A 227,182-nucleotide genomic window follows, 5' to 3' on the forward strand; every position below is an offset into this window, starting at 1 on the left:
GGCGGCGACCGTGACGGCTCGCGTTCCAGTGCTCCCCGTGAGGGTGGCTTCCGGGGCGGCGACCGTGACGGCTCGCGTTCCAGTGCTCCCCGTGAGGGTGGCTTCCGGGGCGGCGACCGTGACGGCTCGCGTTCCAGTGCTCCCCGTGAAGGCGGTTTCCGCGGTGGTGACCGCGACGGTGGTTTCCGTGGTGGTGACCGCCGTGAGGGCGGTTACCAGGGCGGCGACCGCACTCGCTCCGGCCCGCCGCGCGAAGGTGGCTTCCGTGGCGGCGACCGCGACGGTGGTTTCCGTGGCGGCGACCGCCGTGAGGGCGGCTTCCGGGGCGGCGACCGGGACGGTTCGCGCTCGGACGCTCCCCGTGAGGGTGGCTTCCGTGGCGGCGACCGTCGCGAAGGTGGCTTCCGGGGCGGGGACCGTGATGGTTCGCGCTCAGGCGCCCCGCGTGAGGGTGGTTTCCGGGGCGGCGACCGCGAGGGCGGCTACCGGGGCGGCGAGCGTACCGGGGGTTTCCGGTCCGACGAGCGGCCGCGTCGCGAGGGGGAGTTCCGTCGCGATGACCGCGCGGGTGGCTCCGAGTCGTCCGAGGGCGGGCGTAGCTCGGCCCCGGCACTGCCGGACGACATTGTCGCGACCGACCTCGACAAGGACGTCCGCGCTGAGCTGCTCTCGCTGAACAAGCCGGTCGCCGAGACGGTGGCCCGGCACCTGGTCGCCACTGGGCAGCTGATCGACGAGAACCCGGCCGAGGCGTTGGCGCACGCGCTGGCCGCCCGGCGGCTCGCGTCGCGCATCTCCGCTGTCCGTGAGGCGGTCGGTCTGGCCGCGTACCGGGCGGGAGAGTGGCAGTCGGCGATCGCCGAGCTGCGCACGTACCACCGGATGAGCGGACTGCAGAGCCACCTGGCCGTGCTCGCGGACTGCGAGCGGGCTCTCGGCCGGCCGGAGCGGGCCATTGACCTGTTCCGTGGCGCGGACCGGGAGAAGCTGGACCAGGCCGTGGCGATCGAACTGCTGATCGTCGCCGCCGGCGCGCGTGGTGACCTCGGGCAGAAGGACGCCGCGGTCGCGATGCTCCAGGTTCCGGACCTCACCAACGAGGCCACCGTGCCGTGGACGGCCCGACTGCGGTACGCCTACGCCGACGCGCTGCTCGCTGTGGGTCGGCGCGAGGAGGCCCGCGAATGGTTCTCCCGCGCGGCCGACGTGGACACCGAGGGCGAGACCGACGCCGCCGAGCGGCTGCTCGAACTCGACGGCGTGGTCATCGAGGGTGACGAAGAGGACGAGGCCGCCGAGGAGATCGCCGCAGGCCCGGGCGCTCCCGGCGCGGTGCCGGCCCGACCCGACGCCGACCTGGCCGACGACACGAACGACGACGACGATGTCGACGACGACGACGACGATGTCGACGACGATGACGATGACGATGACGATGACGATGACGATGACGATGACGACGACGACGACGATGATGATGACGACGACGACGACGACGATGACGATGACGATGACGAGGACTTCGACGACGACGAGGACGACGCTGTCGGCCGCCCCGCTGACGACGAAGGCTTTGACGACGAGGACGAGGACCGTCACCCCACCGAGAGCGGCAACGCCGACGCGGCCACCACTGGCGACAGTGGCGTGACGGACCGTGACGCGGCGAACGGCGACGCGGCGAACGCCGACGGGACCGTGCCGGCCCGGGACGACGAGTCGGGGTCGACGCAGCGGTGAGCGCGGGCGTGGGGGAACGGCTGGTCGACGGGTACACCCTGGTCGTCTTCGACCTGGACGGCGTGATCTACCTGATCGACCGGCCGATCCCCGGCGCCGTCGACGCGGTGGCCCGGCTGCACGCCGAGGGACGGGCGGTGGCGTACGCCACCAACAACGCGTCGCGCCGGTCCAGCGAGGTCGCGGACCTGCTGACCGGGATGGGCGTGCCGGCCCGACCGGAGGAGGTCCTCACCTCCGCTGCCGCCTCGGCCGAGTTGCTGCGTGACCGGCTGCCCGCCGGCGCGTCGGTGCTGGTGGTCGGCGCGGAGGCGCTGCGCGCGGAGCTGCGCGCGGTCGGCCTGAACCCGGTCACCCAGGCCGACGAGAAGCCGGCGGCGGTGGTGCAGGGGTACGGCCCGCAGGTCGGTTGGGCCGAGCTGGCCGAAGCGTCGCTGGCGGTGCGGGCGGGTGCGATCTGGATCGCCACCAACACCGATCGGACCCTGCCCAGTGGGCGGGGACCGCTGCCCGGCAACGGGTCGCTGGTCGCCGTGCTGCGTACCGCACTGGAGCGAGACCCCGACGTGGTGGTCGGCAAGCCGGAGCCGGCGCTGTTCGAGACCGCTGCCCGGCGCAGTGGCGGTGGGCGGAGCCTGGTGGTGGGTGACCGGCTGGACACCGACATCGAGGGTGCCCGCCGGGCCGGGCTGGACAGCCTGCTCGTGCTCACGGGCGTGCACGGCGTACCGGAGCTGCTGGCCGCCGAGCCGCGGCGACGTCCCACGTACGTCGCGAAAGACCTGGCGGGGCTCTTCGACCCGGCTGCCGCCGTGCGGGTCCCGGGCCCGGCGGACGCTGGCGGCTGGTCGGTGACCGATCGGGACGGCACGCTGGAACTGGCCGGGGCCGGTCGGCCGCTGGACGCCCTCGCGGCGCTCTGCGCGGTGGCCTGGTCGGCGTCGGTGCCGGCGCTGCCGAAGATCCGTCCGGTGGGCTCGGACGCGGCCCACGCGGTGGAGAGTTTCGGTCTGACCGCGGCGGCGTGAGCCGGGCGGTCGTCAGAGCAGTTTGCGCAGCTTGAGCAGGTCGAACGGGTTGGCTTTGATCGACACCCGGCGGGAGGTCACCGCGCCGGTGACGTCCAGGTCGCCACGGACCAGGGCGAGCAGGTCGTCGCTGGACGTGCTCAGCGCGATCTTGGCCTTGGGGTCGTCGCCGTCGGTCAGCTCGACCAGTCGGCCGCCGGTGATCCGGCCGTGGAACGCGGTGTCCAGGTCGGTGATCCGGCAGGCCAGCGTCCGGTCCAGGTCGATCCGTTCGCGCACGGTCTCGGCGTTGCGATCCAACCGGGCGGCCAGCTCCTGCAACGCCTGCCGGCACTCGTCCACGCTGGCCACATCTCCCCCTCGGTGATCGCCACGCCGTCCTCGGCACCGTACCGCACGGGTCGGTCGGGGGTGCCCGGTAGCGTGACACCTGCACACCCCGCCCCGTGGAAGGACTCAGGCATGCAGGACGCGTGGCGCGCCTACCTCGAGCTGGCCATGGGCCTTACGGAGGCGCCCCGGAAGAAGGCCCAGGACGTGGCACGGCGCCTCGTCGGCTCCGGCGGCGCGACCGCCGCCCAACTCCAGGCCCTCGGCGAGGAACTGGTCACCACCGGCGCCGCCAACCGGGAGGCGCTGACCAAGCTGGTCCGCTTCGAGGTCGACCGGGCCCTCGGCGCGGTCGGTCTGGCCACCGCCGACGAGGTGGCCGAGCTGACCCGGCGGGTGCACGATCTGGAGCGGCAGCTGCGGGAGGCACGGTCCACCGAGCCGGCCGGAGCGCCGACCGCCGGCCCCACGCCGCAACCCGACCCGACCGTCGCCGCGAAACCCGGCACCGGTCTCGTGCCGTCCGACGCCTCGGCCGGCGCCCCGGTCTCCGCGCCGGTGGCGAAGAAGGCCGTCGCGAAGAAGGCGGTAGCCAAGAAGGCCATCGCCAAGAAGGCGCCGGCGACCGTCAGCCGGACGGCCGATGAGGACATCCCGACGCCGGCTGTGATGCCCGCCAAGAAGGCGGCGATTCGCAGGCAGCGGCCGGACGACGCCGAATGACCCGGCCCGGACCGCCGCCCGGCGGGTCGTTCCCGGCCCGGCCCGGTCCGCCGGCTGGCGGGTCGTTCCCGGCCCGCCCGGGCCCGCCGGTGGGTGCCCGCCCCGGACCGCCGCTGGATCTCGGGGACGACGAGGCACGGCATCCGGCGGTGGACGCCGCCGTGCGGGCCATCGCCAACGCGGCGACGCTCGCTCCCGCCGACCAGATCGCCCAGTACGAGGCGGCCTACGAGACGCTGCGGGAAACCCTCGCCACCATCGACCAGACCTGAGCGGGACGACCAGGCCTGAGCAGACCGGAGAACCACCCATGGCACGTCGTAACCGGCTGGACGCCGAACTCGTCCGCCGCGGTCTGGCCCGCTCCCGTGAGCAGGCCGCCGCGTTGGTGGAGGCCGGCCGGGTCCAGCTGCGGGGCGTGGTCGCCCGCAAGGCGGCCGCGATGGTCGACCCCGCCGACCCGCTCCTGGTCACCGGTGCGGACCCGGCTGAGGAGTACGTCTCCCGAGGCGGGCACAAGCTTGCCGGCGCGCTGGCCGCGTTCGCCCCCGGTGGGCTGCACGTGGCCGGGCGGCGTTGCCTGGACGCGGGAGCGTCGACCGGTGGGTTCACCGACGTGCTGCTGCGCGCCGACGCGGCCGAGGTGGTGGCCGTGGACGTCGGCTACGGGCAGCTCGCCTGGCCACTGCGTACGAACGAGCGGGTCCGCGTCCTGGAGCGCACGAATGTCCGTACCCTCGATGCGGACGCGATCGGCGGCCAGGTCGATCTCACGGTGGCCGACCTGTCGTTCATCTCGCTGCGACTGGTGCTGCCGGCGCTGGCCGGCTGCACCCGTGACGACGGTGACCTGGCACTGATGGTCAAGCCGCAGTTCGAGGTCGGCAAGGACCGGGTCGGTGCCGGCGGTGTGGTCCGCGATCCGGAGCTGCGCGCCGAAGCGGTGCTGGACGTGGCGGCGGCGGCCGCACGGCTCGGCCTCGGGCTGGCCGACGTGGCGGCCAGCCCGCTGCCCGGGCCCAGCGGCAACGTCGAGTTCTTCGTATGGTTGCGCCGGGGCGCACCAGCGGCCGACCCGGAGCGGGTGCGGGCCGTGGTGGCGGCCGGGCCGGACGGCTCGACGACGGCCGGCGCGGTGCCGGACGTGGCGGCGGCGGAGGAGGTCGCAGGGTGAACGCGCGCAGTGAGGGTGCCGCAGTGGGCCGGGCGGTGACACGCGGCCGGGCCGAGGTGTCGGCGCCGGTGACGCGACGCGGCCCGGTTCGGCGTGGGCGGGTGGCCCGATGAGCCGGACCGCGCTGCTGGTGACCCACACCGGTCGTCGGCGTAGCACGGAGCACGCCCGGTCGGTCGCCGCCGACCTGATCGACGCCGGTTTCGAGGTACGGGTGGTCGCCGACGAGGCCGAGGACCTCGACCTGCCGGGCGTGGTGCCGGTCGGCGGCCCGCAGGCCGCCGAGGGCGCCGAGATCGTCTTCGCGCTCGGTGGGGACGGCACCTTCCTGCGCGCCGCCGAGCTGGCCCGACCCGCGAAGGCGCCGCTGCTCGGCATCAACCTCGGCAAGGTGGGCTTCCTGGCGGAGGCGGAGATCGACGACCTGGACGTCGCGGTGCGCGACGTCGTGAGTCGCAACTACACGGTCGACGAGCGGCTGACCCTGGATGTCACGGCCGAGTTCGACGGTGGGCCGACCATCGAGTCCTGGGCGCTGAACGAGATCAGCATCGAGAAGGGCGAGCGGGCCCAGATGCTGGAGCTGCTCGTCGACGTGGACGGCCGGCCGCTGTCGCGGTACGGCTGCGACGGTGTCGTCTGCGCCACCCCCACCGGTTCCACCGCGTACGCGTTCTCCGGTGGTGGCCCGGTGGTCTGGCCGGAGGTGGAGGCGTTGCTGCTGGTGCCGATCAGCGCGCACGCGTTGTTCAGCCGCCCGCTGGTGACGGCTCCGACGTCCACCTTCGTGATCACGGTCGACCCGTTCACGACCCTCGCCGTGCTCTCCTGCGACGGGCGTCGGGTCTACGACCTGCCGCCCGGCGCGCGGGTGACGGTGCGTCGGGGTGCCCTGCCGGTGCGCATCGTGCGGCTGCGCCCCCGTCCGTTCACCGACCGGCTGGTGGCCAAGTTCGGTCTGCCAGTGCACGGTTGGCGTGGCAGCCGCCGGTGACGGTGGTGCACACGGTCGGTGGATGTCAGTTGTCCACCTGACGACATGTCGCCGCTGCGGCGGCCGGCGACTAGTGACCTGGCGACACGCTCCGACGCAGACTCCGATCGGCCCTCATCTACGGATGGCGGGCCTGGAGGAGTAGAGGAGCCCATCGCATGCACTGGTCCCCACGCTGGCTCGCCGTCGGCGCGGTCGGCGCGTTGGTGGTCGGCGTCGCCGCACCGGCGTCCGCCGACCCGCCCGCCCGGCCCACCGGCCCGACGTCGGGCACGCCCGCCCAGCACGCACCCGTCCGCATCACTCTGATCACCGGCGACCAGGTCGACCTGGTGCAGGCGGCACCCGGTCGGGTCGCCGCCACCGTCCACCCCGGCCCGGGGCGCGACCGGATCGCCTTCCAGACTGTCGAGGCCGACGGCGGGTTGCGGGTGCTGCCCAGCGACGTGATGCCGTACCTCTCCGCGGGGGTGCTCGACCCCGACCTGTTCGACGTGCAGGAGTTGGCGGCCGACGGGTACGGCGACGCCGCGCAGGGCGCGTTGCCGCTGATCGTCCGCTATCAGGAGCCGGCCGCCGGACGGGTCCGGCCGCTGGCCGGCGCGACCGACGCGCGTCCGCTGGAGAGCATCAACGGCGCGGCGCTGCGGGTCGGCAAGGATGACCTGGGTGGCTTGTGGACGTCGCTGCGCGGTGCGCCCGGGCAGCGGGTGACAGCCGGTTCGCCGGCCCGGCTCGGGGCCGGTGTCGCGCGGATCTGGCTGGACGGGAAGGTCCGCCCGACGCTGGAGCACAGCGTGCCGCAGATCGGCGCTCCGATCGCCTGGGCCGCCGGCCGCGACGGTGCCGGCGTGAAGGTGGCGGTGCTCGACACCGGCGTCGACGCCACCCACCCCGACCTGGCCGGTCGGGTCGCCGAGGCGCAGGACTTCTCCGGCAGTGGCAGCGCCCGCGACGGGCACGGCCACGGCACCCACGTGGCCGCCACCATCGCGGGCAGCGGGGCGGCGTCCGACGGGTTGCGCAAGGGCGTGGCCCCGGGTGCGCGGTTGCTGGTCGGCAAGGTGCTCGACGACGGTGGCTCCGGCTACAGCTCGTCGATCATCGCGGGCATGGAGTGGGCCGCCCACTCCGGCGCGAAGGTGGTCAGCATGAGCCTCGGTGGTGACCCGACCGACGGCACCGACCCGATGAGCCAGGCGGTGAACGACCTGACCGCTGAGACCGGCGCGCTGTTCGTGGTCGCCGCCGGCAACTCGGGTGCCGCGCGGACCGTCGGTGCGCCCGGCGCGGCCGCGGCGGCGCTGACCGTCGGCGCTGTGGACCGTGCCGACGAGCTGGCGGACTTCTCCAGCCGGGGTCCGCGCCTCGGCGACAACGGCCTGAAGCCTGAGATCACCGCGCCGGGCGTGGGCATCGTCGCCGCCCGGGCCGCCGGCACCGCCATGGGTACGCCGGTGGACGACGCGTACACGACCGCGTCCGGCACCTCGATGGCCACTCCGCACGTGGCCGGGGCGGCGGCGATCCTCGCCCAGGAACACCCCGACTGGTCCGCCGCGAAGCTCAAGGACGCGCTGGTCAGCACCACGAAGGCGAACCCGGCGTTGACCGTTTTCGAGCAGGGCGCCGGTCGGGTCGACGTGGCCCGCGCGCTCGGCCAGCGGGTGTACGGCTCCGGCACCGCTGACTTCGGCCGGCTCAGCACCGGTGGCGTGCCGGTCGAGCGGACCGTGACGTACACCAACGGTGGCACGGCCCCGCAGACCCTGCGGTTGGCCCTGGAGCTGCGCAACCTGGACACCCGTGCGGCCGAGACCGACGGGGTCACGGTCGGCGGCGTCGAGGTGACGGTGCCGGCCGGCGGCAGCGTCGCCGTGCCGTTGCGGGCGGACCCGGCGAAGCTGGACCGGGGTGTGCACAGCGGGTGGGTGGTGGCCACCGGCGCGGACGGCGTCGCGGTGCGCACCGCTGTCGCGCTCACCCTCAGCGGTCCGCTGCACACCGTGACCGTGCGGGCGCTGGACATGCAGGGTCAGCCGGGTCTCGCGTCGGTGCTCACCCTCTTCGGTGAGCAGCCCGAATCCGACTGGCTCGGGTGGGTCGGCGGCGAGGTGCAACTCCAGGTCGAGGAGGGCCCCTACCTGGTCCAAGCGTTGATCGAGCACGGTGCCCCGCTGGACGAGCAGATCACCCTGGTCACCGACCCGGAGCTGCTCGTCGACCGGGACCTCACAGTGGTCCTCGACCCGCGCAAGGGCACCCCGGTGCGGATCGAGACGCCGAAACCCTCTGAGCAGCGCTCGACGATCAGTTTCTACGAGCACCGGGTCTTCGGCAACGGCCGGCAGGTCGACCACGGTGTGATGACCTTCAGCACCATCCAGCAGGTCAACGTCACCCCGACCCGTGCGGTGCGCCAGGGCGAGTTCGAGTTCGCGTCGCGCTGGCAGTTGGTCGCGCCGATGGTGGACGCGACGATCAGCGGGGTGTCCGGTCCGTTGGACATCAACCTGATGGGCTACTCGCCGGCGACGGCCGAGCGGCGCAAGCTGCCGCTGGTCTGGGCCGGCACCGGTACCCCCGCCGAGCTGACCCGGGTACGTGGTGCCGCGGCGCTGCTCACCAGCACCCCGGACGCTTCGGAGGAGGAGCAGATCGCGGCGGCGGCTGCCGCTGGCGCGAAGGTGGCGCTGATCGTCCGCCCGGCCGACCAGAGCGCGTGGACGTCGTGGACCCCGTTGGGTGACCGGCTGCCGATCCCGTCGATGGCGGTGGCGTACGACGACGGGCAGAAGATCATCGCGGCGGTCCGGAAGCGTCCCACGACGCTGGACCTGACGTTGACGGTGGACAGTCCGTACCTGTACGACGTGTGGCAGGTCTCGAAGGGCCGGGTCCCGGAGCGGATCCTGCACAAGGTCACCGACCGCAACACCGCCGAGGTGACCAGCCACTACGGGAACGTCGGCGGGGACTGGGCCAGCGAGCAGCGGTTCGGGTGGCGTCCGTGGCAGGACACCGCGTGGAACGACAACCAGCGGCTGGTCCGTACCGGCACCACCCGACGGGAGTTCGTCAGCTCCGGCGACAACTGGTGGCAGCAACGGGTGCTGCACAAGGTCATGTTCATGCAGTGGGGGCAGCTGACGGGTGGTCTGACCCAGCAGCCGCGGCGTTACGCCGCCGACGACCGGGTGACCGAGACCTGGCACGCGCCGGTGCTCCGCCCGGCCGTGCCGGCCCGCGGTGCGCCGGTGCCCACCCGCACCGGTGACAACCTGGAGTTGCGGGTGCCCGAGTTCGTCGACGCCGAGGGGCACTACAGCGTGGCCGGCGAGAGTGAGGAGTCGGACACCGTCACGGCCCAGGTCAGCCGCAACGGGCAGCAGATCGCGGACCTCTCCGAGGGTTGGGCGTCGGTGCCCACGACCGCCGGGGCCGCCCGGTACCGCCTGGACGTGACCACCCAGCGGTCCTCGGTCGAGTGGCGTTACGGCACGCGGACCGACACGGCCTGGGAGTTCACCTCGGCCCGACCGGCGGGTGACGCCGCCGCGCCGTTGTCGCTGCTCCAGGTGGACTACCGGGTGCCGGCCGACCTGCGCGGCACGGTCCGCGGCAACCGGCCGCACCAGCTCGGGCTGACCCTGCGGCAGCCGACCGGGGCGCCGAGGCCGACCGGTGCCAGCGTCCGGGTGCAGGTCTCCTTCGACGGGGGCGTCACCTGGCGCAACGCGCCGACCACGGGGTCGGGCACCCGGTACACCGCTACCGTGCCGGCGGGGCGCGGAACGGTGTCGCTGCGGGTGCGTGCCGCCGACCGGGCCGGGAACACCGTCGACCAGACGGTGCTCCAGGCGTACGGGCTGCGGTGATCGGGCGGGGCGGGGCGGCCTGGCCGTCCCGCCCCGCCGGTCGAGGGTCCGCCGTCGGTCGACGGCGGACCCTTTTCGCGTCAGAGCCAGCCGCGTCGGGCCACCTGGAACGCCAACCCGGGCCGGGTGTCCACGCCGGCGGCGGCCATCAGGTCGGCGATGCGCCGTTGCACTGTCCGCCGGCTCACCCCGAGCTGGGAGGCGATGGACTTGTCCGGTACGCCCGCCACGAACAGCGACAGCAGCCGGGCCTCGTCGGCGTCGGGTTGGTAACCGTCGCCCGGCTGGTCCGCGGGCTCCGGCCGTCGAGGCTCGGGGGCCGCGACGGCGAGGGGGTCGTCGAGGCGCAGCCGGGTGGCGACCCGCCAGTGGCTCTCGAAGAGGGCGAGCAGCGCGTCGAGCAGTTGACTGCGACCGATCACGGCGGCGCTCGGTTCGCCGCCGTCGCGGTCGGGCACCAACGGGCAGATGGCGGTGCGGGCGTCCACGATGGCCAGTCGGACCGGCAGCCGGTCCAGGACGCGGGCCTGCTCCCCGGCGGCGACCCCCTTGGCCAGGTCGGCCAACGCGCCCGGTTCCAGCAGCAGGTCACGCTCGTAGATGGCCCGGTAGCTCACCCCACGGGCCAGCGCGTCGAACTCCTCGACGTTCTCCGGGCCGGCCATGGCGAGGGGATTGGCCCGGCAGAACCAGAGCACCTCGGTACGCGCCGAGTTCTGCAGGTCACGCAGACGGTCCCGAAGGACCCGGGCGCCGGTGATCACCTCGACCAGATGGTCGACGTGGTGTCGGCGCAGCCCGGAGCGGTACTCCTCGGCCAGTTGGGTGACCAGTCGGCGGGCCGACTCCAGATCCTCCTGACGCCGCAGCAGCGTCGCGCCGAGGGCGACGTCCGGGGCGGTCGGTCGCAGCGGGGCGTCCGGGTCGGTGTCGCTGCGCTGCACGAGGCCCTTGCCGCGCAGTGCCTCGACCTGGGCGGCGACCTGCTCCCGGGGTCGGTGCAAACGATGGGCCAACTCGTCGATGCGGGCCGTGGTGAGCTGGAGCAGGCAGCGGTAGAGCTCCTCCTCAGCCGAGGTCAGGCCGATCACGTCCAACACGGGGCAGAACTGTACGTCGGCCGGGTACGGGCCCGACCCGGGCCCGTCGGCTGGTCAACTGTCGTGCCTCGCGTCTACTGTCGGTGGCTGTGCTGGAAGAGCTGCGCATCACCGGACTGGGCGTCATCGAGGACACCACGCTGCCGTTGACCGGCGGCATGAACGTCATCACCGGCGAGACCGGTGCGGGCAAGACCATGGTGGTCACCGGCCTCGGCCTGCTCTTCGGAGGTCGGGCCGACGCCGGGCGGGTCCGCGCCCAACCCGGTCGTGCGGTGGTGGAGGGGCGGCTGCGGCTGCACGGGCGGGTCGCCGACGCCGTGCACGCGCGGATCGTCGAGGCCGGCGGCGACCCGGACGAGGACGGCTCGGTGCTGCTGAGCCGCACGGTGACGGTGGAGGGGCGCTCGCGCGCCCACGTCGGTGGCCGGAGCATGCCGGTGTCGATGCTCGGTGAGGTCGGCGAGCAGGCGGTCGCCGTGCACGGCCAGTCCGACCAGTTGCGGTTGCTACGCCCGGCCGAGCAGCGGGCCGCACTGGACCGGTTCGCCGGCCCGGCGCACGAGAAGCTGCTCGACGCGCTGCGCGAGGCGTACACGGGGTGGCGTCGGGTGGTCGACGACCTGGCCGACCGTCGGCGCAACGCCCGCGAGCGCAACCAGGAGGCCGACCTGCTGCGGCTGGGCCTCGACGAGATCACCCGGGTCGACCCACAGCCGGGTGAGGACGACGAGCTGAAGACCGAGGCGCAGCGGCTGGAGCACGCCGAGGGTCTGCGGACGGCCGCGCAGATCGCCCAGCAGTGTGTGGCCGGTGGCGCGGAGGTGGCCGAGGAGGCCCCGGACGCGGCGGCGTTGCTCGGCACCGCCCGGCGGACCCTGGAGGCGCAGTCCGGCACCGATCCGGCGCTCGGTGAGCTGGCGGCCCGCCTGGAGGAGGCGGCCACCCTGGTCACCGACGTGTCCGCTGAGCTGTCGGCGTACCTGGCGACGCTGGACGCGGACCCGGCCCGGTTGCAGCACGTCTATGAGCGGCGGGCGGCGCTGCGCGCGTTGACCCGCAAGTACGCCGACGACGTCGACGGGGTGATCGCCTGGGCCGATCGGGCGCGCACCCGACTGTCCGATCTGGACATGTCCGACGACGTGCTCGACGAGTTGGAGCGGGAGGGCCAGCGGCTCGCCGTGGAGGTGGCCGATCTCGCCGGGCGGGTGTCCACCTCCCGGCAGGAGGCGGCGGTCCGCTTCGCCGACCAGGTCACCGTCGAGCTGGCCGGGCTGGCCATGCCGCACGCGCGGATCGAGGTGGCGGTGCTGCCGCGTCCGGCCGGGCGTGCCGAGCCGACGCTTGCGGTCAACGGCGTCGAGGTGGGTGTCACGCCGGACGGCGGTGACGAGGTGGAGCTGCGGTTGCTGGCCCACCCTGGGGCGCCGTCGTTGCCGTTGCAGCGCGGGGCCTCCGGGGGTGAGTTGTCCCGGGTGATGCTCGCCATCGAGGTCGTGTTCGCCGGCTCCGGTGGCCCGCCCACGTTGGTCTTTGACGAGGTCGACGCGGGGGTCGGCGGGCAGGCGGCGGTGGAGATCGGCCGTCGTTTGGCGCGGTTGGCCCGTAGCCACCAGGTGCTGGTGGTCACGCACCTGCCGCAGGTGGCCGCGTTCGCTGACCGGCACCTGGTGGTGGCGAAGGACACCGGCGGCGCGGTGACGACCAGCGGGGTGCGCGTGGTGGAGGACACCGAGCGGGCGCGGGAGTTGGCGCGCATGCTGGCGGGTTTGCCCGATTCGGATCTGGGTATCGCCCATGCCGAGGAGCTTCTGGCAGTGGCCGCCAAGGAAAGGCGGTTGTGACGCCGCGTATTGTGAGCGCAAGCACACCGGCTTGTGCCGGTGTGTGCTTCCCTGGGTAGGCGGCCCTGCTCAGGCATGTCGCGACAGAAAAGCCTGCCTCACATGCCAGGATGGTCACGATGCGTCTACCCACGTTGCGCCGGAACCGGAACGCCGAACCGGGCAGAGTCCTCGGCACCGCGCGCCTTGATCGCCGGACGAAACGCCTGGTCGGTCGGCTGCGCCCCGGTGACATCGCGGTCATCGACCACGTCGACCTGGACCGGGTGGCGGCCGACTCGCTCGTCGCCGTCGGGGTCGCGGCGGTGCTCAACGCCAAGCCCTCGGTCTCCGGTCGTTACCCGAACCTGGGCCCGGAGGTGCTGATCGCCGCCGGCATTCCGCTCCTCGACGACCTGGGGGAGGGCGTCTTCGAGCGCATCCGCGAGGGCGACCAGGTGCGCATCGAGGGCAACACGGTCTTCGCCGGTGACGAGCCGGTGGCCCACGGCAGCCTTCAGGACGCTGAGTCGGTCGGCAAGGCGATGGCGGACGCCCGGGAGGGTCTGTCGGTGCAGTTGGAGGCGTTCGCCGCCAACACGATGGACTACCTGCGTCAGGAACGCGACCTGCTGCTCGATGGTGTCGGTGTGCCGGACATCGAGACCCAGATGCAGGGTCGGCACTGCCTGATCGTGGTGCGCGGCTACGACTACAAGGCCGACCTGGATGTGCTTCGCCCGTACATCCGGGAGTTCAAGCCGGTGCTCATCGGCGTCGACGGCGGCGCGGACGCGCTGGTTGAGGCCGGCTACACCCCCGACGTGATTATCGGGGACATGGATTCGGTCACCGACGACGTGCTGCGCTGCGGCGCCGAGGTGATCGTGCACGCATACCCGGACGGGCGCGCGCCGGGCCTGCCCCGGGTCAACGGCCTCGGTGTGCCGGCCATCACATTCCCGGCCGCGGCGACCAGCGAGGACCTGGCCATGTTGCTGGCCGACGAGAAGGGCGCCTCGCTGCTGGTCGCGGTCGGCACCCACGCCACGCTCGTCGAGTTCCTCGACAAGGGCCGCGGCGGGATGGCCTCGACCTTCCTGACCCGGCTGAAGGTCGGCGGCAAGCTGGTCGACGCCAAGGGTGTGAGCCGCCTCTACCGGCAGAGCATCTCCGGGTCCTCGCTGCTGTTGCTCGTGCTCTCGGCGATCGCGGCGATGGCGTCCGCGGTGGCTGTCTCGACCGTCGGGAAGGCGTACCTCGGCGTGGTCGCCGAGTGGTGGGACAATTTCGTGTTCCAGCTGTACCGGCTCTTCTAGTTCCCGACCGATCAAGAGGCTGCAAGCGTGATCAACTTCCGCTACCACGTGGTGTCCCTCACCGCGGTGTTCCTGGCTCTGGCGATCGGCCTGGTGGTCGGCACAGCCGCCCTCAACGGTCCGGTCGCCGACTCGCTCAAGGAGCAGGTCACCGGGCTGCGCAAGGACAACCAGCAGTTGCGTCAGCAGGTCAACAGCATGGAGAAGCAGCTCGGTCTGGAAGAGGAGTTCGCCGAGGAGATCTCCCAGGTCTTCCTGCCCGGCACCCTCACCGGGCGCCGGGTCGTGGTGCTCGGCCTGCCCAACGGGCGCAACCACACCGAGGGCGTGCTCAAGAAGCTCCAGCAGGCCGGCGCCACCATCACCGGTCAGGTCGACCTGCAGGACAAGTTCATCAACCCGGACAACAACTCCAACCTGTTGGAGTTGGCCGTCACCGCGGCCCGCCCGACCGCGCAGACCACTGGCCTGCCGGGCAACGGGCACGGCGTGGAGACCTCCAGCGCGTTGCTGGCAAGCGTCCTGCTGGACCGGTCCCAGGGCGTTACACCGGTCAGCGACGCCGACCGGCGGGCAGTGCTCGCCGCCTACAACAACGCCGGTTACCTGACCACCGACAGCAACAAGGTGACCGCCTCGGCGGAGGCCGTCGTCGTGGTCAGCGGCCAGCCGTACGTCGACAAGGACTCCGACAAGCGGGACGAGTCGGTCGTCAAGGTCGCGGAGCAGTTCGACCGGACCGGTGCGATAGTGGTGGCCGGCAACGGCTCCGCCGGTGGCAACCTGGTTTCCGTGGTCCGCGGTGACCCGGTGCTCTCCCAGACCATCTCCACCGTCGACAACGCCAACACCGTGCAGGGCCAACTGGTCACCAGCCTCGCTCTGGTGCAGCAGCTCACCGAGAAGAAGGCCGGCCAGTACGGCGTCGGCGACAACGCCGCCTCCGGCCTGTTGCCTAGACTGCCCCAGTGAGCGAACGACGTACCCCCGTGTCCGGATCCGACCAGGTGACGCGTGACCGAGCCGGCGAGGTGGCGGCGTGAGCGCCCTGGGTCGGCTGTTGATCGCCGGTGCGGGTGCCGCGGCGGCCCGCTACGCGCTGCGTGAGGCGCGCACCTCGCCGGCCGGGCCCGCGTTGGAACGCACCAACTTCCGTGGCCGCACGGTGAGCCTGGCCGCCGGGCCGGCGCTCGCCGCCGGCGCTGCCGCCGCCGGCGCGTTCGGTGCCACCGGCGGCGCCGCCGGTGGGGCCGCCCTGGTCGCCGGTCTCGGCGCGGGCGGTGTCGGCCTGTACGACGACGTGGTCGGCGCGCGGCCGGAGCAGAAGGCGGCCAAGGGTTTCGCCGGGCACCTCGCCGCGCTGCGCGAGGGGCGGGTCACCGCCGGTCTGGTCAAGGTCGTCGGGGTGGGCGCCGTCGGGCTGGGCGCCGCCGCGCTGCTGGCCGCCGATCCCCGGGTCGCGGCGCACCCGCGCCGGCAGCGGCACGGTGCGTTCGGCCGGGGCGTCGACGTGCTGCTTGGCGCTGGTGTGATCGCCGGCACTGCCAACCTGCTCAACCTGCTCGACCTGCGGCCGGGCCGCGCCCTCAAGTCCGGGCTGTTGCTCGCCGCGCCGCTGACCGGCGGCCCGCAGGGCGGGATCGCCGCAGGGGCGGCCGGCGCTGCCGCCGGTCTGCTCCGCGACGACCTGGCCGAGGACGTGATGCTGGGCGACAGTGGCGCGAACGCGCTCGGGGCGGTGCTCGGCGTCGCGCTCGCCGCCCGGACCGGCCCGCTCGGCCGGGCCGGTCTGCTCGCGGTCCTGGCCGGGCTCACCGCCGCCAGCGAGAAGGTCAGCTTCACGGCGGTGATCCAGCGGACCCCGGGGCTGCGCGAACTCGACGCACTGGGCCGACGCGCCGACTGACGTGACCAGACCGGCACCCCTCGCCGGCGCCGGCCGGCTGGCCGGGGCAGCCGCGCTCATCGCCGTCCTCACCGTGGCCAGCAGACTCGCCGGCTTCGGCCGTACCGCCGTGTTCACCTGGGTGGTCGAGCAGAGCGACCTCGGCGGCATGTACGTCATCGCCAACACGGTGCCGAACATCGTCTTCGAGATCGTCGCGGGCGGGGCGTTGGCCAGCCTGGTCGTGCCACTGCTGGCCGGGGCGGTCGCGGCCGAGGACCGGCGGACGGTGGCGGCGACCACCGGCGCCCTGCTCACCTGGACGGTGAGCCTGCTGGTTCCCCTCGCCGTGCTCGTCGTCCTGTTCGCCGACCCGATCATCTCGCTGATCAGCGAGGGACGATCGGCGGCGGAACTCGCCGCCGGCGCCCGGATGCTGCGCGTGTTCGCCCCGCAGTTGCCGCTTTACGGGATCGGCATCGTACTCACCGGCGTCCTCCAGGCACACCGACGTTTCGCCTGGCCGGTCATCGCGCCGCTGCTGTCCAGCCTCACCGTGGTCGTCGTCTACGTGGCCTTCGGCGCCGCGCAGGGGCGGGGCGTGTCCGTGGCCCAGGTCGGCCGCAGCGGCGAACTGCTCCTCTCCGGCGGCACCACCCTGGGCGTGGTCGTGCTGTCGCTGTCGCTGCTGATCCCGCTGCGGCGGTTGCGGCTACGGCCCCGCTTCGGGTACGCCTTCACCGCTGACGCGCGGGCGCGGATCGGCGGGCTCGCCACGGCCGGGGCGGTGACGGTGGCCGCGCAGCAGATCGCGCTCCTGGTGGTCCTGAACCGGGTCTCCGGGGGTCCTACCGGCTCGCCACAGGTGTTCAACCTGGCCCAGGCGATCTACCTGCTGCCGTGGGCGGTCCTCGCCGTGCCGTTGGCGGTGGCGTCCTATCCCACGCTGGCCACCGCCAGCGCGGCCGGTGACGAGGACGGTTATCGGCGCACCCTCTCCGGCACGGTGCGGGGTGTGCTGCTCTTCAGCTGCCTGGGCGTCGCCGCGTTGATCGGTACGGCGCAGCCGATCGCCGCCCTCTTCTACCCGGACAATCCGGCGTCCACCGCGGCGGCCATCAGCGGGTTCGCGCCGGGACTGCTCGGCTACGGCTTGTTCGCAGTGCTGTCCCGCGCGCTGTACGCACGCGGCGACACCCGCTCGGCGACGGTGGCGATCACCCTCGGCTGGCTGGTCGTTCCGGCTGTGGCGCTGCCGTTGACGGTGCTGCTCCCCACCGCCGACCGGGTGCTCGCGGTGACGGCCGCGAACTCGGTGGGGATGCTGGTGCTGGGCGCCCTGCTGCTCCTGGCGGTGCGGCGCAGCGCCGGCCGTCCCGCTCTCGCGGGAGCGGCACGGGCCGCAGCGGCCGGTGGCCTCGCCGGTGTGCTCGCCGGGCTCGCCGGGCTGGGTCTCAGCCGTTGGCTCGACCAGTCGGACGGCGGCACCCCGACGACGGCGGCGGCGTTCGGTCAGGGCATGCTGTCCGGGGTTCTGGTTGGGGTTGTGTTCCTCGCCGTGGTCTGGTTCGTCGACCGGCGGGACGTACAGCCACTGCTCGCCGGCATGCTGCGGCGTCTGGGCCGGCGGGGGCCGTCCGGCGGTGCGCCGACACCGGGCGCGGGCTCCGCGCAGCGGGGCGACGGGAAGGAGACGGCGACGCGATGACTGAGCCAACTCTGCCCGCCGGCTGGTCGGGCACCGTCGCGTTGGTGCTCGCGTCCAGCACCGGCGGGGTCGGCCAGCACGTCCGTTCGGTGGCCCGTGGCCTCGTCGCGGGCGGCACCACAGTCCTGGTCTGCGGGCCAGCCGCCACTCAGGAGCAGTTCGACTTCACCGGTGTCGGTGCCCGGTTCGAGGCGGTGGAGATCCCGGCGAGCCCGACTCCGGCCGACGCGCGGGCGGTGCTCGCGCTGCGTCGGGTGCTCGCCGACGCCACTGTCGACGTGGTCCACGCGCACGGCCTGCGGGCCGGGTTGGTCGCCGTGCTGGCCCGGCCGACCGTCCCGCTGATCGTCACCTGGCACAACGCGGTGCTCGCCGGGGGACTGCGGGGCGGGGTGTCCCGGCTCGTCGAACGGGTGGTGGCCCGGGGCGTCCGGGTGGCCCTCGGCGCTTCCGCGGACCTGGTGCGACGGGCCGCCGAGGTGGGTGCCGCCGACGCCCGGCTCGCCCCGGTCGCCGCGCCGACGCTGCCCGCGCCGCGTCGACGCCCGGCGGCGGTACGCGCCGAGTTCGGCGTCCGCCCGGACCAGCCGTTGATCGTCTCGGTTGGTCGGTTGCACCCGCAGAAGCGTTACGACGTGCTGATCGACGCGGCGGCCCGCTGGCGTACGCGTACCCCGCCGCCGGTCGTGGTGATCGCGGGCAGCGGGCCGGCGTATCTGCCGCTCGCGGCGCGGACCTCCGCCGCCCGCGCCCCGGTGACCCTGCTGGGGCACCGCACCGACGTGGCCGACCTGCTCGCCGGCGCCGACCTGGCGGTGGTGACCAGCGACTGGGAGGCGCGGCAACTTTTCGCCCAGGAGGCGTTGCGCGCCGGCGTGCCACTGGTGGCCACCGCTGTCGGCGGGCTCCCGGATCTGGTCGGCGACGCCGCCACGCTGGTCCCCGCCGGCGACGTGGACGCCCTCGACGCGGCCGTACGCGCGTTGCTGGACGATCCGGCGGCGCGGGCGGAGTTGGGCCGGCGCGGGACCGAACGGGCGGCGACGTGGCCGACCGAGGCGGACACCGTCGCTTCGCTTGCCGCCCTCTACGCCGAGCTGGCCGGGAACCCCGGCGGTCCGGCGGCCGCCCCGGGCTCCGACGCCCCGAGAACGGGACACCGGTGATGTTGCGCCGAATCGCCCCCGCCCTGTTGACAGTGCTCGTGGTGGCGCTGGGCGTCACCGCGCTCGCCGCCCGCCCACCCCAGGGCGCCCCGCAACGGACCGCCGACTTCGTGGTGCTCGCCGGGGTCGCCGGGCTGCGCTGGGACGACGTGGATCCGCAGAGCACCCCGACGCTGTGGCGGATGGCCCAGGACGGCTCGATCGGCTCCCTGTCGGTGCGTTCCGCGCACCGGCCCACCTGCCCGGTGGACGGCTGGTTGACCCTGGGCGCGGGCAGCTTCGCCGCGTGGAACGGCAGCCGGTCGGTCGACGGTTGCCCGTCGGCGGCGGTGACTGTGGAACAACCCGACGGCATCGGCGCGAACCTGCCCGACCAGGAGAGCGTGGTCCAGTACAACCAGCAGCGGCTGCCCTGGGGCGCCCTGCCCGGCTCGTTGTCGGAGTCGGTGCGGTGCTCCGTCGCCGTCGGCCCGGGCGCGGCAGTGGCCGCCGCCCGACCGTACGGCCGTGTCGACCGGTACGCCTCGGGGCTGCCGGCCGACCCGCGGCCGCTGCTCGGCTCGTGTGTGCTGAGCATCGTCGACCTCGGCACTGTCAAGGGGGCCGACCCGGCCACCCGCGCCGAGGAGGCCCGCGCGGCGGACGCCGAGTTGGCCAGGGTGCTGGCGGCGCGACCCCCACGGTCGTTGGTGCTGGTCGCGGGGATCTCCGACACCACCCAGCCGGCGCGGCTGCACGTGGCGGTCGCCGACGGGCCGGGCTGGGAGCGGGGGTGGCTCACCTCGGCCAGCACCGGCCGGGACGGGTACCTGCAACTTGTCGACCTCGCGCCGACCGCCCTCGCCGCGTTGGGCCGGCCCATGCCGGAGCGGCTCTTCCTCGGCCGTCCGGCGATCAGCACCGGCGGTCGTCCCGCTGATCTGACCGAGGCCATCAACGCGCCGGCGAACGCCGACCGGGAGGCGGCCTCCCAGCGTTCCGTCTCCGGGGTGTTCTTCACGCTGCTCGCCGGGGTGCAGGTGCTGCTGGCCGTCGCGATCCTGCCGTTGCTGCGCCGGGCCCGTCCGCACGCCGGCCCGGCCAGTCCGACGCCCGTCTCCGGGCGGATCGTGGCGGTGATGGAGCTGCTGCTGGTCGCCGCGGCGTTGACGGTGCCGGCGGCGCTGCTGACCGACGCGGTCCCCTGGTGGCGCGGTGAGCACCCCGGGTGGATCTTCGCCGGGGTGACCGCGCTGCTGGTGGCCGCCGGCACCGCGGCGGTGCGGTTCGCCCCCGGGTACGCGAACACCCTCGGGCCGCTGGGAGCGGTGGCCGGCCTCACCACGCTCGTGGTCGGGCTGGACGTGCTCACCGGGGCCCGCCTGCAGCTCAACGGTGTGGTCGGCTACTCCGCGTTGCAGGGCGGCCGGTACGCCGGGCTGAGCACTGTGGGGCTGGGAGTGTTCCTCGCCGGTGCGCTGGTCACCGGCGGCTGGTTCGCGCAGCGGGTGCACCGGGGCTGGCGGCCGGCGGTGATGGTGGCGGTGGGTGGCCTCGCCGTGGTGGTGGTCGGCAGCCCGTATCTGGGCGCCGACCCGGTCGGCGCGATCGCGCTCACCGCCGGGGTGAGCGTCGCCGCCGTGATCAGCGCCGGTGGCTGGTTGACGGTCAGCCGGCTGGCCTGGGCCACCATGGCGGCGCTGGCGGTCGGTATCGGGTTCGCGGTGGTGGACCTGCGGCGTCCGGCCGCGGAGCGGGGCAGCCTGGGCCGGTTCCTCTCCGCGCTCGGTGACGGCACCGGCGGGTTCGCCGTGCACCGCTCCAGCACGGAAAACTTCGAGACGTTGGTCAACAGCCCGCTGACGGTGCTGGCGCTGGCCGCCGGGTTGCTGGTGTGGTTCGCCCTGTTGCAGCCGTGGGGTGGGCTGATGCGGTTGTTCGGCATCTACCCGGCGGTCCGGGCCGCGCTGGCCGGCACCGTGGTCGCCGCGGTGCTCGGTGGTGTGCTCGACGGCGCGGCCCTGGACGTGATGGGTGCTGCCGCCGCCCTGGTGGTGCCGATGGCGGCCCTGGCGTCGCTACGGGTGCTCGGGCACGCCGCGGACCGGACCCGCCCGGTAGCGGCCCGCTCCCGCGCCAACGGCGCCGACGACGACTCGGGGTCCGGCGGGGTCGGCCCGGCCGGTGGCGGTGACGGTCCGACCGGCGGCGGGGGACCGCTGGGTGCCGTGCACCCCCGTCCGATCGCCGGCCCGCCCCCGGGCGCACCGGCGACGGCCGCCCGACCGGTGTCGGACCCTGCGGGCGAGCGCCGGGGGGACGCCGACGAACCGGCCGAGCCGACGGCGAGCCTGTCGACGCCGGACGCCGCGCCGACGGTGCCCGTGCCGCCCCGGCAGGTCCCCCGGTCATCGACGGAGGTTGCCGCGTCCTGAGCGCCGGACCTCGTCCGGATGGCCCGGAGGTGTCGCAGCCGGGGTGCGGCCTGCGGGTACCCGCCCGGGAGGTGTTACCGTCGAATCCCGTGGATCGCGTGATCACTTTGCTGATCAAGCACGGCGGTCTGCATGACCGCGACAGACGACACGGGAGCAGGCCTTGGCCCCATCAGCACGGACGACCAGGCACATTTTCGTCACCGGGGGCGTCGCCTCCTCGCTGGGTAAGGGCCTCACCGCCTCCAGCCTCGGCAACCTGCTGACCGCGCGCGGGCTGCGCGTGGTGATGCAGAAGCTCGACCCCTACCTGAACGTGGACCCGGGGACGATGAACCCGTTCCAGCACGGTGAGGTGTTCGTCACCGAGGACGGCGCCGAGACCGACCTCGACGTCGGGCACTACGAGCGGTTCCTCGACCGGGCGTTGTCCGGTAAGGCGAACGTCACCACCGGTCAGATCTACTCCGACGTGATCGCCAAGGAGCGGCGCGGCGAGTACCTGGGCGACACCGTCCAGGTCATCCCGCACATCACGAACGAGATCAAGTCGCGGATCCTGGCGATGGCCGACCCGGACGAGGACGGCCAGCTGCCCGACGTGGTGATCACCGAGGTCGGTGGCACGGTCGGCGACATCGAGTCGCTGCCGTTCCTGGAGGCGATCCGTCAGGTCCGCCACGACCTGGGCCGCGACAACTGCTTCTACCTGCACGTCTCGCTGGTGCCGTACCTGGCACCGTCGGGTGAGCTGAAGACCAAGCCGACGCAGCACTCGGTGGCGCAGCTGCGCAACATCGGCATCCAGCCGGACGCGATCGTGCTCCGCTGCGACCGGGAGATCCCGGTGAAGCTCAAGGAGAAGCTGTCGCTCTACTGCGACGTGGACGCCGAGGCGGTCGTCGCCGCCCCGGACGCCCCGAGCATCTACGACATCCCGAAGGTGCTGCACCGGGAGGGGCTCGACGCGTACGTGGTGCGCCGGCTCGGCCTCTCCTTCCGGGACGTGGACTGGGCCAGCTGGGACGACCTGCTGGAGCGGGTGCACCGCCCCCGGCACACCGTCACGGTCGCCGTGGTCGGCAAGTACGTCGACCTGCCCGACGCGTACCTGTCGGTGAGTGAGGCGATCCGGGCGGCGGGCTTCGGCCACCGGGCCCGGGTGCAGCTCAAGTGGGTGCCCAGCGACGAGTGCGTCACCCCGGCCGGCGCGGCTGCGGCGTTGGCCGGCGTGGACGGCATCCTCATCCCCGGCGGCTTCGGCGTCCGCGGTATCGAGGGCAAGATCGGCACCGCCCGGTACGCCCGGGAGGCCGGCATCCCGCTGCTCGGCCTCTGCCTCGGCCTGCAGTGCATGACCATCGAGGTGGCCCGGCACCTGGCCGACCTGGACGGCGCGAACTCGGTGGAGTTCGACGAGCAGGCGGCCCACCCGGTCATCGCCACGATGGCCGACCAGGAGGACATCGTCGCCGGTCGGGGTGACCTGGGCGGCACGATGCGGCTGGGCGCGTACCCGGCGACGTTGACCGAGGGCTCGATCGTCGCCGAGGCGTACGGCAGCACCGAGATCAGCGAGCGGCACCGGCACCGCTACGAGGTGAACAACGCCTACCGGGACGCGCTGACCAAGGCGGGCCTGCACATCTCCGGCACCTCGCCGGACGGCCGGCTGGTCGAGTTCATCGAACTGGACCGGAGCCTGCACCCGTTCTTCGTGGCCACCCAGGCGCACCCCGAGTTGAAGAGCCGCCCGACCCGCCCGCACCCGCTGTTCGCCTCGTTCGTCAAGGCCGCGGTGACGTACTCGCAGGCCGACCAGTTGCCGGTCGACCTGGACGCGGCGGCGGAGGCCCCGACGACGCGCAAGGCCGCCCGCAACGGCGCCGCGACGAAGGCGTCGTCGGCGTCGTGAGCGACCTGGAGCACCGCTACGAGGTGCGTTCCCGGCAGGAGCGGTACCGGGGGCGGATCTTCGACGTGGTCACCGAGGAGGTGACCATGCCGGGCGGTGGGACCGGGCTGCGTGACCTCGTCCGGCACGTCGGGGCGGTGGCCGTGGTGGCGCTCGACGACGCCGGCCAGGTGGTGCTGATCCGGCAGTACCGGCACCCGGTCGGGCGGCACCTGTGGGAGCTGCCGGCCGGTCTGATGGACGTCTCCGGCGAGGAGTTGCCGGTGGCCGCGCTGCGGGAGTTGGCCGAGGAGGCCGACCTCACCGCCGAGCGGGTCGACGTGCTGGTGGACCTGCACAGCTCGCCGGGGTTCACCAACGAGATCGTCCGGGTGTTCCTGGCCCGCGACCTCGCCGACGTGCCGGCCGACGAGCGGCACGAGCGCCACGACGAGGAGGCCGACCTCCAGGTCGTCCGGATCGACCTGGACGAGGCGGTCGCCATGGTCGCGGCCGGTGAGATCACCAACGCGTCCGCGGTGGCCGGGCTGCTGGCCGCGGCCCGGGCCCGGGACACCGGCTTCGCGTCTCTGCGTCGGGCGGACGCGCCGCTGCCGCGCTGAGCGTCGCCGCCGGTCCAGCCGGTCGGGGGAGTACGCGCCAAAGGGGCCCCGCGGTCAGCCGCGGGGCCCCTTTCGCTTGCTGGTCTAGGAGTCGCGCAGCGGACGGCCCTGCGCGTCCGTGCCGCCGTTGACCAGGATGAGGATGCCGTCGATGACGCCCCAGAGAGCGCCGACGCCGCAGGTAACCACGCTCACGACGAGCTGGAGGACGGCGATCTTGGTGTGTCCGGTGTAGAACCGACCGGCACCGAAGGTGCCGAGCAGGATGCCGAGGATACCCGCGACGATCTTGCTCTTGTCGGAGACGCCCTGGGGGTACCCCGGCTCGGGGTAACCGGGCTGGTAAGGAGGAGTGGTCATGGGCGGACACATTAGTGATCCACTCGCCGGCTGTCCGCACCGCCGCCCGGCAGATGGGACGATAGTGGTGAAACATTGTCCTGTTGGCTGAGGTGACGCTCGACCGCCGAATCTCGGCGGTGCCCTGACACATCGTCAGGACACCCGGGCACCGGGTGTCACTGTGCTGGCTCGCGGCGGCACCGGGCGCGCCTAGACTGCCGCCGCAGGACCGGTGTACCGCGGCGGCAAAGGGGCCGTCGTGGCACCGAGCAGTCGGGGGAGAGCAGCCCCGAAGAGAGGTGTCTGCATCGTGAAGGTCGGAATCCCACGCGAGGTCAAGAACCACGAGTACCGCGTGGCGATCACGCCAGCGGGTGTCAACGAGTTCACCCGCAGCGGCCACCAGGTCTTCGTCGAGTCCGGCGCCGGGGTTGGCTCCAGCATCACCGACGAGGAGTTCGCCGCCGCCGGCGCGAAGATCCTCGCCACCGCCGACGAGGTGTGGGAGACCGCCGAGCTGGTCCTCAAGGTCAAGGAGCCGATCGCCGAGGAGTACCACCGGATGCGCGAGGGGCAGGTGCTCTTCACCTACCTGCACCTGGCCGCCTCCAAGGAGTGCACCGACGCGCTGATCGACCGCCGGGTCACCGGCATCGCGTACGAGACCGTCGAGCTGCCCGACCGGTCGCTGCCGCTGCTCGCCCCGATGTCCGAGGTCGCCGGCCGGCTCGCCCCGCAGGTGGGCGCCTTCTACATGATGCGCACCGGTGGTGGGCGCGGTGTGCTGCCCGGCGGTGTCTCCGGCGTGTACGCGGCCAAGACCGTGGTCATCGGCGCCGGTGTCTCCGGCATGAACGCCGCCGCGATCGCGCTGGGTCTGCAGTCCGAGGTGCTTCTGCTGGACAAGAACGTGGCCCGGCTGCGGCAGGCCGACGCGATCTACCGGGGCCACCTGCAGACCGTCGCCTCCAACGCGTACGAGGTCGAGCGCGCCGTGCTCGACGCCGACCTGGTCATCGGTGCGGTGCTGGTGCCCGGCGCGAAGGCCCCGACGCTGATCTCCAACGAGCTGGTCTCCCGGATGAAGCCCGGCAGCGTTCTCGTCGACATCGCCATCGACCAGGGCGGCTGCTTCGAGGACTCGCGCCCCACCACGCACGCCGACCCGGTCTACAAGGTCCACGAGTCGATCTTCTACTGCGTGGCGAACATGCCCGGCGCGGTGCCAAACACCAGCACCTACGCGCTGACCAACGTCACCCTGCCGTACGCCCTGGAACTGGCCAACCAGGGCTGGCGCGAGGCGCTGCGCAACGACCCGGCGCTGGCGCTGGGCCTCAACACCCACGCCGGTCAGGTCACCTACGGCCCGGTCGCCGAGGCGCACGGCATGGACGTGCTCCCGCTGGCCGACGTGCTGGCCTGAACGGTGGCGGCCGAGTGGTAGCGAGCCGAGGGGCAGAGCACTGACCGACGGCGTAGCCAGCGCCGGCGTGGGCACACCACCCACGCCGGCGCTGCGCCGTGCCGTTCGCGGGTACCTCGACCACCTGACCGTCGAACGTGGCCTCTCCGCGAACACGCTCGCCTCGTACCGCCGGGATCTGGACCGCTATCTCGCCACCCTGACCGACGCCGGCGTCACCGACCTCGCGTCGGTCGGCGCCGGCCTCGTCGAGTCGCACCTGGCGCGGCTGCGCGCCGGCGACGACGCGCACCCGCCCCTCGCTGTCTCCTCCGCCGCCCGCGCGGCCAGCGCGGTACGCGGCCTGCACCGCTTCGCGCTGCGCGAGGGCCTCACCGGCGCCGATCCGAGCCGCGACGTCCGCCCGCCCACGCCGCCCCGGCGGCTGCCCCGGGCGCTACCTGTCGACGACGTGGTCCGGCTGCTGGAGACCGCCGGCCCGATCACCGCTACCGGCGACGACGCGCCCCTCGCGCTGCGCGACCGGGCGCTGCTGGAGTTCCTGTACGGCACCGGAGCGCGCATCTCCGAAGCGGTCGGCGCCGCCGTGGACGACCTCGACACCGACGACGGCACGGTGCTGCTGCGCGGCAAGGGCGGCCGGGTGCGGCTGGTGCCCATCGGCGGGTACGCCGTCGACGCCGTCAGCGCCTACCTGGTCCGGGCCCGTCCCGGGCTGGCCGCCGCCGGTAGGGGCACCCCGGCGGTGTTCCTCAACGCCCGCGGTGGCGCGCTGTCCCGCCAGGGCGCCTGGGGCATCCTGCGCCGCGCCGCCGACCGGGTCGGGCTGCCCGTGGACGGGCCGGCCGCGGTCTCCCCGCACACTTTGCGCCACTCCTACGCCACGCACCTGCTCGACGGTGGCGCCGACGTCCGGGTGGTCCAGGAGCTGCTCGGCCACGCGTCGGTGACCACCACCCAGGTCTACACGTTGGTCACCGTGGAGCGGCTGCGCGAGGTGTACGCCACCGCCCATCCCCGCGCCCAGGGCTGAACCGGTAGCTGTCGACGCCGACACGCCGGGCCGGTGCCGAACCCCCTGCTGGTCGGTGGCGTACAGTCGGCATCGGCGCGGACCTCCTGGGGCGACACGACCGGGGTGCGCAGCGGCGCCGCGAAGGACGTCGGACGGCTCCGACGCCGGGTGGGTCGTCGGGAGGGGGCAACGAGCACATGGCTGGCAACGGTGACCGTGCCGAGACCTGGACGTCGGAGCTCCGCGAGCAGCAGGCCACGCTCGGCGCGGACCTGGGTCCTGCGGACCCGGCTGCCTACACGATGCGCAAGCCCATTCCCGAGCCGATGCCCACCGACCGGCACGGCCCCGCGCGCATCATCGCGATGGCCAACCAGAAGGGTGGCGTCGGTAAGACGACCACCACCATCAACCTGGGCGCCGCCCTCGCGGAGTACGGCCGCAAGGTGCTGCTCGTCGACTTCGACCCGCAGGGCGCCCTCTCGGTGGGGCTGGGCGTCAACCCGCACAACCTCGACCTGTCCATCTACAACCTGCTCATGCAGGACGACATCCTCGCCGAGGACGTCGTCATCAAGACCGACGTCGCGGGGCTGCACCTGTTGCCGGCCAACATCGACCTCTCCGCCGCCGAGATCCAGCTCGTCAACGAGGTCGCGCGGGAGATGGCCCTGGCCCGGGTGCTGCGCACGGTCCGCAAGGAGTACGACTACATCCTGATCGACTGCCAGCCGTCACTCGGCCTGCTGGCGATCAACGCGTTGACCGTCGCGCACGGCGTGCTCATCCCCCTCGAATGCGAGTTCTTCAGTCTGCGGGGTGTGGCACTGCTGCTGGACACCATCGACAAGGTGCGCGAGCGACTCAACTTCGACCTGGAGCTCGAAGGCATCCTCGCCACCATGTACGACAGCCGCACCACGCACTGCCGCCAGGTCCTCCAGCGGGTGGTCGAGGCGTTCGGCGACAAGGTCTACCAGACGGTCATCACCAAGACGGTGAAGTTCCCCGAGTCGACCGTGGCCGGTGCCCCCATCACGACGATGGACCCGGCCTCCTCCGGGGCACGTAACTACCGTCAGCTGGCCCGCGAGGTGATCGCCGCCCAGTCGGAGCGGTAGCCGGAACGTCCCGTGCCCGCCTCGTGGACTACGGTCGTCCGGTGACCGCGCCACCCCTCGACCCACCCGAGACCGCCGACGCGGCCGTGGTCGACGGTGTGCCGCCGGTCGATCCCGCTGCCACCGGGTTCACGGTGCGGCTGGCCAACTTCACCGGCCCGTTCGACCTGCTGCTGCAACTGATCGGCAAGCACAAACTCGACGTCACCGAGGTGGCCCTGCACACGGTCACCGACGAGTTCATCGCCTACATCAGGGCGATGGGCGACAACTGGGACCTGGACGAGGCCAGCGAGTTCCTGCTCATCGCCGCCACCCTGCTCGACCTGAAGGCCGCCCGGCTGCTGCCCGCCGCCGAGGTTGAGGACGAGGCCGACCTCGCCCTGCTGGAGGCACGGGACCTGCTCTTCGCCCGGCTGTTGCAGTACAAGGCGTACAAGGAGGCGGCGGCGCACATCGCCGAGCTGGAGGCCGTCGGCGGCCGACGCTACCCGCGCGCCGTCAGCCTGGAGGCCCGCTACGCCGAGGCGCTGCCCGACCTGGTGCTCGGCATCGGCCCCCAGCGGCTGCTGAAGCTGGCCGTGAAGGCGATGACCCCGAAGCCGGTGCCGGAGGTCTCCATCGCCCACGTGCACATGGTCCGGGTCAGTGTCCGGGAACACGCGGCGATACTCGCCGCCCGGCTGCGCCGGGCCGGCACCGCCACGTTCTCGCTGCTCTGCGCCGACTGCGAGGCCACCCTGGAGGTGGTGGCCCGGTTCCTCGCGCTGCTGGAGCTGTACCGGGAGGGCCTGGTGTCGTTCGTGCAGGAGCAGGCCCTGGAGGAGCTGACAGTGCGCTGGACCGGCCCGACCGACGGCGACACCGAGCTGCACGTCGACGAGTACGCCGGAGCCCCGGCCGACCCGGAGTCACCGGGGCCTGAACCGGCGGGGGCAGAGCTTGACCCGGCGGGGCCTGGGCTTGCGGGGAGTACGCCTGAGCCGGCTAGGGCTGAGTTTGACCCGGCGGGGGCTGACCTTGTGCCGACGGGGGAGGCCGGCGGGCCGGACGGGACGGGAACGACGGAGGGTGCGCGGGATGAGTGACGAGCAACGTCGGGACTCGCTGGCCGACCAGGCCGCCGCCTGGGTGCCCCCGTGGGATCGTCCCCGCCCGCCCGCCGCCGACACTCCCACGGAGCCGGACGGGTCAGCCGCGTCACCGGAGACCGACGAGCCCGCTGCGGCAGCGCCCGGACCGGAGCCAGAAGCCGCCGAGCCGGACGTGGTCGCGCCGGGCTCTGCGCAGGTTGACCCGGATGGGCGGGGAGCAGACGACGCGGACCCGGGTGAGCCACGTCCTGTCGAGGTGGCCGCAGGTGGGCCCAATCGTCTTGAGGTGGCCGCCGACGAAATGGGCCCGGGTGAGCCGGATCGCGTTGAGGCGGCTGCGGACGACGGGGGCTCGGCGCGCCCGGACCTCGGTGGGGTGACGGACGGCACGGTGGGGGAGTCGGGTGACGCTGCGGGCGTACCCCGGCGGCAGTTGGCGGGACGGCGGCGGGCGACGGTCGTGCCGGAGCCCGCGCCCGAGCTGTCCGACCCTGAGCTGCGCGGCGCGTTGGAGGCGATTCTGCTGGTCGTCGACGAGCCGGTCAGCGAGCTGGTGCTGGCCCAGGTGCTGGAGCAGCCCGCCGAGCGGGTCGGGCCGATCCTCGACGAGATCGCCGCCGGTTACACCGCGGCCGGGCACGGGTTCGAGCTGCGGCGGGCGGCGGGCGGGTGGCGGCTGTACACCCGGCCGGAATACGCTATGTACGTTGAGCGGTTCGTGTTGGACGGGCAGTCCGTGCGGCTGACCCAGGCGGCGCTGGAGACGCTCGCTGTGGTTGCGTACAAGCAGCCGGTGACCCGTTCGCGAATCTCAGCCATCCGGGGTGTGAACTGCGACGGGGTCATCCGTACGCTGGTCACCCGTGGCCTCATCGAGGAGTGCGGCACCGAAACGGACAGTGGGGCGTTCCTCTACCGGACCACCACGTTGTTCCTGGAGAAGCTCGGGCTGAACACCGTCGACGAGCTGCCGCCCCTCGCACCCTTCCTGCCCGACGACGTAGAAGAGCTTGCTGATGCGACCCGATAACCGTTCCCCGAAACCCGACGCGCCCGTCTACGAGGGGGCTGAGCGCCTGCAGAAGGTGCTCGCCGCCGCCGGCGTGGGTTCCCGGCGCGCCTGTGAGGACCTGATCTTCCGCCGCCGGGTCACCGTGGACGGGCGGGTCGCCAAGCTCGGCGACAAGGTCGACCCGGCCACCTCCGTGATCCACGTGGACGGGGAGCGCCTCCAGGTCGACATTCGCCTGGTCTACGTGGCGATGAACAAGCCGCGCGGGGTGGTCACCTCCATGGCTGACGACAAGGGGCGTAACGAGCTGGCCGAGTTCATCGGCAACCGGGTGGAGCAGCGGGTCTACCACGTGGGGCGGCTCGACGCGGACAGTGAGGGCCTGCTGCTGCTCACCAACGACGGCACCCTCGCGCACAAGCTCATGCACCCCTCGTACGAGGTGCTGAAGACCTACCTGGCCGAGGTGGTCGGGCCGATCCCGCGCAACCTGAGCAAGCGGCTGCTGGCCGGCGTCGAGCTGGAGGACGGGCCGGTCAAGGTCGACTCGTTCAAGGTGGTGGACACCCTGGGTAAATCCGCCCAGGTGGAGCTGAGCCTGCACGAAGGCCGCAAGCACATCGTCCGACGGCTGATGGAGGAGGTCGGGCACCCTGTCACCCGGCTGGTGCGTACCTCGATCGGTCCTATCCGGCTGGGTGAACTGCGGACCGGACGGATCCGGCGGTTGACCAACGCCGAGGTCGCCGCCCTGTTCAACGCGGTGGGTGACTGACCCCCGAGTTCGGGGTACGGCAGCCGGTAGGCTCCACCGATGGCCGGGACGCGGCCGCCCGGGTGGCGTGGGTCGCCTCCGGCGGCGTCGCGCGCAGGTCCGCTAATGGACCCGGGCATGATTGATGACGATTGACAACCGCTTGCGGCGCCAGATCACCGGGCGATCCGCGAGGTACGGGCTGAGGAGGACACGGTGGAGGAAAACGTACGGACCGGGCGATGTGTGGTCGCTGTGGACGGGCCGTCCGGGTCGGGTAAGTCCACCGTGTCGCGGCGCCTCGCCGCGAGCATCGGTGCGCGCTACCTGGACACCGGGGCGATGTACCGGGCGATCACGTGGGCCGTGCTGCGCTCCGGCGTGGATCTCACCGATACCGCGTCGGTGGCGAAGGTCGCCGGCGAGGTCAACCTGCGCATCGGCACCCACCCGCAGGGGTACGCCGTGACCATCGACGGGGTCGGCGTGGATGCCGACATCCGTGGCGCCGAGGTGACCGGCGCGGTTTCCGCTGTCGCCGCCGTGCCGGCTGTCCGTGAGCTGCTCGTCAACCGGCAGCGCGAGATGATCGCCAACGCTGGTCGGATGGTGGTCGAGGGTCGCGACATCGGCTCGGTCGTGGCGCCGGACGCCGACCTGAAGGTCTTCCTGACCGCCTCCGAGGCGGCCCGTGCCGCCCGGCGCAGCGCCGAGGACGCCGCCGACGTGGCGGCCACGGCCGCCGATCTGGCCCGGCGGGACCATCTCGACTCGACCCGCAAGGTCAACCCGCTGACCCAGGCGCCCGACGCGGTGGTGCTGGACACCACCGAGCTGGGCATCGACGAGGTCGTGGCGCGGCTGCGCGACATGCTCACCGAGCGGGGCGTGGCATGAGCGAGCGTAGCGAGCGAATCATCGGGCTCAGTGCCGTCGTGTCTCATGACGCTCCGGAGCGAAGCGGAGGAGCGGCATGAGTAGCGATGGTGGTGGGTGGGTCGAGTTGCGGGAGCCCGACGTCGCCGTCGAGGAACCGAGCGGCCCGCAGCCGGTGGTGGCCGTCGTCGGTCGCCCCAACGTCGGTAAGTCGACGCTGGTCAACCGGATCATCGGCCGCCGGCAGGCGGTCGTCGAGGATGTCCCCGGCGTGACCCGCGACCGGGTCCCGTACGACGCGCAGTGGAACGGCCGGGCGTTCACAGTGGTGGACACCGGCGGTTGGGAACCGGACGCGAAGGACCGTGCCGCGGCCATCGCGGCGCAGGCCGAGACGGCGGTCGTCACCGCGGACGTGGTGCTCTTCGTGGTCGACGCGATGGTGGGCTCCACCGACGTGGACGAGGCCGCGGTGAAGATGCTGCGGCGCAGCGCCAAGCCAGTGATCCTGGTGGCGAACAAGGCCGACAACAACTCCATCGAGATGGAGGCCACCTCGCTGTGGTCGCTTGGCCTCGGTGAGCCGTTCCCGGTGTCCGCCCTGCACGGGCGCGGCTCCGGCGACCTGTTGGACGCCATCCTCGCCGCGCTGCCGGAGGCACCGGCGATCGTGGAGAACCGTCCGCGTGGGCCGCGCCGGGTGGCGCTGGTCGGGCGGCCGAACGTCGGCAAGTCCAGCCTGCTGAACCGGTTCTCCGGTGAGGAGCGGGCGGTCGTCGACTCGGTGGCGGGCACCACAGTGGACCCGGTGGACAGCCTGGTCGAGATCGGCGGTCAGACCTGGCAACTGGTCGACACGGCCGGGCTGCGCAAGCGGGTCGGCAAGGCCAGCGGCACCGAGTACTACGCCAGCCTGCGGACCGCCGGCGCGATCGAGGCCGCCGAGGTGGCCGTGGTGCTGCTGGACTCCAGCGAACCGATCAGCGAGCAGGACCAGCGGATCCTGTCGATGGTGACCGAATCGGGTCGGGCGCTGGTCATCGCGTTCAACAAGTGGGACCTGGTCGACGCCGACCGTCGGTACTACCTGGACAAAGAGATCGACCGGGAGTTGCGCCGCATCCCCTGGGCGATCCGGCTGAACCTGTCGGCGATGACCGGGCGTGCCGTGGACAAGCTGGCCCCGGCCCTGAACAAGGCGCTGGCCAGCTGGGAAACCCGCGTTCCGACCGCGCACCTGAACCAGTGGCTGACCGCGCTGGTGCAGGCCACCCCTCACCCGGTACGTGGTGGGCGGGCGCCGCGGATCCTGTTCGCGACGCAGGCCGGTGTGGCGCCGCCACGGTTCGTGCTCTTCACCACCGGCCCGCTCGACGCCGGCTACCAGCGCTTCGTCGAGCGCAAGCTCCGCGAGGAATTCGGGTACGAGGGCAGCCCTATCGAGATCTCCGTCCGCCCGCGCAAGAAGCTCGGCCCCGGCGGCCGAGGCAAGGCGCACGGCTGACGCGTCTGCCGTTCTGCCGTTCTGCCGTTCTGCTCCGCGAATGCCGGATGGGCGCTCCTGCCCATCCGGCATTCGTCTTCCCAACCCCACCCTCCTAGGACGCTCTAGGGGTTGTGCGGTGGTTCAGTCGGGTCGCAGTCGCGGTGGGGCCTGTGCGAAGGACTCGGGGCTGCTGCGCTAAGCTGTACCGGCTGCCGCGGGGGAAACCGCGCGGGGCGGGACGTGGCGCAGCTTGGTAGCGCACTTGACTGGGGGTCAAGGGGTCGTCGGTTCGAATCCGGCCGTCCCGACAGCGTGAGGGTTTCCGCAGGTCAGTGACTTGCGGAAACCCTCAATCTATTGTTTGGCTCGATGTGGTGGCGTGTGGGGCGCTGCTGGAATCCTTAACTCGGGTGACCTGCGAGCCGATCTTGGTTGCCTCCGCCATGAATTACCTGGTAGACGTACTGCATCGGCGTGGTGTGGTCGCTGCTGGACTTCCTGACGGCGGGCGATTTCGGAGAACTTGGGCGTGATCTCCCCTGCGCCTCTATCGGCTTGTTGAGGAAGGGGAGCTGTTCCGGCAGCTGGCGCCTGGCTAGGAACTGCGATCCGGGCGCTTCGGCCGGGAAAACCGCACGGCGGCGCGGGGCCGGAATCGCCTGCGCCAGTGAAGGATCGCGTCTGGACGGACCAGCAACAGCCGCCGCCGCACCGCGTTGCGCGGAGCCGGCGCGGGCAGGAACGCCGGTCGCCCGGGTCGAACCGCAGTGCGCTGCGCGCCGAGTTGGCGCAGCAGACGCGGCATCATTTTCTCGCCAATACCGGCCCGGCCGGGTGGTATCCCGATTGTCGTCGGGGGCGGCAGTCGGGGGCGTTGAATCGGGCAGCGCGCTACGGCGACGCTGGCACGCCATCGCCGTCAGCCCGTACCCGCTCGGCGGTGTCGTCGGCCCGCATAGTCAAGCCCGGACGGAGCTGACCCGGCTCGCTCCGGAGCGACACCTCGGGATCTCCCTGCGCATCTCCACCACGGTCGATTCCGCAAGCCGCCAGGACGATCCTGAAGCAACCACCCTGCTCGGCGACCCGGGTGCCGTCGCGGACCGCATCCACCAGCACCAGACTGCGGGAGTCGAGGAGTTCGTCCTCGACCGCCCTGCCCCGACCGGGTCCGGGTATCTCCTGCGACTGCACCGCTCCGCCGATGATTTCCTTCCGCTACTCACTTCGGCCTGAGAGAGTGCCGAGCGGAGGGCGGCGCGGATTTCCTTGATGGTGCGAGCCGCAGGAAGGTCCTGGCAGCACCGGCCAGCCGCGCAGCACTGGCAGGTCTTCGCGACCTTGTTGAGCTAGGCCTGAACGTCTCGTACTGACAGCCGTCCGTCGAGTCGCTTGGAGCTGAGGCCCCTAACGATGTAGAGGCGGCTCAGCGTCTCGTACGTGGCGTAGGTCAGCGGGCGAGGTCCGGCTCCACGATCTCGGTTGTGCGCGCCTGACGGCGGCTGCAGCGCGGGTGCTACTTCTACCGCAGGCGGTAGAAGTAGCTACCTTTGTAGTTGCGTTCAACGTTCTCGTGGGAGTCAACGTAGAACGAGGTACCGGCGAGCCATTCGGCGGGATATCCGCTACGGGTGAGGATCGTCCGGAATTCTTGTTCGAGTCTTGCCGTGACGCCGTTGCTGGCGCAGCGTGCCACGTTGGCGTGGGTGTCGAAGAACAGCCACACCGCCGTGTCGGAGTCGGTCGGGACAAACGGGACGACGAACTCCACGCGCATAAGCGGTACCTCGTTGGCAGCTGCCCAGGAGAGGAGCTCGCGCCTGGCGGTACCGAGGTGATCGAACTGCCTGCGACGGGTCGGGTTCACGTTGCGATCGTAGGCACGACTGTCGATCTGGGTTTGTGCCTCAGCCGCGTAAGTATGACGCTTCAAGTGAACCCATCTTGTAACGCATCAAAGGGGTCTGCTGCACCGATAGGTGACATCTGAGATGGCTTTGTCCCATGGGCAGGCTGGAAGGATGTGGATGAGCTTCGAGAGCTACCGCAGCTGGCGGCAGCCCGCCGCACACCGGGAGTATCGCGATGCCTTCCTTCTCCGAGTGGCCGAATCTCCGCTGGACTTCGCCCAGCGCGCCTTCGACCTGCTCGTCCACCCGCCCACGACTCTCCAGTTCGACGGCTGCCCGGACCGCCTGATGTCCCTGTACGAGCTGAAGCGGTACCTCCTCGACCGGGACACTTCCCGAGAGGTACGCAACCTGATCTGGCGGGAACGCGTCGTCCGCTCGCGCAAAGACGGCCCTGGCTGGGGGTTGGGGGCCGTCGGCCTCGCGATGCCCGGCCTGCGGGCCTTGGCCGGTGGCTGGCGCGGGGTTACCGTGGCGACAGCGATGATATCGACGCGGAGATTCTGGGGACCTTCTGGGACCGTCTGATGCGCCGGGTGGACGTCGACCAACCGGGATCCTCTTTCGCTTGCTTGCTCGATGCTGCTGGGCGGGCGGGTCTGAAGGTGCGATACGCCGACGTCACCACCGAACCTTTCGACAGTGAGCCGCCCGGGCCGCGTACCCCGCTGCAGCCGTGGGACCATCCCGAGTTCGTTCTGGCCCGCGCGGTGGCGATCGGGGTGATCGACGCCGACGACGCCAACATCATCGCCGAGACGCGGCTAGAAGGCGCATCGGTGCAGGCGGCGGCCCGGTGGGCATCGCGGGACAGTTGGCCTCGCACTGGCGCGACCGGGCTGAGTCGAGGCTGATGGACGCCATCCGTGACGGGGAACGAGTACGCCCCGACGCACACGGCGTCTGGACCAACGGCCGCAACAACGTCGGCTCCTGGCCTGAGTACGACCGTGCCACTGAAGACCACCCGTGTCTACGCGACAAGCTGGACCCCTGCTGGCGTCTACGAATGGACGGCGGACCCGGCCACATCCTGCTGTTCTCCCTGCCGAGCCGGGAACGTGAACGCAACTTCCACGCCAAGCTCGTCGACGCCGCCCGTCACGATCACCGTGTCGCCGACTCCCTGGCCGCGCTCACCGTCGCCACCTGCGCCCGGGACCGGATCAACGGAAACAGCCCGGACGTGCCGGTATGGCGGCTCGTGGGCAACGCCGACGACGAACCTGGCCCGCTCAATCCTGCCCACCACGTCTGACCGAAGATCCGCTCCACGAACTGCGTGAAAATGCGGCGTGAACCTTCGTGGGCGTCGAACCTGGCAGCTCGGGACCTGCCGAATCGCTGTCTGGCCGCCCCAGTAGGGTCACCCGGTGACCGCGTACGACATCGCCGCCAGACTGCCTTCCATCGACCGGCTGCGGCAGCGGGGTAAGGCATTGGCCCTGCTGGAATGCATCATTGACGGCGGGGCCGCGTACTACGCCTACACCCGTGACTGGGGCACCGACGAGGCGGCGCTGATGAGCAACGGCAGCGGCGATGAGTGGGCCGTCGTGTTCACCCCCGACGGCGTGTTCATCCGGGTCTTCGATCACGAGTCGGCGATGTCGCCCTTCGGCGATCCAGAGTACGAGCTGTGGCCGGGCCTGCTCGACGGCCTGCCCGTGGAGCTGCGTCCGCAGATCGAGGAACCTGCGTTCTGCGACGAAGCCGGGCAGTTCATCGCTACTGCGGTGCTGTGGCGGCTGGCCGGTGACGACCGCTGGCATGCTGGTGATGGGATCGTCTTCCCGCCACTTCCTGGGCCCTACGACAACACTGGGCTGGACGGGTCCGCCATGCTCGAGATCCTGCTTGACGACATCGTTGACCGTTTCGTCGAGTTCGCCAGCGACTACTACGAGATCGAGGTGGATCGGGCGGCGGTCGAGCACGTCGTCGCCAACCGGCCCCTCACCGATAGCGTGCTACAGGCGCTGAACCCTCAACTCACCGTTGCCGAACTGCGGCAAGACATCGCCACGATTGGCTACCCGATTGCCGCGGTGTAGCAGCAGGTAGAGGCAGTTGCCCGCCGAGTGACAGCGTACGTCTGTCATGGACAGGGACGCCTGGCGGCGGCAGATCGGCTATCGGGCCGGCGGCTATTCGGCGGGGCGTCGAGACTCTTGAGCGTTCACATCAACGCCGGCCCATCAACTGGATGCTGGCGGGGGCAGGTCTGTCCGCAGACGTTCGAGGACAATGCTTACGCTCATGCTCATGAAAACGTGCCGGTCTGTGGCGGCCGTTGCCTGCCTGGCCTTGCTGGTCATATCGGGTTGCGGCTCCGGACGGTCCACCACCGCAGGCACCCCTGCGACCTACACGTGTTGCGATGGCGAGGATGTGGACAAGGTGTACCAGCCTGGCCAGGAAATGACGGTTCACTGGATCGTCAAGCCGGGGACCGACCCCGCCGTGAAGCCGACACAGGTCGAGCTGACCGCGCGTCTGACTGGCCCATACGGGGACGTCAGCGAACTGAAGAGCGCTGCCGGGGGTACAGTTCGGCCCGCTCTCGGAGAGGTGACGTTCGAGGCCCAGCCGGTGTGGCCATCCGGTGCGGCGGGCGAACGACCGGTCAGCGTCATTCCCATCGCGAGGGACGCCCCGCCCGGGTCTTACAACCTGATCTTCGCCGTACGAGAGGATGGCGGAGTCGTAGGCGGAGCGAGCGTCGTCCGCGTGGCCCCTAAAGCCTGAGCCCATCGCCTACTCAGGCCGGAGACGGCGCCGTTCTACCTGGTCGACGGGGTGCGCTACGGGACGTCACGTCCGTTCCTCCTGCCGCTGTGGGCGGCCGCCGTTGCCGACGATCCAGCCGCACCTGTGACGGGCCGGCGAGAACCGCTGCAAGAGGATGTGGGTGGGGTCACGGCCCGCCGCCTTCTCGATTAGGTTCTGGCGATGTCATCGAACGCAACCTTGGTCTTCGAGAAGCTGGAGCAGGATGTCGACGCCCTGCTGACGCTACACAGCGGTTCCGGATCCCCCGGCCGGCCGAAGGGAGACAACGGCCCGCTGCTGCGATCCGCGCTTGTTCTGCTCGTGACTGCCTGGGAGAACTACGTTGAGCAAGTCCTCAGCGAGGCGATGAACCACGTCATTCCAGAGATCACCGCTGATCCAACCCTGCTATCGCCCTTGTTGAGAGTGGCTGTAGCTAACAAGGCAGAGAAATCCGCCTGGGCTGTCATCGGCGACGGCTGGCTCGACGTCGTTCGGAAGCGTCTGAGCTACGAGATTGGCACCTTCAGCAACGCGGCCGCCCGCCAGGTGAACGATCTAATCAAGAACGTTCTGGGTATCGAGAACATCCTTGATGCGGTCAATTGGCAGCAGTACGACGCCACGAAAGTCCAAGTCGAGCTGACCTCGCTCGTCAACGACATCAGAGGCGAGATCGTGCATCGAGGCACAACGCCCGGCATTCTGCATCTGGACGGAGTCAGGTCGTGGCGAAGCTTCATGAACAACCTCGTGCGTTGCTTCGACGAAGCGTTGGCGGACGCGGTTGCCATGCGATACGGATCCCGCCCCTGGTGAAGCCACCAGTCGGCCATCCGACACCGAAGGACCGGTCCTGGTAGAAGATCGCGTTCACGATCTCCCGCAGCTGGTAACGGCCCTGATGCCCCGACACCGACGGATGCCGGTCCTTCCACACCTGCAGGAACGGTCCGACCACCGCCCACTGCTCGTCGGTCAGGTCGCTCGGGTACGCCGCTCGCTCGCCCATGATTGGCCGAGGCGCTGCTCCAGCCAGTGAAGGTGGTCCTCCGCCCCGGCACCGGGGGCGTGTAGGGCTCCGTCGGAGTCTGGTCGTTGTCGTTCCGGTGGAATCGGTAGCTCTGCTCGTGCAGGCGGGCGACAAGTGTCTCGATGTTGTTTCGGGCTCGACGGGCCATCTCGTCGCACACCGCTTGCGCCTCCGGGGCGAAGGCTGGCTCACGGACGCGGCTGCCAAGCTGCCGCAACTCATGCCATACCCAATCGTGTTCGCCGGCGGTGTAGCGGTTCATCCAGTCGAGGTGCTTACTCATCGCGATCATGGTGTCGCAGGTCATCTCTCGAAGCAACGGTCCTTGCGACACCGGCGCTCAGTCTGTGCTTGGGGGCCGGCTGGTACTCGTACGGGCCGAGTTGGATACGCAGGGGGCGGATCTTTCACAACCCGCGATGTCTATAGCGGCAGCTCGAGTTCCCACTCGGCGAATGGAGGATCCACCTCGTAGCTGTCGTCGCAGCAGCGACGGATCCACTGGGCGGCTCGATACTCCGCATCGCCGTAGTTGGTCACCTCGCCAGCCTCGTTGACGTCCAGGACGTTGGCAAAGATGGCGAACACCTGCTCCAGCCCTGATCCGTGCGCCATGACGACTGGTCGGTAATCGAAGTCCTCGAGCAGGTCCAGGACGAGAGTGCCGTTCGCCAGGTAGAAGGCGAAGAAGCGCAGCGATGCCCGAACGTCCTCGGGTAGGTGTGCCATGACGCAATCCTCGCTGAGGCGGCAGACCGACGCGGGCCGGTGCACTCTTCTAGGGCGTGTCCTGCCGATCTTGTAGTGGTTGATCGTTGACGATGTGCCGGTGGTACGTCGTGGTGAGTTGACCGATGAGGCGTGGGCGTTGATCGCGCCGCTACTTCCCGAGCCGGGCGGTTCGAGGGGGCGGTGGCGGGATCACCGGCAGGTCATCATTGGGATCCTGTGGAAGCTGCGCACAGGTGCGCCGTGGCGTGACCTGCCGGAACGCTTCGGGCCGTACGCCTGCGCCTGCGCCTCTCGAGACAACCGCAACCCTGCATAGTGGTCGAATCGCGGCAGAAGAGGGCACTCAACATTGGGCATTTGGCGGTGATAACGCCGCCGGCCAGCGCCACATTGGTCTCCATGCACGAGGTTATCGTTCTCGTCGGCGACGCTCATAGCGAGCATTGGCCCCCTGCGTGAGCGTGCGTTGCACAGTTGCCAGGTCGGCGTGTCCGATGGCGCGCCGGGCCGGTTACGTGGCAGGTACTGCCGAGGCACCGACGACGGTCACGTTCGGCTCGTGGCGTACGGGGAAGTTGACCGAGTTGGCGATGAAGCAGTTGTGGTGTGCGACGTCGTGCAGTCGGCTGGCTGCCTCGGCCATGTCCGGCGATGCGACGGTGACCTCGGGTCGTAGTACGGCCTCGGTGAATTGCCCCGTTCCAGCGTTTTCGATCATCACGCCAGCGGCCCGGTCAACGTATCCGGTGACGACGACGCCGGCGTCGGCGCACGTGTGCAGGTAGGACAGCATGTGGCACTGGGAGAGTGCGGCGAGGAGAAGTTGTTCCGGGTTCCATCGGGACTTGTCACCACGGAACGCCAGGTCGGAGCTGCCGGCGATCGAGGCGGGACCGGCCGTGCTCACCTCGTGGTCGCGGCCGTAGTCGCGGTAGCCGCTGGTGCCCGTGCCGCGGTTGCCGGTCCAGGTGACGACAGTGGAGTAGTGGTGCGCTCGTGCCATGCGCTCAGCCTTCCTGGCCGGTGTTGTCGTACGCATCGAGGATGTGTTCGTGGGCGATGCGCTCGGCGTCGTCGTCGTGGCCCTGCTCGATCGCGCTGAGCAACTGCTCATGCTGGGCGCAGACGAGCGGGTTGGGTGAGCGAACGATGCGTGGAGACGTGGATCTGGTCCCAGCCAGTTAAGCATGCGGAGAGCGATGAGATTGCCGGACAGTTCGGCGACATCGCGGTGGGACCGGCGGTTGAGAACAACGGCCTCGCGGAGACGGCGTGGTCGGTGCCAACGACGAGCTGCGGTGCAGCAGGACGGCTTGCCGCGGCGATGGTGCCATGGCCGCAGTTCGTGAGTTCCCCGGCGCTAATGAAGAAGCGCACCGTGGGCGTGTCCGCTGTGCTGGTGTCGATGAACGCGGTGTGGGAGGTGCCGGTCCTACAGGTGATGGCGTGCCGGTCGTCGTCGGTGAGGGTAGCGTCGTCGATCATGACCGCGGTGGGGCTGCCGCCTTGGCCGTCGCGGGTGCAGGCGTTCACCACTGCCATAGGTGGGCCAGCCATCAGGCGGCCGTGATGTCGGCGAAGCGGGGAGCGCCGCGCTCGAGGTCGACGCGTGCGGTGCGGGCGGCGAAGCAGATCGCGTGGTACCACCCGCACAGGAGGAGCACGTCGAGCAGTTGCCGCTCGTCGAGCAGTTCCTGCGCGCATCGCCACAGTTCGTCGTCGACGTCGGACGAGTCGTGCAGGGCATCCACCATCCGGATGAGTGTGGCTTCGCGGCCGGCCGTCCAGCTCGGATCGTCAGGGGAACCGCAGGTGAGCGAGGTGACCTCGGCCGGCGTGAGTCCGGCCCGGTCGGCGAAGACCATCACATGGACGCCCCACTCGTATTCGCAGCCGCAGCGCGCGCAGGTGCGCAGGATGACAATCTCCCGCTCGCGGAGTGTCAGGGTCGGGTCAGGTCACGGCCGAGTTCGTACCTGCCCCAGTTGCTCATCGCGGTGGTCATCGGCAAATTCTTGGCGAACGTCCGGAACAGGCCGATGGGAGGCATCCCGACCGGCATCATCGTGGCGAGTTGTGCCGCCACGTCCGGCGCGAACGGCGGTTCGAGCGTCGAGATGCGAGCCATGGCCACCCTCCAGGGCTTCGGATTCAGAAGCACAGTAGCGATTCGATTTCCGAAGCGCCAGAGGTGATGCTTCGCGGTTCAGTTCTCGCCGTCCTCGCTCAGGGCTGAGGCCCACGCTTCGGACCAGCGAACAAGCGGACGCAATGCCTGGTAGGCGCCACGGCCCAGATCGGTGAGCGTGTAGGCCGCGTCCGGCTGCTGGGCGACGAGGTGGGCGTCAAGGAGTTCGCGAGTCGGACCCGAACACGGCGCAGCGGCCGGGACCGGTCGCCGGCCCAGCTCGGCGGCCCGCAACGGGGTCGCCGTCCGACGGATGAGTTCGGCGTGGCGGGTACCGGGGAACTTCTGGGCCTGGAAATAGTGCTCGGAGGTCGTCCACCAGTGGGCGTCGAGGTCGAAGCCGTGGCCGGAGAAGTTGGAGAAGCAGCCGTACGGAACCTCGTCGGCACCGTAGAAGTAGATCGTCATCTGGGCGCTCGGAGTGGGGGCGGGGATCTGCACCGTGTCACAGGCATCGACAGAGCGGCAGCCGGGTTCGCTGGCCACCGTCCGGATCTGCCGCGAAGTGCTCGTGTCATGGACCTGCGTTAGAGGCGAATGGCCAGCACACGATTTTCGGCTGGCCGCCGCACCTGGTCAACGGTGCCGCCGCGGACACCGAGGCTGCCCCGCGCGGCGCGGTAGAAGCCGTCACGAGTCTCATCGGCCCGCCGAACCAGTTCCGTAAGGTCGTCGGGCGGGTCCGGTAGGGAACGCGCGGCCTGCTCCAGAGCCCGCACCGTGTGACGCCATGCGGAGGCCGCCCCTACGGTGACCTCCGACTCGACCTGACCGCCCGTTCGCTGTCGTGGGGCTCCGGCTTACGCACCTTGAACCGGGCGATCGGTTTGACGGTGGTGCGTGGCACTTCGGTGAGGAGCCTGCGCGGGCGGTCGGCCACAAGCGAGGCGGATCGGTCCGGCGCAGACGTCGGCGCGGTGCCGGTGACGGGACTTCGCACGCGGGCACGGACTCTTCCCTCTGGATTCGCTGACTCAAGTAGCGATGCGCTCACGTGCCGACCCGCCCGCGCCAGGTGAACGGTCCAGATCACCCTGGCTTGCCCTGTCTGAACGTTCCGGACCGGGGGCTACCGCCTACACGGGTGGGGGCGCGGTCGACTCCCGGATCCGCAGTGACGGGCTGATGACGATCCGGTGAGTGGGGCGGTCGGGATCGACGAGCCGGTCGGCGACGAGACGCACGGCGGCCCGTCCGATCGAGCGTCGCGGCGGTCGGACCGCGGTCAGCGGCGGGCTGAAGAGACCGGCGACCTCGTCGTCGTACGCCACGATGGAGAGGTCGCCGGGAACGGAAAGGTGCCGCTCCTCGCAGTGCTGCACCAGCGCGATGGCCTCGGCGTCGGCGTGCACCAGCAGTGCCGTCGTCCCGGTCGCCTGGCACCGGTCGAGGACGTCGTTGAGGACGGTGTCGCGCTCCGGTGACCGTGCGTCGGGCACCACAGCCACCACCGTGGCGTCCGAATCGAGGCCGCACTCGGTCGTGGCGTCGAGCCAGCCGCGCCGTACGTGCTGGCTGGTGGGGCTGTCGGCGTCGAGCACCAGGCCGACCTTGCGGTGTCCGAGCGAGGTGAGGTGGCGTACCGCCATGGCTGCACCGAGTGCGTGGTCGGTGACCACCGACTCCATGACCGCGTGGTGGCTGCCTACCGAAGCGGTGCGTTCCAGCAGGACGACCGGGAGGCCGACCTGGTCGAGCCATTCGATGGTGCGCTCGGCGCTCGGGGCGTCCATGCTCGGCGCGATGATGAGCGCGTCGACGCCCATCCGCTCCACGAGGCGGGCCAGTTGCGGCTGGTCGTCCTCGGTGTCGTAGGAGGAGCCGCGCAGCACCACGCGCATGTCGAGCTCGCGGGCTGCCCCCTCGACGCCGCGAGCCACGTCCGGCCAGTAGTAGTCCAACGAGGGCACGAGCATGCCGAGGGCGCGCCCGACCAGCGGGTCCAGGCCGGCGGCAGGTGCCTCGTCTGCTGCCGGGGCGTCGTCCGGCAGGATCAGGGAGACCCCACCGTGGACGCGGCGAACCAACCCCTCGGCGGCCAGCTCCGCGATGTCGCGCCGGATGGTGACGGGCGCGGCGCCCAGTACGTGGGACAGGTCAGAGATGCGCATCGAGCCGTCCCGTTGCAGGGCTGCCAACAGTTGCTGGCGGCGGGCGACCTGAAGCGGCCCCCGGGAGCCCTCCGTCGTGGCGACGACAGGACTGTCCTTGGTCATGGGGGACCTCCGGGGAACGCTTCGTGCGGCGGGAGCTCTTGCAGGGTGCGGACGAACTCGCCGGCCGGGTCGAACGCGGTGACGTTGATCGCGAGCCGGATCGGCTGATCGCCCCATCTGTCGAAGAGCATAGGAGTCGTGCTCCGCCGGGTCGTCGCGGCGCACGGCGCTGGGTCGAGGCCTCCGGCGTCGTCCGGCGACGTGAGCACCCGTGCCGGCGGTTCCGTCCGGTGACCGTGCCACACCGCAGCCAGCGGGTCCGCGAGGCGGTCTGCGACGGTCATGACTCCTCGGACGGTAGAGCGGCTATGAGCGATTGTGATCGTATCAGAGCGCTTGGCACGTTGAAGTGGGGTTGTGCGCTCTCATGATCGGTTATGGCCGCATTGGTTTGCGGACGGCATTGACTTGCTCTGTTGTGAGCGTTTTACTTCGGAAACCCGGCGGATGTCTGTACGTCACATTCATGGGCAACGCCCCGCTCGCCACATTCCACGGAGACGGCTCGATGCGACAGGACCTCGGATGACGTTCGGGACGGCCGGCCGGCTGGCACCGGGGACGAACCCCTGTGCCCCCGCCGCCGCGACCTGGCACCGGGATGACTGGTTGACCCTCGCCGATCGGATGCTCGCCGCCGCCCGGCCGTTCGCGTCGCCCGGGCACGCCCTCGTCACGCTTCCCGGGCCGCAGGGCGGTTACGGACGGGCCGTCGACGGCCTGGAGGGGTTCGCCCGCACCTTCCTGCTGGCCGGCTTCCGCATCGCGGGTGCCCAGGGCGTGGGCGTGGACGAACTTGTTGACAGGTACGCGGCCGGCATCGCCGCTGGCACCGACCCGAGTTCTCCGGACCGCTGGGTGCGCCTGGACGAGCACCCCCAGGCCAAGGTGGAGGCTGCCTCCATCGCGCTGGTCCTGGACCTGACCCGCCCGTGGATCTGGGACCGGTTGCCGTCCGCTGTGCGGGAGCGGGTGGTGGACTATCTGCGCCCGGCGGTCGGCGACGACACGTACCCGCGGATCAACTGGGTCTGGTTCCGACTGGTCGTTCAGACGTTCCTGCGTTCGGTGGGCGGGCCGCACTCGCTCGACGAGATGAACGAGGACCTGCGTACGCACGACGGCTTCGTCCGCGGGGACGGCTGGATGTCCGACGGGCCGGACCGCGCCTACGACCACTATGTGGGCTGGGCCCTGCACCTCTACCCGACGCTGTGGGCCCGGATGGCCGGCGCCGCCGACCTCGCCGAGCAGCGCCGCGAGCGGGACCTTGCCGGCCTCGACCGCTTCCTCGCCGACGCGGTCGCGCTCGTGGGCGCTGACGGATCGCCGTTGATCCAGGGGCGAAGCCTGACCTACCGCTTCGCCGCGGCGGCGCCGTTCTGGGTCGGCGCCATCGCCGGCGTGCCCTCGGTCAGCCTCGGCCGGTTGCGCGGCGCGGCCACCCGCATCGTGCGCCACTTCGTCGCCAACGGCGCCCTGGACGAACGGGGCCTGCTCACCGTCGGCTGGCACGGGCCGTGGCCGCGACTCGCGCAGTCGTACTCCGGGCCGGGCTCGCCGTACTGGGCCAGCAAGGGCCTACTCGGCATCGCGCTACCCGCCGACCATCCGGTCTGGACGATCCCCGAGGAGCCCCTGCCGGTGCAGGAGCAGGACACGCTGCGGGCGATACCCGCGCCCGGCTGGCTGGTCTCCGGCACCCGTGCCGACGGCATCGTCCGCGTCGTCAACCACGGCACCGACCACGCCGTCGAGGGTGCCGCCGTCTCAGATTCCCCGCTCTACGCCCGACTGGGCTACTCCACAGCCACCACCCCGGTCCTCGACGACGGCGGCTGGGCCAGTCCGCTCGACCAGTCAGTCACTCTCGTCGACGACGCGGGTCGGGCCACCCACCGCGCCGGCATGCGCCTGCTGACCGTCCACGTCGACACCAACGGCGTGGGTGTGGCCGGGTCACGTGCCCTCGCCCACTGGGTCGACCCGGATCCGGGTCAGCGCGATCACGGCGGCGGCCTCCTGGGCCAGTCCCGACCGGCCGGGCACCTCACGGTGTACTCGCTGGTCCGCGGCCCCTGGGAGCTGCGTCTGACCCGCGTTGACGGCCTCGCCGACGGCGTCGAGGCGGTTGCGCTGCGGCTACGGATCGGCGGCTGGGCCATTGCCGGGGATGCGACGGCCACCGCCGCCGGTGGTGTGGCGGTCGTGACCGGGGCCGGCCTGACCAGCCGGCTCGACAGCGTTCACGGCGGCGGAACGGCCGGCGTCACCGCCGTTCCGCACGGCGGGCCCCTGGCCGGCGGGCTGGTGGTGCCCTGGCTGGACCACCCCGTCCGGCCGGGCGCATGGGTCGCCACCTGCACCGAGTTGTCCAAGGTGCCGGTGGCCACGGCCGGGCAGGCATGCCAGGCCGTGGTCGACGAGGAAGGCCGCGGCCTCCACCTGGCGGTCGACTGGCCCGACGGGATCAGCACGTCGACCCGTCTGGACACGGAGCATGCCAGGCCCACCCAGGCGTCCTGGTAGCAGTGCGGGCCCGTCCGGGCCCCTTGACCTAAGGAGAAAGGGATGAAGCGTGCGATACCGGCCGTCATCAGCGCTGCGACGGCCCTGACGCTTGTTCTCGCCGGTTGCGGGGGCGGAGACGAGCCAGTCGACCCCAACGCCCCGGTGACCATCACCCTGGCCGGCTGGAGCCTGTCGTCCACGCCGGAGTTCAAGACGCTCGCGGACGGGTTCAAGGCGACCCACCCGAACGTGACGGTGGAGCTCAAGGAGTACGCCCCAGGCAACGACTACGACACCCAGATGATCACGGACCTGGCCGCCGGCACCGCCCCGGACGTCTACGTCATGAAGAACCTCAAGAACTTCTACACGTACCAGAGCGGTGGTCAGCTGCTCGACGTCTCCGACGTCACCTCCGATCTCGGCTCGGTCCCGGCGCTCGCGTCGTACCAGGTGGACGGCAAGGCGTACGCGGTGCCGTACCGGCAGGATTCGTGGGTGTTGTTCTACAACAAGGATCTGTTCGCGAAGGCGAAGGTGGCGCCGCCGGACGGCAGTTGGACCTGGGACGACTACACCGACGCGACGAAGCGACTGCATACCGGACTGAAGGCGGCCGGCTCGAACGCGACAGGCGCGTACCAGCACACCTTCCAGTCGACAGTGCAGGGATTCGCGCTCGCCCAGACCCCCAACGCGGACCTGCTCTCCGGGGACTTCGGCTACCTGAAGCCGTACTACGAGCGGTCACTGGACCTGCAGGCGGCCGGCGCGCAGCCGACCTTCGGCACCGCGAAGACCAACAAACTCACCTACCAGGCGCAGTTCGGCAAGCAGCAGTCGGCGATGCTGCTGATGGGCACCTGGTACGTGGCCACGCTGCTCAACCAGCGAAAGAGCGGTGACGCCGACACGTTCCAGTGGGGAATCGCACCGGCACCGCAGTTCGACAAGTCCACTACCGGCACCTCCGCCACACCTGTCACCTTCGGTGACCCAACCGGGTTGGGGATCAACCCGAAGATCAGCAAGTCCAAGACCGCCGCGGCCAAGGCGTTCCTCCAGTACGCGGCCGGCACGGATGCCGGCAAGGCCCTGGCCGGGATCGGCATCACCCCGGCCCAGATCACCGACGCGGTCACCGCGACGCTGTTCGGGCTGGACGGTGTACCGCAGGACGACCTGTCGAAGTTCGCCTACGCCAAGCACACCGTCAAGCCGGAGAACCCGGTGTCGAAGCACACCGCCGGCCTGCAGAACCTGCTCAACGAGACGCACTCGGCGATCCTCTCCGACAGCAAGGGTGTCGACGGGGAGCTGAGCAAGGCGCAGACCCGCGCCAAGAACGAAGTCCTCAACCAGTGAGCTGATGGCGGGACCGGCGCGCCTGAGCCGCACGCCGGTCCCGCCGCCATGCTGAACGCTTCCGGAGACTCCCTATGGCAACATTGCCGCGTACGACACCCAGGAACCGGCGGCTGGTGTCGCGCAACACGGTCGCCGGGTGGTCGTTCATCCTTCCCAACTTCATCGGCTTCGCCGCGCTCACCCTGCTACCCGTCGTCGTGCTGTTCTACGTGGCCTTCACCAACTGGAACGTCTTCGGGGTGGCCGAGTGGACCGGCACCGCCAACTTCCGGCGAATGTGGGATGACGCGAGCTTCTGGACGGCACTGCGCAACACCGTCTACTACGCCGTCTTCCACATCCCGCTGACCCTCGCGGCAGCACTCGGGCTGGCGCTGCTCCTCAACCGCAAACTGCGCGGCGTACGGTTCTTCCGTACCATCGCCTTCTTCCCCTACATCACCTCGATCGTGGCGATCGCGGTCGTGTGGAACCAGCTCTTCAGTCCGGAGTACGGCCCGATCAACGCTCTCCTCGGTGCCGTCGGGGTGGACGATCCGCCGGGCTGGACCGCGTCGGCGACCTGGTCGATGCCGGCGGTCATCATCGTCGGCACCTGGCGCTACATGGGCTATTACATGCTGCTGTTCCTGGCCGGCCTGCAGACCATCCCGTCCCAGCTCTACGAGGCGGCGGAGACCGACGGCGCCACACCGTGGCAGCGGTTCGTGCACGTGACCCTCCCCGGCTTACGAACCACGACCTTCTTCGTCACGGTGCTGCTCACCATCGAAAGCTTCAAGGTCTTCGACCTGATCCTCGTGATGACCGGCGGCGGACCGGGCCAATCGACACTTGTGCTCTCGCAGTACATCTACCAGAAGGGCTTCGAGGAGAACCAGTTCGGCTACGCCTCGGCGGTCTCCATCGTCCTGTTCGCCATCTGCTTCGGCATCACGGTCATCCAGTTCATGGTCAACAAGCGGAGGAACAGCTGATGACCGCTACCGACCTCGCCACGCCCGTCCCGGCCATCGCCGCGCCCGGCAATCGCATCGCCCCCCGCCGACCGGTCCGGTCCCGGGGCGGGCGGCTCGTCGGGTACGCCGCTCTCGTGCTCGCGGCGGCCGGGCTGCTGCTGCCGTTCTTCTGGATGGTGGTGGCGTCATTGAAGACCAACAACGACGTCTTCACCATCCCGATCACCTGGCTGCCCGATCCCGTGGTGTGGCGGAACTACGTCGACATCTGGCAGCGCTCGGACCTGACGACGTGGTTGGGGAACACCCTGCTGCTGTCGGTGATCGTCACCTTCCTACAGGTGTTCACCGGCAGCTTCGCGGCTTACGGCTTCGCCCGCGTCCGCTTCCCCGGCCGCAACCTGCTCTTCCTGGCGTACGTCGGGACGATCGCGGTGCCCTGGCAGTCGTACATGATCCCGCAGTTCATCCTCATGTCGAAGCTGCACCTGTCGAACACGCTGTGGTCGATCGTTGCGATCCAGGCATTTGGCGCGATCGGCGTGTTCCTGATGAAGCAGTTCTACGAGACGATCCCCGAGGAGCTCAGCGAAGCGGCGCGGGTCGACGGGCTCAGCGAGTACGGCATCTACCGACGGATCATTCTGCCGTTGTCCCGGCCGGCGCTGGCCAGCCTGGCCCTGCTGACGTTCACGACCACCTGGAACGACTACCTCGGCCCACTGATCTACCTGCGCAGCCCGGAGCTGCGCACCGTCCAGTTGGGGCTGAACACCTTCATCTCCCAGTACAACGCCGAGTACGCGCTGATCATGACGGGCTCGGTGCTGTCCGTGCTGCCCGTCGCGGTCATCTTCCTGCTCGGCCAGCGCTACTTCATCGAGGGCGTCGCCTCGACCGGACTGAAGGGTTGATGCCCATGCGTTCGCGCCACCACACCATCACCGCCGTCTTCGACGGGATCCACGTCGCGCTCGTCAGCAACCTCCTGCTGGTGCTCGGTTGCCTGCCCCTGGTGACGCTCGCGTTCACCACCGACGCGGCGCGGTCCTGGCCCCTGTACGCGCTGACCGCCCCGCTCTGTGCGCCGGGGCTCTGTGCGGCCTTCGCGGTCATGTCCGCCTACTCGGCCGGCGACACCGGCGGCGTGCTGCGCACCTACGGCCGCGCCTGGCGAGCCACCGCCCGGCCGGCGATGCTCTGGACGGCGGCGGCCATGACTGCCCTGGTGGTGCTCGCCGTCGACGCCCGCGCCGCGTGGGGCCACCGGGTCGGAGCACTCGCCCTGCCGGTGCTGGCGACCCTGATCGTCCTCACCGTCGCGACCGCGCTGCTCGGGTTGGTGACCGTCGCCGAGCGACCCGACGCGCCGCTGCGCGAGGTGGCCCGCACCTGCGTGTATCTGGCGGTACGCCGGTGGTACCTCACCGCCGCGTCGCTGCTCGTGCTCACGCTGCTCGCCCAGCTTCTGGCGGCCCGCCCCGCGATCGCGCTCGGCCTCGCCGCCGCGCCGCTGCTCTATGTCGTGTGGGCCAACAGCCGATTCACCCTGCGCGCCGTTCTCGACCCACCGACGGCCGCACCCCGGCCGATCTGACCACCACGTTCCGGCCACCGAGCCGGGGGCGCCGATGACACGCCTGCCCGGCACCGGACCGGACCCACGAGGGAGAACAGCATCCATGACGGCGACCGACGTCCGTTCCAGTCCCGACGCAGAGGCCACGGCGGCCGCGGTGGCCGCCGCGATACGTACCGTCGACGCGAACATCGTCGCCTTCGGCGACGGGTACCCCGGGGACACCACCGACGCCAACCGCTACCTGCTCCGGCCACCGAGTGCTGGCCAACCCGAGGGCGCCAACGTCGGCTGGACCACCAGCTTCTGGCCCGGCCAGCTCTGGCTGGCCCACGACCTGACCGGGGACGACCGCCACCTGCGGGCCGCACTGTCGCACGTGGACAGCTTCGCGGATCGGGTGGCCCACGGCATCGACCTGGACACCCACGACCTCGGGTTCCTCTACACGCTCTCCTGCGTCACCCCGGCCCGCCGGACCGGCGACCCGCGGGCCCGGGGCGCGGCTCTCGCCGCCGCCGACCACCTGATGACGCGCGTCCTTGAACCCGCCGGAATCATCCAGGCCTGGGGCGACCTGAACGACCCCCGCCAACGGGGCCGCACCATCATCGACAGCCTGATGAACACGCCGCTGCTCTTCTGGGCCAGCCAGACCACCGGCGACGACCGCTACGCCGCCGCGGCCCGCCGGCACACCGCGCAACTGCGCCAGCACATCCTGCGTCCGGACGGCACCACCTTCCACACCTTCTACTGGGACCCGGACAGCGGGGTGCCACTGCGGGGCGAGACCGAGCAGGGCCACGCGGACCACTCCTGCTGGGCCCGAGGGCAGGCCTGGGGCATCTACGGGTTCAGCCTCAACCACCGGCACATCGGCGATCCCGCGCTGCTCGCCGCCGCGATGACCTGCGCCGACCGTTTCCTCGCCCACCTGCCCGACGACCACGTCGCCTACTGGGACCTGGAGTTCGGCGACGGCAGCGGCCAGGAGCGGGACAGCTCGGCCGCGGCCATCGCCGTCTGCGGCCTGCTCGAACTCGCCGACAACCTCACCGACCCGGCCCGCGCCGGCCGGTACCGGACAGCCGCCACCGAGATCCTGCGTTCGCTCATCGAGCACTACTCCACCGGCGGCCATCCGGTCTCGAACGCGCTGATCCTGCACGGCGTCTACGACAAACCCAAGGACGTCGGCGTCGACGAGGGAACCCTGTGGGGCGACTACTTCTACCTGGAAGCCCTCACCCGCGCCACCATTCCGGGCTGGGTCAGCCCCTGGTGACCCCGCGACCCACCCGCTCCGCCCCACATCCCGAAAGGTGACCATGGACTACCGCTACCACTGCACCATTCCCGCCGCTGACGGCCGGAACACGCTGCCCGTCAATCCCTGCCGGCTGCTCGACTTCAGCCTGCTGCGGCTGTCGGCCGGCGAGTCCTGGACCGGCGAGTCCGGGGACCGGGAGATCCTTGCCGTCATCCTCGGTGGAACGGCCAACTTCACCGTCGCCGGCCGCGACTTCCCGCAGGTCGGCCAACGTCCGGACGTCTTCTCCGGCAAGCCGCACTCCGTCTACCTCCCGGCCGGCTCATCGGTGACCGTCGAAGCCGTCACCGCCGTGGAGATCGCCCTACCGAGCGCGCCCAGTGAGCTGGCCACCGACCCCTATGTCATCGCGCCGGAGCAGGTCGCGGGCGGCCGTTGGGGGGCGGCCAACTTCGGCCGTACCTACCACCAGATCCTCACCGAGATCTCCCAGCCGGAGCTGCCCGCCCGCCGGCTCATCGTCGGCGAGACCTACACGCCCTCGGGTAACTGGAGCACCTACCCGCCACACCGGCACAAGGTCGACGACCTGCCCGCCGAGGCCGCACACGAGGAGATGTACTACTACCGGGTCAGCCCGGCGAACGGTTTCGGCATCAGCCGGGTCTACACCGACGACGGGTACGAAGAGAACGTCACCATCCGTGACCACGTGATGCAGATGATGCCCGAGGGGTACCACACCGTCGTCAGCGCACCCGGCTACACCACCTACTTCCTGTGGTTCCTGGCCGGCACACAACGCACCCAGGGCGCACGCGAGGACACCGACCTGGCCTGGGTGGGCCAGACCGTACCAACCCTGCGGGGCCTGGGCCTGTAGTGACGTCGATGCGAGACGCCACCTTCCGCGTTACCAGCTGAACCCCGACTGTGACCCACACCGATTGGACATGTCATGACACAGAGGAAGTCGTTCCATGGACACGTATTGCCGAGCGCCCGGTTGCGCCGTCTGCTGATCGCGCTGGTGAGCGCGGTGACGGCGATGGTTGGCATCGTCGTCGTCGTGTCGTCGCCGGCCACTGCCGCGACCAGTCAGTTCCGCGGCATGAACTGGGCCGTGTTGGGTGACAACTTCAAGACCGGCCCCCTCGTCGTGCAGGGCCTGAGCGCGTCCGACAGCAACGCGACGGTGCGGGCCAAGGCCAACGCCCTGTACGACGACATGGCGTCGACCATGGGGGTCAACACGGTCCGACTGCCCATCAACACCCATACGGTGGGGACGGCCTGGTGGGAGGCGTACCGAGGCGCCATCGACGCGGCCACCGCCCGCGGGTTCAAGGTCATCCTGGCCTACTGGGAGGACGGTGCCGCCTCGGGTGGCAGGATCACGAACCTGGCCGCGTGGAACGCGATGTGGTCCACCGTGACGAACACCTACGGCACGAACACCAACGTGTACTTCGAGCCGATGAACGAGCCGCACGGCTACAGCTCGGCGCAGTGGCGCGACGTCGCCGCGAACTGGCTGACCTACCACTACTCGGCGGTGCCCAGCCGGGTGCTGATCGGCGGCACCGGCTTCAGTCAGGACCTGCGCGACATCTGCAACGACAGCCGTTTCAACTCGACACTGCTGTCGTTCCACTACTACGCCTTCTTCTACGGGGCGATGACCTACGACGCGTTCCGCAGCCACATCCAGGCCCGCCTCGGCACCTGCGCCTCCCGCGCGGTGGCGACCGAGTTCGGCGCTCCCATGAACGACGGCCGTAACTACGCCGACGCGGGCAGCACCGACAACTTCGTGCGCTACATCCGCGCCATGGCCCAGGTCATGCGTGACAACCAGATGGGTGGCGCCTACTGGCCCGCCCTGGGTGGTAAGACCGGCACCATCGGCTACGACTGGTACTCGATGTTCGCGCTGAGCGGCAGCGGCACCGACCTCAACCTGACGGTCGGCAACACCTCCGGGGCGGACCGCATCCGGTACGCGTGGGGCGACACCGTCGGCGATGGCCCGACGACGCCTCCGCCATCGACGGGGACGTTCTACCGGATCGATGCGCGGCACAGTGGCAAGGCCATGGACGTCCAGCAGCCGAACACCGCCAACGGCGCTCGCGTCGGCCAGTACACCTACGGCGGTGGCGCGTGGCAGCAGTGGCAGTTCCAGGACGCCGGCAGCGGCTACTGGCGCATCGTCAGCCGGCACAGCGGAAAGTGCCTCGACGTGGTGAGCGCGTCGACCGCCGACGGCGCCGAGCTCGTCCAGTACACCTGCGGCACCGGGGCCAACCAGCAGTTCCAGATGCTCACCAACGGCGCCTACTTCCAGCTCCGGGCACGACACAGCAACAAATGCGTCGACGTGCCGGCCGCGGCGACCGCCGACGGAGTGGTTCTCAAGCAGTATTCGTGCAACACCGGCACCAACCAGCAGTGGTCCCGCACCACCGTCTGACGGTCGTCCCGACGTAACGACCGACCAACGGCGACCTTCCCGAGCCGGACAACGACAGGTTGCATGTCGGCAACCCGTCGTTGTCCGGGCCGCGCGGGGCGGCTCCGTAGCATCGCGACTACGGATCGATGTCCGGTGAGTCGCTGGAGATTGATGCCCCTGCCGCCCGGCCCAGCATGATCAGGCAGCGCTCGAAGCAGATACCCATCAGCGACCAGCCAGCCATCGGCCCACGCCCAGTTTGGAGTGCGGAAACAGCGAAGGAGCTGATTCGCCTGTACAACGTGCCTGGCTGCTTCCGGACCTTTCTGTCCGGCTACCGGCCCTGACCATGGTCACCGCCGCTGCCGCAGTGGGCGCAGCGTTCCCGTGTGCGGTAGTGGTAGGCGGCGGCTGAGACCAGGACGAGGGCGCCCCACAGCAGCAGCGAGACCGCAGGCAGATGGGAGAGCCAGTTCGTTCGTACCGTGGTCCCGGTGTAGTAGACCGGCTCGCCGGCGGCGAACCGGACCAGATCGGGGACGAGCAGGGTGCAGAAGCCGAAGAGAGCGGCGCCGCACACGGTCGCCAACGCCACCGGAAACCAGTGGGGCACCGGCTGACCGGCCAGGCTCACCACCCAGCGCGGCCACACCTGGCTCCACGGCCGGGTGAGCCCGAAACAGAGGACGCCGCCCCCGAGCGCCATGCCGGCCAGGATCAGCTCAAGCAGCATGGTGCCGTTGCCCGGGTTGGCTTCGTTGATCGTGTCGAGGAACTCCTCGGTGGTGCCCACCGGGATGCCGGCTGCCCAACACAGCCGGACGGTCGCGTAGCCGAGCGGCGCGAGGAACGCCGCGATTGAGGCGACCTGGCCGACCACGGCCCATCGTTGGCGCGACCACTCGGCGCCGCCGTCCCGGCCACAGTTCTCGCAGCCGCCACGGGTGGCCCGGCCGTAGGCCAGGGCGGCCGCGGCGAGGGCGTATCCGGTGTACGCGAGCAGCACCAGATGGACGGTCGGCCAGTCCAGCCGTTCCAGGTTGAGCAGATTGAGGCCGGGGATGGCGTCCAGCGCCTGCGTTCCCGGCAGCACCAGCACCAGGAAGGCCGCCGCCAGCCAGCCGACGCCCAGCAGCACCGGACGCACCCACCCGGCGACCCGCCGGCGCATGAGCAGCAGCGCGGCGACCAGCACGACGCAAAACCCCAGCGTCACGCCCTCGACCAGGGCCGGTGGCAGGTCGGCCAGCCAGTGGTCGGGAAAGGTGTTGTCCGGGTTGGCCGGGCGGGCGAAGACGTACGGTCCGCCGGCGAACCAACCGGCCGAGGCGAGGCCGTACGCCGTCAACACGACGGCGGCGACGGTCCCGGACCACCGCGGCCAGCCGGCCCACCAGTGCCGTACCCGTCGAGCGATAGCCGGCATATCAGTCACCGCTTCTCATTCGTCGTCAGATCGAAGGGCCGAACCGAATGTCCGCTTTCCGGAACGCATGCACCTCCCACGGCGATGGGAACCGCCTCCCTCCAGCAGGGGACTGCCGAGCTACCGGCCCTGGGAGATCCCCGCGTGAGGGAGGCAGGGCAAAGCTGCGGAGCGGCTTGTCGTGCGGGTTTGGGCGATCTGCTCCGGGCTCTCGGCAACAGCCGGCACCATAGTGTTGATCGCGCGGACAGTCCGTCTCCGTCACGGCGAGCATGGGCGCCACCGTGCCCGAGCTTCGCCATGCTGCGATCCTGGTTGCTGCGCTCTCGTCGGTTCTTTCGTTGACGTGCGCGACGCCTACCGTCGCCCCCCACTGCTATGACAACGGCAGCCGCCAGCGCCACCCCTGTGATGACTGGCGGATCTCTGCCGGCAAACGGATCTGGAGCCGCTGGCGGCCCTTGCGCCGACCGTGCAAAGCCGAGGAAGCCCAGATTTGCTGGCGACAGACGAACGTTTCGTCGCTCGTCGAGGGGCTTGCGCCGGGAAACCGGCCGGCGTGGTGGTCGGGATGGCAGCAGCGGTGTGACCTTGGCCCAGAGTGCGTCCGGGACGATCCAGGGTGGCTGCTCACCCTCCTCACGTTCAGACAGAACGATCCTCGTATCCCGAGGACACGCCCAACATCACTTCGTGTTGGTGTCGATGGTGTAAACCACGTCCGACCCGACGTCGTGGCGGGTGATGCCGGGTACGTCGGGGATGTTGAGCAGTGGTTCGTATGGGGTGCCTTGGACCCGGTTGCGCAGCAGGACGACGCTGCGGATGCCGAGCTGGTGCAACCGATCCAAGGCCTGCTGGCTGGGGAAGGTCGTCATAACGTCGCGGATCGACTGACGGTTGGGTGTGGTGTAGCTGGCCGCACCGTTGACCACGGCGGGAAAACCGTCGGTCGACCAGAGTAGGACGTGGAGGTCGATGCCGTCGTCGGACGGCAATACCATGATCGGAGCGTGCGCGGAGGCTAGCGCCATCGCGGCCGGTTTGGCTGGGGTTTGGGGGTGCTGCAGGTCAGGCAGGCCCTCAGCTAGCACGAGGACCAGCAGCGGAACGGTCAGTAGCCGTGCCTCTTCCACCGACCATTTCGGCTTGGCACCCCTGCGAGCCACCTCGGCTAGTTGGGTAACCAGGCCGGCCGCGAGAATGGCCAGGCAGATAGTGGGCCACAAGATCAACCGTCCTGGTGTACGGGATCCATCGAACCCGGGCACGTAAAGATAGAGCAGACGGTAGATCGGCCCGTTCGTGCCTAGCGCGAACAACACTCCGACGACCGCCCCAAACAGCAGCAGAAGTCGTTGCACCGGTGACCAGCGGGATAGGAACAGGCCGGCGAAGGCCAGTAGATACAGTGCATACCCGCATAGCAGCACTTTCTCAGTGGGTGCGCCACCAAGAGCGATGCGGGCGTCGTTGTGTAGGGTGCCCCAGGGCAGCGAGGACTGCGGAGCCACGAGAAGTCCGCGCAGTGTCGGGGAGAAGAATGCGACGTAGTCCCAGTCCCGGGTGACATGTGGGTTGAGCTCGCGCACGTGTTGGTACGCGTACGCGAAGTATCCGGTCACCGCGGTGAAGACCAACCCGCCGATCAGATCACTGACGATCAGCCGGCGGCTAAGGCGTGGGCGGTGGATCAGCCAGGCTGTCAGTGTGATCAGGCAGAGGACGGCGAGGACGTATACGAATCCAAGCCCCACGCCGAAGCCAAGGCTGACCTGCCAGGCCGCGACCAGCCAGCCAGCGAACGCCCAGCCCGGTCGGACTCGTTCGGCAAGGTAGCCGCGGGTGAACGAAAGTCCGTGGCCGCGCGCCAGCATCGCCAGGGCCAGCGTGATGCCACCGGTGGAGAGAATATTCAAATGGCCGTCGTGGCCGTAGCGCCAGGGCGCGTAGGCGAGGGCGGCCCCGGCTACCGCGGCGGCGACCTTATTCGCGCCAAGCTGGCGCAGGAGCGCGTAGCCGCCGAGGAAGGCGAGCGCGAAAGCCAGCACGAACAGGATGTTGTAGCGCAGCACGGCGCCGACTACACCGCTGCCTATCAGCCCTGCCGGGGCATAGCCGAGCAGGCTGTCGTTCAGGGCCAGGCCGTACTTGTCGGGATAGAAGGCGTTGGTATCCCACAGGCCACGCAGACCGTGGGTGAGAGCGTGGCCACCCCATCCCACCAGCCATGCTTGGGCCGTCGGGTCACCCGCGTCACCGACGATGGTGTGGGCCGGGTTGGCGATCGGCACAGTCTTGGCGCCGGAAGTCATCACGCGAACCGCGTACGGCGGAATCAGCCAGATCATCGCGACAGCGAGGAGCACCGAACCGAGGCCCGCGATGCTCAGTTCCCGCCGATGGGCCCCACGTTTCAGCCAATCCCTGGTGCCTGAACTGGCACGCGCGAGTCGGCCATTTTGTCCAAGCTCGCTGAGAGTGACGGCTGATGGTTGGCCTCCTACCGGTGGCTCTACCTGCGTCATCACATTGACCCTCACTGTTGGACCGCCGAAGTAAATCATGAGCAGGGCGGCGCATAGAGTCAAGACCTCGATCAATGCCGACCCAGGTAGCCGGACCTTAGGCTGTTTATCAAAGGCGTCATGTCACGCAGGAGTCGCGAGCGGTGCAGCAGCGCATCTTGCCGCTGTCGAAACAGGACACACGCCAGGGTTGCTGCAGGCCCTCGCCCGGGTTCCGGACCCACGGGACGCCGGCGGCCGGATCCATCCGCTGCCGGGACTGCTCGCGATCGCGATCGCGGCGGTGGTTCGGGGATCGTGCACTTCTACGGCACCCACTCCGTCGACATCGACGGCCAGCTCGCCCAGCTCGACACCGACGGCTACCGGCCGCTGCGACTGGCCCCCGGCCAGCGACCAGCCGAGAACGGCCTGGAAGTAGGGGAACAGCACGACAAAGATTCCGGCTTGGACGCCGAACAGTGCCAGCAGTGCCAGCGAGCCGCTGGCGAGGCGCCGGTCACGGAACAGGCGCACGTCGAGCAGGGGCGCCGCCCGGCGTAGTTCCCAGGCCACGAACCCGATGGCGGCGACGACGCCGACGAGCAGGCTGGCCACGGTGACGGGCGAGGTCCAGCCGTGGACCGGGCCTTCGTGCAGGACGTAGATGAGCGCGACCACGGCGATCACCGACGTCAAGGACCCGACCATGTCGAAGCTGTGCTGCGACGTCTCGCGGGAATTCGGGACGGCTTGCAGGGCCGTGACGGTGGCCGCGGCCACGAGCACGACCGGTAGCAGGAACAGCCACCGCCAGTTCGCCCAGTCGACGAGGACCGCGGACAGGTACATGCCGAGAATGCCGCCGCCGCCGGCGACGCCGGTCCACACACCGATGACTTTGGAGCGTTCCTCGTCGGGGAACGTCGAGGTGATGACGGCCAGGGTGACCGGCATGATCATGGCGGCGCCGACGCCGGCGAACAGCCGGGCGGCGATCATCATCTCGGATGAGGTGGCCAGGCCCGCCGCCGCGCTGGCGACGCCGAACAGGGCGAGGCCGGCGAGCAGGATCGGTTTGCGGCCCACCCGGTCGCCGAGGGCGCCGAGCGGGAGCAGCAGCGCGGCCAGGCTGAGGGTGTAGATGTTGATCATCCACAGGACGGTGCTCTGCGAGGCGTCGAACGCGACGGCGACCTGCGGCTGGGCGACATTGAGCCCGGAGACCGAGGCGATGACCGCCATCAGGGCGATACACACCGCGATCAGGATCGCGCGACGCTGGCGCGGGTCGCGAATCGTCGCGTCGGGGACGCTCTCGCCTGGCGAACTGTCGAGGGCAGGCATGCGCGGGGTTCCATCCACAAGGGCGCGATGGGGTACGGCGCCGGGGTGGACCTCGGTCCCGGCGTCGCAGAGAAAGTGGTTCAGGGGCGGCGGGTGGCGCGCACGACGACGTCGTGCAGCGAGACCGCATGGCCGCCGAGCCCGGTCGCCGGGCGCCGGTGCTCCTCGGCGGTGACGATCTCCCAGTCGGCCGCATTCAGGACGGCGGTGATGTCGGCGAGGGTGACCGTCGCCTCGGCGGGATGCTGATGCCCGTGCCCGTGGCCGGTGTGCAGGTGCCCGACGATCAGCAGGGTGCCGCCGGGCGCCACCCAGTCGGAGATGCGCTGGTAGAAGGCCAGTTGGGGCATCGCGGGGTGCGCGTAGTGGGTGGTGACCAGGTCGAAGCGCATGCCCGGTTCCCAGGCGGTCAGGTCCGCCTCCACCCACCGGATGGACTCCGTCTGCCCGCTGGCGGTGGCGCGGTCGGCGGCGCGGGCGAGGGCGTCGGCGGAGATGTCGGCGGCGGTGAGCTGCCAGCCGTGAGAGGCGAGCCAGATCGCCTCGGCGCCGGCGCCGCACCCGGCGTCCAGGGCGGTGCCCGGTGCCAGGCCGGCGGTCTCCTGGGCGAGGTAGGGGTTGGGTGGGTTGCCGGCCATGGAGCCGGGCTTGTCGCCGTGGGTCTGCTGCCAGTGCTGTTGCCAGTAGTCCTTGTCGAAGCTGTGCGTCATCGGAGGTTCTCCTCGTTCGTCAGCCGGGCGACCGCCCGGTCGGTGTCCTCGGCGACGAGGTCGGCGTTGAGATGGGCTGCGGCGCGGGCGCCGCCCGCGGCGGCCGCACCGACCTGGGCGGACAGATCGGTGGAGTTACCGGCCGCCCATACCCCGGGCACCGAGGTCCGGCCGGTCTCATCAGCGGCGATGAAGGAACCCACCGGGTGCTGCGTCGCGGTGATACCGATGCCGGCGAACGCCTCTGCTCGGGCGACCATCCGCGGCGCCACCGCCACGGTCTCGACCGGTATGACCTTGTCGTCGTCAAGACGGACCCCGGTCAGCCGGTCGTCGACGATCTCCAGCCCGGCGACGCCGCCAGCGATCACCGGGATGCCGAGCGCGTCGAGTTTCGCCCGGTCCTGATCGCTGAGTTCCTGGTCGCCGGTGAAGTACCGCACGTCATCGCTCCGCGCCTGAGGAGCTCCAGCGGGCTCAGTCCGTCGAGGGCCAGCAGGCTGTGCACGGCCTGCGTAGGCGCGTTGCGCGGTGCGCCGGCGTCCAGGACCGTCACTCGCCGCCGCGAACGCGCCAGGATCAGCGCCGCGCTCAACCCGGCCGCGCCGCCGCCGACCACGACCACGTCCCTCACGATCTCTGCCTGCTCCACCATCTGCCCTGCTCCCTTCACCACCTTCGCCGGTGACTTGATCCTGAGCCTCCCGGCGAATATGTGCAAAGATCTTTGCCGAATGGCAAAATGGGGTTGTGGACGACAATCTGGACCGCACCCTCGACGCGGTCGGCCCGCGGCTGAGGCAGCTGCGGCAGCGCCGCAACATCACCCTCACCGACCTGGCCGAGGAGACCGGCATCTCCGTCAGCACGCTGTCGCGGCTCGAAGCGGGCCTGCGGCGTCCGACGCTCGAACAGCTGCTCCCGCTCGCCCGCGCCCACAGCGTCACCATCGACGAACTCGTCGACGCGCCGCTGACCGGTGATCCCCGGATCAACTTGCGCCCCATCGCCGCTGGCGACGGATCCACCATCCTGCCCCTGACCCGCAGGCCGGGAGGCATCCAGGCCTACAAGTTCGTCCTGCCCGCCGGCGACGACAACCGCGTACCCGACCTGCGCACCCATGAGGGCTACGACTGGGTCTACGTCCTCAACGGCACCTTGCGCCTGGTCCTCGGCGACGACAACCTCATCCTGCAACCCGGAGAAGCCGCCGAGTTCGACACCCGCACCCCCCACTGGTTCGGCGCCACCAGCGCCGGGCCTGTCGAGTTCCTCAGCCTCATCGGCAGACAAGGCGAACGCGCACACCTACGCGCCACACCACAATCAGGCACGTCCCAATGAGCAGCAGAACTGCCTCCCCACTCACGCCAGGCTCCGGCAGGCGGCACACCCTGCTCTCACGTAAACCCCCTGGCGCGCTGGGCGCTGCTGGTTGACGGCGTCCGTGATTGCGTCGAACTCTGTGGATGTCGCCAGACGGCGGAGGAGGGTTAGTCATGCGTATCTGCGTCGCCTGCCGAGTGGACCAGCGCACCGTTGTTCGTATCGGCAGTTGGGGCGTGCCGCACGGTACTCCGGGGCACCAGGTCAACTACCGCTGGACCAGCCTGTCTGCCTGTCCCTTGTGCGAGGCCGGGCTTCTCGTGTACTTCGATCATGACTGCTTCCACCAACCTTGGGAGGAGCCGTGGGACATGGACTGGTCGTGGCCGATCGCCGTTGACGGAGTTCAGTTGCTGAACGCTGCCCTTGCCCGATGTCCGGATCCGCTGCATCCGTCGTGCGAGTGCCCCGTGCACCGGTCGTTGCGCCACGGCATCGAGAGCGCATCGTCTCGTGAGGTTTCACTGACGGTTGCGCTGACCGAGGAAGGGCTGCCACAGATTCGGTCGACAGCCATGCCGTGAGGCGGGCGCAACACGGTGGTAGGGCTAGGCGATGTTTCGGATACAACCACTGGCTGATGAACTCCGACTTGACGACGGACTCGTCGACCGCAGATCTCCGCTTGAGTGCCTTGGCGTGGTGGGCACTCGCGGCGTCGCCGGTCCACTTGGGCAGGTTCTCGTTCGCTGAGTCGGTGGTGGCGGACGATGAGGAACGGATGCCGCCAGCCTCGGCACATTCATCCCACTGGAGTGACGTCAGGCGACCCGATGGCCTGCCGGTGTTCGGCCGGGCTGAGACCGCGTACCCGTTTGAAGGCCGCGCTGAGTGCGAATGAGCTGCCGTAGCCGACCTGGCGGGCCACCGCGCCGACGGTGGCGTCCGGTTCGCGCAGCAGATCGGCGGCCAGCGCGAGCCGCCAGTTGGTGAGGTACGCCATCGGAGGCTCGCCGACCAGTTCGGTGAACCGGCGGGCCAGCACCGCCCGCGAGATACCGGTGCCGGCCGCGAGGGTGGCCACCGTCCAGGGCTTTGCCGGGTGGTCATGCAGCAGTCGCAACGCCCTGCCGACCACCGGATCGCCGTGCGCCCGGTACCAGGAGGGCGCCGCCGCCTCGGGCCGGGAGAACCAGGCCCGAAGTACGGCGATGAGCAGTAGGTCGAGCAGCCGGTCCAGGACCACATCCTGCCCGGGCTCGTCCTTGGTCATCTCGTCGCCGAGCAAGGGGATGAGCGGGCTGTCCAGTGCTCCGGCCGGCAGCACCAGGAGATGGGGCAGGACCCTCAGCAGCCGTTGGCTGACCTCGCCCTGCAACTGGTACGTGCCACTGAGCAGCACCGCCATCCCGTCAGCGCGTTCGCCCCAGGTCCGGACACCCAGGTCCATCACTTCGCACAACTCGTCCCCGGTGGGCGTGGTGCTGTGCTCGCCGGGATGGATCACTGCCTGCGGCGCCGTGGCTGGGTCGTCGGCGATCGTGTATAGCTCAGGGCCACGGATGATCGCCACATCGCCCGGGCGTAGCGGCACGGGGGCACCCTGATCCGGCACCACCCACGCCGTGCCGCGCAGCATGGTGACCAGGGTGAGGGGCGCACGATCCTGGATCCGTACCGACCAGGGCGGGTCGAACACCGACCGCATCAGGAACGCACCGCGCGCCCTCGGCCCGTCCAGCAGCCCCGCGAGCGCATCCATGCGCTCAGGTTAGCCCTGTGAGGTGGGCGGTCGAGACGTCGGGACATGCGATCGAGAGTCTCGCCCATTCCCGGTGCGCTCACCCTCGACTTGACTGGTTGCCATGACGAAGACCGTTGATGAGCAGCCAATCCTCGTACTGGGCGGCACCGGCAAGACGGGCCGCCGGGTGGTGGACCGGCTCACCCGACTCGACCGGCCGGTACGGGTCGGCTCCCGCTCCGGCGAGCCGCCGTTCGACTGGACCGACCAGCGCACCTGGGCGCCCGTACTGGACGGGGTTTCGTCGGTCTACCTGGTGTACTACCCGGACCTGGTCGCGCCGGACGCCCTCGCGACGATCCGTTCGTTCACGGAACAGGCGGTGTCCGGCGGGATCGAACGGTTGGTTCTGCTTTCCGGCCGGGGCGAGGAGGAGGCCACACTCAGCGAGCGGGTGGTCCAGGACTCCGGAGTGGCCTGGACGATCGTGCGGGCGAGCTGGTTCAGTCAGAACTTCAGCGAGGACTTCCTGACCGACTCGATACGCGGCGGCGAGGTCGTCCTCCCGGCCGGGAACGTGCCGGAGCCGTTCGTCGACGCCCTCGACATCGCCGACATCGTGGTCGCTGCGCTGACCGACGACGGGCACGCGGGGCAGCTCTACGAGGTGACCGGGCCGCGACTTCTCACCTTCGCCGAGGCGACCTCGGAGATCGGCAACGCGCTCGGGCGGGAGATCCGCTACCGATCGGTTTCGCCAGAGGAGTACGCCGCCGTGATGGCCGGGTACGACGTGCCGGCGGAGCTCACGGCGGTGCTGATCGAGCTGTTCGGCAAGGTGTTGGACGGCCGCAACGCACAGCTCGCTGATGGTGTGCAACGGGCGCTGGGCCGCAGGCCGCGCGACTTCGCCGACTATGCCCGGGACGCCGCCGCCGCTGGTGCATGGGACACGTCACCCGGTGGAGACTGGGCATGAACGCCACCCTGGCTGCCTGGTCGGCGGCGGTGACCCTGGTGGTGACGGGTGCGATCACCGGTGTCTACTACGCCTTCTCGGTGGCGGTGATGCCCGGTCTGAACGCCGCCGACGCTGGCACCGCGATCCGGGCCATGACGAGCATCAACCAGAGGATCCAGAATCCACTGTTCTTCGTCACGTTCTTCGGCCCGCTCGTCGCCGCCACGGTGACCGGCGTGTTCCTGTTGATCCTCGGGAAACGGTCAGCGGGTGTGCTGTTCCTGGTGGCCGCCGGGGTGTACCTGGTGGGCGCCTTCATCCCGACGGTGGTCGTCAACGTGCCGATGAACGAGAAGCTCGACGCCGCAGGCGTGCCAACCGATCCTGCGGAGGCGGTACGGGTGTGGGCTTCCTACTCGTCCGCCTGGACGCGGTGGAACTCGGTACGCGCCGGTGCCAGCCTGATCAGCCTGCTGCTGGCTGGTCTCGGGGTCTACTTCTCGAACACGTCCCGATGACGTCGCCGCCCGGTGCGGGCAGGGGTGGCCAGTTCCGGGCGGCCGGGGGGAACGCGGCACGGGGTGTGCCCAGCAGATCGTCATAGCAATAACGAGGTTCCCGCACCCAGGTGCAGCGGGTCGACCGCGCCGTCGCACGTCACCTGCGCGGCGTCTACCGCAGGGGGCTGACCGCCCACGCGGCGCGTCGCGTGCCCTCCGACCTGCGAATACAGAAAAATCAGCGAAGCCGTGCAGACGGCGGGGGAATGCTTCGGGTTATACCGACTGCAAGGAGCGCACCCGGATGCCCGCCACGCTGAGCACCACTCCTACGGCGTTCGTCACCGATCTGGTGAGTCGCTTCGCTCTGTCCGAGGAAGACTTCGACCGTTCGTACGCCGAGCAGGACACCTACGCCGAACTGCTCGAGAACGTCACCCGGCTGGGTACCGCGGCGTCCGCCGGGGACGCCGACGCCCAGTTCGCGCAGCAGTACCTGCTGGCGAAGATCTACGGTCTGCACACCCAGTTGGGGGCGGAATCGACAGCCGAGGCGTCCACCGTCCTGCACGCGGTGACGCGGCAACTGGAGCGGGACACCGCGCGGGACGAGGACAGCTGGATCGACGAGAGCATCTACGCCTCGATCCCGGACGACCCGGAACGGTTCGTGCCGTGGCTCAAGAACATGACGCGGGAGCACCGGGTGTTCAAGCACCCCTATTACCACTCCTTCCTGCGCGAGCGGGCCACCCCGGAGGACTTCCGCAGCTTCGTGTTGCAGGAGTCGTCGGTGGACGCCCGGTTCGACGACCTGCTGGCGATGATGCAGGTCGGGTCGGACGGTGAGACCAAGATGGAGATCGCCAAGAACTTCTGGGACGAGATGGGCAACGGCGACCCCGCGATGGTCCACACCACGCTGTTCGGCCGGATCATCGCCCACTTCGGCATCACCGACGACGAGCTGAAGGAGAGCCTGTCGACGGAGGCGCTGCTCGGCGGGAACCTACCGGTGCTGATCTGCCGGTACCGGAACCTGTTCGGCGAGGCAGTCGGCCACCTCGCCGTTGCGGAGTGGCTGGCGCCGGACCGGTTCTCCCAGGTGCTGCACGGCTGGGAGCGCCTCGGGCTCCCCGCCGACGGCATCACGTACCACCGGCTGCACATCGGCATCGACGCCCACCACGCGAGCGCGTGGTTCGCCCACGTCGTCAAGCCGATGGCGGCCGAGCCGCAGACCCGCCGGGCCATGGCACGCGGTGCGCTGTGGAGGCTGAACTCCTCCTGCCGGTACCTCGACCGCATCCTCGCCCAGAACCCGGCCTAGCGCGTGCGTCGACGCCCCTGGCCGGACCGCCGCCCGGACTCCGCCTCGACGCGACCGAGGACGTCGACACCCACCCTGACGATGGACCGGCCGACTGCCGACCGGTGGCGCATCGCCGCGGCGCTGCTCGCGGTGTGGCTGCTCTGGGGTTCGACCTTCCTCGGTATCCGAGTGGTCGTCCAGGAGGTGCCGCCCCTGTTCGCTGCCGGGGTCCGCTTCTCCGTGGCGGGGGCGCTGCTGCTCGGCGGGCTGTGCTGGCACTGGCGCCGGCGCGGCCAGCCGGGACTGGCGGTGCGGTTGCGGGGGCACACCGGGCGGCTGACCCTGCTCGGGCTCATGCACTTCCTCGGCGCGAACGGGCTGGTCAGTGTCGCCTCGGAGGATCTGCCGTCGGCGGCGGCGGGCACCTACTTCGCCACCGTACCCATCTGGGTGCTGGTGATGGGGGGCCGGCCGCGAGGGCGGGACCTGGGCGCGGCCACGGTCGGACTTGCCGGTGTGGCGATCCTTCTCGGTTTCCAGCCGGGCCCGCTGCTGCCCTCGCTGCTCGTGCTGGCCGCGGCGTTGACGTGGGCCGTGGCGGGGCGGATCGCCGCCGCCTCGGCGGGGCGCGGCACCCCCGGCGACATCGTGCCGGGCGCCGCCCTGTCCAGCGCGGTGCAGATGCTCGGCGGCGGCCTGGCGCTGCTGGTCGTCTCCGGGCTGACCGGAGAGTGGGGCCGGCTGGACGTCGGCCACCTGCACCCCACCGTCTGGTTGGCGCAGCTGCACCTCGTGCTGCTCGGGTCGCTGGTGGGCTTCCTCGCGTACACGTGGCTCGTCACCCGGGTGGACCAGCGGCTGGCCAGTACCTACTCGTACGTCAACCCGCTCGTGGCGGTGGCGCTGGGAGCGCTGGTCCTCGGTGAGGACCTGACCTCGGCCACCGTGGTGGGCACCGCCTGCCTGGTGGCGGCGGTGGCCTGGACGGTGCGGTCCGCCGCCCGGCCGGCCGCCCCGCGCACCTTCGATGTCCCGACCGCACCGGCCGTCCCGGCCAGCCGGTAACCGCACCCGCCGCACCGGTACGGCCGCGCCCGGTCGTACCCGTGTCACCCGAGACCGTTCAGGAGTCAGCCGATGACCCGTCCCACCGCCGAGAGCGTCCGTGACCGCCTCGCCGACACCCTCGCCACCATCAAGAAGCGCGACGTCTCGGCCGAGCTGGCCGCCGACGACAACTTCATGCGCGCGCTCAACCTGGACTCACTCGACGCTGTGGAGCTCACCGTCCGGCTCGGCAGCGAGTACGGCATCGAGTTCGGGGAGGAGATCGAGGACCTCGACGCGTTGGAGAGCCTGTCGACGTTGGTCGCCCTCGTCGAGCGGCGTGCGACCCGATGACCATGCTCGTCGAGCCCTCGACGCCGCAGGCCGGCGCACCGACGCCGGTCGGCTGGTCCCTCATGGCGGCGCTCGCCGCGCACGCCGCCACCGGGCCGGACCTGCCCGCGCTCACCGGACCGGACGCGACACTCACCCGCGCCGAGCTGTGGCAGCGGGTGCTGCGGGTCGCCGCGGGTCTGCGCAGCCGTGGGGTGCGCCGCGGTGACCTGGTCGCCGTCCACGGCGAGAAGACCGCCGCCACGGTGACGGCGCTGCTGGGTGCGGTCGCCGCCGGCGCCGCCTACCTGCCGATCGACCCCTCGGCGCCCGCGGACCGGCGACGCGCGCTGCTGCTGGACTGCGGCAGCCCACGCCTGCTGGCCCGCCGCGCGGCGGTGGCCCGGCTGGTCGACCAGGCGCTGCCCGTGCCGGTGGTGGCGGTGGAGGAACTCGGCACCGAGGCGGACGCGCGCCTCGACGACCTGCCGGTGGCCACCGCGCCGGATGACGGGGTGTATGTGCTGTACACCTCCGGCAGCACCGGACAACCGAAGGGCGTCCGGATCCCGCACAGCGCGCTCGAGGCGTTCTTCGCCGCGGTCGACCCGGTGCTCGGCATCACCGATCGGGCACGCTGCCTGAACACGACAGCCCTGCACTTCGACGGTTCGGTGGCGGACCTGCTCTTGCCGCTGCTCAAGGGGGCGCACGTGCGGCTCGGCCCGGCGTTCGTCGTGCCGGCTCGGGTGCTGGACCTCATCGAACGCGACCGGATCACCCACTTCACCGCGGTGGTCTCCACGTTGACGCTGCTGGCCCGGACGGAGCCCGGGTTGTCCGGGCGTGACCTGAGCGCGCTGCGCCGGATCCTCACCGGCGCGGAGGTGCTGAACCCGGCCACCGTCCAGGACTGGCTGCACGCGGCCCCGAATCTCGTGGTGGTCAACGGCTACGGGCCGACCGAGGCGACGTGCGGGGTGACCTTCCACCCGATCGCCGAGCGGGAACCGGGCCGCACCGAGGCGTACCCCATCGGGCCGCCGCTGCCGGGGGTGACGATCCGTTTCCGGGACGCCGACGGCCGGCTCACCACGGACGGCCCGGGTGAGATCGCCATCGCCGGGGCGCAGCTGATGAGCGGGTACCTGGACCGCCCGACGGAGGAGGCGGCGGTCTTCCTCGACCACGAGGGGACGCGCTTCTACCTCACCGGCGACATCGGGGAACGCGGCGCGGACGGGGCGCTGCGCTTCGCGGGCAGGCGCGACGACGAGGTGAAGATCAAGGGCTACCGGATCAACCTCAACGAGGTGCGCCGCGCCGTGGAGACGCACCCGGCCGTCGGCAGCGCGTTCGTGGCGGCCGTCCCGGATCCGCGCGACGGGCTGTCGCTGGCGTGCGCCGTGGTGCTGCGCGCCCCCGCAACCGTCGACCAGCCGGATCCCGACCCGGCCGCCGCCCTGCTGCCACTGCCCGGGGACACGGTGGAGGCCCTGCTCAGGCACGTGGGCAACCTCCTGCCCCGATACATGGTGCCGCGGGAGCTGTACCGGCTGCCGTCCGTGCCGGTGCTGTCCACCGGCAAACCGGACCGCGCCCGCATCGCCGCGCTGCTGCTCGACGAGGCACCGTGAAAACCGCGGCCCTCACTGTCGCGGCCCGCACCGGCTGGTTCACGCCCGCCGAGGACGAGCTGCGGGCCCGCCTCACCGAGCACCTCGCGGCCACCGTCGCACCCATGGTCGACGCGTGGGAGCGGCACGGCGCGGTCCCCCTGCGCGAGGTTCTGACCGGCTTGGCCGCGCGAGGCTGGCTCGGCATGCGGTTCGCCGTCGACCAGGGCGGCGCCGGCGGCACCGCCTGGGAGCACGTGGTCCTCGCCGAATGCCTCGGCGCGCTGTTGTTCGACAGCGTGGGCATGGGGGTGACGGTCCACAACGACATGGTCGCGCCCATGCTGGCCGATGCCGGCGGGCCGGAGGCCGTCGAGCGTTTCCTGCGCCCGGCCCTGGTGGGGCGCTGCCTGCTCGGGCACGCGGTCTCCGAGCCGGGCGCCGGCGCCGACGTGGCCGCCGTCGCCACCACGGCCACCCCCGAGCCGGGCGGGTACCGGCTGACCGGCGCCAAGCGGTGGGTCGTGGCCGGGCTCACCGCGGACGCCTTCGCGGTGCTGGCCCGGCTGCCCGAGGCTCGTGGAACCTTCGGTCACGTCCTGTTGATGGTGCCGGCCGACGCCCCGGGCGTGAGCAGGGAACCGGCGGACGCCACGCTCGGGCTGCGGACCGCCGGCGTCGCCGGGCAGCTCCGCTTCGACGGCGTGTTCGTGCCCGACGGGCACCGCCTCGGCGGGCACGGTCTCGGACTGGTCACCCAGCTGCGCCAGTTCGAACCGGAGCGCATCCTGTCCGCCTGCCGCGCGATCGCCATGGCGGACACCCTGCTGCTGCGGACCGCCGAGCGGCTGCGGGAGCGGCGGACCTTCGGCGTACCGATCGCCGACCGTCAGCAGCCCGCCGCGCAGCTGGCACGCCTGCGCGCCGAGGTGGAGGCGGTGCGCCAGCTCGCGTACACCGGCATCGACCGGTGGGTGACCGGCGGTGCGGTGAACACCCTGTCCGCAGCGGTCAAGCTGCGCTCCAGCCGTCTCACCCGTGAGGTAGCCCGCGCCTGCCTGCACCTGCACGGCGCCGAGGGGCAGCTCAGCACCCACCCGGTCAACCGCGCGTTCCGCGACACCCGGCTGTTGTCCATCTCCACCGGATCGGACGAGATGATGCTCACCGCCCTCGCCCGCCTGCGCGGGTGGCCCCAGTGACCGCCGCGTCGGTGCTCGCCTCGACGGTCGGGTCGCGTTGTCCGCAGGGTGCCGCCGACGTCGAATTCGCGACGCGGCTCGACGCCTTCACCGACCGGCACCGCGACGGCCTGCTCGCTGCGGGCGTCTGGGAGTCGGCCGGCCCGCCCGTACGGGAGCTGCTGCGCGCCGTCGGCGAGGCCGGTCTGCTGCGCGACGCGTGGGCCGACCGTGGCGGCGACCGCGCCGCAGCCCTGTGGCGTGCCGCCGCGTTGCACCGCGCGTTCGCCCGGGTCGCTAACGGCGCGCCGGGCGCGGCGCTGCTCACCCACCTGGAGGTGGCGACACGCCTGCTCGGCGTCCTGCCGACGACACCGGTGGGGCTGGTGACGGACGCCCTGGCCGGCTCGGCGACCAGTGCGCTGGCCGCCACCGAACCGGACGGCGGCAGCGACCTGACTGCCCTGAAGACCACTGTGGGCGCCGGGGCGGCCGGTGGGTTGACCGTGACCGGAATGAAGTGGTTCATCAGCAACGCCCCGTACGCCGACCACCTGCTCGTACTGGCCGACGACAGCGACGGGCGCACCGGTCGGCGCGGGCCGGCGCTCCTGCTGGTGCCCGCCGGGCCGCGCGTCGGGGTGACCACCCTGGACGGCCTGGGACACACCGGCCTGACCGGTGCGGTGGTGCTCGACGCGGCCCCGGTAGCCGCCGTGCTCGCCGTCGGCGGGCACGGACTGCTGGTGCTGATGCGCCACTGGATCCACGAACGCGTGATGCTCGCCGTCCGGATGGCCGAGCTGGCCGAGTCGGTCCTGGACCACGCGGTCGCCGACGCCGGCCGGCGGATCACCTTCGGGGTTCCGCTGATCACCAACCAGCACGTCCGATTCACGCTCGCCCGGCTCGACGCCGCAGTTCAGGAGGTGCAGGCGATGGCCGGGCAGAGCCTTCGGCTGCTCGCCGCGGGCGCCTGCCCGGGCGGCTGGGCGGCCGCCGGCAAACACCGGGCCGCCGCGGTGCTGGCCGAGGTTGCCGACGAGGCGCTGCAACTCTCCGGTGCTGACGGCTACCGGCGCGGCCATCCGGCGGAACGGGCCCTGCGTGACGCGACCGGCCTGGCGCTCGCCGGCGGCACCACAGAACTCATGCTCCAACAGATTGATCGAGGGTGACACGATGACACAGCACTCCGTCCACCAGTCCCGGCCCGACCCCGGGTGGGACGCCGACCGCTACGACCGCCAGTTCGGCTACGTGTCCGCGCTGGCCGGCGGTGTCGTCGAGCTGCTCGCCCCGGTGCCCGGCGAGACAGTCCTCGACCTGGGGTGCGGCACCGGTGAGCTGGCCGCCACGATCGCGGCGAGCGGGGCGCGGGTGATCGCGGTCGACGGCGACCCCGCCATGGTCGCCTCGGCCACCGCCCGCCTGGGATCGGACGTGCTGCTCGCGGACGGCCACGACTTCCAGATCGACGAGCAGGTCGACGCGGTGTTCTCCAACGCCGCGCTGCACTGGATGACCCGTCCGGCGGAGGTCGTCGTCGCCGTCCGTCGCGCGCTGCGCCCGGGTGGGCGTTTCGTCGCCGAACTCGGCGGTGCCCACAACGTGGCCGGGATCCTCGCCGCCGTCCGCGCCGCGCTGGCCGAGCAGGGTCTGACCGAGGGCGCGCGGATGCCCTGGTACTTCCCGAGCCCCGGGGAGTACGCCACCCTGCTGGAGGCGCACGGCTTCCAGGTGCTGCGGATGGACTACTTCGCCCGGCCCACCGAGTTGACCGACTGCCCGGGTGGCGTCGCCGACTGGGTCGCCATGTTCGGCGCGGCCCTGATCGGCCATGTGCCGCCGGAGCGGCGCGACGCCGTCCTGGCGCGGATCAACGAGCTGGCCGCGCCGACGTTGCTGCGCGACGGCCGCTGGTACGCCGACTACCACCGGCTGCGCTTCGCCGCCGTGTGGGAGCCGGCCGGAGCGCCGGACGCGGCGGTGATGCGGTGACCGCGCCCGCGCGCAACGGCGCCGACCGCGACTTCGGGACGCCCGCGTTCCAGCTCGACCCCTATCCCGTGTACGCGGCGCTGCGGGCGCAGGGCCAGCTCGTCCACTCGACGTCGCGCCGCACCTGGTTCGCCACGGACCACGCCGCCGCCGGGGCGGTGCTGCGGGACCGGCGCTCCAGTGTGGAGAGCCCGTTCCGGGCGACCCGGGTGCTGTTCGGTCGCACCGTGACCGACGTCGAGGGGGAGGAGCACGTCCGGCTGCGGGCGTTGACCAACCGGAGCTTCTCCGCGTCGGCCATCCCCGGGTACCTCGACGAACTCGTCCCGGCGGCGGTGGGCGGCGTGCTCGACGACCTCGACGCGGCGGCCGGTGATGGCCCGGCCAACTACGTGACGGGCTTCGCGAACGCCGTACCGATCCGGGTGATGTCGCGCATCATCGGCCTGCGACCGGCGGACGTGCCGCAGTTCCAGACCTGCAGCGACGCGGTGATCGCCTTCATCGACTCGGCCGATCCGGTGCGCCGACGGGCCGCCGTCGCGGCGTGGGCACGCATGAGCGCCCTGTTGCACAGCCGGGTCGCCGAGCTGCGACCCGCACCGGACGACAGCGTCATCGGGCAGCTGCTGTCCTCCGCCGCGGAGGGCGCCGACGTCGACGACGACGAGATCGTCCGCCAGGTCGGGCTGCTCATCCCCGCCGCCATCGACACGAGCAACCGGCTGATCGCGAACGTCCTGCACACCCTGTGCTCGCGCCCGGAGCTGATGGCGCAGGTCGCCGCGGACGGCAACCTCGTCGAGGCGGTGGTGGACGAGACCCTGCGGTACGAGGCGCCGATCCACAGCACCATCCGGATCTGGGGTGGCGGGGAGCTTCTCGGCCAGGACATCCCGAAGGGTTCGTTGCTGACCGTCCTGCTCGGCTCGGCCAACCGTGACCCGGCGGTGTTCCCGGACCCGGACACGTTCGACCCGGGCCGGCCGGGACACCAGCGCCTGCTCTCCTTCGGCGCCGGGCGTCACCAGTGCATGGGCCGCCGGATGGCCCTGGCAGAGGTGACCACCGCGCTGCGCCTGCTGCTCGAACGCCGGCCCGGCCTGCGCTTCGCCGACGTCACGCCGAGCCCCGTGCAGGGGCTCAGCTTCCGCTCACCCGCCACCCTCCGCCTCGCCTTCGGGAGACGCCCGTGACCACCACCGTCGACGGTCCCAGGACCGGCAGCCCGACGAGCGACGCCGTCACAGTGGCCTTCGTGCCCGAGCCCGAGCCCGTCGCCGTCGCACACCCGACCCGCGACGTCCCCGGGGTGACCGCCCACCATTCGGAGGTCACCGGCCGGCACTGGAACGCCGTGGAGAGCGTCTACTACGACTGCCACATCGTCAGCCTGACCCAGCTTCTGCCGCCTCGCCTGCTCGCGGCGTTCCTCCTGGTCGCCGGCGCCCCGACGCTGCGCGCCGAGTGGGGTGGCCTGTCCTGCCGGAACCTGCTCGACGGCGAGGCAGCCCGCGACGCCCTGCTGCTGGGGGAGTGGGGCGTGGAAAAGCACCACCTGCCCGTCGACGGTGACATCGAGGCGACGTTGCGCGGCGCCGTGCGCGACCACGGGCACTGCGTCGCCCGCGTCGACAGCTACTACCACGAGCACTTCGACGAGTACTACCTGCGCGAGCACCGCACCAACGGGCACAAGGTGACGGTCGTCGACTTCGACGAGCACTCGTACCTCGGCATCGACAACGTCGGCGTCCGTACCCTGGTGCTGCGCTTCGATCGGGCCCTGTTCGTCGAGGCGATCCGCTCCAACCTGTTCCACGTCTACGACAAGCACGACTCGCTCTACCGGCTGCACCTCGGCGAGCGGACCCAGACCGCCCTGGCCGACGGGACGGTTCACCGCCGTGAACGCGCCGCCGTCGACGCCCTCCTCGCCGACCGGCGGACGCTGCCTGCGCAGCTGTCCCGGTACCGCGACGCGTTCGTGCCAGCGCTCACCGCACCCGGCCAGCGCCGGCACGCGCAACTGACCAACACGTACCACTCGGCGCTGATGATCGAGCGGGCGTACCTGGCGGTGGCGGAGGCGTACCGGCGAACCGGCGAACCGTGGACGGGGCTGGCCGGTGACGGCGAGCCGTTCATCGAAGGGCTCGCCGCCGCCACGAAGAGTTGGCGCGCGCTGAAGATGCTGTGCCGCACGGCGCTCAGCGGGGGGACCGTGGCCGACCGTACCCTGGTCGCCGCCTTCGACCGGATGTACGCCGCCGAGCTCGCCGTCCCGGCGACCGCGACACCGTGACCGTCGCGGCGAGCCGGCTGTTCCTGCTGCCCCCCGCGGGTGGCTCGGCCGGCGTCTTCCGCGGTTGGGACGACCGACTCGGTGAGCTGCTGGGCGACGCCCTGTCGGTCGTCGCACCGGAGCTGCCGGGCCGCGGCGCGCGGATCGCCGAGCGGCCGCCGCCCGAGGTCGACGGCTACGTGCGGGACCTGGACCAGCGGTACGCGCCCGCCCCCGGCGAACGCTGGGCCGTCGTCGGCCACAGCTTCGGCGCCCTGCTCGCCGCGTCCTGGGCGGCGGTCGCCCACCAGGCGGGCAGGGGCCCCGCCCTGGTGGTGGTCAGCGGCGCCGCAGCGCCGTGGCGGCACAGCACGGCAGCCCTCCTCGACGGCACCGACGACGAGATCTGGGACCGGGTGGGTGCCCTCGGCGGTCTGCCGGCGCAGATCCGGGCGACGCCGCTGGGCCGGCGGCTGGTCGAGCGGGCCCTCGTCGGCGACGTGCGGGCATCGGCCCGCTACCGGCCGGCCGGGCCGGCGCCGGTCGGCTGCCCCGTCCTGGCGGTTCGCGGCGCCGACGACCCGCTCCTCAACGACGAGCTGACGACCGCCTGGTCGGCCCTCACGACCGCCGCATTCACCTTCCGGGTCCTGCCCGGAGGCCACTTCTACCGCTCCGGCATGGAGGACCTGGTGCCGTTGCTCGCGGACGTCCTGTCCGCACCGACCCTGCCGGCTACTGCCGAATGAAGGTGACCGCTGTGACCATCGAGACCACCGACACCCGACCCGACCAACTCGCCGACCTCGCCGACTTCTACCGCTCGCGGTCCGGCGACGACGTCAGCCTCTTCGACATCTGGGAGACCGGGGGCGCGCGCGGCGACTCTGTCACCCCCTCCACCCACTCACCGGCCTATCGGACCTGGATGCTGGAGCTGCTCAACGGCGAGCTGACGCGGGCCGGCAGCCGCCGGCTGGTCAGCCTGGGCAGCGGCAACGCGGTGGTGGAGGGTCACCTGGCTGCCGCCGGGGTCGAGGTGCTGGCAGTGGACGCGATGGCCGAGGCCGTCACCATGTCAACGGCCAAGGGCGTCCGGTCGATCGAAGCCGACGTGACGACCTGGACGCCGACCGACCCGTGGCCGGTGGCCTATCTCGACGGGTTGCTCGGCCACCTCTACGACGCCCGTACCGCAACCTTGCCGATCATGGCGCACGTCCGGAGCTGGCTCGGCGTGGACGGCCGCGGCATCCTCGTGGCCTCCAACGACGCCACCCGCGACGGCAGCCGGGTGCAGGCGGCGCCGGGGGTGACCGGCTTCCACTGGCTCGCCGTCGACTACCTGCGGGAGCAGGCTCAGCTGGCCGGCTTCGACGACGTCAGCGTGGACAGCTACGTCTACCGACGCCCCCTCTCTGGCGACCGTGTCCGCTCGGTGATCATCGCGCGGTTCGGCTACTGACCCCGAACCACTCGCCCCTGGCAGAAAGCGAGCCCGACAGATGCCCGTGAGCCCCGCGTTCCAGGCACGTCTGGACGACGCCCTACCGCGCGCCGTCGAGCGTTTCGGCACACCGTTTCACCTCTACGACGAGCAGGGCATCGACGACACCTGCGCGGCCTTCGACCGGGCGTTCCGGTCGCTGGGCTACACCGAGTACTTCGCGGTCAAGGCGCTGCCCAATCCGGCGATCCTGCGCATCCTGGCCCGGCACGGCTTCGGCTTCGACGTCAGTTCGGGTCCCGAGCTGACACTGGCGCTGCGGGCCGGCGCGCGGGGCCGGCAGATCTGCTACAACTCGAACAACACCAGCCGGGCGGAGCTGACCGCGGCACTGCGCGCGGACGCGCTGATCACCGTCGACGACGCAACGGTCCTCGAGAAGATCGCCGAACTGGGCGCCGTGCCGGACACCCTGGCGTTCCGGGTCAACCCGGGCGACGACGCGCACCGGGGTTCCCGCCGGCACGCGGACACCTTCCTCGGCGACCCGGCCGACGCCAAGTTCGGCGTCCCCGCCGACCGGCTCACCGACGTGGTGGCGCGCGCCGTGACGCTCGGCGTTCGGACCGTCGGCCTGCACATGATGCTGGCCTCCAACTCGCTCACCGCAGCGCCGGTGCTGCTCACCCTCGAACTGCTGCTGGAGCAGGTCGTCGCCCTGCACCGCGACACGGGCGTCGCGGTGCGGACGCTGAACCTGGGCGGCGGCATCGGTATCCCTTACCGGCCGGGCGAACCGACCGCCGACATCGACGCGCTCGGCCGGGCGCTCCGCGAGCGTCTCGACCGGTGGCAGCAGGAGTACGGCCTGCCCGCGCCGCGTCTGTGTTTCGAAAGCGGCCGTTTCATCACGGGACCGCACGGGGTGCTCGCCACCCGGGTGGTGAACCGGATGTCCAAGTGGCGCGAGTACGCCGGGGTGGACGCCAGCATGACGGCGCTGATGCGTCCGGCGCTCTACCGCGACGCGTACCACCACATCACGGTGCCCTTCGCGCGGGCGGCCGGGCCCACGGAGTCGGTGGACGTGACCGGGCCGCTGTGCGAGAACAACGACCGGTTCGGCAGGGACCGCCCGTTGCCGGCGCTGCGGGAGGGTGATCTGCTGCTGATCCACGACACCGGTGCGCACGGCCATTCGATGGGCTTCACCTACAACGGTCGCCTGCGTCCGCAGGAGCTGCTTCTGCGCCGCGACGGCAGCATCGAGATGATCCGCCGGGCCGAGGGTGAACACGACCACTTCGCCACCCTCGAATTCCCACCCGCCGTGGTGCCCGCCCCCGCGCTGGTGGCCATGTCCGGCGTTGCGGTGCCGTGCTGAGCGCCCCGCCGTCGCGCGAGGAGCTGCTCGACCTGGCGCGCGGGTCGGGGTCGGCACTGCTCGACCTGTCGCTGGGGGTTCCCGCCGATCCGCCGCCGGTGACACCCGGCGAGGCGCCCGGGCAGGAACCGGCCGGCTATCCACCCAGTGCCGGGACCGAAGAGCTGCGGCTGGCGGCCGCCGGCTACCTGCGCCGCCGGTTCGGGGTCGCGCTCGCGCCGGACGCCGTCGCGGCCTGCGCCGGCGCCAAGGAGTTCATCTCCACCCTGCCGCTGTTCCTGCGCGACGCCGGACTCGTCCCGCCGGGGCGTGACACGGTGCTCGTCCCGCAGCTCTGCTACCCCGCGTACGAGAAAGGGGCGCGTCTCGCCGGCTTCGCCACCCACCGGGTACCGGCCGACGACGACCACCGCATGCGGCCCGACCTGCTGCCTGCCGCGGTACGCGACCGCGCGCTGTGCCTGTGGGTGAACAGCCCGAGCAACCCCACCGGTGCGCTCGAACCGCTGGACACCCTCATCGCCTGGGGCCGACGGTACGGCGTGCTCGTGGTCTCCGACGAGGCGTACATCGAGTCGACCTGGTCCGGGTCGCCACGGACCGCGTTGGCGCACGGCACCGCCGGGGTCCTCGCCGTGCACAGCCTGTCGAAGCGGTCGAACAGCCCGGGGCTGCGCGTCGGCTTCTACGCCGGCGATCCCGCCGTGGTCGAGCGGTTGGTGCCGTGCCGCCGAGCGGCCGGGCTGATGGCGGGCGCCGCCGCCCAGCGATCGGCCGCGTACCTGCTCGGCGACGACGAGCACGCCCGGATCCAGTACGAGCGGGGCGCCACCCGGGTGGCCGACCTGGTGCGACTGCTCACCGTCAACGGGGCGGCAGCACGGAGTCCCGACGGTGGCTTCTTCGTGTGGACCGCCGCGCCGGGTGGGGACGGCGACACCTGGGCGAGGAGCCTTGCCAGTCGCGCCGGCATCGTGGTGATGCCCGGCGGCGCATACGGACCGGCGGGTCGGGGACATGTCCGCTTCGCCGCCGTCCGCGACATCGCCGAGATCACCCCCCGGGCGGGTGCCCTGGGGCCGCTTGAATCCGACAAGAGAAGGGCGGCGCATGTCTGACGCCACCGTCGTGCCGAACGCCCCGACCGGGGCGCCCCTGCCGGCCGAGATCGACGAGCTGTGGGACCGCCGCGACACGGTGACCACCGACGATCCGACGGGCCACGCCGTCGTCACCGCGGCCGTGGACCAACTGGACAGCGGGGTGAGCCGGGTCGCCGCCGTCGATCCGGTCACCGACGAGGTGGTCGTGGACCAGCGGGCGAAACGCGCCATCCTGCTGGCGTTCCGGGTCCTCGGGCTGGAGCCGTCCGAGGCCGGGCCGTTCCGTTACCACGACCGGCTGCCACTCAAGCGCACCTTCGACGGGGTGCGGGTGGTGCCCGGCGCTATCGCCCGGTGGGGCAGCCACCATGCGCCCGGGGTGGTGCTGATGCCCTCGTACACCAACATCGGCGCCTGGGTGGGAGCCGGCACCATGGTGGACACCTGGGCCACGGTGGGCTCGTGCGCGCAGATCGGCCGCAACGTCCACCTCTCCGGTGGGGTGGGCATCGGCGGGGTGTTGGAGCCGGCCTCCGCGGTACCGGTCGTGGTGGAGGACGAGGCATTCGTCGGGTCCCGGTCGATCGTGGTGGAGGGGGGCCGGGTGCGTCGCGGCGCCAAGCTCGGTGCCGGCGTCATCCTGACGGCCAGCACCCGGGTCTTCGACGCGGAGACCGGGGTGGAACTGCCGCGCGGGCAGGCACCCGCGTGGTCGGTCTGCGTCGGCGCGACCCGGTCCAGGTCGTTTCCCGGTGGTGACTTCGGCATGCCGTGCCTGCTGGTGCTGCGCCGACTCGCCGAGGGTCAGACCTTCGACAAGGTCGCCATCGACGAGCTCTTCCGAAGCCACGGCGTGGCCACCTGACCGGCGTCCCTATCGGACGCCGGCCAGCACCCCGCCGTCGTTGGCCACCGTCCCGCCAGCGAGCACCGCGCACTGGGCTGCCTGCAGCAGGGGGCCCGGGTCGACGCCGAGTTCCTCGGTGAGGATCCGCCGCCCCGCCTGGTAGACGTCGAGCGAGTCGGCCTGGCGACCCGAGCGACACAGCGCGATCATCAGCTGGGCCCGAAGCCGCTCCCGCAGCGGATACCGGGCGACCAGGCCGGTCAGCTCGCAGACCAGCCGGCCGTGCTCCCCGAGCAGGAGGTCGGCCTCCGCGCGGCCCTCCAGGGCCTCGAGCTGCAGCTCCTCCAGTCGTGGCCGTTCGGCTGCCGCCAAGTGGGAGGTGACGTCGGTGAGGGCGTCTCCGCGCCAGAGGAGCAGGGCGCGGCGCAGTTGCGGCGCGGCCCGTTCGGGATGCCCCTGGGCCAGCGCCTGCCGGCCTGCGGTCGTGAGGCGCAGGAATTCGGCGTAGTCGACCCGCAGGTGCTCACTGATCAGCCGGTAGCCCCGCCCGACCCGCAGCAGCGGCACCTCGCGGCCCAGCTCGCGGCGCAGCCGGGAGGCGTAGGTGTGCAGTTGTCCGATGGCGGTGGTGGGCGGCCGGCTGCCCCACAGCAGCTCACTGAGCCGGTCGTCGCCAACCGCGCCGTCTCTGGCGAGCAAGAGGACGGCGAGCACAGTGCGGGGCTTGGTGCCCCCCAGGTCGCTCTCCCGCATGGTCGTGATCTGGCCGCCGGACCGGTCGTCGACGCGCGCCCGCACTGGCCCTAATATATTGATGTCCATCTGCTTTTCCCCCCGATTTCGCACCACGGACCATCACGCGTTGGCGTCCGTGACCGTTCTGCCGGCCACCGGGCGACATCGTTGTGAGCGGTGGCGTGCTCACGGTAGGTCGGCGATGGCAAGGGTTGTGGCCTCGCCCGTGAGACACACGCGTCCACTGTGGCGCGATTCGCGGTACATGTCGGGGCGGCTGGTCGGATCGGCGGGAAGGACGGTTGTGAGCAGGGGGCCGATCGGGTATGCCCCGTCGGTGGGCGACACCGTCCCTGGTCGGCGGACGGCGGGTGCCCTCTCCGGGATCCGTGTCACAGCCCCCTGGTCGGCCCGCAACGGGCTCTGCCGACGACCCGGCCGCAGGGGAGATTAGTCCGGTGCCAGGATGCGGATCCCACGCCGGGTGCGCACCCGTGGCCCGACATGCGGGAAGTGTTCGACATCTGACAGGAGTCCACCAGGCGGGCGGCGACGCTGGTTCCGCCGTCCGAGCGCGGCACGCCGGGCGGGTCGAGGGCGACGGGACGGCGACCGGATTTCCCTTGGCGGCCGTGGAATTCGGCGCACCCCAACTCGCTTGACTGGTGCGGTCCGCCCACGATTGGGTGGCGCCGTGAGTAAATTGTGGACCGCCCCTGAGGACGACCCCAGAACCTTCGGTCAGCCCGTCGGTGAAAAGGCGACCTACCGGGAGTACCTCGGCAACTACCGTCTCACGATAGAAATGAAGTGCGACGGCCTGGACGCCGAGCAGCTCGGCCGACGCTCGGTACCGCCCAGCACCCTGAGCCTGCTCGGCCTGGTCCGCCATCTGGCCCAGATGGAGCACCAATGGTTCCAGCGTGTACTCCAAGGACGGGCCGACGCGCCGTGCCTTTACCAGCACGAGGACGACCCGGATGGGGACTTCGGGGGCGCAGTCGCCGATCCGGCGGTAGTGAAGGACGCCTTCGCGACCTGGAGGGTCGAGATCGCCAAGGCCGACGAATGGCTCGATGCCCTCGATGAGGCCGACCTGGGCCGCGAGGTGCCGGTCGACGGTGGCAGCCACGCCACGCGCGACGTGCTCCTCCACGTGATCGAGGAGTATGCGCGGCACGCTGGTCACGCCGACCTCCTGCGCGAGTGCATCGACGGGCGAACCGGCGTGTGACCCACCGGGGCGATGGGTCACCACACCTGACTGACACAAAACGCGAAATGCGCTCTCCTGTGCTCACGGTGCTGTGCGTGCGTCGGACAACTCGCGCCTGGACGCATGGACCTGTCAACTGGGAAGGCCGAGACCGTGAACAGGCACTAACCCTCCTCGCTCGGCCGTAGGATTGCCGAGAGACTGCCGTCGGGACATCTTCCATGCTGAAGGGGAGGCGGTCGCGATGCGGGAAATCAATGACGACTTCTTTTTGACTATGGCAGAAGTCTCCGCCGCTCTTGTCGGCACACTTCTCGTCGGAGTCTTCTTCTACCTCGACTCCGACCTGCACAAGAACCGCCAGGGCGCAGCCGCGGCCGACCGCTACATGCGCTCGGGAGTGCGCTGGATCTTCTTGGTGTCGGCCGTGCCGCTCCTCGTGTCCCTCACACTCGCCGGCCTGGAGCCGATCTGGGGTGCCCTCACCTTCATCGCGCTCTCGGTCGTGCTGGTTGCCTTGACCGCCAACACGACCTATCGCACAATCGCTCGCGGCGCCTCGGCTATATCGACCGCGTTCGTCATCAACGAAGTCGCCACCACGGCCGCGGTCGTCGTCCTTGTCACGCTGCCCTGGGTGCTTGGTGGCTGGGTGCCACCGCCATCTGCCTTCGTACCCTCGCTTCTGTTGGCCTTGGGATCCGGCTTCTTCAGCATCGTGGCGCTCGTCATGACTCTCTTCGGGCCGGCCCGGCAGGACGACACCCCTGCATAGCACCCGCCGTGCGCCCGGGCGCTCCAGGCTCTCGGGCGCCGACCGGTTGGGTGGCGCGGCTCGGGCAGCCCATCGACCGCCCGGACGTCACTCTCCCTCGAGTCACCACCCTTGCGCCGGTCAGCGAGGGTGCACCAGGCCGTTGTCGTACGCGAAGATCACCGCCTGGATCCGGTCGCGGGCGCCGATCTTGAACAGGACCCGTCCGACGTGCTTCTTCACTGTCGACTCGGTCAGCGTGAAGCGTTCGGCGATCTCGGTGTTGGTGGCGCCTTGGCCGATCGCTTCGAGCACCTCGCGCTCCCGCTCGCTCAGCGTGCCCAGGCGGGGATCCTCGGACGTGGCCGGCGCTTGTTCCTGCAGGTAGGCGTCCATCAACTTGCGGGTCAGGCTGGGAGCGACGACCGAGTCGCCGGCAGCCACGGCGCGGATGGCCGCGATGAGCTCTTCGGGCCGGGCGTCCTTGAGCAGAAATCCGCTTGCCCCGGCCCGCAGCCCGGCATAGACGTACTCATCCAGTTCGAAGGTGGTCAGGATCAGGACGCGGGTGCGCGAGCCGGCCGCCGTTATGCGGCGGGTCGCCTCGATGCCGTCCATGCCGGGCATGCGTACGTCCATCAGCACCACGTCGGGGCGGCTCTGGTCGATCATCCGGACCGCCTCGGCGCCGCCCGAGGCCTCGCCGACCACGGTCATTCCGGGGGTTCCATCGAGCAGCATCTTGAAACCCATGCGCTGCAGCGGCTGGTCGTCGGCAATCAGCACGGTTGTCACGCGGGCTCCTTGAGGACGACGTCGACCACCCAGCCGTGCTCGGCCGGGCCGGCGGTCACCACCCCGCCGTACATGGCCCCGCGCTCACGCATGCCGAGCAGACCGTGGCTCGGGGCGGCGGGGGCGCCACGGCCGTTGTCGCGCACACGGACCCGTACCTCTCCGTCGGCGACACTGAGACTCACGTCGGCGGTCGCGCCCCGTCCGGCGTGTTTGAGGATGTTGGTGAGCGCTTCCTGGACGATGCGGTAGACCGCGAGCTGCAGCCCCTTGCTGAGGGTGTGCAGCTCACCCGAGGTGGAGTAGGTGACTGGCAGCCCGGCTGCCCGCACGCTCGGCAGCAGCCGGTCGAGGTCGTCGATGTCGGGCTGCGGCCTCAGTTGCGGGTCGGTGTCCTCCCCGCGCAGCACGCCCAGCACCCGGCGCAGCTCCGCGAGCGCCTGGCGGCCGGTCTCGCCGATCAGCCGGAGCGGTTCGGCGGTCTGCTCCCGCCGCGATCTGGCGAGGGCAGCGCTGCCGTCGGCGAGGCCGACGATCACCGACACGTGGTGGCCGACGATGTCGTGCATCTCCCGGGCCACCCGTGCCCGCTCCTCAGCGACGGCCAGGCGGGCCTGCTGATCCCGTTCGATTTCGAGGCGGGCGGCCCGGTCCTCCAGGGCGACGAGGTACGCCCGGCGGGTGCGCACCGCGACGCCGGACGCGATCGCCGCCACTGTCGCCCCGAGAGCCAGCAACGACGTGAGGGTGCGGTTCTGCGTGACCGACCCGAACAGGTAGATCTCAGCGAAAAGCTGGGCCACCGTGATCCCGGACGCCCAGGTCAGCGCACGCCAGGTACCCCGGGAGGCCACCCCGAAGAGCACCACCAGCAGGATCACCCCGGCGCCGACGCTGATGCCCAGCCCGCTGAGGAGCAGGTCGGTGGCTACGGTGGCCAGGAACGCCGGGAACGGGTACCGCCGCCGCCAGTAGAGCGGTGGCAGCAGCACCAGGGTCGCGATGGTCGCCGACAGGGGTTTCTCGATGATGTTCGGGATGCTGAAGAGCACGATCGGTACGGCTACCAGGGTGTCCGTGACCCACGGGTGGCGCCGGTCGAACGCCCGCAGCCGTGCCTGCCGGTCCACGAGCCATCCCTGCGTGCTCATCGCCCGAGTCTCCCTTACGCGTCGGTCTTCTTGAGCCGATAAGCGGCGGCAGCGAGCGTCACGACCACGTACCCGGCGAAGACCGCGAGACCGGCCCACGGACCCAGCGTGCCGTCCGTGGGAGCCAGTGCCATCACGGCGCCGCCCGCGTTGCTGGGAAGGTACGGGGTAACCGCATCGGCGATCGAGTCTGGCAGCAGCGGGGCCAGACCGGGCACGATCAGCAGCAGACCGGCAAGGATGGTGATGGCGCCGGCGCTGGAGCGGACGAGCATGCCGAGCGCGACACCGAGCACCGCGACCAGGCCGAGGTAGACGCCGGCGCCGATCAGGGCCCGCAGCACACCGTCGTCACCGAGGCCCATGGCGTCGATGTTGTCGTTGAGTACGGCCGACCCTGCCGCGAAGGCGGCGAAAGCGCCGACGGTCATCGTGACGAAGGCGGCCGAGCCAGCCACGAGGCTCTTCGACCACAGCACCGGCAACCGGCGCGGCACCGCGGCGAGGGTCGCCCGGATCATGCCGGTGGTGTATTCGCTCGCTCCCAGGAGCACGCCGAGCACACCGACGGATAGGGCGGCCAGGACGCTGCCGGACAGGACCAGGCCCACCGAGCTCATGTTGTCGCCCGAAAAGGACGCCGAGGCGATCATGCCGAAGGCGATCAGGAGGAAGACGGAGATGCCGGTCGTGATCCAGGTGGAGCGCAGAGAGGAGAACTTGGTCCATTCGGCGGCGACGACGCCACCAGGGGTGATCTTCATCGGGCGGCCTCGTATTCAACAGCGTCGCGGGTCAGGTCCATGAACGCCTCTTCCAGCGAGGCGTTCTGCGGGGTGAGCTCGAACAGCGGGATGCCGCGGGCGGCCGCGGCCAGCCCGATCACGCGGGCGGAGGCGCCGGCGACGAGTAGTTCCTCGGCACCTGTCGAGGTGACCGTGACGCCCGGGCCGGCAATCGTCGTGCGCAGCGCGTCCGGGGCGGGAGTGACGACCCGGACCCCCTCGGCGGTCACGAAGTCGGCCACGGTGGTGTCGGCCAGCAGCCTGCCCCGGCCGATGATGACCAGGTGGTCCGCGATCCGCGAGACCTCGCTCATCAGGTGCGAGGACAGCATCACGGTGCGGCCTTCAGCGGCGAGGCCGGTGAGCAGGTTGCGCACCCAGAGGACACCCTCGGGGTCGAGGCCGTTGACCGGCTCGTCGAGCATCACCACGGCCGGGTCGCCGAGCAGCGCGGCGGCGATGCCGAGCCGCTGGCCCATGCCGAGGGAGAATGCGCCGACCCGCTTGTGGGCGACGGCCGAGAGGCCGACCAGGTCGAGCACCTCATCGACGCGCGAGCGCGGAATGCCGTTCGTCCGAGCCATGGAGAGCAGGTGGCTGACCGCCGTGCGCCCCGGGTGCACGGCCTTGGCCTCGAGCAGAACGCCGATCTCGTGCAGCGGTGCCTTTGACGATGTGTAGGGCTTGCCGTTGACCAGTACGTCGCCAGAGGTCGGCGCATCGAGACCGACGATCATCCGCATGGTCGTCGACTTGCCGGCGCCGTTGGGTCCGAGGAAGCCGGTAACCTGTCCGGGCTTCGCGGTGAATGACAGCTGGTCGACGACCGTTTTCGCGCCGTACCGCTTGGTTACCTCGCGTATCTGAATCATGCTCACCACGCTAGGTCTGGGCGCAGTCCTCATCGTGGTACCGGGGTCGGCTCTTCCGACCCGCCGGTGGTACCCAGGTTCTATCGGCCGTCGCCGCGTCAGGCGCGGCGGATCGGCACCCGCTGCCACCAGGTGAGGCATCGCCAGAGCCATTCGAGCGGGCCGTACCGGAACCAGCGCAGCCACAGCACGCTGAAGATCGCCTGCACGACCCCGATCGCCAGGCCCAGTCCGACGACGGCCGAGTAGGAGGACCGGGAGCCGATGTCGAGCAGCGCGTCGCCGGCCACGATCAGGAACGACGCGGCGACGTAGTTGGTGAGCGCCACCCGGCCGAGTGGCGACAGCAGCGCGCCGAGCGGCCGTCGCAGGGCGGTTCGCATCAGCAGCAGGAACCCGACGGTGACAAGGAAGGCAAAGGCGAGGCCGGCCGGCAGGATGCGGTAGTTGGCGGTCGGGCCGACTCCAGCCCGGAACTGCAACCAGCCCATGACCGCGGCTACCGGCACCGCGACGGCGAGGGCGAGGGCGAGGGCGAGTTGCCGGCCCCGTGACGGCAGCGTGTCCGGGATGCCGTACTCCGCGATCGCCAGGCCGAGCAGGAAGAGCCCCGGGATGATGAAGAGACCGTTGAAGGTCAGCGCGGCGGCGAGGGTCAACACGATGCCCAGCCCGAGCGCCCAGCGCCGGGACAGGTACGACGCCGGCAGGAGCACGACCAGCCCGAACACGGCGTAGAACTTCAGCACCTCACCGGGCTGGATCAGGGTGTGCAGCGCGCCGAAGAGACCCAGCCAGAGCAGCCGGCGCAGCAGCACCAGCCGGGGCCGGTCGGTGCGCCGAGCCGCCGTCCGCAGGAAGAGCGAGAAGCTGATCCCGAAGAGCAGCGAGAAGATCGGGAATGGCCGCTGCACGAAGAGCAGCTCCCAGAGGTACGCGCCGACGTGCTCACCAGCCGGCCCGGAAACCCGGGTCATGTGGGTCATCTGGACGATGTTGAACATGACGATGCCGAGGAGCGCGAGCCCACGCAGCGCGTCAAGTTCGTCGATGCGGCGGGGCCCTGCCGGTTGCGCCACAGAATCGGTCGAGTGTGCCATCCGTCAATGCCACAGCAGTCGTGTCCGGTCGGGACAGCCCTGGAAGTCGCCTCCGCGACCTACCTTCGTCGCGTCCCCCGGTTCCTTCGTCGCTACTGCTGTTGCTCGCCGCGCCAATCCTGGCCGGCCCGGCTACCGTGCAACGCATGAGCGCGGTGGACCGCCGAAGGGTGCCGCCGCTCGCCGTCGACGTGCTGCTGGTCGTCGTAGCGGCGGCGGCCGGCGTGGCCCGTGAGGTCGCTTTCCCGAGCGCCGGGTCGAGGCATCTCCCGGCCCCCGTCTGGGTCTACGCGGTGGTGCAGGTCGCCGCGGCGGCCACCCTGCTGCTGCGCCGACGCCGGCCGTACCCGGTGGCCCTGGTGATCGCCGGCGTCAGCCTGCTGGTGCCGGCGTCGGCGGTCTTCCTCGTGCCGTACGCGGTGATCGTTCACGGTCGCGACCGCCGGCGGTCCTGGGCGGTGATCGCGGTGCTCGGGGTGTGCTGGCTGATCGGCGCGCGGCTCTGGACGGTCGACGACCCGTTCAGCGGGCCCGGACTGCTGGCCATCTCGGCCCTGCTCGGCCTCTACGTGAGTGCCCGCCGCCGGCTCGTCGCGGAGCTGCTCGAGCGTGCCGAACGCGCCGAGCAGGAGCGGCTGCTCCTTGCCGAGCAGGCCCGTAGCGACGAGCGGCTCCGGATCGCCGGCGAGATGCACGACGTGGTGACCCACCGGATCAACCTCATGGTGCTGCACGCCGGGGCGCTGGGCACCAGCACCACGGATCCTGCCGTTCGCAGCGCCGCCGAGGAGCTGCGGACGACGGGCTGCCAGGCGCTGGCTGAGCTGCGCGACCTGGTCGGCGTGCTGCGGCACGGCGACCCACCGACGACTTGCGTCCCAACGGAGGACCCGGCCGCGGAGGGCGACCTGAGCGATCTCGTGACCGACTCGCGCGCGGTCGGTCTGCCGGTCCGTCTCGACGAGGAGGGTGACCCGTCGGCGCTGGCACCGGCCATGCGGCGCACCCTCTTCCGGGTGGTGCAGGAATCGCTGACGAACGTGCACAAGCACGCGCCAGGCTCGCAGGTGACAGTGTCGATCCGCTACCAGCCGGATCTGGTTCGCGCGACAGTGACCAACGACCGGCCCGAGCGTGCACCCGACCCGGACGTCGCCGCCGCCGGCGGGGGCTGCGGCCTGGCCGGCCTGCGGAGTCGGGTCGACGTGCTGGGCGGCACCCTGGCCGCGGCGGCGACCCCGGAGGGCGGGTTCGTGGTGCGGGCCACCCTTCCCGGATACGTGCCGCGATGATCCGGATCCTGCTGGTCGACGACGAACGGATGGTCTGCGCCTACCTGCGGACGATTCTCGAAGCGGCCCCCGACGTCGAGGTCGTCGGCGAGGCGTACGACGGCGCGGAGGCCGTGGAGGCGGTGACCCGGTACGGGCCGGATCTGGTCCTGATGGACCTGCGGATGCCGGGCGTCGACGGGCTCACCGCCATCGAGCACCTCAACCGGTCCTCGGCGCCACCGAGGATCGTCGCGCTGACCACGTTCGACCTCGACGAGTACGTGCTGCGGGCGATGCGGGCGGGTGCCGTCGGTTTCCTGCTCAAGTCGACGGCGCCGGAGGATCTCGTCAACCTGGTACGGGTCGCCGCCGCCGGACACACGGTGCTGTCTCCGACGGCGACCCAGCGGCTGGTGTTGAGCCGGCACGGCGGAGAACGGGTCCGCGAACTGCTCGCCACGCTCACTGCCCGGGAGGTCGAGGTCCTCGGCTGTCTCGGCGCCGGCCGCTCCAACCAGCAGATCGCCCGACGACTGCGCCTCTCCGAGGCGACGGTCAAGGGATACGTGTCCCGACTGTTGGAAAAGCTCGGCTGCGACAACCGCACCCAGGCGGGCCTGCTGGCGCACCGGGCCGGCATCCCGGCGAACTGAGAGCACTTCGTCGGGCAGCATGGACCGCGTCCAGCCGATCCACCCGAGGCGACCGGGACCTGATCCGCGGTGCCCCAGGCGACGTCACCTGAAGAGGTTGCCGGTGATGTCGGCGTAGAAGAGGGCGGGGTCGCCTGAGAGGGAGGCCTTGACGTTGGCGGTGGGCTTGTCGGCGATGACTTCGATCTTGCCCGCTTCCAGCCCGTCGAGCGCCTGGCTGACCACCTCGTGGGGCGGGAGCTTGGGAATGTCGATGCCGGCCATCATGTCCGTGTCGGCGATCGCCAGCGCCAGGGCGGTGACCAGAGTCTTCTGGCCGGCCAACTCGAGTCGGATGCCGTTCGTCAGGGACCACTCCGCAGCCTTGGAGGCGGCGTAGCCGTTGCTGCTGGGGGCGAAGGTGTACCAGCTCAGCGCCGAGATGACGTTGAGAATGGCGCCACCGGCCAGCCTCGGCGCGAAGGTGCGGGTGACGTTGAGGGTGCCCCAGAAGTTGGTGTCGAAGTCCTGGCGGATGTTCTCCAGGGAGGAGCCGAGCAGCGGGGCTTCGGTGGAGGTGCCGGCGTTGTTGATGAGGATGTTGAGGTCGCCCACCTTGCCTGCCGCCGCCTCGATGGACGCTGGATCCGTGATGTCCATCTGAAGGGCGACGGCACCGGGGATGTCGATGCTTTCCACGCGACGGGCAGTCGCGTAGACGGTGGCGCCGCGGGCCAGGAGTGCCTCGGCGAAGGCCTTGCCGAGCCCGCGGTTGGCACCGGTCACGAGAGCTGTTGAGCCGTTGATCTGCATGCCACCACGCTAAAACCTCACGCTAACGTGAGAGGCAAGTACTGCGAGGTGGATCACGGCCGGCACGGGCGGTGGCTGGCCCCGGCAGCGCGATCGGGAGGCTCCCGCTGATCGGGTTGGCACTGGTCTCAGTGCGACTCCGGCAGCGGGAGCCTTGAAATCAGTCACTCCACCACCTGACCCAGGCCGCCCGGTTCGGAGATCGACCGGGACCGGCCGGTCAGGCGGTCAGGCGGTCGACGGGATGATGAGTTCGTCGGCGACCCAACGCGCGACGCCAGCCGGGTTGGGCGCCGGCAGGCGGACGCGTAGGCGTACGTCCGCCTGCCGTCTGGTCGCCGGCGTGCCGAGTGATCAGCGGCGGCGCAGCGCCGGCTCGAGCAGAGCGGGCGGGGTGTCGTTCTTCTCGTGGGCGGCGAGGTCGACGCCGGGAGCCACGATCGCGTCGATCGCGTCGAGCACGTCGGCCGGGAGCACCGTGTCCGCGGCGGCGAGCTGCGAGCTGAGGTGGTCCATCGTGCGGGGACCGATGATCGCGCTGGTGACGCCCGGGTGCGCGGTGACGAAGCCGAGCGCGAGCTGGATCATGCTGAGGCCGGCCTCGTCGGCAACCTTCGCGAGCTGCTCGACGGCGTCGAGCTTGGCGCGGTTGGCGGGGATGCTGACGTCGAAGCGATGCTGCATGAAGCCCGAGCGGTTCGTGCTGATCTCCTGGTCGGCGCGGATCGCCCCGGACAGCCAGCCCGACGCCAGCGGACTCCAGGCCAGCACGCCCATGCCGTACTCCTGGGTCGCGGGCAGCACGTGGGTCTCGATGCCACGCTGCAGGATCGAGTAGTTCGGCTGCTCGGTCACGTAACGGCTCAGACGCCCCTCGCGGGCGGCCCACTGCGCCTGCACGATGCGGTAGGCAGGGAAGGTCGAGGAGCCGAAGTAGCGGATCTTGCCCGCGCGTTGCAGGTCCGTCAGCGCCGACAGCGTCTCGTCGTCGCTGGTCGTCGGATCCCACCGGTGCATCTGGTAGAGGTCGACGTGGTCGACGCCGAGGCGGCGCAGGCTGTGTTCCAGCGCGGTGACCAACCAGCGGCGCGAGCCGCCCCGCTGGTTGCGCTCGTCGCCCATCGGCAGCGTCGCCTTGGTGGCCAGGACGACGTCGTCGCGGCGGCCGGCGATGGCCTTGCCGACCATCTCCTCGGACTGACCACCGCTGTAGGCGTCGGCGGTGTCGATGAGGTTGATCCCCGCATCGAGCGCGCCGTTGACGATGGCGGCGACGTCCTCCTGGGTGGTGTTGCCGATCTTGCCGAAGTTCATTGCGCCGAGTACGAGGGTGCTGACCTGCACACCAGTGCGACCCAAGGTGCGGTACTGCATGACTGTTACTCCTTCAGACACGTTCAACGTCCACGGTTTGGTGGCAGCCCGCCCGGTTCAGCGTGCCCGGCAACCGGAGCGGTGTTCCGGTAATCAACATACGGAACGGCGTTCCGGATGCCAAGGGGAGTGACGGAGGTAACGCGACGTAGCCGTCACACGGCGCGTCGTCACTCCCGCGTCCGGACGTCTACTCCTTCACACCGATGTTGTCGATCGGAGGGGCGCTGAGCAGCCGTCGAACCGGCCACACGGTGGTCGCCAGCGCCAGCAGCGTCGTGCCGCCGAGCACCGCCACCCAACCGAGCGGCGGAACGTACGGGATCGGGCTACCGGTCAGTCCGTTGACGATCGCGCTCAGAGTCAGCGCCGCGATCGTCGCGCCGATCAGTACCGCGGTGCCGAGCAGTCCGGCCTGTTCGGCCTGGACCATCCTCCGAATCTGATGACGGGTGACCCCGACCAGTTGGAGCAACGCCAACTCGCGGCGGCGGGCCAGTGCGGCCATCACCATCGTGGTGGCCGCGGCCAGGGCTGCGTACCCCACCATCACGCCGATCAGCAGCCGGTTCAGCCAGGCGCCGAGCGCCAGATCGGTGCTGATCAGGCGGGTACGGGTGGCGGCGTCGAGAATCTCGGTGCCCGGTTGCCCAGCCGACCATGTGGCCAACGCGGTGTCGGCGTCCGGGCCGGCGCTGACGAGGACCTCGTCGTTGGTGTCCCCGGCCGTGTGCCCGGCGACCGTCTCGGCGGCCAGCGTGACGTCGCCGAAGCCGAGGCCACGGCCGTAGATCGCGATGACGTCCAACGTGACCGGGGTCCCGTCGCCCAGCCAGAGTTCCGCCTGATCGCCGACGTCCCAGCCGGACGAGGAGGCCTGCGTCGCAGACAGGGCGACAGTGCCCTCGCGCAGGTCGGCCAGGTTGCCCTCGCGCACGGCGAGGTCCATCGTCGACGTGATGCCCGCGGGGTCGACCGACTGCGCGTTGACCGGCTCGATTCCGCCGAGCACCCGCATCACCACCTGCGTACGGTGCACACCAGTGGCCGCCTGAACCCCGGCCAACTCGCGGATCTCGCGCGCCGCGTCCGCCGGCAGCCCACCGGGTGCGACAACTACCCGCTCGGCTAGGGTTCCCGCGCTGCTCTGCGTGGTGGTCTGCCGTTCCAGGTTGGTCTGTAGGAACCAGACCGAGCCGCCGAACCCCACGGACAGCACGAGGGCGGTCAGGACGGTCGCCATGCCCTGCGCGTTGGCTCGCAGATTGGCCGCAGCCAGGTAGCCGCTGACCCTCCACACCCTCGGCAACAACGGTGTGAGCAGGCGTGCCGCGTACGCGTTGATCCTCGGTGCGAGCAGCGCCACCGCGATGACGAACAGGTACAGCATGCCGACCGCGGCGGCCAGCGCTCCGGTCGACCCGGCGGCGCCGAGCATGAACGCCCCCGAGGTGCCGGCCGCCGCCAGCGTCAGCACGCCGGCGATCAGCCGCACCCGGCCGCTACGCCGAGGCTCGACAGCGATCTCGCCGAGCGCCTCGATCGGCTTGATCGCGGTGACCCGGCGTCCGGCGACCAACGCGGCGAGCACGGCCACGAGGACCGCCGTACCGACCGCGGCCGGCACCGCGAACAGGCCGCCGGCCATCGGGAAGCTGGCCGGCACGAACCCCCGCCCGACCAGTTCGCCGTGCACCCAGCGGGCCGCCAGCAGGCCGGCCGGGCCGCCGATCGCAGAGCCGACCAGGGCGAGCAGCGCGGCTTCGGCGACCAGCATGCGGCGCACCTGGCCCGGCGTGGCCGCCACCGCGCGTAGCAACGCCAGGTCACGTCGACGGTGCCGGACGGACAGCCCGATGGTGCCGGCCACCACGAAGACGATCAGCAGGACGACGTACCCCCCGAAAGCCGATCCGGCCGTGACCAGCAACGTCTGGGCGGCCTGGTTCTCCGACTGCTCGACGTTGCCACGGTCTTTCCCGGCGTATGTCGTCGCGCCGGCCTCCGACGCGATCTCGCGTAGGGCGCCGAGGTCGGCGCCGGGCGCCATCCGCACGCCGATCGCATCCACCCGGCCTGGGTGGGCGGACAACCGGGCGGCCTGCGCGTCGGTGAAGAACACCGCCGCCGAACCGGTCTCGGCGGTTCCGCTCACCCGGTACGACCGGCTGACCCCGCCGACGACAAGGTCGATGCGGTTGCCGGGTGCCACGCCGAACCGGGTGTCGACAAGCACCTCGTCGTCGGCCCGTGGCGCGGCACCCGCGGTGACGGGACGACCGGTGAAGGCGTACGTGTCCCAGCCGTGTCCCACGGCAGCGGGTGAGCCGATGACCACCTTCTTGTCGCCGGTGACGGCCGTGACGCCCGGCACCTGGCGGACCCGGTCCACCACAGCCGCGTCCACAGTGCCGCCCTCGGGCAGCGTGACGGTGCTCGAGGTGGTGTCGCCGCCGAACTCCTTGAACGTGTGGCTGACCGTGCGGTTGGCGACGACCACGTCGGCCGCGGCCCAGAGCCGTGGCTCCGCGCGGAAACGCAACCCGGACTCGACGAGCGTGCCCATCGCCACCAGGATCAGCACGCCGGCCATCAGGGCCAGCAGGGTCGCGGCGGCGGGTCCGGCGCGGTGGCGCAGCAGGCGGGCGGCGAGACCGATCATCGCAGTACCCGCCGATCCAGCGACGCCAGATGCTCGGCGATACGGGCGGCTCCCAGCTGCGGAAGGTCGGCGACGATCGCACCGTCGGCCAACACGAGCACCCGGTCCGCGTACGACGCGGCGACCGGATCGTGGGTCACCATCACCACGGTCAGCCCGTGTTCGTCCACGACCGCGCGCAGCAGCGTCAGCACCTCCGCCGCGGTCCGCGAGTCGAGGGCGCCGGTGGGCTCGTCCGAGAAGATCACCTCGGGGCGGGTGGCCAGCGCCCGGGCGATCGCCACCCGCTGCTGCTGGCCGCCGGAGAGCGCGGCCGGCCGATGGTGCAGCCGGTCGGTGAGGCCGACCCGCTCGACCACCCGGGTCAGCCAGGCCCGGTCCGGACGGACGCCGGCCAGGCGCAGGGGCAGCACGATGTTCTCCTCGACGGTGAGCGCGCCGATCAGATTGAACGCCTGGAAGACGAACCCGATCCGGGTACGACGCAGCTCGGTCAGGCGGGTCTCGGACAGCCCGGACAGGTCGGTGCCTCCGATGACCACCCGACCGGAGGTGGGCCGGTCGAGCCCGGCCGCGGTCTGCAGCAGCGTGCTCTTGCCGGAGCCCGAGGGGCCCATCACCGCCGTGAAGGTGCCCCGTTCGAAGCTGACATCGACGCCGGCAAGCGCAGTCACCTGGTCAACGCCGGCGTCGTACACGCGGGTGAGGTGTTCGACGCGTACCGCCGGTGCGATTGTCTGTTCCGGATAATCCGGCATTCTGGTGGCCTCTCTCCGTGTCATCGGCAAGAACTGCGCGCACCAGAAACGCTATTGACGTGGGAGAACGGCAACCATCCCGCGGGCTGCCAGGTCCGGGTACAGCAGGCGCTACCGCCGATCGCCGTCCAGGTAGCGCAGCACGGCGGTGACCCGGCGGTCGGCACTGTCGTCCGGTGGAAGCTGAAGCTTCGAAAAGATGCTGCGGATGTGCTTGTGCACCGCGCCGTCGGTGACGAACAGCCGCTCGGCGATAGCGCTGTTGCCGAGCCCCTCGGCCATCAGCCCCAGCACCTCACGCTCACGCGGTGACAGCTCGCTCAGTGCCGTGTCCGTCCGGCGGTTGCGGGCGAGCAACTGCGCCACCACCTCCGGGTCGATCACGCTGCCGCCGTCCGCGACGCGGTGCAGCGCGGTGAGGAATTCCTCGACCCGGCCCACCCGCTCCTTCAACAGGTAACCGAGCCCGACGGCGCCGACCGAGAACAGGTCGGTGGCGAACGCCTGCTCGACGTACGCCGACAGGACCAGTACCGCGAGGCCGGGACGGCGCCGCCGGGCCTCCACGGCGGCCACGATGCCCTCGTCGGTGTGGGTCGGCGGCATCCGTACGTCCACGATCGCGACGTCCGGCGCGTGCTCGTCGACGGCGACCAGGAACTCGCCCGGAGTGCCGGCGGTGGCGACGACGTCCAGATCCTCCGCCCGCAGCAGCAGCGCCAACCCCTCACGCAGCAGCGGGTCGTCCTCGGCGATCACGATCCGCATGGCAGCTCCACGTCCATTGTCGTCGGCCCTCCCGGCGGGCTCGTCAGCGTCATCCGGCCGTCGTACGCCTCGACCCGCCGGCGGATACCGGTGAGCCCGGAGCCACGTGTCTCGTTCGCGCCGCCGTGCCCGTCGTCCTCGATGCTCACCAGCAGCCGGCCGCGCTCGCGGCGCACGGCCACGTCCACCTGGCTCGCACCGCTGTGCCGGACGACGTTCGTCAGCGCCTCGGCCACCACGAAGTACGCGGTGGCCTCGACCGAGGCCGCGCACCGCACAGCCACGTCCACCTCCAGTCGGCAGGGCACCGCGCAGCTGCTGGCCAGGCCCGTCAGCGCACCGGCGAGACCCCTGTCGTCCAGCACCGGCGGCAGGATCCCGCGCACCACCGTACGCAGCTCGCCGAGTGCCTGTTCCGCGGCGTCCTGCGCCTGCCCGAGGATCTCGTCGGCGCGGTCCGGATTGCGGCGCACGGCCCGCCGCGCAGCGCCGAGCAACACGTTGACCGCTACCAACCGGTTCTGGGTGCCGTCGTGCAGCGACCGCTCGATCCGGCGCAGTTCGACCGCGTGGGCGTCCAGCGCCGCGGCGCGGGTGGCGGTCAGCTCTGCCACCCGCAGTGACAGGTCGACACCCGGCGGTGGAGGCAGCAGCCACCGGCCCGGCCATGCCTGGAGGCGGGCCAGGACCGGGCTGAACCAGATCGCGGCGGCCAGGCAGCCCACCCCGAGCACCCCGACCCAGAGCGCGTCGGACAGGCCATCGATGTGCCACCAGACGATCCCCGGCGCGGCGTCGGGGGGGACCAGCCGGTACCACAGCGGGAAGGTGCCGTCCTGCACCGCATAGAGCGGCAGCGCGATGCCGACCAGCCCGGTCACCAGGCCGACGAGCGAGTACAGCGCGACCCAGCCCAGCTCCCGGCGTACGAAGGGATCGCGCGTCGCCGTCCGCAACCCGGCCGGCACCGGACCCGGCGTGGGGATCGGCTCGCCCCAGCGGGACAGCCGGCTCCGCTCGCGGTCGCTCACCCAGCGCACCGCCCGCAACGCGCCCGGCGCCGCCAGCAGCCCCACCCCGCCCAGGCAGGTCACCGCCACGATCGCCGCCCAGAGCAGCGCGCCCAGCGCCAGCGTGGCGGTGCCCAGCCCTCCGACGATGTGCTCCAAGGCGTCGACCGAGGCGCGAACCCGGCCTCGCACGTACGCCATCGACCCACCTCCACCGCCAACATAGGCCACCGTAGGCCCCGCCCGGCGACGTCGGGGCGGAAGGTACAGCCTGCTGTACCACTGTCGTCGAGCTGGTGGGATCGTCTCCGCCGCGCCGCGTCCCTAGCGTTGACGGCGTCAGGAAACATTCGCCGAAGGAGGCAGTCATGACCGATCCGTACCGCATCACCGAGGCCCCGGTCGCCGCACCGAAAAGGCCGGGTGGCCTGCTGCGCCCGCTGCTGTGGCTGGTGCTCTTCGTCAGCGCGGCGGCCAACGTGGTGCTCTCGACCGCGGCGGACAACCAGTGGGTCAGCTCGGCGTTCGGCCTGGTGGCGGTGCTCAGCGCGGTCGCGCTGATCGTCCACCACCGCCGTAACCGGACGCCGTAGGCCGCCCTCTACCAGGGCGGCTCGCCCGCGTTGAAGAAGATCATCTCGTGCTCCAGCGGCCCGGGGTGACGCAGGGTCACGCGGAGTTGCGCCACTTGCGGCCGTGCCGACCGATGAGCCGGTCGGCGTCGGTCGGCCCCCAGGAGGCGGCCTCGTAGGTGGGGATCGGCGAGTTGTCCTTCTCCCAGTGGTCGATGATCGGGTCGACGATCCGCCAGCACTGCTGCACCTCGTCGCTGCGGATGAAGAGTGACGCGTCGCCGATCAGCGCGTCCAGGAGCAGACGCTCGTACGCCTCCGGGGACTCCTCGACGAACGTCTGGTCGTAGGAGAACTCCATCGTGGCGGTGCGGACCCGGAAGGAGTGGCCCGGCACCTTGGCGCCGAAGCGCAGCGAGATGCCCTCGTTCGGCTGGATCCGCAGGATCAGCGCGTCAGCATCGAGGCCGGTGAGCTGATCGGTCGGGATCGGTAGGTGCGGCGGCCGCTGGAACTGCAGTGCCACCTCGGTGAGCCGGGCCGGCAGGCGCTTGCCGGTGCGTACGTAGAACGGCACCCCGGCCCAGCGCCAGTTGTCCACGTTGAGTCGCATCGCCGCGTAGGTCTCGGTCCGCGACAGAGGGTCGACGCCGGTCTCCTCGCGGTAGCCGGCCATCAGCTCCTCGCGGGTGCCGCCCCGGGTGTATTGTCCCCGGACCGCGGCCTCGGCGATGTCCCGGTCGGTGGGGAGCCGGATCGCCTGCAGCAGCTTCACCTTCTCGTTGCGCAGGCCCTCAGCCTCGAAGGAGGCCGGTGGCTCCATCAGCGCCAGCGCGAGGACCTGGAGCACGTGGTTCTGCACGATGTCCCGCATCGCGCCGGCGTCCTCGTAGAAGCCGCCGCGGCTGCCGACGCCGAGGGTCTCGGCGACGGTGATCTGCACGTGGTCGACCCAGGAGCGATCCCAGATGGGTTGGAAGATCGAGTTCGCGAAGCGCAGCGCCAGCACGTTCTGGACGGTGTCCTTGCCCAGATAGTGATCGATACGAAAGACCTGGTTCTCGTCGAACGCGCTGTGCACGACGCCGTCGAGCTCGCGGGCGGTGGCCAGGTCGCGTCCGTACGGCTTCTCGATGACCAGGCGGGAGAAGGAGCCTTCGCGTGGCTGGTTGAGCCCGACACCGGCCAGTCCGTTGATCACCGGCTCGAAGGCCCCGGCGGGGGTGGACAGGTAGAAGAGCCGGTTGCCGGACGTGCCCCGCTGTGCGTCGAGCTCGTCGAGGGTCTCCACGAGCCGCTTGTACGTCTCCGGATCGTCGTAGCCGCCGGCCACGTACCGCACGCCGCTCTGGAGCTGGCGCTTGCTGGCGAGGGTGCGTGCACCGAGGGCGCTCTCGGCGAACTGCTCGTCGGTCATCGACGTACGCGCGACGCCGACCAGCGCGAACTGGTCCGGGAGCCGCTCGTGCCGAGCCAGGCTCTCGATTGCGGGCAGCAGCTTACGCCGGGTCAGGTCACCGGAGGCACCGAAGATCACCAGCGTGGCCGGCGGGGCACTCCGCTCCTGAATGAGCTGAGAAGCGTGGTCCATGGTCTGCGTTCCTCCGGGCACAAGGGGTGTGGGATTTGGGGCGGACTGTCCTGCCAGGACTTGTGCGGCGATGGCGGTGGTGTCCGGGGGCCACAACGGCGTGGCTCGTTGGTCGTGAAGCTTGAGCGTCGCATGCCGGGCTGACGGGTAGCCCTCTCGGTGTCGGATTCGGTGCGGTCTGCCGGCGTACGAGATGGTGGTACGGATGATCGTCGCCAGGTAGGGCGCGGAGGTCAACCGGCCGCCGTCGGCGGCGGCGCCGGGGGACCGCCAGGGTGCGGCTACGGCGTCGCGCTGGTCCGGTGGTGGTGATTCATCCCGATGTCAGCGGGTGGGACCTCGACGGCAGTGACCCGCACCTTGATGCCCTGGCGAACGTCCCGGGCAGCTCGTCCTTCTGGGGTAGCGGCGCCGCTTCGCGCAACGGCCTCGGCATTGCCGGCGTCATCGAACGGACCAGGTGACCGAGAACCCATAAGCAGCGGTACGGAGTGTGTCAAGGGTGCTGCATGTCGGCACGCCGATGGCCTACGGCCCGTCCCTGATCCTCGGGGACGGTTGCCGTCCACCCAATGCCAAGAGGTGGGGACCACACGGCCCGCGCGATGGTGCGCGGCACGACGTCGGTCACGGTCGTGCCGGCATGCCCGCAGAGGTCGGCGACCTGCCGAACGTCGTTGATGGCCGGCCAGAGAAACAGCCGTGACCTGGTGGTGGTCAGGCGGACACCCCGGCTCCTGCCGGATACGCCCTACCGGAGGACGGCTACGCCGTCGGGCGCGATGGCGTAGCCGAGCATTCCGACGCCCGGGGTAGAGCAGGGTGGTCGTCGTCTCGGGAAGGGCCGGTCACTCTCTGCTCGGAGTCAGGGCGTGTCGGGTCCGGTCCCCGTTCCAGGCCGCTTCGAGGATCGCGGTCAGGCTGGCGGTGTCGCTCGGGCCCGGGTGGTTCTGGATCAGGCGGGTGACACCACTGGCCATCTCCGCGAAGCGCGGGAGGTCGGCGCGTGCCACGCCGATGTCCGCCAAGGTGGCAGGGATACCGATGTCGGCAAGGAGCCCGTCGAGCCAGGTGAGGAACGTGTCTGCGGCTTCGGCGTCGGAGGCGTCGGTGACGTCGAGCCCGCACACCCGGGCGAGGATGGCCAACCGGTCTGTGATGGCATCCCTGGCCGCGTCCAGCGCGTAGGGCAGTAGCAGTCCGACGCCCAGGCCGTGCGGCGTGTGCGTGGCTGCGCCGATGGGGTACTGGAGAGCGTGCGGGGCCGCGTTGCCCGCGTGGGAAAATGCGATCCCGGCGAGCATGGATCCATAGGACATGTCCGCGCGCGCGGCCGTGTCGCTTCCGTCCCTGACCACACGGCGCAAGCTACGGGCGATCCGTTCCGCAGCGCGGAGCGCGTAGTGGTCGGTGATCGGGTTGCGGCCGAGGAACACCTGCTCCACCGGGTCGCGCGGTCCGTGGGCCCGAGGCCGGGCGGTGTAACTCTCCACGGCGTGACAGAACGCGTCGATACCGGAGTGGGCGGTGACGGTCGCCGGGCAGGTGTAGGTGAGTTCGGGGTCGACGATGGCGAAGTCGGGGACGATGTGGACGCTGGAAACCCCCACCTTCAGCTCGCGGTCCGGGTCGGTCAACACCGAGACGGGTGTGAGCTCGGAACCGGTGCCGGACGTCGTGGGGACCGCGACGAGAGGGATCGTCGGCCCCGGCACCCTCGACTCGCCGTAGAAGTCACGCGGCGTCCCACCGTGGCGCCGGATGACGCCGACGATTTTGGCGAGGTCGATCACCGTGCCACCCCCGATGGCGAGGATCACGTCGGCGTTCACCTCGGCGGCGGCCGAGACGGCCAGGGCGACATCGGAGAGAGGCACGTCCGAGGTCGCGTCGGAGAACACCTCGACGGCCTCGACCTTCTCCCGTACGGCGGCCACGATCTCGGCCACGCCTGGCTGCCCCAGGAGAACCTGGTCGGTCACGATGAGGACTCGCGAGCCACTCTCGGCCACCACTCGGGGGATGTTCTGCGCGACCCCTTCGCCCACTATCAGCTGGCGTGGTCCGCGGACGGTCTCAAGCATGGCAGTGCCTCTCCGGAACGTCGGCGGCGATGTGCTGGGTGGACGTCCAGGTCACCTGCGAGACCGGGACGGCGTCGGCGAGGTTGGCCGCCCGGGTGGCGCAGACGCGCGCGGCGGGCCCCCGGGGCAGCAGGCCGGTCACGGTAGGTCGATCGCCACGTAGGTGAGGTCGAGGTACTCGAGGACGCCCTCGTGCGACCCCTCCTTGCCGATCCCGGACTGCTTCACGCCGCCGAACGGAGCTGACGGATCCGATATCAGACCACGGTTGATGCCGAGCATCCCCGTGTCCAGCCCCTCGGCGAACCGGAGCGCCCGCTGGAGGTCACGGGTGAAGACGTATCCGGCCAGGCCGTGCTCGGTGTCGTTGGCCTTCGCCATCACCTCGTCGTCGGACGTGAACGAGATGATCGGCGCCACCGGGCCGAAGATCTCCTCCCGCAGCATCCGCGCATCCTCGGGCACGTCGACGAGGACCGTGGGCGGGTAGAAGTGACCCGGCCCATCGGGACGCTCGCCGCCCACCAGGACCCGTGCGCCGCGATCGACCGCATCGGCGACGAGCCCGTCGATCGTGGTGACCGAGGCCTCGTCGATCAACGCCCCGACGTTCACGCCGTCGTCGAGACCATGGCCCACCGAGAGAGCGCCCATCCGCTCGGCGAAGCGCGCCGTGAATTCCTCGCGCACCGGCTCCTCGACGTAGATCCGGTTGGCCGCGATGCAGGACTCCCCGATGTTGCGCATCTTGGCCACCATGGCACCGTCGAGCGCGACGTCCAGGTCAGCGTCGGCGCACACGATCAGGGCGGCGTTGCCGCCCAGTTCCATGGAGGTGCGCAGCACATTGTCCGAGGCCTGTCGTAGCAGGACGCGCCCGACCTCGGTCGACCCGGTGAAGGACAGCTTGCGGGTCCGACTGTCGGCCAGCAGTGCGGAGACCACCGCGCCGGAACGCTTGGTGGTCACCACGTTGACGACGCCCGGGGGAACGCCGACCTCCTCCATGATGCGGGCCAGGAGCAGCATGGTGAGCGGCGTCTGACCTGCTGGCTTGGTGATCGTCGTGCAGCCGGCAGCCAGCGCAGGAGCGATCTTGCGGGCACCCATGGCCAACGGGAAGTTCCAGGGCGTCACGAAGACGCACGGTCCGACCGGCTTCGGCACGGTGAGGATGCGGTATCCACCTGCGGGAGCGATGCTGTAGCGCCCTTCGACGCGCACCGCCTCCTCGGCGAACCAACGGAAGAACTCGGCACCGTAGGCCACCTCTCCCCGAGCCTCGGCGAGCGGCTTGCCCATCTCCAGCGTGATCAGCCGGGCGACCTCCTCGGATCGCTCGGTCAGTGCCCGGTACGTCGCGGTCAACAACTCTGACCGTTTCCGTGGCGGGGTGGCCGCCCACTCCGCCATTGCCCTGCTCGCCGCGTCCAGGGCGGCGAGCCCGTCGACGACGTCAGCGTCCGCCACCTCGGCGATGGTCTTGCCGGTGGCGGGGTCCTCGACGGCGAAGGTGGCTCCGCTTGCGGCGTCGCGCCACGCGTCGCCGATCCGGAGCCGCCGATACTCGGGGGCCAGCACGTTCATCGGGTCACTCATCGCGTCGCCTCCTGTGATCTTCCTCGTGATGTCCGGCGTGCCTCAGCGATCGCGCTGTGCGCGTAGACGGACGGGTCACACGCCCTCGTCGCGGGCGAGGCGGGCTCGACTGCCACGTACGGGCGCATGTCGCCGTCGCCGCCCGGCGCCGTTACCGCCCAGCCTCGGACAGCGACACCCCGGTGCCCGCGTCGAACAGGTGCGCACGGTCCAGGTCGACGGTGACAAGCACCCGCTCGCCCGGCGTACCCGCGACTGTGGGTCGGGCCTTGACCTTGAGGATCTCCGTCCCGACCCGGACGTCGACCACCGTCCGGTCACCGAGCGGCTCAAGCCCGTAGAGCTCGCCCGACAACGACGCGCTCCCACGCTGCTCGACGGACAGGTCCTCCGACCGCAGGCCCAGCATCAGCTCACGACCGTCCTCAGCCGTGGTCCAGCGGGGCCGCGGCAGCGTCCAGCCCTCGGCACCGACCAGACGGTCCCCCTCGGCACGGCAGGCGAGCAGGCTGATCGGCGGGCTCCCGACGAATCCCGCGACCCACTGGTTGGCTGGGCGCTCGTACACCTCGGTCGGTGTTCCGACCTGTTGCACAGTCCCCTCCTTCAGGACCGCGACCTGGTCGGCCATGGACAGAGCCTCGACCTGGTCGTTGGTCACGTAGACGAAGGTCGCTCCGAGGCTGCGGTGGATGCGGGTGAGCTCGGTGCGCATCTCGACGCGGAGCTTGAGGTCGAGATTCGTCAGCGGCTCGTCCATGAGGAACGCGCGCGGACTACGGACCAGCGCCCGGGCCAGGGCGACGCGCTGCATCTCACCACCCGACAACTGCGCCGGACGACGCTGCAGCAACCGTTCGATGTGCAGCAGGTTCGACATCTGCTCGACGGCAGCGGCGATCTCGCTCGACGAACAGCGACGTGCCCGCAGCGGCGAAGCGATGTTCTCGTACACCGTGTGTCGCGGGTAGAGGGCGTAACTCTGGAAGACCATGGCCAGGTCGCGTGCGGCCGGGGTGTCACCGGTCGCGTCCCTGCCGTCCAGATGCACCGACCCGGCGTCAAGCTTGTCAAGGCCGGCGATCGCTCGCAGGGTCGTCGTCTTGCCTGCCCCGGAGGGCCCCAGCACGACGAAGAACGAGCCGTCCGGCACGTCCAGCGTCACCCCGTCGAGGGCCTGGACTTTTCCGAAGGACTTGCGCAGCCCGTGCGCTGCCACGGTTCCCATCAGGCCACCAGCTCTTCCGTGCTCACGTCGTAGACCGCCGGGGTGCCGCCGGTGTGCCGCAACCCGACGGTTGCGTCAGCGGCGAAACGGACGGTCGGTGGCATCCGAACCCGTACGTCGCGCTGGCCGCCGTGGTCGACCACGTAGATGATTTCGTCGCCCAGCCACTCCGCCGAGACCACGCGGGCCGGGACCGAGTGTTCCGCCCCGGGTTCGGTGACTTCCAGCGCCTCCGGCCGGACGCCCGCGATCAGACGACGGTCGCGCGGCAGGCCCGGCGGTGGCGTGAGGACCAGTCCGCCCTCACCGCGCAGCTTCCCGTCGGCCACCTCCACCTCGATGAGGTTCATCGGCGGGGAGCCGATGAATGAGGCGCAGAAGAGACTCGCCGGACGGTCGTAGACCTCCAGCGGCGTGCCGATCTGCTCGACGCGGCCCTTGTTGAGGATGGCGATTCGGTGACCGAGCGACATCGCCTCGACCTGGTCGTGGGTGACGTAGACCATCGTGGCGCCCAGTTCCCCCTGCAGGTGCTTGATCTCCGTGCGCATGTCCGCCCTCAGCTCCGCGTCCAGGTTGGTGAGAGGTTCGTCCATGAGGAACGCGCGCGGTCGCCGTACCAGGGCGCGAGCGAGCGCGACGCGCTGCTGCTCGCCGCCGGACAGCTGGCGGGGTCGCCGGTCCAGGAGCGGACCGAGCTGCATCAGCCGGGCGGCCTCGTTGACCCGCTCGTGCACCTCCTGCTTGGGCAGTCCCTCGGCCCGCAGCGGGAACGCCAGGTTGTCGCGGGTCTTCAGGTGCGGGTAGAGGGCGTAGAACTGGAACACCATGGCGATGTCGCGTTCGGCGGGCGGTAGGTCGTTGACCAGCGTGTCGCCGATGCGGATGTCGCCCGTCGTCTGCCTCTCCAGGCCGGCTATGGCCCGCAGCGTGGTCGTCTTGCCGCAGCCCGAAGGGCCGAGCATCACGAACAGCTCGCCGTGGCCGATGGACAGGTCCACGTGTTCGACCGCGACCGTCCCGTCTGGGTAGCGCTTGTGCAGCGCTGTCACCTCGATGCCCGCCATCAGCGTCGCACCGCCCCGAGCGTCACGCCGGCGATGAGGTGCTTGCGCACCAGGTACGCGAAGACGAGCACCGGTAGGGCGAACACCACGGAGGCGGCGGCCACGAGGCCCCAGTCCGTGGTGGTGCCGCCGATCAGGCCGGCGATGGCGGGTGGGGCCGTCCGGACGTCGTCGCTGGAGGTGAGGAAGGTGGCGAACACGAACTCGTTCCACGAGAAGATGAGCGCGAAGACCGCCGTCGCGGCGATGCCGGGCACGAGCAGGGGAAGGGTGAAGCGCCGGAACGCCTGCAGACGGGTGTAGCCGTCGAGCATGGCGGCATCCTCGTACTCCGCGGGCACCTCGTCGACGAACCCCTTCATCATCCAGATCGTGAACGGGACGTTGAACGCCGTGTAGATGAGGATCAGGCCGAGCTTGTTGTCGATGAGTCCGACCTGGCGGTACATGAGGAAGATCGGGATCACGACCACCACGGGCGGCATGAAGCGCGTGGACAGGATGAAGAACAGTTGGTCCTTCTTGGCCTTCACGGCGAAGCGTGAGTAGGCCCAGGCCGCCGGGACCCCCAGCACGGTGGCCAGCACCGTGGAGGCTCCGGCCACCACGACAGAGTTGAGGAACGAGACGGACAGGGCCGAGCGACCGCCGCCGGGGGAGACGAACACGTCTTTGTAATGACTCAGAGTGATCTTGAAGTCGAAGAACTTGGCCGGGATGGCGTAGACGTCCCTGTTCTCCTTGATGGACGTCTCGATCATCCACAGCACCGGAAAGAGCATCACGACGGCCAGCGCGGTCAGCAGCGCGACCTCCAGCACGGAGCGGCCTCGGCTGCCGAGGCGGCGCGCGGGGGGCGTGTGATCCCGGGCAGGACCCGTGGCCACTGCCTCGTCGACGGAGACGGCCATCAGCCCTCCTTGAGCTTGTTCAAATAGCGCAGGTAGAACTGCGTGAGGACGATGACGACGAGGACCATGAGGATTCCGTACGCCGAAGCGGTTCCGGTGTTGAAGCCCAGGAACGCGACCTTGTAGATGTGGAACGACAACGTCTCGGTAGAAACACCCGGGCCTCCGTTGGTGAGGATGTAGACGAGGTCGAACAGCCGGAATGCCTCGATGGCCCTGAACATCACGGCGATGAGGAGCAGCGGCCACACCAGCGGAAGCGTGATGGTGCGGAACCGGAACCATTCCGACGCCCGGTCGATCGAGGCGGCCTCATAGAGGTACTTGGGAACCGCGGTGAGGCCCGCGAGCGCGATGAGCATGATGAACGGCGTCCATTGCCAGGTGTCGACCACGATCAGGGACAGCAGTGCCGTCCGCTGGCGGGTGAGCCACTCCACCTGCCCCAGACCGAGTGAGCCGAGCATGCTGTTGACCACGCCGAACTGCGCGTCGAGCATGAATCGCCAGAAGAGCCCGACCACGACCGGCGACAGCATCATCGGCACCAGGAACAGGGTGGTCAGCACTCCTCGCCCATGTGTGCGCCGTGAGATCAGGTAGGCGATGCCGAATCCGAGCACGGTCTGAAGGCCGACCGCGCCGACCACGTAGATCAACGTTGTCAGGGCCCTCGTGTGGACCTGCGCCGACGTCAGGATGGCGGTGTAGTTCCCGAATCCGATGAAATCGGCCGGCCCCCCGCGGGTGGCGGAGTAGTCGGTGAAAGACAGGTACAACGCCCACAGCAACGGGAACACCGACATGGCGAGCAGCAGCAGCATCGCGGGGGAGATGAAGGCAACGGCGAGCCCGCGGTCGCTCAGCCGAGGGGCCCGACCCCGGGCAGGCGGCCTTGCGGACGCCACCTGCCCGGGATCGTCGGTAGTCAGAGGGGCGGGGTCACTCACAGTCCGCCGCCACCCTTGCGGTTGCCGGAGTCGAGCACGCCCTGCTGCTCCTTGGCGATGTCGTCGAGCGCATCCTTGGGCTTCTTGGCGCCGTTGAGAGCCGCGTTCACGTTGGTGTTCTCGATGTCGACGAGGCGCGCGTACTCGGGCACGTTCCACATGTCCCGCATCCGCGGCACCGAGTCGGCGTACACCTTGTTGAACGGCCCGGCGTTGAGGAACTCGGGTGACTGGATTGCGTCCGTACGCGATGGCACGCCACCAGCCGCGGCCCACTTCTTCTGGATGTCAGCCCGTTCGAACCACTCCATGAAGTTCAGGGCCTCGGCCTGGTTGTCCTTGGCGGAGTAGGCCGACACGTGCATCCCCATGCCGCCGAGGGGGACCAGGTTCGTCTTCTGGCTCGGCAGGGTGGCAAAACCCAGCTTGTCGAGAATCTTCTCCCGGCTGGTACCGAGCGTCGACTGCTTCGGATCGAGCAGGCCGCCGCTCGCGGCGATCCAGTTGAACGCGATGCACGCCTTGCCCTGGGCGACCGCCGCGTTCACCTCGTCGATGAACCAGTTGCCGGAACCCTTGGCGGTCAGCGGCTTCATCTTGTTGACCAGGACGTCCATCGCCTCCTGGCCCGCGGTGTCGTTGAGGACACCCTCGATCTTGCGCGCCTTGGAGTCCCAGAGGTTGCCGCCGTAGACGCCGTTCACCGTGTTGTAGGTGACGGCCGCGGCGTCGGAGCCGTTGGCCTGGTGGAAGGCCAGCCCGCTGACGCCAGGGTTGTCCGCCTGGCATTTCGTGGCGGCCGCGATCATCTCGTCCCAGGTCTGCGGTGGCTTGGCACCGATCAGGTCCTTGCGGTAGATCATCGTCCAGGTGTCGCCGAGCAGCGGTAGTCCGTACAGGCTGGCGTTCTCGTCGCGCTTGCCGGTCTCCGCCTGGGGGTACTGGCCGTAGGCCGCCAGGAGGTACGGGTCGTAGGCGGTGACGTCGATGTTCTTCTTGACGAAGTCGGTGATGTCGAGGATGTTGCCGTTCGTCACGGCCTCGCCGATGTGTTGCGAGTCCAGGATCGCGATGTCGAAGTCGGTCTTTCGCGCCGCGAACTGGGTGAACATGGCGTCGTGCCAGTTCGCGTTCGGCACGGTGTTGACCTTGATGGTCGCGTTCGGCCGTTCCTTCTTGTACTCCGCGTTCGCGAAGGCTTCCAGTGCCTTGGCGGGCGGCCAGTCGAACCAGATGAAGCTGAGCGTCAGCGGATCCTTGGTGAGCTCCGGGATGGTCGCCGGCGCCTTGGGGGCGCTCGCCTTCTCGCCGTCGTCCTTGCCATCGCCGCACGCCGTCGCGGTCGTGGCCACCAGCAGCATGGCCAGGGTCGCCAGCTGCACCTTTCGGCCGGGATCGGACAATCGTCCTGTTCGCTTCAGATACCGCATCTTATTGCCTGCTTTCTGGGTGGGAACTTCTAAGGCCTCGCTATGTGCTTCGCCGAGCAGTTGCTGGGTTGTTCAGGCGCCTTGCCGGGCTGCCGCGGGGACCGACCCGCGGACCGGCGTCACGAGTACGCCGCGAGTGCCGGGTCTGCCTGCCGTCGGGAGAGTCCTTCGGTTCAGCTGCGACCCGGTGACGACCCGAGCGGGACGTCGAGCATGCTCGTGGGAGTTTCAGGTGATCGAAGTGAAGCGGTGGCGGGTGGTGCCGCGATGTACAGGATGGCGGGCGTGCGTCACTTTTCCTATACGATCGCGTGGGGGCGTCAGCATGCCGCAGCGTTGTGACTGATGTCAATAGTTTCGCGAAGGCGCAGGAAGGGACCTCACGTCACGATGGACGACGAAGCGATGATCGCGCGGGGCCGCAGGGCCGTGACGGGCGGAACGCCGGCGGGAAGATCTGGCGGCCGGCTCGCCGACGAGGTGTACGACACGCTGCTCGGACAGCTGATGTCGCTACGGATCGAGCCTGGCTCCCGCGTCACGATCGACGTCCTGGCCCGGGAACTGGGAGTCTCGCAGACGCCGATCCGAGACGCTCTGAACCGGATGGAGGCCGAGGGTCTGGTCGTGCGGGTGCCCCATGCCGGCTACCGCATTCCTCCCCAGATAACCCGTCACCGGTTCGAGGACATGCTCGAGGTCCGCCTGCTCCTCGAGCCGGCAGCGGCGCGCAGATCCGCCGAACGCGCCTCCTCGGAGCAGGTTGCGGGTCTGCGACGGATGCTGGAGGAGATGGCGGAGCTGGAGGGGGGCAGCGGACCGCTGGCCTACGGCGCCTTCGGGCTACGCGACGCGGCCTTCCACGATCTCGTCGCCCTGAGCGCGGAGAACCAGGTCATCCGTGAAACGCTCGCTCGCCTGCACAGCCACGTGCACCTCTTCCGGCTTCACCACGACACCCAGGTCACGCACCAGGCCATGGCCGAGCACGAGGACGTCGTGACCGCGATCGCCGCGCGTGACCCCGACGCCGCCGCCTACGCGATGCGTCGGCACATCCTGCGATCCGGTGAGCGTTTCCGACGATTGTTCAACGAGATCGAGCACGCGGACGGAATGACGGTAGAGGCTTGACGGGCGCGCTGGGCCCAGGAATGCTGACTCAATCCTGATCGGATCGGATTGGATCCACCTCACCCGCCCCTAGATGCGAGGAGAAGTAGGTGCCCAGAGCGCTGCTCCTGACCGGCGATGCCGCCGAGGAGCTCGACACCATGTATCCCTACTACCGCGTGCAGGAGGGCGGCTGGGACGTCGACGTCTCGTCACGGACGATGCGCGACGTGCAACTGGTCATCCACGAGTTCGACCCCAACTCCGACGCCTACGTGGAGAAGAACGGCCGCAAGCTGCCGGTCGACGTGCCCTGGGCCGACGTCGACGTCGAGCGCTATGACGCCCTCATCATCCCCGGGGGACGAGCCCCCGAGTGGATCCGGGTCGACGCCGACGTCAGGCGCATCACCGAGCACTTCTTCGCGCGCAACCTTCCCATCGCGCTGGTGTGCCACGGCGCGCAGGTGCCAGCGGTGTACGGGCTGCTGAAGGGTCGAAAGACCGCGTGTTTCCCCCCCATCACCGGTGACATGGAGAACGCGGGCGCGACGGTCATCGACGCTCCCGACGTCGTGGACGGCAACCTCGTCTCCTGCCGGGGTTGGCCCGACATGCCGCAGTTCGGCAGGGCGATGATGGAGCTCTTCTCGAAGTCCGTCGACCCCGCGTCGGCATGAGCACATCCGACCTGCCCTGGTGACCGCACTTCGGACCGTCGCAGTCGACGGTTCCCCCGTCCACGTCCTGGACAGCGGCACGGGGCCCGCGGTGCTGATGCTGCACGGCTCCGGACCCGGCACGTCCGGGTCCGGCGCCTGGGCAACGACGGCGCAGGCGCTGGGCGCGTCCTGGCGCGTGGTAGCTCCTGACCAGGCGGGGTTCGGCCGCACACCCCTCCCGGCAGGCTCCAGGGGTGGGCTCCGGCTGTGGACGGAGCAGGCCGCAAGCCTGATGGATGCCCTCGGTATCGAGCATTACGCCGTGGTGGGTCACTCCATGGGCGGTGCCGTGGCGCTGGCGTTGGCGGCCGCACGCCCCCAGCAGGTCACCCGTGTCGTGGCGGTCTCGACGATGGGCGCCCCCGGGGCGCCGCTCTCCGCCGACCTCGACGCGGTCTGGGCCGCCCCCGCCGGCCCGTCCGGGGCACGGGACATGCTCAGTCGCCTCGTCCTCGATCAGGCGCTCGTGACCGATTCGGCCGTCGACGCCCGTGCGTCCGCGATGCGGGCGGGGGCGGCGGCATTCGCGTCGGTGTTCCCTCCACCAAGGGCACGATGGGCCACCGATCTCACTCTTTCGGCGCAGACGCTGGCGACGGTGCGCGCGCCCGTGTTGCTCGTGCACGGCGTCGAGGACCGGGTCACGCCGCTCGCGACGGCAGCCCAGCCCCTGCTCGAACACCTGGCTGACGTCCGTCTGCACGTGTTCGGTCGATGCGGGCACGTGCCGGCGATCGAGCACCCGCGGGAGTTCAGACAGCTGCTGTCGTGCTTCCTCGACCCGGACCGAGATCACTGATCGCTGCGGCACTCCGCACGACGTCAGGGCGACGACCTTGTGAGTCACAGCAGTTCATGCGGGTGAGCCCGTGCCCCGCCGACCTGAGGTCGACGGGGCACGGTTGGCGCAGGAAACAGATCAGGCGACGAAGCGGGTCCTGCGACGGCGGGCCACCACGAAGCCCGCAGCGCCGGCGGCGAGCAGTACGCCACCGATGCCGGCAATCAGTCCAGCCTTGGCACCGGTGATCGGCAGCGAGCCATCGGTGCCCCCGCCTCCCTGGCCGTCATCCCCACCGGGGCTCTCGCTCCCGCCGTCATCCCCACCGGGGCTCTCGCTCCCGCCGTCAGCGCTCGCGATGATGGTGATCTTCGCGCTGTCGTTGGCCGGGTTGGGATCGACGCCTGCGTCGAAGGTCAGCCGCACCTCCGCGGTCCGAGTGCCGGCCTCGTCGAGGCGCAACTCGAACTCGTACTCCATCTTCTCGCCCTTGGCCAGGCGTTTGTTCTCGCCACAGCGGTACTCCTTGCCGCCGGGCTTTCCAGGCACCCAGTGGCCGGGGCTGGAGCACGTCATCGGAACGCGTACGGCCGTGACGCCATCCGGCAGCGACAGCACGGTACGGGCCCGGAGATCCTTGGCTCCGTCAACGTTGACAGCCGCCGGGCCGTTGTTGACGTAGCCGACCTTCAACGGCACCGTGTCGCCGACCTTTCCGGTAGCGGTCGTCGGCGTCCCGAGCGCCGCCACCTCAGCCCCCTGGTCACCGCTGACGTGGAGTCTCATCACCGTGACGTCGTTCTGGTCGTTGACGTCTGTCTGCCGCGACGTGCTCCGCGGGCCGACCGGCTCAAGCCTGAGCTCCCCTTCGGTGCCCTGCTGCCCGAGTCGCGTCGGGTTGAAGGACTGCCGCTCCTCCCAGTCTGCCGGCGTGTGCCAGGACACGACGCCGGTGTGACCGTTCGGGGCCGAACCGTCGGTCGGCACTGTGAAACCGAAGCTGGAGTCCAGCCGTGCGGCGCCGCCCGGCTCGATGGTGTTGGGAAACCGGCAGGCGAAGGCGTGGCGGAAGGCGTCGGCCGGGCTGTACTCGCAGTTCCTGTACCGCTTCGACGGGCCGAAACCGTAGCCGCCTTCGAAGTACAGCACCACGCTCTTGACGGCCTTCTCGCCGCGGTTCGCCACTGTCAGCGGGAGGTCGAGCGTGTCGCCGAGGGCGGCGTTCAGCTCGAGCCCCTGCTCGACGCCGGCGAGATCCACGCCCTCACCGATGCTGACGCTCGAGTGGTAGGTCGCCGAACCGCCGTCGCTGTCGGTGATGGTGAACGTGATGTCGCCCTGCTGGTCGGGCGTGGCGCTCCTCTTCGCCCGCACGACCAGGTCGACCATGGTGATGTACGTGTAGTAGTCGTTTTCCTCTGCCACCACCTTGCAGGTGAGGATCGGACCAGACTCGGTGCAGGAGTTAGCATCGCCGTCGTTCCGCACGTCGGCGAAGCCGGCGACCTTGCTCCGGTCCACCTTGACGGTGTATTCGCCCCACTCCATTGTGCTAATGCGGGTGCGGGCAAAGAGGTTCGATCCTTTTGCAGGGCCGCCGGGGGCGACAACCACATCCTTGGCGAAGAAATCGAGGTCCTTGGCGGCAGGGGAGGCGAAGGCGGGGATGGCGGAGGCAGCGAGGAGCACGCCTACGACGCCGAACCCGGCAAGCCAGCGCCGGGCGGATTGCTTGGGCATTACCGCTTCCTCCGTGGGATTGATCAGTGGAACCCGCGGAGCCTATGAGACCGTCAGGGCTGGTGCTGCCCCACTCGGGTGCCAGCGGCGGATAGAGGCCGAACGGACGGTCAGCATCGCCGTAAAATCGGGTGCCGTCGTTCAGCTGCCTGGTGAGGACGGTTGAGTGAGCACACGAACGGTGCGGTCATCTACCGGTGGATGCGCGAGCGGCCCCGTCCTGCCAGCGGTAGAGGTCGCGCAGCAGGGAAATCTCGGCGCCGTGATGGATGAGCTCCCTGTTGACGTGCAGGACGATGCCCTCCATGGGAAACCGCTCGGGACCGACCGTGGGCGGGTTCTCCAGGTCGGCGTCCGAGAGCTCGCGGACGCCGGTGTTCCATGTCCCGTACATCTCGTCGAGCTGTTTCAGCGCCTCGTCAGCGGTTGCCGCGTAGGCGAATGTCTGGGAGTCGACGTCCTGGCCGCCGAAGTGCCATCCGACCCGGTAGCCCAGGCAGGAGACGATGATGTGCGCCAGCCGCCAGGCAATCGTGGTCACCGGCGCCGGCACCGGGTCAGGGGACGCGAAGTCCATCGTCCATGCCCCCGAACCCGCCGGCATCGATGCGACCGACGTGCCACGTGGGCGGATGCTCCAGCAGCCAGGCACCGGCTCCCAGAAGTACTCCTCATCGGCGAGACCGTGCAGCCGAGGACGCAGGTTCCTGTGCCAGTGCCGGTCCAGCTGGTCCGCGATCCGCTCGCTCCTTCTCATTTCCGCACGCTACCTACAGCAGAGGCCCGGCTGTGTCCCTCGGACAGCGCCGCCGCGAGTGCCGTTCGACAATGACAACTCGCGCTGGCTGGGTGGGGTTCCGATGACTCAGGCGTGACAGCCTCGACCGATGACGCGCATGGCAGACCTGCAAGCCGTGGCTTGGCCGCCTGCTCCGATCAGGACCGAGCGGCTCGTGCCATCGCCCGGCTGCCATCGGGAAGGTCGACCTCGGTTACCTGTTTCTGCCACGGGCGTGGGGATTCGGGTACGCCGCCGAGGCGTGCGCGGCGGCACTCGACTGGCTCGGCGGCGTCCTTCCCGGCGAGCCGGTGGTGCTCACCACCCAAACCGCCAACGTCGGCTCGATGCGCCTTGCGGCAAGGCTGGGGTTCACCGAGGTGGAGCGGTTCCATGCCTGGGACGCCGAGCAGTGGCTCGGCCTGCGGTCTCCGGTCACGCCGTCTGCTTGAGCTGGTGCCGGACAACACCACCAGGGCGGAGCCTGAGCCTGCGTCGGAGTGAGCCTGGGGACGGCCGCCGAGCGCGGCCGTCCCCAGAGGTAGCGCGGGTGTCACGGGCATGGCCCGAGGTTCAGCGGATCGTCGCCCCGCCGGTGGGGGTCGGCTGGACCCGCTCGAACCGCACCTTGCTCAGCCATCCCGGGAGGTCGCTGAGCACGTACAGCTCGCCGTTCACGTCGGCGCCGAACGCCGTCGGCTGGGTGGGGAAGGTGCCGATCTCAGCGGATTCGTAGCCACCGCCGGACTTGGGACGCACTGCGAAAGCGCGGGTCGAGCAGTAGTCGCTGGCGATGTAGGTGCCCCGCGCCTCCGGGGTGACGGACCCCCGGTACACCAGCCCGCCGATGATGGAGCAGTTCTCGGTCATGTAGTGGTCGTACTCGACGATCGGGTCGGTGAGCCGCACGCCTGGTCGGCACTGCGTCTCGTCGAAGACCGGCGTGCCCTCTCGACAGGACCAGCCGAGGTTCGCGCCACGCTGGGACGGGCGGATGTGGTTGATCTCCTCGATCAGACCCTGGCCGACGTCACCGATCCACAGCGAGTTGTCGGCCGGGTCGATGGAGAACTTCCACGGGTTGCGCAGCCCGTAGACCCAGATTTCCGGCCGCGCGCCCGCCGTGCGGACGAACGGGTTGTCGTAGGGCACGCAGTAGGGCTTCGCCCCGCAGCTGCGGTTGACGTCGATCCGCAGTATCTTGCCGAGCAGGGTGCCGAGGTTCTGGCCGCTCTTGTAGGGGTCGTTCGCGTAGCCACCGTCGCCGAGGGACCAGTAGAGGTAGCCGTCGCGACCGAAGGCCACCTGTCCGCCGTTGTGGTTGCCGTACTCGGCGTGCTCCTGGGTGAGCAGCACCTGCACCCGATCGGGGGCGTTGATGGGCACTCGCGCCAGGGTCAGCGCGCCGGCAGGCAGACTCGTGTAGGCCACGTAGAGCATCCCGGTCCGCGCGAAGTTCGGCGCCGGTGTGATGCCGAGAAGGCCGCGCTCGTTGTCCGACGTGTCGATCCGGGCGGTCAGGTCGATCACCGGGTCGGGTGCCAGGCCGGTGTCGGGGTGGTAGGCGCGGACAGTGCCGTTCTTCTCGGCGATCAGCATCCGGCCGTCCGGCAACCCGGTGATCGCGATGGGACGCTGCAGACCGAAAGCCACCCGTTCGGAAACCACTGTCAGCTCAGTGAGTGGCACAGCACGGGTTTTGGATGGGCCGGCCGCGGCGGTGCCGGCCATCGGCGTCGGTGGCGACAGGGCCGCAGCCAGGGCCAGAGCGAGCAACCCGGCCAGCATGGCGGCCGGGCGACGACGTCGTCGTGACATGTTCAGCTCCTCGAGCAGGTGGGTGGTGGACACGGTCTGGGAGCGTTCCCACCGTACAGTGACTGCAATCGATATCCAACTGATGTCTGCGCGTGCCGATCGGCCTGGGCCGTCCCGCGAGGTCCGGAGCGGGGGAAGTACCAAGACCGCGCTTCGGCTGGTGGCCGGCACAGTCGAGGTGGTGAGCCGCTCGTCGGAGCTGGTGCGCCAGGCCCGGCTCCTGGCGGCTGCACGGGCCAGCAGTGGCGCCGAGGCGTTGCCCGCCGAACGATTCGACGCCCTGTGGGAGGCCGAGCGCCTATTCATCGAGGTTGCCCGGGCCGAACTCGGCCTGCCCTCCGCGTTCGCGCCCCGACCGGTCAACGCCCGCCCGTAACCGTCACGCCGGACCCGCCGCCGTCATTCCAGGCCAGACGCCGGCTGAGCGTTTACGCAACTCCACTGGCGGTCGGCTCGTTGGTAGCGAGAGGCGGACGGAGGCGGACGATGGCGGCGGGGCGGGGTGCCGAGCTGCTGCGCCCTCCGATGAGTTCGGGTCGGGCGACGTTCCTGGAGCTCTTCTTCGATCTGGCCTTCGTGGTGGCTCTCACCCGGGTCTCGCAACGTTTCGCCGGATTGGCCGATGACACTGGCTGGGCGCTCGTCACGGGCTTCGGGCGTACCCTGCTGCTGTTTCTGGCGCTCTGGTTGATCTGGTCGCACACCGCCTGGATCACCAGCCGGTACGAACCGGAGCAGCCGGTCATTCAGGCCGTCGTGATCGGCACCATGTTCGCCGGACTGATCATGGCGGTGACGCTGCCCCGCGCCCTTGAGGAACGAGCGGTGCCGTTCGCGGTCGCGTACCTGATGGTGATGGTGCTGCGGCCACTGGTGGTCGCGGGCGCGCTGCGCGGGCATCCGCGACGGCTGGTGCCCTTCCGGCTTGTCGTGTGGGCCGTGGCGAGCGCCCCGCTGTGGCTGGTCGGCGCGTTGGGCCCGGACCACCTCCGCCTGCCGCTGTGGGTTGTCGCCCTCGCTGTCGACTACCTCGCCTGGGTCCTGGGCTGGCCGCTGCCGTGGCTCGGGGTCTCGAAGATAGGTCGGTGGCGGATCGCGGGGACTCATCTCGCGGACCGTTATCAGCAGATGTTCCTCATCGCGCTCGGTGAGTCGATTCTGGTTATCGGCGTGGTCTTCAGCGGCGCGGACTACTCCGGGAATCGGGCGGCCGCCTTCGCGGTCACGTTCGCGACCAGCGCGTTGCTCTGGCGAATCTACTTCTACCGTGCCGGTCTGCTGTTGTCGGAGGCGTTCGGCCGGGCCGGTATGCCCGGCCGGCTGGGCGCCACGTCGGAACGGACGCACCTGTTCATCGTGCTCGGCGTGCTCGTCACCTCGGTCGGCTACGAGTTGGTGATCGATCATCCGTTCGGACAGCCGCGGCCCACTTGGCTGCTGTTCGTGGTGGGCGGACCGATGCTCTTCCTCGTGGCCCGCCTGCGGCTGGAGTACGAGGTCTTCGGTCAGGTCTCCCGACCCCAGGTGATCGGTTTGGGCGCCCTGTTGGTGTCCGCGCCGGTGCTGGCGCATCGGGCGCCGATGGTCGGGTTGAGCGTGGTGGCCTGTGTGCTCGCCCTGGTCGCACTACTCGGAGCGCTGCGCTGGCGAGGCCAGTCGCTGGAGGTTCCCGCCTCGCCGATTGGACGGGAGACGTCCGGAGACCGCGACTCCGAGGCGTGACGCGGCACCCGTTCGCCACGATGGCCCGTTTCATCACGTGACCGCCCGGCTGGGCGTACCGCGCGTTCCCGTCGAACCGGACCCAGCTGGTGGCGGACGCCATAGCAAGCACAAGATAGAACGGTCGGTCTTGACGGTGGTGGGCCGAGTAGGTACGGTTCCAACAGACAGAACGTTCGTTCCACCTGGCGCCCGCCAGGTGAGCGGCTGTGCCTGAAGGAGAGCGCCGTGCCCACCAAAATCACCCTTGTCATCGGTAACCCCGCCGACCCCGACGAGTTCGAGAAGGTCTACGCCGACGTACTCCGGGCCGCGGAGACGTTCCCGAAGCTTCAGCGGGTCGAGTCGGCCAAGGTGTGGCCGAAGGAGGACGGCACGCCCACACCCGCGTATCGGACGCTCGACCTGTATTTCGCCAGCTACGAGGACGCCTCTGCCGCAGTCACGACGCCCGCTGCCGGTGCCGTCTTCGGTGGGCTCCAGGGCGCTGAGGTGGAGATCACGGGGCTGTTCTCCCACGTCGAGTAGCACCGCCCTTCCCCTCCCCGGCGGCGGCCCTCACCCCGCTGGATGTCCCTTCGCTCCGGAAATTTCCGAGAGGATGACCATGACCACCGTTGCCGTTCCCGGCATCTCGACGACGGCCGCCGCCCTGCGGCGGTTGTACTTCGGTCGCTTCGCCTTCGCGATCGTCTGGGCCGCCGTGACGTTCCCCCTCGCCAAACACCTCAACCCCCTCACCGCCGCGCTGCTCGTTCTCTACCCGCTCTTCGACGTGGCCGCCGCCATCGTCGACGTCCGCGCGTCGCGGGCCACCGGATCGCCCACCCTGCTGTACGTGAACGTCGCGATCAGCCTGCTCGCCGCGGTGGGCCTGGGCATCGCCGGCGCGTCCGGCATCCCAGCGGTCCTGCGCGTCTGGGGCGCCTGGGCGGTCGTGGCCGGACTGGTTCAGCTGATCGTGGCCGTCACCCGCCGCAAGATGGGGGGCCAATGGCCGATGATCATCAGCGGTGGCATCTCCGTCATCGCCGGCGCATCGTTCTTCGCGGCAGCCTCCGCGGACAACCCGGCGCTGACCAACGCGATCGGCTACGCCATCCCCGGCGCCATCTTCTTCCTCATCGCGGCCATCCGCCTCGGCCGCACCGCGAAGGGAAACTGACGTGGAAAAGGCCGCGTACGACGTCATTGTCATCGGCGCGGGGCCGGTGGGGGAGAACGTCGCCGACCGCGTCGTGCAGGGCGGCCTGACCGCCGCGATCGTCGAGCGGGAACTGGTGGGCGGCGAGTGCTCGTACTGGGCCTGCATGCCGACCAAGGCGCTGCTGCGCAGCCAGACCGCGCTCCGGGCGGCTCGTCAGCTGCCCGGCGCGCGCGAGGCGGTGACCGGCGAGTTGGACGCGGAGGCCGTGCTGCGTCGCCGGGACGCCTTTGCCTCGCACTGGAGGGACGACGGGCAGGTGTCCTGGCTGAATTCGGCGGGGATCGCGCTGTATCGGGGCCAGGGACGAATCGGCGCCGACCGGGTCGTCGAGGTGACCGGCGCGGACGGCGCCACCACCTCGCTCACCGCCCGACACGCCGTCGTCGTCGCGACCGGAAGTGGCGCGCTGGTGCCGGACATCGACGGTCTGCGCGAGTCTGCACCGTGGACCAGCCGTGAGGCAGCCGCCGCGAGCGAGGTTCCCGGCCGCCTCGCCATCATCGGTGGTGGTGTGATGGCCACGGAGATGGCGACCGCGTACGCCGGCCTCGGATCGGCGGTGACGGTGCTTGCGCGCGACGGGGTGCTCACTGCGGCGGAGCCGTTCGTCGGCGAGCGGGTCACGCAGTCTCTGCGGGAAGCTGGCGTGGCGGTCCAACTCGGTGCCGAGGCCAGATCGGTGAGCCGCGACGGCGACGGGACGGTGCACATCACGCTCACCGACGGCGGACAGGTCGAGGCCGACGAGATCCTCGTCGCGATCGGCCGTACGCCGAACACGCACGACCTGGGCCTCGACCGGATCGGCCTGAAGCCGGGCGCCTGGCTCACGGTCGACGACACCCTGCGGGTGGTCGACGGTGCCGGCGCGTTGATCGGCGACGGATGGCTGTACGCGGCGGGGGACGTCAACCGGCGTGTTCTCCTGACCCACCAGGGCAAGTACCAGGCCCGCGCGGTGGGCGACGTGATCGTGGCGCGAGCCACCGGCGAAGCGACAGACGACCGTCCGTGGGGTCGGCACGTCGCCACCGCCGACGAGCGGGCCGTGCCGCAGGTCGTCTTCACCGACCCGGAGGTCGCGTCGGTGGGGCTGACCGCAGCCGCCGCCGAGGCCGCTGGACTGCGGATCCGGGTCGTCGACTACGACCTGGCCGCCGTCGCCGGGGCCGCGCTGCACGCCGACGGCTACCAGGGGCACGCCCGGATGGTCGTGGACGAGGACCGGCGGGTGATCGTCGGCCTCACCCTCGTCGGCCCGGACGTCGCGGAACTGATCCACGCCGCGACGATCGCCATCGTCGGTGAGGTTCCTCTGGAGCGGCTGTGGCACGCCGTGCCCGCGTACCCGACCGTGAGCGAGGTCTGGCTACGCCTGCTGGAGGCGTACGGCCGCTGACCTGCGCCGTACGGCCGTCCGCGTCATCGGCGGCGGTCGGCCGTTGCGACGAAAAGAAGACGAGGTCGGCCGGGCGAGGGCGCGCGCTCAACCGGTGGTGGCACCACAACAGGAGCTGGGTCATCCTCCTACCGGAGGGTGGCCCAGCTCGAGGTCGTGCGGGGGCTATCGGGCCGACTCCGCCGACCGAAGCTCCGAGTTGATCCTGAGGAGTCCTTCGACACCGCGCAGGAAGGTCTCGGACACCTTCGTGGGGTCGGCGAGGCATCCCGCCGCCATGGCACCGTCCCGGAGCATGACGAAGTGGCGCGCCGCGGGATCCGCCGTTCCTTCGTGGACCTGTGCCATGAGCGTGGTGATGGTGTCCAGGAACCATTGCCGGTGGGCCATGAGTTCTTGGTGCACGGGATGGTTCGTGTCGGGATATTCCGCCGCGGCGTTCAAAAACGCGCACCCACGGAACCCGGGGGACTGGATGTTCTGAGCGATGGAATTGGCGATGGCCAGGAGCGGGTCGACCGGCGATCGGTTGGCGGCGAGCGCCTCGTCGACCATGCCGCGCTCCAGCTGATGCACCTCCCGCAGGTAGGCCAGGATGAGATCATCCTTGCTGGGGAAGTGTCGGTAGAAAGTAGCCCTGGTCACCTTCGCCTCGGCGATGATCCGGTCGACGCCGACGGCGTGAATGCCCTCCGCGTAGAAAATCCTGGTCGCCGTGCGGAGAAGCTTGAGGCGCGCCTCGGAGGGTCGGTTGGTGGGTTCGTCGCTCGCCATCCAACCATCTTAGCGACAGAACGTTCGGTCTTATCCTTGTTGGCGGTGGAGACGTGGTACCCAATGCTCGCCCAACGTGCGAACGGTGACCGTCAACTCATCTCGCTGTCCGGTTCGCATACCGGCCAGGCGTTCGGCGTTCTCCGTTCTCGCTGACAGCGGCCCGATCGGTGCGGGATTCTGGATGCTGCAACCCCTTCGGCGCAGGGATCGCGCGGGCTGATTCGCGGTGCCGGGGGAAATGCTCCGTCGACCGTACTCGTCGGTCCGGCCGGCAATCGCTGGCAACGGGTGACGAGGCCTCTCGAAAGGACCTCCAGATGAGCGCTGCTTCTGACATGTCTGCCCAGGAAATGCCGACGATCGTGCTGATCCACGGGGCATTCGCCGGCTCGTCGAGTTGGAACGGCGTGATTGCCAACCTCAAACATCGGGGCTATCCGGTCATTGCCGTCGCCAACCCGCTGCGTGGTGTGCAAAAGGACGCCGCATATGTTCGCGCCCTCCTCGACAGCCTGCCCGGACCGGTCGTGATTGCCGCCCATTCCTACGGCGGGGCGGTCATGACCGAGGCGGCGGCTGACGCCCCCAACGTCAAGGCCCTGGTGTACGTCGCCAGCTTGAGCCCGGACGTGGGCGAAAGTGCGCTCGGGTTGCTCACCAAGCACCCCGGCAGTCAGCTCACCTCGAGCATCAGGATGATCCCGGTACCCGACGACGACGGCGGCATGACCATGGATCAGTACATTGTGCAGGACAAGTTTCACGAGGCGTTCGCCGCCGACGTCGACTCCGGCACCGCCGAACTCATGGAGGCAACGCAGCGGCCCGCCTCCGCGCACGCCCAGGAGGAGAGCGTGACCAAGGTCGCCTGGAAGACGATCCCCTCCTGGACCCTGATCAGCGCCCAGGACCAGGCCATCCCGCCAGACCTGCAGCGCTTCATGGCCGACAGGGCGGGCTCCACAACGATTGAGGTCGCCGCCTCCCACGCTGTGGCGGTCTCGCAACCCGGCCCGGTCGCCGACTTCATCGACACCGCCGCCCGCGCCACCGCACGCTCAATGCAGATGTCCAAGAGTCGTCGAGGCTAACGGCGGTCGCTTCGTAGCGAACGGCGAGTTCGTCGAACCTGGTCGCGACTGCACGGTGGCGTTTGAGCCGTTTGATGCCGTGCTCCACTGTCGCGTTCACCGGCCGGAGCAGCCCTCGGGCAGCCCGGCCGGTGACGCATCAGACGGGCTCGATCGCGAGGTCGATGACCTGGTCGTCCTTGATGTCGAACACAAATGCGAATGACAGCGGCCCGCCGGGGAAATCACCGTCCCCGGAGGCCACCAGCCGGTCGTCCGCGAACGAGGTCGGCGTGAGCACGACCTTGGGGTTGATCAGGTGCCCCTGGATCCACTCGCGGATCTCGGCCTCGCCGGCCCAGGTCTTCCCGTCATCGTGCACGGCGGCCCCGTCGCCGAAGACCGCGGCCAGCGCATTCGCGTCGTGTGCGTTAGTGGCCGTGATGAAGGTGTCGACGGCCTTGGGTAGAGTGATGTCGCTCATTTCTGCTCTCCAATTTCTCGGGTTCCAGGACGCGGGCGCGTGCTGGTATGTCCCTGCGACACCGGTGTTCAGCTTGAGGTGCCGACCAGGGCCAAGGTTCAGAAGTCCGCTCCGCGGGAGAGCTTCTCGTTCGCGCGCAGCTCCGCGAGTGCGGTCTCGTGCATCGCAACAACAACGTCGTAGCCGGAGTTGCCGAGCACGATTCGTTTCGGCGGAACGGGTGCGTTCATCGCGCTGATCACGGCCTGCACTCCACGGACAGGGTCTCCTGCCTGCTTGCCGTTGTGGTCCACGAACGCCGCCTTGACGCCCTCGACCATCGGCACGTAGGCGTCGACGATCTCGTTGACGTCCTCGTTCTGGAAGTAGGTGAAGGCCTTGGTGCGGAACGCTCCCGGCTCCACGACGAGCACCCGCACACCGAATGGCTCAACTTCCTGGCGCAGTGTCTCCGACAGTCCCTCGATCGCGAACTTCGCCGCCGCGTAGTAGCCGAACCCCTGTGCGCCGACGAGGCCTGCCACCGACGACATGTTCACGATCCATCCGTCGCCTCGTGCCCGCATACCGGGCAGGACCGCGCGCACCACCTCGACCACGGCGAACAGGTTGAGGTCGAACGTGCGGCGGATCGTCTCGTCGGGGGCACCCTCGATCGAGCCGTACCAGCCACGGCCCGCGCTGTTGACGAGCACGTCGATCCCGCCGAACCGCGCCTCGGCCGTCCTGACCGCCGCACGCACCTGGTCGGCATCGGTGACGTCGAGCTGGAGGACCAGCACACGGTCTCCGTGTTGTTCAGCCCACTCGTGCAGTTCAGAGGGCCGACGCACGGTCACCACCACCTGATCGCCCTGCTTCAGGGCGGCCTCGGCATAGACCAGGCCGAACCCTCCGGGAGTCCCACCAGTGATGAACCAGGTCTTCATGGACTTCTCCTCTCGCTATAGAAAGCAATGTAGCGCTACATGAGGTAATGTAGCAAGCATGCAGAACGCACGGGATCGACTCCTGCTCGCCGCGGCGGAATTGCTGGAGAGCGGCGGCACGGTGTCCACGAGGGCGGTGTGCGATCGCGCCGGGGTGCAGGCCCCGACGCTGTACCACCACTTCGGCAGCAAGCAGGGCCTGATCGACGCCGTGGCAAGCCACGGCTTCACCCAGTACACGGCGGTCGAGAGCTCCGGCGACCCGCTGGACGACCTGCGCGAGGGCTGGAACAGGCACGTGCAGTTCGGGCTGGAGCACCCGTCGTTCTACGGGCTGCTTTACGGCCGCGCCCAGCCAGGAAAGCCGTGCGCCGTCACCGCCCCCGCGCACGCCGCGCTGCGCGAGCGGTTAACCGCCGCCCGGGGCCTGCTCAAGGTGCCGGCGGCCGATGCCGCCGAACAGGTGTTGGCCGCCAACGTCGGCATCACGCTCACCTTGATCAGCCAACCGGACCCGGATCTCGGGCTGTCCGGACGCGTCCGCGAGGCCGCGCTGGCCGGAGTCCTGCGCATGCCCCCCGCCGAAGCCCCCGAGACTCGTGCGAGCGCCGCACTGACGCTGCGTGCGCTGGTCGGCAACGACCCGGGCGACCTCACCCCTGGCGAACACGCGCTGCTCGGCGAGCTGTTGGACCGCCTGGCCCGCTAGGGTCTGTGCCGAAGGCGGTCAGAGCCACTCTTGACTGCCGGCGTCGTCAACGCGGTGCCTGAGCGACAGGTTTCTGGGCGCCGGTACGCCGTCCGCAGCGGCTGGACACCGAGCGGCGGAAATGCGTACACCGTCGACGGCAGTTGCTGAGCCGCAAGCCATCGGGCAAGCGTTCGTTCCGGGAAGTACCAGTCGGCGCTGGAGGTGTCCGGCCTGACCGCTGCGACGTGCTCAACCAGCCACGCGTCTCGGTCGATCAACTCGAGTTCCGAGAAAGAGAGGCTGGCCAGGTGTACCTGCGCGCCGGTGCGCCACAGGGCTAACGCCAGGGGCAGGCCCGCGTACACGTCGAAACCCCCGCCCGCTCCGGCGATGAGGATGCTCCGCGCCGGAGCCAACGCGGCGAACAGTGGCGGAACGGTCAATGAGAACGCGCCGAAGTCGGCCGGCGGCGCCGCAGGGGTCGTCACCGCTCAATGATCACTGATGGGCGGCGGACACCGGCAGCGCTAGATGACGGGAACGGGGGGAGGGTCGAGCAGTGCGCGGTCACCGTCGAAGCCGTGATTCAGTGCGGCGGTGACGTCCTCGTGTGGGGTTCCCAGCGGGATCGTGCTGACCTCGTCCAGGTGTCGGTAGTGCTGGTCGCCAAGGTCGAGTTGGAGAGACTTCAGGTATTCCTCCAAGTGGGTCACGGTGCGCGGGCCGACGATCGGGATCAGGGCCGTGGGGGCCAGTGCGGCCCGGCGACGCAGCCAGGCCAGGGACACCTGGACCGCGCTGACGTTGAGTTCCTCGGCAATCGCCAGGACGGCGTCGACGATGGCGGTGCGCTGGGCGCTGCCCTCGATCGCGTCGCCCCGGGCGGTCAGCCTGCCTTGTTCGCCCTGCCGATACTTGCCAGTGAGCAGTCCGCCGGCCAGCGGGGAGTACAGGACCACGCCCAGACCGTGGGCCTGCGCCATCGGCAGTAGCTCCCGCTCGGCGGATCGTTCGGCCAGGCTGTATTCCGTTTGAATGCCGACCAGGGGAGCCAGGCCGCGCAGGTCGGCGCGGACCGCGGCGCTGGCGACCCGCCAGGCCGGGAAGTTGGACAGGGCGCCGTGCAGGATCTTGCCGGAGCGGATCAGGTCGTCGAACCCGGCCAGGATCTCCTCGATCGGCGTGACGCCGTCGGGAAAGTGCGGCATGAAGACGTCGACGTAGTCGGTGCCGAGGCGGCGCAGACTCGCTTCGAGGGACCGGACCATGATCTTGCGGCTGTTACCGGTCGTGCCAGGGCGGGGCTGAGCTTGCCTGGTCCCGCTGTACTTGGTGATGATCACAAAGTTGTCCCGCTGCGGTCCGAGCAGCCCGCCGAGCACGGTTTCGGCCTGTCCATCCTGGTACAGGTTGGAGCTGTCGAACGTGGTGCCGCCGGCGGTGACGAAGGCCTCGAAGATCTGTCGTGAAGCCTCGGGCCCGGCGCCGGTGTTCGACGTGCTGAAGTTCGCCGTCCCGAGCGCGTACTCCGAAACACGCAGTCCGGTCAGACGGCCAAAGGTCTGGTAGCGCATGGAAGCTCCTGAGGTTCGGTGCGACGAGGTAGGCTTCCGACAGTAGCAAATAAAGCGAGGGGTCACTCTTTTATGCCAAGGGTCAGTCAAGCTCATCTCGACGCTCGCCGCCAGCAGATCGTGGACGCCGCCCGGGCTCGGTTCGCCAGTCACGGCTTCGCCCACACGTCGATGGCCGACATCGTCACCGAGTCCGGGCTCTCCAACGGAGCCATCTACCGGTACTTCACGAGCAAGGACGAGATCGTCATCGCGGTCTGCGAGCAAGGAACCGAAGCGCTGCCGAGGGCGCTCACCGCCGAGGCTGTGGGAGGTTTCCTTGAGCATGTCCGGGCCCGGGCCCGGGACACCCACCATGCCCGGCTGGTCGCCCAGATCTATGCCGAAGCCGCGATATCGCCCCTGCTGGCAGCCGTTGTGCAACGACAGCTCGCTGCCATGCGGGCCGCGATCGCCGAGTTGGTGCCCGACTCCCGACGCCCGCAGGCCGGGCAGATCGCCGAAGCGTTCGTGGCCCTCAGCGTCAGCTACAGCCTGCAACTGGCGATCCGCGGCGACCTGGACCCCGCGCCGTTCACCACCGCGTTGATGGCGATCATCAAGGGCTAAGACGAGGGTGACGCGACCGGCTCTCGCCGGTCCGTGGATGCTCGGCTCGACCAGCGTCCGAATGTGCCGACCGGATCCTCGCGGACGTGGCGTAAAAAAGAGCGAACCGTCATTTTGGGTGCGAGGGTAGGTCTCCGTCGGCCCGAACGACCCCGTCCACTGGAGGATCCATGCCGGTAGCTCACATCGCTGCAATCAACCTGGAATGCCCTGACCCAGCCGACCTGGCCCGCTTCTGGGCGGCGATGCTGGATGGTGAGGTCGCGGTCCAGACCCCGGACTTCTGTGCGGTCAAGGCGGGTCCGCTGCACCTCGATGCCGTTCGCGTCGACGGCTACCGGCCACCGACCTGGCCCTCGGGCGAACGATCACAGCAGATCCACTTCGACCTGGCCGTCGACGAGCCCGATGACCTCGATGACGCCGAGGCGCGCGCGATCGAACTCGGAGCCGTCAAAGAAGAGCAACAACCCGCGCCGGAACGCTTTCGCGTCCTACGCGACCCGGCCGGCCATCCTTTCTGCCTACGCGGCTGACCCGCACGACCGGGCAGCGCCTCAGCAGTGGATCGGGAAGACGCCCTCCGTAGCGGAACGACGCGGCGACTGCTGAGTGAGGGTCAGCTGTCCGAGTTCCTGGGTGCATCGGGTGAGCGCGACGTAGAGGCCGTTCCAACCGCGCGGTTCGGCGGCGATGCCCTGAGGGTCGATGAGGAGTGTCGCGTCCCATTCCAGTCCCTTGGACTGGGTCGCGGTGAGCACTGGCACATCACTCAGCACGGCTTGGAGTGTGGCGATGCGCTCCGCGGGGGCGATGACGCCGACCGTGCCGCCGTGCCACCGTTGCTGCAACTGTCGCACTGCGTCCACGGCGGAGCCGGCAAGCTCAGCCGGTGTGATCGTCCGCTCCCAGGGGGCGATGCCGGAGGAGCGCACCGCTCGTGGCGGAATGTTGTGGCTGCCAGCCTTCTTCAAGACCGGTTCGGTGAGGTCCATGACCTCGCGCGGGGTCCGGTAGCAGATGCTCAGTTCCGCGGCGGTCCAGCGGTCTCCGAAGGCAGCCCGTACCGCTTGTGCCCAACTGGTGTGCCGGTGGGCTGCCTCGGCCTGGTCGATGTCGCCGACGGCGGTGATGGAGCGACTGGGACAACGGCGGAGAACCATCTGCCACTGCATCTCGGACAGTTCCTGCGCCTCGTCGATGACGACATGGCCGTACACCCAGCCGCGCTGGCGGCGAGCACGTTCGGCGAGGAACTCGCCCTGTGGTTGCGGGGTGTCGACGTCGCCGAGCAGGTCGGCGAGGGCGTCGAGAAGAGGGATGTCGCTTGATGCCCAGGGGGTGGGCTCGGCCGCGACGGCCGTGATCTCCTCGGGGGACAGCTGCGGGGCGAACCGGGCCAGCAGGGTGCGGTCGGTTAGGAGGCCACCCAGCAGGGTTTCGGGATCGAGGGTGGGCCACCATGCCTCGATGAACCGGGCGATGGTGGTGTTCTCGGCGATACGACAGCGAAGCTCTTCGACCTCCTCCTCGGAGAGCAACCCGTTGATGTCGCTGCCGGTGGACGCCTCGGTGGAGGAGCGGTCATGCGCCATGCCCTTGTCGACGCGGGCGAGGATGTCCTCGAAGCCTTCCTCCATCTCCGCCATCAGCGTCTCGCGCTGTTCGGCGACGACATCGGCCAGACGGTGGTGCAACTGCTCGGCGAACGCCGCGCGGGCCCGGTGGTACGGACGCCCCTGCACCGCCGAGGCGAGCGCCTGCGCCACGGTCGCGGCCGGAATGACGTAGAACTCGCCCTCCCAGCGCAGCTTCAGCTCGCGTGGACGGGGGAGCAGCGACGCGACGTAGCTTTCGAGCGTTGGCTGCCAGAGGGCGCGGCCCTTGATCTCGGCGAGATGCCGGCTCTCGTCGCGGCCCACGTGGATGTCGGCCAGCAGGGTGTCGCAGGTCGCCGAGACGATGGCGGTCTCACCGAGCGCGGGCAGCACCTGGGCGATGTACTGGAGGAACCGCGGTGAGGGACCCAGGACCAGGACCGCCTGGTCGGCCATCTTCCGGTGGGTGAACAGCAGGTACGCGACGCGGTGCAGGGCAACCACGGTCTTGCCCGTGCCGGGACCGCCCTGGACGATCAGTGGGCCGGTCGCCTCAGCCCGGATGATGTCGTCCTGTTCGCGTTGCAGGGTGGAGATCGCCGTCGACATGCGGCCGGTGCGCCGCTGGTCGAGAGCGGCCAGTAGGGCGCCTTCGCCGACGAGTTCCGCAGTCGTACTTCCGTCGAGGGGTTCGTCGTCCACGCCGACGACGGCCGATCCTGTCGTACGGATGTGCCGGCGCCGTGCCTGACCCTGTGGGTCGACAGCCGTCGCGGTGTAGAACGGCCGAGCTGCGGGAGCGCGCCAGTCCACCAGCAGTGGCTCAGTGCCGTCGTCGTCGTCGCGAAGACCTACGCGGCCCACGTGGCGCACAGTGCCGTCAAGGCCGTCGAGGCGGCCGAAGACCAGCCCTTCCTCTGCTCGCCGTAGCTCGTCGTACTGCTTGCGCAGCATGCGCTGCCGGGCCAGCTCCAACGCGTCCAGGGCCTCTGCCGAAAGCTCGACCTGTAGGTGATCGACCAGCCTGTCGCGCCGGGCCGTGGCCAAATCCAGAAATGCCTGTTCCTCGGCGACCGCGGATCGTCGCGCGGCACCCTCCGCGGTGGAGGCCGGCAGTTGGCCGCCAGGTGCTGATTCGGCGACGCCAGCGGTGCCGATGCTCAGGGCAGACTTCCGGTGCATTCACAAATCCTTGGATCGGGGTAACCCTCGGCCCGGATGAGCCGCAGCGCATTCGGCGGCAAGCATAGAGTCCGTTTCCCTCACCGACCAGGCAATCAGCCAGCAGAGATCGGAATCTCAATGCCTTGCAGTTCCGGGGCCGTTCGTGGCCTCACCAATTCCATTTATCGTATTGACAGTCGAGGCTCCATCTGTTCTGCGGATGCATTCCGAGTGGTGACATGGCCCGCTCAACCCCACTGAGCCGACCTGCGGCAGACGTCGGCGGAGGTCGCCGCGGCCCGAGGACGGTCACCGCGGCGCCGAGGGTCGTCCCGCGCAGGTCAGCTCAAGCTGAAGGACACGTCGTCGACGTCGAAGGCGGTGGCCCCGTTGCCGGCCGTCTCGCTGGCGAGGAAGCTGGCCGTCGCGGTGCGTTCGGTCGTGGCGGTTCCGCTCGACATCACGTACTGCCGCCACTGCGCTCCGCCGTCGAAGGCCAGCGAGAACCTCGTCTTCGGGGGTATCCCGGTGACCGCCAGTCCGACGTTCAGGTAGTCGCCGCGGCTGGTCTCCGTGGTGGTGGTCCGCACCCAGAAGCTGACCGTCAAGTTGCAGTTGGCCGGCACTGTGACGGTGGTGCGCAGCAGGTCGGTACGCGTCACGTCCAGCCCGGCGAAGGCGGCGTAGGCGCTGCCGGTGTGTGCCGGTCGGGTCGCGTCGCCGAACACGACGATGCGGGGGCCGGCCGTCCAGCCGGTGGTGCCGCGCTCGAACCCCGGGTTCGGGTGGATCTGCCCGGTGCAGGGCGGGTCGGCAGCTGGCTGGCCGTGGGATGCGCCGCCGGTGGCCAGGAGCAGCAGTGCCGCAACCGAGACGGTGGTGACGAAGGCCTTCATCGGTTCTCCCCGCGTCTATACATTCGAGATGGTCGATGTATATCGACGATGCGCGATGGACTCGGGTGCGTCAAGTCCTTCCCGCGGCTGGCTCCGCTGGGGTGGCGGAACATGCTGCGCTACCGCCTGCGGCGGGCGTCGGCCTCGTTGTCGAGCAGGTCGTTGAGTGTCAGCGCTGAGTTGATCAGTGAGAGGTGGCTGAACGCCTGGGGATAGTTGCCGATCTGCTCCCCGGTCGCGGCGATCTCCTCGGCGTAGAGGCCGAGGTGGTTGCTGAAGGTGAACATCTTCTCGAACGTGAGTCGGGCGTCGTCGAGGCGGCCGGAACGGGCCAGCGCCTCGACGTACCAGAAGGTGCACATGTTGAAGGTGCCCTCGTGGCCCGGGAGGCCGTCGGGGGAGTGGACCGGGTCGTACCGGTGGACCAGGCTGTCGGAGACCAGTTCACGCTCGATCGCCAGCAGGGTGGACTGCCACAGCGGGTCGCTCGGCGTGACGAAACCCACCGCCGGCATGGCGAGCAGTGCCGCGTCCAGGACGTTCTCGTCGTACGCCTGCACGAAGGTGCCGCGGGCCCGGTCGTATCCGCGCTCCATGACCTGGTTGTAGATGCGGTTGCGCTGGTCGGTCCAGCAGGCCATGTCCCCGGGGCGACCGGTGCGGGTGGCCAGCCGGATGGCCCGGTCCAGCGCGACCCAGGACATCACCCGACCGAAGGTGTAGTTGCGGGGGTGGTGGCGGCTCTCCCAGATGCCGGCGTCGGGTTGGTCCCAGTTGTGGCAGAGCCAGTCGACCAGTCGGACGGTGCTCTTCCACACCTGGTGCGAGACGCGGATGCCCTGCTCGTCGGCGAGGTGCATGGCGTAGAGGGCCTCGCCGTGGATGTCGAGCTGGAGCTGGTCGGCAGCGCCGTTGCCGATCCGTACCGGCCGGGAGCCTCGGTAGCCCTCCAGATGGTCCAGCACCTCCTCGTGCAGGTCGGAGGAGCCGTCCACCCGGTACATGATCTTCAACGGGTCCTGGTGGTCGCCGGCCTCGCGGATCCGCTCGTCCAGCCAGTTCATGTACCGGCTGACCTCCTCGGTGAAGCCGAGGCCGAGCAGCGCGTGCACGGAGAACGACGTGTCGCGTACCCAGGTGTAGCGGTAATCCCAGTTGCGGGTGCCGCCGACCAGCTCGGGCAGCGCGGTGGTGGGCGCGGCGATCATCGCGCCGGTCGGCGCGTACGTCATGAGTTTGAGCGTGATGGCCGAGCGCTCGACCATCTCCCGCCAGCGGCCGGTGTAGCGGGAACGTTCGAGCCAGCGCCGCCAGTAGTCCCGGGTCCACTCGAACATGCCCTGGATCTCTTCCGGCGCGAAGATGCGCGGTTCGGCCCCACCCGTCTCCAGGACCACCCCGCCGGTGTCGCCCTCGTTCAGCGTGCCGTACGCGACCAGGTCGCCACCCTCAAGGTGGACGTCACCCTGTTCGGAGATCAACCGCCGAACCGGGTCGACCGGGTGGAACGTCAACGCCGCCGACCGGCTTCGGAAGACGTAACCGTTGTGGTGGCGCTCAAGCTGATGCTCTTCCCGGGCGTAGTCGAACCGTGGGCGGCACTCCACCCGGAAGCGCATGCTGCCGCGGACCATGGTGACGGTCCGGACCAGCCGATGCGCGTCGGTGGCCCGCTCGCCGGTGACCGGCATGAAGTCCATGACCTCGGCCACCCCGTCGGCGCTGATGAACCGGGTGATCAGGATGGGTGTGCCGGGAAGGTAGAGCTGTTTGGTCACGTACCGCACGTCGTGCGGCGCGATCTGGAAGTAGCCGCCCTTTTCCTTGTCGAGCAGGGCGGCGAAGATACTCGGTGAGTCGAACCGCGGCGCGCAGAACCAGTCGACGGTCCCGTCGCACGTCACCAGCGCGGCGGTCTGCAGGTCGCCGATGAGCCCGTGATCCTCGATCGCCGGATAGCTGTCCACATCTCTCCCCGGTTCGGCGGCGTCCTGCGCCCCGAACTTAGGGGAGAAATTGTCGGCTTAGGTGAGATTCACGTTCCGCCACCCTGTCGCGTTCCCCCACGTGGCGCGGCGAGGGCCGGGAGCCTGCGCCGACCCCGCCAGCCGCACGGTCAGCGCAGCGGGCGGCAGGAGGAGCGGATGACCAGCTCGGTGGGGAGCCGGATGTGGGTGTCGCGGTCGACGCCGGCGATCAGGTCGACGAGGAGGCGCAACGCCTCGGCGCCCATTCGTTGCAGGGGCTGCATGATGGTCGTCAGCGGCGGGTTGACCAGCGCCGACTCCGGGACGTTGTCGAAGCCGATCACCGACAGGTCGTCGGGCACCGACAGACCCATGTCGCGGGCCACGGTCATCGTGGAGATCGCGGAGAGGTCGTTACCCGCGAAGATCGCGCTCGGTCGGTCGCTGAGGGCGAGCAGCTCCGCGGCTGTGCCGGCGGCGCTCTCGATCCGGAACCCGCCGACGCGGACGAGCCGCTCGTCCACCGGCACGCCAGCTTCGGCCATCGCACTGCGGAAGCCGGCCTCACGCAGCTGGGCGGACTTCAGGTCGGTGCGTCCACTGATGTGCCCGATGCGCGTGTGGCCGAGGGACAGCAGGTAGTTGGTCGCCAGTACGGCGCCGGCGAAGTTGTCCGAGTCGACGGTGGGCAGGTCGGACGGGCCGGTGTGGGGGTCGACGGCCACGACGTGGAAGCTGTTTTCGGTCTCGACCACTGTCGGCGTGACGATCACGGCACCGTCGATGAGTGTGCCGGAGAGTCGGGCGAGCGAGCGACGCTCCCAGCCCACGGCGGCGCCCTCGCCGTCACCGCTGGAGTAGGCCAGTAGCTGGTATCCGCTCCCGGCGACCTCCTGCGACGCCCCCTTGAGCAGCTCGGTCGAGAACGGCTCGAACTCGGCGACCAGGATGCCGAGCACGTTGGTGCGGTGGCTGCGCAGGCTCTGCGCCCCCAGGCTCGCCTCGTAGCCGAGCTCGTGGATGACCTGCTGGACTCGCTCCACGGTTGCCTGGGCCACGCCGTAGCGGCCGTTGACGACCTTCGACACGGTCGCGACCGAGACGCCGGCAGTACGTGCCACATCCGACATCTTGACGCGCTGCTGAAACACCACGTCGATGATGATAGGGCCCTGCCGCCGGTGCGGTGTCACCGACTCGAAAACGTTATCGATACCGATTGACATCAAGTTACATGACTGTAAAACTTCGCCGCAGGCCGAGTACCGCGACTGAGTAGTCGAGGAGACATCTATGGCAACGAAGCGGCGTGCAAGTGCCGTCCTGGCACTGTTGATGACAAGTGTTCTCGTTACCGCCGGCTGTGGCGGCGGCGGCGAAGAGGCGGCCCCTCAGAACGAGCTGTACAAGGACCCGGTGACCCTGACCTGGTGGCACAACGCCTCCCAGGACGGGCCCGGCAAGACCTACTGGGAGAAGGTCGCCAAGGACTTCTCCGCCCTCCACCCCACTGTCAAGATCGAGATCGAGGCGATCGAGACGAACCAGCTCCAGCGCACCCGGCTCCCCGCCGCGCTGCTGAGCAGCGACCCGCCGGACATCTTCCAGGCCTGGGGCGGCGGCGAGATGGCCGAGCAGGTGGAGGCCGACTACCTCAAGGAGATCACCGACCAGACCAAGACCGAGGTCGGCGACATCGGCAGTGCCGCGGAGATCTGGCAGGTGAAGGGCAAGCAGTACGGCCTGCCGTTCCGGATGGGTATCGAGGGCATCTGGTACAACAAGGAGATGTTCGCGCGAGCGGGCATCGCGGCTCCGCCGACCACCTTCGAGGAGCTCAACGCCGCGGTCACCAAGCTCAAGGCGATCAACGTCATTCCGATCGCCGTGGGTGCCGGTGACAAGTGGCCGGCCGCGCACTGGTGGTACAACATGGCGCTGCGCGCCTGCTCGGTCGACACCCTCAAGAAGGCGTCCGCGGAGAAGACCTTCGACGATCCGTGCTTCGTGAAGGCCGGTCAGGACCTGAAGGCGTTCATCGACACCAAGCCGTTCCAGCCCAACTTCATCGCCACGCCGGGCCAGAACGATCCGACCAGCGCCAACGGCATGCTCGCCAACGGCAAGGCCGCGATGGAGCTCATGGGTGACTGGAACCGCGGCACGCTGGACACCGTCGCCACGGACAAGACGAAGCTCGCGTCGTTCCTCGGCTGGTTCCCGGTGCCGGCGATCAGCGGTTCCCCGGGTGACCCGAAGGCGGCCCTCGGCGGTGGTGACGGGTTCTCCTGCTCCAAGAACGCCCCGTCCGAGTGCGTCGAGTTCCTCAAGTACATCGTGAGCCCCGAGGTGCAGAAGGGCTACGCCGAGACCGGCACCGGCCTGCCTGTGGCCAAGGGTGCGGCGGACGCCGTCAAGGACCCCGCGCTGAAGTCCATCCTGGAGGCCACCTCCGGGGCGAGCTACGTCCAGCTCTGGCTGGACACGGCTTACGGCAGCACCATCGGTAACGCGATGAACGACGGGATCGTCACCATCTTCGCCGGCAGCGGGACGCCTGAGAAGGTCGTCTCGGCAATGAAGGCGGCCGCAAGCAAGTGACCTCCGCCAACCAGATCCAAATGCCCGCCGGCGGCGCTTCCGCGTCGCCGGCGGGCCCCCGCCGGGCCGAGCGCGATTCCGCCCGCCGAGCCGACAACCGCCGCAAGTGGTACGAGATCATCGGGCTGACCGCGCCGGCCGTCGCCATCTACGTGATGTTCGTGCTGGTGCCGATGGGCTTCGCCGTCTACTACAGCCTGTTCCGGTGGCGCGGGGTCGGGCCGCCCACCGAGTTCGTCGGTCTGCGGAACTACACCCTCGCCTTCCAGGATCCGATCTTCCTCGACGCGTTGCGCAACAACGCCATCATCGTGTTCGGGTCGCTGCTGATCCAGGGGCCGATCGCCCTGGGCGTCGCCCTGCTGCTCAACCGTCGCTTCCGTGGGCGGGCCGTGTTCCGCCTCCTGGTGTTCGTGCCGTACGTGCTGGCCGAGGTCACGGTCGGCATCATGTGGAAGTTGCTCCTCACCGGCGACGGCACTGTCGACGCGCTGCTGCGGTCCCTGGGAATGGGCGGCCTGGTGCAGGCCTGGCTGGCGGACCTGGACGTGGTCATCTGGACCCTGTTGGCCGTTCTCACCTGGAAATACGTCGGCTTCGCCATCATCCTGCTCCTCGCCGGGCTGTCCAATGTGCCCGACGAGCTGACCGAGGCCGCCGCCATCGACGGCGCGAGCTGGTGGCAGATCCAACGGCACGTCACGATTCCGCTGCTCGGCCCGACGATCCGGATCTGGATGTTCCTGTCCATGATCGGCTCACTGCAGATCTTCGACATGATCTGGGTGACCTCGGTGCCCGCGGTGCGGTCCCTCGGCGCGTCGGCCACGATGGCGACATACATGGTGGACAACGGGTTCTTCGCCCGGCTCTGGGGCTACGGCAACGCCGTGGCGGTAATCCTCTTCGTCATCTCCTTCGTGGCGGCGCTGCTGTTCCAGCGGTTCCTGCTCCGCCGCGACATCGAGGGCGCCATCACCGGAAGGGCGAAGTGACGATGGCCGTGAACTCGGTTCTCCCCCCGTCCACCGGACGCCGCCAGGTCTCCTGGGGCACGCCGCTCACCTACGCGCTCGCCCTCGCGATCGCGGCGGTGTCGATCGCCCCGGTCATCTACGTGGTCATCGGCGGTTTCCGCACCACCCCGCAGATCGTCGCCGACCCGGCCGGCCTGCCCGACCCGTTCGTCTGGGACAACTACTCCCGGGTGCTGACCCAGAGCAACTTCTGGCAACAGGCGTTCAACAGCGCGGTCATCGCCCTCGGCACCACGCTCGCCGTCGTCGTGCTCGGCCTGGCCGCCGCGTTCGTGCTGGCCCGCTACCGGTTCCGCGGGCGAGAAGGGCTCTACACCTTCTTCACCCTCGGCCTGCTGTTTCCGGCCGGGGCGGCGATCCTGCCGCTCTACCTCATGCTGCGCGACCTGAACCTGATCAACTCGTACTACGCGGTGATCCTGCCGCAGGTCGCCTTCTCACTGCCGCTGACGATCGTGATCCTGCGTCCCTTCCTCTCCGCCATTCCGCGAGAGTTGGAGGACGCCGCCGCCATCGATGGTGCGAGTCGGCTCGGCTTCCTCTGGCGCGTCGCGATGCCGCTGTCGCGGCCCGCGCTCGTCACCGTTGGCGTCCTGGCGTTCGTGGCGAGCTGGAACTCGTTCCTGCTGCCGCTGCTCGTACTCAGCGACGTCAACCTGCACACCCTGCCGCTGGGCGTGCAGAACTTCTCCAGCCAGTACACGACCGACACGGCAGGCGTACTCGCCTTCACCTCGCTGGCAATGCTGCCGGCGCTGCTCTTCTTCACGCTCGCGGAGAAGCAGATCGTCGGTGGCCTGCAGGGTGCGGTCAAGGGCTGAGCGGCAGCGGTACGAGCACAACCACAGGAAGGCACAGCATGACTGAGGTCCACGCGGTGGTGGACGGGCCGGTGCCGGCCCAGGCCGGTCCGGAGCACGGACGACCGGACGGGCACGACGGCGAGGCCCGCGTACGCGAACTCCTCGGCCGGATGACGATCGAGGAGAAGATCGCCCAGCTCGTCGGCTTCTGGGAGAAGGAGGACGGCGAGGCGGTCGCACCGTTGCAGGGCGAGTTCGGCGACTCCTCCAAGCTCGAGGACTTCTCCCGGCACGGGCTCGGCCACCTCACCCGCGCCTACGGGACCCGCCCGCTGGACGCTGCGCAACGCGCGTCCTGGTTGTGGAAGTTCCAACGGGACCTGGTCACCGGCACCCGGCTCGGCATCCCGGCGATCGTGCACGAGGAGTGCCTCACCGGACTGTCCGCGTGGAAGGCGGCCACGTTCCCCACCCCGCTGGCCTGGGGTGCCGCGTTCAACCCCGAACTGGTCACCGAGATGGCCGCGGCGATCGGCGCCTCGATGCGGGCCCTGGGCGTGCACCAGGGGCTCTCTCCGGTGCTCGACGTGATCCGTGACCCCCGCTGGGGTCGGGTCGACGAGTGCGTCGCCGAAGACCCGTACCTGGTCGGCACCATCGGCACCTCGTACGTGCGCGGCCTGCAGTCGCAGGGGGTGCACGCCACCCTCAAGCACTTCGCCGGCTACTCCGCCTCGCGCGCCGGGCGCAACTTCGCCCCGGTGCACATCGGCCGCCGGGAACTGGCCGACGTGCTGCTGCCCCCGTTCGAGATGGCGATCCTCGACGGCGACGCGCGCAGCGTCATGCACTCGTACACCGAGATCGACGGGGTGCCGGTCGCCGCCGACCCGACGATGCTGACCGGCATCCTGCGCGACCAGTGGGGCTTCGACGGCACTGTGGTGGCCGACTACTACGGGGTCGCGTTCCTGAACCTGCTGCACCACGTGGCGAGCGATCACGCCGACGCGGCCGGGCAGGCGTTGACCGCCGGTCTCGACGTCGAACTGCCCACCGGCGACGCCTACCTGACGCTGGGGGAGTCGGTGCGGGCGGGCAAGCTCGACGAGGCGCTGATCGACCGCGCGGTGCTGCGGGTGCTGCGCCAGAAGCGGGACCTGGGTCTGCTCGACGCGACCTTCGACGACGAGCCGCCCCAGACGATCGATCTCGACTCGCCCGAGCACCGGTCGATCGCCCGTCGGCTCGCCGAGGAATCGATCGTGCTGGTAGCCAACCGGGACGCGCTGCCGCTGCCCGCGGGGCGACGGGTGGCCCTCATCGGCCCGAACGCCGACCGGCAGAGCGCGCTCTTCGGGTGCTACTCATTCCTCAACCACGTCCTCGTCCAGCACCCCGGCGTGGAGACCGGCATCGACGTGCCGACCGTGCTCGACGCCGTGCGGGCCGAGTTCGGCGGCGATCTCGTCACCTGGGCACGTGGCTGCGACGTGGACGACGACGACCGGTCCGGCTTCGACGAGGCCGTCGCCACAGCCTCCGGCGCTGACGTGGCCGTCCTGGTCGTCGGCGACCACGCCGGCCTCTTCGGACGCGGCACGGTCGGCGAGGGCTGCGACCGGGAGGACCTGGAGCTGCCCGGCGTCCAGCGCCAACTGGTCGAGGCGGTGTTGGCAACCGGCACACCGGTCGTCCTCGTGCTGGTCACCGGCCGGCCGTACGCGGTCGGCTGGGCGCTCGCGCGCTGCGCGGCGGTGGTGCAGGCGTTCTTCCCGGGCGAGGAGGGCGCCGGGGCGATCGCGGGGGTGCTCTCCGGGCGGGTCAACCCGTCGGGCCGGCTGCCGGTCAGCCTGCCCCGGTCGGCCGGCGCGCAGCCGTACTCCTACCTGCACCCCACCCTCGGTACGGGCAACGAGGTGACCAACCTGCCGGCGACGCCCGTGGCGCCGTTCGGCCACGGCCTGTCCTACACGACATTCGCGTACAGCGAGCTCACCGTGCCCAGCACGACGCCCACCAGCGGGGCGGTGGAGGTGACCGTGCGGGTGACGAACACCGGCGCGGTCGCTGGCGACGACGTGGTCCAGCTCTACGGTCGCGATGTGGTCGCCTCGGTGACCCGGCCGGTGGCGCAGCTGCTCGGCTACCGGCGGGTCCATCTGGAACCGGGCCAGTCCGTCACTGTCGAGCTGACGGTGCCCACCACCCGTCTGGCCTTCTCCGACCGCACGTTCACCCGGGTGGTGGAGCCTGGCGACGTCGAGCTGTGGGTCGGCACCAGTGCGCGGCGGGACGCCCAGGCGCTGACCACGCTGGTCGGCGACACCGTCCCGGTCACCAACGCCTCCCCACGCTGGACCACCACAGACGTCCGCTGAGAGCCGGTCCGCCGACTGTCCTCAACGGGCGGTCGGCGGACCGGGAGCACTCCTGCCGACCGGCCGTCGTCGCCCTGTCGGCCGTCATGTGACCCGTCGTCGCACGCTGCACCGCGTGGGTGGTGCCCCGACACCGGGGCACCACCCACGCCTCAGCAGTAGTTTCGGATGGTGGAGTTGTACTTGGTGTCGCAGGTCCCGTCCCAGTGACCCCAGATATCAAGGTTGAGGTACGTGTCGGTGGTCCACGGCACCAGGTTCGACCAGTGACCCTGTGTCGAATGGTGGATGCCGGCCGGGTAGTAGCCGTCCATCGTGTAGGGGTTGAAGGTGTCGCGGCTACAGCCCTCCCACCGCCACCCGTTCGTCGTGCCCCATCCGGTGGTGTAGCCGCTGCAGATGCCGTTCCAGTCGGACACCTTGTGGGTGGCCTGGCTCCAGCAGAAGTTCAGGTTCTGGCTGTGCCCGCCGAGTTCGCCGCCCAGGCTCCAGGTGATGGTCCACTTGGAGCTCTGCTTGCAGCCCGACAGCCACATTGGCGCCACGACCTGATCGACCTTGACCTCGTAGGTGTAGTACTGCGGGGCGGTGCGCGGGTCGCACGTCACTGCGGCGGCCACGTCGCGGCTCAGCCTGCCCTCCTTCTCGAAGGCCTTGACCTGTGCCCTGAACTGCGCGAACTGCTGGTCGCCAGTCAGGTAGCAGTTGGCCCTCGGGGCAGCCGCCGCAGCAGGTGCCGCCGGTTGCGCGGCGAAGCCGAACATCGCCGCGACAGCCACGGCGAGCAGGCCACGAAGCATTCTCTTTCGGGTCCCCATAGGGACTCCTTCCGTTGCAGGGTTTAGCCCGGGTATGCGTCCTTGAATTCGCCGCGGAGAAAGATCTTGACGCCACCGGACTTGTACGAGGTGCCCAGCTGGCACTTGGCGGTCGAGCCCCGACGGTCGCCGGCCCAGCGGCGCACGCCGACCTCGTCCTTGCTGCCGCTGGACTGGGCGGCGCACCGGACGTACCCCTCGTACGTCCAGTCCGGGCCGTTGCCGTCACACCAGCCGCCGTAGGCGTGCGGGTAGCACTTGCCGATCCAGCCCTGGTCCGCGTACGCGGCCGTGGCGCCGGCGGTGACTGACAGCGTCGTCGCTGCCACCACCGCCAGACATGCTCGTGCGAACCGTCGCTTCATGAGAACTCCCTCGGTTTTTCGTAGGGCGAGGGCACTGGGTTCGTGCCACGACCACCGTGGGGTGCCGGCTGGTTGGCCGGAAGGTCATTGGGGGTCGGACAAACAACGTCGGACAACTCTCGGCCTGCGGAGTCGCCTACGGCTGACCCGAATACGGTCGCGGGATGAGGCTGGAGTGCTGCTCGGCCACCGACGCCGGCACTACGACGTGCTACTCGCGCACGCGGTCCTGGTGGGGGCCGAGCCGGCTGATCTCGTACCCGTCGGGGTAGCTCTTGGTTCTGATCCCGTCGGCGAACAATGCGGTCGCCGGTGGTGCCCCGAACCACCGCTGCGACAGCGAGCGCGTCCGCAGGGCGAGGTGCACACCCGCCCGGACCGGCCAGGTCGGCGTGTCGACCCGTGTCGCGCGCCGCAGCGGCGCGTCATAAAGGGCGCTGACCAGCGCGTTTCCCAGTGGGGCGAGCGTCCGGGGGATCCGGTTGAGCATCAGCATGCGGGTGGCGCGTTCGATGGCCGCCGCGTCGTCGTTCGGTTGCAGGTGAGCTGCGTCGTACGCGTCGAACCAGGTCTCGAACTCGCCGTACGACCCCGGGATGTCGGTGATGCCCATCCGTCGACCGAGTTGCCGGTAGAACAGGTACGTGGCGTGACGTTCGTGGCAGCAGGGTGGGCGCCAGCCGTACTCCTGCAACCACCGGGTGGGGATCACGACCAGGCAGCCGAGGACGTAGCGGAAGTCGTCGTTGCTGATGTCGTACGGGCGGTGGATCTGGTTGACGCGCCGCAACGCCTCGCGGCCCCGCGGCTGGTCGAAGCCGTTGAGCACCATCTCGTACATCAGCAGACCGGTGTCGTCGATGCGCTTCTGGGTGCGTTCGGTCAGCTCCCCGGTGGCGGTGTGCACGGCCGCGATGGCCGGGATGGAGAACGACCGGTTGAAGGCGAGGTTGAGCCCGAGCTTCATGTCCCACGGAAACTCGTAGCGCAGCATCGTCTGGTAGATGGCCAGGTGGTCGCGCTCCGGGTCGAGAGCACGGGTGCGGGTCAGGTTGTCGTAGCGGCCTCTCATCGGCGGTCGTCTCCAGCGGTGTGAGGTGGGTGCCCCGGGCCCTGGCCACCCAACCAGGTGACAGTCGTCAGCCGGGCGCCGAGGAGCCGCCGCGCCCGGGCGACCTGACGCGTTGTCGCGTTGACCAGCACTGGCTGCTCGGCGGCGTCGAGGATGGGCAGATCCGACAGTGAGTCGCTGTAGGCCACCCGCCACGGTGGCGTCACCCCCTGGCCGGCGAGCTGCGCCATCTTGGTCGCCCCGTGGTTGTGCACTATCAGTTTCGGCCCGCGAATGCGCGAGGCCACGAGCTCGACCTCGGTGAGGCCGATCGCGTCGAGCACGGCGCGCGCCAGGGTGTGCTCGCACGCGGTCACCACGATGACCCGGTCGCCGTCGGCGAGGTGGCTACGGATCATCCGCAGGCCGGGCTCGATCATCCGCCCGGGTTCCGCACCGAGGCTCGTACCGAAGCGTTCCAGCTCTGCCCGCAACTCGTCCGCGTTCCGGCCCACCAGGCCGATCCGGCTGACCCACCGCGCCGCCCACGGACGGAGGGCGGGAAGAGCGGCGACGGGCGCGAGGACGACGAGCGCGGCGACGGCGAGCGGCAGCCGGGCACCCGCGAAAGCAGTGCGGCGCAGGAACAGCCCGAATGCGTCCCCGCGCAGCAGCACACCGTCGAAATCGAAGATCACGGTGTCTGCGGTCGACGCCCCCATCGGTCTATCGACCTCGGTGCCGCGGGCGGTTCGCCATCAGCCGAGTGTACGGGTGACCGGGTGGATCAGGTTGGCTCGTCCGCGGTCGGTAGCACCGCGATCAGGTCGAGCACCTCGGCGGCACCGGCCGCGCCGAAGGCGTCGGTGAGGATGGCCGCGAACACCTCGTCGCCGAGCCTGGCCCGCAGTTCGCGCAGCGCGTTGAGGTCGAGCGCCGCGTTCGCCGACCCGATCTGCCGGTCGATGCTCAGCGCCTCGACGATCAGCGGGACGCCCTCCGCCGGGTGGCCCTGCTCGACGCGCAGCTGCCCGAGCGCCACCTGGTCCAGTGCCACCGCCTCCCAGTTGCCCTGCTCGCGGTCGATCCGTAGGCAGGTCCGGTAGCACCGCTCGGCCAGGGCCTGGTCGCCGCGCAGGCCGGCCACCCTGCCGAGGTGGAAGGTGCTGTTGGAGACGCCCGACAGGTTCCCGAGCCGTTTCTTGATCGCGATGGAGCGACGGTAGAACCGGTCAGCGCCGGCGAGATCCTCCTGCTCCTCGCAGACCCGGCCGAGCTGGTGCAGGACGATGGCCTGGTTGGGCTCGTGGCGCAGCACGCGGTAGACCTGCAACGCCTGCTCGTAGCGGGACCGCGCCTCGGTCAGCCGGCGGGTCTCCAGGGCTGCCCGACCGAGGTCCTCGTGGCACTTGGCGACCCCCGCCTGGTAGCCGGCGGCGGCGCAGATCGGCAACGCCCGCAGCAGGCACATCCGGGCGGTACCGAACTCACCGGCCTGGGCGGCGGCGATGGCGCGCAGGACGTAGCCACTGCCGAGCGGCGTCGGGTGCGAAGCGTCGAACCGGAACCGCAGGTACGCCGCGACCCACTCGGCCCGCTGCCCCGCCTGCCTCCGGTCGAGGTGCCGGGACAGCAGGGCGGAGAAGGCGTGCGCGCCCAGTTCCAGGCGCTGCACGGCCAGCCATTCCAGGGCCGCCTGGAGCGGCGGCTGGTCGTCCCCGCCGATCGCGTTCACTGTGTGCGGCACCGCCTCGGCAGCCCGGCCGAGGACGGTTCGGACGCCGCCGAGCAGTTCGTCGCAGCGGCGCAGCAGCGGGTCCTCGCCGAGGGCCGCGACGATCGTCCGGGCGCGGGCGTAGCAGCTCTCGGCGAACTCGAGGTCGTCGAGGTCGCGGGCGAGGTGACCGAGCAACAGCGAGCACTCCGCGATGTGACCGTTGCTGCCGACCTCCTCGAAGATCTTCAGCGCGGCGCGGACCCGCTCCTCGGCGGTCTCGTACGCGAACTGGGCGAGGGCGATGCGTCCGAGCATCACCAGCCCGCTGCCCTGCTGGACCCGGACGCCCAACCGTCCGTAGCTGGTGATCGCCACCTGGACGCACCGCTCCGCCTTCACGAAGTCCCGGGCCTCGAAGGCGAGTACGCCGATCTGGTGGTGGCTCGCCGCGATCCCCTCCAGGTCGTCGAGGTCTCGGGCGATCGCCAGCTCCTCCAGGTAACGCGACATGGCCAGTTCGGCGTCGCCGTTGCCGCGGGCGATCCCGGCGAGCTGGTGCAGGGTCCGGGAGACCGCCGAGCGGTCGCCGAGCCCGCTCAGGATCGTCAACGCCTCCTGGAACAGCCGGTCCGCGCTCGCCCGGTCGCCCCGGTTGTCGGCGACCAGGCCCAACTGGTGCAGGAGCTTGCCGACCCCGCTGTCGTCGCCGAGATCCCGGTAGACGGCAAGCGCCGCCTCGTAACGCTGCGTCGCCTGCGGGTACTCACCCCGGCTGAGGTGCACGTCGCCGAGTCCCTTGAGGAAGCTCGCGAAACGCGCCGAGCCCGGGGATGCCAGCGGCAGCAGTTCCCGCCAGATCTTCTCCTCCCAGGCCCAGTGCCCGGCCGCGTGCAACTCCTGGCAGGCCAGCTCGGAGTAGGTGACGACCTCGTCGGTGTCACCCGCCGCCAGGTGGTGGTACCGCGCCTCGACGGCCCGGCGGATGAAGTCGTGCTGGTCGGTGCTGGACCGGGCCCGCCAGCCCCAGTAACGGCCCGCGCGGCGGTGCGCGTCGACCACCGCGTCGCGGCCGGCGATCCGCTGCAGGCTCGCCGCCGTCCACCGGTGCACCAGGTGGCCCCCGGTGACCGGGGCGAGCAGCCCCAGCTGCGACAGCGTCTCGACCGCCTCGTCCAGCCCCGCCGGTTCCGGTGGTGGGTCGTCGCCGTCGGCAGGGTCGGCGAGCTGCCAGGCGAGCCCGGTCCGGTCCGCCGGAGTGCGGTACACCGCCGCGCCGAGCAGCAACCGACGGGCCGCCGGGACGGCCTCCAGGCGGGCGAGCAGCCGGGGCAGCAGCACATCCTCGGCGGCCAGCGCGCCGGCCTCCGCCAGCGGCGTGCCGACCTCGGCCGGCGCGGCAACTGGGTCACCGCCGGCCGCGGCCAGTCGGCCGGCGACCTCGTCGGATCGGGCGTTGCCGCCGCGCAGCAGGCCGTCGAGGTATTCCAGCGCGCGCGGGTGGCCACCCAGCCGGTGCCACATCCGTTGCTGTTCCGCCGACGCCAGCTGGCCCACGCCCGGCAGCCGCCAGAGCAGCTTGCGGGTCTCCTGCCAGGAGAGCGGACCGAGGTGACAGGCTTCCAGACCGGCGACCGCGAACGGGTGCCGGCTGGTCACGACCAGCTCGTGGTGGGACGCCCAGGCGGCGAGGAACGCGGCCAGGTCCGCGTCGGCCAACCGGTGCTCGGCGTCCAGGGCGTCCTCGGCGTTGTCGAGGACGAGCAGCAGCGGCGGGCCGCCGGCGCCGATCGCGTCCAACCGTCGCCGCCAGTCCTGGCCCGGCTGGGCGAGGGCGACGAGCCATCGCCGCAGCGGGTCGTCAGGGGCCGCTTCGGCGCAGCGGCTCCCCACCTGGCGGCGCAGCTCGTCGAGGATCGCGTCGACGGTGGCGTCGCCGTGGGTCGCCACGACGATGCCACCCGCGTCGCGGAACCGCCGCGCGAGTTCCGCGGCGAGACTCGTCTTGCCGATCCCACCGATGCCGTGGACGAGCACCCGAAGCTTTCCCCGGGACAGCCGACGCAGGATCTCCCGGCGGCCCACGAAGTCAGTGGGCGCACGCACCACGCCGTCCCCGACGATCGACTGAACGGGCGGCGCGGCAATGGCAGCGCCGTCCCGTCCGCCGGCCAGCCGCAGCCCGGGGTCGGCCAGGAACAACGTCGGCATCCACCACTCGGCGGCGGTCGGGGCCAGCTCACGGCGTACGGCGGAGACCTCTGCCAGCAGCTCCGGCTCGCTGCGGGCGGCCAACCGCTCGTAGAGCCGAGCGCAGAAGTCGATGGTGTACCCGTCGCTGACCGTCCCGTTCATCGCCAACACCGCCGGCGCGCCGTGGGTCAGCAGCGCGCCGGCCAGCCCGGGCAGTTCCCGTTGATCCTGACGGGCTGTCGAGCAGCCGGCCAGCACGATCAACGGCACGGTCCGGCCGGGCGGCAGCAACTCGGCCAGGAACCGCGCGGCGTCCACACGGTCCTCCGCGCCGGTGGGGGTCTCCAGCAGCAGCGCGCCGGGACGCGCGTGGCTGGAGACGTGCAGGACGTGGAACGGTTCCTCGGCGAGGGCGGCCCGGATCGCGGCGGCGCTGCCCCACTCCAGGACGCGGACCCGCACCCCGTGCCGATGCCCGGGTTCCACAGCGCCGAGGATCCGCCCGAGTTCCCGCTCGTGGTCCAGCAGTGGCTGGGTCGAGTCGTCCGGGCTCGCGATCGCCGCGAGCATCCGCAGAGGGCCGTCCACCCGGACCGTCGGTGCCGGTGCGTCCTCGCCGGTCCGGCAGACATCGACGTCGGGTCGCAGCGCCAACGGCAGTTCCTCGCCGGGCAGCACCAGCGTCTCCCAGGGCAGGTCGGCCAGGGCCGGGTCGACGACCTCGATGCCGAGCCGGTGCCGGCCGGGGCGGGCCAGTTCAGCGCGCAGGGCCGGGCCGGGGGCGTCGAGGAAACGGCGGCCGAGCGCGGCGCCGACCTCGTACGACAGCTCCACCGAAGGGCCGCCGCGCAGCCGCCAGAGCAGGTCGGCCGTACGTTGATCGCCTGGGCCCACCGGGTGCCGGCGTCGGTCGCCCTCAACGACCAGGACCACGTCGGTCCCGCTGACTGTCAACCGGATCACGAAGGGCCCCTCTGCGGTCGCCCGGCGGACGACCCGATGCCGGGATGGATTGCCGGGCTGACCGATACTGTATCCATGGCTGACGATCCTGAGGAGCTCGCGCAAGTCAACGCCGTGCGGATCAACGACAGCGGCGAGCTGGAGGTCTTCGACGGGCAGCGCTGGGTGCCGTACACCGATCTGCCCGACGACGAGAACGGCCCGTTGGGCGTGGTCTTCCGCGACGACATTCGATGACCGGGGAGTCGCCGACGAGCGGCGCGGGGTTGGACGTGCTGCCGTCCCCGTTGGACTCGGTCGCGGACAGTCGGGCGGCGGCTCGGTGGATCATCTCCTCGGCCGGCGCGGTGGGCGCGCTGCTGCTCGGTGGCGGCCCGCTGATCGCCGCCGGCAAGGTCACCGACTGGGCTCACGCGGCGTGGGCGGGCGGCGGCCTGCTGGTGACGCTGCTCGGCGTGGCCTGGGCGATCTGGCGGACCAGCGAGGTGCTCGTCCCGCCGATGACCACGCCGGCGACGCTCACCGGGCCCGAGCTGCGCGGCCTGCGCGAGCGGCTGGAGGCCGAGCCCTGGTACCACTTCGGCGGGTACGCGGACGACGTCGACGGTCTGCTGCGTCATCGCCGGATCGCCGCGGAGATAACCCGCCGCCTGCCGACGGCTGCCCCGCAGGAGCGGGCCGCCCTCCGGGCGGGGCTCGCCACCGCGCGCCGCAACATCGCCCGGACCGACCCGTACCTGCGCTGGCTGCTCGCCACGGCGCACGCCTGGCAGGTCAGGGAGGCGTTGCGCCGGGCCCGTCGGCAGACCTTCCTGGCCGCCGTGCTGGTGGTGGTCGGGGCGGTGGTGTTCATCGCCGCGACCGCCGGATAGCGCGCCGCCTCGTCGGGCTACGACGAGAGCGGCGCGCCGCCCAACCGTTGGTCAGTACGGATATCCGGGGACGTTGAGCCGCACGCTGTACAGCCCGGAGTCACCCCAGCGGCCCGACGTGACGAAGAGGGTCTGCCGGTCGGGGCCGCCGAACGCCACATTGGTCGTGCCGGAGTTGCCGGACCGGATCGTGCCGAGCTCGGTGCCCGCGGGGGAGTAGACGTGGACCAGGGAGTCTCCGCCCGAGGTCCAGTACACGTTGCCGGCGCAGTCGATCGTGCCGCCGTCCGGGCCGCCGATGTAGTTCACGAAGACGCTGCGGGCCCCGATGCTGCCGTCGGGCTGGACCGCGTACTTGTAGATCTTGTTCTCCGAGTAGGCGCCCACGTACAACGCCGTCCCGTCCGGTGAGAGCGAAATGCCGTTGGGTTGGCGCAACCGGTCGTCGACCAGCGACACCTGCCCGTTGGAGACGCGGAAGACGCTGGTACGCCCGCTCATCTGGTCGGGGCGGTTGCCGCGCTGGAAGTTGGGGTCGGTGAAGTAGACGACGCCGTCGGAACGGACCGCGACGTCGTTAGGCGAGTTGAACGCCCGGCCCTGGTAGTTGGGCGCGACGGTGCTGCGGGCCCGGTCGCTCAGCCGGTACGCCGACACGCTCCGCTGGTCGTGGGTGGCCGCGACGAGCTGCTGGGCGTCGGCGCTGAGCGCCAGGCCGTTGCTGCCGGCGTTGGTGATGAACGTGTCGAAGGTGGCGGGTGCGGTGAACCGGCGGATCGTCGACGGCTGGACGTTGTACGGCCCGGTGCCGGCGGTCATGTCGGAGAACAGCAGGTAGCCGCCGTCGGCGACCCAGACCGGCCCTTCGAGGAACGTGAACCCGCCCTGGATTCGCGGGGCCGTCACGGTGCTGGCGGGCAGCGGCGGGCCGTAACTGGCCCCCGTCGGGCAGGCCCCGGGCGGTGCGCCGGGCGGACCGGCGAGCGCGGCGTGAGCGCTGACGTGGGCAGCGGCGACGGCAGCACCGGCGGGCAGGGGGGTGGCGCTGACCGCCAGGCACAGGCCGGCCAGTGCGGCAATGGTTGGACGCCAGGTCATCGAACACTCCAATCGGCGTCGAGGGTTGCGATGGCCGGCGTGCAAGGTCGGTGGCTGGCACGGCGTGAGGGCGGGCCGTCGGTGTGGGCATTCGGGAGCCTAGGTGATGAACTGGCAACTCGCAGCAATCTTTCGGCGTTGATTCCGAGCGGCACGAGGATCGCAAACACAAAGACGCTGGTCAATGCCAAATCGGTCTCCGGAAATCCTTCCGAAACAACCACAGTGGACACCTCATCGGCGACCCGGAGCGTCGGTCGGAGGCAAGGAATAGGGTGGGGACATGAGTGGTCTGCTCAGTGGTGCCCGAACCTCGGTCAATCCCCTCCGCCAGCTCACGATCGAGCAGCTTCGGCAGCGGACGAGCCTCAAGTGGCGGGAGTACCCCGACGACGTGCTGCCGCTCTGGGTGGCCGAGATGGACGTGCCCCTGGCCGAGCCGGTCGCACGGGCAATCACCGACGCCGTCGCGCGCGGCGACACCGGCTACCCCGCCGGAACGGCGTACCCGCAGGCGGTGGCCGAGTTCGCCGCGCGGCGGTGGGGTTGGGACGGGCTGGCCGTGGAGCGCACCGCGCTGGTGCCCGACGTCATGCACGGCGTCGTCGAGGCGCTGCGACTGGTCACCGAGCCGGGGGACGCGGTGATCGTCAACTGCCCGGTCTACCCGCCGTTCTACGAGTCCGTGGCGCACGCCGGCCGCCGGATCGTGGAGGCTCCGCTCGACGAGGACCTGCGGATCGACCTCGCAGCCCTGGAGGAGGCGTTCCGGCGGACTCGCGCCGGTGGACGGCCGGCCGCGTACCTGCTCTGCAGCCCGCACAACCCGACCGGTGTCGTGCACAGCGCGGCCGAGTTGACCGCCATCGCCGGACTGGCCCAACGGCACGGGGTGCGGGTGGTCGCCGACGAGATCCACGCTCCGGTGGTGGCCGGGGGAGCGCGATTCGTGCCGTACCTCTCGGTGCAGGGCGCGGAGAACGGCCTGTCGCTGGTGTCCGCCTCCAAGGGGTGGAACCTCGCCGGCCTGCGCGGCGGGCTCCTGGTCGCCGGCCCGGCCGCGGCCGGTGACCTCGCTCGCGTCCCGTTCGGGGTCAGCGTCAGCACCAGCCACCTCGGCGTGATCGCCCACACCGCTGCCTTCCGCGACGGTGGCGAGTGGCTCGACGCCCTGTTGACCGGTCTGGACGACAACCGCCGGCTCCTGGCCGCGCAGCTCGCCGAGCACCTGCCGGCCGTCCGTTACCAGCCCGGTCAGGCCACCTGTCTGGCCTGGCTGGACTGCCGCGCCCTGGGCCTCGGCGACGACCCGGCCGCCGTGTTCCTCGATCGTGGCCGGGTGGCGCTGAACTCCGGACTGGCGTTCGGCACCGGCGGTGCCGGGCATGTCCGACTGAACCTGGCCACCGCACCGGAACTCATCATCGAGGCGGTACACCGGATGACCAGCGCCGTCGGCTGAGACCGGCACTGGTGTCGGTCGGTGGTTCCACGGTGTGCCCGTGAACGCCGTCCAGACGAACCGGTTGGCGACCGAGGCGCGCAGGCTCGAAGCCGCGCTGGCTCGCTGACCCGTCCGGGTGTGGCCGGGCCGGGTCCCCGGCCCGGCCGAGCGGTAGGGCCTCCGAGCGTTCTTCGACGGGGACGCAACCTGATGACCGTCCGGTCCCGTCGAGCATGCGGAGGAGGGAGCCTCGATGGTGGAAGCCGAGGGTGAGTTCGTGGAGTACGTCTCCGCGCGACTGCCGAGCCTGCATCGGACCGCGTTCCTGATGTGCGGCGACGCCCATCTGGCCGACGACGTGGTGCAGCAGACGGTCACGGCGCTCTACGTGAACTGGCGCCGGGTCAGCCGGGCCGACAACGTCGACGCGTACGTACACCGGATGCTGGTGCACAAGCTCGTCGATGAGAAGCGGTTGAGCTGGGCGAAGGTTCGCCTGCTGGGGTCGGTTCCGGAGCCGGAGCGCTCGCCGGTGACCCCGCACGACGACCTGGCCGAGCGGGACAGCCTGCTCGCCGCGCTCGCCCGCCTCCCGCGCGGCCAGCGCACCGTGCTGGTCCTGCGGTTCCTGTGCGACCTGTCATTGACCGACACGGCCGCCGCGATGGGCTGCTCGGAAGGCAACGTGAAGTCGCAGACGGCTCGGGCGTTGGCGGCCGTCCGCCAGGTGCTCGACGTGACCGAGATGTCAGTGAGGAGTCCGAGATGACCACCGTGGACGAGCAGCGGATCGCCGAGCTGCTGCGGGCGGCGCCGGTGCCGGAGCCTCGGGTCGACCTGAGCCGGGCGGTCCGCGACGGTCGGCGGCGCCGACGGCGTCGCCGAGTCGGCGGGATCGCCGCGCTGACGGTGCTGGCCGGGGTCGGTGTCGTGGGTGCCGTCCAGGCCGGTGCGACCACCGGCCCGCCGGCTCCGACCCCGCCCGCGCTCGCGGTGACGCCGGAGAACACCGGGTCGAACGCCCCGCGCCCGCCGGTCACCTGCCAGGCGTCGTGGTTGCCGCAGCCGGTCAAGGGTTCGGTCGCGGTGGCCAACAGCGTCGATCCCACCGGACGGCACATCGTCGGCGACATCGGCACCGGGCAGGAGGACGGCCGGGTCGTGCTGTGGACCGACGGCCGTCCGGTCGTCCTGCCGGCGACCGCGCGGCACGCGGCCGCGGTCAACACCCGTGGCTATGTGGTGGGCACCAACGGAGACGGCACGGGCTGGCTGTACCGGGACGGCAAGCTGCGTTTCCTGGCCACGCCGCCCGGCTACGACGCGGTGCTCGTGCACGCCGTCAACGGTCGGGGCGACATCGTCGGCACCGCCCGCAGGTCCGACGACTCGCACCAGGCTGTGCTGTGGTCGACGGACCACCCCCAGAAGCACCGGCTGGTCGGCCAGCCGGGGTCCTCCGCGACCGGGATCACCGAGGACGGCACGATCGTCGGCACCGTCGACGATCGGCCCTACCGGTGGACGCCGCAGGGCGTCGGGGCGACGTTGGCGGTGCCCGACGGTTATCCGCGTGCGTCGGTCGAGTCGGCGCAGGGCGAATGGGCGATCGGCATGGTTCCCGGCGACCAACGCAGCGGCGCCGTGCAGATGCTGCCGGCGCGGTGGAACCTCGCCACCGGGGCGGTGAGCCTGTTGCCCTTCCCGGGGGCGAGTGGCATCGCCGGCAGCGGTGAGGTGCTGGTCGCCGACGGTGCGCCGCTGCTCGTGGCGCCGGACGGCACCTCCCGCCGGTTGCCGGGTCGACCGGAGGTCCGGGCGACCGAGGCGGGCACGTACACGGCCGAGGGGATCAGCGGCGACGGTCTGACGGTGGTCGGGGCCGTCTACGAGAACGAGGCGTATCGGCCGCTGGTGTGGCGGTGCACACGCTGAGGGTTGAGCGGCTCAGCCTTGGGGGCGTGCCGTCCGGACCGTTTCAACCGACCGGTTCCGTGGGTACGCTCCCACCGGCTGATCACCCGATCGACGGAGACTTCCCGTGATTATGGCTCTGCTGCTCGACCTCGCCAACATCGTCGGTGGCTTCCTGCTCGCCGTGGCGGTGCTGCGGCTGCTGCCGCGGGTCGGCGACGACCTGGGCCGCCTCGCCGGTCGGGCCGCCCCGATCGCGTGGGTGGTCGGCCTCGTGGCGTTGGTGACCGGCGGTTACTACCTGATCGTCCACCTGGTGTCCGGGCCCCGGGTGTTCCACTTCGAGGTGGTGGGGATCGGTGTGGGGCTCGCCCTGCTGTGGGGCCGGTTGACCGGGCGGTCGACGCCGCGCGACGAGCGGTCGGACGGTGCCACCGGCGTCCGGCTGTTGCTCGCGATCTTCGGCCTCATCGCGATCGTCGTCGGCGTACAGGGGCTCTTCACCCCGGACGGCTGACAGCGGGTCACCGGGTCACGTGGTGGACGGTCGCGGCGCCCAGATGCCCGCGGCGCTGGCGATCAGGAGTATCACCGCTGGTAGGAACGCGACACCGATGCCCAGCCCGAGCAGCAGACCCCATCCGGTGAGCACCAGTGCGGCCACCAGGTCGGCGACGATGGTCAGCCGCCCGGTCTGCTGCGCGAGGACGGGCAGCAACGCCGCGACAACGGGAACGCCGAGCAGATAGCCGGCCGCCGCGCCCGAGTCGTCCACGGTGAAGGGCACCAGCACGGCGGCCACCAGCACAGTGATCGCCAGGGCCGACCATCTGAGCACCGAGCGGGTGTTGGCCGGCTTACGGATGAGGATCACGAGACCGACGAGCAGGACACCCACGAGTGCGCCGACGGTCGCCAGACCAGTCATAAATGCCCTCCTCGACTGCAGCGGGTGGCGTTTAATCGAAGACGGCGGATCGTCGCCCCCGCGTCTCACGATACGGCTGGTCGGCCAGCCGCACGAGATTCAGCGTCGAGCAAGGAGGTCCCGGCGTGCCTCTCCTGCGAATCCACCTCGGCACCGACCGGGGGACCGCCCGCCGGGTGCTGCAACTGCACCAGCAGGGCAAAGCCCATCACGAGTCGCGGGAGGCGGCCCGGGAACAGGTGTGGCGTCAGGGCCGCACCCCGTGCGGTGATCCGGTCTTCGTCGGGGTCACCAACGGCCGCCGCGATGTGCAGCTGCTCTACGACGTCGAGGTCTACTCCGAGGCGACCGGTTGAGCAGAGGTCAGCCGCCGTCCAGCACCTCTCGCAGACGCTCGGCGAACTCCTCCGGCTTGCCCGCGTAGCCGAACTCGCCGCCGAGGAACCCGCCGTGGTGGCTCGGGAACACCACGGCCTCCTGGCCGAGCAGCGCCGCGAGGCCCAGGGCGGTGCGAGCGGTGTACGTTCCGGCCGACTCCTCACCGACAGCGACCACGATCCGGGTGGGCGCGGCGGTGAGCACAGTCGCGTCGGGACGGTAGTCGGTGATCGCCCACGAGTTCTGCGACAGCAGCGGATCGTCGCGGCGGCCGTCGTCGTCGTCGGTCATGCCGAACATCGCCGGGTCGGGAGCGGGCTGGGCGAAGTAGGCGTCGGTGAACTCGCCCTGCCAGGACGTCATGGCGATGAACGCGGCCATTCCCGCGCCCGGGCCCTTCGCCTGGTACGCCTCGTAGAAGTCGGCTCGGGCGCGCTCGGCGGCCGTGACGTCGGGGAGCACGGCGTTGATCGGCGGTTCGTGCGCAACCAGGGTGGCGATGTCGTCGGGGTGGGTGGCGACCAGTTCGAGTGCGGTCACCGCGCCGCCGCTGCTGGCGAACACGTCGACCGGACCGACCCCGAGTGCCTGAAGGAGCGCGTGCAGGTCGGCGGCCTGCTGCTGCGGCGTGTGGTCGGAGCGACCGTCAGTGCGGACGCTGCGGCCCAGACCACGCGGGTCGTAGGTGAGGACCGTGCGGTCCGTGAAGTGCGGGGCGAGCGCGGTGAAGCCCTCGGCCGCCATCGGCTGGCCGATCAGGAGCAGCGCGCGATGGGCGCCGGTGGGAGGTAGGGGGCCGCGGACGTCGTAGACCAGGTCGACGCCGGGAATGGCCAGGGTGTGCGTCTGGATGTCCTGCATTCGATGAGACTACGGACGGCTGACCTGTGTCAGGGTGCCTCGCGGGCGGCGCGCCGTCGGGTTCTTCGGGACGGCGCTCGCGCGCCGGCGGCGCGATGGTCGGGTGCTACCGATCGCTGGCGCGGCGGATGGTCGCGGCCATCCGCGAGGAGTCGTGGCCCGGCTCGACTCCGTCGACGAGAATCACCTCGCCGGTGAGGTGCCTCGTCCGCAGGGGCTTGATCTCCTGATAGGCGCTGGACCGGTACCAGGAGCGGGCGTGGCTCAGGTCGGGAAACTCGATGACGACCACGTCGCCGGGCCAGTCGCCCTCCAGGACGTCGACGGTGCCGCCGTGGACGATGAACCGGCCCGCGAAAGGCGCGAGGGTGGCGTCGATCCGCTCAAGGTACGTCAGCACCTCGGCGTGGACGGGTGCCTTACGGAGGTGTGCGAGCGCGTACGCGGTCATGGTTGTCCGCCCTTCGCGTTGTGTTTCCTGAGGTGGGAAGTGATTTTTCCCGGTGTCGTGGTGGGCTGTCGATTACCTCGCAGGTAATGGCACGGCCGTCGGTGCGGAATTACTGTCGGTGAGTGACGATCTCGACCCGGCACGGGCGACCAGTGGGGGAGCTGCTGCGCGACTGGCGCCGGACTCGCGGAATGAGCCAGCTCGACCTGTCGATCGAGGCGGGAGTGTCGGCCCGGCACCTGAGCTTCGTCGAGACCGGGCGGTCCCGGCCGAGCCCCGACCTCATCCTACGGCTGGCCGAACACCTGGAGATGCCGCTGGCCGAGCGCAACACGATGCTGCTGGCCGGCGGCTACGCGCCTGCCTTCCCGCGCCACGAACTGGGCGACCCCGAGCTGACACCGGTCCGGGCTGCCATACGGCGGATCCTCGATGGTCACAGCCCGTACCCTGCGCTGCTCGTCGACCAGCACTGGCACCTCGTCGACGCCAACCCCGCCGTCGCCCTGTTCACCATGGACGCGCAGCCCCACCTGCTCACTCCACCGATCAACGTGCTGCGCCTCAGCCTGCACCCCGACGGTCTGGCACCGCGCATCGTCAACCTGCCCGAGTGGCGTGCCCACCTGCTGAAACGGCTGCACCAGCAGGCGGCGACAACCAACGACCCGATCCTGTACGACCTGCACGAGGAGCTTCGCGGCTATCCCGGTGGCGACGTCGAGACGACACCGCCAGGCGATGCCCTCTCACGTGTTCTCGTCCCGCTGCGCTACCGGCACGGTGACCAGGAGTTGTCCTTCGTCAGCACCACGACCCTCTTCGGCACGCCGCGGGAGGTCACAGTCGCCGGGTTGGCCGTCGAGGCGTTCTTTCCCGCAGACTCGGCGACCACGCAGACCCTCCGGGCCCGTGCTGATCATGACTCGGCTGCCCGTCCCCCTGCGGGAGCCGGCGGCGGCTGACGGAGCGCGTCGTCGATGATGCCGGGCATCCGCCGGGCCACTCCGGCGAGGAGATCCGCTACCTGCACGCGTGGATCGTCGCGGGAGTCGACCATCACCAGCCCCGCCAGGGGCGACACCCCGTTCGGCAACGCCCCGGCCCGGTCGGCGCCGGGGGCCGACGCGTAGCCGTTGGCCAACACCCGCTGGAGGCGGGTCAGGCGGTCGGCCGTCAGGGCGCTCTGCTCGTCGTGGGTCACCAGCACCTGCCGCTGGCCGCCGCTCCAGGACAGGACCGTCTCCGCCAGCGCCGGAAGCAGCGGTTCCAGTGGGGGAGGGACCGTGCGGTCGTCGACGTCGAGCCTGGCCACCACGGCCCGCACGTGGTTCGGGCTGAGTCCGTCGAGGACGGCGTCGGCCACCGTGCCGAGGCCGTGTCGCCGCAGCGCGTCCCGGGCCTGGAAGAACCGCTGCATGGTCTGGTCGACCGGGAGTCGCCGCTTCATCCGGACCAGATCGACGAACGCCGACAGGAAGGTGCCCCAGTCACCTCCGGTCGCGCGTCCGGCCTCGTGCAGGGCGAGAGCCGCCGGATGGTGCTCGCGAGCCAGGTGGGTGCCCGCCGCGTACGACGGCTCGGTCAGCAGGAAGTCCACAATTCGGGTGACGAGGAAGAACTCCTTGTCGATGAGGTGGACGTGCGCGCGGCCGGCGAGCGCCGCCAGAAACCACTCCAGTGCCTCCTGCGCACCCGAACCGCGCAGGAACCGACCGGACTTGAGCTCGTGCGGCGAGAACCGGAACCCGGACCGCAGGGCGGTGATGAGCGCGACCGCCTCGTCGACGGCCAGGTCGACGCTCGCGTGCGTGATCACCGGGGCGGTCGAGTGCAGCAGGTTCGTACCCGAGAATCCCGACTCGTCGCAGGCGATCTCCACGACGGCCCCGACCACCACCGCGCTGCCGGGCGGTAGTCCACCTTGAAGAGGCGATCTCACCCCCGAGCTCCCGCCATGCCGCCCATGGTCACCCGTGCGCCGGCGGAGAACAACCCGATTGCGTACGGGAGCCTCAGTCCGCGATCCGTGCTCTCGGACCCACCGGGGTTGCGCTGCCACTTGAAGGCGCACGTCGGATCTTGTGTAACGGCTGGCTCGACTGCCCGCCTGCGTACATCCGATGTATGTCCATCGGGGTGAGTGCTCGTCGGCGTGATTCTGGCGGATCGCTGCGCGGTGCCGAGTCTGCGTGACGCTGCCCATCCGCCCGTGCATCTTGCTGACCGGCCAGATGGTCACCGTATCGATCAATCGATCGACCGTTGCCTATTCTGTGCCCCCGGAGTAACCTTCCCGAAACACATCAGATGTCTGGCGCGCCAAGGCCCGGCGTCGGCCTGCTCAGGCAGGGTCCCGGTTGGCCCCACCAAGCGGATCCCCATGTCGAGTCCCATAGTTGTCACGCTTCGGGGTGGCCGGACTGGCCACCGTTTGGAGGATCGATGTCAGACCTGACCCGACGGCAGGCCCTCAAGGTCGGCGCAGCCGGCGCGGGCGGTGCTCTCCTGCCCGTGCCCTGGACCGCGGTGGCCAAGGCCGACGCGGCGGCCCCGCCGCAGGTGTTGGCCGCCGGGGACCTCGCCCTCTGGTATGACGAAGGGGCCGGCACCGACTGGCTGCGGGCGCTGCCGATCGGCAACGGCCGGCTCGGCGCGATGGTCTTCGGCAACGTCGACACCGAGCGGCTTCAGCTCAACGAGGACACCGTCTGGGCCGGTGGGCCGCACGATCCCAGCAACACCCGAGGCGCGGCGGCGCTGCCGGAGATCCGGCGGCTGGTCAACGCGAACCAGTGGACCCAGGCCCAGGATCTGATCAACCAGACCATGATGGGCAACCCCGGTGGTCAGCTCGCCTACCAGACCGTCGGCAACCTCCGGCTCGCGTTCGGTTCCGCCAGCGGAGCGTCACAGTACGACCGGACGCTCGACCTCACCACCGCCACCGTGACGACGTCGTACGTGCTCAACGGCGTTCGCCACCAACGGGAGGTGTTCGCGAGCGCGCCGGATCAGGTCATCGCCATGCGACTGACCGCCGACCGGACCGGCTCGATCAGCTTCACCGCCACCTTCGACAGCCCGCAGCGGACGTCGGTGTCCAGCCCCGACGGCACCACCATCGGCCTCGACGGCGTCTCCGGAAACATGGAGGGCGTCACCGGCCAGGTCCGCTTCCTCGCCCTCGCCAACGCGACGATCAGCGGCGGCAGTGTGTCCAGTTCCGGTGGCACCCTGCGGGTGACGAACGCCAACAGCGTGGTCCTGCTGATCTCCATCGGCTCCAGCTACGTCAACTACCGCAACGTCGGCGGCGACTACCAGGGCATCGCCCGGCAGCGGCTCACCAGCGCGCGGGCCAGCAGCTACGACCAGTTGCGCAGCCGGCACGTGGCCGACTACCAGGCTCTGTTCAACCGGGTCAGCCTGGATCTGGGCCGCACGTCCGCGGCCGACCAGACGACGGACGTCCGGATCGCCCAGCACAACAGCGTCAACGACCCGCAGTTCTCGGCGCTGCTGTTCCAGTTCGGCAGGTACCTGCTGATCTCGTCCTCGCGGCCCGGCACCCAACCGGCAAACCTCCAGGGCATCTGGAACGACTCGCTCACCCCATCCTGGGACTCGAAGTACACGATCAACGCCAACCTGCCGATGAACTACTGGCCGGCCAACACCACGAACCTGGCCGAGTGCCACAACCCGGTCTTCGACATGGTCAGAGATCTCGCCGTCGCCGGAGCACGGACCGCCCAGGTGCAGTACGGGGCCGGCGGCTGGGTCACCCACCACAACACGGACGCGTGGCGGGCCACCGCGGTGGTCGACGGCGCGTTCTGGGGCATGTGGCAGACCGGCGGCGCCTGGCTGTCCACGTTGATCTGGGACCACTACCTGTTCAACGGCGACATCGAGTTCCTGCGGACGAACTACCCGGCCATGAAGGGCGCCGCGCAGTTCTTCCTCAACACCCTGGTGACCGAGCCGACCCTCGGTTACCTGGTGACGAACCCGTCGAACTCACCAGAGCTGAGTCACCACTCGAACGCAAGCGTCTGCGCCGGACCCACCATGGACAACCAGATCCTGCGGGACCTGTTCGACGGCGTCGCCCGGGCGAGCGAGATCCTCGACGTGGACAGCACCTTCCGGGCCCAGGTGCGTGCCACCCGGGACCGGCTCCCCCCGATGAAGGTCGGCTCGCGCGGCAACATCATGGAGTGGCTCTACGACTGGGTGGAGACCGAGCCCAACCACCGGCACATCTCGCACCTGTACGGGCTGGCCCCCAGCAACCAGATCACCAAACGCGGCACGCCACAGCTGTTCGAGGCGGCCCGGCGGACCCTGGCGCTGCGCGGTGACGACGGCACTGGCTGGTCGCTGGCCTGGAAAATCAACTTCTGGGCGCGGATGGAGGAGGGCAAGCGGGCCCACGACCTGATCCGCTACCTCGCCACCACCGCGCGACTCGCGCCCAACATGTTCGACCTGCACCCGCCGTTCCAGATCGACGGCAACTTCGGCGCCACCGCCGGGATCGCCGAGATGCTGTTGCAGAGCCACACCGGCGAGCTGCACGTCCTGCCCGCGCTGCCGCCGGCCTGGCCGAGCGGGCGGGTGACCGGCCTGCGCGGTCGGGGTGGGCACACGGTCGGCATCACCTGGGCGAGCGGTCTGGCCACCGAAATCCTCGTCCGACCGGACCGGGCCGGCACCGTCCGCCTGCGCTCCCGGATCCTGACCGGCACCGTCACCGTTGTCGACACCGCCGACGGTACGGCGGCCCGGACCACCCGGATCGAGTCCGACCTGATCGAGGTGACCGTGCAGGCCGGGCGCACCTACCGGGTCACCAGTTCCGGGGCCGCCACGCCGACGTTGGAGCAGAGCTTCAGCAACGTCGGCATCACCAGCGACAGCAACACCAACGTCGGGAACTTCGACGGCGGTGGGGCCTCGCTCTCCGCGCAGGCCCTCGCGCAGGCTGGTGCGAGCCCGGGCGGCACGGTGAGTCGCAACGGGGTCAACTTCCGCTGGCCCAACGTCAGCTCCGGGGCCGCCGACAACGCCATCGCCTCGGGTCAGACCATCGGCGTGACCGGCACCGGCAGCACGCTCGGCTTCCTGCTGACCGGCACCTACGGAGCGGTGTCGGGGACCGGCACTGTGGTCTACGCCGACGGCACCCGCCAGACGTTCACGTTGAGCTCGCCGGACTGGTACGGCGGGCCGCACTCCGGGGGCACCGCGGCCATCGTGTCCGCGTACCAGAACCGGCCCAACAACGGCCGTCAGAACACCGCCGCGTGCGTCTACTACGTCGGTGTGGCGTTGCAGAGCAAGGCAGTGGCCTCGGTCGTGTTGCCGAACATCAGCGCCCGTCCCGCGACGAACGTGCCGACCATGCACATCTTCGCCATCGCGATCGGGGGCTGACGGCAACGAATCTGCTCGGGGGAGCACGACCGGGCCCGTCCCACCTGGGGACGGGCCCGGTCGCGATCGGCGGTCGGCGGTCGGCGCTGACCGTCGGTCACCCCTCGTCTAGCGGATGCGCTCCCCGCGGCTCTCGATCCGGAAGTAGTCGAAGGCGACGTCGAGGTCGGTGGAGGTGCCGGCCCGGTTGAAGGCCGACAGCCCGGCCCTCGTCACCTCGGCGTTCAGCGTCTGGGTGCCGATGTAGCGGTAGACGCTTCCGTCGGTGGAGTAGTAGGCGCGGTAGCTGGCCCCGACCTTGGTCAGTCGCAGCCAGACTGCGCCGTCGGCCCCGACGATGCGCTGGGCATCGGCTCCGGTGATCTCCAGGGTGGACGCCGTGCCGTTCTGTTCGCGCAGGAAGACGATCCGGGTCTTGTTGACGGCGGCCGTCGCGTTCCCCATCTCCCAGGCGAGCTTCACGTAGTTGTTGTCGTCGGCGTACCCCAGAACACCGCCCTGCTCGTTGTTGGCGGCGAGTGGGCGGGAGAAGACGACCCTGGACTCGGCGGTCCAGTCACCGTCGACGTTCTGGAGGGCCAGGTTCCTCGCGGTGTTCACAGTGCCCTGGAGGTCGCCCTGTTGCGCGGTGATGACCAGGGACCCGTCGGCGACACGCCGGCTGCTCTCGTCCGGCCGGACCCACTGCCACTGCGGGCCGAGCTGGGCCGAGTCGAACTCGTCGCTGCCGGCGATCGTGGTGTTCAGGTCCACCGTGTAGACCGACGAGGCTCCGCCGTTGGCGACGGTGACCCGGGCCTGCCCGGTGGGGCTGGTCGCCTGCTCGACCGCGACAGTGGCGGCGGGGTCGGCGGCGCTGGCGGTGACCGTCGGCACGGTAGTGGTGCCGGCCGGCGCGAGGGCGTTGTAGCGCAGCACCGTCGGCGCGAAGGACGCCAGGCGCCTGCCGTCGACGCGCAGGGCCGTCAGCGTCGTGTCCGGCACCAGGTTGAAGACGTAGTTCTTCACCAGGGGGCCGAAGAAGCTCTCCGTCGTGACCTTGACGACCGCCTGACCGGGTACGTCGGCCGCCTGGGAGATGACCTCGTAGCGGGCCTTCCGGTCGGCCGTCCGCACCTTCGTGATGGTCGGCGACGCACCGGCCGGCAGCGGGATGGTGTACGAGGTGTCCGACAGGTTGAAGCCGCCGAACCTCTTTCCGTTGACGACGATCGTCGCCGACAGTGGCGCGTCGTCGACCGGGATGTCCCGTCCGCTGAACTCCTTCCAGTAGTTCACCGAGGTGTCGCGCCAGTCGGCGGCGTCCGCCTCGTGCACCGCCAGCTTGGCGCGTACCTCGGCGAACCGGCGTGCGTCGATGTCGGGTTGCAGCGCGTCCCAGGTCTCCCGCATCCAGGTCACGTACTGCACGCCCATCTGGTAGCGGTAGACCAACTCGTCCCAGAACGTCCGGCCGCTGTCCATCCGATGGCCCCACGGCACGTGGTGGAACCACATCAGCAGGTTCTCCGGGACCGAGTTGATGTTCCCGTAGCGCTGCTGCAACCGGGGGAAGTACTGGGCGGCCAGGTTACTGCCGGTGGGGGAGCGGTCGAAGCCCAGACCGACGCTGTCGGCCTTGTTGTAGTAGATCGGGCTCCAGTCGTCGCGGCCCGCCCAGTCGGCGGGGTCGGGGCGGTAGTGGGCGCCCTCGGCGAACTGGTGGCCGATGCCCAGCGGGGTCTGGTAGCTGACCAGCGACTCCCACGAGCCCATCATCATGCGATGGATGGTGTCGAGGACGCGCCGGTCGTTGCTCCAGGTCATCCGCGTCCAGTCGGTCGCGATGTCCGCCGAGTCGAGCGTCCAGTCCCATGCCTGACGTCCGAAGGCGAAGAGGTTCGCCTGGGCGAAGTGGTGCCCGGTCAGGTTGTCCGCGTTGCCGAGGTTGGCGACACCCACGATGGCGGTGTCCGGGTGGTGCTGGGCGGTCCCGTCGACGATGTTGCCGACCAGGCGCTTCTTGAGCAGCTTCCCGTTCGCGTCGGTCGCGTACGTGTCGGTCTTGAGGATCTCCTCGTACATCGGGCCGAGGTAGGCCAGCATCCAGTTCTGGCCGGTGTACTCCTGCGTGATCTGGAGTTCGAGGGCCTGGTTGGTGTTCTCCATCCGGCCGAACATCGGGTGGACGGGCTCCCGGGCCTGGAAGTCCAGTGGCCCGTTCTTGGTCTGGAGGAACACGTTGTCGGCGAAGCGTCCCCGGCTGCCGTCCGGCTGGACCTCGTCGTCGATCGGCCCGAACTCCAGGTAGGCCCGTTTGAGCCGGTCGTTGTCGACCTCGGCGTTGTAGACGAACGTCCGCCAGTGCACTGTCATGCCGAGCGGCGCGACCGCGGCGGCGATGGCATTGGCGCCGTCACCGTGGTCGTACCCGAAGTCCTGTGGCCCCGGCTGGCCCTCGGAGTTGGCCTTGACGGTGAGGCCCATGAAGTCCGGGATCGCGGCCTGGATCTGCTGGGCCCGGCGGTGCCACCATCCCCGGAAGTCCGCGCCGTACGGATCGAGTTGACTGTTGGTCAGGGTGTCCGGCGCGAACCGGCTGTCGGTCGGTGCGGTGTAGCGGATCGACAGGCCCAACCTGATGCCGTACGGACGCAGCGCGTCGGCGAGGGCCGCCTCCTGCGCGATGCGGGTACTCGTCAGGTACGCGTTGTCGGCGTTGACGTTGTTGATGGTGATGCCGTTGATGCCCAAGGACGCCAACGCGCGGGCCATGACGAGGTAGCGGTCGAGAATGACGGGCAGGTTCCGGCCGGCGCTGGCACCGGTCGCGGCGAAGTTGAAGATCGCCCCGCTCTCCCCGTTCAGCCCGCCCAGCCCGGAGGCGTTGTTGCCCGCGTAGAGACGCTCGGTCTCCCAGTTGTTCAGCAACCGATGCTTGATCTTGGGTGACTCCGCGACGCGGAGGTGGTCGATGGGTTTCCGGGTCTGTAACAACCGGAGGAAGGCGAAGGTGCCGTACAGCGCACCGAGGTCGGTGTTGCCGGCGATGACGGTGAAGTGTGCGCCGCCCCTCGACACCGACCGGACGAGGTAGCCCTCGTCGCCCACCTTGGCCAGGTCGCGGGTCGCGATGGTGCGGCCCACCAGCGGCGAACTCATGGGCGTGCCCACCACGACCGCGCCGTCCGGGACCGTGCCGCCGTCGACCGTCGCGACGGGCGTCGGCTGACCGAGCAGCCCGCCCAGACCGCGGACGAGTTCGTCCCGGGCGGCGCCCAGCGTGGTCTCGGCGACCTTCTCGCTCGAATCGGGGGCCATGGCGAGGTCCGTCGTGTGCCGGTGGACCTTCGTGGCGTCGGCGTTCTCGACCACGATCGCCGTGGCCGCGCGGAGGTAGTCACTGCGCAGCTTCGCGTCGTCGACCGGTACGTACCGCAGCCACAGGTCGGAGCCGTTGTAGTCGTCCGGCGACGGGGCCGCGGCGACCGGCGTGGTGGTGGCGACCGTGAGGGTGGCCGCGACGGTGGCCAGTGCCGTGCCCAGCACGATGAGGGTCCGTCGTAGCCTGGGCGTCGAGCCTCGGATCATCGCCGTCTCCTCGTTCGTCCACTCGTCGTCGTGCGCCCGGCGTGGGAGCACGACGACGTCGACAGATGGGTGCGCGTCGATGGTGCTCGGTGCGGCCGTGCCTCGGCAACGAGTTGTCGTTTCTTGTCGCGGCCCGTGCGGCCCAATCTCCCCGACACGTTCCGCGAGAGCCGACCTCGACATGGTGGAACATGGCTGCGGGAATCTCGGTGCTGTCCGCGAATTGTCGTAGCCGGTACGTAGGCTGCCGCGGTGATCTGCTGGCTCGACTGAGCGGCGGTTCAGCCATCGGAGCTCCGGGCGAGGTGTCCCGACAGAAATTATTGTTCTTACCAGGAAGGGCGTGGGTCGGGGTGGAAGACGGCGAGAAGAACGCACTGTTGATGTTCCTGGAGGCGCAACGTGCCAGCGTCCTCGCGATTGTTGACGGCCTTGACCTCGAAGCCTTGACCACCGCCGTCCTGCCCTCGGGATGGACGCCGTTGGGCCTCGTGGAACACCTCGGCTACGCCGAGCGGCACTGGTTCCAGGAGATCGCCACCGGCTCCACCCAGCCGCTGGCCTGGCCGGACGACGACCACACCCCCCTGACCACCCCACGACCACCATCGGTGGTCTTCGCGTTCTACCGCGCGCAGTGCGAGCGATCCAACGCTGTCCTCGCCTCTACGCCACTGTCTGCGCCTGTGCGCGTGCGTCATCCAGGATGGCTCGGAGACGAGGTCACCGACCTGCGGCGCATCGTTCTCCACATGATCGAGGAGACCGCACGCCATGCGGGTCACCTCGACGTCGTGCGTGAGCTGATTGACGGAAAGACAGGGCACGGCCCTCGATAGCTGCCTTCGCCCTCGAACGGGTCGCTCTCGGGGACGTGTTCACTGCTCCGAGGCAGGTGGCAGGCTCGCGGCGAGCGCCGGCCGCTGGCGTACCCACGGTCGGGGGCGACCCGCTTTCCGGTCGCGGGCGGCCGTCGAGTGGCGGACAACGAGGCGTACCGGCAGGACCATCGGCCGTCCGGTGTGCCCGGGGGCGCCCTCGATCATCGTGAGCAGGTGCCGGGTCGCCGCGGAACCCTCCGCGTAGAACGGTGCCGCGACCGTGGTGAGCCCGGGTGTGACGATGTCGGCGGCGAGAGTGTTGTCGAAACCCACGATGCTGACGTCGCCCGGAACGTCGACGCCCATCCGGGTGAGGCCCCGGATGAGCCCGATCGCCATCTGGTCGTTGAAGGCGAGGACGGCGGTCGCGGGACGAGCGCGCAGCTCCTCGGCGGCCCGTTCGCCACCCTCGATGGTCGGGCTGAACGGGCCGATCTGGCGCACCTTGATTTCGAGTTCCATGCCGGCTTCGAGCAACGACCGCCAGCGGATGCCGTTCGGCCAGGACGCCTGCGGCCCCGCGACGTAGGTGATGTGGTCGTGCCCCAGTTCCCCGAGGTGCTCGGCGGCCCGCCGGACCCCACGGGGGTTGTCCGTCACGACGCAGGGCACGTCGGCGACGGAGCGGTTGAGGACCACCACCGGCCGCTGCTTGGCGAACATCCGGATTGCCGAGTCTGACATCCGGCTGCTGGCGAGCACGATGCCGTCGACTGTCGACATCGTGCGTTCGATCGCCGCCCGCTCCACCCGGTCGGACTCCTGGGCGTCGATGAGCACCATGGTGTACTCGTTGTGCATCGCCGTCTCCTGCGCCCCGCGCACGATCCCGGCGTACACCGGGTTCGTGATGTCGGCGATGACCAGCGCGATCATCTGCGTGCGCGACGTGGTGAGGGCGCGAGGAAGCGGGTTGGTCCGGTAGCCCAGCCGCTCGGCGACCTGCCGGATCCGTTCGGCGGTCTCGGAGTTGACGCGACTCGGTCGGGAGAAGGCGCGGGACACCGTGGACGGTGAGACGTCCGCCTCAAGGGCGACGTCGTAGATCGTGACTCGCTTTTCCGGCGGCCTGGTGTGGTCGGGCATCTGCATGCTCCTCCCGGCTACGCGCCGTGATCATGGTATGACGGCCGTGAATACTCGGCAATGCCCCCGCAACAATCCAGCGGCCCAAACACATTCGCGCGAGGCAATACATGGCAACCCGTTGCCGCCGCGGTGCGCCGGCTGCCTCAATCAGCACTGATGACACCTGGCGGAGGGAACGGCTCATGGGTATCTCACGGCGCGGCGCTCTCCTGGTCACGGCATCGTCGCTCCTGGTGGGCGCGGTCGGGTGCGGGGCACCCGAGGCCCCCGGCGACAACAAGGGCGACAGCACCGGTGAGGTGCCGCAGCGGCCCGGTAAGGCCGTCACGCTCAACGTCCTCGACGTGGCGGGCAACCTCCAGCTGACCCAGGCAATGATCGACGAGTTCGTCTCGAAGAACCCCGACGTGATCTCCCGGGTGACCTATTCGAAGGCGCCGGCGCCCGAGCTGGCCGGGAAGATCAAGGCCCAGCAGGGGGCGGACCGGGTGGACATCGGCCTCGTGCTGACCGGCGTCGACGGCCTGGCCGCCGGGATCGAGCAGGGGCTCTGGATCGACGTGTTGCCCACCTTCCAGGACCGCCTCGGCGCCATGAGCAACTATCTGGCACCGGCCGCCGCTATGCAGAAGCTCGCCGGCAACGCGGGCGTCACCGTCACCTACTACCCGTCAGGTCCGCTGCTCGAATATCTGCCGTCCCGCCTGGCGACGCCACCCACCAGCGCGGACGCGCTGCTCGCCTGGGCCAGAGCCAACCCCCGGAAATTCCAGTACGCCCGGCCGGCCAACTCCGGGCCGGGGCGGACGTTCCTGATGGGTCTGCCCTACATCCTGGGGGACACGAACCCCAAGGACCCCACCGCGGGCTGGGACAAGACGTGGGCCTTCCTCAAGGAGTTGGGCCAGTACGTCGACTACTACCCGTCCGGCACCACCGAGACGATGAAGAACCTCGCCAACGGCACCGCGCATCTGATCGTCAGCACAACCGGTTGGGACATCAACCCGCGGGTGCTCGGCACGGTGCCCAAGGAGGCCAGGATCACCCCGATCGACGGCTTCCACTGGGTCACCGACGCGCACTACGCCGTCCTGCCCAAGGGCGTGTCGACCGACACCCAGGCCGCGGTGCTGGCCCTGCTGGCGTTCATGCTCACCCCTGAGCAGCAGGCGAAGGCGTACGACGAGGGTTACTTCTACCCGGGCCCGGCGATCAAGGAGGTTCAGCTCTCGTCGGCGCCGCAGAAGAGCCAGGACGCGATCCGGGAGTTCGGTCGCCCCGAGTACGACGCGCTGATCGCCGGAAACCCGACCGAGGTCCCGCTCGACGCGAAGAGCCTGGTGGCGGCGTTCAGCCGCTGGGACCGCGAGATCGGCGGCGGCAAGGTCAAGCAGGGATGAGCGCCTTCACCCAGCTTCGGCTGGACGGTGTGTCCCGCCGGTTCGGTGGTCAGGCCGCGCTCACCGAGCTGGACCTGACGATCGAGGCGGGGGAGTTCATCGCCCTGCTCGGCCCGTCCGGCTGCGGCAAGTCGACGGCGTTGAACTGCCTGGCCGGGCTGCTGCCGTTGACGGCGGGGAGCATCTGGCAGGACGAGCGCCGCATCGACACGCTCCCGCCGGAGCGGCGCGACTTCGGCATGGTGTTCCAGAGCTACGCCCTCTTTCCGCACCTGACGGTCCGGGCGAACATCGCCTTCGGGCTGCGGATGCGGCGGCTACCCAAGGAGGAGACGCGCCGGCGTACGGCGGAGGCGGTGCGGCTGGTGCGGTTGGAGGACCACGTCGACAAGCTGCCCGGTCAGCTCTCGGGTGGCCAGCAGCAACGCGTCGCGATCGCCCGCGCCGTCGTGTTCGAGCCGTCCCTGGTGTTGATGGACGAGCCGCTGAGCAACCTCGACGCCAAACTGCGCCTGGAGATGCGGACCGAGATCCGCCGGCTGCACCAGTCGTTGGGGCTCACCACCGTCTACGTGACCCACGACCAGGAGGAGGCGCTGTCCCTGGCCGACCGGCTGGTGGTGCTGCGGGAGGGGCGGGTGCAGCAGATCGGCTCGCCGCGTGAGCTGCACACCCGACCGGCGAACTGGCACGTCGCCGACTTCATGGGCTACCGCAACCTGTGGAGGGGGCGGGTGGAGCAGTCCGACGGCGGCCGGGCCACCGTCGAGTCGTCCGGCCATCGCCTGCTCGGCGAGGTGGTGGGGGGCATCCAGCCCGGCGCGGACGTCGTGGTCGCGGTACGCCCCGAGGACATCCGCGTCGACGGGCCCGGCGAGACCCGCAACGCCATGTCGGCGACTGTCGAGGTGGTGGAGTACCAGGGCCGCGAGTTGGCGGCCGAGGCCCGCACCGACACCGGGCTGCTGCTGCACCTGCGGACCGAGCAGCGGATCGCGCCGGGCGACCAGGTCAAGCTCGCCGTCGACCCGCAGCGGCTGCTCGTCTATCCCGCCGACGCGTCGGCGCAGCCCGACCGCCTCGCGGACGCCTCGGGGGCGACGCGGTGAGTGGCGCCGGGCCCGGGAGACCGCTGGCGCACTGGCAGCACCGCCTCGCCGAGCGGGGCGTCGATCGTCAGCTCTGGTTGCTGGTCCCGGCCCTGGTCTTCGTCATCGCCCTGTTCCTCTACCCGTTCTTCTACGGCCTCACGCTCTCGTTCCAGCCGACCAGAGGCGGGCCGTTCAGCGACTACGCCCGGTTCTTTTCCGACTCCTACGAACGCGGCACGATCTGGATCACGCTGCGGATCGCGTTGCCCGCCGCGCTCCTGAACGTCCTCGCCGCGGTGCCGATCGCCTACCGGATGCGTGGCCGGTTCCGGGGCAAGCGGCTGGTCACCACGCTGCTGGTAGTGCCGATCACGCTCGGCACGGTCCTCACCGCACAGGGGTTGCTGAACTTCCTCGGCCCGACCGGCTGGTTCAACCGGATCCTGCTGGCCAGCAACCTCGTCGACGAGCCGGTGCGGCTGACCCACAACTACTGGGGGGTGTTCTTCTCGCTGGTGATCACCGGCTTTCCGTTCGCGTTCCTGCTGGTGCTGTCGTACCTGTCCGGCATCGACCCGACCCTGGAACGGGCGGCCGCGACGCTGGGCGCGGACTGGCGTCGACGGTTCACCCGGATCACCCTGCCGCTGCTGATGCCCGGTCTCGCCACGACCTTCTGCCTGACGTTCGTCCTGGCGTTCAGCGTGTTCCCGTCGGCCGTTCTGGTCGGCAACCCGGCCGGGGAGACCCGGGTCATCTCCCTCGCCGCCTACCAGGCGGCCTACGAGCAGTACGACTACCCGTACGCGTCGGCGATCGCCATGATCATGGGCTTCGTCGAGCTGGTCATCATCGCTGTGGTGCTGGCCGCCCGTAGCCGCTTCTACACCGGCTCCACCGGAGGCAAGGGCTGATGCCAACGACCACCCAGGCCCCACCAGCGCGACCCCCCGCCACCAGCACCGACCGACGGCGGCGCATCGCCGCGCGCCCGGCCGCCTGGATCGTGTGGGGCGTCGTCATCTTCTTCTTCCTCAACCTGCTGGGCGTCGTGGCGTCCGTGCTGGTCAGCTCGTTCGGCCGGCGCTGGTTCGACACCTGGCTCCCGGACGGCTACACCACCGACTGGTACGCCCGAGCCTGGGACGAATTCGCGCTGCTCCAGGTTATCGTCGTGACGCTGGAGGTCTCCGTACTCGTCGTGGGTCTCTCGCTGGTGATCGGCGTGCCGGCCGCCTACGCCCTCGCGCGCCGCTCGTTCCCCGGTAAACGGCTGATCTTCCTGGTGTTCCTGCTGCCCATCCTGATGCCCCCGATCACGTACGGCATCCCGCTGGCGACAGTCCTCTACAAGTTCGGCCTGGCCGGGCACATGTCCGGGGTGGTGCTCGCCAACCTGGTGCCGTCGGTGCCCTTCGTCATCCTGACCATGACCCCGTTCATCGAGCAGATCGACCCGAGGATCGAGAGCGCCGCACGTATGTGCGGCGCGGGCCTGCGGACGGTGTTCCTCCGGATCCTCACGCCGCTGCTCGTGCCGGGCATCCTCGCCTCCGCGATCCTCGTGCTGGTCCGCACCGTGGGCATGTTCGAGCTCACCTTCCTGACCGCGGGGCCGGACTCGCAGACCCTGGTGGTGGCGCTCTACTACTCGATGTCCGCGTCCGGGATCAGGGCTCAGCAGTCGGTCGACGCCATGGCGGTCATCTACACCTCGATGATGCTGGTCCTGCTCGTCGTCGCGCTGCGCTACGTCAACCCGACCCAGCTGGTGGCGCGGGTCAAGGACGAGCCCGAGCACTGAGGCCGGTGGTGGCCGCCTCGTCGAGGATCTCGCCCAGGCGACCCGCGACCGTGAGGAGCGCGGGCAAGCTCGTCCGCAGACCGCGATAGGCCGCGACGAGAGCCGGGTCGACCGCGACGGGCTCGCCGCTGGCGACCCCGGGATCGAGCTGGGTGACCGCCTCCTTGAGGTCGGAGGTGTGGCCGATCGCGAAGAGCCCGAGCGCCGCCGCGCCGAGGGTGACGTGGTCCGCAGCCCCCGCGACGCGGACAGGGCAGTCCAGGACCGCCGCCATCACCGCGCGCCACAGCGGAGACCGGAAGGCGCCACCGGTCAGGCGGACGCTGCCGATCGGCGTCAGCTCGGCCAGCCGGTCCCGGACACCACCGAGTTGCAGGCAGACACCCTCCACGGCGGCCCGGACCAGGTGACCGCGCGAGTGCTCGCTGCGCAGTCCCAGGAACGCGCCCGGCGGGCCGCACCCCTGCGGCGGGACCTCGTCGGCCCGCAGATAGGGCAACATCACGAGACCGTCGCTGCCCGGTGCGATCCGCTCGGCGAGATCCAGGAGCGCGGGCGCGGCCCCGTCGTCACCGAGGACACGTCCCGCCCACCGTACGACGTTGCCGCCGTTGCTGACCGCCCCGCCGACGACCCACGCGTCGTCGGTCAACGCAGCGCAGGAGAAGGGTTCCGCCGGGTCGGTGAGGGGAGCCTCGACGACCGTTCGCAGGGCCCCGGTGGCCCCGAGCGTCAGGCCACCGACGGTGGGGTCGGTCGCCGCCGCGCCCAGACTCCGCAACGGACCGTCACCCGCGCCGACGACGACCGGTGTTCCGGAGGGCAGGCCGACCACGCGCCCGGCCATCGCCGACAACCGCAACACCGCCGTCGTGGGCAGCACCGGGGGCAGCTGACTCTCGGACACCCCGGCGAGATCGAGTACGGCGGAACTCCACAGCCGACGGTGCACGTCGAACATCCCCGTGCCCGATGCCGAGGACAACTCGGTCACCAACACCCCGGTGAGTCGATGGACCACGTAGTCCTTGAGGCCGATCCACCACCGCGTCGCCGTGCAGAGCCGCGGCTCGTGGCGGGCGAACCACAGCAGCTTGCAGAGCGGGTTCATCGGGTGCACGGGTGTGCCCGTCAACCGGTGCAGTTCCCGGCTCTGGCCGGACAACCGCAACTCGCGGGCCGCCTCCGACGACCGCCTGTCGCGCCGGGTCAGCAGCGGCGTCACCGGCGTCATGGCCGCGTCCAGCCCGATCAGGCCGTACCTGGCGGAGCTCAGCGCGACGGCGACCACCTCCGCCCCGGCGGTGCCGGCCACACACGCGGACATCGCCGCCAGTGTGGCCGCCATCAGCACGTCCGGCTCCTGCACCTGCCAGCCGGGCATCGGCTCAAGCAGTGGGTACTCCCGCGTCGCGACGTGTCTGGCGGTGCCGTCCAGTGCGAACGCGACAGCCCGCACGGCAGTGGTGCCCACGTCGACTCCGACGATCACCCGACGCTCCGGCCCCATCCGCCCATGGTCGAGCGGTGTTCGGCGGACCGGCAAGCGGTTGCGCGCAGTTGTCGTCACGCCGCACGCAGCCGACCCGTTCGCGCGGAAGATCGGGCGTCACCGACGCGAGTGGTGACAGGATTGGCGGCATGCCTGCTCGCGCACTGAGCTTCGGAATGGTGGCCAGACGATACGAACGGTACCGACCGGGGTACCCCGGCGAGCTTGTCGACCTGGTGCTGACGTACGCGGGCCGGCCCGTTCGAACGGCGCTGGAGATCGGCGCCGGCACGGGCAAGGCGACCCGGCTGTTCGCCGCAGCGGGCGTCACTGTCACCGCGACCGAGCCGGACCGGGCCATGCTCGCCGAGCTGCGCAAGCACGTGCCAGCAGGCGTCCACACCGTGCGGGCCGCGTTCGAGGACCTGCGGCCCGGCGAGACGTACCACCTGGTCTACGCGGCGGCAGCCCTGCACTGGACGACACCGCAGGGGCGGTGGCCGCGGATGGCCGCGTTGCTGGAACCCGGCGGCGTGTTCGCCTCGTTCGGTGGACCCACCCAGCTGGTCGACCCGGCGGTGGCGGACGCTGTCCGCGCCGCCCGGGCACCCTTCCTGGAGAGCGACGAGATCCCCTCGCCCGACGGCACGCCCCCGGAACAGGCCATGCAGTGGCCGGGCACCGAGCTCCAACGGTCCGTCTGGTTCACCGATGTGCAGCAGACCGTGATCGCGCGTCGGCTGACGATGAGTGCGCGTGACTACGTCGGGCATCTGTCGACGATCTCGGCGTACCTCGAGCTGCCGACCTCGAAGCAGGAGCAGGTCTTCAGCCAGATCGAGCGGATCCTGCCCGAGACGGTGGAGCTTTCCGCCGACGTCGTCGTGCATCTCGCCCGTCGGGGCTTCGAGCAGTAGCGCCTGAGGGCGCTCAGACCAGGAACTCCTCCCGCATCCGCGCGCCCAGGTTGATCCCGCCGACCGCCCGAGGACCGGCCGGATCGTGCACGGCGACGGTGTTGTTGCGACGCATCAGCTCCCGGACCGCGGGTGGCAGTCGCGGCGGGTCGTCCATGGCCGCGAGGACCTGCCCGGCGCTGACGATCAGCCGATCGGCCAGGGTGGCGGCGTCGGTGTCCACCCGCACCCGGCCGTACTCCCAGCCGGAGGTGGTCAGGTCGAGCACCTCGAACACGCGGGTCACCACCGGGTTCGGGTCGGTCACCCGGTCGAGCCGGGGCGCCCGCTTGCCGACCACGGTGACGGCGGCGGCCACCTGCGCGTACGGGTGGAAGCCACACGGCAACGCGAACAGCGGCCAGCGCAGGGCCGGGCCCGCCTCCTTCCACAGCGGCCGGTAGTTACGGCGGTGCACCAGCAGCCGTCGGCCCGTCCGCCGGTGGATCTCCTGCGCCTGGGCCTGAAGGTCCACGTGGGCCTCGTCGGCGACCTGACTCACGATCCGGGTCGCCACCACCAGGCCGTCGTCGCTGTCGAGCGAGCCGGTGAGCGCGTCGACCTGCTCGTTGAACCGGACCCGCGCGTGGGGGCCGTACCGGGACTGGACGTCGTGCAGCAGCGCCTGCTGGCGTCCCGGGTCGAGCTGGACTCGCCTACCGCCCAGCAATCGACGGAGCCAACGCATGTCGCCTCGATTCAGCAGAGCCGTCGCGGACGGCGGCAATGCTAGTGCGTCGACCCTCCCTCATGTTCCCAAGGGGGGTTGATCGACTCGGCTCTCGGAGACGGCGATCACCGCCGACGCGGCGTGATCAGCCCCGACTCGTACGCCCACACGACCAACTGGGCCCGGTCGCGGCAGTGCAGCTTCGTCATTGCCCGGTTGACGTGTGTCTTGGCGGTCAGCGGACTGATCACCATGCGCGCGGCGATCTCGTCGTTGGTCAGCCCACGGGCGACCAGTTCGACGATCTCCTGCTCCCGGGCGGTCAGCACGTCGCGTCCGGCGGTCGGCACGGCCGGCGGTGGTCCGGCCACGAACTCACTGATCAGTGTGCGGGTGACCGTCGGTGCGAGCAGCGCGTCACCGCGTGCCACGACGGTGACGGCGTGCAGCAGGTCGGCGGGGTCGGCGTCCTTGAGGAGGAAACCGCTGGCACCCGCGCGGAGCGCGGCGAACACATAGGAGTCGAGCCCGTAGTTGGTGAGGATGAGAACGCGGATCGCGGCCAGGTCGGGATCGGCGGCGATGCGCCGGGTGGCCTCGATGCCGTCGAGGCCCGGCATCTGCACGTCCATCAGGACGACGTCCGGGCGCAGACTCCGGGACAGGTGGACGGCCGAGGTGCCGTCGGTCGCCTCGCCGACGACCTCGAGGTGGTCCTCGGCGTCGAGCAGTGCCCGGAAGCCGGCCCGCATCAGCGCCTGGTCGTCGGCGAGCAGCACCCGGATCATCCCGGCTCCTGAGGAAGGCGGGCGGTCATCGTGGGCCGTCCAGCGGGAAGGTGGCCCGTACGGAGAACCCGTGGTCGTCGTGCGCGGCGGTCCGTAGTGTGCCGCCCAGGGCGCTGACCCGCTCCCGCATGCCGCGCAGGCCCACGCCCGGGGTCAGCGGCTCCGTCGGCGACGCCCGGCCGTCGTCGCTGACCGCGACGGTCAGCCCCGCCGGGGCGTACTCCACCTGGATGTGCGCGGTCGCGGGCCCGGCGTGGCGGGCCACGTTGGTGAGCGCCTCCTGGATGACCCGGTACCCGGCCTGGTCGACCTCGTCGGGCAGGTCTCCGCGCTGGCCGGTGACGGTCACCTGCACCGGTACGCCGACCGCCCGGGTCCGCTCGGCCAGCTCGTCCACCCGGGCCAGCCCGACCCGATCGCCGTCGGTCGGTGCGCGGAGGACGTCGAGGGTCGTGCGGAGTTCCCGCATCGCGGCACCGCTGGCCTCCTGGATCGCCAGCAGCGTGGCCGACGGCTCCTCGCCGTGTTTGCGGGCCAGGTGCACGGCGATCCCCGCCTGCACCTTGATCACGGAGATGCTGTGGGTCAGGGAGTCGTGCAGGTCGCGGGCGATGCGCAGGCGCTCCTCCCCGGCGCGGCGCAACGCCATCTCCTCGCGGGTGCGTTCGGCCTCGACGGCCCGCTGCTCGACCTGCTCCAGGTACGCCCGGCGCTGCCGCGCGACGAGGCCGGCGACGTTGGCCGCCACGAACCAGCCGAGCAGCAGGGCCGTCCGTTCGGCGACCAGTTGGCCTGGTCGGCCGGCCGGCGCCATCGAGATGTCGCTGGCCAGGAAGCTACCGAGGAAGACGAGGCTGGCCACGGCGGCGGCCGACCGGTGGCCCTGCCAGGCGCTGACGTAGACCGCGCAGAGGGCGGGGAACGCGGCGGACACCCCGGGATGCACCCGGACGTGAACGGCCAGCATGGCGACGGTGACCACGCCCAGCGCCACCACCGGGTATCGCCGGCACGCCGCCAGGGCCACCACGGTGGCGAGGACCAGGGCGACGTCGAGCACCTCGACCGGCGCGGCGTCCGGGGTGAGCACGGCGTTGCCGAGCAGGAGGACGCCGAGGGCGAGACCGCCGAGGGCGTACGGGAGGTCGCGGCGCATGGTCGCACTGTAGAACGGCAGTCGTCGGTGGAGCATCCCGCGCGCGTGGTAGCTGCGGCGTACCACGGACGCGGTATGAGCGGCGCGGCAAGTGTCTGCGACGGCACGACGCTTTCCCGGCCCGCCGGAACAAGCATCGAGCCCATGACATACCGCTTCTTCGCCCCCACACCGACGAGGGCGGCCACCGGCCGCACCGCAGCCGTCTACCAACAGATGCGCGACGACTTTCTCGGGCCGTTGCCGACCTTTCAGGCGCTCTCGGCCGTGCCGGAGGTGCTGGCCGCGACCTGGGCGCTGATGCGGGAGGCGCTGCTCGCCGGGGACGCGCCCCGGGTCGACCGCGAACTCGTCGCGGCTTCGGTCTCCCGGGCCAACCGCTGTCAGTTCTGCGTCGACGCCCACGTGCTGCTGCTGCACGCGCTGGGCGCACCGAAGCTGGCGGAGACCGTCGCCCGAGGCGAGACGCCCGCCGAGCCGAGGTACGCCGCGCTCGTCGGCTGGGCGCAGGCGAGCCGCAGCCCCAGATCCGCCGACTGGACCAGCACCCACGGCCCGGAGATCACCGGCACCCTGCTCGCCTTCCACTTCATCAACCGGGTCGTCTCCGCGTTGCTCGATCCCGATCTGCTCCCCGGCGGCCTGCAACGCTCCCCGCTGGTGCGCTCGGTCGGGGGCCGGCTCTACGCCAGGGCGGCCCGGGAGTCGAAGGAGCCCGGCCGAAGCCTTTCGCTGCTCGACGTCGACCCGACGGCATCACCTCCTGCCTGGGCGGGGGACAGCCCGGTGGGTGTCGCCTACGCGTCGCTGCGGAACGCCGCCACCCGGGGTGGGGACCTGCTGGGCGCTGTGGCGCGCCAGACCGTCACGGCCACGGTGCGCTGGGAGGACGGGCAGTTCCCGGCGCGGCCAGCGGACTGGGCCGTCGACCTGGTCCGGGACGTGCCGGGCGCGGACCGCATCGGGACGCGTATCGCGTTGCTGGCGGCGTTCGCGCCCGGCGCGATCAGCCCGGGTGACGTCGCTCTCTGGCGGCTCTCCCACCCCGCCGACGCCGACCTCGTGCGGTTGGTCGCCTACGGGGCGATCACTGCCACCGATCACGTCGCCCAGGCCCTCGCCTCGGCGCACCTCTAGGAGGCAACCAATGCGCAAGGCACTCGTCATCATCAGCGCACTGCTGCTCGTCGCGTTCGCCGTGCAGTTCGTCCTCGCCGCCGTGGGTGGGTTCACCAGACCCGCCAGCGACGACGCGTACGCGCTGCACAGCGTCAACGGCATGGCGGTGATCCCGATTCTCACGCTGCTCACCGCCCTGTTCGCCGCGCTGGCGAAGGCACCCGGAAAGATCATCGGACTGGCGGTCCTCCCGATCGGCCTCGTCGCCCTCCAGCCACTCATCGCCATGTTGGCGGAGGCGTCCACCGACGCGTCGGGTGTCAGCACCCCGCTCGGCCTGACCATCGGTGGGTTGCACGCGCTCAACGGGATCATCGCGGTGCACGTCGTGGTCGGCGTCCATCGGGCGGCGCGACAGCTCGCCGTCCCGGTCCCCGCCGGCGCGGCTCGGCTGGTCGCCCGGGAAGGAGAGCCGGCGTGACCACCGGGTCGCTGCTCGTGGCCGACCTCGTGATCGCGGTCCTCGCGGTCGCGGCCTGGCTGGGGGCTGGCGCCGCGTCCGCCGCCCGTCGTCGCCCGCTCGCACTGGGACTGGCGGCCGTCGCGCTGCTCGCCACGCTCGCCCGCGCGCTCACGGTCACCGCCCTCGCCCGGGCCGGCTGGTGGTTCGCGGCGGAGAAGGTCCTCATCGCGGGCCCGCTGTCGCTCGCGGCGGTGGGCGTCGCCGGTCCGCGGTTGCTGCGGGCCCCGGGCGACATCCGGGCCGTCGCGGTCCCGCTCCTCTTCGCCGGGTACGCCACGAGCAGCGCCCTGCTCGTGACGGTCCTGCACGGCTATCCGGCGTCGGCCGGGGCGGGGCTGCTGGCGGTCGCCGGGGTCGTGGCGGCCACGGTGATCTCGGCGCGTGCGCTCGGTGCGCGCCCGTCCCGGACGGTGTCCCGGGCGGCCCTCGTGGTGGCGGTCGCGGCCCTGCTGACCGGAACCGGGCTGACGGTCACCCCGGGCACCGCGCCCGCCGTACCGCATGAGCATGTTTCTCCGACGGCCCGCATCGCCGACGAACCCACCCGGCGGTTCACACTGACCGCCGCAACCGCCACCGTGGACGCGGCCGGGCGGAACGTCGCGGCGTGGGCCTTCAACGGGCAGGTCCCCGGACCGGAGTTGACAGCCACCGTCGGCGACGTCCTGGAGGTGACGCTGCGCAACCGGAACATCGAGCGCGGCGTCACAGTGCACTGGCACGGGTACGACGTGCCGAACGATCAGGACGGGGTACCCGGTGTGACCCAGGCGGCGGTGAGGCCCGGGCAGGAGTTCGTCTACCGGTTCCGCGCCGACCAGGCCGGAACGTACTGGTACCACACGCACTCGGCCTCCGATGTCGGCGTGCGGATGGGTCTCTACGGGGTGCTGGTGGTGCGACCGGGCCCGGTGACCGGCCTCGACGTCACAGTGCCGGTGCACACCCTGGCGGGCCGTCCGTTGCCCGCGCCGAGAGTGGAGAAGGTCGAGGCCGGCGTGCCGGTGCGGTTGCGGCTGATCAACACCGACAGCACGACGCACCGGTACGCCCTGGCCGGGACCGCGTTCCGGGTGGCCGCGGTCGACGGCGTCGACCTGCGCGGCCCGACGCCGCTGGTGGACACCGCCGTGCTGATCCCGGCCGGGGGCCGCTACGACCTGGTCTTCGACGCGCCGGCGACCCCGGTGGCACTGGTCGTCGACGGACGGACCGTCTACTCGACCGGACCGGTGTCGACGGCGACCGGCGCCTGGCCGGTGCTGGATCCGCTCGGCTACGGCGCGACCGCCCCGGCGCAGTGGTCCCGGTTCGACAAGACGTTCACCCTCGTCCTCGATCGCGGCCTCGACCTGCGCAGACTGCTACCGCGGTACGCCCACACCGTCAACGGCGCGGCCGATCCGGACATCCCACCGCAGGTCGTACGCCTGGGTGACGTCGTACGGTTCACGATCGTCAACCGGTCGCAGATCGTGCACCCGTGGCACCTGCACGGCCACCACGTCCTGGTGCTGGCCCGCGATGGTCGACCGGCGACCGGAAGCCCGCTGTGGCTGGACTCGTTCGACGTCCGTCCGGGCGAGGTGTGGGAAGTGGCGTTCCGGGCCGACAACCCGGGGATGTGGGCCAACCACTGCCACAACCTGGCGCACGCCGATGCCGGGATGACGTTGCATCTCACGTACTCGTGATCGCCGAGGCCTGTAGTTTTCTGTCATGACTGAGGACACCTTCCGTTCGGTGGCGATCGAGCGCACCAGCCTGGGCAACTACGTCGTGCGGAACTCCCGTGGTGGGTCGGTGTCGCTGGGCACGGGCGAGGACGGCAGTTTCACGCCGGTGGAGTTGCTGCTGGCCGCCATCGGCGGTTGCGCCGCGGTGGACGTGGACCACATCACCAGTCGTCGTGCCGAGCCGACCGAGTTCGCCGTCGCCGTGACCGGTGACAAGATCCGGGACGAGGCCGGCGGAAACCGGATGCGCAACCTTCGGGTCGATTTCACGGTGACGTTCCCGGAGGGCGCGGAGGGCGACGCGGCCCGTGCGGCGCTGCCCCGGTCGTTGCAGCAGTCGCACGATCGGTTGTGCACGGTCTCCCGTACCGTCGAGCTCGGCACTCCCGTCGCGATCGCCGAGGGCCCGGGGCCCATCGGAGACTGATCGGCGCTGAGCACGGCTACTCAGGCCCGTGCGGTTCGTTCGTGTGAGGGTGGCGGGATGCGTCGACTACTGGTGCCACTGCTGATCGTCCTCACCGTGGTGGTGGCGTGTGCCGACCCGAACACCCAGCCGGGTCGCTCGGACCCGACGGTCGCGCTGCCGGTGCCCACCGAGTTGCTCGCCGACGGCAGCGTGCCCTGGGCCGACCTGAAGATCACCGACGAGGACTTCAACGGTCGCCCAGCCGCGCCGAGAACGCCGGCCACCGGCAGCGAACCGTGCCGGGCGGAGCAGCTGACCGGTCGGCTCACCACCTGGACGCGGCCCAGCAACGGCGGTGAGACGCCTCGGGGCTTCGACGCCGCCATCGGCAAGCTCATCGGCGAAGTGGACGTGCGGAACTCGTCGACGGTCGAGTGCACCCTGCAGGGCGAGGTGCCCACGACCATGCGCGCCGGCGGTCGCGAGATCCCGATGCTCTACACCCACGGCATCGACGAGGAGGGCCGCACCCGGGTGGTCGTCGTGCCGGCCGGCGGTAACGCCAGCCTGCGTCTGGACTGGTCTGGACCGTTCTGCCAGCCGGTGAAGGGGGCGTTGGAGCTCGCGATCGAGCTGCCGCACGACGGTGGCAGGCTGCGCGCACCGGTCACCGCCGACGAGCGTCCGGGCTGTCCGCAGGGGGAGGGGGTCAACCCCCGCGCGCGAGGGACGCTGTCCGCGAGCGGGTTCACCGAGCCGGTGGCGGTGTCGAAGCCCCCGTCCTCGCCGCTCGAAAAGCTCACCGTAGCCGTGCAGGGGCCGACGACCGCCGTCGCCGGGTCGCGGCTCACCTTCCGGGTGACGCTGGGCAACCCGACCGACGGCCCCCTCGCGTTGGACCCTTGCCCGGCCTACCTGATGGAACGGTTCTCTCTCGGCGACGCGACGAACGACGCCGTGAACTCGGCCCAGCTCTACCGGCTGAACTGCCGCGCCCTACCGCAGATCCCCGCTGGCGGGACTGCCGTGTTCGAAATGGTCGCCGAGGTGCCGGCCTCGATGCGGGCCGGGCGCGAGCTGACCATGACGTGGAAGCTCTATCTGCCGCACTACGTACAGCGGAGCAACCAGTTCGGTGTCGTGACCCTCACCGTCGTCTGAAGAAGGTCACCGCCCGGCCGGCAGCATCGGCAATCCCGACATCGGCGAGAACGAAAGATAGATGCTGTTGAGCGTATGGGAGCGCTCCCGTAGCATACCTGACGCGGCCTGTTAACGTTCACAACCGGTCACCACGCAATGACCACCACCAATGCATGGGCCGCCGTCCCGCGAGGAGGGTGCTACATGGTCAGATCCAGAGCCACCAATGTCGGTCTGGTTGCGGCCGGCGTCGGCCTACTGCTGTCGTCGACAGTTGTCGCGGCGCCGGCCGGTGCCGCGGCTGAGGGTTGTTCGGTGAACTACGCCGTGTCGTCGCAGTGGCAGGGCGGCTTCGGCGCCAACGTGGCGATCACGAACCTGGGCGACCCGCTGAGCAGCTGGACGCTGACCTGGTCGTACGGTGCCGGGCAGACGGTGACGCAGGCCTGGAACACGTCGCTGACGCAGAGCGGGTCGGCGGTGACCGCGAAGAACGTGAGTTACAACGGTGCGATCCCGGCCAACGGCACTGTGTCGTTCGGGTTCAACGGGTCCTGGACGGGCAGCAACCCCGCCCCGACGAGCTTCGCCCTCAACGGTGTCACCTGCACCGGTGGCACGACGACGCCGCCGACCGATCCGCCGACCGATCCGCCGACCGACCCGCCGCCGACCACGCCGCCGCCGACGGACACCTGCAACCTGCCCTCGACGTACCGGTGGTCCTCCACCGGGGTGTTGGCGACCCCGAGGTCGGGCTGGGTGTCGCTCAAGGACTTCACCGTCGCCCCCTACAACGGCCAGCAACTGGTCTACGCCACCACGCACGACACCGGCACCCGGTGGGGCTCGATGAACTTCGGCCTCTTCTCGAACTACTCGCAGATGGCCTCGGCCAGCCAGAACGCGATGAACAACGCGACGGTGGCGCCATCGCTGTTCTACTTCGCGCCGAAGAACATCTGGGTGCTCGCCTACCAGTGGGGCGGGCCGGCGTTCTCCTACCGGACCTCGACCAACCCGACCAACCCGAACGGTTGGTCAGCGGCGCAGACGCTGTTCAGCGGAAGCATCACCGGCTCCGGCACCGGCCCGATCGACCAGGCGGTCATCGGTGACGACCAGAACATGTACCTGTTCTTCGCCGGTGACAACGGCAAGATCTACCGAGCCAGCATGCCGATCGGCAACTTCCCGGGCAGCTTCGGCTCGAACTACACCACCATCATGAGCGACACCACGAACAACCTCTTCGAGGCCGTCCAGGTCTACAAGCTCCAGGGCCAGAACCGTTACCTCATGATCGTCGAGGCGATCGGTTCGCAGGGTCGCTACTTCCGCTCGTTCACCGCGACCAGCCTGGGCGGGTCGTGGACCCCGCAGGCCACCAGCGAGAGCAACCCGTTCGCCGGCAAGGCCAACAGCGGCGCCACCTGGACCAACGACATCAGCCACGGTGAGCTGCTGCGCACCAACGCCGACCAGACCATGACCGTCAACCCCTGCAACCTGCAACTGCTCTACCAGGGTCGTTCCCCCAGCTCCGGCGGCGACTACGGCCTCCTGCCGTACCGGCCGGGTCTGCTGACCCTGCAGCGCTGACCCGCTTCGATCGCGCTCGACCGACCTGGAACGGGGCGGGCTCGGCGTCACACCGAGCCCGCCCCGCACCACGCCGAGCGCGATTGATCCTTCGGCGTCCCCGGTCTCCGGAAACCTGGCACTGGATCGCTCCCGTGACGTCGGGCTGACAAAGGCGGGACACGACACGCGCCAGCGGGGCGGGCTGTGGCTGACGAGTTTGGGACGATGCGCCGGTCGACCTACCGACATCACCCGACTCGAAGGGACCTCCGCGATGGCAAAGGTCATCTCCACGCTGTTCATCTCGGCCGACGGTGTGGCCGAGATCGACCCCGACTGGCACTTCCCGTACTTCGACGAGAACATGGGCCGCGCCGTCACCGAGGACTACGACGCCGCCGACGTGCTGCTCATCGGCCGCGAGACGTACGACAGCTTCGCCGGGGCCTGGCCGGACCGTGAGGCCGCCGGTGGCGAGGACGCACCGTTCGCCAAGCAACTCGGCGACATGCGCAAGCTCGTCGCCTCGCGTCAGCCGCTGGAGTTCTCCTGGCGCAACTCCGAGCTGATCGACGGGGACCTCCTCGATGCCGTCACCGCGCTCAAGGCCGACGCCGGGGTGCGGGGGGTTCTCATCCCCGGGTCGATCTCCGTCGTGCAGCAACTGCTCGCCGCCGGCCTGGTCGACGAGCTGCGTCTGCTGGTTCATCCGGTGGCCGCGCGCAAGGGTCGCAGGCTGTTCGACGAGGGTGACGCGGCGTACCACCTGCGACTGCTGGCAACGGAAGCGTTCCCGACGGGTGTCCTTCGCGTGATCTACGCGCCGGTCCCGGCGCCGACGCCGGTCGGCTACGACGAGGTGAAGGACCAGGCGCCGGCCGGAAACTAGGGCGCTCCCGGGGACCTGCCGCTACGTCGGCCGTTCTCCGACCGGGGCCGTCACAGGCCCATGTGAAGATCTCGGCGTGACTCAGTGGACGTACAACGATCGCCCTGCCGGCGCCAGGTTCCTCAGCGATCGGATCCCCGAGCCGGGCCGCACCGCCATCGAGGACGAGCTGTGGGCCTGGGTGGTGCGTGGTGAGAGCGACGCGGACGAGTTCGTCGATTTCTTCGACGACGACGACGACGAGCGCTGCGGCGCGACTGACGATGAGCTCAGGGCGGCACACGAGACGGCGTTGGGGGTTCGGCGGGAGCAGCAGCGCGAGTGGGGTGAGGTGCGCGGCAACCTCACCCGTGCCTTCGTCGAGCTCAACGCGCTGGGGGTGTTGGCCCGGGAGAACTTCAGCTGTTGTGGCACCTGCGCGAGCGCCGAGATCGACGACGAGCGGGACGACTCACGGCACTGGCGCGGGTTTCTCTGGTACCACCAGCAGGACACCGAGTCGCTGCTGGCGAGCGAGGACGGCGAGGTCTATCTCGGCTACGGCGTCTATCCGCCGGCCGACTTCGACGAGGCCTCCTACGCGGGCCTGTCGGAGGCCGAGCAGCAGGCCAGCTACCAGGCCGACCTGGAACGACTGCTGGACGAGGTCGCGTTCCCGGTGCTGCGCAAGCACGGCATGCAGGTGGAGTGGAACCGCAAGCAGTCCCGGCGGATCAAGGTCACCGGTGCCCAGTGGTATGCGCCATTGAATTGACCACCATCGTTCCATCCCACACTTCGGGCAGATGTTTAATGAGGTTCATCGATATTGACGCGCGGCCTCGGCGGCGACAGGATCTCGGGCACCACCACCCCTGATTCCCTCCTGGGAGGCGCCATGACCCGTCCCCGCCTGCCCCTCCTGCGGGCAGCCACCCGGTTGGCCGCACTCGCCCTCGCCACCACCGGCGTGCTGCTCACCGTCGCCACCCCCGCCAGCGCCGCCGTGCCCACCGGCCGCTACGTAGCGCTGGGCGACTCGTACACCGCAGGCCCGCTGATCCCCACCCAGGTCGACCTCAACTGCCTACGGTCCAACCGCAACTACCCGTCGCTGGTGGCGGCGTCCGCCGGTTCGTCGTCGTTCGCCGACGTGAGCTGCTCCGGCGCCACCACTGACGACATCCTCTACGGCGGTAGCGGCCAACTGGGCATCACGACGCCACCGCAGCTCAACGCGGTCACCTCGAACACCTCGCTGGTGACGGTGCAGATCGGCGGCAACGACATCGGTTTCGCCGGCATCATTGGCGACTGCGCGGAGGCGAGTGTCAGCAGCCCGCTCGGATCTCCGTGCAAGAACCGGTACACCGCCGGAGGCGTCGACCAGTTGCAGGCGAGGATCGTCGCCGCCACCCCGAAGATCACCGCCGTGCTCCGGGCGGTCCGGCAGGCCGCACCGGGCGCGCGGGTCGTGGTGCTGGGCTATCCGGCGATCCTGCCGGACAGCGGTTACGGCTGCTGGCCGGTTGTTCCGATCGCCTACCAGGACGTGCCGTACCTGCGTGGCGTGGAGAAGTCGCTCAACGCGATGCTGGCCAGCGTCGCGAGCGCCAACGGCGCCACCTACGCCGACGTCTACACCCCGTCGATCGGCCGTGACGCGTGCAAGAGCAGCGGCACCCGGTGGGTCGAGGGTCTGGTGCCGCAGAACTCGGCCGCGCCGTTCCACCCCAACGCCCGAGGTGAGCAGGGCATGGCCACCGCCCTGATCGCCCGGCTGAACAGCTGATCAGGCTCCCGAACGGTCGAAGCGGCCCCGTCGGAAGCGGCGGGGCCTCTTCACGGGGACACCGGGCTCGGCGGACGTCGCGGTGCTTGGGATTTGGCAGTCCGGGGTACCGACGATGTCATGCCGATTGTGGGGGAAGTCGTCGGGGACCGTTACCGCCTGCTCGAGAGCATCGCCAGCGGTGGAATGGGCGACGTCTGGCGGGCGGTCGACGAAACCCTGGACCGCCGCGTCGCGATCAAGATGCTGCGACCTCGGCTGGTCACCGATCCCGGCTTCGGCGAACGGTTTCGTCGCGAGGCCCGGGCGATGGCGGCCCTGCGTCACCCGGGTGTCGCGCAGGTCTACGACTACGGTGAGGTGTCCCAGCCCGACGCGCCGGTGCTCGCGTACATCGTCATGGAGTACGTGCAGGGGCAGCCCCTGTCGGAGCGGATCGCCGAGATGGGCCGGCTGGGTGTGGCCGAGACGATGTCGGTCGCCGCGCAGACCGCCCGCGCGCTCCAGGCCGCCCACGACGCCGGCGTCGTGCACCGGGATGTCAAGCCCAGCAACTTGATCATCGAGCCGGACGGGCACGTCGTACTCGTCGACTTCGGCGTCGCGGTGACCCAGGAGGCGGCGAGCCTCACCGCGACGAACCAGGTCGTCGGCACCGCCCTCTACATGGCACCCGAGCAGGTCACCAGGAGCGAGACGACGTCGGCGATCGACATCTACGCGCTGGGGGCGGTCGTCTACCACTGTCTTGCCGGCAGGCCCCCGCACGAGGGCGAGAACGCGATAGCGGTGGTGTTGCGCCATCTCGAAGAGGAGCCGTCGCCACTGCCCGAGGACGTTCCGGAGGCGGTTCAGCGGTTGGTCGCCACCGCGATGGCCAAGGACCCCAGCCGTCGCTTCCCGACGGCGGCGACAATGGCCGCGGCGGCCCAGATGCTCGCGGATCCGTCCGATCAGCTGCGGACGGCTGTCGGAGCGCCGGTCGAACGCACCGAGATTCAGCGGTCGGTCGTCGGCGGTGCGGCGAAGCGGTCGGGCGGCAGTGGGCCCAAGGTGCTCGCTGTGGTTCTCGGATCGATGGCCGCCGCAGCCGCCGTCCTGGTGTTCGCCGATCCCATCGGGATGATGACGGGCCCGACCGACGGGCCGTCGACGCCGCCAGCGGTGTCGCCGACGGGCCCTTCGCAGCGCGAGCCCGACCTGGGCGTGGGTGGCGGGGAGCCGGCTACCCGCGGTTCCGGGGGCCTGCCGGTCCGCGCGCCGGGCTCCCCGACCCCGACGGCAGGCGTTTCGGCGGGTGCCGGGCCGGTCGGCCAGCCAACGCCCTCCGGCGAGAGCACCGGGGGCGCGCCCGAGCCCACCTCGTCCGAGAACCCACCAGCGGAGCCGACGGCAGCCCCGACGGGTGGAACGACGGCGGCGCCGACCGCGACAGCGTCCGAGGAGAGCGAGGAGGAGCCGGCCACAGAGCCGACGAAGAAGCCGTCCCCGGGGGCGCCGGCAGCGGACGAGAACGCGGCGCCGGAGGTCTAGTGACACAGTGCTGGCGTGACGGCCGAGGCCGCCACGCCAGCACTGTGGGTCAGGAGTCGATCGGCTCAGCCGGTGCTGCAGGTGATCGTCGGCCAGTTCCAGTTGCCGTTGGCCATGACCGTGATGCCGAAGTTGTTGCCGTTGCCGTTCGGCCTCGCGGTGACGGTGCCGCTGCTGCCGCTGACGGAGGCGTTCCAACTGTTCTGGATGCTCTGGCCGCCACCGAGGCCGAGGCTGACCACCCAGTTGTTGGTGCCGCTGACGGCGACATTGAGGTTGAACCGGTCACCCCACTGCTGGCCGGCGGAGATCGTCGCGTTGCAGTTGCCGGTCCCCGGGTTGCCGGTGGTGGGCGGAGTGGTCGGGTTGCCGCCGCTGCCCTCCCGCACGGTGATGTCGGAGCTTCCCTGGCTCTGGTAGCCCTCGGTGGCCATGACCTGGTAGCTGTGGTTGGTGCCGAGGTTCAGGCCGGCCCGGGCCCAGGCGTCGAAGTGGTTGGCGGTGGTGATGGTGCCACTCGAGCGCTTCTGCTGGCGGACGCTCCAGAACTGGTAGAACGTCTGGTTGCCGTCGATCGACGGGGCGTTGACCCGCTGGCTGCGGAGGATGTCGTAGGTGCCGCCGTCAGTGGTGACAGTACCCATCCGCTGTGCGCCGCTGCTCGGGTTGTAGCTGCCGAAGTTCTCCACCACGTAGTACTCGATCAGCGGGTTGCGCGTCCATCCGTACAGGGCGAGGTAGGTGTTGTTGTTGCCCGGGTTGTAGCTGCCCGAGTAGGTGACCGTCCGCCGGCTGCCGGTGGCCCAACCCTTGCCGCCGACCCAGTTGTTGGTGCTCCTGTCCCAACTGCTGGTGTATCGGCCATCGGCGCGCAGCGTCATGCTGGCGTTGCCGCTGTCCTTCCAGAACGAGAAGTAGTACCCGTTGTGCGTGCCGGTGAGGTTCGACGTGAGGGTCCGGTCGGCCTCGGCGTACGCGTTGGTGGCCGTCATCGTGCCGGCGACGGCCACGACGGCGGCGCACGCGGCGCCCAGGAGCAGCCGCATACGGGCGCGGCCTCTCGGTTTGGTGTGGCTGGTGTCGGTCATGGAACTGTTGCCTCCTCTGACGGCTGGCGGGGGCCAGCGGCGCGGTACGCCTCGGCAGGCTGCCGGTGGCCGGGTGACGGCCACGGCGTCGTACCGCTCGGTGGTGGTGGGGCCGGTCGTCCTGCACGACGATCGGAGAAGTGGGGCGTGGTGGCTGGTGCTGACGACAATCGAACGCCGTCGATGGCGACCGTATTAACCCGGCCGTCGACTTGTCAACAACTTCCGGAAACAGAGCAGCAACACCGCCGCCAGCACCGGAGCAGCATCCATCCAGGTCAGTAGTGGATCAGAGGTCAGGGCGGTCGTCGCGGCGTCCCAACAGCCGAACATCGGCCGGGATGGGGCCGCCGAAAGTTCCGGAGACTTTCCGGACCAGGGCCCCGGCCTTGGCCAACGACACGGGCGGACGCTCCCGTTGCCCGAGGGGTCAGCGACGCCGTAGGTCGTTGAGCCGGGCGGCCTGGCGGGTCAGATGGTCGCGTTCGGCGAGGTTGGGGGCCTGCTGGGCAGCCTCGGCGTACAGCCGCGCCGCCGTTGCCAGGTCGCCGTCACGCTCGTTCAGGTACGCCGCCACCGCCGTGTACCGGGGCAGCGCGTCGTCCACCGCCGCGAGCGCCGCCAGGCCGGCCCTGGGACCGTCGGCCTCACCGACCGCCACCGCGCGGTTGAGTCTGACGACCGGGTTCCCGGTCAGGCGCACCAGTTCGTCGTACCACTGCACGATCTGCACCCAGTCGGTCTCCGCGGCGGTGCGCGCGTCCGCGTGCAGCGCCGCGACGGCGGCCTGGGCCTGGAACTCACCCAGGTGGTCGCGAGCCAGGGCCGCCTGGAGAATCGCGACGCCCTCGGCGATCGACCGGGTGTCCCAACGGCTGCGGTCCTGCTCGGCGAGCGGCACCAGGCTGCCGTCGGGGGCGGTCCGGGCGGCGCGCCGGGCGTGGTGCAACAGCATGAGGGCGAGCAGCCCCGCCACCTCGGGGTGGTCGATCGCGGTCGCGAGCTGCCGGGTGAGCCGGATGGCCTCGGCGGCGAGGTCCACGTCACCGGAGTAGCCCTCGTTGAAGACCAGGTAGAGGACGCGCAGGACGGTGGCGACGTCACCGGGGCGGTCGAACCGCAGCCCGGAGACGGTGCGCTTGGCCCTGCTGATGCGTTGCGCCATGGTCGCCTCGGGCACCAGGTAGGCGTGGGCGATCTGCCGGGTGGTCAGCCCGCCGACAGCGCGCAGCGTGAGCGCGACAGCGGACGACGGCGTCAGCGACGGATGGGCGCACAGGAAGTAGAGCTGGAGCGTGTCGTCCGCGGTGGGGGTGGGCCCCGGCGCCGGCTCCTCCTCGACGAGATCCTCGCGTCGACGGCGAGCGGTGTCGGCTCGGGCCGCGTCGAGGAACCGTCGCCACGCCACGGTGGTCAGCCAGCCCAACGGGTCACGCGGCGGGTCGACCGGCCAGACCCGGACCGCTTCGACCAGGGCGTCCTGCACGGCGTCCTCGGCCGCCGCGAAGTCGATTCCGCGGCGGACGAGGATCCCGAGGACGCTCGGCGTGAGGTTGCGCAGCAGCGTCTCGTCCATCGGAGTCGTCACTCCGTGATGGTGGGCGGCTCGCTCAGGAACGGGCGCAGCTCCAGCCACTCGTGGATCGGCTTTCCGCCCGCCCCGGGCGCGGCCGACAACTCCCCGGCCAGCTCGACAGCCCGGTCGTAGCTGTCGACGTCGATCACCATCCAGCCGGCGATGAGATCCTTGGTCTCGGCGAACGGGCCGTCGGTGACCGGCGGGCGGCCCTCGCCGTCGTACCGGACCCACGCTCCCTCCGGCGCGAGTGCCTGACCGTCGACGAACTCGCCGGTTCCCTCGAGTCGGGCCGCGAAGTCGCGCATGTACTGCATGTGGGCCGAGATCTCCGCCGGGGTCCACTGGTCCATGGGCACGTCGTTCACCCCGGCCGGGCCGCCCCGGTAGTGCTTGAGCAGCAGGTACTTGGCCATCGTGGTGCTCCTTGGTGTTGGCTGCGACCCGTAGTGGTCACTTCACTCCGGGGACGGAGCCGCTCGGCACTTCTCGACATGGCTGTCCGAATTTCTTCCTCCCGCAGGTTAACCTCGGGTGAATCGTCCGCCCTTGAGGCACCTCGGGCAGTGCAAAACTTGATTCGTTCCAAAAAAGTGAGCTAGTGTTCGTACCCGTGATGTCCGACTTCGAGGCGCAGCTACGGGCTGTCTCGTTGCGCGTGACCCGGCCCCGGTTGGCGGTGCTCGCGGCGCTGCGTGACCACCCACACGTCGGCACCGACGCGGTGATCGCGCTGGTCCGCGCGGACCACCCCACGGTCTCCCACCAGGCGGTGTACGACGTGCTGCGGGTGCTCACCGACGCCGGGTTGGTGCGGCGCATCCAGCCGGCCGGGGCGACCGCCCGATACGAGTCCCGGATCTCGGACAATCACCACCATGTCGTGTGCCGCTCCTGCGGCGCCATCGCCGACGTCGACTGTGCCGTCGGCCACGCTCCCTGTCTCACCGCCTCAGGGGACCACGGTTTCGTGGTCGACGAGGCGGAGGTCGTCTACTGGGGCACCTGTCCCGACTGCGCGACCGAACGCACGCCCCAGAGATCCGCAAGCTCGGAAGGAAGTACATGAGCGACACCCAGGACAACGGCCCCACCAGTGCGCAGGGCGTGGACCAGAAGGCAGCGGCCGGCTGCCCGGTCGCGCACGACTCGGTGACCGCGCACGGCAGCGAGAGTGAGAACCCGGCGATCGACTCGCCGACCCCGAAGACCGGTGGTCGTCCGCGCACCAACCGGGACTGGTGGCCCAACCAGCTCGACCTCTCGGTGCTGCACGCCCACTCGAACAAGGGCAACCCGCTGGGCGAGAACTTCAGCTACGCCAGGGAGTTCGCCAAGCTCGACGTCGAGGCCCTCAAGCGCGACATCGTCGAGGTGCTCACCACCTCGCAGGACTGGTGGCCGGCCGACTTCGGCCACTACGGCGGCCTGATGATCCGGATGAGCTGGCACTCCGCCGGCACGTACCGCATCGAGGACGGTCGCGGTGGCGCCGGCGATGGTGGTCAGCGTTTCGCTCCGCTCAACAGCTGGCCGGACAACGCCAACCTGGACAAGGCCCGCCGGCTGCTCTGGCCGGTCAAGCAGAAGTACGGCCAGAAGATCTCCTGGGCCGACCTGATCGTGCTCGCCGGCAATGTCGCCCTGGAGTCGATGGGCTTCAAGACCTTCGGCTTCGGTTTCGGTCGCGAGGACGTCTGGGAGCCCGAGGAGATCTTCTGGGGCCCCGAGGACACCTGGCTGGGAGACGAGCGCTACGCCTCCGAGAAGGAGATGGCGGCTGGCGTCGGCTCGACCGAGATGGGTCTCATCTACGTCAACCCGGAGGGCCCCCGCGGCAACGCGGACCCGCTTGCGGCGGCGCACTTCATCCGCGAGACCTTCGGCCGGATGGCGATGAACGACGAGGAGACCGTCGCCCTCATCGCCGGTGGTCACACCTTCGGTAAGACCCACGGTGCCGGCGTCGCCGACAACCACGTGGGTCCGGAGCCCGAGGGCGCGCCGCTGGAGGCGCAGGGCCTGGGTTGGCTGAGCACCCACGGCAGCGGCAAGGGCGCGGACACGATCACCAGTGGTCTCGAGGTGACGTGGACCGACGTGCCGACGCAGTGGAGCAACCGCTTCTTCGAGATCCTCTTCGGCTACGAGTGGGAGCTCACCACCAGCCCTGGCGGTGCGAAGCAGTGGGTCGCCAAGGACGCCGAGGCGATCATTCCGGACCCCTTCGACCCGGCGAAGAAGCACCGGCCGACGATGCTCACGACCGACCTGTCGCTGCGCGTCGACCCGGCGTACGAGAAGATCTCCCGGCGCTTCCTGGAGAACCCCGACCAGTTCGCGCTGGCCTTCGCCAAGGCGTGGTACAAGCTGCTGCACCGCGACATGGGCCCGATCGAGCGCTTCCTCGGGCCGTGGGTGGCCGAGCCGCAGCTCTGGCAGGACCCGGTGCCGGCCGTCGACCACGAGCTGGTGGGGGACGCCGACATCGCCGCACTCAAGGCGAAGGTCCTGGAGTCCGGTCTCACGATCGACCAGCTGGTCTCCACCGCCTGGGCGTCCGCCGCGAGCTTCCGGCACACCGACAAGCGCGGTGGCGCCAACGGCGCGCGGATCCGTCTCGAGCCGCAGCGCAACTGGGAGGTCAACCAGCCGGAGCAGCTCGCGACCGTCCTGACCACCCTCGAGGGCATCCAGCGGGAGTTCAACGAGGCCGGCGGCGCGAAGATCTCCATCGCCGACCTGATCGTGCTGGCCGGTTCGGCAGCCGTCGAGAAGGCTGCGCGGGACGCCGGCGTCGAGGTGACCGTTCCGTTCCGGGCGGGCCGCACCGACGCGACCCAGGAGCAGACCGACACTGAGTCGTTCCGGGTCATGGAGCCGCGCGCCGACGGGTTCCGCAACTACCTGCGTCCCGGCGAGAAGACCCAGCCGGAGGTGCTGCTCATCGACCGGGCCTACATGCTCAACCTGACCGCGCCCGAGATGACCGTCCTCGTCGGCGGTCTGCGCTCCCTCGGCGCCAACGTCGGCGGCAGCCAGCACGGTGTGCTCACCGACCGGCCGGGCGTGCTCACCAACGACTTCTTCGCCAACCTGCTCTCCCCGGGCACCCGGTGGAGCGCGTCGAAGTCCGACGAGCACGTGTACGAGATCCGCGACCTGGCCACCGATGAGGTGAAGTGGACCGCCAGCGCGGTCGACCTCATCTTCGGGTCCAACTCGCAGCTGCGCGCCCTGGCCGAGGTCTACGCCAGCCAGGACGCCCGCGACAAGTTCGTCGCCGACTTCGTGGCCGCCTGGACCAAGGTCATGGAGCTCGACCGGTTCGATCTCGCCTGACAGGTACCACCGACGAGCCCCGGCCGATCGCACGTGATCGACCGGGGCTCGTCGCCGTTCGCGTGCCGTTCGACGCGGCACCAGCGCCGGTCACCTCGATGTCATCCCCGATGCCATTCCCTTTGCGGCGAATCCCATGGATGATTTTCCTGTCTCATTGATCAGGTGGCGGACGGGCCCATCCATGGCAAGGTGTTGACCCTGCCCCGGGCGGCGGGCGCGGACCTAGTCACGCAGGGAGTCAACGTGGCCCATCCCGACCTGCAGGCCGAGGACGTGGACCAGCACGCCGGAAGCCCTGCGATACCCCGGCAACGGATGGTCTCCGCCGGGCGGTCCCGAGCGGGCGTCGCCGACACAGCAGTCGCCTGGCGTCCGCTGCGGATCGCGATGATCGGTCAGAAGGGGATACCGGCGACCTACGGCGGGATCGAACGGCACGTGGAGGAGATGGCCAGCCGGATCGCCAGCTACGGCCACGAGGTCACCGTCTACTGCCGCCGGAGCTACGGCGAGACGCCCGCCGACGGCTACCGGGGCGTACGGCTGCGCCAGACCCACACGATCGCGAGCAAGCACCTCGACGCCATCGTGCACGCGGCGACCTCGACCATGGCGGCGATGGCCGCGCGGCCCGACATCGTGCACTACCACGGGCTCGGGCCGGCCCTGGTCGCCCCACTTCCGCGTGCCCTGTCCCGGGCGCGCGTGGTGTTGACGGTGCACGGGCTGGACAACCAGCGGGGCAAGTGGGGGCTCGCCGCGCGGGCCGTGCTGGGCAGCGCCCACTGGTTCAGCGGGTACGTCCCGCACCAGCGGGTAGCGGTCTCCCAGGGGCTCGCCGCCCACTACGGCACCCGGTTCGGCCGCCCGACGACCTACATCCCGAACGGCGTGAACCCGGCCCGACCGGCGCGTACCCGTCAGATCCAGAACCGGTTCGGGCTGACCCCCGGCGGCTACCTGCTGCTGGTCGGCCGGCTGGTGCCGGAGAAGGCGGCCGACCTGCTGATCCGGGCCTTCCGCCGGACCGAGACCCCGATGCGCCTGGCGATCGTCGGCGGGTCGTCGTTCACCGACGACTTCGTGGACCGGCTGCGCCGGGAAGCCGGGGCGGACGACCGGATCGTCTTCACCGGGTTCGCCTACGACGACCTGCTCGCCGAGCTGTACGCCGGAGCCGCCGGCTTCGTTCAACCCTCCCGGTTGGAGGGACTGCCGTTGACGTTGCTGGAGGCGGCCGCGTATGGGCTGCCAGTGGTCGCCAGCGACATCGCGCCGCACGTCGAGGTGCTCCAGGCCGACACCGCCGGCGGGCGGTTGTTCCGCGACGGCGACGAGGACGACCTGGTCCGGGTGTTGACGTCGCTGCTCGCCAACCTGCCGGCTGAACGGGCCGGCGCGGTGGCGCTGGGCGAGCAGATCACCAGCAGGTACAGCTGGGACACCGCCGCCCGCGAGTTGGAGCAGCTCTATCTCCGGCTGGCCCCGGAGCCGGGCCGCCGGGCCAGGGCACGACAGGCGGCGACCGTCGACTGACCGGACGGTGTCAGCCGGGGCAGTGTCGGATCAGCCCCCCGGGGGACGGGGCAGTCGGTGCAATGGCCCCTTCTGCCGTCGAGGTGACAGGACTAGATTGAACCGATCTTGTGCCGGGAGGACATCGGTTGGCCGCGCCCGGCAGCGGCCCAGCAGCGTCGATTCAGTTCAGTGGGATCAGTGGAACAACACACTCAGCAGGTCACTCCGCTCATGACCAGGCGGCTCGACCCGACCCGCCTGCTCACCGGCGCGGCGGCGCTGGCCGCCGCGGTCGTGGCGGTGGTCGCGGGTGTCTCCATGGCGGCCGGTGACCGCAGGGGGATGGTGCTGCCGCTCGCGGCGGTCGTGGGGATCGCGCTGGCAGTCCTCGCGCTGACCCGGTTCGCCGGGTACGTGCTGCTGATGCTCGCGGTGCGCTCCTGCGTCGACCTGTTCAAGCTGACCGGCCCGAGCGCCGGCCAGGCCGAATCCGGCGGAACGGCCCGGGCGGTGGACCCCTCCACCCTGCTCGCCGTGCTGTTCCTCCTCGCCGCCGGGCTCTGGCTGGCCGCGCAGCTCAGCCGGCACGGGCGGCTACGCGGCTCCCCGCTCAGCTGGGCCATGCTGCTCGTCGGTGCCAGCAGCCTGGTCAGCGCCCTCGGTGCCAGCCAGCCGGCGAACAGCCTGCTGGAGGCGCTGCGGATCCTCACCGTGGTGGTGATGTTCGTGGTGCTGGAACAGCTCATGCCGGACACCGCGGCGATCCGTCGGGTCCTACTCGCCTGCTACGCCTCGCTGGTGCTGGCGCTGGGCTACACAGTCGTGCTGTCGCTGCTCGGCAACCCGCCGGCCGAGGTGAAGGGCGACTTCACCCGCATCAGCGGCACGTTCAGCCAGTCGACCACGTTCGGCCGCTACCTGATGTTCATGGTGATCTTCGGGTTCGCGGTGTACCGCTTCCTCGATCGTCGCCTGCGGGCGTCCCTCGGGGTGCTGCTCGCGCTCTCGCTGCTGTTCCTGCTGCTCACCAACACCCGCAGCGCCCTGCTCGGTGCGGCGATCGGCCTGGTGGTGGTCGCCGCGCTGCATCGCAGCAAGCGGATGCTGGTCACCCTCTGCGTGGTGGCGGTCGCCGGGGTGGCACTGGTGCCCGCCGTCGGCGAACGCTTCGCCCAACTCGGCACGTCCCGGGCCGTCGGCGGAGACCCGACCGGAAACACCCTGGCCTGGCGGATCGGCTACTGGACCGAGATCGTCACACTCGCCGACCGGAACCCGGTGACCGGCATCGGGCCGAACATGACCCAGCGGGAGACCGACGAGGCGAAGAAGCCGCACAACGACTTCCTGCGGGCGTACGTGGAGACCGGGCTGCTCGGTCTCGGGGCGTACCTGCTGATGCTGTTCGCCCTTGTGCGCACCGCCCGGACCGCGCTGCGGCGCGCGCCTCCGGGCAGCTTCGAGCGCGGCGTCGCGGTCGGGTTCACCGGCTGCGCCGCCGCGTTCGTGGCGGTCAGCGCCGCTTCCAACGTCATTTCCAACGTGGTCACCCTCTGGTACTTCGTCGCGTTCGCCGCGGCGGCCAGCGTGATCGCCCGCCAGCCGGCTCCGAACCTGACCGGCGAGCAGCCACGAGGCACGTCCGTCCCGGTTTGACTGAACGACAGCATTGGGGAAAAAGTGGAGATCGTCGACTACCTGCGGGTCGCCCGGCGGCGCCTCTGGGTACTCGTGGGGGTGCCGGTGCTCGCCACCGGCGCCGCGGCCGCCATCGTCCTGTCAGCGCCACAGCAGTTCAGCGGGACCGCGTACGTGGCGGCGCCGGCCCTGGTGGGCGGCGTGGCCGGGACGCAGTACACCGGTACGCAGGCGGCGAACCAGTTCGTCGCGGCGTTCGGCGCGGCGGTCACCTCGCCCCGCGTCCTCGCCGACGTGGCCGCCGACACCGGGGTGCCGCCGGAGCGGTTGCGCGACGGGCTCGCCATCACCCAGGTCGGCGCGAGCAGCCAGTTGGAGGTGACCTACACCGCCGGCGACCGGGCGACTGTCGCGCCGGTGCTGACCGCGACCACCACCCGGGCGCTGGCCTTCCTCTTCTCCTCCCAGGTCGGCATCGCCACCGGTGAGGTCGAGGCGGCCAACGCCGACGTCACCGCGGCGACCAAGGCGATCGGTGAGTGGGAGAAGACGAACAAGGTCTCCCAGCCGGACCGGATCTACCAGGCCACGTTGGGCGAGCTGACCAGCCTGCGCCAGCAGCAGCTCTCCATGCAGGCGGTCGGCAACGGTCGAGGTGTCGACGCGGCGACCGCCGCGATCACCGCCGCCCAGAAGAAGCTCGACGAGCTGGGGCCGAAGCTCCCCGACTACCAGGCCCTGATCGCCCAGCGGGACGCGGCGACCAACGCCCTGTCCCAGGCGCGGGAGGGGTTGCAGGCGGCGCGGGCGCAGGCCCAGGCCGCCGATCCCAAGCAGGTGACCAGCATCGGCGAGGCGCACGAGGTGAGCCGGATGACCGAGCTGGTGCGCACCGCCCTGCCGGTGGGCGGAGCGGGTCTGCTGCTCGGGGTGCTGCTGGTAGGCGTACTCGAACTGCTCTCCCGGGGTCGCGCCGCCGCCCGGCCGGTGGCCCCGGCGGCGACCACAGCGGCCCCCTCGGCGCCGGCGGAGACCGTGAGCGCGGCACGGCCGTGACCGCCGGAGAACCGGCCGCCGGGTGCGCGAGGTGACCGGCCGGTCACCGGCCGCGCCGGAGACCGGCGACCAGCAGGTACGCGGCATGGCCCGCGGCGGTGTGCTGAACCTGGGCAGCGCCGTGCTCAGCCAGGTGGCGCTCTTCCTGGTCATGTTGTTGCTGGCCCGGGTGCTGGGTGTACGCGAACTCGGCCGGTACGCCCAGGTCTACGCCGTGCTGTCGCTGCTGGGGCTGCTCTCGCTCTCCGGCTTCCGGGCCGGGCTGACCCGGTTCGTGGCGGTGCACCTCGCCGACGACGAGCCGGCCGCCCTGCGGGGAGCGATCCGGCTCGGGATCGGCATCTCGGCCGTGGCGTCCACAGTGATCGCCCTCGGTCTGGTGGTCGGCGCGCCGTGGCTCGCCGACGCCCTGCACGACCCGCAGCTCACCACCGGGCTGCGGTTGGCGGCGCTCTGCCTGCCCGCCGCCACCGTCTGCGAGGCCGCCCTCGCGGCCACCCGGGGGTGGCGCACACAACGGGCGTACGCGCTCATCGGCCAGGTCTACGAGCCGGCCGCCCGGCTGGTGCTCACCGCTCTGGCGCTCGCCCTCGGGGCCGGCCTGACCGGCGCGTTCTGGGCGCTGGTGGCGGCGAGCTGGAGCGCGGCCGGGCTCGCCCTCGTGGCGCTCGCCCGGATGGTGCGCCGGGTGCCCGCCGCCCGGCCCGCGTACCGGCCGGGTGAGCTGTTCCGATTCTCCACCGTCAGCTGGGTCTCCTCGCTGTCGTCCACCGGGCTGATCTGGGTGGACGCGCTGCTGCTCGGCTTCTTCGACTACGGTCCCGACGCGATCGGCGTCTACCACGTGGCGACCCGGCTGGTCACGATCGCGGTGTTCGTGCTGGCACCGGTGAACGCCTCGTTCGGTCCGCACCTGGCGCACCTCTACCACCAGGGTCGACTGGACGAGGTACGCCGGATCTACCGGGTCGCCACCGGTTGGGTGCTCCGGCTGTCGCTGCCGGCCTTCGTGGCGTTGCTGGTCTTTCCGGAGCAGTTGCTGCGCGTGGTCGGCGGGCCGGGTCTGGCCGGCGGTGCGGCGGTGACAGTCGTGCTGGCGCTCGGCCAACTGGTCAACGCCGCCACCGGGCCCTGCGGGACGTTGCTGAACATGTCCGGCCGGGTCTCGGTCAACATGGTGGACAACCTCGCGGCCCTGCTGCTCAACGTCCTGCTCAACCTCTGGCTCATCCCGGCGTACGGCATTCTCGGCGCGGCGGTGGCCTGGGCGGTGTCGTTGGCAGCGGTGAACGTCGCACGGGTCTGGCAGGTGCGCGCGCAGGTGCACACCGTGCCGGTGACGGCGGGCATGGTCAAGGGCCTGGTCGCCGCGCTGGTCGCGATGGGTGCCGGGTTCGGTGTGCGGTGGCTGCTCGGGGGCGGGACCGTGCAGCTCGTGGTCGGTCTGGCCGCGATCGTGGCGGTGTACCTCGCCGTGGTGCTCGCCCTCGGGCTCAGTCGGGAGGACGTCATGGTGTTGCGCTCGGTGACCCGCCGAAATGGTCGACGCGCCCCGGCCGACCCCGCCGGCCCCGCCGACGGTGCCGGTGTGGGTGCCGGCCGCCCCGTGGCCCGCTCGTGACCGGCGTCGTGCGGCGTCAGGTCACCGACCGGCTGCGTCGGGGGGTACGCGCGGCGCGGGCGTGGGGGCGCGCGGCGAAGCCGGGAGAGCCCGGTCCGCTGCCGGACTTCCTGGTGATCGGTGGGCAGCGCTGCGGCACCACGTCGCTGTACCACCACCTTGCCGCGCATCCGCTGGTCCGGGTGGCCAGCGGTAAGGAGTTGCAGTACTTCAGCGTCCACAGTGGTCGGGGGATGCGGTGGTACCGGGGGCACTTTCCGCACCTCGGTCCCGGTGAGCGGACGTTCGAGGCGAGCCCCTACTACCTGTTCCATCCGAGCGTGCCGGCCCGGGTCGCGGCGACCCTGCCGCAGGCCCGCTTCGTCGTCCTGCTGCGCGATCCGGTGCAGCGGGCCTACTCGCACTACCTGCACACCCGCTCATACGGCGTCGAGCCGCTGTCCTTCGCCGACGCCCTCGACGCGGAGGAGGAGCGGCTGGCCCGGGCGACGCGCGGTGGCCCGGACAGCGCCGCCGCGCACCGCGCGTTGCGTAACTATTCGTATGCCGCCCGGGGTCGCTACGCCGAGCAGTTGGACCGCTGGTTCGCGCAGGTCCCGCGGGAGCGGATCCACGTCGCCCGAACCGAGGACCTGCACACCGACCCGGCCGGCACGTACGCCGACATGCTGCGCTTCCTCGGCCTGCCGGCCTTCACCCCCGAGGCGTTCACCCGGCACACCCGTCGCGTCGACCCGGGAGTCTCCGAGCTCACGCCGGAGCTGCGAGAGCGCCTGGGTGAGCACTTCGCGCCGCACAACGCGCGCCTGGCCGCGCTGTTGGGCTGGCCCGACCCCTGGCCCGGCTAGGGCGTGTCCTGCCGATCTTGTAGCGGTTGATCGTTGACGATGTGCCGGTGGTGCGTCGTGGTGAACTGACTGACGAGGCGTGGGCGGTGATCGTGCCGCTGCTGCCGGAGCCGGGCGGTGCGCGGGGGCGGTGGCGGGATCACCGACAGGTCATCAACGGGATTCTGTGGAAGCTGCGCACGGGGGCGCCGTGGCGTCACCTGCCGGAACGCTTCGGGCCGTGGAAGACCTGCCACGAACGGCTGCGGCGGTGGACCGCGGATGGCACCTGGGATCGGATCCTCGCCGCAGCGCAGGTCCATGACGACGGCACACCGGTTCAGTGGACGATCAGCATCGACTCGTCGGTCGTGCGGGCGCATCAGCATTCCGCTGGCGCCCGCAAAAGAGGGCTCCCTATCAAGTCCGGCGACGCCTGCTGCGCAAGATGGCGAGGCTATCGGCCGGTCTCGAGGCGGACTGAGTACGAAGATCCGCCTCGCCGTCGACGGACACGGCCGGCCGCTGTCGATCCTGCTCACCCCTGGCCAGGCCGGCGACAACCCGCAGTTGCTGGCGCTACTGGACGCGATCCGGGTCAACGAACCTGGACCCGGGCGGCCCCGTAAACGTCCCGACGTGTTGATCGCCGACAAGGGTTACGCGCACGTGGTGGAACGCTGCTTCAACCGCCTCAAGCAGTGGCGTGACCTGGCCACCCGCTACGCATGAGCGTGATGTCTGTGAGTCATCACGATGACTCACAGACATCAGCGTCATCGGTACGGGCGGCCAGCGCGCGGGACCCGTCGGACCCAAACGCGCATCCCTTTACCGCGCCATCCTCGTCCTCATCGCCGCCATCGTTTGGCTCTCATGAGCACTCGGATGGCTCATCCGGGATCACAAGCTCGTTCAATCCATCGATCACCCGAGCGCCGAGATCCCAACGATCGGCGAGATCGGTGATCGTTGCGTACTCCTCACCTGTCAGCCGCACCCGGTAGTCGAAGACGTTGGCACAGAGCGTGTCCAGCCCGAGTTGCTCCTCACCCGCCATCACTTCAACCAGCGAGTCCGCGAGTCGGGGATCCAGGGGTGCGCCCATCTCGGCCTCAGCCTGGGGATCCGCCCGTCCCGATAGCGCCTCGACCAGACGCTGGAAGCACCGTTGATCCTCGGTCCGGTACACAGCCGAAGCATGTCATGACCAGGACTGACGATCCATGATCGGCGGAACACGCCCTAGGCAGTGTCACCATCGTTTGTGGACTGCCTGGGGCGGGCACAAGACACGCCATGGCGAATAGACGAGGCACGTTGGTCGGCAACTACCTCATGCGACTCATCGGTGGCGTGGCAGTCATCTTCGGCATCTTGATGCTGTTCAGTGCGCTGTCCCGGGGGGACCTCATTGGGCTGGCGCTCGGCGTCGTCCTCGTTGGCGGTGGCGCGTTCCTCCTCAAGCGTTCGGGCAAGACCGGCCGGGTGAAAGAGGTGGCCGCTACGCGCGGCACGACGGTCTAGCGGACGGCGGCGAGGATCCGGTCCACCGGCTGGTCGGCGCGGAGCAGGACGGGGACGTCGGTCACTGTGGTGCCGCCGCCGGCCGCGCCCAGCGGGGAACCCACCGTCCCGGTCCGTCCGCCCGGTGTCGCGGGCACGGTCACCGGCGCGTTCGACGCCGACCAGAGCACCAGCGTGCTCGACCCGCCCCGGACGAACGCGACCCCGTGCAGCCTGCCGGCCACCGGGGCGGGCAGCGGGGTGACTGTGGCGTCCCGCGCCGCGTCGGCCAGGGCGGCCAGCATCCGGCCGGCGTCCCGTTCGGCCCCGTCCGGGTCGAGCAGGCCGTAGCGGACCTCGCTGCCGGCGGCGTTGTTCGGGTTGTACGCCAACGGCAGCCAGCTGATCTCACCGATCCCGCCGGCGACCAGCAGGGTGACCGTCTTGACCATCTCCGCTGCCCGGCTGGCCGGGTCACCGTCGCCGTCGCGCCAGAACTGCCCGACCTCCCACGCCTGGATCGGCGTACCCGGTGGTGTGGTGGCGCGCAGGTAGTCCAGCAGCGGGGCCACCCCGTTGAAGTGCTCGTAGAAGTGCACCTGGCGGACGTCGACGGTGCGGTCGGTCAGCAGCGACTCGGTCACCGCCAGGAAGCGCAGGCTGCGGCTGTTGGTCTCGGTGCCGAGCGCCCGGCGCAGTTGCGCCTCTCCGTTCACCGCCGGGATCTGCTGCCCCCGGGTGCCGATTCGACGTTGGAAGTACGCCTGGTAGGCGGCGACGGCCTCGGGGATTTGACCGGCGCGCACCAGCCGGTCGGCGACACCCATGCCGTACGCGACGCTGCTGATGCCGGAGTCGACCACCAGCGCCTTCGGGTCGGTCGCGCGGATCGTCTCGGCGGCGGCCCGGACCAGCCGCGCGTACTCCTCGGGGCTGCCGGCCCAGTAGCTCGGCGCGTTGACCTCGTTCTCGATGGCGTACTCCCGTACCCCGTACGGGCCGTAGCGCTGCACCACCGAGCGGACGAACCGCTGGTACGCGCCGAGGTCGGTGGGCATCGCCGACTCGGTCTTGTTCGCCGCGCCCCGGGTGTAGCGGGCCTTGCCACCGGTCGCCCAGCACACGCCGGTGCGGATCTTCAGGTGCAGCGTGACGCCCAGGTCCCGGCTGCGCGAGGCGATCTCGTCCAGCCCACCCCAGTCGACCTGCCCCGAGGTCCGTTCGATCTCGCACCAGGAGATCTCCTCGTACGTCGCCGAACCGGCGAGCCGGCGCAGGTACGGCTCGAACTGCTGGTACCGCGACCAGTCCCAGTGCGCGCCGAACGGGTTGCTCACCGGGTCGCCGACGCGCGCCGGCGGGGCGGCTCCGGGTGTCACCTTCGCGGAGGGGGTGGCGGCCTGTGGCGGATCGTCGTCGCCGGCGGTGCAGCCGGCGGTGAGCAGGAGCGTGACGGCGACGGCGGTCGCGGCCGCGCGCAGCCGGCTGGGGCGGGTCACCGGTAGCCCAGCGCGCGCAGGGTCGGACCGGAGAAGACCCAGACCAGCAGGCGCAGGAACGGGTCGAGTTCGCGGCGGTAGCTGCCCACCCGGGAGCCGTAGATGGGCGCGGCGTCGCCCACCGCCGCCCGTCGCCGCTCCGCCTCGGTGGTGTACTTCTGCGCCACGTCGTGCTGCTTGCTGTCGTAGTCGAGGATGCCGTCCTCCCAGGGCTCGCCGAGGAATTCGAAGAGGCCGCGCATCGTCTTCTCCGGCTCGCTGACCGCCTCCTCGTACCGCAGTTCGTAGTAGCGGTCCGCCGGCAGGGTGGCGCCGACGGCCCGCGCGGCGCGGATGTAGCGCGGCCACTTCACCACGCACTTGACAGCGGACCAGTAGCCGAACCGTTTGCGGTGCGAGACCACCACGTCGCGGCCGTCCCGGATGAGGTGCACGATCTGGGCGTCCGGGAAGACCTCGGTGACGAAGTCGAGCGACATGGCGTACAGCGGGGTCTTGTCGGCCCACCGGGCCTTGCCCCGCGTGGCGGCGTAGTCGGCGTGCACGCCGCCGAAGAAGTCCCGGATCCGGCGCAACCAGTCCTCGCGCGGAAAACCGAAGCGGGCCAGCCGCTCCCAGTCCCGGCCGACGATCCGTCGCAGGTCCGGCAGGAACCGGGTCTCCGGACCGCAACTGATCCGCGAGTGCGAGTCCAGGACGAGACGCACCATCGTGGTGCCCGACCGCTGGCAGCCGACCAGGAAGATCGGTGCGGTACGGGTTCCGGTCTCAGCCACTGTCGACCGCCTTCGTCGTCTCGGATCGGGCGTCGGCCGCGGCGCGATCGAGCCGGTCGGTCAGCTCGTCGCAGCGGGCCCGGACGCCCCTGTCGATCGGTAGCCGTCGGTGGTTCGTCGGGCCGTGCGACGCGCGTGGGGCGATGTGCGCGTGCAGCCGGGGATGGTAGGGGAAGTCGAGGAAGGCGCAGAGCCGCCGGAGCTGCGCGGCGGGCTCCGCGACCAGGCTGTCGTAGCGGCAGAGCAGCACGTCGGCCCGCTGGTCCAGGCCGAGCTGGAAGAACAGCGAGTTGCGGACGTACCAGAACAGCGCGGCGCCGCTGTGCGGATCCAACCCCTGCGGGTCGTGGGCCCGGATCAGCTCGACGGTGTCGGCGTCGAGGCGTTGCCCCTGCCACCGGCTGCCGATGCTGCCGTCGGCGATCGCCCGCAGGGCCCGCAGGTTGGCGTCACCGAACTTGGCGACCTCGGAGCGGGCCCGGTCGTCGACGTCGCGGTAGACCCAGAGCGCCCGCCCGGGGGTCAGCCCCGGCAGGGCCAGCAACTCGTCCACGCGGTGGCTCTCACAGAGCGGCTTGACCAGGACGTACGCGTGCCGGCTGCGCTGGAGAGTGGCGGTCAGCACCGGGTCGGGGCGCAGTTGGAAGCGGTGGAAGAGGGTGCCGTCGTTCTCGTTGCGGACCTCGACCTCTCCGGCGGCGTCCAGGCCCCGGACCAGCATGTTCGTGCCGGAGCGTTGCAGGCCGACCAGGTAGACCGGCATCGCCGAGCCGGGCGTCCGGCCGGCCCGCCGCCGCCAGCGTCGCTTCGCCAGGGCGGTGCCGATCCGGTCGAACGGGTTGAGGCGGTCCTCCTCGATCAGCCGTCCGATCCCCTCGGTACGAGCCCAGCGCAGATGCCGCCGGACCCGGCGCGCGGTGTACGCGAGCGCGGAGACCTCGTCGTCGGCTGCCACGGTCCTCCTCGTCGGACATCGGCCCCGGCCCTGTACCAGAGCGGGTGTGACCGGCGGCAGCCAGGCTATCTGGAGATCATGGCGGGAGGCCAGGCCGCGGACCGCACGGGCAGACGAAGATCACCCGTTCAGCCACATGCCAAACGTGAGCTGGACTCGCCGACCCGCCCTGCATACCGTGGGCCCTGGTCGGGGCGGGCAGACCCCGGTCATCACCTCCGGGCCCGGATCGCCCGATCGATGTGAGCAGGGCGAGTCGATGCGCGTGCTGCACGTGAACAAGTTCCTCTACCGCCGTGGCGGCGCGGAGGGGTATCTGCTCGATCTCGCCGACCTGCAACGGGTCGCGGGCGACACTGTCGCCTACTTCGGCATGAGCCACCCGGAGAACGAGTCGCCGCTGCCGTACGCCGCGCGGTTCCCGTCCGAAGTGGAGTTGGAGCCGGCGCCGAGCGGGGTGCGGCCCCGCGCGGTGGCCGTCGGCCGGATGCTGTGGTCACCGACGAGCCGCCGCGGGCTGGCCCGGGTGATCGACGACTTTCGGCCGGACGTGCTGCACCTGCACAACATCTACCACCAGCTCTCCCCGTCGGTGCTCGCCGCCGCCCGCGCCGCCGGTGTGCCATGCGTCCTGACCATGCACGACTACAAGCTCGCCTGCCCGAGCTACCAGCTGCTGGACCGGGGCCGTCCCTGCCAGGCGTGCGTCACCGGTGGCCCGTTGCAGGCGGCCCGTCGCCGCTGCAAGGACGGGTCGCTGTCGCGCAGTGGCCTGCTCGCCGTCGAGTCCTGGTTGCACCGGCAGCTCGACGCGTACGACCCGGTGCAGCTCTTCGTGAGCCCGAGCGGGTTCCTGGCCGACGTGATGCGCCGAGCGGGCGTCTACCCGGACCGGCTGCGGGTGGTCAACCACTTCGTCGACCTGACCGGCGTCGCGGCCAAGCAGACCCCCGGCGGCGGTGTCGTCTTCGCCGGGCGGCTGGCGCCGGAGAAAGGGGTCGACGTGCTGATCGAGGCGGCCGCCGCGCTGCCGGACGGGGTCATCGTGGACATCGCCGGCGACGGCCCGGCCCGGCCGGAGTTGGAGGCGTTCGCCGCGCGGCGGGTGCCCGGCCGGGTCCGGTTCCACGGCCGTCTCGACAAGCCGCGCCTGCACGAGCTGATCCGGTCGGCGGCAGTGGTCGCCGTTCCGTCCCGATGGCACGAGAACCAACCGATGGCGGTGCTGGAGGCGTTCGCCTGCGGTGTTCCGGTGGTCGCCACCGACCTGGGCGGGCTTCCCGAGCTGGTCGAGCCCGAGGTGGACGGCCGCATTGTCGCGGCCGACGCGCCGACGGCCCTCGGCGACGCGCTCAACGACCTCCTGGCCGCCCCGGACCGGGCATACCGGATGGGCCGGGCGGGTCGGGCGAAGATCGCCGCCCAGTTCGCCCCGGACCGGCACCTGGACCGGATCCGTGGGCTGTACGCGGAGGCCGCCGAGGCGCTGCCGTCGCGCCGGGCCGCCGCCGGTGGGGGAGCGGCCCGGTGAGCCCGGTACGGGTGCTCTACCTCGCCGGCAGCGGTCGCAGTGGCAGCACGCTGGTGACCACGGTCCTGGGACAGTTGCCGGGCTTCTTCGCGGCCGGCGAGCTGCGGTACCTGTGGCGGCGCGGCATCCTGGAGAACCGACAGTGCGGCTGCGGCGCCCCGGTCGCCGACTGCCCGCTCTGGGCCCGGGTGCGCGCCGACCTGACCGACGCCGACCCGGCCGGGATCGCCGCCCGGTTGGCCCAGCGGCTGCGGCTGCGCGGACTGCCCGCGCTGCTGCGCCGCCAGCGTCGGGGGCAGCCGCCCGTCGCGGGCCACCCCGACGACACGCACCTGGCCCGGCTCTACGCCTCGATCGCCGAGCACGCCCTGGCCGGGCGGTCGGACGGCGTCATCGTCGACTCCTCCAAGCTGCCGCCGTACGGGGCCCTGCTCGGCGGCCTGCCCGGCATCGACCTGTACGTCCTGCATGTGGTGCGCGACCCGCGCGCCACCGCGTACTCGTGGCGTCGCCGACGCCCGCTGGACGGGGGCGCCGACGACCAGCTGATGAGCCGCCCACCGGTCGGCAAGGCCGCGCTGCTCTGGCTGGTCTGGAACACCGCGACCGTACGGCTGTGGGGCGACCGTCGCCGTGCGCCGGGCCGCTACCTGCGGGTGCGGTACGAGGACTTCGTCGCCGACCCGGCTGGTGCCACCGCCCGGATCGCCGGCTTCGTCGGCGCGATCCCCGACGAGCTTCCGTTTCCGACACCGGCCACGGTACGGCTCGCGCCCACCCACTCGGTGGCCGGCAACCCGTCGCGGCACCGCACCGGACTGGTCGACGTGGTCGCCGACAGCGAGTGGCTGACCGGGCTGCCCACCCGCGCGTACGCGGTGGTGACCGGGCTGACCGCCGTGGCGCTGACAGGCTTCGGCTACCCGTTGCGCCGCCCGGCGGCCACCTCACCCAGGGCCCGCTTCGCCGCGGACCCGGCCGTCTCCCCGTCACCCGCCACCCGGCAGAAAGGCTGAACGATGCTCTCACTGGTGGTGGGCACCGGTCGCTGCGGTTCGACACTGGTCCAGGAGTTGCTCTCCCGGCATCCAGCGGTCGGCTTCGTCTCCGGTCTGGACGACAAACTGGCCCGGCTCAACCCGAAGGGCAGGTTCAACGGCCCGCTCTACCGGCGTTCGGCGCCGCGCCCGGCGGGGATGACCTCGCTGCGTCACAGTCGACGGTTGCTGGAGCGGGGCCGGCTCCGGGTCGCGCCGTCGGAGGCGTACCACCTGCTCGACCGGCAGGTCCTGGCCGGCTTCTCCCGACCGTGTCGGGACCTGGTCGCCGAGGACCTGACCCCGTTCGTGGCACGGCGGCTGCGGGCCTTCTTCGACGAGCGGATTGCGCGGCAGGGCTGTCAGCAGTTGGTGCAGCACGTCACCGGATGGCCGCGGACCGGCCTGCTGCACGCCGCGTACCCGGAGCTGCGGGTGGTCAACGTGGTGCGCGACGGCCGGGCGGTGGCCAACTCGTGGCTCCAGATGGGCTGGTGGGACGGCTGGCGCGGGCCGGACAACTGGATCTACGGCCCGCTCCCGTCCGACCTTCGGGAGGAGTGGGCCGAATCCGGTCGCTCCTTCCAGGTACTCGCCGCGCTGGGCTGGAAGATGCTGATGGACGCCTTCGCGCAGGCCCGACTGCGTCACCCGGCCGACCAGTGGCTGGACGTGCGCTACGAGGACCTGGTCGAGCAACCGCGCGAGCAGGTGAGCCGGATGCTCGACTTCCTCGGTCTGGGCTGGTCGACGGCCTTCGAGAAGGGCTTCTCCCGGTACGACTTCACAGTGGGCCGGGCGGAGGCGTACCGGGACGAACTCAGCCCGGCACAGCTCGCCGCGATCGAACGGGTGCTGGAGAAGTCCCTGGCCGAGTGGGGCTACCCGGTCTACGGAACGCTGCAGGAGTAGAGGACAGCCGTCAGCATGCCGACCGTTCCGGTGACCGGTGTCGACGTCCAGCCGCCGGGGCCGTTCGCGACCAGGTTGAAGGTGCCGGTTCCGATGCCCAGCAACCCGCCCGGGACAGTGACCGAGGTGGCGCTGGCGCCGAGAGTCCCGCCGCCGGTGAAGCCGCCCGACAGCGGTGCTGCCCTCCGTGCTGAAGCTGCCCGCCGTGAACGTGCCCGTCGCGTACTCCGAGTCGTTCCAGGCGGCGAGGGTGATCGTCGCACCGAGGCCGAGGACGATCCCTCCGGCCAAGATGGCTTCAGCTTGCGAGAGCGGCCTCGACTGTTCGGTTTGTCCACTGCGCAAGGATCACGATAAGCACCCAAAAAAGGGTAAAACGCCCAAGCGGTTAAGTAGCCACGGGAGGGTGCGGACAGGCAGGGAGCGCACCAATCGGCACTATCGACGGACGTCACGGGGCAGTTAATCTTTGGCCCCACCCCATCGATGTGAGGAGATGCGATGGCGCGCCGTACCGGCCGACCCTCCTACCAGCTGGACAAGGCCGATGTGCGGCACCGCCGCACAGTGCGCTTCGTGGCCGTCGCGGGCGTGATCGCACTGGTCACCGCGTTGCTCGGTGGGTTGATCGGCTACCAGTTGGGCCGTCCGGACGCGACTGAGGCGACCATCGCGAACATCAAGCAGGACGAGGCGAAGCGGGACGCTCAGCAGATCGTGGAGCTGATCGAGACGGCCCGGCGCGTCCGCGACCAGGTCGCCCCGGTGCTGGCCGCCATCAAGACGGAGACGACGGCCGGACGTGCGCCGGACCCGGAGCAGGCGCGCCAGTGGCAGGGGGTCATGCGCCAGGCGGCGGAGCCGTTCGCCGAGCCGCCGTCGGGGACCACCGCCACCAACGTGGCGCGCGGAGGCCTGCGCGGAGCGGTCGAGCAGGCGTCGCTGGCCGTCGACGCCTACGCGCTGGCTGCCGGCGTTCCAGCGGCGCAACGGGCGGCCCTGCTGGACGTCACCGCGCGGCAGGCGGCCGAAGCCGCGAAGATCTGGTCGGTCGCGGCGACCCAGCTCGATCAGATCAGCGTCGATTCCGGCCAGGGCCACCAGCATGTGTTCCTGGACACAGACCCCCACGAAGGGGCCCTCACCCCGGACGGAGCGGCCGAGGGAACCGGTGGCTGAGGCCCTTTGCGGGGCAAGTGTCGGGTTTGTCGACTGAGGGCACCCCGCCGGGTCCGCCGAGCGGTCACGGCGTGATCTGGGGGCGACGCGCCGGATCGGGTACGGTCGCTAATCGCAAAGTCTATGAACCAGATTGGCTTTCTGTGAATTGGAAGCCGAATCGGAGGGGCACAGCCGTGAGGTTCCCAAGCGTCGTCCGTCAGGCCGGCCTCGTCGTGGCCGTCACCGCCCTCGCGCTGAGCGCGGGTTGCGCGAAGAAGGACGACAGCGAGGTCCAGGCGAGCGGGGTCAAGCTGGTCACGGCCGGCAAACTGACTGTCTGCACCCACCTGCCCTACCCGCCGTTCCAGTCCAAGGACGCCAGCGGCAAGGTGACCGGCTTCGACGTCGAGATCATGGACCTGGTCGCCAAGGAACTCGGCGTCGAGCAGACGATCGTCGACACCCCGTTCGAGGGGATCAAGTCCGGTCAGGACCTCAACACCGGCAAGTGCGACGCGGCTGCCGCCGGCATGACCATCACCGAGGAGCGGAAGAAGGTCATCGACTTCTCCGACCCGTACTTCGACGCCACCCAGGCGATGCTGGTGAAGACCGGCAAGACGTACAAGTCCCTCGACGACCTCAAGGGCAAGAAGCTCGGCGTCCAGGCGGCCACCACGGGTCGTGACTACGCCAAGAAGCTCGAGGCGGAGAAGGGCCTGAAGCTCGTCGAGTTCGAGGACCTCGCCGCCCTCCAGCAGGCCGTCGCCAACGGCCAGGTCGAGGCCGCCATCAACGACCTGCCGGTCTGGACCGAGTACCTGAAGAAGAACCCGGGTGGGTTCGAGGTGGCCGCCGAGTTCGACACCGGCGAGCAGTACGGCTTCCCCGTGAAGAAGGACGCCAACCCGGAGTTGCTCAAGAAGATCAACGAGGTGCTGGCCAAGGCCAGGCAGGACGGCACGTACAACACGATCTACGAGAAGTGGATCGGCAAGCAGCCGAGCGCCTGAGCGCCACGCAGTACCGGAGGGCGCGCGTCCCGCGCGCCCTCCGACGTCGGTAACCTCCGGGAAGGCAACGAGCGAACGTGAAGCTGCGACGCCGCCAGCGGGAGCGGCTGTCCCTCGGGCTCCAGTACCTGGTCTTCATCGCCATCATCGCCACGGTGCTCGTCGCCGCGGACTGGGACAGGTTGGCCGACGCGTTCTTCCGCGTCGACATCATCAAGTCGATGTTCCCGACGATCATCACCGTCGCGCTGCGCAACACCATCCTCTACACGCTGGGCGCGTTCGCCTTCGGCCTCGTGTTCGGGACGATCCTGGCGCTGATGCGCCTGTCCCGGGTAGCGCCGTACCGCTGGGCGGCGACGGCGTACATCGAGCTGTTCCGGGGTCTGCCCGCGCTGTTGGTGCTCTTCCTCGTCGGGTACGGCATCCCGATCGCCTTCCCGGAGCGCGAGATTCCGGGCGGGGTGTTCGGTTCGATAGCGATCGGCCTCGGGTTGACCGCCGCGGCGTACATGGCGGAGACGATCCGGGCCGGCATCCAGGCCGTGCCGAAGGGGCAGATGGAGGCGGCGCGGACCCTCGGCATGTCGCACTTCACCGCCATGCGCACGATCGTCATCCCGCAGGCGTTCCGGATCGTGATCCCGCCGCTGACGAACGAGCTCATCCTGCTCACCAAGGACTCGTCGCTGGCGTACGTGCTCGGGGTGACGGCGCAGACGATCGAGATCACCAAGTTCGGTCGGGACATGCTCAACGACCGGGTTAACGCGACGCCGCTGCTGGTGGCCGGCCTCGCCTACCTGGTGATCACCCTGCCGCTGTCGCAGGTGGTACGACGCCTCGAACTCCGCTACGCCAAGGCTCGGTGACCCCGATGACGACCACCCCATCCCGCCCCGCCGTGGAGATCCGCGACCTGCACAAGTCCTTCGGGCCGCTCAAGGTGCTCAAGGGCATCGACTTCGAGGTCGGCCAGGGCGAGGTGGTCTGCGTCATCGGTCCGTCCGGTTCCGGCAAGTCGACCCTGCTGCGCTGCGTCGATCTGCTGGAGGAGCCGACCGCCGGCAAGATCTGGGTGAACGGGGTCGAGATGACCGACCCGGACGTCGAGATCGACGCGGTCCGCCGCGGCATCGGCATGGTGTTCCAGTCGTTCAACCTGTTTCCGCACCTGACCGTCCTGAACAACCTCACCATCGCCCAGCGCCGGGTGCTCCGGCGAGGTCGGGCCGAGGCCGAGCGGATCGCACGGGCCAACCTGGAGCGCGTCGGGCTGACCGACAAGGCCGACGCCTTCCCGGCGCAGCTCTCCGGTGGGCAGCAGCAGCGGGCGGCGATCGCCCGGTCGCTGTCGATGGAGCCGAAGCTGATGCTCTTCGACGAGCCGACCTCCGCGCTCGACCCGGAACTCGTCGGCGACGTGCTCACCGTCATGCGCAAGCTGGCCGAGGACGGTATGACGATGATGGTGGTCACCCACGAGATGGCGTTCGCCCGCGACGTCGCCGACCGGGTCGTCTTCATGGACGGTGGCGTGGTGGTCGAGCAGGGGCCGCCGCAGGAGGTGCTGGGCGCTCCGAAGCACGAACGGACCCGCGCGTTCCTCTCCCGGGTCCTCGACCCGACCCACGTCGCGCAGCTCGGTGCGCCAGCCCAGTCGCCCGCGCCACCGGCGGCCCCCAGCCTGCCGGCTGACGACCGCCACCACCCTGCCGGCTGACGACCGCCACCACCCCTTGAGCGGGTGATTCGGTAGCCGCCTGCGGGCGGCTACCGGGCGGTCGTGGTCTTCTCCAGAATGCTGGCAAGTGCGCCGTAGTCGACGTCCTGCCCTTCCTTGATGTCGACGGCCTTGCGCTCACCGTTGCCCAGTGCCCGCAGGAATCCCTTGACCACCGGAACGTCCGTCGCGTTGAACACCATGAACGACACCTTGTCCTTGGCCACCGCGATGACGGCCGCGAAGTGCCCGTTCTTGAGGTAGTGCGGCTTGCCGTACTGGAGCCGCTCCTCGACATCGGGAATGGTCTGGCTGACCATCGCACGTAGCTTCTCGCAAACGTCGATCTGCCACGGCTGCGTCTTGTTGATGTACCGGGTGACATCGTCGGTCACGGTCTTCTCCTCTGGGTCGTCGCTGCTCAGAAGTGCTGGAGGGTGGCGTACGTCGAAGCGATGATCTTCTTCCCGTTGGTGAGAAGTGGCGATCAACTGACCAGAACCGTATAGTCATTATTCTTGACCGTCAAGAGTCGTGACTAATTTGGAGGCGCGGTGAGTGACGACCAGCCGGAGCCGGACGTGGGCATGTTGACGGCCGCGTTCATGCGTGCCGTTCAGGACGAGCTGTTCGAAACCCTGGCCGAGCAGGGGCACCCGGATGTGCGGCCGCGCCATGGTTCGGTGCTGGCCTTCCTGGACCGCGACGGGACCCGCGCGACGGAGGTGGCCCAGCGGTCGGGCCAGCACAAGCAGATCGTCGGCACGATTGTGGACGAACTCGTCAACCTCGGCTACGTCTCACGCGAACCCGACCCGCGTGACCGTCGGGCCAAACTCGTCGTGCCCACCGCGCACGGCCTTGACGAGATCTCCCGGGCCCGCGCGATCCTCGCGGCGATCGAGCGACGCCACGAGCAGACGTTCGGCGCAGAGGGCTTCGCCGAATTCAAGGCCGCGCTGCAGCGGATCACCCGTCTGCAGCGGCGGTGGCGCGACGGCCGTGGGGCGCGACCCGAGCAGTAGCGGCGGGGCAGTTCGGGCCCGAGGTGTCGGCCCGTTGCCCGCGGTGACTCGTTCGTCCGGGGCTGTGGCAGCGCGTGTGTCAGCTTCATGTCAATCGACGGACGTCGTGATGTCAAGGTAATCTTTTTGCAATCAGACCTGTACTTTCGTCGATGGATTACATAAGTTGCTGTCATCCATCGAAAGTTCTGAGTCTTCCGAGCAAAGTCCGCGACGAGCCTCACCTCAGTCGTGCCACCGCCCCTGTGCTCGGCGGTCGATGCACAGTGCCCTCGTCGCGTCTTCGCCCGGTCGGGAACGGAGACCCATGGACGATCACGTTGGTGGCCCTCACCGCCACCTGTCCCGCAGATCGCTGATCGCCACCGGCGCGCTCGCCGCCGGGGCGTTGGGCGCGTCCGCCCCAACGATCGGCACCGCGTTCGGCGGCAGCCCCGCCCGGGCCGCCGCCGGTGTCACCAAGAAGATCACCATCTACGCCGAGCAGTTGCCCGGCAACCTGTTCGGGTACGGCCTGGCGCCTGGTCAGGCCACCGTTCCGGGGCCGATCCTGGAGATGTACGAGGGTGACACGCTGGAGATCACCCTGGTCAACACCACCAACCAGCGGCTGTCCATCCATCCGCACGGGGTGGACTACAGCACCGAGTCCGACGGCAGCCCGTTCAACGCCTCGTTCAACAACCCGGGTGAGACGCGGACGTACGTCTGGCGCTCGCACGAGATGGTGGCCGCGGCGGGTCGGCGGTACATGCCGGGCAGCGCCGGCTACTGGCACTACCACGATCACGCGATGGGCACCGACCACGGCACCGGCGGTGTCGCGAAGGGACTGTACGGCGCGCTGATCGTCCGACGGCGTGGCGACATCCTGCCGTCGAAGCAGTTCACTGCGGTGTTCCACGACATGATGATCAACAACAAGATGGCTCCGGCGACGCCGATGTTCGAGGCGAACCTGGGCGAGCGCGTCGAGTGGATCGCCATCGGCCACGGCAACCTGTTCCACACCTTCCACCTGCACGCGCACCGCTGGGCGGACAACCGCACCGGGATGTTGGAGGGGCCGAGCGACCCGAGCCTGGTGGTCGACAACAAGGACCTCAACCCCGGCAGCTCGTTCGGTTTCCAGGTGCTGGCCGGGGAGGGCGTCGGACCCGGCGCGTGGATGTACCACTGCCACGTGCAGACGCACTCCGACGGCGGCATGGCCGGGATCTTCCTGGTGCGCAACGCCGACGGCAGCATGCCGCCGGGCGCCGAGGAGGCGATCCACCGGTTCCAGGGCCACACCCACACGCACGGAAGCTGACCGAACCGAAAGTGGGGACGGGCATGACGAGAAAACTACGACGAACCCTTGCCGCGGTAGCGGCCTTGGCGACACTGCTCCCGGCGACGACGACGGCGGCCGCGGCCGCACCACGAACGGCGGCCGCCCCGCAGGCGGCCACGCCGCAGAGGACCGCCGTCCTGGTGTTCCACGGCCCGGTGGCCGAGCAACAGGACCCGGTGTCGCGCGCTGTGGACACCATCAAACAGCTTGGTGCCGGTCATGACATCGATGTCACGGCCACCACGGATCCGGGCACCTTCACCGCGGCCGGGCTGTCCGCGTACCGCAGCGTGGTCTTCCTCTCCGCGGCGGGCGCCGCGCTGAACCGCGACCAGGAGTCGGCGCTCCAGAGCTACGTCAAGGCCGGCGGCGGTTTCGTCGGTATCGCCGACGCCGCCCGCGCCCAGGTCGACTCCGCCTGGTTCACCGGGCTGATCGGCACCCGCCCGGCCGGCGCCATCCCGGTAGCCGAGCCGGTGACCCGGGTGACCGCCAGCGGCGAGAACCCGCCCAACGAGACCAAGGAGAAGCTGACCGACGGCGACGCCAACACGAAGTGGCTGGTCCGCACCCCGACCGCCTGGGTGGCGTACGAGTTGAGCGCACCGAAGAAGATCACCGGGTACGCGCTCACGTCGGCAAACGACTCCGCCGGCCGGGACCCGAAGGACTGGACCCTGCAGGGCTCCACCGACGGTCAGAGCTGGACCGACCTGGACCGCCGGACCGGGCAGACCTTCCCGGACCGCTTCCAGACCCGCCGGTTCGACATCGCCACGCCGCAGGAGTTCACGCGCTACCGGCTCAACGTCACCGCGAACAGCGGTGAACCGCTGGTCCAGCTCGCCGACCTGCGCCTGTTCACCGGCAGCACCACCGCTCCGGAACCACCCGCGGTGAACCGCGCGGTGGTGAACATCCTGGACCGCAAGCACCCGGCCACCGCGTCGCTGCCGCTGACCATCACCCGGTCGGACCGCTGGGAGAACTGGGACCCGAACCCGATCGGCACGGTGCACACCCTCGCCCAGGTCGAGGAGCGGCACTACAACCCGGGGGCGGCCGCCAACGGCGCCTTCCACCCGGTGTCCTGGTGCCGGGACTACGACGGCGGCCGGTCGTTCTACACCGGCATGGGCCACACCGAGGGCAGCTACGGCGAGGAGGCGTTCCGCACGCACCTCACCGGCGCCCTCAACTGGACCACCGGTCGGGTACGCGGTGACTGCCAGGCCACCATCGCCGCGAACTACAAGGTGGAGCGACTCACCGCGGCCAACCAGACCGGGCAGTTGGACCAGATCGGCGAGCCGCACGGGCTCACCATCGCGCCGGACGGCACTGTCTTCTACGTCGGCAAGGCGGCCTGCCCGAGCGGCCCCATCGCGGACTGGAACAACCCGAAGGTCGGCCTGGGCTGCGGCACCATCCACTCCTGGGACCCGCGAACCAAGCAGGTCAAACTGCTCACCACCCTGGAGGTGATGGGCAACCGGGGCAGCGGATCCGAGTTGGTCAAGAACGAGGAGGGTCTGCTCGGCATCGTGCCCGACCCCGCCTTCGCCGAGAACGGCTGGCTCTACGTCTACTGGATGCCGCACGACTCCGTCGACCCTGTGAAGCGGGTCGGTCAGCGGACCGTCTCCCGGTTCACCTACGACCGGCAGGCGCAGACCATCGACCAGGCCACCCGCAAGGACCTGTTGCAGTTCCCGGTGCAGATCCACAGCTGCTGCCACGCCGGCGGCGGCATGGCGTTCGACGCCAAGGGCAACCTCTACGTCGGCTCCGGCGACAACAACTCCTCGGAGGGGTCGCAGGGTTACGCCGGCAACAACTGGACCGAGGAGTACCAGGGCATCTCGTTCCAGGACGCCCGTCGCACGTCGGGTAACACCAACGACCTCGCCGGCAAGATCATCCGGATTCACCCGGAGCCGGACGGCACGTACACCATCCCGGAGGGCAACCTGTTCCCACCGGGCACCGAGAAGACCCGGCCGGAGATCTACGTGATGGGCGTACGCAACATCGCCCGCCTCCAGATCGACCCGGTGCACCAGTGGCTGACCGCCGGCTGGGTCGGCCCGGACGCCTCGTCACCCAGCCCGACCCTGGGCCCGGCGAAGTACGAGACGGCCACCATCATCACCTCCGCCGGTAACCAGGGCTGGCCGTACTGCATGGGCAACCGGCAGCCGTACCGCGACCGCAGCAACACCGACGCGACAGTGCTCACCGGCTGGTACGACTGCGACAACCTGAAGAACACCTCGCCGCGCAACACCGGACTGGAGGACATCCCGGCGGCCCGGGACAACATGATCTGGTATTCGCCGGACGGTGGCGGCCCGGTGTTCCCGAAGCGGACCGACGGCAGCGGCCTGCCGACCTACGTGGCGGCCGACGCCACCTACACGCAGCCGTACCTGCGCGGCGGCGGGCAGGCCATCATGTCCGGCCCGACGTACCACCGGAGCCTCGTCGACACCGCCAGCGGCGTGGCGTGGCCGGAGCACTGGGACGGCAAGTGGTTCATCGGCGACCAGTCGAACGCCGCCAACCGGGTCGCGGTCACCGTCGACCCGGCCGGCGTGCCGCAGGCCGCCCCACCGGTGTACGCCGAGTCGCTGCGGGCCATCATCCCCGGTGGCAACGGCGACACCCGGTTGCAGAGCTGGATGGACGCGAAGTTCGGCCCGGACGGCGCGCTCTACCTCCTCGACTACGGCGGCGGCTTCTTCAGCCTGCACGCGAACCAGAAGCTGATCCGGGTCACCTACACCGGCGGGGCGCCCACCCCGGCACCGGCGGCGACCTCGGTCGCCGTGCAGAACAAGCCGCTGACCATCGCCTTCACCGGTTCCCGCTCCGGCGGCGTGAGCCACCGCTGGGAGTTCGGCGACGGTGCCACGTCTACCGAGGCGGACCCTCGGCACACGTACGCCACTGTCGGCACCTACACCGCGAAGCTCACCGTCACGTACGCCGACGGTCAGACGGCGACGGTGCAGACCACTGTGACGGTGGGCTGCGCGGTGCCCGACGACAGGTCGACGGTATGGCTCGGCGACACCGACACCGGGGTGCCCAGTCGCACGGTCGGGCAGGGCTGCACGGCCAACGACCTGATCGACGACGAGAGCACCTGGACCGACCACAACGGTTTCGTCCGGCACGTCACAGCGGTCGCCCGCGCGTTGCAGAACGACGACCTGCTCAGCACCCGTGAAGCGGGCACCCTCACCCGCCTGGCCGCCGCGTCGGAGATCGGCCGGGAGGGGCACACCGGGTACGAGCCGCTCTTCGACGGCACCACCGAGTCGCTGCGCGGTTGGCAGCAGGCGCCGTCGGGCCAGTTCGACATCCAGCCGGACGGGTCGCTGCGCTCCAGCGGTGGCCTGGGCATGCTCTGGCACACCAAGGAGTTGGGCGACTTCTCGCTGAAGTTGCAGTTCCGGGACGTCGCCCCAGGCACCGGCCGGGCCAACACCGGAGTCTTCATCCGGTTCCCGGACCTGCGAACGCCCCTGGACCAGCGGCCACCGGACAGCTGCGGCACTGTCGGATCGGCGCGGACTTCGCCGGCCTGGATGGCGATCTACTGCGGACACGAGATCCAGATCTACGACGGTGACACCGGTGAGCCGCAGAAGACCGGCTCGGTCTACAACTTCGATCCGGTGCCGCTGGCCCAGGCCGGCGTCACGCCGAAGAACGAGTGGAACGACTACGAGATCCGCGCCGTCGGGCAGCACTACACGATGATCCGCAACGGCGTGGTGATCAACGAATTCGACAACACGCCGGGCAAGCAGTCGTCGCGAGCCGGCGACCCGCCGACCGACCTGCGGCAGTTCCTGCGCGGCTTCATCGGGCTGCAGAACCACGGTGACAACGACCTGACCGAGTTCCGCAACATCCGTGCGCGAGAACTCTAGGAGTGACGATGACCCGACGACTGACGGCCGCGCTGGCGGCGTTCCTGCTCACGGTGATCCCGTTGGCAGTGACGCCCGCCTCCGCCGCCCCGCGCGTCGCCGCCGACCAGGTGTTGACCTGGACCGCCGACGACAGCATCACCCGATACAAGTCCGCGCCCACCACGGCGGTGGCCGGAGCGACCACGATCATCTGGGAGAACAGCGCGGCCACCGGCAACACCACCGGGATGCCGCACACCCTGACCTTCGACACCAGCACCGAGGGCTACAACCACGACGTCACAGTCAACATCCTGGCCAGTCCGTTCGACGCCAACGACGGCCGCCACCAGGCGACAGTGACGCTGACCCCCGGCCGGTACCGGTACTTCTGCTCGATCCCCGGCCACAGCTCGATGGTCGGTGAACTGGTGGTCACCGACGGCGGTGGCGGTGGCGACACCACCGCGCCGACAGTGACCGCCGCGGTCTCCGGCGACCAGGACCAGGACGGCAACTACCTCGGCTCGGCCACTGTGACAGTGACGGCCACCGACGCCGACTCGGGGGTCCAGACCGTCGAGTACCAGGTCGACGACACCAGCTTCCTGCCGTACACCGAGCCGGTGCGGGTGACCGCGATCGGCGACCACGCGGTGCAGTTCCGCGCCACCGACCAGGCCGGCAACACCAGCGCCGTCGGCTCGGTGGCGTTCCGGATCGTCGAGCCGGGGGAGGAGGACACCACAGCACCGGTGGTCACGGCCGCGCTGGCCGGCGACCGCGACGGCGACGGCAACTACATCGGTACGGCCACCGCCACGCTGACCGCCACCGACAGCGGATCCGGTGTCGCCACCATCGAGTACGCCCTGGACGGGGCGGCCTTCACCGCGTACGCGAACCCGATCGTGGTGAACACGGCCGGGATGCACATGCTGCACTACCGGGCCACCGACGTCGCCGGGAACACCTCGGCGGAGCAGATGTCCCACTTCACCGTCGTCGAGCCGCAGGCCGAGGACACGACTCCACCCACCGTCGCCGCCACGGTGGCCGGTGACCGGAACGACGACGGCGGGTACGTGGGCGGCGCGACCGTCACCGTCACGGCCACCGACACCGAGTCGGGCGTGGCGAAGATCGAGTACGCGCTCGACACCGGGGGCTGGACGGCGTACGCCGCTCCGGTCGCCGTCCGCGCACCCGGCGCGCACACAGTGCGCTACCGGGCGACCGACACGGCGGGGAACTCCTCCACCGAGCAGTCGACGTCATTCACGGTGGTGGCCGACAGCACCGACAGCTGCCCCGACTCGGACACCCGGGCAACTGTGGTCATCGACGGTGGCGACACCGGCGTGCCCAACGTGGACACCGGCGACGGCTGCACCATCAACGATCTGATCGACGAACACGCCGACTACCCCGGCCACGCCGAATTCGTCCGACACGTCGAAGCGGTCACTGCCGCGCTCGTGACCGGCGGCACGCTCGACCGGCGGCAGCAGGGCGCCATCGTCCGGGCCGCGGCCCGATCGGACGTCGGCGCATGAGTCCTCGAACCTCACCGACAGGGAGTACCACGATGCCCGGACGTACCGTCGCCAAGCTCGCCACCGTGAGCGCCGTCATCGCGGCCTCGGTGCTGGCCGTGGCGCCCACCGCACACGCCGACCTGGTCACCCACTGCATCGGCACCGGCGGCGCGGTGACCGTGCCCAACGACCTGCTCGTGCCCGCCGGCGAGTCCTGCGCGCTCACCGGCACCACGATCACCGGCAACGTCACCGTCGCGGCCGGCGGCAACCTGGTGGTGACCGGTGGCCGGGTCAGCGGTGAGGTACGCGTCGCCGCCGACGGGTACCTCGACGCGACCGAGACGACAGTCGACGGCCAGGTGGTGCTCGCCGCCGGGGGATACGGCATCTTCCTCAAGGACGCCCGCACCGGCACCGTCACCGTACGGCCGAAGGGCTCCACGACCATCGACAGCTTCCTGTTCGCCGAGGCGTCGACGGTCACCGGGCACGTCAACGTCGGCGCCGGCGAGGTCCGGCTCGACCAGGGCACCCAGGTGCAGCGCAACCTCAGCAGCACCGGCACCTACTACACCGACGTGCACGACTCGTTCGTCGACGGCACGCTGTCGGTGCTCAACAGCGCCACCGGCAGCGTGGTGTGTGGCAGCGCCGTCCAGGGCCGGGCCACCTTCGCCGGCAACCTGGGCGGGGTGCAGCTCGGCCCGAACGGTGCCCTCGACAGCTGCGCCTCCGGTGGCTACTGGGGTGCTGACGTCAGCATCACCAGCACCACCGGCGGTGTCACCGTGGACGACAACATCATCAACGGGCAGTTGACCGTCACCGGCAATGACCCGGTCGCCCAGGTGGCCGCCAACAACCGGATCCGCGGTGGCGTGACCGGTGACCAGGCGGCCACGACCACCAACCGGGCGGCGCGGGTGGCCGCTCCGGACCGCGAGGAGGCCGGCGACCAGCGAGCCGAGGTCCGCCGTTCCTCGGCGGTGCAGGAGGCCACCGAGGCGGGCGCAGCGAAGCTCTAGCTGTTCGACGTGACGGCGGCCGGTCACCCGTCAGGTGATCGGCCGCCGCCGTCGTGGAAAATGTTCACCAGCCATGACTAGCGCCGGTCCAGGTCGAAGCGTGTCTCGTCCAGTTCAAATGCATATGCCCGGCACCGTGACCAATACAACGCCAAGTGTTGAAGGCTTACTGCTGCGGCGGGGGAGTGAGCCAGGCGAGGGGTTGTCCGGTGAGGGCGGCGTCGGCGAGGCGGTGGGCGCTGGCAGTCTTCAATGCTGCTCGTGAACTGTCGATCCAGCGCTGCACGTTGTCGATGCCTTGGTGGCGGTACTCGACGGCTTGGACGAGACATTCCAGCTTGTCCGCGTCGCGGGCGACGACAGCTTCCAGTGTCTCGCCGGCTTCGTATTCGGCCACGGCGGTAGTGATGACGTCGGCGACGACCGGTGGGCAGGCGGCGACCTGGTCGGCGGTGACGGCGGTGTTGGGTACGGCGGTGAGATACCGCTTGGCGATGTGGGGAATGTCGGTGATTCGGGTTTCCTGGGTGTCGTGCAGGGTGCAGAGCATTGACACTCGGGCTGGGTCGGCGCCCTCCATGGCGGCGAGCATCATTCCGATGAGCGCCGTTCGGAAGGAGTGCTCGGCGATGGACTCGGGTTGCTTGACGCCGGCGAACCACCAGCCGGTGCGGGCGGCGCGTTTGAGGACGCCGGCTTCGAAGATGAAGTTCATCGCGCCGGCGGCGTCGTGGTCGTCGGTCATCTGCCCGTCCCTGTGCCGGTGAGTCCGTCCGCCCACAGGCGGTAGACGATAGAGGTTAGTTCCTTCCGTGACTGCGCGGAGATCCGGTCACTGTCCAGCAGCGGAACGCTGCGGTCGAGGAGCGCCCGAGTCATGGCGAGGTTGTCGAGAGCGAGACCGCGTCGTGCGGCCAGCAGAGCCCAGACGTTGTGGATGTTGAGGTCGACGAAGGGATGCCCCGGATCGAGACGGTGGACCAGGTGCTGAAGAAGGATTGAGCCATGCCAGTCAGCGGAGGCTTTGGGCATGAACGAGTCGTCGCGATGGCGGTACGGGATCTCGCCCACCCAGTAGGCCGAGTAGTTGAGGGCCGCTCGCTCACAGGCGTCGTCGGGATGTGCGCGAGCGATGAAGTCCCGTAACGGCTCCGGGTCGCCCTGGTTGGCGACGGACGTGACGACGGAGCGGGCATCAGGCCACAGCGGTGACCAGGTGCGAAAGGTGGTCGTGCGGTTTGTTCGGGCGGTGGTCTGGGTGAGCCAACCTGCTGCTGCCTTGGTGGGGTCCATCCCGGCAAGGAAGCATGCTTGCCGGTGTAGTAGCACGTTTCGATGCCGTCCGGCTGCGGCGCGATCGGCGAGCACGTGAAGGTGAGCGAAGAAAGCACGTTGCTCGTCGACGGGCAGGGTCGGCCCCGACGCGACTGGACCCCGGCGAGGGTGGGTGATGGGTAGCCCTCTGGCGAAGGTCGGTGTCTGCCCAAGGACGGCCCAGAGGATCAAGTCGGTCAGACGGTGGGTGAGGACGGACCAGCCCAGCGGATGTTCGGCGAGGTCGCAGCGGTCCACGTGTTCGTTGAGGACGGCGGCGAGGATGAGATCCGCCTCGGCGGCGTCGTCGAGTGCTGCGAGCAGGAGGGTGTTCGCACCGAGCCGTCCGAGCCGGCGTTGGGCGGCGATCGCCTGCCCGAGCGGTACCGCGGTGAACGGCCGGCGTCCGGATTCCCAGCTCTGCACGGTCACGCGATCGACGTCCAGGTCGACGGCGAGTTGCTCCTGCGTGAGCGGGATGGACTCCCGGATCAGCTTGAACAGGTAGCCGGTCACCGCGCCGCGATGTGGTGCTGATCGTCCGCGACCTGCCATCCGTCACCCCCTACGTCGACCCGTGGTCGACGTTCCGCCCCGAAACCAAAGCTGCGGCAGCCCATCTGGCCTGCTCACGCGTACCGCGGGTGAGTCCAACCGTTGTCGTCGTGATCGTAGCGTCGCAGTTACCGAACGTTCCAGATCCGGTCCCGTCGTTTCGGGATCGGCCGTGAAGTGCTGCCCGGTGGAGGGAGCCAGCGATGCGGGACAGGACACCACCATGGCGACGAGTGACATACGACCAGTACCTGATCGCCGTCGCGATGACCCTGGCACGGCGACACCGCCCGGCGTGGTCGTGGCCGAAGTGGAGGTGGATTTGCCGCTGCGGGGCGTCACTGCCCTGTCGTAGCCGACACCGGATCCCAATCAACCGGACGCACTGGCCCGCCGAGGAGGAGCAGTGAGCGGCGAAGCGGAGCAGCGGATCCTGGTCGCGCATATGCCGGGCAACAGCCGACTGTGTAACGGCTGCCGGGCGTGGTGGGCGCTGCTCACGCCGTACCCGTGCTGGCAGGCGGGCTGGGCGACCAGCCGGCAGGCCCGGTCGATGACGGCGGCGCTGCTCGGAGGCCACGCATGACCACGCACGGCCCGGTGCTGCCGATCTGGAGCTGCGGCGGCTGCGATGCGCCCTGGCCCTGCCGCACCCGGCAGCGCGAGCTACACGCCGAGTTCGACGACGCGCCGATCTCCCTGGCCATCTACCTGGGTGCCCAGCTGGTGCGGGCGTCCGAGGACCTGACCTGGGTGCCGGCGGGCGCGCTGCACAGACGCTTCCTCGGCTGGCTTCGGTGAGCATCCTGCGACGCGGTGACGAGAAGTTCCACTACAGCGACGGCTCCCACAAGTGGATCCCACCGGACCCGTACTACGACCAGGAGGTCTGGAACGAGCAGGTCCGCCAGCACAAGCACGGCCACCTCAGGAACGAGCGTCCCAAGGCCCGCATCCAGCGCCTCGTCTGATGCCCGGCCTCCGAACAGGCGAGGTATCCGGTCTTCGATTCCGCCCGGTGGCTGAGCCGTCCACCGGAGACCTCGTTACGTCTCGACCTGAGCTGGCCCGCGACGATCCGTGGGCCAGCTCAGATCGGCCGATCGCTCTAGAAATTGCCGGCCGAGTTGCACTTGACGCCCTGGTCGAGGCAGTTGCGCACCCGTGCGGCGAGCGCCTCGTCCTTCCACGCGTTGAAGAAGTCCGCGTGCATGGAGAACGACGTGCCGGACGCGAGGGTGATGCCGTCCGTGTTCGCGCTCAACGGGTACGAGATCACGAAGGACACCGACGGGACGGGCACCGGGTGGCTCTTCGGGCACGCCCCGGTGTGGTCCCCGTTGGCCATGTGCGCCTTGTGGTCGGGGCTGTCCAGGTGCTTGCCGTCCCAGCAGTCCGGGAAGGTGATCTGCCGGACGATGTTCGCGGTCTTGGCGCAGACCGGGAACGTCTTGTCGGCGCTGCGGCCGATCTCGCCGCCGATGCCGGCGCACCAGAAGTGGTTGCCCTGCTTGTCCGGGGTGTCGACCTGGGTCTTGGCGTTACCCGTGATCATTCGCAGGCCGAACGGGAAGGGCTGGGTCCTGCTCGGGTCCTTCAGGCGGGAACCGTAGTAGACGGTCACCTCCTTCGGGTCTACGACCTTGCCGTTCTGGTACATGGTCGGCACCCAGTAGGCGGACTGGTCGTCCGGCGAGTTGCAGGTGGTCGCCTTGGACGCCCGCAGCGATTCGGCTGTCGAGTTGGCGTCGGTCGACTTGTTGCCCCAGAAGGTGTGGTTGTGCGAGCCACCGACCAGCTTCGGCAGCACGATCGGGTCGTCGCTGTTGTGGTGGCTGGTCGTACAGCCGACGTTGAATTCGGGCACCTTGACCGGGTTGCCGGTCACCGGCTTGGGTTTGCGCGCGAAGAACGCCTTCGTCGCGGCGGCCTGCGCGCCAGCGTCGATGGTGATCCAGCCGCCGGATGCGGTGGGCGGGGCGGCGCTGGTCGCCGGCGTTCCGGGCTTGCCCGGCGCGGACGGGATGGCCGAGGTGCCCGGGGCGCTCGGCGTGGCCGACGGGTCGCCCGGGGCGGTGGCCGTCGGCGCGTCCGGGCCGGACGAGCCGATGCCGGTGTCGCTGGACGGGCCGGATGCGCCGGGGGTTCCCGGCGCCTCCTTGCATCCGCCGGCCAGCGCCAGGCTCACCAGCAGCAGGGCGGTGACGGAACGACGGTGTCGAGGGGTGGAACGGAGATTTATCAACGGGGGCGCACCTTTCTTCCGAGAGGGAAGAATACGAGTGGACCCCCTGCCCGCTTCCAGTTGGAACGATTAATTCTCCCTTAAATAGCGCTCAGCGATTGCCTGGTCTGCTTTGTGGAGTCGCCGTGATGTCGGCTCGATCTCAATTCTCTGATTCTCTCCAAAAACCGTAATCGGCGGCAGCGGCGGCACTCTGCTTACCTGCCGGCTTTCCCGGCCGCCGTCCCGCTCAACACTTGTCGCGTGCCTTGCGCAGGAAGGTCTCCCGCGACACGACCTTCGTTGACCTGCTTCCGTGCGACACCAACACCTGGTCCGGGCCGATCCGTGGCAGGTCCGCGAGGGTGAAGTCCACCGAGCGGGCCTCGCGGCGGCTTGACCCGTCGAGGGTGTAGGTGACACCGGCCCGAAATTCGGTGAGCAACTCGACGTCCACGTCGGAATCAGGGCGGTCGACAGCGTCGGCGACCTCCCAGCCCTCCGGCGGCTGACCCAACAGCGCCACCTCCACGACCTCGCTGGCGGGCGGGCCGCCGATGCTCCATCTGATCAGGGTCCGTTTGCCCGGATCACCCTGATGGTCGTTCTCGAACGCACGCATATTGGCGTCAAGGCCGTCGCAGGTGACCAGTACGCCGATCGGTTGGCCGTCCTGAACGGCGAGAGCGACAATCGGTTCCTCCGCCGGTGAGCAGGCGGTCAGGAGGAGGAGGGGGAGCGGGATCAGAATCCATGGACGTCGTCTTCCGCGCATGTCGCCAGCCTTCCAGCACAGCATCACGCTTCGATGCCCCGAGGATCACGAAAGGGGGAGTGACCGACGGACCCGGGCCGTGCGCGGTGCCGAACCTTGCCACCTTCGTTGGGTGATTTCCGGAAACAGCGCGGGGCGCCCTCCACGCGGAGAGAATTGCCGCCACGGAGTACACGGAAGCCGGGGGACGTTCGATGGTTTTACGGAGGCGCGTGGCGCTCGTCGCGGTGGCCGTCGCGGCGACACCGCTGGTCCTCGGTGGGTGCACCACCGAGCGAAAGGCCGCCGTACGTCCCGCCGAGCAGGTGGTGCCCTCGCCCGAACTGACCGTCACGCCGGCCGATCTCTCCCGGAACGTGCCGCTCAGCGCCGAGGTGGTTCCGCTCGTCACGGGTGGAAAGATCACCGCCGTGCGCATCGTCGACGAGGCGGGCACGGCGGTCGGGGCGCAGCCGCGCGAGGACGGCTCGGCCTGGGTGCCGACCGCCCCGTTGCGCCCGCAGCACACGTACACCGCGTCGGTGACCGCCACCGGCGACTCCGGGCGGACCACCACCCGCACCAGCAGCTTCACCACCGCGGCGGCGTCGACGAAGCCGCAGGTGAGCAGCACGCTGTACTTCGCCGACAAGCAGACGTACGGCACCGCGATGCCGGTGACCATCGGTTTCGATCCGCCCATCGCCAGGTCCGCCCGCGCCGACGTGCAACGTCGTTTGTTCGTCACCACGAGCCCGCCGCAGCCGGGTGCCTGGTCCTGGGTGGACGACGGCAGCCAGGTCTACTACCGCGCTCCCGACTTCTGGCGACCCGGCACGACGATCAGTGTCCGGGCGGGCCTGACGGGTCTGCCGATCGGGAAGAGCCACGTCGGTGACGCCGACCGCACCGCGACGTCCCGGATCGGACGGCAGGTGTCGCTCGAAGTCGACAACGCCACCAAGCAGATGCGCGTGCTACGGGACGGCAAGCTGATCCGCAGGATCCCGGTCAGCCTGGGCAAGCGCAGCACCCCGACGTCCAGCGGCAAGATGGTGATCATGGAGAAGCACCAGTACACCACGTTCGACACGCGCGGCGAGCCGAACGGCGGCTACGTGGTGAACGTCGAGGACGCGCAACGGCTCACCTGGGGCGGCGAGTTCATCCACGGGGCACCCTGGTCGGTGTCGGATCAGGGACACCGCAACGTCTCGCACGGCTGCACGAACATCTCGGCGGCCAACGCCGACTGGTTGATGGGCGTCACCCGGGTCGGTGACCTGGTCACCTTCACCGGCACCGAGGTCCGGCTCCAGTCGGGCAACGGCTGGACGGCCTGGAACACCAGTTGGGGCCAGTTCGTCAAGGGCAGCGCGCTGCCCGTACCCGCGGATCTGCGACCGGCCCCGGCGTCGACGCCGCCCGCCCGTGCGGTCGCCGGCGGCGTGCCGACGCCGGGGCCGTCCGCCTCCGGAGGCTGAACCACCGGGCACCCGGCGGGCTCTCGCCGCTGGCGCGGCAGCCCTACCCTCCGGGCCATGACGTACGAGCCGACAATGGTTCCCGGCCCGAGGCCCAACCGGACGCTTCGTACGGTCCTGATCGTCGTCGGCGCCCTACTGGCGATGTGCTGCGTCATCGGCACCTGCGTCGGCCTCTGGCTCTACCGCTCGGTCAAGGACACCGTCGAACCGGTCCGGGGGGCCGCGACGGCGTACCTCGACGACGTGCAGGCCGGCAACTACGCGGGCGCGTACGGGCGGCTGTGCGACCGGGTGCGCGACACCATGCCGCAGGAGGACTTCGCCCGGATCCAGAGCGCGCAGTTGACGATCAGCAGTTACGAGATCACCGGCGTGAACGTCAACAACTACAACGGGCGGGTCACCGGGACCGTTCAGGTCGAGGCGGTCCAGGCGGCCACCGGCGCGAGGTTCACGCAGGGGGTGGCGCTGGTCAAGGAGGACGGCGAGTGGCGCGTCTGCCAGTGAGACACCGCACCGTCGCCGCGCAGAAATCGGTGCGCGAGCTACGGTGAACCTGACGCTCACGTGAGGAAGAAGGCTGTGTGGCTGACGCCACCGGCTCGGAGGGAGGGGTCGATGCGGATCGGGGAACTCGCCACGAAGACCGGGGTGTCGGTACGAGCCCTGCGCTACTACGAGGAGCAGGGCCTCCTGACTGCCGCACGGAGCAGTGGCGGTCAGCGCCACTACCTCGACGACGCGATGGACCGGGTGTATCTGATCCAGATGCTGTACGCCGCCGGCCTGTCCAGCCGAACCATTCTGGACCTGTTGCCCTGCGTCGAGGCGAAGGTCAACACACCGCAGTCGCGGGCCCTGCTCCGTGCCGAACGCGACCGCATCGATCGGCAGATCACCCAACTCCGGCAGGCGCGCAAGCGGCTCGACGAGGTCATCGCGGACAGCGAGAGCCCAGCCAGCGGATGCACTCATACGGGCACCGACGCCGTGGTGGCGTAGCGACGCGGCGAGGCCCGGTCGTCGCCGCCCGCCGCGATCTGACCTCAGGGCGATCGGTGGCAGCTCAGCAGGGCGTCGCTTGGCGTGTCGAGCTGCTCAGCCGCCGACGATCACGGAATGGGCCAGCTCGGGGATGCCGTAGTGCTGGTCGAGGACCTGCATGGCGGCGCCCGCGGCGATCACGTCCGCGCCGAGACTGGACAGGGCCACCCTGGTGCTGAGCCAGTCCGCGCGCCGGGCGTCCACCCCGACGGCCTCGGTGACCGCCGCGAGATAGGTCTGCGGATGCCGCAGGAGGTCCGCGCCGGTCAGCACCACGTGGGCGAGGTCGAGGGTCTGGAGCAGGTTGACGACGCCGACGGCCAGCACGCGGGCGGCGTGTGCGATGTCGCCGGCCTCGACGGCGCGGTGGTGCACGATCTCCAGGCACCCGTGCCGGCCACAAACGCAGAGGGGCCCGGTCAGGTCGACGACAGTGTGGCCGAACTCGCCCGCGTTGGTGTGTGCTCCCCGGTGGGCCGCGCCGCCCAGCCAGAAGCCTCCGCCGATGCCCGACTCGACCATGATGAGGGCCGCGTCGCCGAACGTCGCGCCGTGCCGCCAGGCCTCCGCCGTGATCCCCGCGGTGACGTCCTTGTCCAGGTGGACGGGGAGACCGAGGTGTTTCTCGGCGATCTCGCGCAGCGGTACGTCGTGCCAGTGCCGCAGGCCGTGGGCGTCCCGGACCAGGCCGTTGGCGTGGTCGAGTGGGCCGATCATGCCGATGCCCAGCCCGGTGAGCCGGCCCCGCAGGTCGCCGGTGCCGGCCATCGTGTCGATGCCGGCGCTCAGGGCGTCGAGGAGTTGCTCCGGGGTGAAGTCGCGGGGCAGCGGGCTGACCGCCGAGTGGTGCACGGTGCCGGCCAGGTCGACCAGGACGAGCCGCAGCGTGCGTCGGGCCACGTGGGCGCCGATCGCGTACCGGCTGTCCGGGACGAGTTCGTAGACGACAGCGGGCTTGCCGATGCCTGGACGTCGGACGCCGGCGGGGCGGATCAGGCCGTCAGCGGTCAGCCGGGCGATGACCTTGGAGACCGCCTGCGGTGTCAGGCCGGTGGCCTCGACCACCGTCGCGCGCTCGAACGTGCGAGCCGTGCGCCCCACCGCCATCACGAGAGCCTGGTTGTAGCCGCGGAGGAACGTGACGTCGGCAGTGACGCGAGTCATCTCACCACCCTATTACGCAACGCTGTTGCTAAATTTTTTCGGTGATCGAGTTGAGTAGAGGTCGACGGCTGGCGGCGCTTGCCGCTCTGGCACTGGGCGGCGTCGCGGTCGGCCTGACCGAGTTCGTGGCGATGGGGCTGCTGCCCGACATCGCCCGCGGTCTGCTCCCGCACGAGTACGCGCGGTCGTCGTCGGACGCCGTCGCCCAGGCGGGCTGGATGATCACCGCGTACGCGCTCGGTGTGGTCGTCGGCGCGCCGCTGATCGCCGCGTTGAGCGCGCGCCTGCCCCGCAAGAAGCTCGTCCTCGGGCTGCTCGTGATGTTCGCCGTCGGCACTGTCGCGTCCGCGCTCGCCCCCACCTTCGACCTGGTGCTGGTGGCCCGGTTCGTGGCGGCGCTGCCGCACGGCGCGTACTTCGGTGCGGCCGGTCTGCTCGCGGCGACCCTGATGGGCCCCGGTAACGAGGCCCGTGGTTTCGCCACAGTGCTCGGCGGTCTGACAGTGAGCAACCTGGTCGGCGTACCCCTCATCACGCGGCTCGGGCAGACGGTCGACTGGCGGGTCGCGTACCTGGTCATCGCCGGTTTCTTTCTGCTCACCCTGCTGGCGGTGCTGGCGGTCGTTCCGGAGGTCGCCGCGGCGGTCGACGGCTCGCCGGCCGCCGAGCTGCGGGCGCTGCGGACCTCGCAGGTCTGGTTGGTCGCCGCGACCGGCGCTGTCGGATTCGCCGGCTTCTTCGCGGTGAACACCTACATCGCACCGGTCACCACCGACGTCGCCGGTCTCTCCGCCGCGACGGTGCCGTGGACGTTGGTCGCGGTGGGTCTGGGGATGACCGTCGGCAACGCCCTGGGCGGCTGGTTGGCGGACCGCGACCTCCAGCGGAGCATGGTCATCGGTTTCGTGGCGATGATCGTGAGCATCGCCGTGTTCAGCCTCGTGGCGTCGACGAGCGTGGGCCTGTTCGTGGGCGCGTTCCTGGTCGGTGCGACCAGCCTGTATCTCGGTCCGGTCCTGCAGGCACTTCTGATCACCGTCGCCCCGGGAGCGCAACTGATGGGCGCGGCGGTCAACCAGTCGGCCATGAACATCGCGAACAGCCTGGGCGCCGCACTGGGCAGCGTCGCCATCGCCGCCGGATTCGGCTACCTCGCGCCGGCCCGGGTGGGTGTCGTTCTGGCGGTCGTCGGGTTGATCCTGGGGCTGGTCGGCTTCGCCGTCGGGCGACGAGTGCGCGAGCGGGTCCCGGCGACCGTTTGACGAGTGCGGGTCCCGGCCACCGTTTCGACCTGAGGTGGCCGGGCCGTCCGCGAGGTGCGCTCAGAAGTCGTCCACGCTGACCGTCACCCGGTCGGTGCTCGATCTCCAGTTGGGCACGTTGATCACCTCGTGGCCGCCGCCGCGTTGGCCCACGGTGATGCGTACCAGGCCGAGGTGTGCCGGCGTCGCCGGGATGAAGACGTCCATGCCGGTGATGAAGGTCTGGCTGAAGAACTCCGGCAGCGGGGCCGACAGGTCGGTGACGCCGTCGCTGCCGTCGTCGAAGGCGAAGATGCCGATCGTCCGCTTGGCGCGTGGTGTGTTCGCCGCGTTCAGGACGTCCCTGCCGTTGATCCAGAGGTGGTCGCCGGCGTCGCCCTGGTCGCCCCACCACTCCTTCTGCCGTTGGATCGTGAGCGCCGTGTGCCGGTCGCTGGTCTCGACCAGGCCGCTGAGGCCCTCGCCCGGCTCGCTGGTCGCCAGGCGCAGGAACGAGTCCGAGCGGAGGAACGGCTGGAAGTAGAAGTGGTGCGTCGCGGCGCCCGGGCGCACGATGGCGAACTCGTAGCGTGCCGTGGCGAGCACCGGGAGGGGGCCGAACGAGCCGTCGACGCCGAGCGACAGCCGATGCGCGGGCCGGTGTGACAGTCGG

At 70.3% G+C, this 227,182-nt stretch carries 210 protein-coding genes, 1 tRNA gene and 7 pseudogenes (1 of these 218 only partly in view); 133 read left to right on the forward strand and 85 right to left on the reverse strand.

What is annotated here, in order from left to right; all coding sequences use genetic code 11:
• Positions 1-696 precede the first annotated feature (696 nt).
• Together ABZU43_RS22455 and ABZU43_RS22460 are read left to right on the forward strand one after the other, a co-directional pair.
• Positions 697-1,740 (forward strand): hypothetical protein, encoded by a 1,044-nt coding sequence (locus tag ABZU43_RS22455; protein ID WP_355008634.1) that lies wholly within the window; start codon positions 697-699, stop codon positions 1,738-1,740.
• Positions 1,737-2,768, forward strand: coding sequence for an HAD-IIA family hydrolase (locus tag ABZU43_RS22460; protein ID WP_355008436.1), 1,032 nt, complete (start codon positions 1,737-1,739; stop codon positions 2,766-2,768). Before ABZU43_RS22455 ends, ABZU43_RS22460 begins: the two co-directional genes overlap by 4 nt.
• 12 nt (positions 2,769-2,780) lie before the next feature.
• Here the strand turns inward: ABZU43_RS22460 and ABZU43_RS22465 are convergent, their stop codons facing one another.
• Positions 2,781-3,119, reverse strand: a complete 339-nt coding sequence (locus ABZU43_RS22465) for an SCP2 sterol-binding domain-containing protein (RefSeq protein ID WP_355008437.1) — start codon at positions 3,117-3,119, stop codon at positions 2,781-2,783.
• Positions 3,120-3,230: 111 nt separating this feature from the next.
• Here ABZU43_RS22465 and ABZU43_RS22470 point away from each other — a divergent pair, with 111 nt between their 5' ends.
• From ABZU43_RS22470 to ABZU43_RS22490, 5 genes are all read left to right on the forward strand, one after another.
• Entirely contained in the window at positions 3,231-3,821 is a 591-nt protein-coding gene (locus ABZU43_RS22470) for a hypothetical protein (RefSeq protein WP_355008438.1), read from the forward strand.
• On the forward strand, positions 3,818-4,093 hold the full coding sequence (locus ABZU43_RS22475) for a hypothetical protein (RefSeq protein ID WP_355008439.1): 276 nt from the start codon (positions 3,818-3,820) through the stop codon (positions 4,091-4,093). Before ABZU43_RS22470 ends, ABZU43_RS22475 begins: the two co-directional genes overlap by 4 nt.
• A 38-nt stretch (positions 4,094-4,131) precedes the next feature.
• Positions 4,132-4,995: a TlyA family RNA methyltransferase gene (locus ABZU43_RS22480; RefSeq protein WP_355008440.1), complete on the forward strand. Its 864-nt coding sequence runs from the start codon at positions 4,132-4,134 to the stop codon at positions 4,993-4,995.
• 109 nt (positions 4,996-5,104) lie between these two features.
• Positions 5,105-5,989: an NAD kinase gene (locus tag ABZU43_RS22485; RefSeq protein WP_355008441.1), complete on the forward strand. Its 885-nt coding sequence runs from the start codon at positions 5,105-5,107 to the stop codon at positions 5,987-5,989.
• Positions 5,990-6,147: 158 nt separating this feature from the next.
• Positions 6,148-9,867, forward strand: a complete 3,720-nt coding sequence (locus ABZU43_RS22490) for a S8 family serine peptidase (protein WP_355008442.1) — start codon at positions 6,148-6,150, stop codon at positions 9,865-9,867.
• A gap of 80 nt (positions 9,868-9,947) precedes the next feature.
• Here the strand turns inward: ABZU43_RS22490 and ABZU43_RS22495 are convergent, their stop codons facing one another.
• On the reverse strand, positions 9,948-10,967 hold the full coding sequence (locus ABZU43_RS22495; RefSeq protein WP_355008443.1) for a helix-turn-helix domain-containing protein: 1,020 nt from the start codon (positions 10,965-10,967) through the stop codon (positions 9,948-9,950).
• Between the two features lie 89 nt (positions 10,968-11,056).
• Here ABZU43_RS22495 and recN point away from each other — a divergent pair, with 89 nt between their 5' ends.
• The 9 genes from recN (at position 11,057) to ABZU43_RS22540 (ending at position 23,802) form a co-directional block, all read left to right on the forward strand.
• The gene (gene recN, locus ABZU43_RS22500; RefSeq protein WP_355008635.1) at positions 11,057-12,814 is read left to right on the forward strand and encodes a DNA repair protein RecN; all 1,758 of its coding nucleotides are present in this window, start codon (positions 11,057-11,059) and stop codon (positions 12,812-12,814) included.
• Between the two features lie 119 nt (positions 12,815-12,933).
• On the forward strand, positions 12,934-14,112 hold the full coding sequence (steA, locus tag ABZU43_RS22505) for a putative cytokinetic ring protein SteA (protein WP_355008444.1): 1,179 nt from the start codon (positions 12,934-12,936) through the stop codon (positions 14,110-14,112).
• A gap of 27 nt (positions 14,113-14,139) precedes the next feature.
• Positions 14,140-15,084, forward strand: a complete 945-nt coding sequence (locus tag ABZU43_RS22510) for a copper transporter (RefSeq protein WP_355008445.1) — start codon at positions 14,140-14,142, stop codon at positions 15,082-15,084.
• A 67-nt stretch (positions 15,085-15,151) separates the two neighbouring features.
• Entirely contained in the window at positions 15,152-16,018 is an 867-nt protein-coding gene (locus ABZU43_RS22515; RefSeq protein WP_355008446.1) for a hypothetical protein, read from the forward strand.
• 1 nt (position 16,019) lies between these two features.
• Entirely contained in the window at positions 16,020-17,705 is a 1,686-nt protein-coding gene (locus tag ABZU43_RS22520) for a lipid II flippase MurJ (RefSeq protein ID WP_355008447.1), read from the forward strand.
• Positions 17,702-18,871, forward strand: a complete 1,170-nt coding sequence (locus tag ABZU43_RS22525) for a glycosyltransferase family 4 protein (protein WP_355008448.1) — start codon at positions 17,702-17,704, stop codon at positions 18,869-18,871. Before ABZU43_RS22520 ends, ABZU43_RS22525 begins: the two co-directional genes overlap by 4 nt.
• Entirely contained in the window at positions 18,871-21,285 is a 2,415-nt protein-coding gene (locus ABZU43_RS22530; RefSeq protein ID WP_355008636.1) for a hypothetical protein, read from the forward strand. The genes ABZU43_RS22525 and ABZU43_RS22530 overlap by 1 nt, the downstream gene beginning before the upstream one ends.
• A gap of 163 nt (positions 21,286-21,448) precedes the next feature.
• Positions 21,449-23,200 (forward strand): CTP synthase, encoded by a 1,752-nt coding sequence (locus ABZU43_RS22535; RefSeq protein ID WP_355008449.1) that lies wholly within the window; start codon positions 21,449-21,451, stop codon positions 23,198-23,200.
• Positions 23,197-23,802 carry an NUDIX hydrolase gene (locus tag ABZU43_RS22540; protein ID WP_355008450.1) on the forward strand — a complete coding sequence of 202 codons (606 nt, stop codon included), beginning with the start codon at positions 23,197-23,199 and terminating at the stop codon, positions 23,800-23,802. Before ABZU43_RS22535 ends, ABZU43_RS22540 begins: the two co-directional genes overlap by 4 nt.
• Positions 23,803-23,886: 84 nt before the next feature.
• On the opposite strand, the gene ABZU43_RS22545 is transcribed toward ABZU43_RS22540, so the two are convergent.
• The gene (locus tag ABZU43_RS22545; RefSeq protein ID WP_355008451.1) at positions 23,887-24,162 is read right to left on the reverse strand and encodes a TM2 domain-containing protein; all 276 of its coding nucleotides are present in this window, start codon (positions 24,160-24,162) and stop codon (positions 23,887-23,889) included.
• A 292-nt stretch (positions 24,163-24,454) separates the two neighbouring features.
• Here ABZU43_RS22545 and ald point away from each other — a divergent pair, with 292 nt between their 5' ends.
• The 10 genes from ald to ABZU43_RS22595 all read left to right on the forward strand — a co-directional run bounded on the left by ald (position 24,455) and on the right by ABZU43_RS22595 (position 34,164).
• The gene (ald, locus tag ABZU43_RS22550; protein WP_279519840.1) at positions 24,455-25,570 is read left to right on the forward strand and encodes an alanine dehydrogenase; all 1,116 of its coding nucleotides are present in this window, start codon (positions 24,455-24,457) and stop codon (positions 25,568-25,570) included.
• Positions 25,571-25,637: 67 nt separating this feature from the next.
• Complete coding sequence (locus tag ABZU43_RS22555; protein WP_355008452.1) at positions 25,638-26,603, forward strand: site-specific tyrosine recombinase XerD; 966 nt, start codon at positions 25,638-25,640, stop codon at positions 26,601-26,603.
• A gap of 179 nt (positions 26,604-26,782) precedes the next feature.
• A complete protein-coding gene (locus ABZU43_RS22560; protein ID WP_124817891.1) occupies positions 26,783-27,706 on the forward strand; it encodes a ParA family protein in 924 nt (307 codons plus the stop codon).
• A 41-nt stretch (positions 27,707-27,747) separates the two neighbouring features.
• Complete coding sequence (locus tag ABZU43_RS22565; RefSeq protein ID WP_355008453.1) at positions 27,748-28,794, forward strand: segregation/condensation protein A; 1,047 nt, start codon at positions 27,748-27,750, stop codon at positions 28,792-28,794.
• Positions 28,787-29,830, forward strand: a complete 1,044-nt coding sequence (gene scpB / locus ABZU43_RS22570; protein ID WP_355008454.1) for an SMC-Scp complex subunit ScpB — start codon at positions 28,787-28,789, stop codon at positions 29,828-29,830. The genes ABZU43_RS22565 and scpB overlap by 8 nt, the downstream gene beginning before the upstream one ends.
• On the forward strand, positions 29,817-30,587 hold the full coding sequence (locus ABZU43_RS22575) for a pseudouridine synthase (RefSeq protein WP_238659881.1): 771 nt from the start codon (positions 29,817-29,819) through the stop codon (positions 30,585-30,587). The genes scpB and ABZU43_RS22575 overlap by 14 nt, the downstream gene beginning before the upstream one ends.
• 195 nt (positions 30,588-30,782) lie before the next feature.
• Complete coding sequence (gene cmk / locus ABZU43_RS22580) at positions 30,783-31,463, forward strand: (d)CMP kinase (protein ID WP_355008455.1); 681 nt, start codon at positions 30,783-30,785, stop codon at positions 31,461-31,463.
• A gap of 76 nt (positions 31,464-31,539) precedes the next feature.
• Complete coding sequence (gene der, locus ABZU43_RS22585) at positions 31,540-32,946, forward strand: ribosome biogenesis GTPase Der (RefSeq protein WP_347664889.1); 1,407 nt, start codon at positions 31,540-31,542, stop codon at positions 32,944-32,946.
• A 216-nt stretch (positions 32,947-33,162) separates the two neighbouring features.
• Positions 33,163-33,236 (forward strand) — tRNA-Pro (locus ABZU43_RS22590).
• A gap of 526 nt (positions 33,237-33,762) precedes the next feature.
• Positions 33,763-34,164, forward strand: a complete 402-nt coding sequence (locus ABZU43_RS22595) for a hypothetical protein (protein WP_355008456.1) — start codon at positions 33,763-33,765, stop codon at positions 34,162-34,164.
• Here ABZU43_RS22595 and ABZU43_RS22600 read toward each other — a convergent pair.
• Together ABZU43_RS22600 and ABZU43_RS22605 are read right to left on the reverse strand one after the other, a co-directional pair.
• Positions 34,152-34,408: pseudogene (locus ABZU43_RS22600) on the reverse strand (site-specific integrase); the annotation flags it as partial. The gene ABZU43_RS22595 and the pseudogene ABZU43_RS22600 overlap by 13 nt on opposite strands.
• Positions 34,409-34,450: 42 nt before the next feature.
• The gene (locus ABZU43_RS22605; RefSeq protein ID WP_355008457.1) at positions 34,451-34,795 is read right to left on the reverse strand and encodes a hypothetical protein; all 345 of its coding nucleotides are present in this window, start codon (positions 34,793-34,795) and stop codon (positions 34,451-34,453) included.
• 160 nt (positions 34,796-34,955) lie between these two features.
• On the opposite strand from ABZU43_RS22605, the gene ABZU43_RS22610 reads away from it, so the two are divergent.
• The 5 genes from ABZU43_RS22610 (at position 34,956) to ABZU43_RS22630 (ending at position 38,429) form a co-directional block, all read left to right on the forward strand.
• Positions 34,956-35,366 carry a hypothetical protein gene (locus tag ABZU43_RS22610; RefSeq protein WP_355008458.1) on the forward strand — a complete coding sequence of 137 codons (411 nt, stop codon included), beginning with the start codon at positions 34,956-34,958 and terminating at the stop codon, positions 35,364-35,366.
• On the forward strand, positions 35,366-35,692 hold the full coding sequence (locus tag ABZU43_RS22615; RefSeq protein ID WP_355008459.1) for a hypothetical protein: 327 nt from the start codon (positions 35,366-35,368) through the stop codon (positions 35,690-35,692). Before ABZU43_RS22610 ends, ABZU43_RS22615 begins: the two co-directional genes overlap by 1 nt.
• Positions 35,692-36,096 carry a hypothetical protein gene (locus ABZU43_RS22620; RefSeq protein ID WP_355008460.1) on the forward strand — a complete coding sequence of 135 codons (405 nt, stop codon included), beginning with the start codon at positions 35,692-35,694 and terminating at the stop codon, positions 36,094-36,096. Before ABZU43_RS22615 ends, ABZU43_RS22620 begins: the two co-directional genes overlap by 1 nt.
• Positions 36,097-36,211: 115 nt before the next feature.
• Positions 36,212-36,892: a hypothetical protein gene (locus ABZU43_RS22625; RefSeq protein WP_355008461.1), complete on the forward strand. Its 681-nt coding sequence runs from the start codon at positions 36,212-36,214 to the stop codon at positions 36,890-36,892.
• 898 nt (positions 36,893-37,790) lie between these two features.
• Positions 37,791-38,429, forward strand: a complete 639-nt coding sequence (locus tag ABZU43_RS22630; RefSeq protein ID WP_355008462.1) for a HEPN domain-containing protein — start codon at positions 37,791-37,793, stop codon at positions 38,427-38,429.
• Between the two features lie 28 nt (positions 38,430-38,457).
• On the opposite strand, the pseudogene ABZU43_RS22635 reads toward ABZU43_RS22630, so the two are convergent.
• A pseudogene (locus ABZU43_RS22635) lies at positions 38,458-38,622 on the reverse strand (transposase); the annotation flags it as partial.
• A 444-nt stretch (positions 38,623-39,066) separates the two neighbouring features.
• Entirely contained in the window at positions 39,067-39,372 is a 306-nt protein-coding gene (locus tag ABZU43_RS22640) for a hypothetical protein (protein WP_355008463.1), read from the reverse strand.
• Positions 39,373-39,454: 82 nt separating this feature from the next.
• Here ABZU43_RS22640 and ABZU43_RS22645 point away from each other — a divergent pair.
• Positions 39,455-39,643 (forward strand): annotated as a pseudogene (locus tag ABZU43_RS22645) (transposase); the annotation flags it as partial.
• A gap of 243 nt (positions 39,644-39,886) precedes the next feature.
• Here ABZU43_RS22645 and ABZU43_RS22650 read toward each other — a convergent pair.
• From ABZU43_RS22650 to ABZU43_RS22685, 8 genes and pseudogenes are all read right to left on the reverse strand, one after another.
• On the reverse strand, positions 39,887-40,378 hold the full coding sequence (locus tag ABZU43_RS22650; protein WP_355008464.1) for an OsmC family protein: 492 nt from the start codon (positions 40,376-40,378) through the stop codon (positions 39,887-39,889).
• A 107-nt stretch (positions 40,379-40,485) separates the two neighbouring features.
• Positions 40,486-40,917, reverse strand: coding sequence for a PhzF family phenazine biosynthesis protein (locus tag ABZU43_RS22655; protein ID WP_355008465.1), 432 nt, complete (start codon positions 40,915-40,917; stop codon positions 40,486-40,488).
• Between the two features lie 14 nt (positions 40,918-40,931).
• Entirely contained in the window at positions 40,932-41,240 is a 309-nt protein-coding gene (locus tag ABZU43_RS22660) for a hypothetical protein (protein WP_355008466.1), read from the reverse strand.
• Positions 41,241-41,258: 18 nt separating this feature from the next.
• Positions 41,259-41,321 (reverse strand): annotated as a pseudogene (locus ABZU43_RS22665) (carboxymuconolactone decarboxylase family protein); the annotation flags it as partial.
• Positions 41,318-41,503: a hypothetical protein gene (locus tag ABZU43_RS22670; protein ID WP_355008467.1), complete on the reverse strand. Its 186-nt coding sequence runs from the start codon at positions 41,501-41,503 to the stop codon at positions 41,318-41,320. The pseudogene ABZU43_RS22665 and the gene ABZU43_RS22670, both read right to left, overlap by 4 nt.
• 78 nt (positions 41,504-41,581) lie before the next feature.
• Positions 41,582-41,971 (reverse strand): NADAR family protein, encoded by a 390-nt coding sequence (locus ABZU43_RS22675; RefSeq protein WP_355008468.1) that lies wholly within the window; start codon positions 41,969-41,971, stop codon positions 41,582-41,584.
• A gap of 668 nt (positions 41,972-42,639) precedes the next feature.
• Complete coding sequence (locus ABZU43_RS22680; RefSeq protein ID WP_355008469.1) at positions 42,640-43,779, reverse strand: substrate-binding domain-containing protein; 1,140 nt, start codon at positions 43,777-43,779, stop codon at positions 42,640-42,642.
• Positions 43,776-44,063, reverse strand: coding sequence for a hypothetical protein (locus ABZU43_RS22685; protein WP_355008470.1), 288 nt, complete (start codon positions 44,061-44,063; stop codon positions 43,776-43,778). Before ABZU43_RS22685 ends, ABZU43_RS22680 begins: the two co-directional genes overlap by 4 nt.
• A gap of 241 nt (positions 44,064-44,304) precedes the next feature.
• Here ABZU43_RS22685 and ABZU43_RS22690 point away from each other — a divergent pair, with 241 nt between their 5' ends.
• From ABZU43_RS22690 to ABZU43_RS22725, 8 genes are all read left to right on the forward strand, one after another.
• Positions 44,305-46,308 carry a DUF2264 domain-containing protein gene (locus ABZU43_RS22690; RefSeq protein WP_355008471.1) on the forward strand — a complete coding sequence of 668 codons (2,004 nt, stop codon included), beginning with the start codon at positions 44,305-44,307 and terminating at the stop codon, positions 46,306-46,308.
• 42 nt (positions 46,309-46,350) lie between these two features.
• The gene (locus ABZU43_RS22695; protein WP_355008472.1) at positions 46,351-47,655 is read left to right on the forward strand and encodes an extracellular solute-binding protein; all 1,305 of its coding nucleotides are present in this window, start codon (positions 46,351-46,353) and stop codon (positions 47,653-47,655) included.
• A gap of 74 nt (positions 47,656-47,729) precedes the next feature.
• A complete protein-coding gene (locus tag ABZU43_RS22700; protein ID WP_355008473.1) occupies positions 47,730-48,635 on the forward strand; it encodes a sugar ABC transporter permease in 906 nt (301 codons plus the stop codon).
• Positions 48,635-49,531, forward strand: coding sequence for a carbohydrate ABC transporter permease (locus ABZU43_RS22705; RefSeq protein ID WP_355008474.1), 897 nt, complete (start codon positions 48,635-48,637; stop codon positions 49,529-49,531). The genes ABZU43_RS22700 and ABZU43_RS22705 overlap by 1 nt, the downstream gene beginning before the upstream one ends.
• Positions 49,532-49,536: 5 nt before the next feature.
• Entirely contained in the window at positions 49,537-50,214 is a 678-nt protein-coding gene (locus ABZU43_RS22710) for a hypothetical protein (protein ID WP_355008475.1), read from the forward strand.
• 85 nt (positions 50,215-50,299) lie between these two features.
• On the forward strand, positions 50,300-51,484 hold the full coding sequence (locus tag ABZU43_RS22715; RefSeq protein ID WP_355008476.1) for a glycoside hydrolase family 88 protein: 1,185 nt from the start codon (positions 50,300-50,302) through the stop codon (positions 51,482-51,484).
• Between the two features lie 43 nt (positions 51,485-51,527).
• On the forward strand, positions 51,528-52,352 hold the full coding sequence (iolB, locus tag ABZU43_RS22720; RefSeq protein WP_355008637.1) for a 5-deoxy-glucuronate isomerase: 825 nt from the start codon (positions 51,528-51,530) through the stop codon (positions 52,350-52,352).
• A 75-nt stretch (positions 52,353-52,427) separates the two neighbouring features.
• The gene (locus ABZU43_RS22725) at positions 52,428-53,942 is read left to right on the forward strand and encodes an RICIN domain-containing protein (protein WP_355008477.1); all 1,515 of its coding nucleotides are present in this window, start codon (positions 52,428-52,430) and stop codon (positions 53,940-53,942) included.
• Between the two features lie 316 nt (positions 53,943-54,258).
• Here ABZU43_RS22725 and ABZU43_RS22730 read toward each other — a convergent pair whose 3' ends face one another.
• The 5 genes and pseudogenes from ABZU43_RS22730 to ABZU43_RS22750 form a co-directional block, all read right to left on the reverse strand.
• Positions 54,259-55,359 (reverse strand): hypothetical protein, encoded by a 1,101-nt coding sequence (locus ABZU43_RS22730; protein ID WP_355008478.1) that lies wholly within the window; start codon positions 55,357-55,359, stop codon positions 54,259-54,261.
• A gap of 677 nt (positions 55,360-56,036) precedes the next feature.
• Positions 56,037-57,701 (reverse strand): hypothetical protein, encoded by a 1,665-nt coding sequence (locus ABZU43_RS22735; protein WP_355008479.1) that lies wholly within the window; start codon positions 57,699-57,701, stop codon positions 56,037-56,039.
• Positions 57,702-58,001: 300 nt separating this feature from the next.
• On the reverse strand, positions 58,002-59,204 hold the full coding sequence (locus tag ABZU43_RS22740; RefSeq protein WP_355008480.1) for an MFS transporter: 1,203 nt from the start codon (positions 59,202-59,204) through the stop codon (positions 58,002-58,004).
• A gap of 80 nt (positions 59,205-59,284) precedes the next feature.
• The gene (locus ABZU43_RS22745; RefSeq protein WP_355008481.1) at positions 59,285-59,914 is read right to left on the reverse strand and encodes a class I SAM-dependent methyltransferase; all 630 of its coding nucleotides are present in this window, start codon (positions 59,912-59,914) and stop codon (positions 59,285-59,287) included.
• Positions 59,911-60,569 (reverse strand): annotated as a pseudogene (locus ABZU43_RS22750) (FAD-dependent oxidoreductase). Before ABZU43_RS22750 ends, ABZU43_RS22745 begins: the two are co-directional and overlap by 4 nt.
• A 95-nt stretch (positions 60,570-60,664) precedes the next feature.
• On the opposite strand from ABZU43_RS22750, the gene ABZU43_RS22755 reads away from it, so the two are divergent.
• Together ABZU43_RS22755 and ABZU43_RS22760 are read left to right on the forward strand one after the other, a co-directional pair.
• Positions 60,665-61,261, forward strand: a complete 597-nt coding sequence (locus ABZU43_RS22755) for an XRE family transcriptional regulator (protein WP_355008482.1) — start codon at positions 60,665-60,667, stop codon at positions 61,259-61,261.
• Positions 61,262-61,416: 155 nt separating this feature from the next.
• Positions 61,417-61,827: a hypothetical protein gene (locus ABZU43_RS22760; RefSeq protein WP_355008483.1), complete on the forward strand. Its 411-nt coding sequence runs from the start codon at positions 61,417-61,419 to the stop codon at positions 61,825-61,827.
• Between the two features lie 218 nt (positions 61,828-62,045).
• On the opposite strand, the gene ABZU43_RS22765 is transcribed toward ABZU43_RS22760, so the two are convergent.
• Positions 62,046-63,005: an AraC family transcriptional regulator gene (locus tag ABZU43_RS22765; RefSeq protein ID WP_355008484.1), complete on the reverse strand. Its 960-nt coding sequence runs from the start codon at positions 63,003-63,005 to the stop codon at positions 62,046-62,048.
• A gap of 103 nt (positions 63,006-63,108) precedes the next feature.
• Here ABZU43_RS22765 and ABZU43_RS22770 point away from each other — a divergent pair, with 103 nt between their 5' ends.
• The 16 genes from ABZU43_RS22770 to ABZU43_RS22845 all read left to right on the forward strand — a co-directional run bounded on the left by ABZU43_RS22770 (position 63,109) and on the right by ABZU43_RS22845 (position 79,021).
• Complete coding sequence (locus tag ABZU43_RS22770) at positions 63,109-63,966, forward strand: NmrA family transcriptional regulator (RefSeq protein WP_355008485.1); 858 nt, start codon at positions 63,109-63,111, stop codon at positions 63,964-63,966.
• Complete coding sequence (locus ABZU43_RS22775) at positions 63,963-64,466, forward strand: anthrone oxygenase family protein (protein ID WP_355008486.1); 504 nt, start codon at positions 63,963-63,965, stop codon at positions 64,464-64,466. The genes ABZU43_RS22770 and ABZU43_RS22775 overlap by 4 nt, the downstream gene beginning before the upstream one ends.
• Positions 64,467-64,752: 286 nt before the next feature.
• Positions 64,753-65,778 (forward strand): iron-containing redox enzyme family protein, encoded by a 1,026-nt coding sequence (locus ABZU43_RS22780; RefSeq protein ID WP_355008487.1) that lies wholly within the window; start codon positions 64,753-64,755, stop codon positions 65,776-65,778.
• Positions 65,779-65,859: 81 nt separating this feature from the next.
• Entirely contained in the window at positions 65,860-66,825 is a 966-nt protein-coding gene (locus ABZU43_RS22785) for an EamA family transporter (protein WP_355008488.1), read from the forward strand.
• 72 nt (positions 66,826-66,897) lie between these two features.
• Entirely contained in the window at positions 66,898-67,161 is a 264-nt protein-coding gene (locus tag ABZU43_RS22790) for an acyl carrier protein (RefSeq protein ID WP_355008489.1), read from the forward strand.
• Entirely contained in the window at positions 67,158-68,777 is a 1,620-nt protein-coding gene (locus ABZU43_RS22795; RefSeq protein WP_355008490.1) for an amino acid adenylation domain-containing protein, read from the forward strand. Before ABZU43_RS22790 ends, ABZU43_RS22795 begins: the two co-directional genes overlap by 4 nt.
• On the forward strand, positions 68,774-69,958 hold the full coding sequence (locus ABZU43_RS22800; protein ID WP_355008491.1) for an acyl-CoA dehydrogenase family protein: 1,185 nt from the start codon (positions 68,774-68,776) through the stop codon (positions 69,956-69,958). Before ABZU43_RS22795 ends, ABZU43_RS22800 begins: the two co-directional genes overlap by 4 nt.
• Complete coding sequence (locus ABZU43_RS22805; RefSeq protein ID WP_355008492.1) at positions 69,955-71,115, forward strand: acyl-CoA dehydrogenase; 1,161 nt, start codon at positions 69,955-69,957, stop codon at positions 71,113-71,115. The genes ABZU43_RS22800 and ABZU43_RS22805 overlap by 4 nt, the downstream gene beginning before the upstream one ends.
• A gap of 4 nt (positions 71,116-71,119) precedes the next feature.
• Entirely contained in the window at positions 71,120-71,938 is an 819-nt protein-coding gene (locus tag ABZU43_RS22810; RefSeq protein ID WP_355008493.1) for a class I SAM-dependent methyltransferase, read from the forward strand.
• A complete protein-coding gene (locus ABZU43_RS22815; RefSeq protein ID WP_355008494.1) occupies positions 71,935-73,134 on the forward strand; it encodes a cytochrome P450 in 1,200 nt (399 codons plus the stop codon). Before ABZU43_RS22810 ends, ABZU43_RS22815 begins: the two co-directional genes overlap by 4 nt.
• Positions 73,131-74,243: a hypothetical protein gene (locus tag ABZU43_RS22820; protein ID WP_355008495.1), complete on the forward strand. Its 1,113-nt coding sequence runs from the start codon at positions 73,131-73,133 to the stop codon at positions 74,241-74,243. The genes ABZU43_RS22815 and ABZU43_RS22820 overlap by 4 nt, the downstream gene beginning before the upstream one ends.
• A complete protein-coding gene (locus tag ABZU43_RS22825) occupies positions 74,240-74,971 on the forward strand; it encodes an alpha/beta fold hydrolase (RefSeq protein ID WP_355008496.1) in 732 nt (243 codons plus the stop codon). Before ABZU43_RS22820 ends, ABZU43_RS22825 begins: the two co-directional genes overlap by 4 nt.
• An 11-nt stretch (positions 74,972-74,982) precedes the next feature.
• Positions 74,983-75,687 (forward strand): class I SAM-dependent methyltransferase, encoded by a 705-nt coding sequence (locus tag ABZU43_RS22830; RefSeq protein ID WP_355008497.1) that lies wholly within the window; start codon positions 74,983-74,985, stop codon positions 75,685-75,687.
• A gap of 40 nt (positions 75,688-75,727) precedes the next feature.
• Positions 75,728-77,053 carry a diaminopimelate decarboxylase gene (gene lysA, locus ABZU43_RS22835; RefSeq protein ID WP_355008498.1) on the forward strand — a complete coding sequence of 442 codons (1,326 nt, stop codon included), beginning with the start codon at positions 75,728-75,730 and terminating at the stop codon, positions 77,051-77,053.
• Complete coding sequence (locus tag ABZU43_RS22840) at positions 77,047-78,171, forward strand: aminotransferase class I/II-fold pyridoxal phosphate-dependent enzyme (RefSeq protein ID WP_355008499.1); 1,125 nt, start codon at positions 77,047-77,049, stop codon at positions 78,169-78,171. Before lysA ends, ABZU43_RS22840 begins: the two co-directional genes overlap by 7 nt.
• Positions 78,164-79,021, forward strand: coding sequence for a 2,3,4,5-tetrahydropyridine-2,6-dicarboxylate N-succinyltransferase (locus tag ABZU43_RS22845; protein ID WP_355008500.1), 858 nt, complete (start codon positions 78,164-78,166; stop codon positions 79,019-79,021). Before ABZU43_RS22840 ends, ABZU43_RS22845 begins: the two co-directional genes overlap by 8 nt.
• Positions 79,022-79,030: 9 nt before the next feature.
• On the opposite strand, the gene ABZU43_RS22850 is transcribed toward ABZU43_RS22845, so the two are convergent.
• Positions 79,031-79,801, reverse strand: coding sequence for an AfsR/SARP family transcriptional regulator (locus ABZU43_RS22850; protein ID WP_355008501.1), 771 nt, complete (start codon positions 79,799-79,801; stop codon positions 79,031-79,033).
• Between the two features lie 631 nt (positions 79,802-80,432).
• Here ABZU43_RS22850 and ABZU43_RS22855 point away from each other — a divergent pair.
• Entirely contained in the window at positions 80,433-80,972 is a 540-nt protein-coding gene (locus tag ABZU43_RS22855; RefSeq protein ID WP_355008502.1) for a DinB family protein, read from the forward strand.
• Positions 80,973-81,198: 226 nt separating this feature from the next.
• A complete protein-coding gene (locus tag ABZU43_RS22860) occupies positions 81,199-81,729 on the forward strand; it encodes a hypothetical protein (protein ID WP_355008503.1) in 531 nt (176 codons plus the stop codon).
• Positions 81,730-81,849: 120 nt separating this feature from the next.
• On the opposite strand, the gene ABZU43_RS22865 is transcribed toward ABZU43_RS22860, so the two are convergent.
• The 5 genes from ABZU43_RS22865 to ABZU43_RS22885 all read right to left on the reverse strand — a co-directional run bounded on the left by ABZU43_RS22865 (position 81,850) and on the right by ABZU43_RS22885 (position 86,411).
• Entirely contained in the window at positions 81,850-82,503 is a 654-nt protein-coding gene (locus ABZU43_RS22865; protein WP_355008504.1) for a response regulator transcription factor, read from the reverse strand.
• The gene (locus ABZU43_RS22870; RefSeq protein ID WP_355008505.1) at positions 82,500-83,654 is read right to left on the reverse strand and encodes a sensor histidine kinase; all 1,155 of its coding nucleotides are present in this window, start codon (positions 83,652-83,654) and stop codon (positions 82,500-82,502) included. Before ABZU43_RS22870 ends, ABZU43_RS22865 begins: the two co-directional genes overlap by 4 nt.
• Positions 83,655-83,668: 14 nt before the next feature.
• Entirely contained in the window at positions 83,669-84,418 is a 750-nt protein-coding gene (locus ABZU43_RS22875) for an ABC transporter permease (RefSeq protein ID WP_355008506.1), read from the reverse strand.
• On the reverse strand, positions 84,415-85,311 hold the full coding sequence (locus ABZU43_RS22880) for an ABC transporter ATP-binding protein (RefSeq protein ID WP_355008507.1): 897 nt from the start codon (positions 85,309-85,311) through the stop codon (positions 84,415-84,417). Before ABZU43_RS22880 ends, ABZU43_RS22875 begins: the two co-directional genes overlap by 4 nt.
• A gap of 98 nt (positions 85,312-85,409) precedes the next feature.
• Positions 85,410-86,411 (reverse strand): DUF418 domain-containing protein, encoded by a 1,002-nt coding sequence (locus ABZU43_RS22885; protein ID WP_355008508.1) that lies wholly within the window; start codon positions 86,409-86,411, stop codon positions 85,410-85,412.
• A 146-nt stretch (positions 86,412-86,557) separates the two neighbouring features.
• On the opposite strand from ABZU43_RS22885, the gene ABZU43_RS22890 reads away from it, so the two are divergent.
• Together ABZU43_RS22890 and ABZU43_RS22895 are read left to right on the forward strand one after the other, a co-directional pair.
• Positions 86,558-87,703, forward strand: a complete 1,146-nt coding sequence (locus ABZU43_RS22890) for a histidine kinase (RefSeq protein WP_355008509.1) — start codon at positions 86,558-86,560, stop codon at positions 87,701-87,703.
• Positions 87,700-88,338, forward strand: coding sequence for a response regulator transcription factor (locus ABZU43_RS22895; RefSeq protein ID WP_355008510.1), 639 nt, complete (start codon positions 87,700-87,702; stop codon positions 88,336-88,338). Before ABZU43_RS22890 ends, ABZU43_RS22895 begins: the two co-directional genes overlap by 4 nt.
• 84 nt (positions 88,339-88,422) lie before the next feature.
• On the opposite strand, the gene ABZU43_RS22900 is transcribed toward ABZU43_RS22895, so the two are convergent.
• The 6 genes from ABZU43_RS22900 to ABZU43_RS22925 all read right to left on the reverse strand — a co-directional run bounded on the left by ABZU43_RS22900 (position 88,423) and on the right by ABZU43_RS22925 (position 95,903).
• Positions 88,423-89,130 carry an SDR family oxidoreductase gene (locus ABZU43_RS22900; protein WP_355008511.1) on the reverse strand — a complete coding sequence of 236 codons (708 nt, stop codon included), beginning with the start codon at positions 89,128-89,130 and terminating at the stop codon, positions 88,423-88,425.
• Between the two features lie 354 nt (positions 89,131-89,484).
• The gene (locus ABZU43_RS22905) at positions 89,485-90,504 is read right to left on the reverse strand and encodes an aldo/keto reductase (RefSeq protein WP_355008512.1); all 1,020 of its coding nucleotides are present in this window, start codon (positions 90,502-90,504) and stop codon (positions 89,485-89,487) included.
• 190 nt (positions 90,505-90,694) lie between these two features.
• Entirely contained in the window at positions 90,695-93,166 is a 2,472-nt protein-coding gene (locus tag ABZU43_RS22910; RefSeq protein WP_355008513.1) for an FtsX-like permease family protein, read from the reverse strand.
• On the reverse strand, positions 93,163-93,924 hold the full coding sequence (locus ABZU43_RS22915; RefSeq protein WP_355008514.1) for an ABC transporter ATP-binding protein: 762 nt from the start codon (positions 93,922-93,924) through the stop codon (positions 93,163-93,165). The genes ABZU43_RS22910 and ABZU43_RS22915 overlap by 4 nt, the downstream gene beginning before the upstream one ends.
• Before the next feature lie 111 nt (positions 93,925-94,035).
• Positions 94,036-94,692, reverse strand: coding sequence for a response regulator transcription factor (locus ABZU43_RS22920; RefSeq protein WP_355008515.1), 657 nt, complete (start codon positions 94,690-94,692; stop codon positions 94,036-94,038).
• Positions 94,680-95,903 (reverse strand): sensor histidine kinase, encoded by a 1,224-nt coding sequence (locus tag ABZU43_RS22925; protein ID WP_355008516.1) that lies wholly within the window; start codon positions 95,901-95,903, stop codon positions 94,680-94,682. The genes ABZU43_RS22920 and ABZU43_RS22925 overlap by 13 nt, the downstream gene beginning before the upstream one ends.
• A 167-nt stretch (positions 95,904-96,070) precedes the next feature.
• On the opposite strand from ABZU43_RS22925, the gene ABZU43_RS22930 reads away from it, so the two are divergent.
• Complete coding sequence (locus tag ABZU43_RS22930) at positions 96,071-96,295, forward strand: hypothetical protein (protein ID WP_355008517.1); 225 nt, start codon at positions 96,071-96,073, stop codon at positions 96,293-96,295.
• Between the two features lie 76 nt (positions 96,296-96,371).
• Here the strand turns inward: ABZU43_RS22930 and zwf are convergent, their stop codons facing one another.
• From zwf to ABZU43_RS22975, 9 genes are all read right to left on the reverse strand, one after another.
• Positions 96,372-97,865: a glucose-6-phosphate dehydrogenase gene (gene zwf / locus ABZU43_RS22935; protein ID WP_355008518.1), complete on the reverse strand. Its 1,494-nt coding sequence runs from the start codon at positions 97,863-97,865 to the stop codon at positions 96,372-96,374.
• 848 nt (positions 97,866-98,713) lie between these two features.
• Positions 98,714-99,949, reverse strand: coding sequence for an iron-containing alcohol dehydrogenase (locus ABZU43_RS22940; protein ID WP_355008519.1), 1,236 nt, complete (start codon positions 99,947-99,949; stop codon positions 98,714-98,716).
• The gene (locus tag ABZU43_RS22945; protein WP_355008520.1) at positions 99,942-100,091 is read right to left on the reverse strand and encodes a hypothetical protein; all 150 of its coding nucleotides are present in this window, start codon (positions 100,089-100,091) and stop codon (positions 99,942-99,944) included. The genes ABZU43_RS22940 and ABZU43_RS22945 overlap by 8 nt, the downstream gene beginning before the upstream one ends.
• Complete coding sequence (locus tag ABZU43_RS22950) at positions 100,088-101,548, reverse strand: NAD-dependent succinate-semialdehyde dehydrogenase (RefSeq protein WP_355008521.1); 1,461 nt, start codon at positions 101,546-101,548, stop codon at positions 100,088-100,090. Before ABZU43_RS22950 ends, ABZU43_RS22945 begins: the two co-directional genes overlap by 4 nt.
• Before the next feature lie 151 nt (positions 101,549-101,699).
• On the reverse strand, positions 101,700-102,776 hold the full coding sequence (locus ABZU43_RS22955) for an ABC transporter ATP-binding protein (protein ID WP_355008522.1): 1,077 nt from the start codon (positions 102,774-102,776) through the stop codon (positions 101,700-101,702).
• On the reverse strand, positions 102,776-103,843 hold the full coding sequence (locus ABZU43_RS22960; protein ID WP_355008523.1) for an ATP-binding cassette domain-containing protein: 1,068 nt from the start codon (positions 103,841-103,843) through the stop codon (positions 102,776-102,778). Before ABZU43_RS22960 ends, ABZU43_RS22955 begins: the two co-directional genes overlap by 1 nt.
• Positions 103,843-104,754 (reverse strand): carbohydrate ABC transporter permease, encoded by a 912-nt coding sequence (locus tag ABZU43_RS22965; protein WP_355008524.1) that lies wholly within the window; start codon positions 104,752-104,754, stop codon positions 103,843-103,845. The genes ABZU43_RS22960 and ABZU43_RS22965 overlap by 1 nt, the downstream gene beginning before the upstream one ends.
• Positions 104,754-105,578 (reverse strand): sugar ABC transporter permease, encoded by an 825-nt coding sequence (locus tag ABZU43_RS22970; protein WP_355008525.1) that lies wholly within the window; start codon positions 105,576-105,578, stop codon positions 104,754-104,756. Before ABZU43_RS22970 ends, ABZU43_RS22965 begins: the two co-directional genes overlap by 1 nt.
• Positions 105,579-105,700: 122 nt before the next feature.
• Positions 105,701-107,086, reverse strand: a complete 1,386-nt coding sequence (locus ABZU43_RS22975) for an extracellular solute-binding protein (protein ID WP_355008526.1) — start codon at positions 107,084-107,086, stop codon at positions 105,701-105,703.
• Positions 107,087-107,524: 438 nt separating this feature from the next.
• Here ABZU43_RS22975 and ABZU43_RS22980 point away from each other — a divergent pair, with 438 nt between their 5' ends.
• The 3 genes from ABZU43_RS22980 (at position 107,525) to ABZU43_RS22990 (ending at position 109,768) form a co-directional block, all read left to right on the forward strand.
• The gene (locus ABZU43_RS22980) at positions 107,525-108,268 is read left to right on the forward strand and encodes a GntR family transcriptional regulator (RefSeq protein ID WP_355008527.1); all 744 of its coding nucleotides are present in this window, start codon (positions 107,525-107,527) and stop codon (positions 108,266-108,268) included.
• Between the two features lie 89 nt (positions 108,269-108,357).
• Positions 108,358-108,927: a DJ-1/PfpI family protein gene (locus ABZU43_RS22985; RefSeq protein WP_355008528.1), complete on the forward strand. Its 570-nt coding sequence runs from the start codon at positions 108,358-108,360 to the stop codon at positions 108,925-108,927.
• A 97-nt stretch (positions 108,928-109,024) separates the two neighbouring features.
• Positions 109,025-109,768: an alpha/beta hydrolase gene (locus tag ABZU43_RS22990; protein WP_355008638.1), complete on the forward strand. Its 744-nt coding sequence runs from the start codon at positions 109,025-109,027 to the stop codon at positions 109,766-109,768.
• Positions 109,769-109,888: 120 nt separating this feature from the next.
• Here the strand turns inward: ABZU43_RS22990 and ABZU43_RS22995 are convergent, their stop codons facing one another.
• Together ABZU43_RS22995 and ABZU43_RS23000 are read right to left on the reverse strand one after the other, a co-directional pair.
• The gene (locus tag ABZU43_RS22995; protein WP_355008529.1) at positions 109,889-111,439 is read right to left on the reverse strand and encodes an LPXTG cell wall anchor domain-containing protein; all 1,551 of its coding nucleotides are present in this window, start codon (positions 111,437-111,439) and stop codon (positions 109,889-109,891) included.
• A 238-nt stretch (positions 111,440-111,677) separates the two neighbouring features.
• The gene (locus ABZU43_RS23000; protein WP_355008530.1) at positions 111,678-112,247 is read right to left on the reverse strand and encodes a DinB family protein; all 570 of its coding nucleotides are present in this window, start codon (positions 112,245-112,247) and stop codon (positions 111,678-111,680) included.
• Positions 112,248-112,417: 170 nt separating this feature from the next.
• Here ABZU43_RS23000 and ABZU43_RS23005 point away from each other — a divergent pair, with 170 nt between their 5' ends.
• Complete coding sequence (locus tag ABZU43_RS23005) at positions 112,418-112,720, forward strand: GNAT family protein (protein ID WP_355008639.1); 303 nt, start codon at positions 112,418-112,420, stop codon at positions 112,718-112,720.
• Positions 112,721-112,841: 121 nt separating this feature from the next.
• Here the strand turns inward: ABZU43_RS23005 and ABZU43_RS23010 are convergent, their stop codons facing one another.
• Entirely contained in the window at positions 112,842-114,119 is a 1,278-nt protein-coding gene (locus tag ABZU43_RS23010) for a PQQ-dependent sugar dehydrogenase (protein WP_355008531.1), read from the reverse strand.
• A gap of 148 nt (positions 114,120-114,267) precedes the next feature.
• Between ABZU43_RS23010 and ABZU43_RS23015 the strand changes: the two genes are divergently transcribed.
• The 5 genes from ABZU43_RS23015 to ABZU43_RS23035 all read left to right on the forward strand — a co-directional run bounded on the left by ABZU43_RS23015 (position 114,268) and on the right by ABZU43_RS23035 (position 118,414).
• On the forward strand, positions 114,268-114,462 hold the full coding sequence (locus ABZU43_RS23015) for a hypothetical protein (RefSeq protein WP_355008532.1): 195 nt from the start codon (positions 114,268-114,270) through the stop codon (positions 114,460-114,462).
• A gap of 110 nt (positions 114,463-114,572) precedes the next feature.
• Positions 114,573-115,808 (forward strand): low temperature requirement protein A, encoded by a 1,236-nt coding sequence (locus ABZU43_RS23020; RefSeq protein ID WP_355008533.1) that lies wholly within the window; start codon positions 114,573-114,575, stop codon positions 115,806-115,808.
• Positions 115,809-116,036: 228 nt separating this feature from the next.
• The gene (locus tag ABZU43_RS23025) at positions 116,037-116,336 is read left to right on the forward strand and encodes a hypothetical protein (protein WP_355008534.1); all 300 of its coding nucleotides are present in this window, start codon (positions 116,037-116,039) and stop codon (positions 116,334-116,336) included.
• Between the two features lie 79 nt (positions 116,337-116,415).
• Positions 116,416-116,973 carry a hypothetical protein gene (locus tag ABZU43_RS23030; RefSeq protein ID WP_355008535.1) on the forward strand — a complete coding sequence of 186 codons (558 nt, stop codon included), beginning with the start codon at positions 116,416-116,418 and terminating at the stop codon, positions 116,971-116,973.
• Between the two features lies 1 nt (position 116,974).
• Positions 116,975-118,414 carry an NAD(P)/FAD-dependent oxidoreductase gene (locus ABZU43_RS23035; RefSeq protein ID WP_355008536.1) on the forward strand — a complete coding sequence of 480 codons (1,440 nt, stop codon included), beginning with the start codon at positions 116,975-116,977 and terminating at the stop codon, positions 118,412-118,414.
• Between the two features lie 165 nt (positions 118,415-118,579).
• Here ABZU43_RS23035 and ABZU43_RS23040 read toward each other — a convergent pair whose 3' ends face one another.
• Complete coding sequence (locus ABZU43_RS23040; RefSeq protein WP_355008537.1) at positions 118,580-119,188, reverse strand: helix-turn-helix domain-containing protein; 609 nt, start codon at positions 119,186-119,188, stop codon at positions 118,580-118,582.
• A 320-nt stretch (positions 119,189-119,508) separates the two neighbouring features.
• On the opposite strand from ABZU43_RS23040, the gene ABZU43_RS23045 reads away from it, so the two are divergent.
• Positions 119,509-120,282: an alpha/beta hydrolase gene (locus ABZU43_RS23045; RefSeq protein ID WP_355008538.1), complete on the forward strand. Its 774-nt coding sequence runs from the start codon at positions 119,509-119,511 to the stop codon at positions 120,280-120,282.
• A gap of 139 nt (positions 120,283-120,421) precedes the next feature.
• On the opposite strand, the gene ABZU43_RS23050 is transcribed toward ABZU43_RS23045, so the two are convergent.
• Positions 120,422-120,745, reverse strand: a complete 324-nt coding sequence (locus ABZU43_RS23050) for a nuclear transport factor 2 family protein (RefSeq protein ID WP_355008539.1) — start codon at positions 120,743-120,745, stop codon at positions 120,422-120,424.
• A 98-nt stretch (positions 120,746-120,843) separates the two neighbouring features.
• Positions 120,844-121,674: an SDR family NAD(P)-dependent oxidoreductase gene (locus ABZU43_RS23055; protein WP_355008540.1), complete on the reverse strand. Its 831-nt coding sequence runs from the start codon at positions 121,672-121,674 to the stop codon at positions 120,844-120,846.
• A gap of 58 nt (positions 121,675-121,732) precedes the next feature.
• Between ABZU43_RS23055 and ABZU43_RS23060 the strand changes: the two genes are divergently transcribed.
• Complete coding sequence (locus ABZU43_RS23060) at positions 121,733-122,383, forward strand: TetR/AcrR family transcriptional regulator (protein ID WP_355008541.1); 651 nt, start codon at positions 121,733-121,735, stop codon at positions 122,381-122,383.
• Here ABZU43_RS23060 and ABZU43_RS23065 read toward each other — a convergent pair.
• The gene (locus ABZU43_RS23065) at positions 122,380-122,853 is read right to left on the reverse strand and encodes a hypothetical protein (protein WP_355008542.1); all 474 of its coding nucleotides are present in this window, start codon (positions 122,851-122,853) and stop codon (positions 122,380-122,382) included. The genes ABZU43_RS23060 and ABZU43_RS23065 overlap by 4 nt on opposite strands.
• A gap of 39 nt (positions 122,854-122,892) precedes the next feature.
• On the reverse strand, positions 122,893-123,939 hold the full coding sequence (locus tag ABZU43_RS23070) for an aldo/keto reductase (RefSeq protein ID WP_355008543.1): 1,047 nt from the start codon (positions 123,937-123,939) through the stop codon (positions 122,893-122,895).
• 72 nt (positions 123,940-124,011) lie between these two features.
• Between ABZU43_RS23070 and ABZU43_RS23075 the strand changes: the two genes are divergently transcribed.
• Both ABZU43_RS23075 and ABZU43_RS23080 read left to right on the forward strand, forming a co-directional pair.
• Positions 124,012-124,548 (forward strand): TetR/AcrR family transcriptional regulator, encoded by a 537-nt coding sequence (locus tag ABZU43_RS23075; protein ID WP_355008544.1) that lies wholly within the window; start codon positions 124,012-124,014, stop codon positions 124,546-124,548.
• A 170-nt stretch (positions 124,549-124,718) separates the two neighbouring features.
• Positions 124,719-125,084 (forward strand): VOC family protein, encoded by a 366-nt coding sequence (locus tag ABZU43_RS23080; protein ID WP_355008545.1) that lies wholly within the window; start codon positions 124,719-124,721, stop codon positions 125,082-125,084.
• 21 nt (positions 125,085-125,105) lie between these two features.
• Here ABZU43_RS23080 and ABZU43_RS23085 read toward each other — a convergent pair whose 3' ends face one another.
• The 4 genes from ABZU43_RS23085 to ABZU43_RS23100 form a co-directional block, all read right to left on the reverse strand.
• A complete protein-coding gene (locus tag ABZU43_RS23085; protein WP_355008546.1) occupies positions 125,106-127,328 on the reverse strand; it encodes a UvrD-helicase domain-containing protein in 2,223 nt (740 codons plus the stop codon).
• A 323-nt stretch (positions 127,329-127,651) separates the two neighbouring features.
• Positions 127,652-128,206, reverse strand: a complete 555-nt coding sequence (locus tag ABZU43_RS23090; protein WP_355008547.1) for a hypothetical protein — start codon at positions 128,204-128,206, stop codon at positions 127,652-127,654.
• Positions 128,207-128,325: 119 nt separating this feature from the next.
• A complete protein-coding gene (locus ABZU43_RS23095) occupies positions 128,326-130,173 on the reverse strand; it encodes a glycoside hydrolase family 15 protein (protein WP_355008548.1) in 1,848 nt (615 codons plus the stop codon).
• Positions 130,174-130,322: 149 nt separating this feature from the next.
• Positions 130,323-131,327 carry a LacI family DNA-binding transcriptional regulator gene (locus ABZU43_RS23100; RefSeq protein WP_355008549.1) on the reverse strand — a complete coding sequence of 335 codons (1,005 nt, stop codon included), beginning with the start codon at positions 131,325-131,327 and terminating at the stop codon, positions 130,323-130,325.
• 181 nt (positions 131,328-131,508) lie between these two features.
• Here ABZU43_RS23100 and ABZU43_RS23105 point away from each other — a divergent pair, with 181 nt between their 5' ends.
• The 4 genes from ABZU43_RS23105 to ABZU43_RS23120 are packed head-to-tail and all read left to right on the forward strand — an operon-like array spanning position 131,509 to position 136,995.
• The gene (locus ABZU43_RS23105) at positions 131,509-132,774 is read left to right on the forward strand and encodes an extracellular solute-binding protein (protein WP_355008550.1); all 1,266 of its coding nucleotides are present in this window, start codon (positions 131,509-131,511) and stop codon (positions 132,772-132,774) included.
• Positions 132,771-133,769, forward strand: a complete 999-nt coding sequence (locus tag ABZU43_RS23110) for a sugar ABC transporter permease (RefSeq protein WP_355008551.1) — start codon at positions 132,771-132,773, stop codon at positions 133,767-133,769. The genes ABZU43_RS23105 and ABZU43_RS23110 overlap by 4 nt, the downstream gene beginning before the upstream one ends.
• 2 nt (positions 133,770-133,771) lie before the next feature.
• Positions 133,772-134,632: a carbohydrate ABC transporter permease gene (locus ABZU43_RS23115; protein ID WP_355008552.1), complete on the forward strand. Its 861-nt coding sequence runs from the start codon at positions 133,772-133,774 to the stop codon at positions 134,630-134,632.
• Between the two features lie 38 nt (positions 134,633-134,670).
• The gene (locus ABZU43_RS23120) at positions 134,671-136,995 is read left to right on the forward strand and encodes a glycoside hydrolase family 3 N-terminal domain-containing protein (protein ID WP_355008553.1); all 2,325 of its coding nucleotides are present in this window, start codon (positions 134,671-134,673) and stop codon (positions 136,993-136,995) included.
• Positions 136,996-137,147: 152 nt separating this feature from the next.
• Here the strand turns inward: ABZU43_RS23120 and ABZU43_RS23125 are convergent, their stop codons facing one another.
• The 5 genes from ABZU43_RS23125 to ABZU43_RS23145 form a co-directional block, all read right to left on the reverse strand.
• Positions 137,148-137,813 (reverse strand): hypothetical protein, encoded by a 666-nt coding sequence (locus ABZU43_RS23125; RefSeq protein ID WP_355008554.1) that lies wholly within the window; start codon positions 137,811-137,813, stop codon positions 137,148-137,150.
• 23 nt (positions 137,814-137,836) lie between these two features.
• A complete protein-coding gene (locus tag ABZU43_RS23130; protein ID WP_355008555.1) occupies positions 137,837-138,178 on the reverse strand; it encodes a hypothetical protein in 342 nt (113 codons plus the stop codon).
• A 211-nt stretch (positions 138,179-138,389) separates the two neighbouring features.
• The gene (locus ABZU43_RS23135; protein ID WP_355008556.1) at positions 138,390-139,250 is read right to left on the reverse strand and encodes an oxygenase MpaB family protein; all 861 of its coding nucleotides are present in this window, start codon (positions 139,248-139,250) and stop codon (positions 138,390-138,392) included.
• On the reverse strand, positions 139,247-139,927 hold the full coding sequence (locus ABZU43_RS23140; protein ID WP_355008557.1) for a haloacid dehalogenase-like hydrolase: 681 nt from the start codon (positions 139,925-139,927) through the stop codon (positions 139,247-139,249). The genes ABZU43_RS23135 and ABZU43_RS23140 overlap by 4 nt, the downstream gene beginning before the upstream one ends.
• 89 nt (positions 139,928-140,016) lie before the next feature.
• Entirely contained in the window at positions 140,017-144,099 is a 4,083-nt protein-coding gene (locus ABZU43_RS23145) for a tetratricopeptide repeat protein (protein ID WP_355008558.1), read from the reverse strand.
• Positions 144,100-144,174: 75 nt separating this feature from the next.
• Between ABZU43_RS23145 and ABZU43_RS23150 the strand changes: the two genes are divergently transcribed.
• Both ABZU43_RS23150 and ABZU43_RS23155 read left to right on the forward strand, forming a co-directional pair.
• On the forward strand, positions 144,175-144,336 hold the full coding sequence (locus ABZU43_RS23150; protein WP_355008559.1) for a hypothetical protein: 162 nt from the start codon (positions 144,175-144,177) through the stop codon (positions 144,334-144,336).
• Positions 144,333-144,971, forward strand: coding sequence for a hypothetical protein (locus ABZU43_RS23155; protein WP_355008560.1), 639 nt, complete (start codon positions 144,333-144,335; stop codon positions 144,969-144,971). The genes ABZU43_RS23150 and ABZU43_RS23155 overlap by 4 nt, the downstream gene beginning before the upstream one ends.
• 51 nt (positions 144,972-145,022) lie before the next feature.
• On the opposite strand, the gene ABZU43_RS23160 is transcribed toward ABZU43_RS23155, so the two are convergent.
• Positions 145,023-146,069 carry an SMP-30/gluconolactonase/LRE family protein gene (locus tag ABZU43_RS23160; protein ID WP_355008561.1) on the reverse strand — a complete coding sequence of 349 codons (1,047 nt, stop codon included), beginning with the start codon at positions 146,067-146,069 and terminating at the stop codon, positions 145,023-145,025.
• 283 nt (positions 146,070-146,352) lie between these two features.
• Between ABZU43_RS23160 and ABZU43_RS23165 the strand changes: the two genes are divergently transcribed.
• The 4 genes from ABZU43_RS23165 to ABZU43_RS23180 all read left to right on the forward strand — a co-directional run bounded on the left by ABZU43_RS23165 (position 146,353) and on the right by ABZU43_RS23180 (position 149,944).
• The gene (locus ABZU43_RS23165; RefSeq protein WP_355008562.1) at positions 146,353-147,531 is read left to right on the forward strand and encodes a MalY/PatB family protein; all 1,179 of its coding nucleotides are present in this window, start codon (positions 146,353-146,355) and stop codon (positions 147,529-147,531) included.
• A 235-nt stretch (positions 147,532-147,766) separates the two neighbouring features.
• Entirely contained in the window at positions 147,767-148,282 is a 516-nt protein-coding gene (locus ABZU43_RS23170; protein WP_355008563.1) for a SigE family RNA polymerase sigma factor, read from the forward strand.
• A complete protein-coding gene (locus ABZU43_RS23175) occupies positions 148,279-149,448 on the forward strand; it encodes a hypothetical protein (RefSeq protein WP_355008564.1) in 1,170 nt (389 codons plus the stop codon). Before ABZU43_RS23170 ends, ABZU43_RS23175 begins: the two co-directional genes overlap by 4 nt.
• A 112-nt stretch (positions 149,449-149,560) precedes the next feature.
• Positions 149,561-149,944 carry a hypothetical protein gene (locus tag ABZU43_RS23180; protein ID WP_355008640.1) on the forward strand — a complete coding sequence of 128 codons (384 nt, stop codon included), beginning with the start codon at positions 149,561-149,563 and terminating at the stop codon, positions 149,942-149,944.
• Between the two features lie 15 nt (positions 149,945-149,959).
• On the opposite strand, the gene ABZU43_RS23185 is transcribed toward ABZU43_RS23180, so the two are convergent.
• Positions 149,960-150,355, reverse strand: coding sequence for a hypothetical protein (locus tag ABZU43_RS23185; protein WP_355008565.1), 396 nt, complete (start codon positions 150,353-150,355; stop codon positions 149,960-149,962).
• Between the two features lie 125 nt (positions 150,356-150,480).
• On the opposite strand from ABZU43_RS23185, the gene ABZU43_RS23190 reads away from it, so the two are divergent.
• On the forward strand, positions 150,481-150,711 hold the full coding sequence (locus tag ABZU43_RS23190; protein WP_355008566.1) for a hypothetical protein: 231 nt from the start codon (positions 150,481-150,483) through the stop codon (positions 150,709-150,711).
• 7 nt (positions 150,712-150,718) lie between these two features.
• Here ABZU43_RS23190 and ABZU43_RS23195 read toward each other — a convergent pair whose 3' ends face one another.
• Positions 150,719-151,594 carry an alpha/beta hydrolase gene (locus ABZU43_RS23195; RefSeq protein ID WP_355008567.1) on the reverse strand — a complete coding sequence of 292 codons (876 nt, stop codon included), beginning with the start codon at positions 151,592-151,594 and terminating at the stop codon, positions 150,719-150,721.
• Positions 151,595-151,700: 106 nt separating this feature from the next.
• Complete coding sequence (locus tag ABZU43_RS23200; RefSeq protein WP_355008568.1) at positions 151,701-152,045, reverse strand: DUF1330 domain-containing protein; 345 nt, start codon at positions 152,043-152,045, stop codon at positions 151,701-151,703.
• A 122-nt stretch (positions 152,046-152,167) separates the two neighbouring features.
• Between ABZU43_RS23200 and ABZU43_RS23205 the strand changes: the two genes are divergently transcribed.
• Positions 152,168-153,010 carry a helix-turn-helix transcriptional regulator gene (locus ABZU43_RS23205; protein ID WP_355008569.1) on the forward strand — a complete coding sequence of 281 codons (843 nt, stop codon included), beginning with the start codon at positions 152,168-152,170 and terminating at the stop codon, positions 153,008-153,010.
• Here ABZU43_RS23205 and ABZU43_RS23210 read toward each other — a convergent pair.
• Complete coding sequence (locus ABZU43_RS23210; RefSeq protein WP_355008570.1) at positions 152,965-153,987, reverse strand: hypothetical protein; 1,023 nt, start codon at positions 153,985-153,987, stop codon at positions 152,965-152,967. The genes ABZU43_RS23205 and ABZU43_RS23210 overlap by 46 nt on opposite strands.
• 503 nt (positions 153,988-154,490) lie before the next feature.
• Between ABZU43_RS23210 and ABZU43_RS23215 the strand changes: the two genes are divergently transcribed.
• Complete coding sequence (locus ABZU43_RS23215) at positions 154,491-157,487, forward strand: glycoside hydrolase family 95 protein (RefSeq protein ID WP_355008571.1); 2,997 nt, start codon at positions 154,491-154,493, stop codon at positions 157,485-157,487.
• Positions 157,488-157,595: 108 nt separating this feature from the next.
• On the opposite strand, the gene ABZU43_RS23220 is transcribed toward ABZU43_RS23215, so the two are convergent.
• Positions 157,596-161,057: an alpha-glucuronidase family glycosyl hydrolase gene (locus ABZU43_RS23220; protein WP_355008572.1), complete on the reverse strand. Its 3,462-nt coding sequence runs from the start codon at positions 161,055-161,057 to the stop codon at positions 157,596-157,598.
• A gap of 353 nt (positions 161,058-161,410) precedes the next feature.
• On the opposite strand from ABZU43_RS23220, the gene ABZU43_RS23225 reads away from it, so the two are divergent.
• Positions 161,411-161,896, forward strand: coding sequence for a DinB family protein (locus tag ABZU43_RS23225; protein WP_355008573.1), 486 nt, complete (start codon positions 161,411-161,413; stop codon positions 161,894-161,896).
• A gap of 39 nt (positions 161,897-161,935) precedes the next feature.
• Here the strand turns inward: ABZU43_RS23225 and ABZU43_RS23230 are convergent, their stop codons facing one another.
• The gene (locus tag ABZU43_RS23230) at positions 161,936-163,024 is read right to left on the reverse strand and encodes a LacI family DNA-binding transcriptional regulator (protein ID WP_355008574.1); all 1,089 of its coding nucleotides are present in this window, start codon (positions 163,022-163,024) and stop codon (positions 161,936-161,938) included.
• Positions 163,025-163,209: 185 nt separating this feature from the next.
• Between ABZU43_RS23230 and ABZU43_RS23235 the strand changes: the two genes are divergently transcribed.
• From ABZU43_RS23235 to ABZU43_RS23250, 4 genes are read left to right on the forward strand one after another with little or no spacing between them, the layout of a single operon-like run.
• Positions 163,210-164,430, forward strand: a complete 1,221-nt coding sequence (locus ABZU43_RS23235) for an extracellular solute-binding protein (RefSeq protein WP_355008575.1) — start codon at positions 163,210-163,212, stop codon at positions 164,428-164,430.
• Positions 164,427-165,539, forward strand: coding sequence for an ABC transporter ATP-binding protein (locus ABZU43_RS23240; protein ID WP_355008576.1), 1,113 nt, complete (start codon positions 164,427-164,429; stop codon positions 165,537-165,539). Before ABZU43_RS23235 ends, ABZU43_RS23240 begins: the two co-directional genes overlap by 4 nt.
• Positions 165,536-166,435 (forward strand): ABC transporter permease, encoded by a 900-nt coding sequence (locus tag ABZU43_RS23245; protein ID WP_350860715.1) that lies wholly within the window; start codon positions 165,536-165,538, stop codon positions 166,433-166,435. Before ABZU43_RS23240 ends, ABZU43_RS23245 begins: the two co-directional genes overlap by 4 nt.
• Positions 166,435-167,325 (forward strand): ABC transporter permease, encoded by an 891-nt coding sequence (locus tag ABZU43_RS23250; protein WP_355008577.1) that lies wholly within the window; start codon positions 166,435-166,437, stop codon positions 167,323-167,325. The genes ABZU43_RS23245 and ABZU43_RS23250 overlap by 1 nt, the downstream gene beginning before the upstream one ends.
• Here ABZU43_RS23250 and ABZU43_RS23255 read toward each other — a convergent pair.
• Entirely contained in the window at positions 167,303-168,835 is a 1,533-nt protein-coding gene (locus ABZU43_RS23255) for a gluconokinase (RefSeq protein ID WP_355008578.1), read from the reverse strand. The genes ABZU43_RS23250 and ABZU43_RS23255 overlap by 23 nt on opposite strands.
• A 131-nt stretch (positions 168,836-168,966) precedes the next feature.
• Here ABZU43_RS23255 and ABZU43_RS23260 point away from each other — a divergent pair, with 131 nt between their 5' ends.
• Positions 168,967-169,734 carry a class I SAM-dependent methyltransferase gene (locus ABZU43_RS23260; RefSeq protein WP_355008579.1) on the forward strand — a complete coding sequence of 256 codons (768 nt, stop codon included), beginning with the start codon at positions 168,967-168,969 and terminating at the stop codon, positions 169,732-169,734.
• Between the two features lie 13 nt (positions 169,735-169,747).
• Here the strand turns inward: ABZU43_RS23260 and ABZU43_RS23265 are convergent, their stop codons facing one another.
• From ABZU43_RS23265 to ABZU43_RS23275, 3 genes are all read right to left on the reverse strand, one after another.
• Positions 169,748-170,461 carry a hypothetical protein gene (locus tag ABZU43_RS23265; RefSeq protein ID WP_355008580.1) on the reverse strand — a complete coding sequence of 238 codons (714 nt, stop codon included), beginning with the start codon at positions 170,459-170,461 and terminating at the stop codon, positions 169,748-169,750.
• Positions 170,462-170,568: 107 nt separating this feature from the next.
• Positions 170,569-171,231, reverse strand: a complete 663-nt coding sequence (locus ABZU43_RS23270; protein WP_355008581.1) for a response regulator transcription factor — start codon at positions 171,229-171,231, stop codon at positions 170,569-170,571.
• A gap of 25 nt (positions 171,232-171,256) precedes the next feature.
• Positions 171,257-172,387 (reverse strand): sensor histidine kinase, encoded by a 1,131-nt coding sequence (locus ABZU43_RS23275; protein WP_355008582.1) that lies wholly within the window; start codon positions 172,385-172,387, stop codon positions 171,257-171,259.
• A 144-nt stretch (positions 172,388-172,531) separates the two neighbouring features.
• Here ABZU43_RS23275 and ABZU43_RS23280 point away from each other — a divergent pair, with 144 nt between their 5' ends.
• The 10 genes from ABZU43_RS23280 to ABZU43_RS23325 all read left to right on the forward strand — a co-directional run bounded on the left by ABZU43_RS23280 (position 172,532) and on the right by ABZU43_RS23325 (position 183,094).
• Complete coding sequence (locus ABZU43_RS23280; RefSeq protein WP_355008583.1) at positions 172,532-173,524, forward strand: carboxymuconolactone decarboxylase family protein; 993 nt, start codon at positions 172,532-172,534, stop codon at positions 173,522-173,524.
• Positions 173,525-173,534: 10 nt separating this feature from the next.
• On the forward strand, positions 173,535-173,987 hold the full coding sequence (locus ABZU43_RS23285) for a DUF6220 domain-containing protein (RefSeq protein WP_355008584.1): 453 nt from the start codon (positions 173,535-173,537) through the stop codon (positions 173,985-173,987).
• Entirely contained in the window at positions 173,984-175,723 is a 1,740-nt protein-coding gene (locus tag ABZU43_RS23290) for a multicopper oxidase family protein (RefSeq protein WP_355008585.1), read from the forward strand. The genes ABZU43_RS23285 and ABZU43_RS23290 overlap by 4 nt, the downstream gene beginning before the upstream one ends.
• A gap of 25 nt (positions 175,724-175,748) precedes the next feature.
• On the forward strand, positions 175,749-176,192 hold the full coding sequence (locus ABZU43_RS23295; RefSeq protein WP_355008586.1) for an OsmC family protein: 444 nt from the start codon (positions 175,749-175,751) through the stop codon (positions 176,190-176,192).
• Between the two features lie 57 nt (positions 176,193-176,249).
• Complete coding sequence (locus ABZU43_RS23300; RefSeq protein WP_355008587.1) at positions 176,250-177,335, forward strand: hypothetical protein; 1,086 nt, start codon at positions 176,250-176,252, stop codon at positions 177,333-177,335.
• Positions 177,336-177,521: 186 nt separating this feature from the next.
• Positions 177,522-178,919, forward strand: coding sequence for a non-reducing end alpha-L-arabinofuranosidase family hydrolase (locus ABZU43_RS23305; protein ID WP_355008588.1), 1,398 nt, complete (start codon positions 177,522-177,524; stop codon positions 178,917-178,919).
• A gap of 256 nt (positions 178,920-179,175) precedes the next feature.
• The gene (locus tag ABZU43_RS23310) at positions 179,176-179,790 is read left to right on the forward strand and encodes a dihydrofolate reductase family protein (protein ID WP_355008589.1); all 615 of its coding nucleotides are present in this window, start codon (positions 179,176-179,178) and stop codon (positions 179,788-179,790) included.
• A 76-nt stretch (positions 179,791-179,866) separates the two neighbouring features.
• Positions 179,867-180,544 (forward strand): hypothetical protein, encoded by a 678-nt coding sequence (locus tag ABZU43_RS23315; protein ID WP_355008590.1) that lies wholly within the window; start codon positions 179,867-179,869, stop codon positions 180,542-180,544.
• A gap of 123 nt (positions 180,545-180,667) precedes the next feature.
• Positions 180,668-181,561, forward strand: a complete 894-nt coding sequence (locus tag ABZU43_RS23320; protein WP_355008591.1) for an SGNH/GDSL hydrolase family protein — start codon at positions 180,668-180,670, stop codon at positions 181,559-181,561.
• 120 nt (positions 181,562-181,681) lie between these two features.
• Positions 181,682-183,094 (forward strand): serine/threonine-protein kinase, encoded by a 1,413-nt coding sequence (locus tag ABZU43_RS23325; protein ID WP_355008592.1) that lies wholly within the window; start codon positions 181,682-181,684, stop codon positions 183,092-183,094.
• Between the two features lie 65 nt (positions 183,095-183,159).
• Here ABZU43_RS23325 and ABZU43_RS23330 read toward each other — a convergent pair whose 3' ends face one another.
• The 3 genes from ABZU43_RS23330 to ABZU43_RS23340 all read right to left on the reverse strand — a co-directional run bounded on the left by ABZU43_RS23330 (position 183,160) and on the right by ABZU43_RS23340 (position 186,174).
• Positions 183,160-184,182, reverse strand: coding sequence for a glycoside hydrolase family 11 protein (locus tag ABZU43_RS23330; RefSeq protein ID WP_355008593.1), 1,023 nt, complete (start codon positions 184,180-184,182; stop codon positions 183,160-183,162).
• Positions 184,183-184,612: 430 nt separating this feature from the next.
• On the reverse strand, positions 184,613-185,758 hold the full coding sequence (locus tag ABZU43_RS23335) for a DUF6596 domain-containing protein (RefSeq protein WP_355008641.1): 1,146 nt from the start codon (positions 185,756-185,758) through the stop codon (positions 184,613-184,615).
• 8 nt (positions 185,759-185,766) lie between these two features.
• Positions 185,767-186,174: a YciI family protein gene (locus ABZU43_RS23340; RefSeq protein WP_355008594.1), complete on the reverse strand. Its 408-nt coding sequence runs from the start codon at positions 186,172-186,174 to the stop codon at positions 185,767-185,769.
• 197 nt (positions 186,175-186,371) lie between these two features.
• Here ABZU43_RS23340 and ABZU43_RS23345 point away from each other — a divergent pair, with 197 nt between their 5' ends.
• The 8 genes and pseudogenes from ABZU43_RS23345 to ABZU43_RS23380 all read left to right on the forward strand — a co-directional run bounded on the left by ABZU43_RS23345 (position 186,372) and on the right by ABZU43_RS23380 (position 196,643).
• The gene (locus ABZU43_RS23345) at positions 186,372-186,827 is read left to right on the forward strand and encodes a Fur family transcriptional regulator (protein WP_354969622.1); all 456 of its coding nucleotides are present in this window, start codon (positions 186,372-186,374) and stop codon (positions 186,825-186,827) included.
• Complete coding sequence (katG, locus tag ABZU43_RS23350) at positions 186,824-189,100, forward strand: catalase/peroxidase HPI (protein WP_355008595.1); 2,277 nt, start codon at positions 186,824-186,826, stop codon at positions 189,098-189,100. The genes ABZU43_RS23345 and katG overlap by 4 nt, the downstream gene beginning before the upstream one ends.
• Before the next feature lie 165 nt (positions 189,101-189,265).
• Positions 189,266-190,639, forward strand: coding sequence for a glycosyltransferase family 4 protein (locus tag ABZU43_RS23355; RefSeq protein WP_355008596.1), 1,374 nt, complete (start codon positions 189,266-189,268; stop codon positions 190,637-190,639).
• Positions 190,640-190,819: 180 nt separating this feature from the next.
• Entirely contained in the window at positions 190,820-192,277 is a 1,458-nt protein-coding gene (locus ABZU43_RS23360; protein WP_355008597.1) for an O-antigen ligase family protein, read from the forward strand.
• A 24-nt stretch (positions 192,278-192,301) separates the two neighbouring features.
• Complete coding sequence (locus ABZU43_RS23365) at positions 192,302-193,315, forward strand: Wzz/FepE/Etk N-terminal domain-containing protein (RefSeq protein WP_355008598.1); 1,014 nt, start codon at positions 192,302-192,304, stop codon at positions 193,313-193,315.
• 22 nt (positions 193,316-193,337) lie between these two features.
• Positions 193,338-194,936: an oligosaccharide flippase family protein gene (locus ABZU43_RS23370; RefSeq protein ID WP_355008599.1), complete on the forward strand. Its 1,599-nt coding sequence runs from the start codon at positions 193,338-193,340 to the stop codon at positions 194,934-194,936.
• Positions 194,933-195,784 carry a sulfotransferase gene (locus ABZU43_RS23375; RefSeq protein WP_355008600.1) on the forward strand — a complete coding sequence of 284 codons (852 nt, stop codon included), beginning with the start codon at positions 194,933-194,935 and terminating at the stop codon, positions 195,782-195,784. The genes ABZU43_RS23370 and ABZU43_RS23375 overlap by 4 nt, the downstream gene beginning before the upstream one ends.
• Positions 195,785-195,834: 50 nt before the next feature.
• Positions 195,835-196,643 (forward strand): annotated as a pseudogene (locus ABZU43_RS23380) (IS5 family transposase).
• Here the strand turns inward: ABZU43_RS23380 and ABZU43_RS23385 are convergent.
• Positions 196,638-196,955, reverse strand: coding sequence for a hypothetical protein (locus ABZU43_RS23385; RefSeq protein WP_355008601.1), 318 nt, complete (start codon positions 196,953-196,955; stop codon positions 196,638-196,640). The pseudogene ABZU43_RS23380 and the gene ABZU43_RS23385 overlap by 6 nt on opposite strands.
• Positions 196,956-197,062: 107 nt before the next feature.
• On the opposite strand from ABZU43_RS23385, the gene ABZU43_RS23390 reads away from it, so the two are divergent.
• Positions 197,063-197,290: a hypothetical protein gene (locus ABZU43_RS23390; RefSeq protein ID WP_355008602.1), complete on the forward strand. Its 228-nt coding sequence runs from the start codon at positions 197,063-197,065 to the stop codon at positions 197,288-197,290.
• Here the strand turns inward: ABZU43_RS23390 and ABZU43_RS23395 are convergent.
• From ABZU43_RS23395 to ABZU43_RS23405, 3 genes are read right to left on the reverse strand one after another with little or no spacing between them, the layout of a single operon-like run.
• Positions 197,287-198,768, reverse strand: a complete 1,482-nt coding sequence (locus tag ABZU43_RS23395; protein ID WP_355008603.1) for a hypothetical protein — start codon at positions 198,766-198,768, stop codon at positions 197,287-197,289. The two genes, ABZU43_RS23390 and ABZU43_RS23395, sit on opposite strands and share 4 nt — an antisense overlap.
• Complete coding sequence (locus tag ABZU43_RS23400; protein WP_355008604.1) at positions 198,765-199,544, reverse strand: sulfotransferase; 780 nt, start codon at positions 199,542-199,544, stop codon at positions 198,765-198,767. Before ABZU43_RS23400 ends, ABZU43_RS23395 begins: the two co-directional genes overlap by 4 nt.
• Positions 199,537-200,499: a hypothetical protein gene (locus ABZU43_RS23405; RefSeq protein WP_355008605.1), complete on the reverse strand. Its 963-nt coding sequence runs from the start codon at positions 200,497-200,499 to the stop codon at positions 199,537-199,539. Before ABZU43_RS23405 ends, ABZU43_RS23400 begins: the two co-directional genes overlap by 8 nt.
• A 259-nt stretch (positions 200,500-200,758) precedes the next feature.
• Between ABZU43_RS23405 and ABZU43_RS23410 the strand changes: the two genes are divergently transcribed.
• From ABZU43_RS23410 to ABZU43_RS23420, 3 genes are read left to right on the forward strand one after another with little or no spacing between them, the layout of a single operon-like run.
• Positions 200,759-202,030, forward strand: a complete 1,272-nt coding sequence (locus ABZU43_RS23410) for a glycosyltransferase (protein ID WP_355008606.1) — start codon at positions 200,759-200,761, stop codon at positions 202,028-202,030.
• Entirely contained in the window at positions 202,027-203,046 is a 1,020-nt protein-coding gene (locus ABZU43_RS23415; RefSeq protein ID WP_355008607.1) for a sulfotransferase, read from the forward strand. The genes ABZU43_RS23410 and ABZU43_RS23415 overlap by 4 nt, the downstream gene beginning before the upstream one ends.
• A gap of 3 nt (positions 203,047-203,049) precedes the next feature.
• Positions 203,050-203,979 (forward strand): sulfotransferase, encoded by a 930-nt coding sequence (locus ABZU43_RS23420; protein ID WP_355008608.1) that lies wholly within the window; start codon positions 203,050-203,052, stop codon positions 203,977-203,979.
• Between the two features lie 204 nt (positions 203,980-204,183).
• Here the strand turns inward: ABZU43_RS23420 and ABZU43_RS23425 are convergent.
• Positions 204,184-204,324, reverse strand: a pseudogene (locus tag ABZU43_RS23425) (SipW-dependent-type signal peptide-containing protein); the annotation flags it as partial.
• A 156-nt stretch (positions 204,325-204,480) separates the two neighbouring features.
• Here ABZU43_RS23425 and ABZU43_RS23430 point away from each other — a divergent pair.
• The 4 genes from ABZU43_RS23430 to ABZU43_RS23445 all read left to right on the forward strand — a co-directional run bounded on the left by ABZU43_RS23430 (position 204,481) and on the right by ABZU43_RS23445 (position 207,876).
• Complete coding sequence (locus ABZU43_RS23430) at positions 204,481-205,158, forward strand: hypothetical protein (protein WP_355008609.1); 678 nt, start codon at positions 204,481-204,483, stop codon at positions 205,156-205,158.
• 176 nt (positions 205,159-205,334) lie between these two features.
• Complete coding sequence (locus ABZU43_RS23435; protein ID WP_355008610.1) at positions 205,335-206,153, forward strand: basic amino acid ABC transporter substrate-binding protein; 819 nt, start codon at positions 205,335-205,337, stop codon at positions 206,151-206,153.
• Between the two features lie 77 nt (positions 206,154-206,230).
• A complete protein-coding gene (locus ABZU43_RS23440) occupies positions 206,231-207,025 on the forward strand; it encodes an amino acid ABC transporter permease (RefSeq protein WP_355008611.1) in 795 nt (264 codons plus the stop codon).
• 5 nt (positions 207,026-207,030) lie between these two features.
• Complete coding sequence (locus tag ABZU43_RS23445; RefSeq protein ID WP_355008612.1) at positions 207,031-207,876, forward strand: amino acid ABC transporter ATP-binding protein; 846 nt, start codon at positions 207,031-207,033, stop codon at positions 207,874-207,876.
• Positions 207,877-207,926: 50 nt separating this feature from the next.
• Here ABZU43_RS23445 and ABZU43_RS23450 read toward each other — a convergent pair whose 3' ends face one another.
• Positions 207,927-208,271 (reverse strand): DUF1801 domain-containing protein, encoded by a 345-nt coding sequence (locus tag ABZU43_RS23450; RefSeq protein WP_355008613.1) that lies wholly within the window; start codon positions 208,269-208,271, stop codon positions 207,927-207,929.
• Positions 208,272-208,430: 159 nt separating this feature from the next.
• Here ABZU43_RS23450 and ABZU43_RS23455 point away from each other — a divergent pair, with 159 nt between their 5' ends.
• The 5 genes from ABZU43_RS23455 (at position 208,431) to ABZU43_RS23475 (ending at position 216,726) form a co-directional block, all read left to right on the forward strand.
• Positions 208,431-208,901, forward strand: a complete 471-nt coding sequence (locus tag ABZU43_RS23455) for a MarR family winged helix-turn-helix transcriptional regulator (RefSeq protein WP_355008614.1) — start codon at positions 208,431-208,433, stop codon at positions 208,899-208,901.
• Positions 208,902-209,208: 307 nt separating this feature from the next.
• Positions 209,209-210,213, forward strand: a complete 1,005-nt coding sequence (locus ABZU43_RS23460) for a multicopper oxidase domain-containing protein (RefSeq protein WP_355008615.1) — start codon at positions 209,209-209,211, stop codon at positions 210,211-210,213.
• A gap of 23 nt (positions 210,214-210,236) precedes the next feature.
• Positions 210,237-214,178 (forward strand): ThuA domain-containing protein, encoded by a 3,942-nt coding sequence (locus ABZU43_RS23465; protein ID WP_355008616.1) that lies wholly within the window; start codon positions 210,237-210,239, stop codon positions 214,176-214,178.
• An 8-nt stretch (positions 214,179-214,186) separates the two neighbouring features.
• Complete coding sequence (locus tag ABZU43_RS23470; RefSeq protein WP_355008617.1) at positions 214,187-215,716, forward strand: plastocyanin/azurin family copper-binding protein; 1,530 nt, start codon at positions 214,187-214,189, stop codon at positions 215,714-215,716.
• A 32-nt stretch (positions 215,717-215,748) separates the two neighbouring features.
• The gene (locus tag ABZU43_RS23475) at positions 215,749-216,726 is read left to right on the forward strand and encodes a hypothetical protein (RefSeq protein WP_355008618.1); all 978 of its coding nucleotides are present in this window, start codon (positions 215,749-215,751) and stop codon (positions 216,724-216,726) included.
• 166 nt (positions 216,727-216,892) lie between these two features.
• Here the strand turns inward: ABZU43_RS23475 and ABZU43_RS23480 are convergent, their stop codons facing one another.
• Positions 216,893-217,471 (reverse strand): HD domain-containing protein, encoded by a 579-nt coding sequence (locus ABZU43_RS23480; protein ID WP_355008619.1) that lies wholly within the window; start codon positions 217,469-217,471, stop codon positions 216,893-216,895.
• The gene (locus ABZU43_RS23485; protein WP_355008620.1) at positions 217,468-218,595 is read right to left on the reverse strand and encodes a helix-turn-helix transcriptional regulator; all 1,128 of its coding nucleotides are present in this window, start codon (positions 218,593-218,595) and stop codon (positions 217,468-217,470) included. The genes ABZU43_RS23480 and ABZU43_RS23485 overlap by 4 nt, the downstream gene beginning before the upstream one ends.
• Positions 218,596-219,001: 406 nt before the next feature.
• On the opposite strand from ABZU43_RS23485, the gene ABZU43_RS23490 reads away from it, so the two are divergent.
• Genes ABZU43_RS23490 through ABZU43_RS23500 form a run of 3 tightly spaced genes read left to right on the forward strand, consistent with a single transcriptional unit; the run spans position 219,002 to position 219,566 of the window.
• Positions 219,002-219,181 (forward strand): hypothetical protein, encoded by a 180-nt coding sequence (locus tag ABZU43_RS23490; protein WP_355008621.1) that lies wholly within the window; start codon positions 219,002-219,004, stop codon positions 219,179-219,181.
• Positions 219,178-219,396 (forward strand): hypothetical protein, encoded by a 219-nt coding sequence (locus ABZU43_RS23495; protein WP_355008622.1) that lies wholly within the window; start codon positions 219,178-219,180, stop codon positions 219,394-219,396. Before ABZU43_RS23490 ends, ABZU43_RS23495 begins: the two co-directional genes overlap by 4 nt.
• Entirely contained in the window at positions 219,393-219,566 is a 174-nt protein-coding gene (locus tag ABZU43_RS23500) for a hypothetical protein (RefSeq protein ID WP_355008623.1), read from the forward strand. The genes ABZU43_RS23495 and ABZU43_RS23500 overlap by 4 nt, the downstream gene beginning before the upstream one ends.
• Before the next feature lie 137 nt (positions 219,567-219,703).
• Here ABZU43_RS23500 and ABZU43_RS23505 read toward each other — a convergent pair whose 3' ends face one another.
• A complete protein-coding gene (locus ABZU43_RS23505; RefSeq protein WP_355008624.1) occupies positions 219,704-220,840 on the reverse strand; it encodes a DUF1996 domain-containing protein in 1,137 nt (378 codons plus the stop codon).
• A 229-nt stretch (positions 220,841-221,069) separates the two neighbouring features.
• Positions 221,070-221,594: a hypothetical protein gene (locus ABZU43_RS23510; protein ID WP_355008625.1), complete on the reverse strand. Its 525-nt coding sequence runs from the start codon at positions 221,592-221,594 to the stop codon at positions 221,070-221,072.
• Positions 221,595-221,788: 194 nt separating this feature from the next.
• Between ABZU43_RS23510 and ABZU43_RS23515 the strand changes: the two genes are divergently transcribed.
• From ABZU43_RS23515 to ABZU43_RS23525, 3 genes are all read left to right on the forward strand, one after another.
• Entirely contained in the window at positions 221,789-223,057 is a 1,269-nt protein-coding gene (locus ABZU43_RS23515; protein ID WP_355008626.1) for an Ig-like domain-containing protein, read from the forward strand.
• 57 nt (positions 223,058-223,114) lie between these two features.
• Entirely contained in the window at positions 223,115-223,567 is a 453-nt protein-coding gene (locus ABZU43_RS23520; protein ID WP_355008627.1) for a hypothetical protein, read from the forward strand.
• Positions 223,568-223,678: 111 nt separating this feature from the next.
• On the forward strand, positions 223,679-224,062 hold the full coding sequence (locus ABZU43_RS23525) for a MerR family transcriptional regulator (RefSeq protein WP_355008628.1): 384 nt from the start codon (positions 223,679-223,681) through the stop codon (positions 224,060-224,062).
• 96 nt (positions 224,063-224,158) lie between these two features.
• Here ABZU43_RS23525 and ABZU43_RS23530 read toward each other — a convergent pair whose 3' ends face one another.
• Positions 224,159-225,268: an ROK family protein gene (locus ABZU43_RS23530; RefSeq protein ID WP_355008629.1), complete on the reverse strand. Its 1,110-nt coding sequence runs from the start codon at positions 225,266-225,268 to the stop codon at positions 224,159-224,161.
• 41 nt (positions 225,269-225,309) lie between these two features.
• On the opposite strand from ABZU43_RS23530, the gene ABZU43_RS23535 reads away from it, so the two are divergent.
• Positions 225,310-226,530, forward strand: coding sequence for an MFS transporter (locus ABZU43_RS23535; protein WP_355008630.1), 1,221 nt, complete (start codon positions 225,310-225,312; stop codon positions 226,528-226,530).
• A gap of 60 nt (positions 226,531-226,590) precedes the next feature.
• Here ABZU43_RS23535 and ABZU43_RS23540 read toward each other — a convergent pair whose 3' ends face one another.
• Positions 226,591-227,182, reverse strand: the 3' end of a protein-coding gene (locus tag ABZU43_RS23540) for an alpha/beta hydrolase (RefSeq protein ID WP_355008631.1). The gene runs 737 nt beyond the window's last position; only the last 592 of its 1,329 coding nucleotides appear in the window; its start codon lies beyond the right edge, outside the window — the gene reads right to left on this strand; the stop codon is at positions 226,591-226,593.

Origin of the sequence: Micromonospora sp. NPDC005205 (assembly GCF_040608275.1) — a bacterium.
Taxonomy (GTDB): domain Bacteria; phylum Actinomycetota; class Actinomycetes; order Mycobacteriales; family Micromonosporaceae; genus Micromonospora.

What these genes read in the sequence shown, in the direction of transcription:
- ABZU43_RS23050 (WP_355008539.1), bottom strand. Translation starts at nt 120,745, where the DNA reads ATGAGCGACATCACTCTACCCAAGGCCGTCGACACCTTCATCACGGCC.
- lysA (WP_355008498.1), top strand. Translation starts at nt 75,728, where the DNA reads ATGCCCGTGAGCCCCGCGTTCCAGGCACGTCTGGACGACGCCCTACCG.
- ABZU43_RS22895 (WP_355008510.1), top strand. Translation starts at nt 87,700, where the DNA reads ATGATCCGGATCCTGCTGGTCGACGACGAACGGATGGTCTGCGCCTAC.
- ABZU43_RS23055 (WP_355008540.1), bottom strand. Translation starts at nt 121,674, where the DNA reads ATGAAGACCTGGTTCATCACTGGTGGGACTCCCGGAGGGTTCGGCCTG.
- ABZU43_RS23330 (WP_355008593.1), bottom strand. Translation starts at nt 184,182, where the DNA reads ATGACCGACACCAGCCACACCAAACCGAGAGGCCGCGCCCGTATGCGG.
- ABZU43_RS22940 (WP_355008519.1), bottom strand. Translation starts at nt 99,949, where the DNA reads ATGCTTGAGACCGTCCGCGGACCACGCCAGCTGATAGTGGGCGAAGGG.
- ABZU43_RS22485 (WP_355008441.1), top strand. Translation starts at nt 5,105, where the DNA reads ATGAGCCGGACCGCGCTGCTGGTGACCCACACCGGTCGTCGGCGTAGC.
- ABZU43_RS23160 (WP_355008561.1), bottom strand. Translation starts at nt 146,069, where the DNA reads ATGACCTGGCGTCCAACCATTGCCGCACTGGCCGGCCTGTGCCTGGCG.
- ABZU43_RS22650 (WP_355008464.1), bottom strand. Translation starts at nt 40,378, where the DNA reads ATGGCACGAGCGCACCACTACTCCACTGTCGTCACCTGGACCGGCAAC.
- ABZU43_RS23075 (WP_355008544.1), top strand. Translation starts at nt 124,012, where the DNA reads ATGCCAAGGGTCAGTCAAGCTCATCTCGACGCTCGCCGCCAGCAGATC.
- ABZU43_RS22545 (WP_355008451.1), bottom strand. Translation starts at nt 24,162, where the DNA reads ATGACCACTCCTCCTTACCAGCCCGGTTACCCCGAGCCGGGGTACCCC.
- ABZU43_RS23525 (WP_355008628.1), top strand. Translation starts at nt 223,679, where the DNA reads ATGCGGATCGGGGAACTCGCCACGAAGACCGGGGTGTCGGTACGAGCC.
- katG (WP_355008595.1), top strand. Translation starts at nt 186,824, where the DNA reads ATGAGCGACACCCAGGACAACGGCCCCACCAGTGCGCAGGGCGTGGAC.
- ABZU43_RS23270 (WP_355008581.1), bottom strand. Translation starts at nt 171,231, where the DNA reads ATGATCCGGGTGCTGCTCGCCGACGACCAGGCGCTGATGCGGGCCGGC.
- ABZU43_RS22795 (WP_355008490.1), top strand. Translation starts at nt 67,158, where the DNA reads ATGACCATGCTCGTCGAGCCCTCGACGCCGCAGGCCGGCGCACCGACG.
- ABZU43_RS23215 (WP_355008571.1), top strand. Translation starts at nt 154,491, where the DNA reads ATGTCAGACCTGACCCGACGGCAGGCCCTCAAGGTCGGCGCAGCCGGC.
- steA (WP_355008444.1), top strand. Translation starts at nt 12,934, where the DNA reads ATGCGTCTACCCACGTTGCGCCGGAACCGGAACGCCGAACCGGGCAGA.
- ABZU43_RS23185 (WP_355008565.1), bottom strand. Translation starts at nt 150,355, where the DNA reads ATGACTGGTCTGGCGACCGTCGGCGCACTCGTGGGTGTCCTGCTCGTC.
- iolB (WP_355008637.1), top strand. Translation starts at nt 51,528, where the DNA reads ATGGACTACCGCTACCACTGCACCATTCCCGCCGCTGACGGCCGGAAC.
- ABZU43_RS22715 (WP_355008476.1), top strand. Translation starts at nt 50,300, where the DNA reads ATGACGGCGACCGACGTCCGTTCCAGTCCCGACGCAGAGGCCACGGCG.
- ABZU43_RS23180 (WP_355008640.1), top strand. Translation starts at nt 149,561, where the DNA reads ATGGCTCTGCTGCTCGACCTCGCCAACATCGTCGGTGGCTTCCTGCTC.
- ABZU43_RS22785 (WP_355008488.1), top strand. Translation starts at nt 65,860, where the DNA reads ATGGACCGGCCGACTGCCGACCGGTGGCGCATCGCCGCGGCGCTGCTC.
- ABZU43_RS23295 (WP_355008586.1), top strand. Translation starts at nt 175,749, where the DNA reads ATGACTGAGGACACCTTCCGTTCGGTGGCGATCGAGCGCACCAGCCTG.
- ABZU43_RS22530 (WP_355008636.1), top strand. Translation starts at nt 18,871, where the DNA reads ATGTTGCGCCGAATCGCCCCCGCCCTGTTGACAGTGCTCGTGGTGGCG.
- ABZU43_RS23135 (WP_355008556.1), bottom strand. Translation starts at nt 139,250, where the DNA reads ATGAGAGGCCGCTACGACAACCTGACCCGCACCCGTGCTCTCGACCCG.
- ABZU43_RS22900 (WP_355008511.1), bottom strand. Translation starts at nt 89,130, where the DNA reads ATGCAGATCAACGGCTCAACAGCTCTCGTGACCGGTGCCAACCGCGGG.
- ABZU43_RS22960 (WP_355008523.1), bottom strand. Translation starts at nt 103,843, where the DNA reads ATGGCGGGCATCGAGGTGACAGCGCTGCACAAGCGCTACCCAGACGGG.
- ABZU43_RS23250 (WP_355008577.1), top strand. Translation starts at nt 166,435, where the DNA reads ATGCCAACGACCACCCAGGCCCCACCAGCGCGACCCCCCGCCACCAGC.
- ABZU43_RS23080 (WP_355008545.1), top strand. Translation starts at nt 124,719, where the DNA reads ATGCCGGTAGCTCACATCGCTGCAATCAACCTGGAATGCCCTGACCCA.
- scpB (WP_355008454.1), top strand. Translation starts at nt 28,787, where the DNA reads ATGAGTGACGAGCAACGTCGGGACTCGCTGGCCGACCAGGCCGCCGCC.
- ABZU43_RS23045 (WP_355008538.1), top strand. Translation starts at nt 119,509, where the DNA reads ATGAGCGCTGCTTCTGACATGTCTGCCCAGGAAATGCCGACGATCGTG.
- ABZU43_RS23530 (WP_355008629.1), bottom strand. Translation starts at nt 225,268, where the DNA reads ATGACTCGCGTCACTGCCGACGTCACGTTCCTCCGCGGCTACAACCAG.
- ABZU43_RS22770 (WP_355008485.1), top strand. Translation starts at nt 63,109, where the DNA reads ATGACGAAGACCGTTGATGAGCAGCCAATCCTCGTACTGGGCGGCACC.
- ABZU43_RS23495 (WP_355008622.1), top strand. Translation starts at nt 219,178, where the DNA reads ATGACCACGCACGGCCCGGTGCTGCCGATCTGGAGCTGCGGCGGCTGC.
- ABZU43_RS22640 (WP_355008463.1), bottom strand. Translation starts at nt 39,372, where the DNA reads ATGGCACACCTACCCGAGGACGTTCGGGCATCGCTGCGCTTCTTCGCC.
- ABZU43_RS22735 (WP_355008479.1), bottom strand. Translation starts at nt 57,701, where the DNA reads ATGATCTGGCTGATTCCGCCGTACGCGGTTCGCGTGATGACTTCCGGC.
- ABZU43_RS22575 (WP_238659881.1), top strand. Translation starts at nt 29,817, where the DNA reads ATGCGACCCGATAACCGTTCCCCGAAACCCGACGCGCCCGTCTACGAG.
- ABZU43_RS23240 (WP_355008576.1), top strand. Translation starts at nt 164,427, where the DNA reads ATGAGCGCCTTCACCCAGCTTCGGCTGGACGGTGTGTCCCGCCGGTTC.
- ABZU43_RS23445 (WP_355008612.1), top strand. Translation starts at nt 207,031, where the DNA reads ATGACGACCACCCCATCCCGCCCCGCCGTGGAGATCCGCGACCTGCAC.
- ABZU43_RS23485 (WP_355008620.1), bottom strand. Translation starts at nt 218,595, where the DNA reads ATGGCAGGTCGCGGACGATCAGCACCACATCGCGGCGCGGTGACCGGC.
- ABZU43_RS22660 (WP_355008466.1), bottom strand. Translation starts at nt 41,240, where the DNA reads ATGGTCTTCGCCGACCGGGCCGGACTCACGCCGGCCGAGGTCACCTCG.
- ABZU43_RS23040 (WP_355008537.1), bottom strand. Translation starts at nt 119,188, where the DNA reads ATGGCGAGCGACGAACCCACCAACCGACCCTCCGAGGCGCGCCTCAAG.
- ABZU43_RS23125 (WP_355008554.1), bottom strand. Translation starts at nt 137,813, where the DNA reads ATGGGGACCCGAAAGAGAATGCTTCGTGGCCTGCTCGCCGTGGCTGTC.
- ABZU43_RS22525 (WP_355008448.1), top strand. Translation starts at nt 17,702, where the DNA reads ATGACTGAGCCAACTCTGCCCGCCGGCTGGTCGGGCACCGTCGCGTTG.
- ABZU43_RS23235 (WP_355008575.1), top strand. Translation starts at nt 163,210, where the DNA reads ATGGGTATCTCACGGCGCGGCGCTCTCCTGGTCACGGCATCGTCGCTC.
- ABZU43_RS22810 (WP_355008493.1), top strand. Translation starts at nt 71,120, where the DNA reads ATGACACAGCACTCCGTCCACCAGTCCCGGCCCGACCCCGGGTGGGAC.
- ABZU43_RS23060 (WP_355008541.1), top strand. Translation starts at nt 121,733, where the DNA reads ATGCAGAACGCACGGGATCGACTCCTGCTCGCCGCGGCGGAATTGCTG.
- ABZU43_RS23300 (WP_355008587.1), top strand. Translation starts at nt 176,250, where the DNA reads ATGCGTCGACTACTGGTGCCACTGCTGATCGTCCTCACCGTGGTGGTG.
- ABZU43_RS22475 (WP_355008439.1), top strand. Translation starts at nt 3,818, where the DNA reads ATGACCCGGCCCGGACCGCCGCCCGGCGGGTCGTTCCCGGCCCGGCCC.
- ABZU43_RS22790 (WP_355008489.1), top strand. Translation starts at nt 66,898, where the DNA reads ATGACCCGTCCCACCGCCGAGAGCGTCCGTGACCGCCTCGCCGACACC.
- ABZU43_RS22745 (WP_355008481.1), bottom strand. Translation starts at nt 59,914, where the DNA reads ATGACGCACAGCTTCGACAAGGACTACTGGCAACAGCACTGGCAGCAG.
- ABZU43_RS23260 (WP_355008579.1), top strand. Translation starts at nt 168,967, where the DNA reads ATGCCTGCTCGCGCACTGAGCTTCGGAATGGTGGCCAGACGATACGAA.
- ABZU43_RS22760 (WP_355008483.1), top strand. Translation starts at nt 61,417, where the DNA reads ATGCGTATCTGCGTCGCCTGCCGAGTGGACCAGCGCACCGTTGTTCGT.
- ABZU43_RS23305 (WP_355008588.1), top strand. Translation starts at nt 177,522, where the DNA reads ATGGTCAGATCCAGAGCCACCAATGTCGGTCTGGTTGCGGCCGGCGTC.
- ABZU43_RS22610 (WP_355008458.1), top strand. Translation starts at nt 34,956, where the DNA reads ATGAGCTTCGAGAGCTACCGCAGCTGGCGGCAGCCCGCCGCACACCGG.
- ABZU43_RS22670 (WP_355008467.1), bottom strand. Translation starts at nt 41,503, where the DNA reads ATGGCTCGCATCTCGACGCTCGAACCGCCGTTCGCGCCGGACGTGGCG.
- ABZU43_RS22655 (WP_355008465.1), bottom strand. Translation starts at nt 40,917, where the DNA reads ATGGCAGTGGTGAACGCCTGCACCCGCGACGGCCAAGGCGGCAGCCCC.
- ABZU43_RS23285 (WP_355008584.1), top strand. Translation starts at nt 173,535, where the DNA reads ATGCGCAAGGCACTCGTCATCATCAGCGCACTGCTGCTCGTCGCGTTC.
- ABZU43_RS22870 (WP_355008505.1), bottom strand. Translation starts at nt 83,654, where the DNA reads ATGAGCACGCAGGGATGGCTCGTGGACCGGCAGGCACGGCTGCGGGCG.
- ABZU43_RS22695 (WP_355008472.1), top strand. Translation starts at nt 46,351, where the DNA reads ATGAAGCGTGCGATACCGGCCGTCATCAGCGCTGCGACGGCCCTGACG.
- ABZU43_RS22700 (WP_355008473.1), top strand. Translation starts at nt 47,730, where the DNA reads ATGGCAACATTGCCGCGTACGACACCCAGGAACCGGCGGCTGGTGTCG.
- ABZU43_RS23515 (WP_355008626.1), top strand. Translation starts at nt 221,789, where the DNA reads ATGGTTTTACGGAGGCGCGTGGCGCTCGTCGCGGTGGCCGTCGCGGCG.
- ABZU43_RS23255 (WP_355008578.1), bottom strand. Translation starts at nt 168,835, where the DNA reads ATGGGGCCGGAGCGTCGGGTGATCGTCGGAGTCGACGTGGGCACCACT.
- ABZU43_RS22490 (WP_355008442.1), top strand. Translation starts at nt 6,148, where the DNA reads ATGCACTGGTCCCCACGCTGGCTCGCCGTCGGCGCGGTCGGCGCGTTG.
- ABZU43_RS23275 (WP_355008582.1), bottom strand. Translation starts at nt 172,387, where the DNA reads ATGCGCCGCGACCTCCCGTACGCCCTCGGCGGTCTCGCCCTCGGCGTC.
- ABZU43_RS23390 (WP_355008602.1), top strand. Translation starts at nt 197,063, where the DNA reads ATGGCGAATAGACGAGGCACGTTGGTCGGCAACTACCTCATGCGACTC.
- ABZU43_RS23220 (WP_355008572.1), bottom strand. Translation starts at nt 161,057, where the DNA reads ATGATCCGAGGCTCGACGCCCAGGCTACGACGGACCCTCATCGTGCTG.
- ABZU43_RS22950 (WP_355008521.1), bottom strand. Translation starts at nt 101,548, where the DNA reads ATGAGTGACCCGATGAACGTGCTGGCCCCCGAGTATCGGCGGCTCCGG.
- ABZU43_RS22980 (WP_355008527.1), top strand. Translation starts at nt 107,525, where the DNA reads ATGGACGACGAAGCGATGATCGCGCGGGGCCGCAGGGCCGTGACGGGC.
- ABZU43_RS23430 (WP_355008609.1), top strand. Translation starts at nt 204,481, where the DNA reads ATGGCGCGCCGTACCGGCCGACCCTCCTACCAGCTGGACAAGGCCGAT.
- ABZU43_RS22860 (WP_355008503.1), top strand. Translation starts at nt 81,199, where the DNA reads ATGCGGGAAATCAATGACGACTTCTTTTTGACTATGGCAGAAGTCTCC.
- ABZU43_RS23230 (WP_355008574.1), bottom strand. Translation starts at nt 163,024, where the DNA reads ATGCCCGACCACACCAGGCCGCCGGAAAAGCGAGTCACGATCTACGAC.
- ABZU43_RS23325 (WP_355008592.1), top strand. Translation starts at nt 181,682, where the DNA reads ATGCCGATTGTGGGGGAAGTCGTCGGGGACCGTTACCGCCTGCTCGAG.
- ABZU43_RS22740 (WP_355008480.1), bottom strand. Translation starts at nt 59,204, where the DNA reads ATGCCTGCCCTCGACAGTTCGCCAGGCGAGAGCGTCCCCGACGCGACG.
- ABZU43_RS23200 (WP_355008568.1), bottom strand. Translation starts at nt 152,045, where the DNA reads ATGACCGCGTACGCGCTCGCACACCTCCGTAAGGCACCCGTCCACGCC.
- ABZU43_RS22675 (WP_355008468.1), bottom strand. Translation starts at nt 41,971, where the DNA reads ATGACGATCTACTTCTACGGTGCCGACGAGGTTCCGTACGGCTGCTTC.
- ABZU43_RS22470 (WP_355008438.1), top strand. Translation starts at nt 3,231, where the DNA reads ATGCAGGACGCGTGGCGCGCCTACCTCGAGCTGGCCATGGGCCTTACG.
- ABZU43_RS23465 (WP_355008616.1), top strand. Translation starts at nt 210,237, where the DNA reads ATGACGAGAAAACTACGACGAACCCTTGCCGCGGTAGCGGCCTTGGCG.
- ABZU43_RS23155 (WP_355008560.1), top strand. Translation starts at nt 144,333, where the DNA reads ATGACCGGGGAGTCGCCGACGAGCGGCGCGGGGTTGGACGTGCTGCCG.
- ABZU43_RS22920 (WP_355008515.1), bottom strand. Translation starts at nt 94,692, where the DNA reads ATGCGGATCGTGATCGCCGAGGACGACCCGCTGCTGCGTGAGGGGTTG.
- ABZU43_RS23120 (WP_355008553.1), top strand. Translation starts at nt 134,671, where the DNA reads ATGACTGAGGTCCACGCGGTGGTGGACGGGCCGGTGCCGGCCCAGGCC.
- ABZU43_RS22885 (WP_355008508.1), bottom strand. Translation starts at nt 86,411, where the DNA reads ATGGCACACTCGACCGATTCTGTGGCGCAACCGGCAGGGCCCCGCCGC.
- ABZU43_RS22955 (WP_355008522.1), bottom strand. Translation starts at nt 102,776, where the DNA reads ATGGGAACCGTGGCAGCGCACGGGCTGCGCAAGTCCTTCGGAAAAGTC.
- ABZU43_RS22775 (WP_355008486.1), top strand. Translation starts at nt 63,963, where the DNA reads ATGAACGCCACCCTGGCTGCCTGGTCGGCGGCGGTGACCCTGGTGGTG.
- ABZU43_RS22890 (WP_355008509.1), top strand. Translation starts at nt 86,558, where the DNA reads ATGAGCGCGGTGGACCGCCGAAGGGTGCCGCCGCTCGCCGTCGACGTG.
- der (WP_347664889.1), top strand. Translation starts at nt 31,540, where the DNA reads ATGAGTAGCGATGGTGGTGGGTGGGTCGAGTTGCGGGAGCCCGACGTC.
- ABZU43_RS23170 (WP_355008563.1), top strand. Translation starts at nt 147,767, where the DNA reads ATGGTGGAAGCCGAGGGTGAGTTCGTGGAGTACGTCTCCGCGCGACTG.
- ABZU43_RS23195 (WP_355008567.1), bottom strand. Translation starts at nt 151,594, where the DNA reads ATGCAGGACATCCAGACGCACACCCTGGCCATTCCCGGCGTCGACCTG.
- ABZU43_RS22560 (WP_124817891.1), top strand. Translation starts at nt 26,783, where the DNA reads ATGGCTGGCAACGGTGACCGTGCCGAGACCTGGACGTCGGAGCTCCGC.
- ABZU43_RS23335 (WP_355008641.1), bottom strand. Translation starts at nt 185,758, where the DNA reads ATGGACGAGACGCTGCTGCGCAACCTCACGCCGAGCGTCCTCGGGATC.
- ABZU43_RS22765 (WP_355008484.1), bottom strand. Translation starts at nt 63,005, where the DNA reads ATGGATGCGCTCGCGGGGCTGCTGGACGGGCCGAGGGCGCGCGGTGCG.
- ABZU43_RS23105 (WP_355008550.1), top strand. Translation starts at nt 131,509, where the DNA reads ATGACAAGTGTTCTCGTTACCGCCGGCTGTGGCGGCGGCGGCGAAGAG.
- ABZU43_RS23070 (WP_355008543.1), bottom strand. Translation starts at nt 123,939, where the DNA reads ATGCGCTACCAGACCTTTGGCCGTCTGACCGGACTGCGTGTTTCGGAG.
- ABZU43_RS22705 (WP_355008474.1), top strand. Translation starts at nt 48,635, where the DNA reads ATGACCGCTACCGACCTCGCCACGCCCGTCCCGGCCATCGCCGCGCCC.
- ABZU43_RS23280 (WP_355008583.1), top strand. Translation starts at nt 172,532, where the DNA reads ATGACATACCGCTTCTTCGCCCCCACACCGACGAGGGCGGCCACCGGC.
- ABZU43_RS22615 (WP_355008459.1), top strand. Translation starts at nt 35,366, where the DNA reads ATGCGCCGGGTGGACGTCGACCAACCGGGATCCTCTTTCGCTTGCTTG.
- ABZU43_RS23520 (WP_355008627.1), top strand. Translation starts at nt 223,115, where the DNA reads ATGACGTACGAGCCGACAATGGTTCCCGGCCCGAGGCCCAACCGGACG.
- ABZU43_RS23085 (WP_355008546.1), bottom strand. Translation starts at nt 127,328, where the DNA reads ATGCACCGGAAGTCTGCCCTGAGCATCGGCACCGCTGGCGTCGCCGAA.
- ABZU43_RS23000 (WP_355008530.1), bottom strand. Translation starts at nt 112,247, where the DNA reads ATGAGAAGGAGCGAGCGGATCGCGGACCAGCTGGACCGGCACTGGCAC.
- ABZU43_RS22630 (WP_355008462.1), top strand. Translation starts at nt 37,791, where the DNA reads ATGTCATCGAACGCAACCTTGGTCTTCGAGAAGCTGGAGCAGGATGTC.
- ABZU43_RS23090 (WP_355008547.1), bottom strand. Translation starts at nt 128,206, where the DNA reads ATGAAGGCCTTCGTCACCACCGTCTCGGTTGCGGCACTGCTGCTCCTG.
- ABZU43_RS22965 (WP_355008524.1), bottom strand. Translation starts at nt 104,754, where the DNA reads ATGGCCGTCTCCGTCGACGAGGCAGTGGCCACGGGTCCTGCCCGGGAT.
- ABZU43_RS22970 (WP_355008525.1), bottom strand. Translation starts at nt 105,578, where the DNA reads ATGCTGCTGCTGCTCGCCATGTCGGTGTTCCCGTTGCTGTGGGCGTTG.
- ABZU43_RS22880 (WP_355008507.1), bottom strand. Translation starts at nt 85,311, where the DNA reads ATGATTCAGATACGCGAGGTAACCAAGCGGTACGGCGCGAAAACGGTC.
- ABZU43_RS23340 (WP_355008594.1), bottom strand. Translation starts at nt 186,174, where the DNA reads ATGGCCAAGTACCTGCTGCTCAAGCACTACCGGGGCGGCCCGGCCGGG.
- ABZU43_RS23115 (WP_355008552.1), top strand. Translation starts at nt 133,772, where the DNA reads ATGGCCGTGAACTCGGTTCTCCCCCCGTCCACCGGACGCCGCCAGGTC.
- ABZU43_RS22875 (WP_355008506.1), bottom strand. Translation starts at nt 84,418, where the DNA reads ATGAAGATCACCCCTGGTGGCGTCGTCGCCGCCGAATGGACCAAGTTC.
- ABZU43_RS23320 (WP_355008591.1), top strand. Translation starts at nt 180,668, where the DNA reads ATGACCCGTCCCCGCCTGCCCCTCCTGCGGGCAGCCACCCGGTTGGCC.
- ABZU43_RS23020 (WP_355008533.1), top strand. Translation starts at nt 114,573, where the DNA reads ATGGCGGCGGGGCGGGGTGCCGAGCTGCTGCGCCCTCCGATGAGTTCG.
- ABZU43_RS22690 (WP_355008471.1), top strand. Translation starts at nt 44,305, where the DNA reads ATGACGTTCGGGACGGCCGGCCGGCTGGCACCGGGGACGAACCCCTGT.
- ABZU43_RS23410 (WP_355008606.1), top strand. Translation starts at nt 200,759, where the DNA reads ATGCGCGTGCTGCACGTGAACAAGTTCCTCTACCGCCGTGGCGGCGCG.
- ABZU43_RS22925 (WP_355008516.1), bottom strand. Translation starts at nt 95,903, where the DNA reads ATGGCGTACGTGCGAGGCCGGGTTCGCGCCTCGGTCGACGCCTTGGAG.
- ABZU43_RS22845 (WP_355008500.1), top strand. Translation starts at nt 78,164, where the DNA reads ATGTCTGACGCCACCGTCGTGCCGAACGCCCCGACCGGGGCGCCCCTG.
- zwf (WP_355008518.1), bottom strand. Translation starts at nt 97,865, where the DNA reads ATGGACCACGCTTCTCAGCTCATTCAGGAGCGGAGTGCCCCGCCGGCC.
- ABZU43_RS23175 (WP_355008564.1), top strand. Translation starts at nt 148,279, where the DNA reads ATGACCACCGTGGACGAGCAGCGGATCGCCGAGCTGCTGCGGGCGGCG.
- ABZU43_RS23475 (WP_355008618.1), top strand. Translation starts at nt 215,749, where the DNA reads ATGCCCGGACGTACCGTCGCCAAGCTCGCCACCGTGAGCGCCGTCATC.
- ABZU43_RS22910 (WP_355008513.1), bottom strand. Translation starts at nt 93,166, where the DNA reads ATGATCGGTCTCGCCGCCCGCCTGCTGCGCCACCGCGCCGGACCCGCC.
- ABZU43_RS23510 (WP_355008625.1), bottom strand. Translation starts at nt 221,594, where the DNA reads ATGCGCGGAAGACGACGTCCATGGATTCTGATCCCGCTCCCCCTCCTC.
- ABZU43_RS22620 (WP_355008460.1), top strand. Translation starts at nt 35,692, where the DNA reads ATGGACGCCATCCGTGACGGGGAACGAGTACGCCCCGACGCACACGGC.
- ABZU43_RS23130 (WP_355008555.1), bottom strand. Translation starts at nt 138,178, where the DNA reads ATGAAGCGACGGTTCGCACGAGCATGTCTGGCGGTGGTGGCAGCGACG.
- ABZU43_RS23265 (WP_355008580.1), bottom strand. Translation starts at nt 170,461, where the DNA reads ATGCGTTGGCTCCGTCGATTGCTGGGCGGTAGGCGAGTCCAGCTCGAC.
- ABZU43_RS22905 (WP_355008512.1), bottom strand. Translation starts at nt 90,504, where the DNA reads ATGCAGTACCGCACCTTGGGTCGCACTGGTGTGCAGGTCAGCACCCTC.
- ABZU43_RS23420 (WP_355008608.1), top strand. Translation starts at nt 203,050, where the DNA reads ATGCTCTCACTGGTGGTGGGCACCGGTCGCTGCGGTTCGACACTGGTC.
- ABZU43_RS23470 (WP_355008617.1), top strand. Translation starts at nt 214,187, where the DNA reads ATGACCCGACGACTGACGGCCGCGCTGGCGGCGTTCCTGCTCACGGTG.
- ABZU43_RS23150 (WP_355008559.1), top strand. Translation starts at nt 144,175, where the DNA reads ATGGCTGACGATCCTGAGGAGCTCGCGCAAGTCAACGCCGTGCGGATC.
- ABZU43_RS22780 (WP_355008487.1), top strand. Translation starts at nt 64,753, where the DNA reads ATGCCCGCCACGCTGAGCACCACTCCTACGGCGTTCGTCACCGATCTG.
- ABZU43_RS22685 (WP_355008470.1), bottom strand. Translation starts at nt 44,063, where the DNA reads ATGACCGTCGCAGACCGCCTCGCGGACCCGCTGGCTGCGGTGTGGCAC.
- ABZU43_RS23460 (WP_355008615.1), top strand. Translation starts at nt 209,209, where the DNA reads ATGGACGATCACGTTGGTGGCCCTCACCGCCACCTGTCCCGCAGATCG.
- ABZU43_RS23030 (WP_355008535.1), top strand. Translation starts at nt 116,416, where the DNA reads ATGACCACCGTTGCCGTTCCCGGCATCTCGACGACGGCCGCCGCCCTG.
- ABZU43_RS22930 (WP_355008517.1), top strand. Translation starts at nt 96,071, where the DNA reads ATGACCGATCCGTACCGCATCACCGAGGCCCCGGTCGCCGCACCGAAA.
- ABZU43_RS22680 (WP_355008469.1), bottom strand. Translation starts at nt 43,779, where the DNA reads ATGACCAAGGACAGTCCTGTCGTCGCCACGACGGAGGGCTCCCGGGGG.
- ABZU43_RS22725 (WP_355008477.1), top strand. Translation starts at nt 52,428, where the DNA reads ATGACACAGAGGAAGTCGTTCCATGGACACGTATTGCCGAGCGCCCGG.
- ABZU43_RS22915 (WP_355008514.1), bottom strand. Translation starts at nt 93,924, where the DNA reads ATGCCGGATTATCCGGAACAGACAATCGCACCGGCGGTACGCGTCGAA.
- ABZU43_RS22990 (WP_355008638.1), top strand. Translation starts at nt 109,025, where the DNA reads ATGCTGCACGGCTCCGGACCCGGCACGTCCGGGTCCGGCGCCTGGGCA.
- ABZU43_RS23310 (WP_355008589.1), top strand. Translation starts at nt 179,176, where the DNA reads ATGGCAAAGGTCATCTCCACGCTGTTCATCTCGGCCGACGGTGTGGCC.
- ABZU43_RS23480 (WP_355008619.1), bottom strand. Translation starts at nt 217,471, where the DNA reads ATGACCGACGACCACGACGCCGCCGGCGCGATGAACTTCATCTTCGAA.
- ABZU43_RS22480 (WP_355008440.1), top strand. Translation starts at nt 4,132, where the DNA reads ATGGCACGTCGTAACCGGCTGGACGCCGAACTCGTCCGCCGCGGTCTG.
- ABZU43_RS23165 (WP_355008562.1), top strand. Translation starts at nt 146,353, where the DNA reads ATGAGTGGTCTGCTCAGTGGTGCCCGAACCTCGGTCAATCCCCTCCGC.
- ABZU43_RS22710 (WP_355008475.1), top strand. Translation starts at nt 49,537, where the DNA reads ATGCGTTCGCGCCACCACACCATCACCGCCGTCTTCGACGGGATCCAC.